The 166,734-nt window shown below is 64.6% G+C and carries 149 protein-coding genes and 3 tRNA genes; 65 read left to right on the top strand and 87 right to left on the bottom strand.

All coding sequences use genetic code 11. The features are described from left to right. On the top strand, positions 1-402 hold a 402-nt coding region (locus HY019_RS08095; RefSeq protein WP_290690114.1), incomplete at its 5' end, for a Smr/MutS family protein. 44 nt (positions 403-446) lie between these two features. On the opposite strand, the gene HY019_RS08090 is transcribed toward HY019_RS08095, so the two are convergent. From HY019_RS08090 to HY019_RS08080, 3 genes are all read right to left on the bottom strand, one after another. Further along, entirely contained in the window at positions 447-863 is a 417-nt protein-coding gene (locus HY019_RS08090) for a group II truncated hemoglobin (RefSeq protein ID WP_290690110.1), read from the bottom strand. Between the two features lie 74 nt (positions 864-937). After that, a complete protein-coding gene (locus HY019_RS08085) occupies positions 938-1,738 on the bottom strand; it encodes a MinD/ParA family protein (RefSeq protein WP_290690106.1) in 801 nt (266 codons plus the stop codon). 8 nt (positions 1,739-1,746) lie between these two features. Next, positions 1,747-2,511 (bottom strand): GGDEF domain-containing protein, encoded by a 765-nt coding sequence (locus HY019_RS08080; protein ID WP_290690103.1) that lies wholly within the window; start codon positions 2,509-2,511, stop codon positions 1,747-1,749. A gap of 273 nt (positions 2,512-2,784) precedes the next feature. On the opposite strand from HY019_RS08080, the gene HY019_RS08075 reads away from it, so the two are divergent. From HY019_RS08075 to HY019_RS08065, 3 genes are all read left to right on the top strand, one after another. Next, entirely contained in the window at positions 2,785-3,606 is an 822-nt protein-coding gene (locus HY019_RS08075) for a CheR family methyltransferase (RefSeq protein ID WP_290690120.1), read from the top strand. Positions 3,607-3,716: 110 nt separating this feature from the next. Beyond that, positions 3,717-4,349 carry a chemoreceptor glutamine deamidase CheD gene (cheD, locus tag HY019_RS08070; protein WP_290690118.1) on the top strand — a complete coding sequence of 211 codons (633 nt, stop codon included), beginning with the start codon at positions 3,717-3,719 and terminating at the stop codon, positions 4,347-4,349. A 23-nt stretch (positions 4,350-4,372) separates the two neighbouring features. After that, positions 4,373-5,488 carry a chemotaxis response regulator protein-glutamate methylesterase gene (locus tag HY019_RS08065; protein WP_290690099.1) on the top strand — a complete coding sequence of 372 codons (1,116 nt, stop codon included), beginning with the start codon at positions 4,373-4,375 and terminating at the stop codon, positions 5,486-5,488. Positions 5,489-5,508: 20 nt separating this feature from the next. Here the strand turns inward: HY019_RS08065 and HY019_RS08060 are convergent, their stop codons facing one another. Then, positions 5,509-7,836 carry a patatin-like phospholipase family protein gene (locus HY019_RS08060; protein ID WP_290690097.1) on the bottom strand — a complete coding sequence of 776 codons (2,328 nt, stop codon included), beginning with the start codon at positions 7,834-7,836 and terminating at the stop codon, positions 5,509-5,511. A 128-nt stretch (positions 7,837-7,964) separates the two neighbouring features. Between HY019_RS08060 and HY019_RS08055 the strand changes: the two genes are divergently transcribed. Next, positions 7,965-8,132, top strand: a complete 168-nt coding sequence (locus HY019_RS08055; protein WP_081961301.1) for a DUF3149 domain-containing protein — start codon at positions 7,965-7,967, stop codon at positions 8,130-8,132. Positions 8,133-8,195: 63 nt separating this feature from the next. Here HY019_RS08055 and HY019_RS08050 read toward each other — a convergent pair whose 3' ends face one another. From HY019_RS08050 to HY019_RS07995, 12 genes are all read right to left on the bottom strand, one after another. Then, entirely contained in the window at positions 8,196-9,866 is a 1,671-nt protein-coding gene (locus tag HY019_RS08050) for a GMC oxidoreductase (RefSeq protein WP_290690092.1), read from the bottom strand. A 270-nt stretch (positions 9,867-10,136) separates the two neighbouring features. Beyond that, positions 10,137-11,780, bottom strand: a complete 1,644-nt coding sequence (gene groL, locus HY019_RS08045) for a chaperonin GroEL (RefSeq protein WP_290690090.1) — start codon at positions 11,778-11,780, stop codon at positions 10,137-10,139. A gap of 61 nt (positions 11,781-11,841) precedes the next feature. Next, complete coding sequence (gene groES, locus HY019_RS08040) at positions 11,842-12,132, bottom strand: co-chaperone GroES (protein WP_035036152.1); 291 nt, start codon at positions 12,130-12,132, stop codon at positions 11,842-11,844. Between the two features lie 295 nt (positions 12,133-12,427). Further along, positions 12,428-13,801, bottom strand: a complete 1,374-nt coding sequence (locus tag HY019_RS08035) for an NAD(P)-binding domain-containing protein (RefSeq protein WP_290690087.1) — start codon at positions 13,799-13,801, stop codon at positions 12,428-12,430. Between the two features lie 36 nt (positions 13,802-13,837). Further along, entirely contained in the window at positions 13,838-14,425 is a 588-nt protein-coding gene (locus tag HY019_RS08030; protein ID WP_290690085.1) for a hypothetical protein, read from the bottom strand. Then, entirely contained in the window at positions 14,422-15,282 is an 861-nt protein-coding gene (locus HY019_RS08025) for a DMT family transporter (protein ID WP_290690084.1), read from the bottom strand. The genes HY019_RS08030 and HY019_RS08025 overlap by 4 nt, the downstream gene beginning before the upstream one ends. A gap of 1 nt (position 15,283) precedes the next feature. Continuing rightward, complete coding sequence (locus HY019_RS08020) at positions 15,284-16,027, bottom strand: hypothetical protein (protein ID WP_290690083.1); 744 nt, start codon at positions 16,025-16,027, stop codon at positions 15,284-15,286. Then, complete coding sequence (gene aroA / locus HY019_RS08015) at positions 16,020-17,378, bottom strand: 3-phosphoshikimate 1-carboxyvinyltransferase (protein ID WP_290690081.1); 1,359 nt, start codon at positions 17,376-17,378, stop codon at positions 16,020-16,022. Before aroA ends, HY019_RS08020 begins: the two co-directional genes overlap by 8 nt. Before the next feature lie 43 nt (positions 17,379-17,421). Then, complete coding sequence (locus HY019_RS08010; protein WP_290690079.1) at positions 17,422-18,207, bottom strand: hypothetical protein; 786 nt, start codon at positions 18,205-18,207, stop codon at positions 17,422-17,424. 45 nt (positions 18,208-18,252) lie between these two features. Beyond that, on the bottom strand, positions 18,253-19,470 hold the full coding sequence (locus HY019_RS08005) for an aminotransferase class III-fold pyridoxal phosphate-dependent enzyme (RefSeq protein ID WP_290690078.1): 1,218 nt from the start codon (positions 19,468-19,470) through the stop codon (positions 18,253-18,255). A gap of 18 nt (positions 19,471-19,488) precedes the next feature. Further along, positions 19,489-20,316 (bottom strand): phytanoyl-CoA dioxygenase family protein, encoded by an 828-nt coding sequence (locus HY019_RS08000; protein ID WP_290690074.1) that lies wholly within the window; start codon positions 20,314-20,316, stop codon positions 19,489-19,491. 241 nt (positions 20,317-20,557) lie between these two features. Next, entirely contained in the window at positions 20,558-21,460 is a 903-nt protein-coding gene (locus tag HY019_RS07995) for a DMT family transporter (protein WP_290690072.1), read from the bottom strand. Positions 21,461-21,480: 20 nt separating this feature from the next. Between HY019_RS07995 and trpR the strand changes: the two genes are divergently transcribed. Next, on the top strand, positions 21,481-21,759 hold the full coding sequence (gene trpR, locus HY019_RS07990) for a trp operon repressor (RefSeq protein WP_290690070.1): 279 nt from the start codon (positions 21,481-21,483) through the stop codon (positions 21,757-21,759). Between the two features lie 6 nt (positions 21,760-21,765). On the opposite strand, the gene HY019_RS07985 is transcribed toward trpR, so the two are convergent. From HY019_RS07985 to HY019_RS07945, 9 genes are all read right to left on the bottom strand, one after another. Further along, a complete protein-coding gene (locus HY019_RS07985; RefSeq protein ID WP_290690069.1) occupies positions 21,766-22,680 on the bottom strand; it encodes an alpha/beta hydrolase in 915 nt (304 codons plus the stop codon). Between the two features lie 10 nt (positions 22,681-22,690). Next, on the bottom strand, positions 22,691-23,281 hold the full coding sequence (locus tag HY019_RS07980) for a flavodoxin family protein (protein WP_290690064.1): 591 nt from the start codon (positions 23,279-23,281) through the stop codon (positions 22,691-22,693). A gap of 44 nt (positions 23,282-23,325) precedes the next feature. Next, positions 23,326-24,018 (bottom strand): iron-containing redox enzyme family protein, encoded by a 693-nt coding sequence (locus HY019_RS07975; RefSeq protein WP_290690060.1) that lies wholly within the window; start codon positions 24,016-24,018, stop codon positions 23,326-23,328. Positions 24,019-24,036: 18 nt separating this feature from the next. After that, complete coding sequence (locus HY019_RS07970; protein ID WP_290690058.1) at positions 24,037-24,549, bottom strand: hypothetical protein; 513 nt, start codon at positions 24,547-24,549, stop codon at positions 24,037-24,039. Next, positions 24,546-25,964 carry an AMP-binding protein gene (locus HY019_RS07965; RefSeq protein WP_363302532.1) on the bottom strand — a complete coding sequence of 473 codons (1,419 nt, stop codon included), beginning with the start codon at positions 25,962-25,964 and terminating at the stop codon, positions 24,546-24,548. The genes HY019_RS07970 and HY019_RS07965 overlap by 4 nt, the downstream gene beginning before the upstream one ends. A 9-nt stretch (positions 25,965-25,973) precedes the next feature. Continuing rightward, positions 25,974-26,558 (bottom strand): aminodeoxychorismate/anthranilate synthase component II, encoded by a 585-nt coding sequence (locus HY019_RS07960; RefSeq protein WP_290690054.1) that lies wholly within the window; start codon positions 26,556-26,558, stop codon positions 25,974-25,976. Next, positions 26,555-28,039: an anthranilate synthase component I family protein gene (locus HY019_RS07955; protein WP_290690052.1), complete on the bottom strand. Its 1,485-nt coding sequence runs from the start codon at positions 28,037-28,039 to the stop codon at positions 26,555-26,557. The genes HY019_RS07960 and HY019_RS07955 overlap by 4 nt, the downstream gene beginning before the upstream one ends. Positions 28,040-28,326: 287 nt before the next feature. Continuing rightward, positions 28,327-28,944, bottom strand: a complete 618-nt coding sequence (locus HY019_RS07950; protein ID WP_290690051.1) for a methyltransferase domain-containing protein — start codon at positions 28,942-28,944, stop codon at positions 28,327-28,329. A 25-nt stretch (positions 28,945-28,969) separates the two neighbouring features. Continuing rightward, the gene (locus HY019_RS07945) at positions 28,970-29,311 is read right to left on the bottom strand and encodes a zinc ribbon domain-containing protein YjdM (protein ID WP_290690048.1); all 342 of its coding nucleotides are present in this window, start codon (positions 29,309-29,311) and stop codon (positions 28,970-28,972) included. A 79-nt stretch (positions 29,312-29,390) separates the two neighbouring features. Between HY019_RS07945 and HY019_RS07940 the strand changes: the two genes are divergently transcribed. Next, the gene (locus HY019_RS07940) at positions 29,391-29,816 is read left to right on the top strand and encodes a DUF1810 domain-containing protein (RefSeq protein ID WP_290690046.1); all 426 of its coding nucleotides are present in this window, start codon (positions 29,391-29,393) and stop codon (positions 29,814-29,816) included. Between the two features lie 39 nt (positions 29,817-29,855). On the opposite strand, the gene HY019_RS07935 is transcribed toward HY019_RS07940, so the two are convergent. From HY019_RS07935 to HY019_RS07885, 11 genes are all read right to left on the bottom strand, one after another. Beyond that, positions 29,856-30,371, bottom strand: coding sequence for a hypothetical protein (locus tag HY019_RS07935; RefSeq protein WP_290690041.1), 516 nt, complete (start codon positions 30,369-30,371; stop codon positions 29,856-29,858). A gap of 69 nt (positions 30,372-30,440) precedes the next feature. Then, the gene (locus tag HY019_RS07930; RefSeq protein ID WP_290690036.1) at positions 30,441-31,943 is read right to left on the bottom strand and encodes a 3-hydroxybutyrate oligomer hydrolase family protein; all 1,503 of its coding nucleotides are present in this window, start codon (positions 31,941-31,943) and stop codon (positions 30,441-30,443) included. 44 nt (positions 31,944-31,987) lie between these two features. Beyond that, entirely contained in the window at positions 31,988-33,466 is a 1,479-nt protein-coding gene (locus HY019_RS07925) for a PHB depolymerase family esterase (RefSeq protein ID WP_290690033.1), read from the bottom strand. A 128-nt stretch (positions 33,467-33,594) separates the two neighbouring features. Next, the gene (locus HY019_RS07920) at positions 33,595-34,635 is read right to left on the bottom strand and encodes a c-type cytochrome (RefSeq protein ID WP_290690031.1); all 1,041 of its coding nucleotides are present in this window, start codon (positions 34,633-34,635) and stop codon (positions 33,595-33,597) included. A 135-nt stretch (positions 34,636-34,770) separates the two neighbouring features. Then, a complete protein-coding gene (locus tag HY019_RS07915) occupies positions 34,771-35,601 on the bottom strand; it encodes a 3-keto-5-aminohexanoate cleavage protein (RefSeq protein ID WP_290690029.1) in 831 nt (276 codons plus the stop codon). Between the two features lie 40 nt (positions 35,602-35,641). Continuing rightward, positions 35,642-36,064 carry a hotdog domain-containing protein gene (locus tag HY019_RS07910; RefSeq protein ID WP_290690027.1) on the bottom strand — a complete coding sequence of 141 codons (423 nt, stop codon included), beginning with the start codon at positions 36,062-36,064 and terminating at the stop codon, positions 35,642-35,644. 13 nt (positions 36,065-36,077) lie between these two features. Next, positions 36,078-36,845 carry an OAM dimerization domain-containing protein gene (locus HY019_RS07905; RefSeq protein WP_290690015.1) on the bottom strand — a complete coding sequence of 256 codons (768 nt, stop codon included), beginning with the start codon at positions 36,843-36,845 and terminating at the stop codon, positions 36,078-36,080. After that, positions 36,842-38,422: a lysine 5,6-aminomutase subunit alpha gene (locus HY019_RS07900; protein ID WP_290690001.1), complete on the bottom strand. Its 1,581-nt coding sequence runs from the start codon at positions 38,420-38,422 to the stop codon at positions 36,842-36,844. Before HY019_RS07900 ends, HY019_RS07905 begins: the two co-directional genes overlap by 4 nt. Next, positions 38,419-39,522: a hypothetical protein gene (locus tag HY019_RS07895; RefSeq protein WP_290689996.1), complete on the bottom strand. Its 1,104-nt coding sequence runs from the start codon at positions 39,520-39,522 to the stop codon at positions 38,419-38,421. The genes HY019_RS07900 and HY019_RS07895 overlap by 4 nt, the downstream gene beginning before the upstream one ends. Positions 39,523-39,536: 14 nt before the next feature. Continuing rightward, positions 39,537-40,631 carry a zinc-binding dehydrogenase gene (locus HY019_RS07890; RefSeq protein ID WP_290689994.1) on the bottom strand — a complete coding sequence of 365 codons (1,095 nt, stop codon included), beginning with the start codon at positions 40,629-40,631 and terminating at the stop codon, positions 39,537-39,539. A gap of 15 nt (positions 40,632-40,646) precedes the next feature. Continuing rightward, on the bottom strand, positions 40,647-41,858 hold the full coding sequence (locus tag HY019_RS07885; protein ID WP_290689993.1) for a KamA family radical SAM protein: 1,212 nt from the start codon (positions 41,856-41,858) through the stop codon (positions 40,647-40,649). A 138-nt stretch (positions 41,859-41,996) separates the two neighbouring features. Between HY019_RS07885 and HY019_RS07880 the strand changes: the two genes are divergently transcribed. Further along, positions 41,997-42,479, top strand: coding sequence for an Lrp/AsnC family transcriptional regulator (locus HY019_RS07880; protein WP_290689988.1), 483 nt, complete (start codon positions 41,997-41,999; stop codon positions 42,477-42,479). Positions 42,480-42,497: 18 nt separating this feature from the next. Further along, positions 42,498-42,911 (top strand): alternative ribosome rescue aminoacyl-tRNA hydrolase ArfB, encoded by a 414-nt coding sequence (arfB, locus tag HY019_RS07875; RefSeq protein ID WP_290689982.1) that lies wholly within the window; start codon positions 42,498-42,500, stop codon positions 42,909-42,911. Here the strand turns inward: arfB and HY019_RS07870 are convergent. Together HY019_RS07870 and HY019_RS07865 are read right to left on the bottom strand one after the other, a co-directional pair. Beyond that, positions 42,908-43,897: a pyridoxamine 5'-phosphate oxidase family protein gene (locus HY019_RS07870; protein WP_290689979.1), complete on the bottom strand. Its 990-nt coding sequence runs from the start codon at positions 43,895-43,897 to the stop codon at positions 42,908-42,910. The two genes, arfB and HY019_RS07870, sit on opposite strands and share 4 nt — an antisense overlap. Further along, positions 43,894-44,547: a glutathione S-transferase family protein gene (locus HY019_RS07865; RefSeq protein ID WP_290689973.1), complete on the bottom strand. Its 654-nt coding sequence runs from the start codon at positions 44,545-44,547 to the stop codon at positions 43,894-43,896. Before HY019_RS07865 ends, HY019_RS07870 begins: the two co-directional genes overlap by 4 nt. Positions 44,548-44,656: 109 nt before the next feature. Between HY019_RS07865 and HY019_RS07860 the strand changes: the two genes are divergently transcribed. Continuing rightward, complete coding sequence (locus HY019_RS07860) at positions 44,657-45,586, top strand: LysR family transcriptional regulator (RefSeq protein ID WP_290689969.1); 930 nt, start codon at positions 44,657-44,659, stop codon at positions 45,584-45,586. Positions 45,587-45,599: 13 nt separating this feature from the next. Here the strand turns inward: HY019_RS07860 and HY019_RS07855 are convergent, their stop codons facing one another. Next, positions 45,600-46,544, bottom strand: coding sequence for an SGNH/GDSL hydrolase family protein (locus HY019_RS07855; protein ID WP_290689967.1), 945 nt, complete (start codon positions 46,542-46,544; stop codon positions 45,600-45,602). Between the two features lie 201 nt (positions 46,545-46,745). Between HY019_RS07855 and HY019_RS07850 the strand changes: the two genes are divergently transcribed. After that, positions 46,746-47,921, top strand: coding sequence for an HPP family protein (locus tag HY019_RS07850; protein WP_290689963.1), 1,176 nt, complete (start codon positions 46,746-46,748; stop codon positions 47,919-47,921). A gap of 17 nt (positions 47,922-47,938) precedes the next feature. Further along, positions 47,939-48,391, top strand: coding sequence for an Rrf2 family transcriptional regulator (locus HY019_RS07845; RefSeq protein ID WP_290689962.1), 453 nt, complete (start codon positions 47,939-47,941; stop codon positions 48,389-48,391). Here the strand turns inward: HY019_RS07845 and HY019_RS07840 are convergent. Both HY019_RS07840 and HY019_RS07835 read right to left on the bottom strand, forming a co-directional pair. Continuing rightward, positions 48,366-50,354 carry a hypothetical protein gene (locus HY019_RS07840; RefSeq protein ID WP_290689960.1) on the bottom strand — a complete coding sequence of 663 codons (1,989 nt, stop codon included), beginning with the start codon at positions 50,352-50,354 and terminating at the stop codon, positions 48,366-48,368. The genes HY019_RS07845 and HY019_RS07840 overlap by 26 nt on opposite strands. Before the next feature lie 150 nt (positions 50,355-50,504). Then, the gene (locus HY019_RS07835) at positions 50,505-51,437 is read right to left on the bottom strand and encodes an SDR family NAD(P)-dependent oxidoreductase (RefSeq protein ID WP_290689957.1); all 933 of its coding nucleotides are present in this window, start codon (positions 51,435-51,437) and stop codon (positions 50,505-50,507) included. A 205-nt stretch (positions 51,438-51,642) separates the two neighbouring features. Here HY019_RS07835 and HY019_RS07830 point away from each other — a divergent pair, with 205 nt between their 5' ends. The 3 genes from HY019_RS07830 to HY019_RS07820 all read left to right on the top strand — a co-directional run bounded on the left by HY019_RS07830 (position 51,643) and on the right by HY019_RS07820 (position 54,659). Continuing rightward, positions 51,643-52,524 carry a metal-dependent hydrolase gene (locus HY019_RS07830; protein ID WP_290689955.1) on the top strand — a complete coding sequence of 294 codons (882 nt, stop codon included), beginning with the start codon at positions 51,643-51,645 and terminating at the stop codon, positions 52,522-52,524. A gap of 135 nt (positions 52,525-52,659) precedes the next feature. Continuing rightward, positions 52,660-54,045, top strand: a complete 1,386-nt coding sequence (locus HY019_RS07825) for an L-serine ammonia-lyase (RefSeq protein WP_290689953.1) — start codon at positions 52,660-52,662, stop codon at positions 54,043-54,045. A gap of 143 nt (positions 54,046-54,188) precedes the next feature. Then, on the top strand, positions 54,189-54,659 hold the full coding sequence (locus HY019_RS07820) for a MarR family transcriptional regulator (RefSeq protein WP_290689951.1): 471 nt from the start codon (positions 54,189-54,191) through the stop codon (positions 54,657-54,659). Positions 54,660-54,683: 24 nt separating this feature from the next. Here the strand turns inward: HY019_RS07820 and HY019_RS07815 are convergent, their stop codons facing one another. Then, complete coding sequence (locus tag HY019_RS07815) at positions 54,684-57,260, bottom strand: acyl-CoA dehydrogenase family protein (protein WP_290689949.1); 2,577 nt, start codon at positions 57,258-57,260, stop codon at positions 54,684-54,686. A gap of 215 nt (positions 57,261-57,475) precedes the next feature. Between HY019_RS07815 and HY019_RS07810 the strand changes: the two genes are divergently transcribed. Both HY019_RS07810 and HY019_RS07805 read left to right on the top strand, forming a co-directional pair. Next, a complete protein-coding gene (locus HY019_RS07810) occupies positions 57,476-58,285 on the top strand; it encodes a PEP-CTERM sorting domain-containing protein (protein WP_290689947.1) in 810 nt (269 codons plus the stop codon). A 15-nt stretch (positions 58,286-58,300) separates the two neighbouring features. Further along, the gene (locus HY019_RS07805; RefSeq protein ID WP_290689943.1) at positions 58,301-59,146 is read left to right on the top strand and encodes a PEP-CTERM sorting domain-containing protein; all 846 of its coding nucleotides are present in this window, start codon (positions 58,301-58,303) and stop codon (positions 59,144-59,146) included. A 28-nt stretch (positions 59,147-59,174) separates the two neighbouring features. Here HY019_RS07805 and HY019_RS07800 read toward each other — a convergent pair whose 3' ends face one another. The 6 genes from HY019_RS07800 to HY019_RS07775 all read right to left on the bottom strand — a co-directional run bounded on the left by HY019_RS07800 (position 59,175) and on the right by HY019_RS07775 (position 65,491). Next, on the bottom strand, positions 59,175-59,771 hold the full coding sequence (locus HY019_RS07800) for a sugar transferase (RefSeq protein WP_290689941.1): 597 nt from the start codon (positions 59,769-59,771) through the stop codon (positions 59,175-59,177). A 24-nt stretch (positions 59,772-59,795) separates the two neighbouring features. Then, positions 59,796-60,986 (bottom strand): DegT/DnrJ/EryC1/StrS family aminotransferase, encoded by a 1,191-nt coding sequence (locus HY019_RS07795; protein ID WP_290689939.1) that lies wholly within the window; start codon positions 60,984-60,986, stop codon positions 59,796-59,798. Continuing rightward, entirely contained in the window at positions 60,983-62,116 is a 1,134-nt protein-coding gene (locus tag HY019_RS07790) for a glycosyltransferase family 2 protein (protein WP_290689936.1), read from the bottom strand. Before HY019_RS07790 ends, HY019_RS07795 begins: the two co-directional genes overlap by 4 nt. A 9-nt stretch (positions 62,117-62,125) precedes the next feature. After that, positions 62,126-63,256, bottom strand: coding sequence for a glycosyltransferase (locus HY019_RS07785; protein WP_290689935.1), 1,131 nt, complete (start codon positions 63,254-63,256; stop codon positions 62,126-62,128). Beyond that, positions 63,253-63,918, bottom strand: coding sequence for an acyltransferase (locus HY019_RS07780; protein ID WP_290689933.1), 666 nt, complete (start codon positions 63,916-63,918; stop codon positions 63,253-63,255). The genes HY019_RS07785 and HY019_RS07780 overlap by 4 nt, the downstream gene beginning before the upstream one ends. 139 nt (positions 63,919-64,057) lie before the next feature. Next, positions 64,058-65,491: a teichoic acid transporter gene (locus tag HY019_RS07775; protein WP_290689931.1), complete on the bottom strand. Its 1,434-nt coding sequence runs from the start codon at positions 65,489-65,491 to the stop codon at positions 64,058-64,060. A gap of 95 nt (positions 65,492-65,586) precedes the next feature. Here HY019_RS07775 and lysS point away from each other — a divergent pair, with 95 nt between their 5' ends. The 3 genes from lysS (at position 65,587) to HY019_RS07760 (ending at position 70,893) form a co-directional block, all read left to right on the top strand. After that, the gene (gene lysS, locus HY019_RS07770) at positions 65,587-67,113 is read left to right on the top strand and encodes a lysine--tRNA ligase (RefSeq protein ID WP_290689930.1); all 1,527 of its coding nucleotides are present in this window, start codon (positions 65,587-65,589) and stop codon (positions 67,111-67,113) included. 183 nt (positions 67,114-67,296) lie between these two features. Then, positions 67,297-69,438, top strand: coding sequence for an FUSC family protein (locus HY019_RS07765; RefSeq protein ID WP_290689929.1), 2,142 nt, complete (start codon positions 67,297-67,299; stop codon positions 69,436-69,438). Positions 69,439-69,654: 216 nt separating this feature from the next. Further along, the gene (locus HY019_RS07760; protein ID WP_290689924.1) at positions 69,655-70,893 is read left to right on the top strand and encodes an autotransporter outer membrane beta-barrel domain-containing protein; all 1,239 of its coding nucleotides are present in this window, start codon (positions 69,655-69,657) and stop codon (positions 70,891-70,893) included. Positions 70,894-70,904: 11 nt separating this feature from the next. Here the strand turns inward: HY019_RS07760 and HY019_RS07755 are convergent, their stop codons facing one another. The 3 genes from HY019_RS07755 to HY019_RS07745 all read right to left on the bottom strand — a co-directional run bounded on the left by HY019_RS07755 (position 70,905) and on the right by HY019_RS07745 (position 74,021). After that, positions 70,905-72,521, bottom strand: coding sequence for a caspase family protein (locus HY019_RS07755; protein WP_290689921.1), 1,617 nt, complete (start codon positions 72,519-72,521; stop codon positions 70,905-70,907). Positions 72,522-72,539: 18 nt separating this feature from the next. Then, positions 72,540-73,148 (bottom strand): OmpA family protein, encoded by a 609-nt coding sequence (locus HY019_RS07750; RefSeq protein ID WP_290689919.1) that lies wholly within the window; start codon positions 73,146-73,148, stop codon positions 72,540-72,542. A 210-nt stretch (positions 73,149-73,358) separates the two neighbouring features. Continuing rightward, positions 73,359-74,021 carry a PEP-CTERM sorting domain-containing protein gene (locus tag HY019_RS07745; protein WP_290689916.1) on the bottom strand — a complete coding sequence of 221 codons (663 nt, stop codon included), beginning with the start codon at positions 74,019-74,021 and terminating at the stop codon, positions 73,359-73,361. 182 nt (positions 74,022-74,203) lie between these two features. Here HY019_RS07745 and HY019_RS07740 point away from each other — a divergent pair, with 182 nt between their 5' ends. From HY019_RS07740 to HY019_RS07700, 9 genes are all read left to right on the top strand, one after another. Beyond that, positions 74,204-76,450, top strand: coding sequence for a molybdopterin-dependent oxidoreductase (locus HY019_RS07740; RefSeq protein ID WP_290689915.1), 2,247 nt, complete (start codon positions 74,204-74,206; stop codon positions 76,448-76,450). 14 nt (positions 76,451-76,464) lie between these two features. Beyond that, complete coding sequence (locus HY019_RS07735) at positions 76,465-77,055, top strand: hypothetical protein (RefSeq protein ID WP_290689911.1); 591 nt, start codon at positions 76,465-76,467, stop codon at positions 77,053-77,055. 64 nt (positions 77,056-77,119) lie between these two features. Then, on the top strand, positions 77,120-77,812 hold the full coding sequence (locus tag HY019_RS07730) for a TlpA disulfide reductase family protein (protein ID WP_290689904.1): 693 nt from the start codon (positions 77,120-77,122) through the stop codon (positions 77,810-77,812). Between the two features lie 158 nt (positions 77,813-77,970). After that, on the top strand, positions 77,971-78,432 hold the full coding sequence (gene aroQ, locus HY019_RS07725; protein WP_290689901.1) for a type II 3-dehydroquinate dehydratase: 462 nt from the start codon (positions 77,971-77,973) through the stop codon (positions 78,430-78,432). 83 nt (positions 78,433-78,515) lie between these two features. Then, positions 78,516-78,980 carry an acetyl-CoA carboxylase biotin carboxyl carrier protein gene (gene accB, locus HY019_RS07720; RefSeq protein WP_290689897.1) on the top strand — a complete coding sequence of 155 codons (465 nt, stop codon included), beginning with the start codon at positions 78,516-78,518 and terminating at the stop codon, positions 78,978-78,980. Between the two features lie 12 nt (positions 78,981-78,992). Beyond that, positions 78,993-80,342 carry an acetyl-CoA carboxylase biotin carboxylase subunit gene (accC, locus tag HY019_RS07715; RefSeq protein ID WP_290689895.1) on the top strand — a complete coding sequence of 450 codons (1,350 nt, stop codon included), beginning with the start codon at positions 78,993-78,995 and terminating at the stop codon, positions 80,340-80,342. A gap of 25 nt (positions 80,343-80,367) precedes the next feature. Next, a complete protein-coding gene (gene prmA, locus HY019_RS07710; RefSeq protein ID WP_290690116.1) occupies positions 80,368-81,300 on the top strand; it encodes a 50S ribosomal protein L11 methyltransferase in 933 nt (310 codons plus the stop codon). 107 nt (positions 81,301-81,407) lie between these two features. Then, a complete protein-coding gene (locus HY019_RS07705) occupies positions 81,408-83,090 on the top strand; it encodes a DUF3426 domain-containing protein (protein WP_290689893.1) in 1,683 nt (560 codons plus the stop codon). 24 nt (positions 83,091-83,114) lie between these two features. Continuing rightward, complete coding sequence (locus HY019_RS07700; RefSeq protein ID WP_290689891.1) at positions 83,115-84,020, top strand: carbohydrate kinase family protein; 906 nt, start codon at positions 83,115-83,117, stop codon at positions 84,018-84,020. Between the two features lie 56 nt (positions 84,021-84,076). On the opposite strand, the gene HY019_RS07695 is transcribed toward HY019_RS07700, so the two are convergent. Further along, positions 84,077-84,754, bottom strand: a complete 678-nt coding sequence (locus HY019_RS07695) for a PEP-CTERM sorting domain-containing protein (protein WP_290689890.1) — start codon at positions 84,752-84,754, stop codon at positions 84,077-84,079. Positions 84,755-84,994: 240 nt separating this feature from the next. On the opposite strand from HY019_RS07695, the gene HY019_RS07690 reads away from it, so the two are divergent. Further along, positions 84,995-86,002: an endonuclease/exonuclease/phosphatase family protein gene (locus HY019_RS07690; RefSeq protein WP_290689888.1), complete on the top strand. Its 1,008-nt coding sequence runs from the start codon at positions 84,995-84,997 to the stop codon at positions 86,000-86,002. Between the two features lie 14 nt (positions 86,003-86,016). Here HY019_RS07690 and gpmA read toward each other — a convergent pair whose 3' ends face one another. Then, positions 86,017-86,760, bottom strand: a complete 744-nt coding sequence (gpmA, locus tag HY019_RS07685) for a 2,3-diphosphoglycerate-dependent phosphoglycerate mutase (protein WP_035036223.1) — start codon at positions 86,758-86,760, stop codon at positions 86,017-86,019. 153 nt (positions 86,761-86,913) lie between these two features. On the opposite strand from gpmA, the gene HY019_RS07680 reads away from it, so the two are divergent. The 4 genes from HY019_RS07680 (at position 86,914) to HY019_RS07665 (ending at position 89,383) form a co-directional block, all read left to right on the top strand. After that, the gene (locus HY019_RS07680) at positions 86,914-87,327 is read left to right on the top strand and encodes a rhodanese-like domain-containing protein (RefSeq protein ID WP_290689886.1); all 414 of its coding nucleotides are present in this window, start codon (positions 86,914-86,916) and stop codon (positions 87,325-87,327) included. A gap of 137 nt (positions 87,328-87,464) precedes the next feature. Further along, positions 87,465-87,725 carry a glutaredoxin 3 gene (gene grxC, locus HY019_RS07675; protein ID WP_290689885.1) on the top strand — a complete coding sequence of 87 codons (261 nt, stop codon included), beginning with the start codon at positions 87,465-87,467 and terminating at the stop codon, positions 87,723-87,725. 172 nt (positions 87,726-87,897) lie between these two features. Next, positions 87,898-88,356, top strand: coding sequence for a protein-export chaperone SecB (gene secB / locus HY019_RS07670; RefSeq protein WP_290689883.1), 459 nt, complete (start codon positions 87,898-87,900; stop codon positions 88,354-88,356). A 1-nt stretch (position 88,357) separates the two neighbouring features. Further along, a complete protein-coding gene (locus tag HY019_RS07665) occupies positions 88,358-89,383 on the top strand; it encodes an NAD(P)H-dependent glycerol-3-phosphate dehydrogenase (protein WP_290689881.1) in 1,026 nt (341 codons plus the stop codon). A 140-nt stretch (positions 89,384-89,523) separates the two neighbouring features. Here HY019_RS07665 and trmL read toward each other — a convergent pair whose 3' ends face one another. The 5 genes from trmL to HY019_RS07640 all read right to left on the bottom strand — a co-directional run bounded on the left by trmL (position 89,524) and on the right by HY019_RS07640 (position 98,051). Then, on the bottom strand, positions 89,524-89,994 hold the full coding sequence (gene trmL, locus HY019_RS07660; RefSeq protein WP_290689879.1) for a tRNA (uridine(34)/cytosine(34)/5-carboxymethylaminomethyluridine(34)-2'-O)-methyltransferase TrmL: 471 nt from the start codon (positions 89,992-89,994) through the stop codon (positions 89,524-89,526). Positions 89,995-90,018: 24 nt separating this feature from the next. Then, positions 90,019-91,638 (bottom strand): HDOD domain-containing protein, encoded by a 1,620-nt coding sequence (locus HY019_RS07655; RefSeq protein WP_290689877.1) that lies wholly within the window; start codon positions 91,636-91,638, stop codon positions 90,019-90,021. Between the two features lie 91 nt (positions 91,639-91,729). Next, on the bottom strand, positions 91,730-93,661 hold the full coding sequence (locus tag HY019_RS07650; RefSeq protein WP_290689875.1) for a tetratricopeptide repeat protein: 1,932 nt from the start codon (positions 93,659-93,661) through the stop codon (positions 91,730-91,732). Between the two features lie 185 nt (positions 93,662-93,846). Then, a complete protein-coding gene (locus HY019_RS07645; RefSeq protein WP_290689874.1) occupies positions 93,847-96,699 on the bottom strand; it encodes a hypothetical protein in 2,853 nt (950 codons plus the stop codon). Between the two features lie 218 nt (positions 96,700-96,917). After that, the gene (locus HY019_RS07640) at positions 96,918-98,051 is read right to left on the bottom strand and encodes a nitronate monooxygenase family protein (RefSeq protein ID WP_290689873.1); all 1,134 of its coding nucleotides are present in this window, start codon (positions 98,049-98,051) and stop codon (positions 96,918-96,920) included. A gap of 395 nt (positions 98,052-98,446) precedes the next feature. Between HY019_RS07640 and HY019_RS07635 the strand changes: the two genes are divergently transcribed. Then, entirely contained in the window at positions 98,447-98,713 is a 267-nt protein-coding gene (locus HY019_RS07635) for a transcriptional regulator (protein WP_290689871.1), read from the top strand. Further along, the gene (locus HY019_RS07630; protein WP_290689869.1) at positions 98,713-99,978 is read left to right on the top strand and encodes a type II toxin-antitoxin system HipA family toxin; all 1,266 of its coding nucleotides are present in this window, start codon (positions 98,713-98,715) and stop codon (positions 99,976-99,978) included. Before HY019_RS07635 ends, HY019_RS07630 begins: the two co-directional genes overlap by 1 nt. Before the next feature lie 65 nt (positions 99,979-100,043). On the opposite strand, the gene HY019_RS07625 is transcribed toward HY019_RS07630, so the two are convergent. Then, positions 100,044-100,119: transfer RNA gene (locus HY019_RS07625), tRNA-Arg, on the bottom strand. A 142-nt stretch (positions 100,120-100,261) separates the two neighbouring features. Here HY019_RS07625 and HY019_RS07620 point away from each other — a divergent pair. Then, on the top strand, positions 100,262-100,798 hold the full coding sequence (locus HY019_RS07620) for a c-type cytochrome (RefSeq protein WP_290689867.1): 537 nt from the start codon (positions 100,262-100,264) through the stop codon (positions 100,796-100,798). Positions 100,799-100,860: 62 nt separating this feature from the next. On the opposite strand, the gene HY019_RS07615 is transcribed toward HY019_RS07620, so the two are convergent. From HY019_RS07615 to HY019_RS07575, 9 genes are all read right to left on the bottom strand, one after another. Further along, positions 100,861-101,412 (bottom strand): DUF2946 family protein, encoded by a 552-nt coding sequence (locus HY019_RS07615; RefSeq protein ID WP_290689865.1) that lies wholly within the window; start codon positions 101,410-101,412, stop codon positions 100,861-100,863. A gap of 18 nt (positions 101,413-101,430) precedes the next feature. Then, on the bottom strand, positions 101,431-102,447 hold the full coding sequence (locus HY019_RS07610) for an alpha/beta fold hydrolase (RefSeq protein WP_290689864.1): 1,017 nt from the start codon (positions 102,445-102,447) through the stop codon (positions 101,431-101,433). A 7-nt stretch (positions 102,448-102,454) separates the two neighbouring features. Next, a complete protein-coding gene (locus HY019_RS07605) occupies positions 102,455-102,913 on the bottom strand; it encodes a nuclear transport factor 2 family protein (protein WP_035036252.1) in 459 nt (152 codons plus the stop codon). A gap of 30 nt (positions 102,914-102,943) precedes the next feature. Continuing rightward, positions 102,944-103,828 carry a formyltetrahydrofolate deformylase gene (gene purU / locus HY019_RS07600; protein ID WP_290689861.1) on the bottom strand — a complete coding sequence of 295 codons (885 nt, stop codon included), beginning with the start codon at positions 103,826-103,828 and terminating at the stop codon, positions 102,944-102,946. A gap of 107 nt (positions 103,829-103,935) precedes the next feature. Further along, positions 103,936-104,151, bottom strand: coding sequence for a zinc-finger domain-containing protein (locus HY019_RS07595; protein ID WP_290689854.1), 216 nt, complete (start codon positions 104,149-104,151; stop codon positions 103,936-103,938). A gap of 16 nt (positions 104,152-104,167) precedes the next feature. Continuing rightward, positions 104,168-105,091: a branched-chain amino acid transaminase gene (locus HY019_RS07590; RefSeq protein ID WP_290689849.1), complete on the bottom strand. Its 924-nt coding sequence runs from the start codon at positions 105,089-105,091 to the stop codon at positions 104,168-104,170. A 106-nt stretch (positions 105,092-105,197) separates the two neighbouring features. Further along, positions 105,198-106,403, bottom strand: coding sequence for an acetate/propionate family kinase (locus HY019_RS07585; RefSeq protein ID WP_290689847.1), 1,206 nt, complete (start codon positions 106,401-106,403; stop codon positions 105,198-105,200). 8 nt (positions 106,404-106,411) lie between these two features. Then, entirely contained in the window at positions 106,412-107,812 is a 1,401-nt protein-coding gene (locus HY019_RS07580) for a bifunctional enoyl-CoA hydratase/phosphate acetyltransferase (RefSeq protein WP_290689846.1), read from the bottom strand. Positions 107,813-107,970: 158 nt separating this feature from the next. Then, positions 107,971-109,155 carry a GGDEF domain-containing protein gene (locus HY019_RS07575; protein WP_290689844.1) on the bottom strand — a complete coding sequence of 395 codons (1,185 nt, stop codon included), beginning with the start codon at positions 109,153-109,155 and terminating at the stop codon, positions 107,971-107,973. Positions 109,156-109,343: 188 nt separating this feature from the next. Between HY019_RS07575 and HY019_RS07570 the strand changes: the two genes are divergently transcribed. From HY019_RS07570 to HY019_RS07555, 4 genes are all read left to right on the top strand, one after another. After that, entirely contained in the window at positions 109,344-110,933 is a 1,590-nt protein-coding gene (locus tag HY019_RS07570; RefSeq protein WP_290689842.1) for a DUF1800 family protein, read from the top strand. Between the two features lie 20 nt (positions 110,934-110,953). Then, on the top strand, positions 110,954-112,165 hold the full coding sequence (locus tag HY019_RS07565) for a DUF1501 domain-containing protein (protein WP_290689840.1): 1,212 nt from the start codon (positions 110,954-110,956) through the stop codon (positions 112,163-112,165). A gap of 198 nt (positions 112,166-112,363) precedes the next feature. Beyond that, a complete protein-coding gene (locus tag HY019_RS07560) occupies positions 112,364-113,125 on the top strand; it encodes a PEP-CTERM sorting domain-containing protein (RefSeq protein WP_290689836.1) in 762 nt (253 codons plus the stop codon). Between the two features lie 123 nt (positions 113,126-113,248). Continuing rightward, positions 113,249-114,304, top strand: coding sequence for an AraC family transcriptional regulator (locus HY019_RS07555; protein ID WP_290689829.1), 1,056 nt, complete (start codon positions 113,249-113,251; stop codon positions 114,302-114,304). A 12-nt stretch (positions 114,305-114,316) separates the two neighbouring features. On the opposite strand, the gene HY019_RS07550 is transcribed toward HY019_RS07555, so the two are convergent. Next, the gene (locus tag HY019_RS07550) at positions 114,317-116,353 is read right to left on the bottom strand and encodes a hypothetical protein (RefSeq protein ID WP_290689824.1); all 2,037 of its coding nucleotides are present in this window, start codon (positions 116,351-116,353) and stop codon (positions 114,317-114,319) included. A gap of 120 nt (positions 116,354-116,473) precedes the next feature. Next, complete coding sequence (locus HY019_RS07545) at positions 116,474-116,896, bottom strand: globin family protein (protein WP_290689820.1); 423 nt, start codon at positions 116,894-116,896, stop codon at positions 116,474-116,476. 129 nt (positions 116,897-117,025) lie between these two features. Here HY019_RS07545 and HY019_RS07540 point away from each other — a divergent pair, with 129 nt between their 5' ends. Next, a complete protein-coding gene (locus HY019_RS07540) occupies positions 117,026-118,210 on the top strand; it encodes an acyl-CoA dehydrogenase family protein (protein WP_290689819.1) in 1,185 nt (394 codons plus the stop codon). 15 nt (positions 118,211-118,225) lie between these two features. Then, complete coding sequence (locus tag HY019_RS07535) at positions 118,226-119,392, top strand: acyl-CoA dehydrogenase family protein (protein ID WP_290689818.1); 1,167 nt, start codon at positions 118,226-118,228, stop codon at positions 119,390-119,392. Between the two features lie 48 nt (positions 119,393-119,440). On the opposite strand, the gene HY019_RS07530 is transcribed toward HY019_RS07535, so the two are convergent. Continuing rightward, positions 119,441-122,281 (bottom strand): LuxR C-terminal-related transcriptional regulator, encoded by a 2,841-nt coding sequence (locus HY019_RS07530; protein WP_290689816.1) that lies wholly within the window; start codon positions 122,279-122,281, stop codon positions 119,441-119,443. Between the two features lie 272 nt (positions 122,282-122,553). Between HY019_RS07530 and HY019_RS07525 the strand changes: the two genes are divergently transcribed. Genes HY019_RS07525 through HY019_RS07500 form a run of 6 tightly spaced genes read left to right on the top strand, consistent with a single transcriptional unit; the run spans position 122,554 to position 131,608 of the window. After that, entirely contained in the window at positions 122,554-124,374 is a 1,821-nt protein-coding gene (locus HY019_RS07525) for a DUF1302 domain-containing protein (protein ID WP_290689815.1), read from the top strand. A 32-nt stretch (positions 124,375-124,406) separates the two neighbouring features. Beyond that, the gene (locus HY019_RS07520; RefSeq protein WP_290689814.1) at positions 124,407-125,768 is read left to right on the top strand and encodes a DUF1329 domain-containing protein; all 1,362 of its coding nucleotides are present in this window, start codon (positions 124,407-124,409) and stop codon (positions 125,766-125,768) included. A gap of 3 nt (positions 125,769-125,771) precedes the next feature. Further along, positions 125,772-126,932: a YCF48-related protein gene (locus HY019_RS07515; RefSeq protein ID WP_290689813.1), complete on the top strand. Its 1,161-nt coding sequence runs from the start codon at positions 125,772-125,774 to the stop codon at positions 126,930-126,932. A 28-nt stretch (positions 126,933-126,960) separates the two neighbouring features. Continuing rightward, positions 126,961-129,441 (top strand): MMPL family transporter, encoded by a 2,481-nt coding sequence (locus HY019_RS07510; RefSeq protein WP_290689811.1) that lies wholly within the window; start codon positions 126,961-126,963, stop codon positions 129,439-129,441. 36 nt (positions 129,442-129,477) lie between these two features. After that, positions 129,478-130,584 carry an NAD(P)-dependent alcohol dehydrogenase gene (locus tag HY019_RS07505; protein WP_290689809.1) on the top strand — a complete coding sequence of 369 codons (1,107 nt, stop codon included), beginning with the start codon at positions 129,478-129,480 and terminating at the stop codon, positions 130,582-130,584. Beyond that, a complete protein-coding gene (locus tag HY019_RS07500) occupies positions 130,571-131,608 on the top strand; it encodes a phosphotransferase family protein (protein WP_290689808.1) in 1,038 nt (345 codons plus the stop codon). The genes HY019_RS07505 and HY019_RS07500 overlap by 14 nt, the downstream gene beginning before the upstream one ends. Positions 131,609-131,610: 2 nt before the next feature. On the opposite strand, the gene HY019_RS07495 is transcribed toward HY019_RS07500, so the two are convergent. Continuing rightward, positions 131,611-132,822 (bottom strand): CoA transferase, encoded by a 1,212-nt coding sequence (locus HY019_RS07495; protein WP_290689806.1) that lies wholly within the window; start codon positions 132,820-132,822, stop codon positions 131,611-131,613. 189 nt (positions 132,823-133,011) lie between these two features. Between HY019_RS07495 and HY019_RS07490 the strand changes: the two genes are divergently transcribed. Genes HY019_RS07490 through HY019_RS07480 form a run of 3 tightly spaced genes read left to right on the top strand, consistent with a single transcriptional unit; the run spans position 133,012 to position 136,538 of the window. Next, positions 133,012-134,568, top strand: coding sequence for an acetyl-CoA acetyltransferase (locus tag HY019_RS07490; protein ID WP_290689804.1), 1,557 nt, complete (start codon positions 133,012-133,014; stop codon positions 134,566-134,568). Between the two features lie 30 nt (positions 134,569-134,598). After that, the gene (locus HY019_RS07485) at positions 134,599-135,765 is read left to right on the top strand and encodes an acyl-CoA dehydrogenase family protein (RefSeq protein WP_290689802.1); all 1,167 of its coding nucleotides are present in this window, start codon (positions 134,599-134,601) and stop codon (positions 135,763-135,765) included. Next, on the top strand, positions 135,762-136,538 hold the full coding sequence (locus HY019_RS07480; RefSeq protein ID WP_290689800.1) for an SDR family oxidoreductase: 777 nt from the start codon (positions 135,762-135,764) through the stop codon (positions 136,536-136,538). Before HY019_RS07485 ends, HY019_RS07480 begins: the two co-directional genes overlap by 4 nt. Positions 136,539-137,252: 714 nt before the next feature. Here the strand turns inward: HY019_RS07480 and HY019_RS07475 are convergent. From HY019_RS07475 to HY019_RS07445, 7 genes are all read right to left on the bottom strand, one after another. Beyond that, positions 137,253-138,053, bottom strand: coding sequence for an enoyl-CoA hydratase-related protein (locus tag HY019_RS07475; RefSeq protein ID WP_290689798.1), 801 nt, complete (start codon positions 138,051-138,053; stop codon positions 137,253-137,255). A 23-nt stretch (positions 138,054-138,076) separates the two neighbouring features. After that, complete coding sequence (locus HY019_RS07470) at positions 138,077-139,255, bottom strand: acetyl-CoA C-acetyltransferase (RefSeq protein WP_290689796.1); 1,179 nt, start codon at positions 139,253-139,255, stop codon at positions 138,077-138,079. A 44-nt stretch (positions 139,256-139,299) separates the two neighbouring features. Beyond that, positions 139,300-140,082 (bottom strand): SDR family NAD(P)-dependent oxidoreductase, encoded by a 783-nt coding sequence (locus tag HY019_RS07465; RefSeq protein ID WP_290689794.1) that lies wholly within the window; start codon positions 140,080-140,082, stop codon positions 139,300-139,302. 43 nt (positions 140,083-140,125) lie between these two features. Next, a complete protein-coding gene (gene fadB / locus HY019_RS07460; RefSeq protein WP_290689792.1) occupies positions 140,126-142,276 on the bottom strand; it encodes a fatty acid oxidation complex subunit alpha FadB in 2,151 nt (716 codons plus the stop codon). A gap of 117 nt (positions 142,277-142,393) precedes the next feature. After that, entirely contained in the window at positions 142,394-143,365 is a 972-nt protein-coding gene (locus tag HY019_RS07455) for a nitronate monooxygenase family protein (RefSeq protein ID WP_290689789.1), read from the bottom strand. Next, positions 143,362-144,801, bottom strand: a complete 1,440-nt coding sequence (locus tag HY019_RS07450; protein ID WP_290689785.1) for an enoyl-CoA hydratase-related protein — start codon at positions 144,799-144,801, stop codon at positions 143,362-143,364. Before HY019_RS07450 ends, HY019_RS07455 begins: the two co-directional genes overlap by 4 nt. Further along, a complete protein-coding gene (locus tag HY019_RS07445; protein ID WP_290689784.1) occupies positions 144,801-146,006 on the bottom strand; it encodes an acetyl-CoA C-acetyltransferase in 1,206 nt (401 codons plus the stop codon). Before HY019_RS07445 ends, HY019_RS07450 begins: the two co-directional genes overlap by 1 nt. 179 nt (positions 146,007-146,185) lie before the next feature. Here HY019_RS07445 and HY019_RS07440 point away from each other — a divergent pair, with 179 nt between their 5' ends. Beyond that, positions 146,186-148,930 (top strand): LuxR C-terminal-related transcriptional regulator, encoded by a 2,745-nt coding sequence (locus HY019_RS07440; protein ID WP_290689783.1) that lies wholly within the window; start codon positions 146,186-146,188, stop codon positions 148,928-148,930. Between the two features lie 48 nt (positions 148,931-148,978). Here HY019_RS07440 and HY019_RS07435 read toward each other — a convergent pair whose 3' ends face one another. The 3 genes from HY019_RS07435 to HY019_RS07425 form a co-directional block, all read right to left on the bottom strand. After that, positions 148,979-150,127 (bottom strand): acyl-CoA dehydrogenase family protein, encoded by a 1,149-nt coding sequence (locus tag HY019_RS07435; RefSeq protein ID WP_290689782.1) that lies wholly within the window; start codon positions 150,125-150,127, stop codon positions 148,979-148,981. A 24-nt stretch (positions 150,128-150,151) separates the two neighbouring features. Continuing rightward, complete coding sequence (locus HY019_RS07430) at positions 150,152-151,708, bottom strand: long-chain fatty acid--CoA ligase (RefSeq protein WP_290689781.1); 1,557 nt, start codon at positions 151,706-151,708, stop codon at positions 150,152-150,154. 61 nt (positions 151,709-151,769) lie between these two features. Beyond that, positions 151,770-152,936, bottom strand: a complete 1,167-nt coding sequence (locus HY019_RS07425) for a CaiB/BaiF CoA-transferase family protein (RefSeq protein ID WP_290689778.1) — start codon at positions 152,934-152,936, stop codon at positions 151,770-151,772. Positions 152,937-153,254: 318 nt separating this feature from the next. Here HY019_RS07425 and HY019_RS07420 point away from each other — a divergent pair, with 318 nt between their 5' ends. From HY019_RS07420 to HY019_RS07365, 12 genes are all read left to right on the top strand, one after another. Then, positions 153,255-155,348, top strand: a complete 2,094-nt coding sequence (locus HY019_RS07420; protein WP_290689777.1) for a hypothetical protein — start codon at positions 153,255-153,257, stop codon at positions 155,346-155,348. Positions 155,349-155,415: 67 nt separating this feature from the next. After that, the gene (locus HY019_RS07415) at positions 155,416-156,135 is read left to right on the top strand and encodes a hypothetical protein (RefSeq protein WP_290689770.1); all 720 of its coding nucleotides are present in this window, start codon (positions 155,416-155,418) and stop codon (positions 156,133-156,135) included. After that, complete coding sequence (locus HY019_RS07410; protein ID WP_290689768.1) at positions 156,132-157,550, top strand: aldehyde dehydrogenase family protein; 1,419 nt, start codon at positions 156,132-156,134, stop codon at positions 157,548-157,550. The genes HY019_RS07415 and HY019_RS07410 overlap by 4 nt, the downstream gene beginning before the upstream one ends. Continuing rightward, a complete protein-coding gene (locus tag HY019_RS07405) occupies positions 157,547-157,993 on the top strand; it encodes a GFA family protein (protein WP_290689763.1) in 447 nt (148 codons plus the stop codon). Before HY019_RS07410 ends, HY019_RS07405 begins: the two co-directional genes overlap by 4 nt. A gap of 19 nt (positions 157,994-158,012) precedes the next feature. Further along, positions 158,013-158,708 carry a cytochrome c biogenesis heme-transporting ATPase CcmA gene (gene ccmA, locus HY019_RS07400; protein ID WP_290689761.1) on the top strand — a complete coding sequence of 232 codons (696 nt, stop codon included), beginning with the start codon at positions 158,013-158,015 and terminating at the stop codon, positions 158,706-158,708. Further along, entirely contained in the window at positions 158,705-159,370 is a 666-nt protein-coding gene (gene ccmB / locus HY019_RS07395; RefSeq protein ID WP_290689758.1) for a heme exporter protein CcmB, read from the top strand. Before ccmA ends, ccmB begins: the two co-directional genes overlap by 4 nt. Positions 159,371-159,387: 17 nt before the next feature. Beyond that, a complete protein-coding gene (gene ccmC, locus HY019_RS07390) occupies positions 159,388-160,194 on the top strand; it encodes a heme ABC transporter permease CcmC (protein ID WP_290689757.1) in 807 nt (268 codons plus the stop codon). An 8-nt stretch (positions 160,195-160,202) separates the two neighbouring features. Next, complete coding sequence (gene ccmD / locus HY019_RS07385) at positions 160,203-160,412, top strand: heme exporter protein CcmD (RefSeq protein WP_290689753.1); 210 nt, start codon at positions 160,203-160,205, stop codon at positions 160,410-160,412. Beyond that, positions 160,409-160,879 (top strand): cytochrome c maturation protein CcmE, encoded by a 471-nt coding sequence (gene ccmE, locus HY019_RS07380; protein ID WP_290689747.1) that lies wholly within the window; start codon positions 160,409-160,411, stop codon positions 160,877-160,879. Before ccmD ends, ccmE begins: the two co-directional genes overlap by 4 nt. Beyond that, entirely contained in the window at positions 160,876-162,888 is a 2,013-nt protein-coding gene (locus tag HY019_RS07375; RefSeq protein ID WP_290689742.1) for a heme lyase CcmF/NrfE family subunit, read from the top strand. Before ccmE ends, HY019_RS07375 begins: the two co-directional genes overlap by 4 nt. Continuing rightward, on the top strand, positions 162,885-163,418 hold the full coding sequence (locus HY019_RS07370; protein WP_290689738.1) for a DsbE family thiol:disulfide interchange protein: 534 nt from the start codon (positions 162,885-162,887) through the stop codon (positions 163,416-163,418). Before HY019_RS07375 ends, HY019_RS07370 begins: the two co-directional genes overlap by 4 nt. Continuing rightward, on the top strand, positions 163,411-163,830 hold the full coding sequence (locus tag HY019_RS07365; RefSeq protein WP_290689734.1) for a cytochrome c-type biogenesis protein: 420 nt from the start codon (positions 163,411-163,413) through the stop codon (positions 163,828-163,830). The genes HY019_RS07370 and HY019_RS07365 overlap by 8 nt, the downstream gene beginning before the upstream one ends. Positions 163,831-163,846: 16 nt before the next feature. On the opposite strand, the gene HY019_RS07360 is transcribed toward HY019_RS07365, so the two are convergent. From HY019_RS07360 to rpsD, 5 genes are all read right to left on the bottom strand, one after another. Beyond that, positions 163,847-163,923 (bottom strand) — tRNA-Met (locus HY019_RS07360). A 91-nt stretch (positions 163,924-164,014) separates the two neighbouring features. Further along, positions 164,015-164,091: transfer RNA gene (locus HY019_RS07355), tRNA-Met, on the bottom strand. Positions 164,092-164,261: 170 nt separating this feature from the next. Beyond that, entirely contained in the window at positions 164,262-164,651 is a 390-nt protein-coding gene (rplQ, locus tag HY019_RS07350; RefSeq protein ID WP_035036289.1) for a 50S ribosomal protein L17, read from the bottom strand. Positions 164,652-164,859: 208 nt separating this feature from the next. Beyond that, complete coding sequence (rpoA, locus tag HY019_RS07345) at positions 164,860-165,846, bottom strand: DNA-directed RNA polymerase subunit alpha (protein WP_035036291.1); 987 nt, start codon at positions 165,844-165,846, stop codon at positions 164,860-164,862. A 143-nt stretch (positions 165,847-165,989) separates the two neighbouring features. Further along, entirely contained in the window at positions 165,990-166,613 is a 624-nt protein-coding gene (rpsD, locus tag HY019_RS07340) for a 30S ribosomal protein S4 (protein ID WP_290644390.1), read from the bottom strand. Between the last annotated feature and the right edge of the window lie 121 nt (positions 166,614-166,734).

Below are 166,734 nucleotides of genomic sequence, written 5' to 3'. Positions count from 1 at the left end.
TCCGACGAGTTCGACGTGGAAAGCCTGCTGGAAACCGACGAGAGCCTGTCATGGCGCCGGCCCGAGCTGGGCCTGGACGTGGTGCGCAAGCTGCGCCGCGGGGTATGGGCCCTGCAGGCCGAACTCGACCTGCACGGCATGCGCACCGACGAAGCCCGCGAGCAGACCTCCGCCTTCCTGCGTGAGGCCCAGCTCAAGGGCTTGCGCTGCGTGCGCATCGTGCATGGCAAGGGCCTGGGTTCGCCCGGCCGTCAACCGGTCTTGAAAGACAAGGTCAAGCGCTGGCTGGTGCAAAGCGACCGCGTGCTGGCCTTTGTGCAGGCCCGTGCCGACGAAGGTGGCGTGGGTGCCCTGGTGGTGCTGCTGCAGACCGGCAAGACGGGCTCCTCGGCCATCGGCTGAGGCCTGTGTGTCAGCGCAAGGCGCTGATCCAGCTCACACCCAGCTCACACGCCCTTGTTGCGCATCCAGTCTGCCGTCTGAAAGAAGGCCTGATGCAGGCGTGCAGCCAGCATGGGCTCGACCTCCAGCTCGTTCATCGCCTGCATCATGCAAGCCAGCCACTGGTCGCGCTCTTTGATGCCGATTGAAAACGGCAGATGGCGCGCACGCAGGCGCGGGTGACCAAAGCGCTCGATGTACAGGCTGGGGCCACCCAGCCAGCCGCTGAGGAACCAGTAGAGCTTGTCGCGGGCGTCTGCCAGCGAGGGGCCATGCGCATGGCGCAGGTCCGCATACGCAGGCTCCAGGTCCATCAGGTCGTAAAAACGGTCCACAAGCGCGCGCACGTGCGCATCACCGCCCAGCAGCTCGTAGGCTGTCGGTGCATTGTCAACTTCTTGATCTTCGGAAGGCGTCGTCATGCCGGCACTGTAATGCAGGGCTTGAGGTCAGGCAGCGCGTGGGCGCAAAGGCCCGGCCTGGTGCTCAGGAGGGCTCAGCTGCGGGCCAGCAAGCGCGTGGCCACCTGCACCACGCCTTGCGACGCAGCACAGCCAGGGTGCAACTCCAGCACCAACTGGCGCTTTTGCACGGCTTCGCGCACGCTGGTGTCCAGCGGGATGTCGCCCAGGTAGCTGAGCTTGGGCGCCACGCCGTTGGGGCCTTGCACAAAGCGCTCGACCACCTGTTGAAGCTGGTTGCAGATGCTGCGGCCATCACCGGCGCGCCCCACCTGGTTGACCACCAGGTGCAGGTTTTCACGCGATTGCTGGGTGGACAGCACCTTGATGGTGGCGTAGGCGTCCGTCATGGAGGTGGGCTCAGGCGTGGCCACCACGATGACTTCGTGCGCCATGGACACGGCGTACAGCACCACGTCAGAGATACCAGCACCGGTGTCAATCAGGATGACATCAAAGCGCGGCTTGACGGCCTCGAAGATGGTGACCAGCTGATCACGGATCTCAGGCGTCAGGCGGGAATATTCGACCAGGCCGGAGCCAGCCAGCAGCACCGAGAAGCCGCCGGGTGCCGGCAGGATGGCCTCTTCCAGTTGCGCCTTGCCCGTGAACACGTCATGCAGCGTGATCTTCGGATAGAGGTTGAGCACCACATCCAGGTTGGCCAGCCCCAGGTCGGCGTCCAGCACCAGCACTTTCAGGCCCTGGCGCGCCAGGGCCGCGGCCAGGTTGGCGCTGAAGAAAGTCTTGCCCACCCCGCCCTTGCCGCTGGTGATCGCCACCGTTCGGGCCAGGCGGACGGTGGTTGCAGGGGTGGAGGTTTCAGGTGCAGTCATGGACGCCATCATTCCGAGGTTTTCGGCACGGAATGGTCCGCACCTGAGTCCGAAATTGGGTCAAATTGCCCGAAGCCTGAAAACAGCATGCCTTTTTCTTCGGCGCTGACGACCGTCAGCGGTGGCATGTCCAGGCAGGTGCGGTTGCGCCCCTCGGCCTTGGCCCTGTAGAGCTGTTGGTCCGCACGCTCGCACCAGAAGGCCGGCGAGGAGCGAACCCACTGCGGCGCAAACGCCCCGCCGATGCTGACCGTCACGGCCAGCTGCTGGCCACCCACGATGGCCACCGGGCGCGCCGCCACCTTCTGGCGGATGCGCTCGGAGACGGCCTGACCAAAGGTTGGCGGGCAGTTGGGCAAGATGATGGCGAACTCTTCGCCACCAATGCGCGCCACCAGGTCCATGGGCCGCACGCAGTCCTGCAGACAGGCGGCCACCGACTTGATGACCTCGTCGCCTGCGGCATGGCCCCAGGTGTCGTTGACACGTTTGAAATGATCGATGTCGGCCACCAGCAGCAAGGCTGGTTCGCCATTGCGGGCAACGCGGTCGACTTCCCTGGCAATCGCGCCCTCGAACTGGCGGCGGTTGGCCAGGCCGGTGAGGGCGTCGCGGCTGGAGACATCACACAGGCCATCGATCACGGATTGCAGCCAGGCATCGGACCCAGGCTCCAGCCCCAGAGGCGCCACCCAGCCAGCCTGAGCCAACAGGTTCAGGGCCTTGTTCAGACGCAACTCGCCCGCGTAGGCGCAGCTGTCATCCAGAGGCATGGAGGCGGTGTCGATCGAAGCGATGGCGAAGCTCCAATGGCGCAAAAAAAGTGACGCGCAACGCGGCGCGAATAAATCTCTGCGCTCTAGTCTAGCAGTGCTGTAACAACCCGAGTGTGGAGAAAACGGCAAAACACGGCCGAACTTGTCGCTTAAGGCCAGTGGCAAGCAGGCACGCTCAAGCTCCTGAGAACTGTGTCGATATGCCTGATGGAGCTGGATCGGCCCCATGACGAACTTTTGCGATCTGACATGAGCACTGCGACCGACACCATGAACCTGGTCACGGACCGAGAGTTCGACTTCCACCCGAGAGACTTCTCCCGGGTTCGCTCACTCATTTATGAGCGCGCCGGCATCAGCCTGCACGAAGGCAAGCAGGCGATGGTGTACAGCCGTCTGTCCCGACGCCTGCGTGAAACGGGCTACACCACCTTCGAGACCTACCTGAAGTGGCTGGAAAGCGGCACCTCCTCCCAGCAGGAGTGGCAGGAGTTCGTCAACTGCCTGACCACCAACCTGACCTCCTTCTTCCGTGAGGAACACCACTTCCACACGCTGACCGAATGGCTACGCCACCGCGGCTCGCAACCCACGCGCATCTGGTGTGCCGCAGCCTCCACGGGTGAAGAGCCCTACTCGCTGGCCATGACCGTGGCCGATGCCTGGGGCCTCAATGCCCCGGTCAAGATCCTGTCCAGCGACATCGACACCAATGTGCTGGCCACCGCCTCGCGTGGCGTGTACGACGCCAATTCGCGCGGCCTGAACCAGCAGCACCTGCGCAATTACTTCCTGCGCGGCAAGGGTGCCAACTCGGGCAGCATCCGCGTCAAGCCCGAGTTGGCCCGCATGGTCGAGTTCCGCCCCTTCAACCTGATGCAGACGAGCTGGCAGCTGGGCGATCCGTTTGACATCGTGTTCTGCCGCAACGTGATGATCTATTTCGACGCGCCCACGCAGCGCAAGGTGCTGGAGCGCATCCACGGCGTCATGAAGCCCAAGGGCCTGCTGTTTGTCGGCCACTCCGAGAACTTCACAGAATCGCGTGACCTCTTCACCCTCAAGGGCAAGACGGTCTATGACAAGGTTTGACGCCGGCAGGTGACAAGGACCATTTGATGATCAGCAGCCAACCTCTCGGCACCGCACGCACTGGCACAGCACCGCCCCCTGTCGCGTCTGGCCTCAGCGGCGTCGCCGCCATGGGCCAGCGCACCGATCGCCTGATCAAGCTCAAGGCCCGCATCGCCAAGCCCGGCGAGGCGTCCTTCTTCTTTTATGACGCGCACTTCAAGTCCGAGGCCGTCAAGATCCTGCCCGGCGAATACTTCGTTTACGACGAAGACCTGCTGATCATGACCACCCTGGGCTCGTGCATCGCCACCTGCCTGTGGGACCGCCAGGCCAAGGTAGGCGGCATGAACCACTTCATGCTGCCGGACAACGGCGGCAGCGGGGCGGACTCCGGCCGCTACGGCTCTTACGCCATGGAACTGCTGATCAACGAGATGCTGAAAATGGGCGCCTCGCGCATGACCATGGAAGCCAAGGTCTTTGGCGGCGGCGCGGTGATCAGCGGCATGAACAGCATCAACGTGGGCGAGCGCAACACCGCCTTCGTGATGGAGTACCTCAAGACAGAACGCATCCCGGTGGTGTCCAAGGACGTGCTGGACATCTACCCGCGCAAGGTGTGCTTCCTGCCTCACAGTGGCAAAGCCATGGTCAAGCGCCTGGCCCCGACCAATCCGGACGCCATCGTCCAGCAAGAGCGTCTGGCCGCCCAGAAGGTGGTGCCAGTATCTTCTGGTGGCGGCTCGATCGACTTGTTCTGATAATTCAGCGGAGTGACTTCTTCATGACCAAGACCCGAGTGATCGTTGTGGACGACTCCGCGCTCGTTCGCAGCATGCTGAGCGAGATCATCAACCGCCAGCAGGACATGGAGTGCATCGGTGCGGCGGCCGACCCCCTGGTCGCGCGCGAGATGATCCGCAACCTCAACCCCGACGTGATCACGCTGGACGTGGAGATGCCCCGCATGGACGGCATCGACTTCCTGTCCAAGCTGATGCGCCTGCGCCCCATGCCCGTGGTGATGGTGTCGACGCTGACCGAGCGCGGTGCCGATGTGACGCTCAAGGCGCTGGAGCTGGGTGCCATCGACTTCGTGGCCAAGCCCAAGATCGGTGTGGCCGATGGCCTCAAGCTGCTGGCCGATGACATCACGGACAAGATCCGCATCGCCTCCAAGGCCCGCATCCATCGGCTGGCCACGCCCGCCGCGCCTGCACCCGCGTCTGCTGGTGGGGCCGCAGCCAGCGCGACAGCGCCCCGCCCCGCGCCGGTCGTCTCGCCCAGCTTGGGCCGCCTGTCCACCGAGAAAATCATCTTCATCGGCGCCTCGACGGGTGGCACGGAAGCCACCAAGGAGGTGCTGATCACGCTGCCGGCGGACTCGCCTGCGGTCGTCATCACCCAGCACATGCCACCGGGCTTCACACGCAACTATGCCAACCGGCTGGATGGCCTGTGCAAGATCAGCGTCAAGGAAGCCAGCGATGGCGAGCGCATCCTGCCGGGCCACGCCTATATCGCGCCGGGTGGCATGCACCTGAGCGTGGAGCGCTCGGGCGCCAACTACATTGCCCGCGTGCAGGACGGAGATCCGGTCAACCGCCACAAGCCCAGCGTGGAGGTGCTGTTCAAATCGGCTGCCCGCATCGTGGGGCCCAATGCGATTGGCGTGATGCTGACCGGCATGGGCGCCGACGGTGCCAAGGCCATGCGCGAGATGCGTGATGCCGGCGCCTATTGCGTGGCCCAGGACGAAGCCAGTTGCGTGGTGTTCGGCATGCCGCGCGAAGCCATTGCGGCCGGTGCCGTCAACGAGATCCTGCCACTCAACAAGATCACGGCGCATGTGCTGGACCACCTGCGCGCCACGGTGGGCCAGGCGCTCAGCCGGGTCTGATCACCGGACAGACCGAAGGATCACGGCCGCCCGACAAAGAGCATCAAGGTCGGCCCGATCACCGGGCTGTGGACCACGGCCAGGTACACCGGGCCGAAGGCCGTGTCGGCGCCCAGGTACAGGCTCATGCCCGTGCGCTTCTTGCCCCGGCCGACGTCCTCCGGCTTGTCCCAGGCATCGCCCACCTCAAAGCTGCTGCCCAGGAACAGGCCACGCGTGAGCGCCATGTCCGTCAGGCGGACCATGTAGCCCAGGCGCAGCAAGGCAATCTGCTGGCCGCTGACCTGGAAGGGCCCATAGCCCGACAGCATCTGGAAGCCGCCCAGGCCATAGCGCGGGATGTCCGGGCTGATGCCATCTGACAGGCCCAGCCGGCCGCCCAGATTGAGCGTGTGCACGCCCCAGCTGTGCACCGTCTGGCCTTGCAGCTCCAGGTGACGTACGCGCCCTTCGGGGCCCGGTGAATCACCACGGCGCAGGCTGCGGCCCTGCATCCAGTTGCCCTCCACACGCCAGCCGTGCGTGGGGAAGAAGGCGTTGTTCAGCTGGTCGAACACGGACTTGATGCGCCAGCCTCGCTCGCGCCAGCGGGCCACACCAGACGCTGCCGCGCCGCCACGCGACAAGGCATAGTCGGCCGAGGTGAGCGTCGGGCCATCGCGCCAGGCCTCGTCGACCAGACCCAGGCGCACCTCACCCAGCTCACGCCAGTTGGCCCCCACATCCAGGTTGTAGCTGGTGACGCTGCGTTCCACCTGGGCGGCCTGCTCGCCGTCCGGGTCAATGTAGTAGGCCAGGTTGCGACGCTGCGTTAACAGCGAACCGGCCATGAAGCCGCTGAGCCCGTCGGGCAGGCGCCAGCTGGTCGGGCGGTACAGCTCGGTGCCCAGCGCAGGCGCGGTGCCCAGGCGCAGGAAGTTGCGCCACTCGGTACCCGAGTTGTCCAGCCAGTGCCGGTTGTGCACCAGCTTGAGGTTGAACAGGCTGCGCCCGCGGTTGTCGGCGCTGAAGTCCAGGCCCATCTGCAGGTAGTCGGGCCCCCAGATCTTTTCCTTCAAGTCAAAGACCAGGCCTTCCCGACCATCGGGCGTGCGCACCAGGCGGTAATCGCTGCGCTGGTAGTCACCCGAAGCGGCCAGCACGGTGATGTCGCGCTCGGCCTTGGCCACGTCGAACACCTGCCCTGGCTGGGTCTGCAGGATGTCGGGACGGGCCTCGGGGTGGGTCAGTTGCGTGCCCTCGAAACGCACGAAGGTCAGCGGCACAGCCGGGGTCATGCGCTTGACGCGCTGCGCCTTCCAGCGCGCGTACTCGGCCTCGCTGAGCTTGAGGTCCTGCATGCGCAGCACCATGGCTTCGGTCTGCAACTCGCCCAGCAGCATGAACTCTGGCGCGCGGTTGAAGTCCGCCGCCGTCAGGCCCTCCAGCGTGGGGTCGATCAGCACGTCCTGCGGCGTCAGCGTGGCCAGGCTCAGGCGCACGTTCTGCTCGGTCAGGATGTTGATCATCTGGGCCGTCACTCCGGTAAACGAGGACAAGGTGTCGCGCTTGGCCAGGGGCGTGCCGATGTTGACCACGATGAGGCGTTGCGCCCCCAGTTGGCGGGCCACATCGACCGGCGTGTTGTTGACCAGGCCACCGTCGCCCAGGATGCGGCCATTGACCTCGACCGGCGCGAACACCCCGGGCACCGACATGCTGGAGCGCAGGGCCGTGGCCAGGTCACCGTCCTTGAGGATCACGGCCTGGCCGGACTCCATGTCCGTGGCCACGGCCCGAAAGGGGGTGGGCAGGTCATCGAAAGTCTTGATGTGGCGCGCCGACAAGGTCAGGCGCCGCAGGTGCGATTCCAGCCCCCGGCTGGAGATGGAGCCGATCGGGGCCTTGAGCCCATCGGGGCCCACCCCGATCTCGATCAGGGGCGAGACCTCGAAGTCCTGCTCCTTGCGACGCTGGGACAACTCGCGGCGGTCCACCCGGCTGGCGAACACATTGTCCCAATCGAGCTTGCGCACCTCGGCCTCGACCTCCAGCGCCGACAGGCCACTGGCATACAGCCCCCCCACGATGGCGCCCATGGAGGTGCCGGCGATCACGTCCACCGGGATGCGTTCGCGCTCCAGCACCTTGAGCACGCCCACATGGGCCAGGCCGCGGGCACCACCACCTGACAGCACCAGGCCGATGCGGGGCCGATTGAGCACGGGCTCGACGCCTTTGGACGCAGCAGCCGCGCCGGATGCAGGCGTTTCCTGTCCATGTGCGGGCGGCACCAGCAAAGCCAGCCAGCACAGGCTCACCCAAAACGAACGGCTGGCGTGGCGAGACAGGATGCGAATGGCTTGCATCCACACATTGTGCCGTGTCAAACACGGCGGAGCGCTGCGGTGTTTCAAGTCTCAGGCTTGATGTGGATCAGAGCGCGTTGGGCGCAACAGGCGTCAGATGGATCCCGTGATTTGAACGGAGAACAACCATGCACGCCTGGATCGACTTTTTCACCACTGACTATGGCCTGATGAGTCTGGCCGTGATTGCCTTCATGTTCGTGATGCTGGGCTACATCTACCACTACGTGGCCAAGCACGTGAAGGAAGACACCGAGCGCCATGATCGCCTGGTGCGCGAAGCCCACGGCGGCTGATCATTGAAAAAGCCCGGGCCCCGTTTGCAGGGCTCAGGCTTGGTTCTTCTGTGCGCGGGGCAATTACGCCATCTGCGCAATGATCCGCTCGATGTTGCGCTCGGCGAACGCCGTCGTCGACAAGGCGGGGTTGGCCACCAGCGAGTCCGGGAACATGGACGAGTCCATCACGTACATGCCCGGGTAGCCCTTGACCTCGCCGATGTCGCTCGTGGCCAGTCCAAGCGGACAGCCACCCAGCGGGTGGTAGGTGGCGTTGTCGCCTTCCGTCTTGCCGCCAAACCAGCTCTTGTTGTAGGTGGCACCGTTGACCTTGTTGATGCGGTCGTACACCGCGTGCGCGCTGGTGACCGGCTCGGTCTTGGCGGTGCTGGACCATTGCAACACCGACTGCCTGGCGTTGGCGTCGTATGTGAAGCGCCCCAACTCCGGCGTCTGCGTCATGGTGATGTGCGCGGTGCTGTAAAGATCGATGCCCAGCGGGATCGAGATGTTCATCGAGTACACCTGCTGGTTGCGGTGATCCAGCGCATCGATGCCGGTGCAAGGCAACACCGAGGTCTTGGCACCTGTTGGCGTGAACACATTGCGGACCATGAAGATCTCGCCGTTGGAGCTCCAGCGCGTGCCCACATGCTCATTGAGGTTGGGCAAGGTGCCCGTTGCGCGGCACTTGACCAGCAACTGCGTGGTGCCCATGCTGCCGGCGCCCAGGAACAGGCGATCACAGCTGATGGTGCGCGTGGCCAGCACCGTGCCCGTGACGTCGATCTGCTTGGTCGACACGTAGTAGCGGCCATCGTCGCCACGTGTGATCGATGTGGCCTCGGTCAAAGGCTGGATGCGGACCAGACCGGTACCCACGGCCTCGGCCAGGTAGTTCTTGTCCAGGCTGCTCTTGCCGTAGTTGTTACCGAAACCCCCCTCGCCGCCCAGCGCCGACTTGGGCACGGTGCCCGCCTCTTCCTGCTCCATATAGGCCATGTCATAGCCCGAATCGAGCGAGCGCCAGGGGATGCCGGCCTTGGCCGCCTGTGTACAGGCCACGCGCGCATAGCGGTGGTAGGCGCTGGACTGGAAGTAGGCCGGGCGGATCTTGTTGCCCTTGAGCCCGACCAGCGCGCGCGGATAGTAGGTGTTGTACAGCTCGTTGATGTCGATGCTGGCCGGCAGGATGCGTTGCAGCGTCTCGCGATAAGGCGTGATCAACATGGCCAGGTTCACCAGCGAGCCCCCGCCCACGCCACGGCCCAGGTACACGTCCATATTGGGTGACGAGACCACGTCCAGGATGCCGGCGGACACGGGTGTCTTCAACAAGCCGCTGATGGGAATGAAGCCGGCGACGGTCGAGAACACCGCCGTCACATGGTCCTTGAACCACATGGAGCGGTCGTCGGGTGAGAAGGGTTTGCAGAAGATCTTGCCGTCCTTGCCCGGTGTGTTCCACAAGCGACCCATCTCCAGCATGGTGACGCGTTGCCCTTGTTGCGCCAGGCGCAAGGCCGTCACCGCGCCGCCATAGCCCGTGCCGATGACGAGGTTGGGCACGTATTCATCGCTCTGCGCGGCATACGCGTCTTCGGCCATCATCATGCCCAGGGCAGCCGCGCCGGGCGCCGCCATGGTCAACGCACGCATGGGCAGGCCCACGCTGCTCAGGCCCAGCGAGCCACCCACAGCCAATACGCTTTGCCCCCATTGACGGCGGCTCATCTTCTTTTCGCTTGTCATGATCCGGTTCAAGAACGAGTTAATGATGAACCGATGGTAGGGACCTGCAAGCGACGCACGATGTACCTTGCCGGCCAAGTATTTGCTCTGCCTGACAAACAAGGGCTAACGAGATAACGCGATTGAGTGGGGTCCACCAGCGTTAACCCGGTGTTTGCCTTGATCTGGACAAAGATTGGCAGGGCAAAAAAAAGGGCCTGCTTTCGCAGACCCTTCTTGCTTGGTGAGGCACCAGGCTGAGCGCGGCTCGCACCGCGCTCGCGACAGGCATTACATGCCCATGCCGCCCATGCCACCCATGCCGCCCATGTCGGGCATGCCGGCAGGCGCGTCATCCTTCGGTGCTTCCGAGATCATGCACTCGGTGGTCAGCATCAGCGAAGCCACGGAAGCGGCGTTCTGCAGGGCTGTGCGGGTCACCTTCGTGGGATCCAGGATGCCCATTTCGATCATGTCGCCGTAGGTGTCGTTGGCAGCGTTGAAGCCGTAGGTGCCCGAACCGTTCAGCACGGCGTTGACGACCACGGAGGGTTCGCCACCGGCGTTGGACACGATTTCGCGCAGGGGGGCTTCGATGGCCTTCAGAACCAGCTTGATGCCGGCGTCCTGATCGGCGTTGTCACCCTTGATGGCGCCAGCAGCTTGCTTGGCGCGCAACAGGGCCACGCCACCACCGGCAACCACGCCTTCTTCCACAGCAGCGCGGGTAGCGTGCAGGGCGTCTTCAACGCGGGCCTTCTTTTCCTTCATTTCGACTTCGGTGGCAGCGCCAACCTTGATCACGGCCACGCCGCCAGCCAGCTTGGCCACGCGTTCCTGCATCTTTTCACGATCGTAGTCGCTGGTGGCTTCTTCGATCTGGATGCGGATCTGCTTGACGCGGGCTTCGATGTCGCCAGCTTGACCAGCGCCGTCGATGATGGTGGTGTTTTCCTTGCCCACTTCAACGCGCTTGGCTTGGCCCAGGTCAGCCAGGGTGACCTTGTCCAGTGCCATGCCGACTTCTTCAGCGATGACCTTGCCGCCCGTCAGGATGGCGATGTCTTCCAACATGGCCTTGCGGCGGTCGCCGAAGCCAGGGGCCTTCACAGCCACAACCTTGAGGATGCCGCGGATGGTGTTCACGACCAAAGTAGCCAGGGCTTCGCCTTCGACTTCTTCAGCAATGATCAGCAGGGGGCGGCCAGCCTTGGCCACTTGCTCCAGCGTGGGCAGCAGGTCGCGGATGTTGGAGATCTTCTTGTCGTACAGCAGCACGAAAGGGTTGTCCAACAGGGCGGCTTGCTTCTCAGGGTTGTTGATGAAGTAAGGCGACAGGTAGCCGCGGTCGAACTGCATGCCTTCGACGACGTCCAGCTCGTTGTTCAGGCTCTTGCCGTCTTCAACGGTGATCACGCCTTCCTTGCCGACCTTGTCCATGGCGTTGGCGATGATCTCGCCGACGTCAGCGTCAGAGTTGGCAGAGATGGTGCCGACCTGAGCGATTTCCTTGGTGGTGGTGGTGGGCTTGGATTGCTTCTTCAGCTCGGCGATCAGGGCCGTCACAGCCTTGTCGATGCCGCGCTTCAGATCCATCGGGTTCATGCCGGCGGCCACGTACTTCATGCCTTCGCGCACGATGGCTTGAGCCAGCACGGTGGCGGTGGTGGTGCCGTCGCCAGCGTTGTCAGAGGTCTTGGAAGCGACTTCCTTGACCATCTGGGCGCCCATGTTCTGCAGCTTGTCCTTCAGTTCGATTTCCTTGGCCACGGACACACCGTCCTTGGTCACGGTGGGGGCGCCGAACGAGCGCTCCAGCACCACGTTGCGACCCTTGGGGCCCAGGGTGACCTTGACGGCGTTGGCCAGGATGTTCACGCCTTCAACCATGCGGTGACGGGCGTCTGCGCCAAAGATGACGTCTTTTGCTGCCATGTGGAATCTCCGAAATCAGTGAATGTGGGGGTGTCTTGTCTTGCTTGCGTCAGCGGGCCAATTACTTGGCGACGACGGCAAACAGGTCTTCTTCGCGCATGACGAGCAACTCTTCGCCGTCGACCTTGACGGACTGGCCAGAGTACTTGCCGAACAGAACGCGGTCGCCCACAGCGACGTTCAGGGCGATGAAATCACCCTTGTCATTGCGCTTGCCAGGACCGACGGCGAGCACTTCGCCCTGGTCAGGCTTCTCGGCAGCAGCGTCGGGGAGGACGATGCCCGAAGCGGTCTTGGTTTCTTGCTCAAGGCGCTTGACGATCACGCGATCGTGCAGAGGACGCAGTTTCATGACTTCTCCTGTCTGTAAAGACATCGGTTTGACAAAGGCTTGCTAGTAAGCGATTACTCACTTTGAAGCTGATACGGGGGAGTTTCGCATGCCCATTGTTAGCACTCATGGGCATCGAGTGCTAATGATTATAGGGATGGTCGGAGAAGTTTCAAGAGGGGGCTTGCCAAAGCCCTCCGCGGAGCGCTTGTTGGAGTTCGTCTAAGTTGGATTGCTGTACAGAAGCAGTCTGTTGACAATGAAGACGTCTGGACGCGAGTGCCGCCCCCCATCCGCCTTCGATCAACTTCGACCGTCAGTTCAAATACATGTCAGCGACCACGGGGCAGTCATCCGATCGATTGATCAGGGCCTTGCGCTTGGACGAGGTACCCAGGCCCAACTCCCATGCCAGGGTCTCCATGTAGTCGACCTGCAGCACGCGGGCGGCCCGCACCTTGTACATCGCGGCCATGGCGTTGTGGGTCTGAACCGCATCCACCATCTGCCCCTCCCCGGGCAACACACTGCGCCGAGTGAAACATGAGGCTGCCCAGCGAGCCTGAAGCTCTACCGCGGGGAATATGGCCCCCACGATACCGCACATACCCAAAAAGCACAGGCCGGGCACCGTGGGATGGAAGACGTGCTTGTAGAGCGCCAAGGTGCCGCCGTTGGTTGGCTGGCACGCCTGCGGCAAAAAGGGAAAGTGGTGCCTGAAGCCGGTGGCGGTGATCACCACATCGCACTCGAAACGCCTGCCGTCGACATCGATGAACGCTCGCCCCTCGAAGCCCAGCCCCTTGGAGAGCACTTGCAATTCACCGGCAGAAGCCAATTTCGGCAAATCGTCGTTGACCGTCATTCTGGAACGCGAGAAATCAAGGGGGGCCCGCCCAAGCAAACTTCGATAGCGGTCCAGGTCAACGCCTCTGCGCTCGTACTCGCGCCTGATCATCCCTTCGAAGATGCCTTGCCCGATCTTGAAAGGTTCTCGTATCGCCAGATTGGTCAGGAAGTGGTCATACGGCACGCCATCGATGTGTTTGGGAATGACCCAGGTTGACGATGGCGCTGAAATCGCCACGTTGGCGCCGGCCTTGCAAAGCTCCACGGCAATATCGGCACCACTGTTGCCGACGCCCGCCACCAGGACCCGCTTGCCGGCAAACGCATCTGGGGTGCGATAGAACGCGCTGTGCAGCAACTCGACGCCGTTGCGCTGGGCCTCCTGGTACATCGACGGTATGGCGGGCTCCTTGTACTGGCCGCTGCACACCGCCACGCTGTCAAACACCTCAGGCCCGGACGCTTCGCTGCAAGACAGGCGCCACTGGCCATCAGGCCCCGGCTCGATCGCCTGTACGGTGGCGCCGAATCGACCGCAATCCTTCAAGGCGTGACGCGCCTGATAGGCCGCCAGATAGTCTTCGACTTCGCCCCGATCCGGAAAGTCGCCGGGGCCATCTGGAAATGGCGCGCCTGCAAACCCCATGACCTTGCGGGAGGTATTGGTCCGCAAGGATGCGTAGGCGGGCCTGGCCGCATCAGCGGCGCTGGCATCAAAGCGCCAGATGCCCCCGACCGCATCACCTCGCTCGAAGATGACGGGCTCCCCGCCGAACTCACGCACATACCTGGCCATAGACAGGCCCGACGCACCCGCGCCAATGATCGCCACACGCGCCATACACCCTCCGTTTTTGATGATGATCTGGATGGGCTGTCAGGCCCTACCAGCGTTCGTTGCCCGAACAACCTCGGCCTTGAACTCAGCCATGAGTGCCTCGCTCTTGATACCCGGCGCCAGCTCCAACGAACTGGACACATCCAGGCCGTAAGGCTGATACCGGTTGATCACACTCTCAACATTGCCGACACTCAAGCCACCGGCGATCACAACCCGTCCCGGCAAGGTCCGGACCCAGTCTGGGATCTCGGCATAGACGCCGGACCCGACGCTGGCGTCATAGAAGAAATAGGCTGCGTGCTGATTCGCTTGCGGACGTGTGGCAGATGCATAGGCCAGGTTGGCAAGAGGTGCCCACTCGTAGAGCTGGATGACATCAAACGCGGATGCCGAGTCGTCGACTTCGTCGACTTCATACGCCACCGCAAAGCTCAGAATGCCCTTGCGACGGGCATGCTCAGCCAGCGCCCTCGCGCGCTCCGGTGAACAGCAGCGCTTGCTGCGAGGTGTCACCACCACCCCGATGGCGTCATAGCCGAGGTCGCACGCCCAATCGATCTGCTGCTCCGTGGTCAAGCCACACACCTTGATGAACATCGTCGAGGTCTCCTCAATCAAGCTCAAGCCCTGCGTGCCAACCACACACCGGCGGACACCACCAGCATGCCGACGATCATGGGCCGGTCCAGGGTCTGGCCGAACACCAGGAAGGAGGCCAGCGCGGCAAACACCGGCACGAGGTAATAGATGCTGGCCACCTTGGTGACCTGGTCTCTTTTGATCATGACAAAGAGCAGCGACAGGGCGCCCACCGACACGCCAAGCGCCATATAGAGCAAGGACCCCACAAGCTCTGGCGCCCAATGGACAAAGTGCGTGCCCCACAGCAGGCTGAGCACGAATGTCAACAAGCCCGCCGTGGCACTTTGAATGGCACCTCCAGCGAACACGTCCATGTCCGCACAGAACTTCTTTTGATAGAGGTTGCCCACGCTGACACCCAGGAGCCCCAGAAAAGCCATCAGGACTGCAGCCAGACCAAGCCCGTCGAAATGGATACGTGCCCACAAAACCAAGGCCACGCCCACCAGGCCAAGCGTCAGGCCAGCCCAGTTCATGATCGACAGCCGTTCGCCAAGCAGCTTTCGAGCGGCAAGACCGACCACGATGGGCTGCAGCGAAATCACCAGGGCCGACAAGGCTGGCGAGATCCCGTAGTAGATGGCCATGAATGAGCCAATCGAGAAAACGCCGGATGTCAGCGCGCCTGCCGTCATCACATGGGCCAGCGCTCGCCCTCTTGGAAAAAACGCGCCACGCGTGAGCGCGATCAGGGCAATCACCCCCGCCGCCAGTGCAAACCGCAATGACAGAAAGGACAGCGGATCCGAGTAAGGCAACGCATATTTCGCACCCACAAAGCCACTGCCGTAGATGAAGGCAAAGAGCAAGGGCAAAAAGCCAATGAGCGATGTATTCATGTCAGACCCCGTGTTGCCGCTGCCAGCGAGATTGGAAGTGGATGTTGTGCATCAGGAAGGCGCACTCGACGATGTCCAGCACCGGGAGCCCGGTGGCAAGCCGGATATCCGCCGCCACCGCGCACAAGCCAGTCACCTCAATGAGGATCAGCCCCAGGTCCGGCTCGTCAAGCAGCATCTGCCTGGCCACGGAGACACCCAGGTCGCGCAGCGCATCTACCGCGCCCAGGTGCGCCGGGTCCACGGCAAGCTTGTTGAACACGGCGCTGCGGTTGATGCCGACAACATGAAAGTCAGCCGATGACAGGCCTGCCGCGCGGTAGTGTTCAGGGGTCAGGTAGGGCACCCCCGCCGTGATGACCCCGATCTTCGTCCTGGGGCTCAACATTCTTTGCCACATGGGCAGCATCAGCAGCGACGAGGTCAGCACAGGAATGCGCACGGCCTCGGTCACTGCACGCTGGAACACCACCGACAAGCCTGTGGTCGAGATCAGAAAGCGCACACCCCGCTTCTCGGCACGCACCGCTGCCTGGGCGAAGGCCTGGGCCATGGCCTCGGTCGGGTGAGCCACCACCGTCTCGTAGCGTGCGCCCGGCACACGCTCCACATGAACGTCGAAGGGGAAGGTCTGAGGGTGGATGAGGTTACCGGGCAGTTGCTCCAGCTCGTTCTCCCATGCCAGCACCCCCATGATCGGGCAGGCATCGTCCAGGGCCGACGTGGCCTCAAGTGGCTCAGACACCGAGTGCATCCACGAACTCGTCAGCCACTTCTTCGAACTGCACGCCTAGTGGCAGCACTTGCTGGAAGAAGTCGGGAAAGGAGTTGTGAACACCTTCATAGCCCTCCAGCAAATTGGCCTGACGACAACGAAGACTGGCCACGAACAGCGACAGGAAAATGCGATGGTCGCCCCAACTCGACAGGACAACCCCGCCCTCATAGGAGGCGCGCCCGCGGATCGTGAACCCGTCCAGCAAGGCATCGTCCGTCAACACGGGCTCGACATCCACGCCCAGCTTCCTGAGCTCTTCGATCATCGCCCTGATGCGCGGCGACTTGTGATAGCTCGTCACACTGGCGCCGCGCACCGTGAATTCACCCTCCACAAAGGCACCGATCGCACCCAGTGTGGGCAGGATGTTGGGCCCATCCTTGACATCAAATTCAAAGCGCCCCTTGAGCCTTCCGGTCTGATTGCGAATGGTGCAGACGGCTTGGACATCATCGAAATGCACGTCCAGCCCCAAGGCCTGTACCACATCGAAGATGGCGCGCTCGCCTTGCAGGCTGTGTGACCGAACACCCTGCAACCGGATTTCACAAGGGAACAAGGCGGCCATGGCAACGATATAGGACGCAGAAGTGCAGTCCCCGCCAATGACCACGTCGATGGCTTGGTACCTGGCGGGCTGGATCTCATATCGATGTTGCGGCTCGAGCGTGCCAAGGTCCACGCCCGCCTGCCTCATGGCCAGCAAGGTTTGCCTGATGTAGGAAGCTGACGCAATGTCGCCGGTCACGTTGAGCACAACGGGCTCCTCGGCCAATGGCAACCCCAACAGCAGGGCGGTCGTGAACTGGGAGCAGGTGTCGCCTGGCACACTGCAACTGCCCCCTCTCAGCGAGGAGCTGAGCATCCCGACCGGAGCCATGCCCGGCTTGCCCAGGTAATCAATGTCTGCCCCCAGGTTGGCCAGGGCATTGAACAACGGGTACATGGGCCGCTTCTGCAAAATGGAGTCGCCCGTGATGACCTGCTCCCCCGGGGCAAGCGCGGACACCACGCTCATGACGCGAAACGCGTATCCCGAACCATGGCAATCGATCACGGACGCCAGTGGCCGGGGTTTGCCCGCGACGCCTGTCACCTCCAGCCAGCCCTCGTGCTCGGTGATCGTTGCCCCCATCGAGCGCAACGCCGCTTTCGTCGCGTCTGTTTCGCTGCAGCGCAGATCGCCATGGATCAGGGATCTGCCCTGCGCCAGAGAGGCCGTCACAATGGCCCGCTGTGTTTCCGGCTTTGACGCTGGTATGCGAATTGATGCATTGGCAAGCGACCTGCTTGGATTCAGCTTCAAAAGTGTGCCCATACTCAAGCTCCGTATTGATGGTGTGTGTCGATCGACGTGCCGCTCACCAGGATGGGCAACTGAAGCGCCGGGCTTCATCAAGCGACAGAGGCCTGCGCTTTCTCCCCACCACCGCCGTGTACATCACGGGTTGCCCCGCGGAGTTCAGCCTGTGCCTGTATGCCTTCTGCTCGCAAACCTCAAGCAGGTCGGCCTGCATCAGGTGCCGCACCAGCGCGTTCGAGCCGTTCAGAAAGGCCTGCTCCGGTCGTGTGGCAAGTGCGCCAGACAGCACATTGAAGGCCACCAGCCCACCGACGGGTATCGCGTCGTAGACCGTCGTCCACGCGTCAACGGGAATGACGTTCAGCGAAGACACGCAGATCAGGGCCGTCGGCGCAAAGGCACGCAGCACCTCGACAGCGGTCTCGGACGGGTGAGCCATGTCCTCCACCAAATACTGCGCGTAGACGTGAGGACGATCCCTCAGCGTGGCCAGGCGGCCTTGATGCGTCACGTCGATGGCGAGCAACTGGCCCACACCAAGTTGGGTCAACCGCTCACCAGCAAGCCCGACGCCGGCACCAAAATCGAGTACCCGCTCCTGGCCGAGATCAAGCTGGCTTGATGTCATGCAATCCACCAGCGCATCGGGAACGACTTGGTGAGAAATGCCTTTGAACAGGTCGACAAAGATGGCTTCGTAGAGCCCCTGAATCTTGTAGATCTCGTCATAGTCGTGAAGCCACATCACGCGTTCTTGAGCGCCTCTGATGAACCTCACATACTCGTTCTTCTGCATTACCGTGGGGGAAGCGTCCCCCACTTCCACGACGAAGTCGCCACTCATGGTTCAAGCTCCATAGCAACAAGGATGACCAAGGTCGAAAAGACCTCACAAGACGTGCAGCTTCGCGTCGTCCTTGATGCACGCATACAAGGTCTCGAGCGCCTGCTCCAACTTGCGGGGATCGATGGTGATGGGTGGCATCAACCGGAAGCGGTCATTCCCCCATCCGCCCAGCGCAATGAGCACACCGCGTTCAAAACAGTCCCGCGCGATTCGCCCCGCATCGCCACCGACATAGCGCATGGACGCCGCAGGGCCGAGCACATGGGCATCGTCAGCGAGCCCCTCCGACGCCAGGCGCGCCGCGAAGGATTTCAGCAATTGCTCGATCGACTTGATCTGTGCCTGAATGTCGCTGGCATCGATGTATTGCGCCACGCTGTAGGCAGCAAAACAACCCAGCGCCGAGGGTTGGTAGGTGTGGGAGAAATAACCGCCACGGGCGTCAAAAGCCCGCTCCAGGGCTTGGTCATACACCATGGCAGCAAAGGGGAACAGGCCGTTGGTCATCGACTTGCCGAACAGCATGATGTCCGCCTCGATGCCATTGGCGATGGCATACGACAGGTGCCCGCACCGGTAGTAGCCGCACTGGACCTCGTCTGCGATCACGACGACACCATGTGCCCTGGCCTGAGCGCACAAGGACCTGATCCAATCCAGATCCAGCGGCAACATGCCGGAGGCGCCCTGGACGGGCTCGAACAACAGGCAGGACGTGTGCTCCCAATCGGTGAACGAGGCCCCCTTCTCGATCAGCTGATAGCCCCCCTGGACGGCACTGCCAATCATGGTGTGCTGGATCACGTGGTTCTTGGCGATGTCAGACGCGGCCAGCGCATCCACCGCCAGGCCATGGAATCCGCCCTTCACCGCGAGCACCTGACCTGGCCTGTATCGCTGCGCCATGGACACGGCAGCCGAGACAGCCGCCGTCCCCCCGACCTGGTACAGCACACGACTGTGAGGCCGGCCCAGTGCACTGCATAGCCAGGAAGCGAAGTACTCCGCCTCTGGTGGCGTGAAGAAAGATACAAGATGGGCGTGATACTGATCGAACGGGCGGATGTCGGGATTGCAGTGCCCGAAGTTGACCGCCGCATACGAACTCATGAGGTCGACCAGCTCCCTCGTCTCACCGCTCGCTGTCTGGATGACCACGGTCTCGTTGCGCGCGGACACCAGCCTCGCGCCGCGATCGTAATGGACAGTCGATTCCAGCCGGCTCAGTTGCTGGAGCTTTTCCGTGCTCAGTGTTTCCATGACTGTTTCTCCCTGCGTTCAAGATGTGGTGGCTGAATCGCTCATGTTGGTGACGACCTCGCGCCACAGTGCCTTCCTTCGTTCATCAATCGCCTTCTGGTACGCGATGGCGTCGGAGGAAAAGTTCTGGTCCGGCAGGACTTCACTTTCGAAATGACCATACCTGTCCGTTCCGCTGACCAGCAAAGCGCTGTCCCATTTCGCGCCGACCTGACGCATGGAGGGCTTGATGTAGACGAAGCAGATGGCAATGCGACGGTCGTCAGACTCGTTGACGCCAGAGGCATGAAACGTCGCACCGTGGTGCAGCGACATCTGGCCCGGGCGCAATGCCACATCCACGGCGTCGTCAACGGGCACGTCCTCTACCAGTTGCTGCCCCCTTGCCAGAATGCTGTTCTCGTTGAATGTGGCGACGTGCTGACGCACCCCGCCCTGATGAGAACCCGCCAGGAATTGCATGCAGCCGTTTTCCTTGGTCACTGGTGAAATGGCCAGCCATGCGGTCACGAGGTCGTCCGAGCTCAACCCGAAATACAGGAGATCCTGGTGCCATTCGACATGCCGCTGGGCGCCTGGCTCCTTGATGATGAATTCGCAGTCCCACAAGAGCAGGTCCTCGCCCAGCACGGCCCTGACCGGATCCAGCAACGCCTTGCGCGTGGCCAATTCATGAACCCAATCCAGCAGGAGGTAGGGCTTCACGACGTAATGCATGTTGCCGTGCTGGCTCTCCACGCCTTCCAGCTTCTTTCGTATGCCCGCCGCCTCTGACTCGGAAAGCACATCGATGGGAAAGACGAATCCATCTCTCTCGTAGCGAGCAGCGATATCTGATTTGGTCATATTGATCTCCACTGAATGACTTGAATGCGAAGAAACCCACGCCTCCGATGAAGCGCTACTGGCGGCTGCCAAAACGGCCCCCGCAAATTCACGATGTGAAACCCAAAAACAAATACAACAAGGCATCGCCGCTCACGATTGATTCTGGTGAGCGTGGCGCGCAGCCACAATTGCCAATACAAAACTGCACTTGTAAAATCACGCCCTCACAAAGGGCATGACAAACCAAAAATGGCTTTGTCTATTGACCGCTACCGGCCTGAGTTGCCTGAACAGCTCGCTCTGACCACCATCGATCCAGTGGCTTGAATTGCGCCAGGGCGACGCCGGCCAAAATGGCTGCACCGGACAAGGCAAGACGCATCGACAACTGCTCACTGATCAGGACGTGACTGATCAGCACCGCAAACAAGGGAACCAACAAGGTATAGGGTGCCAATTTGCTGACCTGACAACGATTGATCAGCCGGTACCAGAGATAGAAGCCGACGACACCACCAACGAACGACGCAAACAGAATGGACAGCCATGTCCGCACCGACAGCGCCTCCACATGGATGTTTGACCAAGGCTCGAAGGTGAAGGCCCAGACAGCCGCAAAGGGCAGCGCGAACAAGGCGGTCAAGGCATTGAATTGCAAGGCGTCAAAAGGCCCGTACTTCCTCGCGTAGACATTACCCAAGGCGAAGAGGCATGCTGCCAGGGCCACTGCTGAGGCCCCGAACAATGAGCCACCACTCAAGCCCCCCATCAAACCCACCACACCACAAAACGACAAGAGCGAACCTGCCACGGCAGATGGCGTGACGGCCTCCCCCAATATGGCCGCGGCAAACACGATGCTGGCCAAGGGACCTATCTGGTAGATCACCGCCGATGTTTGCGCCTGCACCTGGCTGATGCCCACATACAGAAAACCAAAATGCAAAACGGAGGACAGCATGCCGACCAGCAGAACGCCTTTGTAAGTCCCCTTTTTCAATTTGAAACCGGCGATCGGCAACAAGCACATCGCAATGATGGCAAACCGAATTGTCAACAATGTGAAGGGTGGTATATCGTGGGTAGCAATCTTCACTGCCACCACCTGCCCACCCCATAGAAGCATCACCAGGATGCAAGTCAAGACGTCAGCCACACTCATGGTTATCCAAAGGAATCAACTTGAACGAAAAAGAATCTTTTGAGCAACTTGTCGGCTTACTCTGCAACATCACCGACAAGGAAGAAATGCGCTGGTTTCTGGAGCGCCTGTTGACCAATGCAGAGGTTGACGACCTGACCTCGCGCTTGAGGATCTACGCTGCCTTGGCCACCAGCAAATACACACAAAGAGAAGTCGCCAAGCTGCTGGGCGTCAGCATCTCGAAGGTGACCCGAGGCGCCAGCAACATGCATTCGGATTACACGAAGGAGTTCTTTCGAAAGCGCTTCCCCGAGTGATCTGGATCAGGCTGCGTTGAGAAACCTCGTCACCTCCCGGATGCAGATATCCGGCCGTTCCATATAGGGCAGATGGCCACAATCCCTGACTTCAACCACTTGGGAATGAGGCGCGGCCTTCACCAGAGCGGACACGCTGGCGCCATGCAACAACTTGTCGTCACGCCCCCAGATCAACAAGACCCTTCCATGGAAACCTGACAGCGCGGCGCTCAAGCCGCCCAGTCCGGCGCGCCTCAAGCCGTGCAGGAGCATCTCCCTGTCCTCGATGTATTTCTCGTTTCTGCGTGCCAGATAGCGCTTCAAGGCCATGGGCATGGATGGCGGTTTGTTGAACAGCACTTCATACAGCGCGTCCATCTCCGCAACGCTGGAATAGGAAAAGGGATGCCTGCCCGACGTCAGAAAGGACGCCACCACTGGTGTGTGCTCATCGGCCGTCAAGCCTGCGGGGTTCATCAGGACCAGGGTCTCGACCCTCGATCCGCACTGAGCGGCCAGGTGGCCCGCTACGTACCCACCTATCGATGCGCCAATCAAGGTGAAGGACTGAACACCCAGCCGATCAAGCACGCGTGCGACATGGTTGGCCAGCCGTTCAGGCGTGCAATCGAGGTCCATGCGGCCACTGGTCCCCCCGCCCCCCGGCAAGTCCAGCGCAATCACCCGATGGTGCGCTGCGAGCCGCAGAAAGGGCAGCCCCCATTGGTACTTGTTCCCACCAAGCCCAGGTAGCAAGACAAGCGTGGGGCCCTGCCCCCCGATGAGGTAGCTCCATCTCATCCCGTCCACGGTCACCGTCGACTCCTGAAGCTTGCAGGCTTGTCGCAACCTGAACCTCATCAACGACAGCACTGCCGCCGGATACCCGGCCACGCACGCCACGCCCAATACCAAACCGATTGCAATTGCTGTCCACATGATTTGTCCTTCAGGCATACATGGGCGTGGCATCCACTTTGGCGTACTCCAGCTTGTGGTGCAGCTCCTCCATCCGGTCCAGCATGTCGGTAAGGGACTCCATCGCCTCCTGGTCGTGCGTGGCCTTGCCCAGCATGCCGAAGAACGTCGGCGGGAATCCGGAGCCGATCAACAGCATCTTGTTGAGCAGCACGTTCAACACAATCTGCGTGTAGACGCTCGTGTGCCCATACCGGCGCCCCACCACGACGACCCCCGCGACCTTGTCCCTCAATGGACGCTTCAAGGGGCGGAAGAACCCATACCCCACTCGTTCGAGAAACGCCTGGAAGCGGCTGTTGGTGCCATAGGCGTGCATGACGGGCATGTAGATGATGCCGTCGGCGCGCAACATGCTGCCAGCGATGTCACTGACCGAATCAGTCAACTGACAAACCCTGTTCTGGCACTTGTTGTCCGCATCACAGTACTGGATGTCATGCTCGGACAGGTAGACAAATTCGCATGCGGCCCTGCCCTGCATGTGTGTCTCGATGAGCCGGCAAACCTGGGCACTCAAACCGTTTCGCCGGTTCGAACCCACAATGATGCAAAGTCGCATGGAAGTCCCCTGCGAGCCCGGAACGCATGCTCCGGGCTCATTGATCAAGCCGCCAGCTTCAAATCGCCCTGCTGACGCTCAGCGTGCTCCAGGGCTACGCGCTCCAGGATCTGTCCGGTCAGGTAGAGCGTCGTGCGTGCCACGTTGACGATGTCTGCCTTCTCTTGCTCCGTCGGTTCGGCCGCACGCATGGCTTCCAGGACTTCAGCGGAGTGCCCTGCGTCGATCTCCGAATGGGCGACGAAGAAAGTCATGTTGGCATCAACAAGTTGAAGGTCCGAACGGAACTTCTTGAGCAGCGCATCGATGTGGTCGTAGCAGCTTTCGGCCCAATAGCTGTAGCCCAATCTGGCCACCGCGCCCTTTTCCATGGCGACCTGCGTCAGGTAGGCAATCAGCGCGGCCGTAGGCGGCAGCGGCCCATCCTGCAGGGATGCGTTGTCCAACAAGTCGATGCTCTTGAGGTCATGCAGCACCATCGCCTCGTGGCCCAATTCCTCCGCCGCGTGCTTGTACACAAATTTCAAAAGGCGACGACGCTCGGGGCTGGTGCGCAGCGCGGCAGCTGCCTGGTTCACCGAGTTGTAGCGTGTGTAGTGGTAGATCTGCTCCATCATCAGGCGATACAGCTCGCCAGGAACGGGCTCGCTCATCACCTGGGTCCAGAAGCGGCCAGCCTTGATAACGGCCCACTCACGGTTGATCGTTTCGTCCAGTTGCTTGATTAGTTCATTCATTTCGTATCCCTCTTTCGTTCATGTCAAATCCAGCTTGATCAAGGAGAACACCTTGCCCTTGATCGTGGGACACGCCAGCTCATCCGCGAGCAGCGTGGCCCCGACTCTTTCGTACACAGGCACCAGCTTGGGCGAGCACAAAGCGATGTAGCCCTTGGCCGCAGACCGCGCAGCCACACTTGAAAAGCTCTTGATCAAACCGGCGAGAAAAATCGACGATCCCCGCACCTGCTCTGCCACCACCAGGCGGTTCACGTCAAAGTAGCGGCGCATGCTCTGCCATGACGCGGGCAGCAGCGACAGCGACTCACCCAAGGTCAGGCCATGCCCCAGCGGTGTCAGCCGCACACCACCAACCAATGCCCCATCCGCATAGAAGCCCATCTGGAAAGAGCAGGCGTCCCGCAGGTCTTCCAGCCTCTCGTACTGAGGCTCGTCAGACGGGTTGACACCGATGTACTGGTCCCGCCACGCCTTGTATTGCCGCCAGTGACTGCTACCCACCGTTATCTGTCGGACCTCGATGTTCATGCTGTATTGAGGCGCTTGAGCAGATCACCGGTCACACCCGCTCCCTCGTCCTCTTGCGCTTCGCGGGTATCGATCAAACGAGCCGCCTTCCACTTGATCCACCCTCCCAGATTCACGTGCTCGGAGAGGTCTTCGACGCCCATCACCGTGCCGCTGCACCCCAGACGACTGGAGATGTTGGCACCGATGCTGTCGACCAGACTTCTCAATTCGGATTCGGGCCGGCCTGGAAGTTCAAGCTTGGCGATGATGGCGTCCTCGCCATTCTTGTGGGTGATGATGATCTGGTAGCCATAGCACTGCGTGACACCGGACATGATGGCCGCCTCGATCTGTGCGGCGGTGTAATCAACGCCATTGAGGGTGACGCTGTCCTTGACTCGCCCCACCACCTCCAACCGATACCGACGGTACAGATCGGCATGTCCGGTATCGGTCATGCGGACGACGTCACCAGTGCGGTAACGAATCAAAGGCTTGACGCCCGCAACCAGGTTGGTCACCACCAGTTCACCAATCTGGTCGTTGTCCAGCACCTCACCCGTCTTGGGATCCACGATCTCGAAGACATAGTTGGTCAGATGCGGCCTCAGCGTGTTGTCCGCCGTGGTCGAGGCAATGACGAAGGCCTCCTGCGATCCGTACAGGCTGTTGTAGATCTCGGCACCCCAGATGCTCTTGAGATTGGCGGCCAATTCAGGCGTGCACAACTCACCGGACAGCATGAATGCCTTCACGGAAAAGTCGCGCTTGGGATCCAGGCCGCGGCGACGTGCCTCCTTGGCCAGGGTCATGACCTGCCCAGGCGAGGTCGCGACCATGTCGATCTGCAGATCCTTCAACAAGGACAGGCACTTGTCAAAGCCGATCACCGGCGAGCCCGGCCAGGCCTTCACACTGCAAATGCCCAGATCCTTGGCGATCTCTTCCAGGGTGTCGCTGAATGAGTGGACCTCGGAGGGGCCCAGAATGCCGAGAATGGGCGCATGCTGGGCCGGAAAGTTCGCGGCAACCACGTCTTCATACGCAAAGCGCAACTGCAAATTGCTGGCGAAGCTTTCCTTCACATCCCTGGGACATGGCGTCGCGGGCCCGGTTGTGCCGGTCGTTTCGTAATAGAAGGCCGCGTCGCGGTATGTGCCGGACAACATGTTGCCCATCTGGATGCGCAGATCATCCTTCGTCGTGAAAGGAAGCCGCGACATCGTGTTCAAGCCGATCGTGCCGATATCCACGCCGGCCAGTTGCCTGGCGTAGAACGGCGACCGCGCCTGCACGTGTGCCAGCACCTGGCGCAGCTGATGCGCCTTCCAATCATTGAGTTGCGCCAGCGTCAGGCCACCTCTTCGGTAGCTGTTGGCGATTTCGCCAAATGCCGACTTGAACAAATCAATCTCTCTGCTTTTTTCGTACATGCTCACCTCTCAGGTATTTTTTCTAATGAAATTGACCAACATATCCATGCCTCGCTCGGTCCCCACGCTTTCCGGGTGGAACTGAATGCCTTCAATGGGCAAGCTACGATGGCGTATGCCCATGACATATTCGTCGACCTCCGAACGTGCCGTCACTTCAAGACAACTCGGAAAGTCGTCCTCGCTCAAAATGATCGAGTGATAGCGCATGACCTTCAAAGGTTCGGGAGCGAACCCATCAAATACGCCCTTTTGATCATGCACAATCGGAGATGTTTTGCCATGCATGAGTCTTTGCGCATATTGAGGTTTGGCACCAAAATACATGCCTATCGCCTGGTGGCCAAGGCACACACCCAAGGTTGGAACCCGCCCCGCGTTATGTTGCAGCAACTCCAGGTAGCCTGATTCTCCGGGGTGCCCCGGCCCTGGGCCCAGCACCAAAATCTGGCATCGATCTGGTCGAATCAATTCAAATCTGTTTTCGGCATCCTTGCGAACAACATTGACCCGGCAGCCCATGGCTTTGAAGTAGCCTGCCAATATGTGAACAAAGCTGTCATAGGCATCAATCAGTGTCACGGAGACCGTCATACCAATTCCTCCCCGGTCACCGCGCGGTAAACCGCACCCATCTTATGCAAGGTCTCCAGATACTCCCTGTCGGGCTCGGAATCTGCCACAATGCCGGCGGACGCCCTCAGGGAGTAAATGCCATTTCGGTGGACGGCCGTCCGGATGCAGAGCGCCGTATTGATCTTGTTGACCCCGACACCCAATACACCCACGGCACCTGCATATAGTCCTCGGTCGCTGTCCTCATTTTCCTGAATGATTTCCATCGCCCTGATTTTTGGGGTTCCGGTCATCGTCCCAGCCGGAAATGACGCTGCGATGACATCATATTTATCCTTTTTCACATCGAGTTTTCCGCGCGTCGTGGAAACCATATGCCAGACATGTGAATACTCTTCGATTCCCATCAAATCTGAAACTTTGACGGACTCGGCTTGGCTGACGCGATGCAGATCGTTGCGACAGAGATCGACCAGCATCATGTGCTCCGCAACCTCTTTTTCATCCGACCTCAAATGCCGGGCTGCGGCGTCATGGTTCAGGCCGTCCTTCTTGCCCAGCGTGCCAGCAATGGGGCGCATCAGAATATCGCCCTCGTCGATCCTGACGAACAGTTCGGGACTCGCGCCAACCACCGTGCGCCCATCCACCTCGAACAGATACATATAGGGCGACGGGTTCGATATCCGCATGCGCTCGTACACGACCTCGGGTTCAGCGGGCGAAACCACCTCTATCTTCTGCCCGATCTGAACCTGGTATATGTCACCAATCCGGATGTGCTCCAGGGCGATGCGCGCCTTTGAAAGGTATGAATCCTTGCTGGTTTCACGGTTCACCGCTATCTTGACCGGCACCTGCGGCATCTCGGTGGCTTGCGACTGTGCGTCCTGAACCATACCCATGACCACCCGAGCCAACTCGGCGGCATCGGGGACGCGAGCCTTGCCGGGCGCGTAGGTCAGGATGCTGAAGCCCTGCTCCATCAGCGTGATGATGGTTTCATACAATTTAAGTTGAATTCGTGGGGCAGACTCGGCCTTGGGCGCATCCCCTATGCGTTCAACATAATGAATCGTGTCATAGGAAAAATAGCCAAACATCAGCGGACACATCCCGGACCGGGATGCAGGATAGGTCATCGCCTGTTCGATGTTTCGCAATACATCCCAGATGGCCCCATCGCCTTCAAGCGGAATTTTCATGATTCCGTCATGAATCTGATATGAACCCTTCAAACCCGCCATTAATCCGTTCAGACAAGCCTCGTCCGCCTGAAGTTCAACGTGACCTGCATAAGCACTGATGGTCAGGAATGGCGCCACGCCCACCATGGAAGTTCTGGCGTCGACAGCATTTCGCCCCAGAGATTCGAGAAGGAACACCTCATCCCGATCAAATTGCTTGCGCAACCTGGCGTAAACAGGGTACGCAAAAGGACGAAGGTCGATACCGTCAATCGACACCTCCGTGTAATCGTGGATGTTCAGCGTAAGCATTCCCGTGGACTTTCTTTTGTTTGTACTGCTGTACCGGTACGATAGTACAACAAAGCGCTATAACCCCCGGGAGGAGGTGTAAGAGTTTGCAAGGAACCTGGGAAAGAACGACCGCGCTGTGGCGGTTGAAACCCAGCTGCCCAGGAATGAGCCACGGACAATTCAACGGGATCGAGGCCTATCGATCAGGGGCCCAATGAGTGGCCCAGGGTGTTACGCGCCGACACCAAGAACGTGCCTGCGAACCTCACGCATCCGGCTGCGCGAACGGCGGCGCAGCCCGCGGATCAGCGCCGCACCAGCTGCACCGCCAGCTCATGCCCCTGCGGCAGATGGGGGTGGCGTACCTGGTCATAAGGCGGCTTGGGCCAGATCCAGCTTGACTCTGGCAACAGGACCCGCATGGCGTTGATGTCGCAGTGGTAGGGGGGCCCTTCGATGAGGCCTTCCTGGGTTGCGGCCGGGCGCACCATCTGCATGAACAAGGCAAACAAGCTGCCGCCTGGCCTGACCCAGCTCCCCAATTGCTGCGCGTAACGCAACCAGTTGTCGGGGTGGATGGCGCACAGGCAGGTCTGCTCATAGATGGCATCAAAAGGCTGCACTGGCGTGTAGCTCAGAACGTCGGCCTGCACGATGCTGGCCTTCACGCCGGCGCGCTCGCAAGTGGCTCGGGCCCCTTCGACCGCGGCCGGGGTGTAGTCCAGGCCGGTCACCTCGAACCCGCGCCGGGCCAGCTCGGCCACCTCCCAGCCGTTGCCACAACCCGGCACGGCAATCCGACAGGGCTGCAACAGCCCTTTGTCCAGCCATGCCAGCAACTGGGCACTTGGGCCGCCTCGGTCCCAGCCCGTCTGCTTGCTTTCGAATCGAGCCTGCCAGAAATCGGAGGTGGGTCCGGCCATGGTGCGGTCCTTGTTGCTTTGTCGATCAGGCCTTCTTGACGAACTCGGTCTTGAGCTGCATGGGGCCAAAACCGTCGATCTTGCAGTCAATGTCGTGGTCACCGTCGATCAGGCGGATGTTCTTGACCTTGGTGCCCACCTTGACGACCGAGGACGAGCCCTTGATCTTGAGGTCCTTGATCAGGGTGACCGAATCGCCATCTTGCAGCACGTTGCCATGGGCGTCCTTCCAGACGCGGGCCTCGGCCGCGGCTTCAACCGGCGCGTGGGCGCTCCACTCGTGCGCGCAGTCCGGGCAGATGAACATGTCGCCGTCCTGGTAGGTGTACTCGGATTGGCATTTAGGGCAGGACGGCAGGGTGCTCATCGGGGGTTCCTCTTCTATAGTCGGCAAGGAGTCTACCGCGTGGCTTTCGCCAGCCCGGCCAACATGCGAAGATCCAGCCATGCTGGACACCAAGCTCTTCCTGCAAGCACAGGCCACCTGCATCGACGCGGTGTACGCGGAGCTGGGTGCGGGCAAAAAGATGAGCCACTGGATGTGGTTCGTCTTTCCGCAGCTTGCGGCGTTGGGCAGGAGCCAGATGGCGGTGCGCTATGGCCTGGCGGACCTGGCCGACGCGCAGGCCTATCTGGCCCACCCTCTCTTGCGCGAGCGGCTCATGCGCTGCACGCAACTGGTCACCAGCCACCCGGGCAAGTCGGCCCACGAGATCATGGGCTCGCCCGATGAGCTCAAGTTGCGCTCATGCATGACGCTGTTTGCCTTGGCCGACCCACATGAGCCCTTGTTCAAGGCCACGCTGGATCAGCTGTATGCAGGCCAGCCTTGTGGATTGACATTGCAGGCCTTGAATGCCACCTGGCTTTGATGGCCCTGTATCAGTGGGCACCGGCAGGCATGCACCGCCTCAGGCCAATCGGGGCGTGACAGACAAGGCCTTGGTCAGGTCTTTCAGAAATCGGTCTCGCTCTGCATCGGTCAGTTGGTCGGTCAAGCGGCTGACGTCTCGGACAATGTCCTCCTTGGAGGGCGCCTTGGCATCCTTCAATTTCTGGATGTCAGCGACCATGGCTTCGAATTCGCCCAACTTCTTCTGGTCAAGCTGCTTGCCCTCGGGCGTGTTCGCGTAAGTGGCCACCATGGGCGTCAACACATCCAGGATGCGCCCCAATTGCCTGCCATAGCTGTAGTTGATGCCGATGTCCCGCTCCAGGCGAGGGTTGGCGGAGTTGACCGTGTTGATGTTGAACAAGCCGATCTGGCCGACCGCCTCTCCCCAGGCACTGATCCATTGCGACACGTCGCCCGAAAGCGGCAGCTTGTTGTGGTGCAAAAGGCTTTCCAGCCAGTCGACCCAGGCCTGACCCAGCTCGGTGCCCCATTGCGGGTACATGTTCATGCTGACGATGGCTTCCCTGTTCATGCTTCTCACCTCTGTTTGTGATCAAAACGATGTCCGGGCGGCTTGCATTTCCTGGGCCACCCGTGCGCATCATGGCCCCACCAGGTACTCGGCGCAATGGCCAGGTTGCTGGGGCGTGGATGCAATGGCGCCCCCCCTGGCAATGCATTGATCGGGTGGAAGGGCCCAGCCAGACTCGACGTGCGACACCAGCAGGTCAAACGCCCGCTGCGTGTGCGGCAACAGGTATTCGAGTTGCGGGTAGAAGGCCTTGTAGCTCTCGATGTGGTTGCCGTTCTGTACCTCGTACAGTCGGTAGCTGCCCTGGCGATGGCCGGCCGCGCGCCCCGAACCATCTGGCAGCCTGGCGCGCACGGCCCGCGCATAGGCCCTTGCATGGTGATCAATGGGCAAGAGCGCATCCATGGTGCCCACCACGGTCACGAGGGGCCGCTGGATGCCGCCCGTCGTGGCGATCCGGCCCACTTGCTGCCCCATATCGGACACGGCCTGGCGCCGGTAGTAGTCGTAGTTGGCCAGGCCCGCACCATAGCTGTCATAAGCCGGGTCCAGCCGCTTTTGCCATTGGCACAAGGTCAGCTCCCAGTAGGAGGCATCGTGCCGCTGCCAGAACGAAAGACCACCGGCCGCCGTGCTGGCGATGTCGGGGGGGTAGCCCGCGCTGCGGATGTTTCTGGCTGCGGTGCTGTTGGCATCCTGGCCATTGCTCACGTAATCGGGCATGTTGAGCACCGCGCGTGGCAGGTCGACCAGCAGGTTGGGTGCTTTCTGGTCCACATAAGTGCCTTCCACATCGACGCCGCCGTCAAACAGCTGCGGGGCTTCTTCGATGGCCCGGCGCACCTGGTAGCCCCCATTGGATGTGCCGACCGCATAGGTGTAGTGCGGGCCTTGCCCGAATGCCCCCTTGATGCCCAGTCGGGCCAGCCGGGCAGCCTCGATCATGAACTCGGTCCAGCGCGTGAAGGCCTGCCCGGGGTCGTCATCGTAGAAGTGCACGAAGATGCCGGATGTGGGGTTCAGCCTGCAAGCCAAGGGGTCACTCGCCTGGCTGATCTTGAAGTTCAAGGTACCTTTGTTCTGCGAAGCGTAGGCATAGCCCTTCTGGACCACGTAGTCACTCCAGGCAAAGTCGCCGTTGTACTCGCTGCGCTGCGCTGAAGCCCCGGCCACCACCAGGCGGCCGTTCCAGTTGAAAGGCAGGCGCAACACGAAGCGCGCCTGGCCTAATGGGTCGGTCGCGATGCGTGCGCTGATCTGCAGGCCCGGGACGACCGTGTTGATCGGAGTTTTGACGGGCGGCGTGGACACCATGTCCACCAGCACGGCCCGGTCGGCCCTGGGGGTGAAAGCCGAAGGTGGCAAGCCAGGCAGGGCATTGTCTGCCGGGGTGGTCTGCGGGTTGGTGGTGGTGAGGTCCGGGCTTTCCACGCAGACCGCATCGGCCAGTTGGTCAGCCAGCACACGCATCACCTGGGCGCAACTGGCACGCGGTGGCGAGGCCTGCGCCGCCGGCAGTGCGCACAGGCTGGCAACAAGAACAAGCGCAACACGGTGAACATGGCTTGGCATGGCGGTCCTCCAGATTTGGGTTTGATGGTTGACGGTTCAGCGCATCAAGGTGCGCAGCCTGCCGGTGGACTGACGTACCACCGCCCTGGATCGCCTTCGTACAGCGTGACGCTGGACCAGAAGCTCCAGGCAAAACCGATGTCTTGCCCATCACCGCTGGCGAGTGCGCGCAAGCCGAACCACCCGCCTGATCTGGCGCGCTTGGCACCGATGTGGGCTGCGGGCGAGCTGCTGGCCTTCGCGCAACTGCTGCTGGGCCCTACCACCACGGCGCGGCTGGCAGAGGCGGTGTGGCCTGCACCGTCGGTGGCGCGGTAGGTACACGTGTACTGGCCTGCATGGCTGGTGTCCACACTGCCGCAATCGGCATTGACACTCAGGCTCGCGCCTTGGGCATCTGTCGCGGTGGCCCCGGGGTCGGTGAAGGGCTGCCCGATCTGCAGGCGCAGCGGGTTGGGCCCCATCAGGGTGATGCGAGGCTGGTTGGGCAGGGCACGCGGATGCCGCGAGAAGAAGTCCCAAACGATGTCCGGGTAGCTGGGGCCACGTTGCAAGGACCACTTGCCGTTGTGCCCGCTGGCACCACCGATCCAGTAATGGCCATGGTCGGTGTCATCCGGGTTGGGCGTGGCGATCGGGCCATCGTAGAAGATGGTTTCAACGATCGAGCGGCTGCCGCTTTGCCCGTCCACCGTGTAGCGGGTGTGCTTGCAGGCATCGTCATCACCAAACACGGGTGTGCAGGCGGTCTGGGCGGCCTGTGCGGTGGTGGGTGTGTCGTGCGCGGCGTCGCCAAAGGCCTTCAGCTGGGCATCCCGGATGTTGCGCCCCGCCGGTTGCACCACAGTGCAGTCCTTGTTGTTCTGGAGCACCATCATCGGGATGGCATAGGCGTCATTGAGCTCCGTCCGCATGTCGCTGACCACGCGCGCCACGGTGTGGAAGGTGGCCGAGCCCGGACAGCCAGAGAACGACACGGAGGCCGAGTCCTCGCCATAGGGCAAGCCGGAGGCACTGGCCGATGCAGCCCAGTATTCGTTGTGGGTGACGGCCACCACCACGCTCATGGCCCCGCCCGAGGACAGCCCGGTCACATAGCGGCGAGCCGGGTCCACGCTGAAGCGCCCCTCCACCTCCTTGGCAATCTGATGCAGGTCTTCGGGCTCACCCGCCCCCTGATGGCGGTGCCCATCCAGCCAGAAGCCCCAGCAGTTGGTGTTGCGCAAGCCGTCATAGCTGGTGATGAAGGGTGCCACCAGGATGAAGCCGAAGCGGTCTGCGGCCGCGGTGAGGCCCCAGTCCTGGAGCACGTCGTCGTTGGTTTGCTGGCAGCCGTGCAGGGCCATGACCATGGGCGCAGGCGTGGTCAGGCCCGATGGCACGTAGACCTTGTACTGCCGATCTCGCGAGCCCTGGTAGCTCTGTGCGTGGAAGGTGAAGGATTGGGTGCTGCCTGCCCAGGCCGCGAGGCTCAGCAGAAACAAGCACACCCCGTACAACCCGCGCTGGAAGATGGTTTGCATGATGGGTCAAGGCCGCAACAGATGGGTTCCGTCAGCATCGGGGACTGACGGAGTGCGCCATCGTACGAACAGCAAGCCTGACTGAACAGCCCTCCTCGTGCTTCAAACTAGGGAGGTGGGTCCCACGCTTACTTGGCCGGCTTCTTCATCAAGCTGTCCTTGAGCTTCTTCATGTTTTCTTGCAGCGGCGGATAAGGGCCGAAGCGGTGCTGGTCGGCCGAGGCGCCATCCACGTAGGGCGGAAAGGCGGCATCCACGGGTTTGTTCCAGCGCGCCGGGAAGTCACGCTCGGTGTGGGCCTTGAGGGGGCGATCATGGCTGAGCACGAAGGCGGCCACGTCATAGGCTTCGTCGTCCGTCAGCTTGGGTTGTTCGTAACCCGTGCCCAAGGGCATGTTGGCCTTGATGAAGGCCGCGGCAGTCAGCAGGCGGTTCATGCCGGCACCATGGTTGAACGAGTCCTTGCCCCACAGCGGCGGGAAGGTGTAGCCGGTGGCGCTGCCCACCGCACCCGCGCGGATGCCTTGCCCTTGCTGACCGTGACAGGCTGCGCAGTTGTCCTGGAACAGCTTGCTGCCGGCCACGGTATCGGCACGGCGGTTGGGTGCGGTGAAGGCCGGCAGGCCCTGCCCTTCCACCTTGCTGCCCACCGGTATCCCCTTGGACAGGAAGTGCATGTAGGTCACAAAGGCCTTCATCTCGACGCTGTCAAGCGGCAAAGGCTTGCCGGCCATGCTGCGCTCCATGCAGCCGTTGACGCGCTCTTCCAGCGTGCTGATCTGGTCTTCACGGCCGCGGTATTGCGGGAAGGTTGCATGCGCCCCCACCCAGGGAATGGCGAATTTCTTGGTGCCCGAGGCCTCGTGACAGGAGGCGCAGGTCAGGTTGTTGCCAGCAAAGCGCATCTTCGGGTTCTTGACCTCGGGGCCGATGAAGGCGAAGGTGCGGTCGGTCAGATCCTTGCCGTATCGGACCAGGCGGCCATAGTCATCGTCAGGCAGGCGGGAGACGTCGTAGGCCTCGACGGGGCCGACACTGAGCTTGGCAGGCGAGGCAGCGGGCGCGGGCGTGGCCGGGGTCGAAGCAGCAGAGGGCGTCGAGCTGGCCACCTGGGCCTGGGTTTGAGCGTGCAAGGTGCCCGCGGCCGCAAGCAGGATCAGTGAAAGCATCTGAGATTTCATTTGGTCTCCTCTGGGATGCGCCATTCAAGCGCGCACCCAGCATACCCGCCAGGGTATGAAGACGCAAGGCGGCCAACCCAGGAACCATGCAATCCGCACGGTTTTGACGGGTACGCGCTGGCGTCAGGCCACTGTGTTGACCGCCGTCATGCCGAGGATGCCTCTGGCTTCGTCAGGCGTGGCCACCGCCCTGCCCAGTTCGGCCGCGATGCGGGCCACGCGCGCCACCAGCTGGGCATTGCTGAGCGCCAGTTCGCCCTTGCGGTAGTAGATGTTGTCTTCAAAGCCGACGCGCACATGCCCGCCCAGCATGATGCCCATGGTGGCCATGGGCAACTGCGCCGGCCCGATGCCCGCCACCGTCCAGGTGCCCCCTGCCGGCAGCTCGGACAGCAGGTACATCAAGGCCTGCGGCGTGGCCGCCATGCCACCGGGCACACCCAGCACGAAGTCAAAGTGCGCGGGACTTGGCAGTTGGCCCTTGGCCAGCCAGCGTTTGGCCGTGGCCAGCATGCCGCTGTCGAAGATTTCCAGCTCGGGCTTGACGCCTTGTGCACGCATCTCTGCGGCAAACAGCGCGATGTCCTCAGGCAGGTTGAGGAAAACGTCTTGCCCGAAGTTCACCGAACCCATGGACAGCGTGGCCATCTCTGGCTTCAAGAACACGGGCGCCAGGCGCTCCCGCGGGGTCATGCCGACGGCGCCCCCGGTCGAGATCTGCACGATCACATCGCAGCGTCTTTTCACCTCGGTCATGATCTGCTGGTAGACGGCCTTGTCCTGCGTGGGCGTGCCATCGGGATGGCGGGCGTGCACATGCACGATGCTGGCGCCGGCCTTGGCGCATTCGGCGGCGGCCATGCCGATCTCTTCGGGGGTGATGGGCAGCGCGGGTTGCTGTGCGCGCGTGACCTCGGCCCCGGTGAGCGCGGCGGTGATGATGAGCTTGTCCATGGTGAGGCTCCCGCTTTGTCGCGATGGGTCGTGATGGGTCCTAGTTGGCCTGGCCCGGCGTGCGTTGGCAGGCTGCTGGCACCACACAGGTCCCCGAGGCGCGGCAGACCACCACGGGCTCGGGCAGCACATCGCAGGCCGAAGGCTGACCGGGCACGTGGGCTGCGCTGATCACCTTGCGCGCCTCGAACACCATCTTGCGCGAGGTCTTGCCCATCGCAACGATGCGGCCCTCGGCTTCGATGTAGTCCCCCGCCCTGACGGGCGCGAGGAACTCGACGCTTTCGTAAGCCACGAACAGGCCTTCGTCCCCATCGCTGCGGATCAGCAACTCGGTGGCCACGTCGCCAAACAGCTGCAGCATCCGCGCGCCGTCGACCAGGTGGCCCGCGTAGTGGGCATCGTGCGCCCCCATGCGCAGGCGGATCAGGCTGGTGAAGGTGGTGTCTTTGGTGTGGTCCATGGTGGCCTCCTGATCAGTGCGCATGGCGCCTGGCCCACTCTTCGATGACGAAGGAGGCCACGTTCTCGGCGTAACACCCCGGGCCGAAGCCGGCGTCGTAGCCCAGCTCCTTGGCCAGCTCATGGCTGATGCGCGGGCCGCCCACCACGAGGATGAGCCGCTCGCGCAGGCCTTCGGCTTCGAGCATGTCGGACAGGCGCGTGAGGTTGTCGAGGTGGATGTTCTTTTGCGTGACCACCTGCGACACCAGGATGGCATCGGCGCGTTCTTCGATGGCGCGGGCCACCAGCGCTTCGGAGTCCACCTGCGCGCCCATGTTGATGGCGCGGATCTCGTGGTAGCTCTCCAGGCCCTTGTGGCCGTTGAAGCCCTTCATGTTCATGATGGCATCGATGCCCACGGTGTGCGCGTCGGTTTCGATGCAGGCGCCCACCACCACCATCTTGCGCCTCATCAGCTTGGCGATCTTCGCGTTGATGGCCTCCTTGTCCAGCACCTCGAACTCGGGCCTGGCCACTTTGATGCGGCTCATGTCCACGCGGTGGCGGCATTGGCCGTAGAGCACGAAGAAGGCAAAGTCAGGACCCATGGCCTCGCTGTGCACCACCGAGGGCTCATCCAGGCCCATCTGCAAGGCCAGTTGGCGCGCGGCCTCCTTGGCGTTGTCGCTCAAAGGCACAGGCAGCGTGAACGACAGCTGCATGCGGCCATCGTCCAGGGTGTCGCCGTAGGGCTTGACCCATTGCGGCGCGGGGGAAGCATGATTCAGGGCATCGCTCATGATGTGTGCTCCTGCTTCGCCTGTGCGGATTCCGGCAGCATCTGCGCCGGGAAGGGGTTGTGGTAGTTGCCCGCCTTGGGGATCACGCCATCCAGGCCCTTGCCGCCGGTGAGCGTGCGCGAGATGTCGGCGAAGGTGCCTTTGGCGATGGCGGCGGGCAGGCCGCTTTGCTCGATCTGGCCGAGCAGGGACACGGTTTCAGCCAGCACCTGCTGGGCGCGGCGCTCGATCTGGCCGCCAGGGGTGAACTGGATTTCATCGTGCAGATCACGCAGGTTGCCAAACACGTAGCGCGCGTTCTGGATGGCCAGGAAGCGGTCCTGCATCAGCGGCGTGTGGATGGCCTCGGTCATCATGCCCAGCAGGTGGATGTTCTGCTGCGTGAGCACGCTCACCACATTGAACAGCGCATCCTGGATGTGGCCTTTGAAGATGTTGCCGGTCATGTGCTTGGTGGGCGGCATGTACTTCAGGCAGGCCTCGGGGAAGACCTGGCGCACCAGCTGGGCATGGGCCAGCTCCCACAGGAAGCCGTTTTCCAGCTCGGGGTTGATCTCGAAGGCATGGCCCAGGCCCATCTGATCGGGCTGGAGGCCTGAGAGGTAGGCGAATTGCTCATTGATCAACTGCGAGGCCAGCACGGTGTGGGCGGCTTCACAGGCATCGGCGGTGGTGAGGTAGTTGTCTTCGCCCGTGTTGATGATGATGCCGGCGTGGGCGTTGACCATGCGCGAGAAGAACTGGTCGACAAAGGTGCGCTGCATGTTGATGTCGCGGAAGATGATCCCGTACATCGAGTCGTTGAGCATCATGTCCAGCCGCTCCATGGCGCCCATGGCGGCGATCTCGGGCATGCACAGGCCCGAGCAGTAGTTGGTCAGGCGGATGTAGCGACCTATTTTTTGCCCGACTTCATCCAGCGCTGCGCGCATGAGCCTGAAGTTCTCTTGCGTGGCATAGGTGCCGCCAAAGCCCTCGGTGGTGGCGCCATAAGGCACATAGTCCAGCAGGCTCTGGCCGGTAGAGCGGATCACGGCGATGACGTCAGCGCCCTGCTCGGCCGCGGCGCGGGCCTGCACGATGTCCTCGTGGATGTTGCCGGTGGCCACGATGAGGTAGAGCCAGGGCGTGCGGGCCTCGCCGCACTGTGCAATGGCGGCATCACGCGTGGCGCGGTTGGCAGCGATGCGCTTGCAGGTGCGTGCGGCCAGTTCATCGGCGGCGCGGCGTGCGGTGGCCTCGCTGGCCTTGCCCTGCGGGCCTTGCAGACTGAGCTGGCCGTTGGCCACGGCCTGGGCCACTTGCTGGATGCCCAGGCCGTGTTCGGCCATGGCGGCGGCCACGGGCAAGGCCGCGCCCTGTTGCAGCAGGCCTTGCGCTTGCAGGTGGCTCACCAGGCGGTTGGGCAAGGGCACCTGGTTCTCATCGACACCATCCACGCCCATGAGACGCAGGGTGGCGCGCTCCACCGAGGTGGTGGTGAAGCGCTGCATGTCGTCGTAGACCTGATGGGCGATGCGGCGTGCCATGTCGCGCGCACGGTCGATCTGGGCCTGGTCCAGCGTGAGGTGACTCATGATCCCTCCTGAAACAACAGCACATCGGTGACGAGGTGCTCGTGCAAGGTCGTGCGGGCTTCATGCACGAAGGCCCGCGCGTCAAAACTGCCGCCATAGGGCGAGAACGGATTGAGGGTGACGCCCAGCAGGCGGATGCCCCGCATGGCCAGCAGCCGGCCTCCGCGGCGCTCGAACGCGGCCACATCGGCCGCATCGATGAAGAGCTTGGTGCCATCGGCCACGACCAAGGTCAGGCCGGGGTGGTGGTCCAGCAGGGTCGACACGGCACGCCACAGCATCTGGCCCACAGCGCCGGAGACGGCGAGCATGGCGATGCCGCCCTCGCCCTTGATCTGGGCCCGCAAGGCGAGCAAAACCGGGCCTGCATTGAGGCTGGCAATGGGCTCGTTGAACAGGCTGCGCCCTTGCCCGTCCCACACGCCCACGCCGCCTTGCACAAAGGTGGCTTGAACCCGCTGCACCATATCAGCAGGAGCCGGCGCGATGCCCAGGATGGCCAGGCGGTCGCGCGTCTTGCGCAGCACGTCGCCCATGCCGCCACCCAGGGCTGCGCCGGTGGCCAGGATCACGCCGTCCGCGATGGCGGGGGAGGCATGCTGGCTGCGGCCCAGTGCGCCATCAAGCAGCACCAGCTCGGCTCCGCATTGCTTGAGCAGCGTGATCACGGTGTGCTGGTCCTGGCTGCGCGAAGGGCCGGCCACTTCCATGGCACCGGCCTCCAGCGCCTTGACGATCAGGATCTCGCCCATGGGGCTGTCGATACCGGTAGAGCCGATCAATCTGGTGCGCACCTTGGCGCGCACCAACGTATCTCGCGCGGTGGCAACCAGGCAAGCTGGCGTGACACTGACTGGCGGCTTGGGGATGGCAAACACCTCATCGCGCTCTTCGCCATCGCGGCCAATGGAGGTGAGCCCCACGGCAAGGTTGTACTGCTGCGCCTGCTGCAGCAGGTGGTTGAGGCACACGGTCTTGCCGGTGTTCTTGCTCATGCCCATCACGGCCACGGTCTGCAGGCTGCGCGCACGCAGGCCTTGCCACAAAGGGCAGGCGCCCCGTGCAGGTGTGCGGTGCAATGTGCTGGCGTGGGTGAGCATGGGGGCCTCGCCGCTCACACGTACAGGGTGTCGAACAAGTGCCGCAGCGCGGCTGACTCACGCAGCAGCGACAGGGCGTACTCGGCATTGCCTCTGGCATAGCCATTGCCCATCAGCATGTCCACATCCTTGCCCACGCCTTCGGCCCCCAGCGAGGCGGCCGTGAAGCTGGTGGCCATGGAGAAGAAGTAGATGCGGCCCCGGTCCTTCGTGGCCAGGATGCTGCCCATCTCGGTGTGGGGCAGGTTCACGCAGTTGATCACCACATCGGCCAGGCGGCCCTGTGTGACCTCGGCCACCGCCTGCATCATGGCCACCGCATTGGTCGCATCCACCTGCAAGGCATGGTCGGCCCAACCCAGTTCGCGCAGGCGCTGGCAGTCCTTCTCGAAGGGCGACACGCCGATCACGCAACCCGTGGGGCCCGCGCGCTTCTTCGCTTCATACACACACAAGGTGCCGGATTTGCCGCCGCCGCCCACCACGACCACGGTGTCACCAGGCTGCACCAGGCGCGCGGTCTGCGCCGGGGCACCCGCCACGTCCAGGATGGCCAAGGCCACCTTCTCGGGGATGTCATCGGGCAGCCGGGCGTACAAGCCGCTTTCAAACAGGACGGCCTGGCCGGTGATGTCGACCTGGTCCTTGTCCTGGTGGATGCGGTGGATCTGGTCGATGCGCAGCGGCGTCAAGGACAAGGACACCATGGTCGCCACCTTGTCGCCCACGGCCAGATCGGTCTTGCCGGCCAAGGCCGGGCCAAGAGCCGCCACGCGCCCGATGAGCATGCCGCCCGAGCCGGTCACCGGGTTGTGCAGCTTGCCACGCTGGGCCACGATGTCCAGGATGGTGGCGGCGATGTGGTCCACATCGCCTTTGGCCGCCTGCTTGATCTGCGTGAAGCTGGCCGCGTCCACATTGAGCGCATCCACGTCAATGAGGATCTCGTTGTCGTAGATCGACATGGTGTTGTCGATGCGCCAGGCGGGCTGGGGCAGCACGCCCTGGGGCTGGATGACGCGGTGGGTGCCATAGGGGCAACCGTGCTGGCCTGGATGCCCCGGCGCATGGGGCACGGCCAGGTCGGCATGGCGCAGATGAGCAGACATGGCGTGGCCCTCCCCTCAGTTGCTTTGCGATGGCAGGCTGAAGTTCTGGCCCAGGCCTGGCATCTCCACGGTCTTGCCGGCGTAGTTGCGGCATTTGATGGTGGTGCCGCTGCCATCAGGCAAGGCTTCTTCACGCACATAGCTGGGGATGATGGGCAGCTTGCCCAGCCCACCCAGGCCATCGACGATGAAGGTGGGCACGGCCGGCCCGCTGATCCAGCCACGCAGGCCTTCGTACAGCTCCAGCATGCGGCGGTGCGGCACGACGAAGTGGTGCGCGCCTTCGACCATGTCGGTCGAGTACACGTAGTAGGGGCGCACGCCCATCTCGACGGCCTGCATGAACAGCTCGCGCATGACCTCCACGCTGTCGTTCACGCCCTTGAGGCACACGCTCTGCAGGCCCATCATGATCCCGGCCTTCTGGATCATCTTGACGCGCTGGCGCAGCAGGGGCGTGATCTCCTTGTGGTGGTTGATGTGGATGTTGAGCATCTGCACGCGGTGCTTCTCCAGCACGGCGCACAGCTCGGGCGTGATGCGCGTGGGCAGTTGCACCACCATGCGCGAGCCGATGCGCAGGAAGCGCACATGCGGCGCACGCGTGCGGATGGCGCCCAGGATCTCGTCGAGCCGCTCGTCGGTGAAGGTCAGCGGGTCGCCGCCGGACAGCAGCACATCCTCGATGTGCTTGTTGCTGGCGATGTAGTCGATGGAGGCCTCGATCTCGTCCTTGTGGACCGAGCCCGTGGGCTGCGACACCATGCGCTTGCGCGTGCAGAAGCGGCACAGCGTCGCGCAGGTGTTGCTGACCAGAAAGAGCACGCGGCGCGGGTAGCGGTGCACCACGCTGGTCCCAGGGATGGTGTCGCGCTCTTCGCCCAGCTCGTCGAGCATGGTGGCGAAACCGGGACGGGTCTGTTCGTGGAAGGACGGCAGGTACTGCAGGCGGATGGGGCAGTTCGGGTCGTCACGGTCCATCAGTTGGGCCATGTACGGGGTGACGGCGATGGCGAACTTGGCGTAGACCGTGTCGTCGACGTCCTCCACCTTGTGGAGCACGCCCATCAGCTCGCGGTGGTGGGTGTAGCGGCGCGCAAACTGCTTTTGCCAGGGTTCGCTTTCGGGGTCGTAGGCTTGCAACTCGTCCCAGCTCAGCAGCTTTTTCGGGGTGGTTGAACAAGGCTTGGACACCAGGGTCACAGGGGCTTCGATGGTGATGGGCATGGCGGCTCTCCTGCATCGGGAGGGCGGGCCAACCGCCGTCCACACCTTCAGTATCGGCAGCCACCACGCCGATGAAAACGCGCAAAGTGACTGATTTATTCACTTCCAATCAGTCAGATTGATCGCGATAATGGCGATATGCCGAAAGCATCATCCCAGCCTGCCGCGCAGCCCGTCCTCAAGCCCAATCTGGACGCCATGGACCACCAGCTCATCGAGCTGCTCAAGGTCAATGCGCGCCTGCCCCTGGTCAACATCGCCAAGGCACTGGGTTGTGCGCGCAGCACGGCACAGCTGCGGCTCAAGGCCCTGGAGGATGCGGGCGTGATCACCGGCTACACGGTGAGCGTGAGCAGCACGCGCGGGCCCCATGTGATCCGCGCCATGGTGCTGATCTCGATCGAATCACGGCATGAATCGACGGTGATGCGGGAGCTGGCCAAGCGCCACGAGATCACCAAGCTGTACTCGGTCAGCGGGCGTTATGACCTGTGCGCCATGCTGCTGACCGACTCCACGCAAGAGCTGGACACCGTGATCGACCGCATCCGCAATGTGCAGGGCGTGATCGACACCTTCTCCACCATCATGCTGTCCACCAAGCTGGACCGGCCTGAGTGAGGCCAGGCGAGGCACGACATGGCTGAGGCACTCATCCCCCTGCGTGAAGACGAGATGGACTTCAGCGCCATCCGGGCCCAGGGCGCGGGCGGGCAGAACGTCAACAAGGTGTCCAACGCGGTGCACCTGCGTTTCGACATCCCCGCCTCGTCACTGCCCGATGTCATCAAGGAGCGCCTGCTGGCCTTGAGCGACCAGCGCATCACCGCCGAGGGCGTGGTGGTGATCAAGGCGCAGGGCAGCCGCAGCCTGGAGCAGAACAAGGCCGAGGCCATCGCGCGCCTGCAGGTGTTGGTGGACAGCGTGGCGGTGCTGCCCAAAGCGCGCAAGGCCACGCGGCCCACGCGCAGTTCACAACGCAAGCGCCTGGAAGGCAAGTCCGCCAAGGGCGATGTGAAGCGTTTGCGCGGGCGGGTGTCGGGGCACGATTAGGCTGGTTCGCCCGGCAGCACGGCCAGTTGCGGCAAGGCGCCTTCGATGAGCCAGCCTTGTGTCACACGCACCTTGAGCAGGCGTTGCGCCCCCTCGAAGCGGGCGAGCTCGGGGCTGTCCAGCAGCACCTCGGCGTGGCCTGCCAGGTGCAAGGTGGCACCGCTTTGAAAGTCCACGAACAGCAGCCCGAGCCGGGGTTGCAGCAGGATGTTGCCCAGCGTGTTGAACATGAAGTTGCCCACGTAGTCCGGGATGGTGAGGGTGGTGTGCGCACCGTGCTCGCCGCCAGGTACCTGATCCAGCCTGGCAAAGCCCACCGGCCCGCCGCGATGAGACACGTCCACACCGCCACTGCGTGCGGGCGATGGCTGGCCCGCGTCGGGTGAGGCCGAGGCGATGAACAAGGTGTCCGCCTGCGCCACCATGGCGCGTGCACGCTCGGACAGCACCGCGCCCTCCGCGCTCACATGGCAGGCAGGGCCGCCGCCCTCACCCGCCTGCCACACCACCCGGCGCGGGTGGATGTACTTGGGGCAGTTGCCAAAACTCTGCCGCACCGCGACCAGCATGCCTTGCGCATCGGCCGCATCAAGCCGGCCGTTCATGCGGTTGCGCCGCCTGGTGTGCGGCTCGATGCCCAACAGGCCAATGGGCGCACCAGGCTGCCACAAGGCGGCCAGCGGGTCAGCCGGCCGGCTCACCTGGCGGATCTGCAGATGCTGCGCATCGGGTGTGTGCATGAAGCCGGGCTCACCCGCCAGGATGGTGGCCCAGGGCTGGCCTAGCGCGTCCAGCCCGGCGGCGATCACAAAGGGCAGTTGCGCAAAGAAGGCCCGGTGCTGGTCGGGCATGTGGTCGCGGATGAAGTTGCGGCCCACCTGCGCCATGCGCTCGCGCACCCCGGTGATGTCCTGCAAGCGCAACTCGCCCGCGTGAAAGGGCGCGGTGGCATCCTGGGCCCGCGGGGAATCTTGGGGCTCGCTCATACCGCCACCGGCGACTTGATCATGCCCACAAAGCCCGGCAAGGCTTCGATGTCGGCCAGCCAGCGTTGCACATGCGGGTAGGGCGTGAGCACGATGCCGCCTTCCGGTGCATGGGCCGTGTAGGTGTAAAGCGCCACGTCGGCGATGGTGGGGGCCGCTGTCGAAGCCAGGAAGCGCTGCGAGGCCAGTTGCGCCTCCATCACCTTGAACAGGTCCTCGGCCAGGGTGTAGGCGCGCGCCTCGATAGGGCGCTTGAACAGCACGCCCGCCCGCACATGCGCCGCACCAAAGGCCAACAGACCGGCTGCGGCGGTCAACCAGCGCTGCACCTCGGCCTCGCCCACCGGGTCACGGGGCAGCCATTGGCCGCTGGTGTCATAGCGGCGCGCCAGGTAGACCAGGATGGCGTTGCTGTCGGCCAGGGTGACGTCGCCATCCTGGATCACGGGGACCTGACCGAAGCGGTTCATGGCAAGGAAGACCGGGGTCTTGTGCTCGCCGCGCCGCAGGTCGACCAGGATGATCTCGGTGGGCAGGTTCAGGAGCGAGAGGAACAACTGCACCCGGTGCGAATGGCCAGACAGCGCAAAGTGGTGGAGCTTGATGGGCTGGGCGGGGGCGGCGGAGTTGGGTGTGGTCTGGGCGTTCATGGGGTCCTGGAGGTTTGAAGTCAACGTGTCGCTACCTTATTCACACTTGAATCTGGTGTGAATAGCCATTTCAGGCAAATGCTTGTTGCACCCATTGCAATAATCCAGCATGGACCGTTTTGAATCGATGCGCATCTTCGTGGCCGTGGCCGAGTCGCAAGGCTTTGCTGCCGCTGCCCGCCAGTTGCGGCTCTCGGGCCCGATGGTGACGCGGGCCGTGGCCGCGCTGGAGGCGCACCTTGGCGCCAGGCTGCTGCACCGGACGACGCGCCAGGTCCGCGTGACCGAGACGGGCCAACGCTACCTGCTCGATTGCAAGCGCATCCTGGCCGAGATGGACGAAGCCGATGCGCTGGCCGGCGGCGCGCATGTCGTGCCCAAGGGCCACCTGATCGTGACCGCACCGGTGCTGTTTGGCCGCATCCACATCGCCCCGCTGCTGATGTCGTTTCTGCAGGCGCACCCCCAGGTCACGGCCCGCGCCTTCTTCGTGGACCGCGTGGTCAACCTGATGGAAGAAGGCGTGGACGTGGCCTTGCGCATCGCGCACCTGCCCGATTCCTCACTGACGGCGGTGCGGGTGGGCGCCGTGCGCCGCGTGATCGTGGCCTCGCCCGATTACCTGGCGCGCCGCGGCGAGCCCATGAGCCCGGCCGATCTGGCCGAGCACGAGGCCTTGGGTTCGTCGACCACCGGAGGGCCGGCCAGCCCCTGGCTATTGGCGGCGCAACCCGGCCAGGGTGACAAGCTGGTGCAAGGCCCGCAGCCCCGCATCCAGTTGACGCTCAATGGTGTCGAGGTCGGGATCATGGCGGCCAAGGCCGGCCATGGCCTGGCACGCGTGCTGTCCTACCAGGTCAGGGACGAGGTGGCGGCCGGGCACTTGCGCATCGTGCTGCAAGCCTATGAGCCCACCCCGATCCCCGTGTACCTCGTGTACTCGGAGGGGCGCAGCGCGGCAGCCAAGGTGCTGGCCTTTGTGGACTTTGCCGCGCAGCAGTTGCGGGCGCACCCGGCCCTGAACCCGCAAGCCGGTTGACGCCGCTGCTTGATCAACCCCTGCGGCGCGCGAAAGCCAGCAGCCCCAGGCCCAGCATGAAGGTCCACACCGTGGCGGGCTCGGGCACGGCAGCGGCGAAGGCCTCGCCCAGCAGCGCATGCGCCGCCGCCGTCGGGTGCACGCCGTCCCAGAACAGGTAGCTGTCCGGGTTGCTGCAAACGGTCTTGGCCGTGCTGTTGAAGCAGGCGTCGGTCGTGTTGAAGCCCTGACCTTGCATGATCTGCGCCTGCGCGGCCATGAACGCAACCGTGTCAAACGACTGGATCTGCACGCCCGCCAGGCTGCCGGACAAATTGGCCAGCCCTGCGTTGATCAACTGGTTGTACTCCACGGTGCGCAGCGCTGCGGCATCCTTGTAGCCCGGGGTGCCCGCCTCGGCGGCTGTGGACGCTGGCGTGAGCCCCAGATTGGGCATCAGCGGCACGAAGAACTGGCGCGCGCCCAGCTGGTACAGGCTGCTGATGTCATTGAGCAGGTTGGTGGACGCCGTGGTCGAGGTGCTGCTCGACAGCATGTTGGCCCCCGCAAAGAAGTCATTGGGCCCGGCCCATACCACGTACAGGGCGTTGGCATCGGCACTGGCACCGCCCAGGGCGTCCGCGAACATGCCGACCTGCCCTTGCACCCCTGTGCCATTGAGCTTGGCACCGCCGTAGTTGCCCAAGCCCGTCTGTGCGCCACCATAAGCGTAGTCGGTCAGGTTCAGGCTCAACTTGGCCGCCATGGTCTCGACCGCCACCGGGCCGTTGGAAAAGCGCCCATCCACATAAGGCGCGCCAGGTTGCCCGGTGCCGGTGATGGCTTCGGTCAAGGCAAACAGGTTGCCGTTGTCGGACAGGCTGTCACCGAACACGACCAGTTGGGAATAAGCGGCCAGGGCCTGACCGGACAGCGCGGTCGTCAACAGGATGCCCGTCAGGGTGGTGCGGAACTTCACGGCAAGGCCTTTCTGTTTCGTGAGGGAAATCACGGGGATTTTTCACGTCCCCATGCCGGCCGTAAACCGGGTGAATGCCTATGTCCTGGGCGCACGGTCTGTGACACCAAGGGAAATCCGCGGACAGACAAGGACAGGGCCACCCTGATAAGCTGCGTCTCAAATACATCTTCTGCCATTCGATCCCCGCGCTTCGTTCCCATGCAGCCCTCCTCCTCCGAGCAGACCCCCACCTTGCACTGGTTGCGCCAGTCCCACTCCTGGCGCACCTGGTTGCGCGCCTTTCTGCCCGCCCCCATTGCCGTTGACGCCCGTGAGCGCGTGCGGGTGATCGTGGGCGCGCTGATCGGCGTGTTGCTCACGGCCGGCATCAGCCACCTGCTCAATGGCAGCATGGTCGTGGGTGCATGGCTGGTGGCGCCGTTGGGGGCCAGCGCGGTGCTGGTTTTTGCAGCGCCGGCCAGCCCGCTGGCGCAGCCCTGGTCCGTGGTGGGCGGCAACGTGATCTCCGCCTTGATTGGTGCGGCCTGTGCCACCCTGGTGGGTGACGTGGTGCTGGCCGGCGCCCTGGCCGTGGCCCTGGCCATCACGGCCATGTTCCTGCTGCGTTGCCTGCACCCGCCCGGTGGCGCCATGGCCTTGTCGGCGGTGCTGGTGCACGCCAGCCACGGGCACTTTGCCATCGAAGCGGCGCTGCTCAACTCGCTGCTGCTGGTGAGCATCGGGGTGTTCTACAACGCCTGGACGGGCCGCCCCTACCCGCACATGCAGGTGCCCCCGCGCGACGCTGCGCACGCCGGCCAGGCCCGCTTCATATCCCAGGATCTGGACAAGGTGCTGGCGCGCTACAACCAGGTGCTGGACGTCAGCCGCGATGACCTGGAAGCGCTGCTGCAGGACGCCGAGGTCGAGGCCATGCGCCGCCGTGCCAGCGAAGTGCGCTGCAAGGACGTGATGACGCGCGATGTGGTGACGGTGGAGTTCGGCTCCTCGCTGGCCGAGGCCTGGCAACTCATGCGCGAGTGCGGCATCAAGGCCCTGCCCGTGGTGGACCGCTCCCGGCGCATCGTGGGCATCATCACCATGGCCGACTTCCTGCGTGGGGCGGGCCTGAACGAACACCAGGGCATCGGCCAGCGCCTGCGCGCCTTCCTGCGGCCCGATGGCCTGCTGGAATCCGACAAACCCGAAGTGGTGGGCCAGATCATGACGCGCCAGGTGCGGGTCACCAGCGAAGACCGCCATGCGGTGGAGTTGCTGCCCCTGTTCACCGAGGCCGGCCACCACCACATCCCCGTGATCGATGGCGACAAGCGCATCGTGGGCATCATCACCCAGTCCGACTTCGTGCGGGCACTGCACCGCATCGAGGGCTGACATACCATGCTGGCACCATGCAATTGACGCACTTCACGGACCTGGGCCTGCGCGTGCTCATGTACCTCACGCACACGGCCTCGCCCGCACCGGTCACCATCAGCGAGATCGCCGATCGTTATGCGGTGTCACGCCACCATCTGGTGAAGGTCGTGCATTTCATGGGGCAACAAGGCTGGCTCATCACCACGCGCGGCAAGGGCGGTGGGCTGGCGCTGGCGCAAACGCCCGAGCAATACCGGCTGGGCCAGATCATCCGCACGCTGGAACACAGCAAGGACCTGATCGACTGCGCCGACCCGCCTTGTGGCCTGCGCACCAACTGCCAGCTCAAGGGCATCCTGGACACCGCATTGGACGCCTTCTTTGCGGCACTGGACCGCTACACGCTGGCCGATGCCGTGGCCTCACCCACCAGCGAGGCCATCGTCATGCTGCACCTGCTCAGGAGTCCGCCACGATCTTGCTGATGTAGCGGCGGCCCTGCTCGTCCTGCGCGATCAGCCACAGGGTGAACTGGATGGCATCGGCCGGGACCAGGCCCGCGAACGAGGTCAGGGTGAGCTGTCTGGACGACATCGGGATCAGCGTGACCACCTGTTTGACCGGCGCCGACGCGGTCGAGGTGATCACGGCGCGCACCTCCACCATCCGCAACTGCGGGTTGGCGGCGGCCCAGGTGTTCCAGCTGAAACTCAGGCCATTGGTCATGTCGGTGCTGGTCAGTGGCACCGTGGTGACGTTGTCCATCATGGGGTAGGCACTGGCCGCCAGATTGGTGGGCAGCTCTGCCGTCAGGCGCGTGGTGTAGACCTTGTCGGCCACGAACTGGCCCAGCAGCGGGTCGGCCGGGAAAGGGATCAAGGCCGTGGAGGTCAGCTTGTAAAGGGCACCCGGCACCACATCCGAGGTGCTCAAGGGGCCGACCTGGGTCACCGCCAGCACCTGGTCCGTGATCAGGTCACCGGTCTCCGTGGGCACGAGCAACAAAGGCCCGGAGCCCGAGGGCGGCACGTATATGGTTCTGGCGGAGCTGTTGGGGTTGGGCAGCCCCAGGCGCGGCGCGTTGCCAACCAGGGTCGACACCGTGCTGAGGTCCGTCTGCAAGCCCAGTCCGGTGCCCCCGCTGACCACGCCATGCGAGGTCCACTGCTGCCAGGTGGCGGGATAGAGGTAGACCGCGTTGGCCGAGTCGTTGCCGACGAAAGTCCAACCCGCCGTGGAAGACCAGCTCGCCACGTTCTCGAACACCTGCATGATCTGGCCGGTGCTGCTGCTGCGCAGCAAGGACGCAATGCGGACCTTGGCGCAGCCACCCGAGGGCACGGGGTCGTCCAGGCAACCCACGACCTGGAAGGCGCTGAGCTGGTAGCCCGCCGTGCCATAGGCCACGAACTGGTCGATCAAACCGCCCCAGTCCAGCCCGTTGAAGTAGTTGTACGAGGCGGACACGATGGGTGCCCGGGTCAGGTTGTTCGGGTTGAAGCTGCCGGCTGTCACACCCGGCACCGCCAGCAAGTCGTTGATGCGCGACTGCAGGGTGGACAGGTCCGCCACGTGGGCAATGGTGGTCGAGTTGGTGGTGGTGATCCGCGAGGACGTGATCGCGTTCGACGCCACCGCGGGTGTCGCCAGAGACAAGCCGGTTTTGGCCGTCGTCAGGTTGACAACCACTTCCGAGCTGCCCGCCAGGATCAGGCTGTTGGACAGCCTCAGCACCTCATTGCCGATGACGTCCTTGCCCAACTGAACCTGCACCCCGTCGATGAGCGCGTCCATGCCGGTCTTGTCGGCATGGAAGTTGGGATCCGAGAAGATGTTGAGCGTGGCCTTGTTCAAGGCCGTGGGCTTGACACCCGCCAGATTGGGCGTGATGACGGTCAGCAGGAAACCATTGGCGGCCGTCACGGCAGCGCTGTTGCCCAGGCGCGTCCAGGTGGTCGAATCGATGCTGGAGGGCGTGGTGAAACGAGGCCGGGGGTCGCCACCCAGCAGCATGGCCACCACGGCATTGGTCAGCGGCGTGATGTGGGCCATCGTGGTCTGCCCCGCCGTGCCCGACAGCACCACGGTGTGCAGCACAACCGGGTTGCCGGCCATGTCCACACCCGCGGCCTGCACCAGCAGCGGGAACTTGACAGAGGGTGAACTCAAGGGGAGCTGGTACTCGCCGCTCACCAGGCTGGCCAAGGTCGAGCCTTGTGAAGCGCCATTGGCGTCAATGACAGAGACGGTCGCGCCGATCAAAGGGGCGCCCTGGGCCGCCACGCCGCTCAAGGTCACCACACTGGTGGATGCGCCCGCACCGGAGCCACCCGACGACGAAGATGCCCCACCACCGCCGCCACCACAGCCGGCCACCAGCAAGGACAGGGCGATGCCACACAGCCAGGCCATGAGCGGCGCGCGCTTGCGTATCAATGGTGTCTGCATGGCACAACCTCAGGAAGAAATGGACGCACCCTAGGCAAGGGTTCGCGTCATTCTTCTCCCAGGATGCCAGCCTGGAAACCCGGATTAAAAGGCGCTTGGGCACCCAAATGTCCCCCTTGTGTGCCCTCCTTCACGCCTTGAAACGCTTTTTCAGCGGCCAGCCGTCACCTGGGTCATGACCTTGGCCATCTCCTGCTGGGATTGGGCCAGCCCGCTGCCGGGCACCGTCTCATTGGCCTGCGCATTGATGCGGGCAAATTGCGCGGCCAGTTGCTCGGGCGCATCCGGCCCGGCGCCGATCAGCAGGCCATCGGTCAGCGTCACGTGCGAGGCGGCAAACACCCCTGCCCCGGCACACAGGATGGCGCGCGTGGGCGCCTGCTCGCTGGCCAAAAAGAGCACGCCAGGCGTGACGCTCTCGGGCGTCAGCAGCTTGAGCACCTCGGGCGGCATGATGTCCTCGGTCATGCGGGTGGCCGCCGTGGGCGCCAGGCAGTTGACGCGCACGTTGTACTTCTCTCCCTCCAGCGCCAGGGTCTGCATCAGGCCGACCAGGGCCATCTTGGCCGCGCCGTAATTGGCCTGGCCAAAGTTGCCAAACAGGCCCGAGGACGAGGTCGTGAAGATGATGCGGCCATAACCCTGCGCCTTCATGGCCTCCCAGACCGCCTTGGTGCCGTAGACGGCGCCCATCAGGTGCACGTCCACCAGCAGGCGGAAGTCATCGAGCGTCATCTTCGAAAAGCTCTTGTCACGCAGGATGCCGGCGTTGTTCACCAGGATGTCTACCCGGCCCCAGGCCGCCATGGCCTGGTCCACCATGGCCTGCACGGCCACGGGGTCGGTCACCGAGCCGGTATTGGCCAAGGCCTCGCCGCCGGCCGCACGGATCTCGGCCACCACGCGGTCAGCGGCCGACTCACCTGCGGCGGCGTTCACCGACCCATCGCGCGCCGCGCCCAGGTCATTGACCAGCACCTTGGCACCACGTGCCGCCAGTTGCAGCGCGTGGCTGCGGCCCAGGCCGCCACCGGCGCCCGTCACGATGGCCACACGGCCGTCAAAGCGAATGTCTGCACTCATGTCTTCAGTTCACCAGTTGAACAACACAGCCCACATCATGCGCGATGCGCAACTTGGGTAGAAACCCCAAAGCGCGTTCCGTGAGGAATGCGCGAACGCTTCCCCGTCTGTCGCCATGGATGCCCTCGTGTCGCCTTGACGTATACGTCAACCGACCAACTTCTTCGTAAACTGGTATCAAACAGTTACCGAGACAACACCCACCATGAGCGACTACAAAGACAACGCCCCAGGCGAGATCGTTCCCCGCGAAAAGCTGGACTTCCATCTCGACGAGAAGACCCCGCGCTGGTGGTTCGGCGGCAAGGCCTTCCAGACGCGCCTGTTTGACGGCATGCAAGCAGCCTTCCCCGATGGCGAGCGCTACTTCATCACCAGCGTGCGCGCCTTCCGCACCCAGATCACCGACCCCAAGATGGCCGAGGACGTGAAGAACTTCATTCGCCAGGAAGGCCAGCACGGCATTGCCCACACCCACTACAACGACCTGCTGCGCAAGCAAGGTGTGGACGTGGACAAGATCCTGGTGGACGCCAAGGCCCTGTTCGACAAGTACAACCGCGTCTACTCGGCCGAGTACAACCTGGCCCTGACCGCCGCCTTCGAGCACTTCACGGCCATGATGGCGCAGATGCTGTTCGAGACCAAGGACGTGATGGCCCCCGCCGACGAGAACGTGCGCGCCATGTGGGCCTGGCACGCGATCGAAGAAATGGAGCACAAGGCCGTGGCCTTCGACGTGATGCAGCAAGTGGCCAAGGTGGGCTACTTCAAGCGCTGCGCCGCCATGACCCATGCGCTGTACAAGGTTGTGGTCGACAGCATGCGCCTCACCAACCTGCTGCTCAAGGGCGACGGCTTCTCGTTTGGCCAGCGCATGGTGATGTGCGTCAAGGGGGCGTGGTGGCTGTATGGCCCCGGCGGCCTGTTCGCCCGCAACACGCTCAAGTTGATGCAGTACTACAAGCCCGGCTTCCACCCCTGGCAGCACAAGGTCATCCACAGCTACCCCGTGTGGATCAAGACCTACGAGACCACCGGCGACCCGATGCGCGCGGGCCAGGCGCTGTTCAACGCGGCTTACTGATTTCGCCGCCAGCGTGCAATCTGCAACGCGGCGGCCACACCAAGCGCACGCACTAGGGCGAACCCCGTCTTGCTGCGCCGAGGCAATCGGCGCCAAGATGACCCCATCCTGACCTGATCAGGACGGGAGCCCTTCATGGCTGTCTCGGTATTCGATCTGTTCAAGGTGGGCATCGGCCCATCGAGTTCCCACACGGTGGGCCCCATGCGGGCCGCCAGGCTGTTCCTGCTGCGCCTGCAGGCAGGCGGCCTGCTCGATGCCACCCACCGCGTGGTGGTCGATCTGTATGGCTCGCTGGGTGCCACCGGCAAAGGCCACGGCAGCGACAAGGCCGTGATGCTCGGCCTGATGGGCCATGAGCCCGACACCGTGCCTGTTGACGACATCGCGCAGCTCATGGCGCAGGTGCACGCAGACCATGTCATCAAGCTGGCCGGCACGCACGAGCGGGCTTTCGACCCTGCACGCGACATCTGCTTTCAGCACAACGAGACCCTGCCCTTTCACCCCAATGGCATGCGCTTCACGGCGCTGGGCGATGCCGCCCATGTCCTGCTGCAAGGCACGTATTACTCGGTTGGCGGCGGCTTCGTGCTGAGCCAGGAAGCGGTGGACGACACCGTCAGGCAGGCCAGCATTGCGCCCGACGCCACCGTGCTGCCGCTGCCCTTTCACAGCGGGGCGGACATCCTGTCCCTGACCGCGCAACACCACATCAGCGTGGCCGAACTCATGCGCCGCAACGAGCGCCATTGGCGCAGCGATGCCGACATCGACGCCGGCCTCATGCGCATCTGGCAAGCCATGCAGGCCTGTGTGCAAAGGGGTTGCGTGCACACGGGCGTGCTGCCGGGCGGCTTCCAGGTCACGCGGCGCGCACCCGGCCTGTACCAGCGCCTGGCCGCGGTGACCACCCAGACCGACCCGCTGCACGTGATGGACTGGGTCAACCTGTATGCCCTGGCCGTCAATGAAGAGAACGCCGCCGGTGGCCGCGTGGTCACCGCGCCCACCAATGGCGCAGCCGGCATCGTGCCCGCCGTGCTGCACTACTACCGCCACTTCGTGCCGGGCGCGACCGATCAAGGCGTGATGGACTTCCTGCTCACGGCCGCCGCCATTGGCCTGCTCTACAAAGAGAACGCCTCGATCTCCGGCGCCGAGGTGGGCTGCCAAGGCGAGGTCGGCGTGGCCTGTTCCATGGCCGCGGCCGGCCTGTGTGCCGTCTTGGGTGGCACCCCTGCCCAGATCGAGAACGCCGCCGAGATCGGCATGGAGCATCACCTGGGCCTGACCTGCGACCCGGTGGGCGGCCTGGTCCAGATCCCCTGCATCGAGCGCAATGCCATTGCGGCCGTCAAGGCCATCAACGCGGCCAGGCTGGCCTTGCATGGCGACGGCTCGCACCGTGTCAGCCTGGACAAGGTGATCCAGACCATGCGCGAAACCGGCGCGGACATGAAGGACAAATACAAGGAGACCGCGCGTGGCGGCCTGGCCGTCAACATCGTGGCCTGTTAAATGAAGCCGGGGGGCACGAACGGGAAATGCGCCCTGAGATCGTCAGGATGTCATGCGCTCGCCCTGTGTGACCTTGGTCCTGCACACGAAGCGGGCCAGCCTCCCTACAATGGCGCCAGCACAGCGATCCAGCAAGAACAACAATGAGCGACTCGGAACTCTTCGTAGCCCACGTGCCAGGCATCCAATACGGTGTGCTGGACTCCCTGATGGGTTATGCCATTCGGCGTGCCCAGATCAGGATGTACGAGACCTTCATCGTCGCGCTGGAGCCCTGGGGCATCACGCCGCCGCGTTTCTCGGCCATGGTGATCGTGTCGCTCAACCCCGGTCTCAAGCTCACCCAGCTGGCCAAGATCATGGGCATCGCGCGTTCAGGTGCGGTGATCCTGGTGGATGCGCTGGAAGAGCTGGGCTATATGCAGCGCCTGCCCGCCCCCGAAGACCGCCGTGCCTTCAGCCTGGAGCTGACCGACAAGGGCAAGGCCGACCTGATCAAGATCACGCAAGCGGTTCAGGATCAGGACCAGCAGGTCACCCAACCATTGAGCACCACCGAACAGACCGAACTGCACCGGCTGCTGCTCAAGCTGTGCGACATCCCCACAGCCTGACGCTGCCGGACTGCTGACACAACCTCAAACCCGCTCCAGCAGCCACTGGCTGCGCCACGCGGCCCCGCCCAGCAGGCACTGCAACTGCCGTGCATCCTTCATGCGCTGCGCCTGCATGCTGGCACTGCTGTAGCCCTGCGCCCCCATGATCTGCACACCGTCCACCGTCAAGGCCACGGCCAGTCGGCCCACATGCAGCGCGCTGTAATGCGCATCCTGGCCACTGCTGCCACCTGAGAGCGCGGCCCACAACAGGCCCTGCATGCTGCTCAGGCGCTCTTGCATGCCCGACAGGATGCGGCGCACCTCGCCCCACCCCAGCAAGCTGCCACCACCCTGCTGCCGGGACGCCGCATGGGCAATGGCATCGCGCAAGCTCGCGCGTGACAGGCCGCACTGCATGGCCATCACCGCAGGGGCCAGCTCGGCAGACAAACGCCTGAACAGGCTCGCCCCCTGGCCGCCCAGCAAGGTGCACGGCACACCACCGAACTCGACATCGTTGATGCCGCAGTGGGGCAGCCCCAATGTGCGGATCGGCTCGCCACGGATGACGGCGGGGTGGTTCAGATCGACCACCGCCAGCTGCATGCCCTGATCACGCCCCTGCACCGGCAACACGGCCCAGCGCGCATGCGTGCCCAGCAGCAGCATGTCGACCTGACCACGCAGATAACCTTGTGCATCCACCGCGGGCCAGAGTTGATCGTGGATGTCATGGCAAGCGGGCCAGGCCAGCCACTCGCCCGCCAGATCCTGCATCAGCGATTGCTCATCCAGTGAAGGCTGCGCCGCACTCAGCGCCAGGTGCGCTGCGGCACTGCCATACACCGCGGCGGCCGCGCTCGGGTCCACGCCAGACAAGGCTTCCAGCACGCGGCACAAGGCGTCAACCGGTTGCCCCTGTGCACCCCATTCACGCTCACCACACAGATTGGCCCAGCCCAGGCCATGCATGTGATCCAGCGCCGCCACACCTTTCAGTGCCGGCAACTGCGCATCGGCAAAACCTTGCGCCACATCCAGCCACGCATCCCCCTTGGCTTGCGGCCAGCGCATGGCGGGGTCGGCCACCCCCCAGACTTCAGACTCGCGCACGAACACGCGCACGCTCGGGTCCTGGCGCACACGGCACTTGAACAGGTTCACGCGGTTGAGCTGGTCCGTGCCTTCATACAGTTGCAGCACCTTGGCGTCGCGCAGGCGTTTCTCAATGCCCAACTCATGGCGCAGGCCATCGGCCCCGGTCAGGTCCAGCGCAAGGTTGGCATTGGCCATCGCCAGATCGCTGCCCGCGAACTTGGCCATCGAGGCCAGGCCCGAGATCAGGTTCTGCCACTCGCGTGGCTGGGCATCCAGAAAACGCTGCTGGAACCACTGCGTCGCATCGGGCGACTGCAGCACGCGCCGCGCCGCAAAGCGCCACACACTCGCCGGTGCCAGCTTATCGGCCCAGTACAGCGGCCTGAAGAACATCATGCGGAACAAGCCACCCATGCCATTGGCCAGAGCCGACTCCAGATAAGCCTGTCGCGCCAGCGAGGCGTTCTTGCTCATCTCGGCCAACGTGGTCTGCGCCCATTGCTGCTCGATCAGGCGGCCCGCCGGCAAGACCTTGCGCGCAGCGTAATCACGTGCGGCTTCGCACACCCCCCGCGCCGTGCCGGCCGCAAAGGCGCCCACGCCCGCACGCGTGCACGACAAGACATAGTCCAGCAAGGTCTGCGCGATATCACGGTAAGCGCGCTTGAGGCCCTTGGCCCGCTGGCGGTCGATGGCCACGCATTCGGCTGGCACCCGACATTGTTCAAACACCAGCTCAGAAGCCACGCAGGCCTTCTGCCCGACCTTGTCGATCAACTCGCCGCAACGCACACCGGGTGAATCAGCACGCACGGCGAGCACCACCATCGTGTCGGCAGGCTGGCTCAGGTCCTCGTAGGCCACCACCATGTGCCAGCTCGACACATGGCCGTTGGAGATATAGGTCTTGCGGCCCGACAGCACGTAGCTGCCATCGGGCTGTGCCACGGCCTGCGTGAGCAGGCTGGCATGCGGCAAGAGCTGCGTCTCGGCGGTGTCGGTACCGGCCAGGGCTTCATTGAGCGCCAGGCTCAGCAGGCACGGCTCACCGCGCCGCTCGCCCGCACAGACGTCCCCGAACACGCGCGCGGCCAGCCGCAGGTTCCAGCTGGCCGTCAAGGTGGCCACACCCATGTAGTGCACGCCGATCATGGCCGACACACCCACGCAGGCCGAGGCCACCTCCTCCAGGAAGGCATACAGCGACAGGAAGTTCCAGCCCTTGCCGCCAAACAAGGTTGGCAGCCACAAGGTGAACAAGCCCCACTCACCGGCCTGACGGATCAGGTCACGCGGGATGTAGCTGGGGTCATCCAGGCTCTGCCGATCGATCTGCAGCGCCATGGGCCGCACGACTTCAGCGTTGAAGCGCCGCGCCAGCTCCAGCGCATCGACCACATCCTGGCGGACCGACGAGGGCAGATCGCTGACCGCGGCCAATGCGGCCGACCAGTCGGCCACCGACTCGCGCAGGCGCTCGGCATCGACCGTGAGGCCGCGTTCCTTGATGGATGGCAAGAATGCGCCGTCCGGGTGGGTCATTGTTCAGGCAGGTTCGCGTTTACAACAAAGGACATCGTCAGGGCAAACCTGTCTGCCATCTGATGCTCGCCAGCCCCTATTATCGAAGGCATGGAAAGTGCGCATCGCGTATTTTTTGAAAATGAATGCCGATCGGCACAGAACTTGTGACGAGATCGAGCCCAAATACAAATTCACCAGGGAGCATGGCCATGCCAAATCACACCACGAAGCGCTGGAAATGGGCTGCGGGCGCAGCATGGGCCATGATGGCATCGGTGGCGATGGCCGACACGGCCGCGCCCCTTCAGGTGCTGACCCCGAACGGCAGCTGGAGCTGGGACGGGGTGCTCGGCATGCAAGACCGTGGCACCAGCACTTTGTCGCTGTCCTCTGAGCTGTGGGCCATCCATGGCACGCTGTATGGCGGCGCAAGCTACCCCACCGGGACGCCCAGCTGGAGCACGTCGGCCAGCACCCCTGTCATCACGCAGAACACCTACAGCATCGTCAGTGGGCCAGACAACGCGGTGTACGAGATTGGCTCGACCGGAGGCTTGACCCTCACGGCCACCTATTCAAGTGGTTCGCTCACCATCACCGATCTGTCCATCAACTTCGGCACCAAAGTCATCTCCGCTACCCTGATCGGCGGCAATGGCCTGGGCCAGCTTCAAAACGTGCCGATCTGGACCGTCGATCACATCAGCAGCACCGTGCTGGGCTGCCCTGAAAACGGTGGCATGTGCGATGCAGGAGGGTTGAGTTGGCAAAATCAGCCCCAGCACAGGCTTGACACCATCTCGACCGGCTTGCACCTGACTGCAGAGGGCAATCAGGCGTTCCAGCAGGCCATGGGTTGGCAAGAAGGCGTCTCGCCGTCTTTCGACTTTGGCACGCTCTCCACATCCACGATGTTCCTCTCCGGCCCGGCCCTTCACGCTGTGCCTGAACCTGGCACTTGGGCCCTGATGGGCCTGGGCCTGGTCGGCCTGTGCGCGGCTGCACGCCGTCATACTTGATCAGCGGCATCAACCATGGGCAGTAACTTTCCAAATGGCGCCGCTTTGATGCTGGGCGCCGTGCTGGCAGCGGCGTCACCTTTGGCCACGGCCGAGATCGATCTGGTCAGCGGGCCCTTCACGGTCACCGCCATCGACCAGCCCATGCCCAACCGTGACGCGCATTTCTTTGGCGGGACCAACCTGTTCACGTTCAGCCCCGACTTTCTCGATTTCATGGACGCCCTGGCCGTCAGCGCCAGTTCCTACGGAAGCGGCACGACCACCGCCTTGAAAGACACCGAGGGCTTCTTCATGGAGGTGAGCAACACCACCCAAAGCACCTCGGTGGCCATGGACCTGAGCAATGGCAAGGTCTACGGCCTTGGGACCAATGGGGGCATGACGCTGAATGCACCGGAGCGAGCCGCTGCATCCGGTGGTGGCAGCCTGACCATCACGAACCTGTCGGTGGATTTCGGGACCAAGGTGATTTCGGGCACCATCATCGGTGGCAACGGCGTTGGCACGATCGAACACCTGGCGCTCTGGACGGCGGACTCGCTCACCACCCAAGTCACCGGGTGCCCCTCATGGAGCTTGTGTGACAGCCCATTGAGCACGGACTACGCGCTGTCTGCCACCCTGTCCGGGCTCCACCTCAGTTCGCAAGCGTCCAGCACATTCGCCAGCGCACTCGGCTTGCGGGCCCTGGGGAAAGCCGTCCTGGCCAACGCTTATGACCAAGGCTGGTTCAAGGTGAGCGCTGTGATCGAGACGCCCAAGTGGTATGGGATCTCTGTCGTGCCTGAGCCTGGCACCTGGGCGCTGATGGGCCTGGGCCTGGTCGGCCTGTTTGGCGCTACACGCCGCCGCGCCTGAAGGTCTCTGGACGCTGCGGCCTCGGATCTCAACCGCGCACGATCACCCTGATCGTGCGCCAGATCAGCCGCACATCCATCCACACCGAGGCCTGGTCCACATAACTGGCTGCCAGCGCCAGCTTGTGGGGCAGCACCTCGTGGATGTAGGCCTGCTCGGGGTCGGTGGCTTGCGCCAGCACGCTGCTTTCATCGCGGTACTCGATGGACGCGATGTCCGTGATGCCCGGCCTGACCGACAGCACTTTCTCACGCATGGCCGCGGGGTAGTGCGCCACATAACGCGGCACCTCGGGGCGTGGCCCCACCAGGCTCATCGAGCCCACCCACACATCAATCAACTGCGGCAACTCATCGAGCTTGGTGCGGCGCAGGAAGCCACCCACGCGCGTGATGCGGCGGTCAGCCCCCACCGTGATCTGCAGGCCCTGGCCACCCTGATCGTGGCGCATGGTGCGGAACTTGTGGATGCGAAACGGCTGGCCATAACGCCCCACCCGCTCCTGCCTGAAAAACACCGGCCCGGCTGAGTCGAGCTTGACGGCCAACGCAATGAGCAGCAGCACCGGCGCCAGCGCCAGCAGGCCCAGTGAAGACAGCACGAGGTCGAACAGCCGCTTGCTCATGTCAAACCAGGCATGCAGCGCGGCTCACTTGCCAAAGGCCTTGCGCACGGCCTTGATGACACGCTCGACATCGTCGTCCGTCATCTTGGTGTACAGCGGCAAGGTCACCATGCGCTCGTAAGCCTTCTGGCTGTGCGGGAACTGCTCGGGCTTGAGGTCGTAGCGCTCCTTCCAGTAGGGGTGCAGGTGCAGCGGGATGTAGTGCACGCTCACGCCGATGCCATCGGCAAACAGGCTGTCGATCAGCTGGTCGCGGTTGATGGTGGCCTCGTCCGTCAGGCGCACCACATACAGGTGCCAGGAGTGCAGGTCACCGGCATGCTGCGGGCGCGGCGGCAGGATCAGGGGCAGGTCGGCCAGGGCCTCGTCAAAGCGGGTGGCAATCTGCTCGCGGCGCACCTGGAAACCCGTGACGCGTTGCAGCTGGTGCAGGCCCAGCGCGGCGGCGATGTCGGTCAGGTTGTACTTGAAGCCGGGGGCCACGATCTCGTAATACCAGCTGGGCACCTTGGCCGTGAAGCGGTCAAAGGCATCGCGGTTGATGCCATGCAGGCGCATGACCTTGGCGCGTGCGGCCAGTTGGGGATCACGCGTGACCAGCATGCCACCTTCACCCGTGGTCATGGTCTTGTTGGCGTAGAAGCTGAAGACCACGGCATCGCTTTGCAAGGTGCCGATCAGCTGTTTCTTGTAAGTCGTGGGCAGCGCATGCGCCGCGTCTTCCACGATCTTCAAGTTGTGCTTCTTCGCGATCGCGAAGATGGCGTCCATGTCCACCGACAGGCCCGCGTAGTGCACGGGCATGATGGCCTTGGTACGCGGCGTGATCATGGCTTCGATGGCGGCCGGGTCGATGTTGAGCGTGGCGGGATCGATGTCCACCAGCTTGACGTCGGCGCCCAGGTAGCGCACCACTTCGGCGGTGGCCGTGAAGGTGTGCGTGGTGGTGATGACCTCGTCGCCAGGGCCGATGCCCAGGGCTTCCAGCGCCAGGTGCAGGCCGGCGGTCGCCGAGTTCACGGCAATGGACTGCAGGCTCTCGTCACCCACGTCACCGCCGAGATAGGCCGTGAAAGCCTGCTCGAACTTGCGCGCCTTGGGGCCGGTGGTGACCCAGCCCGAACGCAGGGTGTCGACCACTTCCGCGATCTCTTCCTCGCCGATTTCAGGCAGCGCGAAAGGCAGGAAGGGCAGCTTGTCGTTGGAGGAACTCATGCGGGTCTCTTTCGATATCCAGGGCGTGTGAGGCGGCCAAAGGCAGGGTCGGGGCGGCGGCGTACGATGGCATCCCACCAGCCACGCAGTGAGCCCAGGCCATAGCCAAAATGGTAGGCCGCGATCACGTCTGGCAGGTGGCGCAGCAGCTCGCGGCCTTGCTGGCGCGCGATGCTGAAACTGATGGCGTAGACGGCCACGCCATAGGTCGCAGCCAGGGCCAGCAAACCACCCGCGCTGAGCAAGGTCACCCAGATCGCCACGGTGCGAAACGCGCTCAGCGGCATGGGCCCCACAGTCAGGCTGCCCACCAGGGTCAACAAGGCCAACAGCATCAGCGCGCCCACAAACAGGCCGGGGATCAGGTGGCGCAGGGCCGCGGCCTGGCCGTGCTTCTTCATGACGAAGGGCTTCCAGTAACCGTATTGGCGGTACTGGCGGAACACGTCCATCTTGCTGGCTCGCGGGAAGTAGGTGGAGCGGATGCGGGCCGATTGCCAGATGCGCCCGCCGCCCTTGTGGATGCGCAGATTGTGTTCGTCGTCCTGGTTGCGCACCAGGGTCTCGTCGAATCCACCGAAGCGCTCGAAGGTCTGGCGCGGCCAGGAGCCAAGGTAGACCGTATCAACCTCGCCCTCGTAGGCCAGGTCACGCGACAAGGCGCCACCGGCCACCAGCCGCGATTGAAAGGCCGCGGCGATGGCGCGTTGCACCGTGCCTTGCGGGCCTTCAAGGCCTTGCGCCTTCCAGGGGCCACCCACGTTGTCGGCACCCGTGCGTTGCCAGGTGGCCAGGCACTGGGCGATGTAGTCGTCGGCGTAGACGGTGTGCACGTCCAGGCGCACGATGAACTCGCCTTGGGCCTGCTCGATGCAGCGGTTCAGGCCGCAGGACACGATGCGCCCGGGGTTGTCGATCGTCACAAAGCGCGCGTCCTGTGCGCAGAACGCGGCCAGGCGCTCACGCGTGCCGTCGTCGCTCAGACCGTCGGCGATCAACACCTCCAGCACCCAGCCCTCGGGCACGGTTTGCGCGGCCACGCTGCGGCAGAAGGGCTCGATGAAATCGCGCTCGTTGCGGCAAGGCACGATGACCGAGATCGTCCGGGGGCTGGCAGACACGCTGTTCATGAGGCCGGGTCAGCGCGCAGAAGCACGTGGGCGCTGCATGCGCGGCACCGTGGGGTGCAGCAGCTTCTGGTAGAGGCGCCACATGGCGTCCATCTGCCCGCGGCGCGAGGCATCGCGCTCGATGCGCTCGCGGTTGTGCAGGCCCATCTGCGCTGCCTGCGCCGGGTGGTCGTAAGCCGTGACCAGGGCTTGCGTGACGGCGTCCACATCGCGCACAGGCACGATCCAGCCGCCACGCTCGTCGATCCATTGGCGGTTGGCCGGCAGGTCGGTGGCGATGATGGGCAGGCCGCAGGCCATGGATTCGAGCACCGACACCGAAGTCGCATCGCTGGTGGGCACCGACACGCTCACACGGCTGCGCTGGATGGCATTGACCATCTCGACATCGCCCACGCGGCCATGGAAGCGCACTTGCTGCAGCAGACGCAGCTCCTGCACACGGGCTTCGAGCGTGGCCTGCATGGCGCCGCCGCCCAGCAGATGCAGGCGGGCATGCGAATGCGGGCGCAGCATCAGAAAGCGCGAAAAGGCCTCCAGGATCAGGTCGATGTTGTAGTTGGGCTCCCAGCTGCGCAGGCTGATGACATCGAAGTCCTCGCCCGGGTCACCCGGCACGAACTTGTCTGTGTCAGCGCCCCACAGGATCTGATGGCAAGGCGCAGACGGGTGATAGCGCGCGATCTCGTCGAGCATGTCCATCGAGTCCGCCGTGATCAGGTCGGCGTGCCGCAAGGACCAGCCCACCACGGCCCGCATCACGCGGCTCTCACGCGGCGTGACCAGGATGTCGCTGCCCCAGGCAGTGAGCACCGTGGGCAGCTTGAGGCCACACATCGCCGCCCACAGGCCGTAAGACGTCACGTAATGGCCATGCACCAGCGTGGGCTTGAAGCGTTTGGCCACCTCGCGGGCCACGCGGCGCACCTGGGGCAAGGCCTTGAACCAGCTGAGCTTGTCATTGCCCGGCGCAATGGCGATCACCTCGCGCGCACCGGGCACCTCGGCCGGCTGGCGCGTGATGACGATGGCCTCGGCACCACGCTCGACGGCAGCGGCCACCCAGCGGCGCGTGTGCACGCTGTCCGCATCGGCAAAGAACAGGATGCGCGCAGGCGCGTCATCGGCACGGCGGCTCATGCGGGCTCCTGATCAGAGGCGGCATCCGGTGCCGATGCATGCCCGTTGAGGGCGCGGCGCAGGTTGTCCTTGCCTGCCCACTGCGCATACAGCGCGTGCAACTCGGGATGGCGTTGCAGCAGGGCACGATCGATCTCGCGCGAGTCCCCCATCACCACGGCCGGCTTGCCTTGGGCTTGAGGCCCGACGATGGCGAAGTCCGGCACCACGCCCGACACGAAGCTGTAGCCCTGCACGATCACGCCCTTGCCGATCTGGGAACCCGGCGCGATCACACTGTGCGGCCCGATGAAGCTGTAGGCCCCGATGCGGGTGGACTTGCGCACATAACCCGCCGGATTGGGGTCATTCACATAACGGCGCCCCATCACCCGCACCGACTTGTGGCTGGAGTGACTGAGGATGGACGCGTAATTGGTGACCTGCACCCCTTCTTCGATCAACAGCCCATTGGAGCCGTCGATGCGGTTGAAGTGGCCGATGAAGACGTGGTCGCCCAGCTTCAGGCCCTCTTGCCCTTCAAAGCAGGTGTGCGTGCTCACGCGCGTATGGGCGCACCAGGACCCATCGGCATTGGCCCAGCCGTACACGATGCGGGGGCCGGTGAAGGCCGCCAGCACGCGCACCAGGGGTTGCTTGAGTCTCTGGATCAGGGCCGACATGTCAGGAAGGGAAAACCGTACGCGCCTGCAGGCGCAACTTGGGGCGAAACCCCGTATTGTCCCTGATCCGATCCGCTTACCTGAAACCTCGCTCAGGTAAACCGATCACGGGCCCCGCGAACCAGTGGTGACGTGCGCGTCAAGTGCCCTCGTCGACCCTGGTCAAGCCCGATTGCCACAGCGCCCGCACCGGCAGCCCCGCGTGCTTGAGAAACACCCCGTACGCCGCGACGATGGCCAGGATGTAGCCCGCGCTCGACGCCACGCCCGCGCCCAGCGGCCCCCACAGCGGCACCAGGAACCAGCCCAGGCAGAAGCTGATGCTCAGCGACATGCCCGCGATGGCACCCGACAACTGCGGGCGCCCCAGGTGGTTGGTATAAAACGCTGACAAGCTGGACGCCGCCGCATACGCTGCCACACCCGGCAACAAGGCCGCCAGTGGCAGCAGCGAGGCCTCATACGCCGGCCCCATCACCCAGGGCAGCCCCCACCAGGCCAGGCCCAGCAACACCGGCGCGGCCAGCAAGGTGGACAGCACATTGATGCGCACCGCCTGCACCGTCATGGCCGCCGCGATCTTCGTGTCCGGGTGCCCGATGCGTGAATAGACCGACACCGTCACCGAAGACGACAGCAACCACAGCAACTCGGCCGCCGTCACGGCCACGGAATACACGCCCGCCGTGCTCAGACCATGAAAGCGCTCAACCAGGAAGAGCGAGGCACGGTAATTCAGCAGCCCGATCACGTTGGTGACGCCGATGGTGGCAATGAAAGGCCACTGCGCCAGCCAGCTCGGTTGCGGCAGGTGAAACGCCGTCAGGCGCGACGCGCTCATGCGTTCAGCCAAGGCCTCGTCGCGGTGACGCGCATTGCGCAGGGCATAAAAAGCCGTGACCACGGCGACCACCGACTTGCCGCTCACCCAGGCAATCAGCACCAGCAAGACCGTGGACTTGTTGCCCAGGCCACCTTGCCCGCCCTCCGTGATCCACCAGGCACCCGCCAGCCCTGCCAGCACGGACGCCGGCGCCGACACCTGGGCCACATTGATCGGCCACATGCGCCCCTCACCCAGCCACAAGCCCGTGGCCGTGGGCACCAGCAAGAGAAACGGAGCGGCCAGCGCCAGCAGCCACAGATAGGTATAGGGCATGCTCTCGGCCCACCAGGACACGACCACCAGCCCTCCAGCCGCCAACAGCCCCAGGGCCACCGCCGCACGCAATACGCCACGCAACATGGGCAGCGCCTTGGCGTGCTGGCCATCGGTCTGCTGCGAAATCTGACGTGCCAGCCACAGGCCCAGGCCGGAAAACAGCGTCAACAAGCCCGACTCGACCGCCACGAACAGCGCAAACGCGCCCTGCACCTTGGGCCCGTGGCGCGCCACCGTCACCGTGATGGCCAGCCCCAGGCCCACCATCATCAATTTGGCGACCAGGTTGCCCAGGGCGGCCTTGGGCAGCGCCTGCAAGGCCTGACGCAAGGCCGCCAGCCGCCCGGCAGGGGCAGCGGCGCCAGATGAAGCCCCCTGAACAGCTGGTGGGCGGTGATCTTGAACAGACATGTTCGCCATTGTCGCCCAGGGTTTCATACAATCTAGGGTTTGGCCCGATCAGGCCCCATGATCAGGCCCCACCTTTCGCCTCCCGCTTTCCCGCCATGACCACGCACCAACACCCCACGCAAGAGCCCGTTCCCGCAGAGCTGATGGTCGACACCAACAAACTGGTGGCCGAACGCCGCGAGAAACTGGCTGCCATTCGTGCCCAGGGCGTGGCCTTCCCCAACGACTTCAAGCCCGCTGACCGTGCGGCTGCCCTGCACGCCGCCCACGACGGCACCGAGCCAGAGCCGCTGGAGGCACAAGCCGTCCAGGCCAGCGTCGGTGGCCGCCTGATGCTCAAGCGCGTGATGGGCAAGGCCTGTTTCGGCACCCTGCAGGACGCCACCGGCCGCATCCAGGTCTATGTGACCCTGGACGCCGTGGGCGCCGAGGCCCTGCAGGCCTTCAAGCACTGGGACCTGGGCGACATCCTGGGTGCCGAGGGCACGCTGTTCAAGACCAAGACCGGTGAGCTGTCCATCAAGGTCACCCGCATCCGCCTGCTGACCAAGGCCCTGCGCCCCCTGCCCGACAAGTTCCACGGCATGACCGACCAGGAACAGAAGTACCGCCAGCGCTATGTGGATCTGATCGTCGACGAAGAGTCGCGTGGCCGCTTCATCGCCCGCTCCAAGGCCGTGGCCTCGATCCGCAGCTTCATGGTGGACAACGGCTTCCTGGAAGTCGAAACGCCGATGATGCACCCCATCCCCGGCGGCGCCAATGCCAAGCCCTTCACCACGCACCACAACGCGCTGGACCAGGAGATGTTCTTGCGCATCGCGCCCGAGCTGTATCTGAAGCGCCTGGTCGTGGGCGGCTTCGAGCGCGTGTTCGAGATCAACCGCAACTTCCGCAACGAAGGCGTGTCCGTTCGGCACAACCCCGAGTTCACGATGATGGAGTTCTACGCGGCTTGGTGGAACCACCGCGACCTGATGGACTTCACCGAATCCATCCTGCGCCACGCGGCACAAGCCGCCGTCGGCACCGCCAAACTCACCTACGGTGGCAAGGAAGTCGACCTCGAATCGCCCTTCACCCGCCTGACCGTGCGCGAATCCCTCATCCAGATCGCTGGCCTGAGCCCTGAAGAAGCCGACAGCAGCGAAGCCCTGCACGCCAAGCTCAAGTCCCTGGGTGAAGAGCCGCCTGCGCGCTGGAGCCTGGCCGAGCTGCAGTTCGGCATGTTCGAAGCCGCCGTGGAAGAAAAGCTGTGGCAGCCCACCTTCATCATCGACTACCCCGTCGAGGTCTCGCCGCTGGCCCGCGCCTCTGACACCAACCCGGCCATCACCGAGCGCTTCGAGCTGTTCATCACCGGCCGCGAATACGGCAACGGCTTCAGCGAGTTGAACGACCCGGAAGAGCAAGCCGCCCGCTTTGCCGCGCAAGCCAGCGCCAAGGATGCCGGCGACGAAGAAGCCATGTACTTCGACGCCGACTACATCCGCGCCCTGGAATACGGCCTGCCGCCCACAGGCGGCTGCGGCATCGGCATCGACCGCCTGATGATGCTGCTGACCGACGCGCCCAACATCCGTGACGTGATCTTGTTCCCTGCCTTGCGCCGCGAAGCCTGAACACCCAGGCGCAATCCAGAGCCCCTGCTCTGGCCAGACAAGCCCGGCTTCCAGTAAGCTGGGCTTTTTTATTTGCGGGCCTTTAACGCCCCGGTCAGCGTGCCCCCACTGCCCAGACCTCCCAGCCTTGCAAGCCTTCCCGGAGCGGCCCATCCAGCGCATCCTGCCCATTGGCCCGCCCCCGTGCTCAATGGCCTCAGCGTCGGAGTGGGCCTGGCCTGCCTGACCGCCATCGTGGGTGCCCTGGCCGGCATGCCTGCAGCCATCACGGCGGCCTCGGGCGCCTCCACTGCCAGCGTGGCCGACACCGTGTGCGCCCCCCAGGCCAAATGGCAACAGATGCTGCCGGCCGTGCTGAGCACCCTGCTCGTGGCGGCACTGGTTGCGCTGAGCCACCCCTCGCTGCTCTGGCTGACCGTGGTCGTGCTGCTGACCACCTTCACCTCCATCTTCTGGATGGCCTGGGGCAAACGCGGCGGCCCACAGACCTTCGTCATGATCCTGACGCTGGTCTTCCAGATGGCCGCCTTCAGCCAACAACCCATGAGCCTGGCGCAAGCCGGGCAGCACCTGCTGTGGGTGGGCCTGGGTGCAGCCGGCATGGCGGCCTGGTCGGCCTTGAGCATCCGCGTGCTGGCCCGCCGCTACCGCACGCTGGCATTGGCAGACAGCCTCCAGGCCTTGGCGAAGATGATGCGCTCGCAGGCGCAATGGACCCAATCACATCAACCAGGCCAGGCCAAGGGCCAGCGCGAGGCCTTGCTGACACTGATCGCGCAACAGGCCGGCATCGCCGACGTCTTCCAAAGCGCGCGCGACCTGCTCTACAGCCAGGCTGAAGCCCCTGGCTGCACCCCGCTGACGCGCCGCCAGATCGAAGGCCTGATCCACATCGTCAACCTGCGGGACGTGGTGCAGGCCTGCCAGCTGGACCTGGACCGCCTGCCCGATCAAGCCGAGACCGCGCAGGTCGTGGCCAGGGTCGCCGCACAACTGATGACGCTGGCCGACCAGCTCGACAACATGGCACTTTGCTGGCGCACGAACCGGCGCTGGCCCCCAAAGGCATCGCCATCGCCGGACATGGCATGGCCTGACTCGCCCGACGCTCCCCCCGTCTTGGTCTCCCTAGGGCGCCGCTGCCGCCACATGCAGGCCCTGGTGGCGCTCATCGCGCAAAGCCACGACGAAGCCCACCAGCCTGTGCACCAAGCCGCGCAGGACACGATCTTGCGCACCCTGGTGTCACCCACGCAGTGGACCTGGGGCCCCCTGAAGGCACAACTGCGCCTGCAGTCCCCCGTGCTGCGTTATGCCATGCGGGCCACCCTGGCCATGGCCTGTGCCGATGCCCTGGCCCATGTGCTGCCCTGGACCAGCCACCCGCACTGGCTGCTGATGACGGTGGCCGTGGTCATGCGCGGCAACCTGGAGCAGACCCTGGCGCGCCGCGATGCGCGTGTGCAAGGCACCTTGGTCGGGTGCCTGATCGCATCGGCCTTGCTCAGCAGCGCAGGCCACACCGCCTGGCTCTTCCTGGCCCTGGCCATTGCCTTGAGCCTGGCGCATGGCTTTGTGCTCATCAACTACCGCGTGACGGCTGCCGCCGGTGCGGTGCTGGCCCTGGTGCAAGGCCACCTGTTCAACCCCACCGATCACCCGGCCCTGCTGGACGCGGCCGAGCGCCTGGGCGACACCCTGATCGGCGCGGCCCTGGCCTGGGCCTTCAGCTATGTGCTGCCTTCATGGGAGCGGCAGCAACTGCCCCGCCTGGCACAGCGCCTGATGCAGGCCCAGGCGCACTACACCCACCACGCCTTGCGCTGGCATCTGGCCCACCCGCGTTCATCACGGCGCAGCCTGGCCAGGCGCGAGGTCTATGACGTGCTGTGGCTGCTCAGCCAGTCGCTGCAGCGCATGGCCAAGGAGCCACGCCGCACCCAGGGCTGGGCCACGGCACTCGAATCGCTGCTGGTCCACAGCAACCGCCTGATCAGCCAGTTGTCGGCCATCAAGGGCCTGCTGACGGTGCGGCACCAGGAGCTGGATGAGGCCATCGTGGCCCCTGCCTTGCAAAAGGCCGAAGCCCAGATTCGCGCCTCGCTGCAGGGTGAGGCCGCACCAGCGGTGAACGCTGCAAGCCCGGTTCAGCCCGCCCCCACGGCCATGCCAGATGACATCAGCCCTGTGCCCGAGGCCGACTCCCCCAGGCTCACCGGGGACCTGAACCACTGGCTGATGCTGCGCCTGGCCCAGACGGTGGAAGAAGCGCGCCTGCTCAACCTGGCCGCTGCCCAGTTGAATCCGGATCGCGAAACGCTGTGACAAGGTGACACCATAAAGCGGGTGTGCGTCCCCCCGCACAGGGGACGTCGCAGGGCGCGCAGTGTGAAAAAATCGCGGCCACAAACACATCGTCACCTGCGCGCTTGCGCGTGACGTCACAAACATCAGGGAGGCACCTTGCGGTGCCAATTTGGGCCAGCCTCACCATGGGCAGGCCTATGTGGCTTCACGCGTGCGCATCACCTTTTACCTCGCATGCTGAAGTCCAGAAGCTCTCTGGTGGCCGTCAGTGCCGCCCTCACCGCCCCTTTTGCCGCGCCTGTGGTCACCCACGCGGCCTGCTCGGCTTACGTCACCTCGACTCCAGATCTGCCAGGCGACCCCTCACAACAAGGCAGCGTCACCACGACGCTGCGGGCTGCAACGATCAAGGGCACCCCCTCCGCACGCCGAAGCCAGGCCGCAGCCGTCCCTCCGGGGTGGCCAGAGAGCGAACCCGATGCCGTCATCACGGAAGGGCCGCCCGATACCGTCATCATCGTGCCCTCGTCCGTCAGCGGCAGCGAGCCTGCCTGCGTGTCGGATGCCCTCGGCGCGCCCATCGCTGCGCAAAGCATGCGGCATGCGCGTGACCGGCTCATTCAAACCCAAAACAGCCTCGCGCAACTGCGCACCCTGCATCAGCAAGCCAGTGGTCTGCAGTTCCACCTGACGGGCAGCGACCAATCTCGTCGCGAAGGTGGCAACGCCGATGCCGGCACGCTGGCCCTGCGCGTCAGCCGTGTCGATCTGAACGCGGGCGCCGACTACCGCATCAACGACCAATGGGTCACCGGTGGCAGCATCGGCCTGGGCAACCCGCGCATGCGCTGGGATGGCAACCCCAGCCGCGTCGACGGCCACAGCGGCAACCTGACCGCCTACGGCATGTGGAGCCCCTCGTCTGCCAGCTTCGTCTCGGCGGCTTTCAGCATGGAGAGCACCCACTACACGCTGCACACCGAGGACGATGCCGAGCACGCCACCACGGGGGTCAACATGGGCCTGAGCGTGTCGGCCGGCTACGATTTCCAGCAAGGCAGCTGGACCTTCTCGCCTTATGTCCGCGCCGATGAAGTCGCCGCACGCATCGGCAGCTTCGGCAGCGAAAATGGCCGCACGCGCGGGCGCACCGGCTCGGTCAGCGCCGGCTCGCAGGTGCAGACCTCGGTGCCCACCAGCTGGGGCCTGATCGCACCGCATGCCCGCCTGGAGTTCACACAGATCACGGGTTGGCGCATTCAAGGTGACTCGGCTGCCACGTACGCCGCAGGCATCAGCGTGCTGCCCACACCCAACCCGCTGGTGCTGGACCGCCAGTTCGGCCTGTTCGGCATCGGGGCCTCGGCCGTGTTGCAACGCGGCCTGACCCTGTTCACCGACTACGACACCGGCTTTGCCCAGAAGGCCGTCAGCACCTGGCGCCTGACCTTCGGGCTGCGCAGCGAGTTGTGATCAAGCCGTGATCACATCGGCGCGAGCACGAAGTCACCGGCTTCGTGCCCGGCAAAGCCGATGGGCGCGTACTGCGGTTGCTGGGCAATGCTCAAGCGCCGCGCCAGGTGCGCAAAGCGCGCCTGCACACCCTGGAACAGCTCCTGCGCCGACACCGGTGCATTGACCTGGTCCAGCATGTCCAGCAGGCTGCGCGCAAACAGGGAGTGGTCCACACTGCCACCGTCTACCACCGGCTCCAGCCCGCCCGAGGTCATGGCCACGCGCACACGCTGGCGGGCCAGGTGGCTCAAGGGCCCTTGCCGTTGCGCCGCGCTCAAGGCCTGGTCCACCTGCGGGATCAGCGAGCGCGTCAAGGTGCCGGAGTAACAAGAGTCGGCGATCACCATCACATGGCGCGCCTGCATCGCAGCCAACTGGTCCGTCACGTCGATCACGGACACCCATTGCGCGATGTCCTTGTCGTCGCCATCCACCGGGATCCAGTAGCCACGCGCGGTGACCTGGTCCATCTGACCATGCCCGGCGTAATACACGACCACCTGGTCTTCAGGGCCTGCCTGCATGCGCAGGCGGTTGAGCGCGGCCAGCAGTTGCTGGCGCGTGGCGTTTTGCAGCAGCGTCACGTCAAAGCCAAAGCGCTTGCGCAAGGCCTCTGACACCGACTGCGCATCGGCCACGGGCGTGTCCAGGCGCGGCCAGTGCTGGTAGGCCTGGTTGGCCACCACCAGCGCCAGCCTGCGCCCCTTGAGCAAAGCCGCGGCAGGTGTGGGTGCTTCAGACGCCTTGGCCGCTGGCTGGGCAGACCGTTGCACCAGGGCCAGTTGGGCCTGCGCGACCACGCCATCGCGGTCCTGCGCCTGCACGAGCACCTCAGCCTGGCCCTCGCCCACCGTGACGGGGATGCTCAGGAAGCCCTGTTCATCGGGTGTTTGCACCTGGCCGTTGACCTTGACGGACGCCAGCCCGGCTGGCGCCAGCACCCGCGCGATCACGGTGGCGGGGCCCGCTTCGGCCTCCACCACCACGCGGCCATCGGCCGGGCGCGGCAAGGGCGTCGCCGCCGTGGGCGTGACAAAGGCGACACGAGGCTGTTCACGGTTGCTGTAGGCCAGACCAGCCACGGCACCGCCGCCAGCAGCGGTCAGCAACTCCGCCACCCGCGCTGAGTTGCGCGGTACGCCCAAGCCCTTGTCCAGCATGGCTGCCAGCCCAAACTGCGCGCGCGCCAGGCCTTGTGCCGCCGCCTTTTCATACCAGGCCTTGGCCAGGCCGTACTGGCCTTGCCGCTCATACAACTCGCCCACCGTGGCCTGCGCTTCGGGCACGCCATCGGCGGCCAGCGGCAACCAGACCTTGGTCGCGGCGCTGCTGGTGTCCTGCGCTTCGATGTACTCGCCGCCACCGGCCGCGCAATCCTTGGGCGCCACACGGGCCGCACGACGCGGCGTCACGCTGGTGGCAAACGCCCCCAGGCGCCGCACCTGCCCCGGGAACAGGCAATGCACCAGGCCATCGGCGGCCTGCGCATCTTCTTGCTGGGTGCGATCCAGCGAGTCAGCCCAGGTGAGGGGCGCCGCCAACAGGCAAGCCAGCCCCACTGCGGCGCTCACCAGCCGCATGCGCATCACACAGACCATGAGGGATCAGCCCGCGCGGAACTGCACGCGGCGATTGCGCGCGCTGAAAGGATCGGCCTTGTCCAGCGGCTTTTGCGCGCCCTTGCCTTCCACCATCAAGAGCTTGACCGGCAGCTTGCGCTCCTGCACGAGGTAATCGCGCACGGCAGCCGCGCGACGCAGCGAGAGCTTGTCGTTGTAGGTGGGGCGGCCCTTGGCATCGGTGTGGCCTTCGATCACGACCTTGACCGTGCCTTCGGTCAGCTTGATGCCATCGGCGATGGCGTTGAGCTGCTGGCGCGACTGCGGTGTCAACTCGGACGAGTCAAACCCGAACTGCACCGGCACCGACAAGGCACTGGCTTCACGCGCCGTGCTGACTGGCTTTTGCTCCAGCGCGGCAAAGGGCGAGCCCATGCCGCCAGCGGCGTTCAAACCACGTTGCTTGACGTTTTCGCTCGCGCCGCGCGACAGGATGTCGGCCACGTCCTGGGCGCTGGGGGTCTGGCCTTCCGTGTAGACCATGACGTTCTGAGCGAAGGCGCCTTGTGCAGCGCAGCTCAAGGCGGCAGCGGCAAACAGATGGGCGCAGGCGGTCGCAGCGCGACGCACCGCATGAAAGCGATGAGTGCTCATAAGAAACTCCCTTTTGATTTGGAATGCGGATACAGCGTGAAGCACCGATTCTCAAGCAAGCCCAGGTTGCATCCATGCGAGCGCCCCCACCACGATGGGTGGAGAATGTAAGCAATCGCATCGGCGGCGGGCCATGAAAAAGGCCACGGTCTGCGCGATGGCATCCGTGGCCTGCGTGAGGGCTGGCTCAGCCCCCATGGCTTGCACAACTCAAGCCTGAAACGCGCGACGACGGCGCAGCGACAAGCCCAGCACACCCACCAGCCCCAGGCTCATGGACACCACACTCGCTGGCTCAGGCACCGCGGTGATGGAGGTCACGTTGAAGGTCAGCGTGGAGCTGTCCAGGCCATCGCCCTTGAACACGGCGCCGTAGTGGGCAAAATAAGGGGCATCGAAATCGGCCAGGTTGATGCTGGAGGGCAGATTGCGGTCCAGCACATCCGACACGCCAGGGCGCGTCGCCAGCGTGAGCACGGCATACGCACCGCTGTAGGCCAACCCATCGAGCTTGACCCCGCTGCCGCTGAAGTCGATCTGCTCCTCATGGTTGCCGCCCAGGTTGTCACGGATGGTGGCGCCCATCGTCGACGTGGTCAGCTGCTTGCCCGCCAGGTTCACGTCGAACGACCCGATGCCGGTCAGGTTGTAGCTCACGAGCTGGAGGTTCAGCCCTGGGCCGATCGGGCCCGACTCAAAGTCGGGCTGGGTTGCCGTGTCATAGGTGATGACACCTGAGACTTCGGCGCCCAGCGCGACACCGAAATCGCCAGCCTTGTCGACCACACCGGTGAACTGGAAAGAGACGGGGGCGGCGTGGGCCACACCGAAAGCGAGCATGGCTGCCGCGCAAGCAAGATGCTTGATCTGCATGATTCCTCCTGAATGGATTTGATGGATGTATTGACCGCCAGCATGCGGCCGCTTTCAGCATACCAAGCTTGCCGAACGAGCCGCCATGCGTTCTATCCCTTGGCGCCCGCATTGACCTGGCTCAAGCCTTTCAGCACGCCTGCGCCATATCCGCTAGCATCACGGCCACCCTTCACTTCCTCATGGCCGCCATGTCGAACGCCCACACTGCCCACGCGCCCGCCCACGATGACACCCCGGTGGAGACGCGCCACGGCGTGTGCAACCTGTGTGAGGCCATCTGCGGGCTGACCTTTCAGGTCCAGGGCCGCAAGATCATCTCGATCAAGGGCAACGACGCCGACCCGCTTTCGCGCGGCCACATCTGCCCCAAGGCCGTCGCCTTGAAGGACCTGCACGAAGACCCGGACCGCCTGCGCCAGCCCGTCAAACGCGTCACAGAAAACGGCCAGACACGCTGGCAGGCCATCACCTGGGACGAGGCCTTTGACCTGGTGGTGGAAGGCCTGGCCCGCGTGCGCGAGCAACACGGCAGCAACGCCGTGGCCGTCTACCAGGGCAACCCCAGCGTGCACAACTGGGGCAACATCACCCACGGCCCGATGTTCTTCGGCCAGCTCAAGACACGCAGCCGCTTCTCGGCCACCTCGGTGGACCAGTTGCCCCACCACCTGGTCTCGCACTGGCTGTACGGGCACCAGCTGGCCATCCCGATTCCGGACATCGACCACACCCGCTTCATGCTGATCCTGGGTGGCAACCCGCTGGCCTCCAACGGCAGCCTGATGACCGTGCCCGATGTGCGCGCCCGCTTCAAGGCCTTGCGCGAGCGTGGTGGCAAGCTGGTCGTGATCGACCCCCGGCGCACCGAAACCGCCGCCGTGGCCGACGAGCACCATTTCATCGATCCTGGCACCGATGCGGCCTGGTTGCTGTCGGTCATCCACACGCTGTTTGATGAAGAGCTCGTTCGCCCGCAGCACCTCGAGCCCTTGCTGGACAACATCAAGGCCGTGCGCGATGCGGTAGCACCGTTCAGCCCCGAGGCCATGGCCGCACACACCGGCATCGACGCGGCCAGCACGCGCCGCCTGACACGCGAGATGGCCCAGGCCAATGGCGCCGTCGTGTATGGGCGCATGGGCTTGTCCACCCAGGCGCATGGTGTGATGTGCCAATGGGCCATCCAGGTGATCAACCTGCTGACAGGCAATGTGGACCGCGAAGGCGGCGCCTTGCTCACCAGCCCCGCCATCAACCTGATCCAGACCAAGCTGATGAGCGCGGGCCACTTTGATGCCTGGCGCAGCCGCGTGCGTGGCGCGCCCGAGTTCGGCGGCGAGCTGCCCGTGTCCGTGATGGCCGAAGAGATGCTCACGCCGGGCAAGGGCCAGATGCGCGCCCTGGTCACCTCCTGCGGCAACCCCGTGCTGTCCACGCCCAACGGCCGCCAGCTGGACGAGGCCCTGCGTGGCCTGGACTTCATGGTCTCCATTGACTTCTACCTCAACGAGACCACGCGCCACGCCCATGTGATCCTGCCGCCCACCTGCGGCGTCGAGCACGACCACTACGACCTGGTCTTCCTGCACCTGGCCGTGCGCAACATCGCGCGCTACAGCGAGGCCATCGTGCCCCCGGCCGAGGGCGCCCTGCACGACTGGCAGATCTACATGGAGCTGGCGCGCCGTTATGCCCGCCGCGTCTGGTCGCTGGAGCGCGCCAATGTGCCGCAGCGGCTGGCCGGCATGGCCACGCGCGGCATCATGGGCCAGCTGACACCCCGGCGCCTGCTGGCCATTGGCTTGAACCGTGCCAGCAAAGGCAGCAAAAAGGGGCTGACCATGAAGCAGCTGCTGGCCCACCCGCAGGGCGTGGACCTGGGGCCGCTGCAACCCTCGCTGGTCGAAGGCCTGCAAAAGCGCGGCCGCCGCATCGACCTGCTGCCGCTGGCCATCCGCCAGGAGCTGCCCAATCTGATCAAGGTCTTCCCGGCTGTCGCGACCAGTACGGCCGAGGCCATGGCGCCCACCGCTCGCCCCACCCTCAAGCTGATTGGCCGCCGCGACGTGCGCAGCAACAACTCCTGGATGCACAACAGCGCCCGCCTGGTGTCCGGCAAACCACGCTGCACCTTGTGGATCCACCCGCGTGACGCGGCCTCGCGCCAGTTGCAGGACGGCCAGACTGTGACCGTGGCCTCACGCGTGGGCCAGGTGCGCGTGCCCGTGCACGTGACCGAGGACATCCGCCCCGGCGTCGTCAGCCTGCCGCACGGCTGGGGACACGACCGCACCGGCACCGACATGAAGGTGGCCCAGGCCCACGCCGGCGCCAGCATCAACGACCTGACCGACGACCGCCTGACCGAACGCATCAGCGCCAACGCGGCTTTCAGCGCCGTGCCGGTCTGGATCGAAGCAGCCTGAACGACAATGTTGGGATGAGTCAAGCCAGCGCCGAGATTGCCGCCACTGCCGCCCGCATCGTCGTGGAAGAGGGCATGGAGTACGGCCCCGCCAAACGCCGTGCCGCCAAACAGCTGGGCCTGACTGGCCGCGGCGACCTGCCCGACAACGCCGAGGTGGAAGAGTCCGTCTTCGAGTACCTGGCCCTGTTCTGCGCCGACACCCAGCCGGCCGAGTTGCGTGCCTTGCGCGAGCTGGCCGCTGTCTGGATGGCGCGCCTGGCCGAATTCCGCCCCCACCTTGCTGGCGCCGTCTGGCGGGGCACGGCCACGCGCCTGAACGACATCCACCTGCAGCTGTATTGCGACGACAGCAAGTCCGCCGAGATCGCCATGCTCAACCAGGGCCTGGAATACGATGTGGGCAGCGTGCCCGGCCCGCGTGGCCACACTGTGGACCGCCTGAGCATGACCATCCCCTGCCCTGCGCTCAATGAGCCCATCGGCCTGCACCTGACCATCCTGGACGCCGATGACCTGCGCGGTGCGCTCAAGCCCGATGCACGCGGCCGCACCGAACGGGGCGATCTGGCCGCGCTCACGAAGCTGCTGGCGTCCACCGACTGAGCCCTGGATCGGCGCGGGCCCAAACCCGCCCTGAAGCCCCTTCAACCCATCACGCCAGCCTGTCATGACCCAAAAGCACACCACCCCGATGGCCAGCCGCGCCCGGGCCCAGACCGGGTCAACTCAAAGCGGCCAGGCCAACCGACGCATCCTGGTCCTGGCGGGCCTGGCCGCGGCAGCCGGCGGCGCCCTCGTCGCGCTGAAGCACCAGACCAGCCCACGCAGCCCGGGCAACCCAAACGGCGCCAACGAAACCGGCAAGCCCCCCGCGCCAGCGGCCCAAGCCGGCACGGAGGCCGCCTCGTCAGCCAGCGCCCCGCTGATCGTCGGCGACCAACTGAGCCCCGCCTTCTGGCAACAGCAGTTCGACACGCCCAAAGGCAGCCCGCTCACGCTGGCCATTGCTCAGGGCAAGCCCACCCTGCTCAACTTCTGGGCGACCTGGTGCCCACCCTGCGTCAAGGAGTTGCCCGAGCTGGACCGCTTCCACCGTGCATTTGGCCCCAAAGGCTGGAGGGTGATCGGCCTGGCCATCGACGGGCCGACCCCGGTCAAGGAATTTCTGGCCAAAGTCGGGGTAGGATTCGACATCGGGCTGGCCGGATTTGGCGGCACCGAACTCGCCCAGGCACTGGGCAACACGGCGGGCGGCCTGCCCTTTTCCGTGCTGATCGACGCCCAAGGGCGCGTCAGGCATCGCAAGATGGGCGCCACGCACTACGATGAGCTGGCCGCCTGGGCCAGCAAGATGGCCTGAACTTGCGCCAAAGCAGCCAAACCGGACAGATTTCAATGAAATGATGGATTTGCGCGCATTTGCGTCTAAAATCCGCCTACTTTCATTTTCTTGGCCTAGCTTGCAGGCGCCACACAGAGGCAAAACAGCCTCGGCACCCGCAGTCAAGCCAGAGACGCATGCAGATTCTTGTCCTCCATGGCCCCAATCTGAACCTGCTCGGCACCCGCGAGCCCCAGGTTTACGGCGCCACGACCCTGGAGCAGATCAACACTGGTCTGGTCAAGCACGCCGCTGCGCGTGGTGCCAGCTTGTCGGCCTTTCAGAGCAACCACGAAGGGGCCCTGATCGACCGCGTGCACGCCGCACGCACCGACGGCACCCAGTTCATCATCATCAACCCCGGGGCTTACACGCACACCAGCGTGGCCCTGCGTGATGCCTTCGCTGGCGTGGCCTTGCCCTTCATCGAAGTGCATCTGTCCAACGTGCATCGGCGCGAGCCCTTCCGCCACCACTCCTATTTCTCCGACCTCGCCGAAGGCGTGATCGTGGGGCTGGGGGCATCGGGCTACCGGCTGGCACTGGAAGCCGCGCTGGAAAAATTGAGCGCGCCAACATCTGGCACATCTGGCGGCTGACCTGGCCACATCCCGGCCGGCGTTCACCCGCACCACCCTTGAGCGTCACCCGCTCTCACCGCATTCCTGGAGAACCCACCATCATGGACCTGCGCAAACTCAAAACCCTGATCGACCTCGTGTCCGAGTCCAACGTTTCCGAACTCGAAATCACCGAAGCCGATGGCAAAGTCCGCATCGTCAAGGCCGGCGCCACGCCCGTGGTCATGGCCGCCCCCATGATGCAGCAGGCCATGCCTGTGGCCCAGGCGGCCCCGGTGGCCGCTTCTGCGGGTGCGCCTGCCGCCGTGGAAGCCGCCCCGGCCGAGGAAACCGGCCATGTGGTGAAGTCACCCATGGTGGGCACCTTCTACCGCTCGTCCAGCCCTGGCGCCAAGGCCTTTGCCGAAGTCGGCGACCAGGTCAAGGCCGGCCAGCCCGTGTGCATCATCGAAGCCATGAAGATCATGAACGAGATCGAGGCTGACCAGGATGGCACCATCACCAAGATCCTGGTCGAAAATGGCCAGCCAGTTGAATACGGCCAGCCTTTGTTCATCGTTGAATAAAGGGGTCTTGCCATGTTCAAGAAGATCCTGATCGCCAACCGTGGCGAGATCGCGCTGCGTATCCAACGAGCGTGCCGCGAAATGGGCATCCAGTCCGTGGTCGTCTACTCCGAGGCCGACCGCGACGCCAAGTACGTCAAGCTGGCCGACGAGGCCGTGTGCATCGGCCCGGCCCCTTCGGCGCAGAGCTACCTGCACATGCCGGCCATCATCTCGGCCGCCGAAGTGACCGATGCCGAAGCCATCCACCCCGGCTACGGCTTCCTGTCCGAGAACGCCGACTTTGCCGAGCGTGTGGAGCAAAGCGGCTTCACCTTCATCGGCCCGACGCCCGAGTCCATCCGCATCATGGGTGACAAGGTCTCGGCCAAGCAGGCCATGATCAAGTCCGGCGTGCCCTGCGTGCCCGGCTCTGAAGGCGCCCTGCCCGACGACCCCAAGGAAATCATCCGCATTGCCCGCACCGTGGGCTACCCGGTCATCATCAAGGCCGCAGGCGGCGGCGGTGGCCGTGGCATGCGCGTGGTGCACACCGAAGCGGCACTGATCCATGCCGTGCAGACCACGAAGGCCGAAGCGGGTGCCGCGTTCGGCAACCCCGAGGTCTACATGGAGAAGTTCCTGGAGCACCCTCGTCACATCGAAATCCAGATCCTGGCCGACACGCACAAGAACGCCGTGTGGCTGGGCGAGCGTGACTGCTCCATGCAGCGCCGCCACCAGAAGATCATCGAAGAGGCACCGGCACCGGGCATCAACCGCCGCATCATCGAAAAGGTGGGCGAACGCTGTGCCGCAGCCTGCAAGAAGATCGGCTACCGCGGCGCGGGCACCTTCGAGTTCCTGTTTGAAGACGGCGAGTTCTACTTCATCGAGATGAACACCCGTGTGCAGGTGGAGCACCCTGTCACCGAGATGACCAGCGGCATCGACATCGTGCAGATGCAGATCCGTGTGGCCGCCGGCGAGAAGCTGCCCTTCACGCAGCGCCAGATCGAGTTGCGCGGCCACGCCATCGAGTGCCGCATCAACGCCGAAGACCCGGTGAAGTTCATCCCCTCGCCCGGCCGCATCACGACCTGGCACGCACCCGGCGGCCCCGGCGTGCGCGTGGACTCGCATGCCTACACGAACTACTACGTGCCCCCCAACTACGACTCCATGATCGGCAAGATCATCGTGCACGGCGACACCCGCGAGCAGGCCCTGGCCCGCATGCGCACCGCCCTGTCGGAGACCGTGGTCGAAGGCATCCACACCAACATCCCGCTGCACCGCGAGTTGATGGTGGACGCCAAGTTCGTCGAAGGCGGCACCGACATCCATTACCTTGAAAACTGGATGGCTGCGCGCAAGCGTTGAGCCCGACCAGGCCACAGACATGCCCTTGTTTGAACTCACCCTGCTGGCCAAAGAGGCCGAAGTCGAAACCCTGAGCGACGCGCTCATGGAGATCGAGGCCTTGTCCGTGTCGGTTGAAGACGCTGATGCCGACACCGAACACGAAGAAGCCCTGTGGGGTGAGCCCGGCATGCCCGTGCCGCGCGAAGCCTGGCAACGCTCGACCATCAAGAGCCTGTTCCCCAACGAAGCCGAAGCCCTGGAGGCCGTGACCCTGATCCTCGCGCAGGACTGGGCCAGCGACATCCATGTGCAGGGCATCCAGCCCGTTGACGAGCAGGACTGGGTGCGCCTGACGCAGTCGCAGTTCCAGCCTGTGCCCATCACCGACAGCTTCTACATCGTGCCGACCTGGCATGAGGTACCCGCTGCCGCCAAGACCGTGATGCGCCTGGACCCGGGCCTGGCCTTTGGCACCGGCACCCACCCCACCACCCGCATGTGCCTGAAGTGGATCGCGCAAAACAGCGCGGCCTACCAGGGTCAGCGTGTGCTGGACTACGGCTGTGGCTCGGGCATCCTGGCCATTGGCGCCGCGCTGCATGGCTCCGGTGTGGTGGATGCGGTCGACATCGACCCCGCTGCCGTCGAGTCCACCAACGCCAATGCCGAGGTCAACCTGGCGCACCTCAAGGCCGCTGACGGCACGCTGCCCATCAACGCGGGCCTGCCTGATCTGGTGGGCGAGGCCAAAGCGGCTTACCCGGTCGTGCTGGCCAACATCCTGGCCACACCCTTGAAGATGCTGGCCCCGCTGCTGGCCGGCCATGTCGCGCCGGGCGGCCATCTGGTGCTCGCCGGCATCCTGGCCCGACAGGAGCAGGAACTCAAGGACGCCTACGCGGAAGTCGGCCTGCAACTGCAAGTGGCCAATTCCGAAGAAGGCTGGATCCTGATGACGGCGCAAAAGCCGGCCTGAATCAGGCTTCCAACGCGCCCTTGACCGGCTGGCGCCTCTATGCTGGCGCCCCCGCAGTTGCACGAGGCCAACAAAGAACAGCCCCATCGGTGACATAAACTGGCGCCATGAGCCTGGCCACGCGTTGTTCCCACTGCGGCACGATCTTCAAAGTCGTCCAAGACCAATTGAAGGTCTCGGAAGGCTGGGTGCGCTGTGGCCGCTGCAACGAGGTGTTCAACGCCCTGCCCGCGCTGTTCGACCTCGACAAGGACCCGCCGCCGCCCCGGCCCGCTCAGGCCAGCACGCCGCCCGTGAGCGAGCCGCCGCTGCCAGCCCCTGAGCCCGCGCCCATCACCGCCCCTATCACCGCCCCCAGCGATGAACGGGGTGATGAGCTGGGCTCGCAATCGCTGCTGTCAGAAGAAGAGCTGAACCTGGGCATCGAGTCCCAGCCGCCTGATGGTTGGGAGCGCACCCAGCCGGCGAACTTTGCAACGTCCCGCCTGCCCGCCGCTGAACCGGCCAGGCACACCTTGCAGGAAGACGACCTGGCGCTGGACCCGACACCCATCGAAGGCACCACCGATTTCGAGCTGGACACGTCCATCGCCGTGGACGACAACACGCCACTGGAAGTCGTGCTGGCCGCCACCTCGCGTGGCCGCGTGCCGCCTGCGCCAGCGCCCTTCCCGACCCATGAGCCCGCCCCCGAGCCCGAGCCCGCCTACATGCCGCAGGCGCCCATGGACCAGGCGCCGCAGCCCTGGCTGGACGAGCCCCCCGAGGACGTGCCCAGCACCGACGAGGCCGATGCGCTGGACTCGCGTTACCTCATGCCCTCGGAGCGCGAGCGCCGTGCCCCTCACCGTCGTGGACGCGGCCCCGAGTTCGCCGATGCCCAGTTCCCCAGCGACGCCATGATCGACGCCGAGGAAGACTGGGCCTCCGACTTCGGCCCCTCTTCGCTCGAAGACGACACACCGGCTCCCCCGCCCCCCGCACCCGGCCCGCTGCCCAAGCCTGGCGCCGTGTCGACATCGGCCCTGCGTGCACCGCTGGCGTCACCTGCCACCTCCCGGCCACCCCAGCGCGAATCCGAAGACGATTTGTCGACACAGCCCTCGCGCTTTGCCGACGAACAAGAAAACGAGCTGGCCCTGCCACCGCCCAGCGCGCGCCCCGGCAAGTCGGGCACACGCGGCCGCGCCCCGGGCGACCAGACGCCGGAGTTCCTCAAGCGCGCACAGCGCAAGGCCTTCTGGCGCCACCCGGCCGTGCGTGGCGTGCTGTCCTTCGTCGCCCTGAGCCTGCTGCTGACCCTGGGCCTGCAACTGGTCCACCAGTTCCGCGACCTGGTGGCCGCCTACCACCCCGCCAGCCGCCCGCTGCTCACGCAATGGTGCGAGGCGGTCGGCTGCAAGCTGGCGCCACCGCTGCGCCTGGAGGCCCTGCTGGTCGACAACCTGGAGCTCGTGCGCACCACCTCCGAAGGCCCCGACAGCTACCGCCTGACCGTGGTCGTGCGCAACCAGGCCGGCATCGACCTGGCCTGGCCCCACGTGGACCTGACCCTGACCGACGACAGCGGCGCCGTGATCGCGCGCCGCGTCTTCTCACCGCATGATGCGCAATGGCTGGACACCGCCGATGCCAAAGCCGACCTCAAGGCTGACGCAGCCCACCCGGCCAGCCCTGCCGCCAGCATCCCCACGGCCGCCCCCAGCCAGCGCAGCACCACGCTGCAATGGCGCCTGAAAGCGGCCGACATCCACCCGGCCGGCTACACCGCCGAGCTGTTCTACCCCTGACCTGATTCACCCCCGAGGATCACCATGTCCGTTCTGATCTGCGGCTCCCTGGCCTTTGACACCATCACCACCTTCCCCGGCCGATTTGCCCAGCAGATCCTGCCCGAGCAGGTCCACATCCTCAACGTGTCCTTCCTGGTGCCCACGCTGCGCAAGGAGTTCGGTGGCTGCGCCGGCAACATCGCCTACAGCCTCAAGCAACTGGGTGGCCACCCCCGCATCATGGCCATGCTGGGCAAGGACGGCGCCATCTACCGCAACCACCTCGACGGACTGGGCATGATGCTCACCGATGTGCGCATGGTGGAAGACGACTACACCGCGCAAGCCATCATCATCACCGACCAGGACAACAACCAGATCACAGCCTTCCACCCCGGTGCCATGGGGCAGGCCCACATGCAGAAGATCGAAGCCAACCCGGCGATCAAGCTGGCCATCATCGCGCCGGACGGCCGCGACGCCATGATCCAGCACGCGCGCCAGGCCCATGCCGTGGGCATCCCCGTCGTATTCGACCCGGGCCAGGGCCTGCCCATGTTCGATGGCGAGGAGCTCAAGACCTTCATCTCCCAAGCCACCTGGGTGACCGTCAACGACTACGAAGGCAAGATGCTGGCCGACCGCACCGGCAGCAGCCTGGCTGAGCTGTCCAAGTCGCACCTCAAGGGCCTGATCGAGACCCTGGGCGCCGATGGCTGCAATGTCTACATCCAGGGCGAGAAGACCCACGTGCCCGGCGTCAAGGCCTCGGCCGTGGTCGACCCCACCGGTTGTGGCGACGCCTTCCGCGGCGGCCTGCTTTACGGCCTGGCCAATGGCTGGGACCTGGTCAAGTCGGTGGCCCTGGCCAACCGCATCGGCGCCATCAAGATCGCCGCCGCCGGCCCGCAGAACTACACGCTGGACCGCGCCGCACTGGGCGTCTGAAAACTGGCAGGACAGAGGCGACCGCATGGCCGCCCCTTTTCCTGCACTTAGCGTCTTTACACAGGCCCCATTGGTTTGACACGGGGGCGGGTGATTGCCGCCAAGCCGAACAAACCCAGCCCCCACATCAACATAGACGAGGGCTCGGGTACGGACGTCACAGCCACTGAGGTAATGTTCACGCCGATGTTTGCCAGTCGCGACACCGCGCTGGCAGGCCCCGCATACCATCCCATGCCGCCGGACAAGTTGCTCACGTTCCCCGTCGAAAAAATGCCATTGAGCGTTGAGAAGGAAGGTACTTCCTCTAGTCCCGCCACATTAATTATCGGGTCCAGCTCTTTGGGACCATAGATGGTCGGCGAGATCTCTGTCGTTTTCATCTGAATACGACCCCACATCGGCGCCACACTCGGGGATGAATAGAACAACTCATCCGCGTGGTACAGCAGATTGCCACCGGCGGTACTGAACGTGACGCCCACGGCCTTGTTCGCACCCAGGTCCACGGCAATATCAAGGGTGAACTTGTCGCCGGTTTGCATACCCTCAAGCGAGGCCACGGGCTGCGTTGCTAGTTCCTGGCTGGCGACGCCGTGAAAATACGTTGTGATGAAAGGCATGATCTGTCCGATCGTGCCCTCGAAATGCCAATTCGCATCCTGGGCGGCCTGAGCACCAGAAGCCGCTGCCGTTACCAGAACCGCAGCCAAATAGGTCTTCACTGTTTTCATATGTCGCGCTCCTCCATGAGCCAAAGTTAGTTGTGATTTGGGAATGTAGGGGCGTTGCCAAACACCAGCGAGTGGTAGAACCCCTCCCCTCAGGTATGGGGCCATCCGGACGGCCAGATTAAGAGGCTCTTCACACCCGGTCACAACCTGGTCAGAGACATAGTCCGACGGCCGCTTACAGTCCACTGCGTCACACCGCATGATCTGCGCAAATACCATTTCAAGCTCACGGAGACGCCCTTGTCATTCTCGCCCATGATGCGCCGGCTGCTGCTGGCCTGCGTTACCGCTGGCGCGCTCAACGCGTATCCCTTTGTCACCCATGCCGCGTCGAGCAGCCCGCTGACCCTGGCCACCTGGAACATGGAATGGCTGATGACCCCGCGTGCCCATGAGGACATGGCGCCGCACTGCACAAGCCAGCAGCCGGCCAGCAACGAGCGCACCTTCCCCTGCACGCCGGGCAAGCCCCAGCCGCCTTCGCGCACGCAAGCCGATTTCGACGCCCTGGCCCACACGGCCACGCAACTGCGCGACGAACAACAAGCCGACGTGGTCGCCCTGCAAGAGGTCGATGGCCCGGACGCCGCCCGCATGGTCTTCACCAAAGGCTGGAAGCTCGATTGCTTCGTGAACCGCGCCCATCCGCAGAAGGTGGGCTTCGCCATCCGCGAGGGCCTGCCCTACCGCTGCAACGGCGACCTGAACGCGCTCGACATCGACGGGGCCACACGCGCCGGTGCCGACATCACGCTCTACCCCGGCACCGCCCAAGAGGTGCGCCTGCTGGCCGTGCACCTCAAGAGCGGCTGCTTCGATGGCCGCCTGGACCGCCACTTCGGCCCCTGCGAGCGCCTGCGCCAGCAAGTCCCCGTCGTCGAGGCCTGGGTCGACCAGCGTGTGCGCGAAGGCAAGGCCTTTGCCGTGCTCGGCGACTTCAACCGCCGCCTGGAAAAGGACGCGCGCTACCCCGCCGGCCCCGATGAAGCCGCCCCCCTCAACCTGATGCAGGCCTGGAGCGACAACGAGCCACCGGGCGCCATCCTCACGCGCGCCACCGAAGGCCAGGCCTATGTGCCCTGCGATGCCAGCGACCGCCACAAGGCCTATATCGACGACATCCTCATCGACCCCAAACTGGCCGCCAGAAACAAGAACAGGCGCTTTGCGCGCCTGCCTTTCAACCCGCAAGACCGCGGCCGGGAACTCTCCGACCACTGCCCTGTGGTGTGGGGCTTGAGCCCCTGATGATCAAAGCCTGATCAGGCCTTGCCTTGCGTGGCCACGGCCGCTGCAGCCTTGGCAGCGGCTTCGGCGTCGCCCAGGTAGTAGTGCTTGATCGGCTTGAGGTTCTCGTCCAGCTCGTACACCAGGGGGATGCCGTTGGGGATGTTCAAGCCCACGATGTCGGCGTCACCGATGTTGTCCAGGTACTTGACCAGGGCGCGGATCGAGTTGCCGTGCGCAGCGATCACCACGCGCTTGCCCGACTTGATGGTCGGTGCGATCTCTTCGTTCCAGTAAGGCAGCACGCGGGCCACGGTGTCCTTGAGGCACTCGGTCAGCGGGATCTGGTCGGCGGGCAGGCCGGCGTAGCGCTTGTCCTGGCGTTGGCCCATGGGGTCGTTGGGGGCCAGGGCGGGCGGCGGGGTGTCATAGCTGCGGCGCCACACCAGCACCTGCTCGTCACCGTGCTTCTGGGCGGTTTCGGCCTTGTTCAGACCTTGCAGGCCACCGTAGTGGCGCTCATTGAGGCGCCAGCTCTTGACCACGGGCAACCAGATGCGGTCCATCTCGTCCAGGCAGTAGTTCAGCGTGTGGATGGCACGCTTGAGCACCGAGGTGTAGGCAATGTCGAACTCATAGCCTTCGGCCTTGAGCAACTGGCCGGCCGACATGGCCTGCGACACGCCAGTGGGTGTCAGGTCAACGTCGACCCAGCCGGTGAAGCGGTTTTCCAGGTTCCAGGTCGATTCGCCGTGGCGAATCAGCACGAGCTTGTACATGACGGTCGGTCCCAATGAGCTAAGAAAGTGGTGCCGGCATGCGTGGCCAGCGGAATCGGCGATTTTATAATCCCTGCCTGCCCGAGCGGCCATTGGTTCGCGGGCCCGCATGGCGTCACCTCAAGACGCACTGTACACAAAGAGAGTTTTTGCATGACTTCCTCGAGCTACATCGTTGACAACTGGTACTGGATGGTCGCGGCTGGTGCATCCGGCGCCCTGCTGCTGTGGCAACAAATCAAGGAAGGCGGCAACGGTGGCCTGAGCCCGGCCCTGGCCGTGCAATTGATCAACAAGGAAAAGGCCCAGGTCATCGACGTGTGCGAGCCGACCGAGTTCGCCACCGCCCACGTGGCTGGTGCCAAGAACATCCCGCTGGGCGAAATCGGCAACGGCAAGGGCCTGCCCGGCAACAAGAAGCTGCCCCTGGTGGTGGTGTGCGCCTCTGGCGTGCGCTCGGCCAAGGCCGTGACCCAGCTCAAGGCCATGGGCTACGAGAACGTCCAGTCCCTGGGTGGCGGCCTCAAGGCCTGGCGCGAAGCCAACCTGCCCATCGAGAAGGCCTGAAAGCGCGGGCCAGCCTGACACCCCGGCCGGGGTGTGACATGTCACCGTTAGTCCCCATGGATCAGGCGGACATCCCGAAGCGGTGACAATGGCGACATCTTCACTCATACCCCCAGCGGTTTCCAGCTGCCCCGATCATGCAAGCCGTCAAGATGTACACCACCCAGGTCTGCCCTTACTGCCTGCGCGCCAAGGCCTTGCTCAAGCAGCGCGGGGTCGAGGCCATTGAAGAGATCCGCATCGACCTGGACCCGACGCAGCGCGACCACATGATGGCCGTCACCGGCCGCCGGACCGTGCCGCAGATCTTCATCGGTGACACACACGTGGGTGGTTGTGACGACCTGATGGACCTGGACAAGCGCGGCGGCCTGCTGCCTTTGCTGGGCGTGGCCTGACGAAGCCAAGACACCGCAAACGCGGGGCCTTGTCCCGGCGCAAACCCTGAGCCCTGTGTGACAGGGCCGTCATCGGGCTGGTTCATAATCCAGCCCGAATGTCTTTCTGGCTTGGACTTTTTGCGCCAACCGCAGCGCCCCGGCCTACAACACCCTCTTTTAAGGATCTGTCATGACTGACCAAGCCGCACAACCTTCGTTCTCGATCCAGCGCATCTACCTGAAGGACTTGTCGCTGGAGCTGCCCAACGCGCCCGCCATCCTGCTGGAGCAAGGTCAACCCCAAGTGGACGTGCAACTGAACCTGCACGCCGAACCCGTGACCGACGGCCTGTATGAAGTGGCCGTGACCGCCACCGTGACCGCCAAGGTCAACGACAAGGTGCTGTTCCTGGTGGAAGCCAAGCAAGCCGGCCTGTTCGAGATCAAGAACGTGCCGCAAGAGCAGATGCAGCCCATCATCGCCATCGCCTGCCCGCAGATCGTCTACCCCTACCTGCGCGCCACCGTGGCCGACGTGCTCAACCGCACCGGCTTCCCGCCCGTGCACCTGACCGAAGTGAACTTCCAGGCCATGTACGAATCGCAGCTGCAACAAGCCGCTGCTGCCGGTCAAGTTCCTCAAGCCTGAATTGGCCAACGACGAAGCCACGACTGGGCTCGCCGCGCGCAACCTCACGGTGCTGGGCGCGGGGGCCTGGGGCACGGCCCTGGCGATCAGTGCCGCGCGCCACAACCCGCAGGTGATGCTGTGGGCACGGGACGCCGCGCAGGTCGACGGCATGCGTTCGGCCCGCTGCAACGCGCGCTACCTCCCCGAGGCGAGCTTTCCTGATGCGCTGCAACTGAGCCACGACCTCGATGAGGCCGTGGCGCACGCGCGCGCCAATGGCGGGCTGATCATCATTGGCACGCCCATGGCCGCGTTGGGCAACATGCTGCAAAGCCTGCCCGATGACGTGGCCACCCTGTGGCTGTGCAAGGGCTTTGAAAAAGGCACGGGCCGGCTGGGGCATGAAATCGCACAGGCCCTGCGCCCACATGCACGCAGTGGCGTCCTGTCGGGGCCGAGCTTCGCCAATGAGGTGGCGCTGGGCCAGCCCACCGCCCTGGTGGCCGCCAGCACCGATCTGGCACTGGCCGAACAGGCCGTGGCGGCGTTTCACAGTGACAGCTTGCGCGTCTACACCTCGACCGACCCGATCGGCGTCGAGGTGGGTGGCGCCGTCAAGAACGTGCTGGCCATTGCCACCGGCATTGCCGATGGCATGAACCTGGGCCTCAACGCCCGCGCCGCGCTGATCACCCGCGGCCTGGCCGAAATGACCCGCCTGGGCGTGGCCCTGGGCGCCCGCGCCGACACCTTCATGGGCCTGTCAGGCCTGGGTGACCTGGTGTTGACGGCCACGGGCAACCTCTCGCGCAACCGCACGGTGGGCCTGCAACTGGCCTGCGGCAAAACGCTGGAGCAGATCCTGCATGACCTGGGCCACGTGGCCGAGGGCGTCTACAGTGCGGCCACGGTGTGGCAACGTGCACAGACGCTGGGTGTGGCCATGCCCATCACCGAGGCGGTGGTGGCCGTGCTGGATGGGCAACTGACACCGGCCGAAGCTGTTGGCGCGCTGATGCGCCGTGAAGCCAAAGCCGAGGGCTGAGCGCGCGCTTCGGTGGCCCCGCCAGGGGCGCTGGGTGCTCAACTCCGCTCATGTCCCCCGGGTCGGGCTGCGCCCGACCCTCCTCCTTTACTTCGCTGCGTTGATCACCCAGCCCCCCCGGCTCGAGTGGCAGCCCGGCCTCAAGCTCCGCCTTGATAGCCGTTCTGTCGCCAGGCCTCGAACACCGCCACCGCCACCGCATTGCTCAGATTGAGGCTACGTTGATCAGGCCGCATCGGCAGGCGCACGCGCTGCGTGGTGTCGAAGGTCTCGCGCAAGGCCGGGTCCAGGCCACGGGTCTCGCATCCAAACACGAACCAGTCACCCGGCTGCCATTGCACTTCGCTGAAGGGCCGGCTGCCCCGTGTGGTGAAGGCAAACATGCGCGCCCTGTCAGGCTGCATGGCCTCGATGAAGGCATCCCAGCTGGCGTGGCGCCGCACGGCCGCGTACTCGTGGTAATCCAGCCCGGCGCGGCGCAGCAGCTTGTCGTCCATGGAGAAACCCAGCGGCTCGATCAGGTGCAGCTCGCAGCCCGTGTTGGCCGCCAGGCGGATCACATTGCCCGTGTTGGGCGGAATCTCGGGTTCAACAAGGACGATGCGAAACATGGGGGCGCATTATCCACCCGTGTTTCAACCGCCCGTGGTCTGCTTGAAGGCCATCACGGCCTGGTTGCGCAGCGTGCGCAGCAGCGACAGCTCTTTTTCGTTGAGCTGCAAGGTGTTGGCCTTGCCCTTGTCGGCGTAGATCATGCCCAGCACCATGTCCGGCTGGCCCTTGCGTTTCATGACCAGGGGCAGCATCAGGAAGGTCGGGGCCTGCACATGGTCGCGGAACCAGGTGGGCAGGCGGCTCACGATGCTGGCAGCCGACGCATCGGCGATCAGCATGTCGGCGTTCTTGAGGCACACCACGGTGAACAGATCGGGCGTGCCGCCAGCGGGCACGCTCAAGGGGATCTTGAATGCCGCCTTGACGGTGTCCACGCCCTCGCCGATGCCCATCCGCCCAAGCAGGTGGCCACTCTTGGCATCGCGCAGGCAGAAGATGACGCGGCGACAGTCCATGGCGCGCAGCATGGTCTCCAGGATCATGTGCAGCACGTCGTTGAGCTTGAAAGACTCCAGCAGCGTGTTGGTGATGTCCTGGATGCCGTTGGTGAGCACGTTGGCCGTGTCCTGCTCGGGCAGGGGCATGTCGGCGGTCAGGGCGCCGTTTTCCGTGGTCAGGCCCAGGTCGCGGGCGCTGGGGCCGTCGGTCTGGCCGGCGTTGGGCGCATCGACGTAGTAACGGTCCAGCAGCTTGTCGGCCGGCGACTGCGCGGGCACGGACATGTTCAAGGCCTGCGTGAGCTCGGTCAGGCGCTTGCGGGCGCGGCTGGCGGCGTCCTGCAAGCTGAGCGGTTTCAGGTCCAGCGCCCGGGTGTAGGTTTTCGTCAGGCCGGTGAGGATCTCGCCAATCTCACCTGGCTCGGCTTGCAGCATGCTGTCGGCGGTTTCGTTGGCCAGGCTGGCCAGCCACCAGACGCGCTCCGGACGCGCGGCCAGCGACATGCTGGGCACATTGCGGTCGGGTGGCGCCATGCAGGCGCGCAAGCCTTCGGGCAGGCCCCACATCTGGCCCACCCGGTCGGCCAGCTTGTCCAGCGGCACGCCCAGCACCTTCTGGGCGGCCTGCCGCTCCGTCATCGGGGGTTCGTCATCCTTGCCTTCGCACAGGGCGCGGATCTGCTCGGCATCGTCGGGCAGATAAAAGGACACCAGCAGCCGTCCGAGATTGCGAAACAGCGCGCCCAGGTATGCGTCTTCAGCCTCCTTGGCATTGCCGCTGAGCTCGCTGGCCAGGGTGCCGGCCATCACGGTGCGCAGGAACTCGACCTTGAGTTGCTGCGCATGGGCTTTGTCCTCCATGTGATCCAGCAGCATCAATGACAGCGCCATGTTGCGCACGCCGCCCACGCCGATCAGGGCCACCGCCCGGGAAACGGTGCTGATGGGATCGGAGCCGGCACGGCGGAAATGCGCCGTGTTGACCACGCGCAGCAGCTTTTGCGTCAGGGCGACGTCTTGCAGCACCTCGTCGCACAAGGTCTGCATGCTGTCGGTTTCATTGTCGGACAGGGCCTGCACCCGCGACACGGAGGCCGACAACGCCGGAAAGTCGCTTTTGAAGCGCATGCGGCGCAGCAGATACTCGAGCGTCAGCTCGGCATCGTCGATTTCGGAACCCTGTGGTGTCGCTGAGTTGGGCATGGTGCTCTTATCCTCTTACGCCATTGGGCACCAGTTCCCGCCTTTTGAAAACGGGATTCGCGCCAATTTATGAGCGCAAATCCGGACAAGCTCAGTTTGATTTCGGGGCAGAGGCCAGCCAGCCCGGCAGCGCCGCGGTGATGTCCTGCAAAGGTGCCTGCCACTGGCCCCAGCTGGTTTGCCTGAACAGGCGCGCGCTCGGGTACCAGGGGCAATCGGCGCGGTCGACCAGCCAGCGCCAGTCCGGCACGCGCGACAGCAGGATCCAGCAGGGCTTGCCCAGGGCGCCAGCCAGGTGGGCAATCGAGGTGTCCACCGAGATCACCAGGTCCATCTGGTCCACCAGGGCGGCGGTGCCGTCAAAACCCTGGAGCACGTCGTGCAGGCGGATGATGTCCGGGCGGGCCTTCAGCGTGGGCAGGTCGGCCTCGCGGATGTCTTTTTGCAGGCAGTAGTACTGCACGCCGCTGGTGGGCAAGGCCGACATCAGGGTGGCCAGGGGCATGGAGCGGTTGACATCATTGCGGTGCGCGGCGTTGCCCGACCAGACCAGGCCAATACGTGGCTGGGTACGTGGCTGGGTGCGCGGGCCCAGCCGCTCGGCGAGCGCGCTCACCTGCTGCGGGTCGGCGCGCAGGTAAGCCTGGGGGGCCGGCAGATGCGTGGGCGTGCTCTTGAACGCCAGCGGCAGGCTCATCAAGGGGCAATGGACATCAAAGGCGGGCAGCGGCTCGCCGCGCGCGATCACCTGGGCACCACCGGCCAGGCTACGCACCAGGCCCTTCAAAGGCGGCTGCACCTCCAGCACCACCTTGGCGCCCAGCTCGGCGACCAGGGGCACGTAACGGCAGAAGTTGACCGTGTCGCCCAGGCCCTGCTCGGCGTGCAGCAAGATGGTGCGGCCGCGCAAATCGGTGTCGCCCAGCCACAAGGGCTGGGTGAAGCCGCGCGGCTCGGACGAAAAGCCCGGCTTTTTCCAGCGCACCTCGAACAGGGGCAGGCCCGTGGCCCAGTCGCCCGACAGCAGGCTGGTCCAGCCCACCGCCCATTGCGCCTCCACGTCATCGGGCTGCACTTGCCGGGCCATGCTGAAGGCCTGCTTGGCCTCGTCAAGCCGGGCCAGGTCCAGCAGGGCATTACCCCGGTTCATGTGCGCACCACCCAGCTTGGGGTCCACCTCCAGGGCGCGCTCGGCCATGGCCAGGGCTTCGGTGTGGCGGGCGGACTCGCGCAAGGCACCGCTGAGGTTGGACAGGATGATGGCGTTGCGCGGTGCCAGCTTGAGCGCCTGCTCGTAGCAGGTGATGGCCTCGGGCAGGCGCTTGAGCTTGAGCAAGGTGCTGGCGCGGTTGCCCAGCAGATCGGGTTGTTCGGCCTTCAAGGCAAGGGCCCGGTCATAGGCGGCCAAGGCCTGCGGGAAGCGCTGCATCGAGAGCAAGGCATCGCCCAGGCCGGCAAAGGCCCCTGCGCGCGTGGGCTCGATCGCAATGGCCTTTTCATAGCAGGCCACGGCGTCATCCAGGCGCTTGAGCATCAGACAGGCATGGCCACGGTTGATCAGCGCGGCCACGTGCGTGGGTTGCATCGCGAGCACCTGCGCGAAGCTGGCTTCGGTGGCGGCCCATTGCTGCAAGGTCTGCTGCACCACGCCGCGCCCGAAAAACGCCTCGACCGAGGGCTCCAGCGCCACGGCTTTGTCGAAATTGGCCAGGGCCTTCTCGGGCAGGCCCGACTCCATGCAGGCGATGCCCATGTTCGTGTAGGCCATGCCGGCCTGCGGGTCTGAGGCAATGGCTTGCTCGAACAAGGCGATGGCCTGCGGCAGCTCGCGCTTTTGCATGGCCATGACGCCCAGCATGTGCAGGGCATCGAAGTCCTGCGGGTCGAGGGCCAGCGCAGCCTGGAAGTGCCCGTGCGCCTGGTCCATCTGGCCTTGCTCATAGGCGGCAAAGGCCTGATCGAGCAAAGCGTCGATTTGATCGCGGTTGGCGGCCGACGCGGGTGCTGGTTGTTCGCTGTGCATGCTCAATTCATCCCTGGGCGCCAAAGCGTGTGGGCGTCACTCTTTGGCGCAAAAGGAAGACATCCTAATCGCCACACAGATCAAGAAAGCGCCGGTCTTTCCCTGGGAAACACTTGCCAACAAAAAAACCCGACCCGCGTGCCGGCAAAGCACGCAGACCGGGTTGGCAAACGGACTCGGTCAGATCAGATGGTGGCGGCGATGCGCTTGCCCGAGCCGGCAGGCGTGCAGGTATAGGTCACTTCCTGCCCCACCGTGGTGGCCAAGGCGCGCAAGGCGGCATCGGTGCGGCGCGTGCCATCGCCGGACAGGAAGCTGCCCGATGCCAGGTCATACACATAACCACGGCGTGTGCCGCCCTCCACCAGCTGGGCCACCAGATCGCACTCAGTGACATTGCCACCCAGCTCCTTGGACACATAAGGCGTCTTGGCACGCTGGATCAGCAGGTCGATGCGGGGGTTGACCGCCGCGGCATTGGACGATGTCAGCGTGACCTGCTGGCCAACGATGGGCGCCATGTCACTGTCCATGACGTGCATGAAGTCAGACACGTCACGGCGGGTGGCGTCGGGGTTGATCAGCGGGAAGCCCGAGTTCAAGGTCGGCTGGAACACGCGCACGGTGAAGAAGTGGGCCAGGGTGTCGGCGCTGCCGTCATGCACGAAGCCAAAACCCCGGACCTGGTCGCCCAGGAAGCCGGTGGCATCGGCGGTGGAGAACGGGATGGCGGGGGAGCCAAAGCGCCCGACCTTCTGGTACATGTTGCGCAACTGAGGCACCTTCACGATCTGCGAGATGCCCTCGAAGCTCTGGAAGCCACCTGTGCCGTACATGCCGTTGGCGGGGTCCACGGTGTGGCAGCCATTGCAGTTGTTGTTGGGCGTGACGGACTTGCCGTTGATGACGAACTTGAAGCCATCGGAGGGGCGGCTGCCGAAGTAGAAGTCGTGCCCGCGTTGCTGCGCGGCCGTCAGCGAGTTGTCCAGGTTGCGGATCGGGTTGGGCGGCAACTGCACATTGAGCATGAAGTCAGAGAAGGTCTGCATCTCTGCTTCGCTCATCGGGTTGGCGTTGCCCAAGAGGCCCGCGAAGGCCACGGCAAAGTTCTTGAACGACAGGTTGCTGTCCATCGCCGAGACGCCGAACACGCCGTTGGAGCGGTCGCCCCGCCAGTGCATGGCGCCGGAGTTGCGCATGCCCTTGAGCGTCTGCGTGACCATCGGGCCCTTCATGGGATGGAAGTCGGTCGGTTTGTCGCTGCCATTGATCTTGTTCTTCACCCCAAAGATCAGCTTGGCAATGGAGAACTGCAGCGAGTCGGTGAACTTGCCTGGGATGGGGCTGGTGGTGACCACCTCATCCGGGTTGCCCAGGTCCCAGGCCAGGTCGTCCATCTCGCCAAAGATGTGGCAACTGGCGCACGAGGCCTCGCCATTGGCCGATGAGCGGCGCGCGTCATACAGCATGGGCCGGCCGGCCACGATGGCAGCGGGCTCGGGGTTGGGCAGCGCGGTCTGCGCCACCTCGGCGCGGGTGACCAGGTTCACCACCTTCACGGCGTTGTCGAAGCGGGTCATCACGTACAGGCGGCCACGGCCCTCATCCAGCACGATGCCGCTGGGGCCACCACCACTGACCGTGATGTAGCGGGCACTGGCCGCGCGTGGGTTGAAGCTGTCGTTCTCCAGCTCGGCCGTGTTGAACACGCCGATGCGGCTGGAGCCGAACGCGGTCACGTACAAGGTCTGGCCATCCTTGGTCACCGCCATCTCCAGCGGCGTGGCCAGGCTGTGCTCCTTGGCGCTGGGGTCAAAGCCCGGGTCGTTGACCAGCTTGCTGTAGTCGATGTGCTTGTTGAGGTGGTGCGGTGTCACGGCGCCGTTGGCGATCACCGTCACACGCGACAAGGCGATCTTGCCCTGCACGGTCGAGCCCCCGAACTGGCCGGGGCCCTCGAACCGGGTCATGTTGTTGGCCTCGGTGTTGCTCACGTACAGCTTGCCGCTCACGGGGTTGACGGCCATGTTGAACAAGGTCGTGCCCACGTGCCGGTAGGCCGTCTTCTCGCTCAGGCTGTTGGCATCGACGGCGAACACGTCCTTGTCAGGCAGGCTGAAGGACACGGCGGCATCCCAGTTGCGCCCGATCTCGTCTTCCCAATGGCCTGACTGGCGGTTGAACTTCACCATCATGCCGGTCTTGGGTGCAGGGTTGCCTGCCGCGTTGGTCTGCGGGCCCAGGCGTCCACCCGGCATGGTGACGCCCTTGACGGTGCACTTGGTGTTGAGCTCGAAGCTGTCGCACACCAGTTGCTCGTTGAGCGAGGAGGTCTCGTTGCCAGACTTGAAGGCGGCCACGTACACGGTGTTGCGGTCCGGGCTCACGGCCAGGGCGCGCGGCGTATCCGCAAAGAAGCTGAGGATGCTTTGCGGCACGCCACCCAGTGCATTGCCCAGGCTGCCCGGGTTGAAGACCCACACGTCAGCCCGGCCGACGCCGGGCGTGGTGAGCTTGGGGTCTCCCGCGCCGGGCACATTGGCCAGGGATGGGTCCAGACGCTGCTGGCCGCGGTGGGCGGTGGTGATGAAGGCTTTGGCGGGCGAACCGGCGAACACGATGTCGCGCGGCTCGTCGCCCACCAGCAGGGTGCGCACCACGCGGGGTGCGCCATCCAGGCTGACCACGCTGACGCTGTCGGACAGGTGGTTGACCACCCAGACCTCGTTGTCATTGCGCAAGGCCACGGCCACCGGCTCCATGCCAACGGGCACGCGGGCAAACAACTGCAGGCCGGTGCTGGTGATGTTGAAGATCTCCAGCGTGTTGTTGGGCGTGTTGACGGCAAACAGCTTGCTGCCATCCGAGGACATCGCCAGAGGCCGGACCTGCCCGCTCTCGAATGCGATGAAGGCAGGCGATGCCGCATGGGCCGCCTGAGGGGCCACCATCATCAGTGGCACGGATGCGGCCAGTGAACCTGCCAATGCCTGCAGCATCGACAAGGCGCCCAGGCCTTTGCGGAAACGGGTTGTCATGGCGTGTTCTCCTCGCGCTCGTGTGTCGTCAAAACGAAATGGACGCCTTGACTCTAGGAACCGACACGAAGCGGAGGAAGAAGGGAAGCGATCATTTCTTCCCGCCTGGCGCACCAAACCCCCTCAGATGAGGTGCGAATTCATGAACTTAATTCGTTAAATGAGATGAGGATAACCCTGGTCGTAACCAGTTTGGTTAGGGCTTTGGGCGGGCAGACTCAGACCTCGTCCACCAGGCCCTGCATGTGCTCCACGGCCGCGACAAACTCCTCCATGAACGAGCGCACCACGGCACGGGCTGATTGCACGCCGTCAACCAGGCCGATGCCTTGCCCGACGAAATAGGTGACCAGCTCACGTGCCTGCGCGTTGCCGGCCTCGGCTGACTTGTCGACTGCTTTCAGTGCCGGGCGACTGAGCATGGGCTGGAAAGGCATGGGCAGCGAACCCGGGCTGCCTGTCGCGTCCCACGCTTCGGTCCAGGCCGAGCGCAGTTGGCGCGCGGGCTTGCCGGTCCGGCAGGTCGAGCGCACGGTGTCGCGCGAGCCGGCGGCCACCAGCTTGTCGCGGATGGTCTGCGTCACTTCCGATTCGGTGGTGGGCAACCAGACCGAGCCAGTCCAGGCACCGGCCGCCCCCATCGCCATGCAGGCGGCCATCTGCCCACCCGTCATGATGCCGCCAGCGGCGAGCACCGGCACCGGCTTGATCTGGTTCACCGCGCGCACGACCTCGGGCACCAGCACCAGCGTCGACACCTCGCCGCAATGGCCGCCGGCCTCGGCACCTTGCGCCACGATGATGTCCACGCCCGCCTGCACCTGGCGCACGGCGTGTTCCTTGGCCCCCACCAGCGCAGCCACCGGGATGCCATGCTGCCGAGCGCGCTTGATCATCGATGGCGGCGGCACCCCCAGCGCGTTGGCGATCAACCGGATGGGGTGGCGAAAGGCCACGTCCATTTGCGCCTCGGCCAGTTCGGCGGTGAACAGGGTCGGGCGCTCCATCGCCAGTTCGGTCCCGCCCTTGACGCCATGACGCTCCAGCAACTGCCGCACGAATTCAAGGTGTTGGGGCGGGATGCGCCTGGCCATGGCTTGCATGCTCTTGTCGATCTCGTCCTTGATCACGAGGTTCTCGGGCACCAGTACATCCAGCCCATAGGGCTTGCCGTCGATGTGATCGTCGATCCAGCGCAGCTCGGTCTCCAGCTCGTCGGGCGTGTAGCCCACCGCACCGAACACACCAAAACCGCCGGCTTTGCTGACGGCCACCACCACGTCACGGCAGTGCGTGAAAGCAAACAGGGGGAACTGGATGCCGAGGGTCTTGCACAGGCTGCTGTTGATCACATCCGACTCCATCTTCGGTTGAGTGCCCAGGTCGACATGCGCATGCCAGGCGCAAGGACGTGTTGTGGAGCCGATGCTAGGGAGGTGCTGCCGGGCGTTCAATCGTCTGTTTCGACGAACGGGGCGCAACTGACGGAGGGCCTGGTCGCCCACACAACAAAAAAACCCGACCCGCTTTTGGCAGTGTCGAGTTCATGATGGTGGCGCGCCCGGCTGGGATCGAACCAGCAACCCCCTGCCTTCGGAGCCAAAACCCCAACAGATTATTACCGATCGGTAATCAGGGATACTTCAGTTCCATCCGTCTATCTTTGAGTTACCGATCGGGAATTACATCGTTGTAATCAACGTGATCCAACGATAGAATTACCCATCGGTAATTCAAGAGGTATCTCATGGACTCCACCGCGAATGAATTCCCGCTCGGTAACTCCGCGCACACCATCCGCACCACAAAGGAGTTAGGTCACATTGTCCGGCTGCAGCGTCAGGACATGAAACTGCGTCAGCTTGACGTCGCAGGCTTGGCCAACACAGGCAACCGACTGATCGTCGACATTGAAAATGGCAAGCCGACAGTCCAACTCCAGAAGGTCCTTGACTTGCTGGACATCCTCGGCCTGGAAGTGATCGTCCAGCCCAAGACATCCAGGACGCTGTGATGCAAAGAACAACCGCCCTGGATGTCTTCTACGGAGAAGAGTTGATCGGTACCGTCTTTGACACCGAGCCACTCTCGTTCGAATACGCGCCAATCTGGCTGAAGAGGCTCAAGCCCTTCCCTCTCTCCAGCATCCCCTTGACGTCCGGTCAACTGACCGAGCCACACGTACAGGCCTTCTTCGAAAATCTGCTGCCGGAGGGTGAGTTACGCGCCTACCTGTCTGTTCAGCGCAAGGCATCTACCCTCTTCTCACTGTTGCAGGAGGTGGCCGGCGACACAGCAGGTGCCTTTGTCATGCTTCCCCAAGGACAGAAGCCTGAAGCGCCTCAATACGACCCCACGACCTGGGAGTCGATTGCCAACACGCTCAAGACCAAATCTGCTGCAGCCATACAGATCAAAGGGGAAGATGCCCGCATCTCCCTGGCAGGCGCACAAGACAAGGCGACCATCGCGATCTTCGATGGGCACACGCCCATGCTCCCCAAGGGCCACGCACCGTCCACCCATATTCTCAAACCAGACATCCGCAGGCTGGCCAAAGTCAGGGACAGTGCCGCCAACGAAGCCATCATCATGCGCACAGCCAGGCACTGTGGACTGAAGACAGCGGAAGTCTTCTACGAACCGCTGAGCAAGTCATGTGTGGTGGAGCGCTTTGATCGGATCAGACGCCAGGACGGTGGGCTGAGTCGCGTCATCCAGTACGACCTCTGCCAGCTGGCAGGTACGGTCTCCGAAAAGAAATACGAAAAGGAAGGCGGCCCCGGCATTGAGGACTGCGTCAAGTTGATCCGCCAGCACAGCACACGCGCCGCCTTGGATCTGCAGGCCCTGGTTCAATGGCTCTTCTTCAACATCTGTGTGGGCAACAACGACAGCCACGCCAAGAACCTGTCGATGTACACCGTGCCTGGCGAGGGCGTTCGTCTCACCCCGTTTTACGACTTGATGTGCACACGCATCTACCCAGGGCTGTCCAAAGAATTCGCCTTCAACATCGGGGGGCAGGTGCTTCCCGGTCAGATGGGACGTGCGGCGTTACAAGGCCTGGCGAAACAACTGGGCATGAAGCCTCGATACCTTCAAGCCGTCGCTCAGAAACTCGCCACCAAAATCCCCATGGCCATTGATCAGGCCATTGAGGAACTCACGCCAACGCTCTCGGCAGGAAGCCGCACCTTCGCAACGCACTTGGGACACGAGGTCAAGTCGATCACCAAAAAAGCGGCGGCTCGATTTCAAGAGAACACTGAGGCCTAGTCCCCGACTAGCAAGAAAAAAGCACCTGACCTTACGGGCAAGTGCTTGATTTCACTGACATTCATTGGCGCGCCCGGCTGGGATCGAACCAGCAACCCCTGCCTTCGGAGGGCAGTACTCTATCCATTGAGCTACGGGCGCAGCAATTTCAGATTCTAGCAGTCAGCCAAGCAGGCGATTTCCGGGATCGGCTGTACACGACCTATAATCGCCCTTTCGCCGGGCCGGGTACCTGTTATCCGCCCCACGGTCTCACCCACAACCAGCGCCTCCTGAACACCCCATGAGCCAAGCGCCCCAATCCCAAGAGTCCGGCCACCACCAAGGCCCGATCAGCACCCCTCAGCAACTGATTGCTGCCGTGCTGGCTGCTTTCATCATCCCGGTGGTCATCATCGTGCTGCTGGTGAACTACGTGTCGTCTGGCAACAGTTCGGCCGCCGGCAGCGAGGCCCTGAGTGCCCAGGCTGTGTCGCAACGCATCATGCCCGTGGGCACGGTCGAGATCAAAGTGGCCTCGGCCAACACCGGCCCCCGCTCTGGTGAAGAGGTCTACAAGGCCCAGTGTACGAACTGCCACGCCGCGGGCATGCTCAACGCCCCCAAGTTTGGTGACGCTGGCGCCTGGGGCCCTCGCATCGCCAAGGGTGAAGCGCTGCTGCTGGAGCACGCTTTGAAGGGCTTCAACGCCATGCCCGCTCAAGGTGGCGGCGACTTCTCTGATCTGGAAGTGCACCGTGGCCTGGCTTACATGGCCAATGCCGGTGGCGCCAAGTTCACCGAGCCAGCCGCACCGGCTGCTGCAGCATCGGCCCCCTGATACGGCTGATCGCCTCACAAAAAACCGGCTCGCAGGAGCCGGTTTTTTTATGCCTGATCCATTCAGGCGTGGGGCTTGGGCTGCGGGTTCAGGTCGTAGTGGAACCGCCCCGGCATCTCGGCAAAGGGCATTTCCTGGGGCGCCCAGACGCCCGCTTCCACGGCGTCGGCCGCAGCGTCCATGTCCATGGAGCGCACCACGCCGAAGCCCCGGTCCGTGTCCAGGAAGAGGCGGCCATGTTCGTCCAGCCAACAAGCCCGGATCTGCTGCACGGCCTGCCCCGTGTGGGTCTCGACCACATAAGTGGCCTGCGCGCCCTCACCCGCCTTGCGCACGACGTACACGAGCGGTGAGGCTTCCAGTTGCAGGTAGACCCGCTGCGGGCCGTTCTGGAAAAACCACGCGCCACGCTCGTCATGGTCGTAGTTGCGGTTGATGAATTCCTTGAGCTTGTCGTGGTTGACGCGGCTGCCCTTGACCTGTGGGAAGGGGCCTGCCGCCTGGATGCTGTCATCGCGCATGTACCAGTCACCACGCGCATCCAGCGCCAGCCAGCCATAGCAGTCGGGCACATTGGGCCACTTCTTCAAAGCGGCTTTGACGATGTCGTCCATGATGGGTCCTCAGTCTGCTCAGAGTTGTTGTGTCAGCCACTGGCCCACGGCCTGAGGCAGATCGGCCACATGGCCAGGGAAGCGCCCGGCCGGAAAGCCCACGTGCCCACCCTCGTGCGGTTGCCACAGTGTCACGGCCGGGCCCACCTCGCCTTTTGTGGGCAGGCAGGAAGCAGGCACAAAGGGGTCGTTGCGGGCGTTGAGCACCAGGGCGGGCACATCGCGCATGTGTCGCAGGCCTGGCTTGGCCGAGCACTTTGCCCAGTAGTCCTCGGTGCTGGCAAAGCCGTGCAGGGGCGCGGTGAACACATTGTCGTACTCATACAGATCCCGTGATGCACGCAGGGCGGCTTCATTGAACAGGCCGGGAAACTGCTTGAGCTTGGCCAGGGCCTTGGGCTTCATGGAGTTGAGGAACATGCGCGTGTAGACCTGCCGGTTGAAACCCCGGCCAATGGCATGCCCCGCCGCGGCCAGGTCGATGGGCGAGGAGATGGCCACCACCGCGCGCGCAATCTGGCTGGCATCGGCCCCGGCCTCTTGCGCCCAGCGCAGCAAGGCATTGCCGCCCAGCGACACACCCACGGCCAGCAAGGGGCCCTTGTGGCTCAGCGCGAGGCGGCGCAGGATCCAGTTGATCTCGGCATGGTCGCCCGAATGGTAGGCGCGCGGGCCGCGGTTCAATTCACCCGAGCAGCCCCGGAAGTGCGGCACGGCATAGTCCCAGCCCTGGGCGTGAGCCCAGTGCGCAAAAGCACGGGCGTAATGGCTTTGCGACGAGCCCTCCAGCCCATGGAACAGGACCAGCAAGGGGCGCGGTTCGAGCTGGGCATCAGCCGCCTGCGCGAGGGCAGCAGGCAGAAAGTCCACGTCGATGAAGTCGCCATCGGGGGTGTCCCAGCGCTCGCGCCGGTAGGCCACGGGCACGTTGCCGTGATCGACATGCGCATGGCTGTACAGCGCAGGCCAGATGGTCTGGACATTGCCGGCCAGGGGTCCATGCCCGGCCAGCCAGCGTGGGGCACGGTACTGCATGTGGGTGTCAGTGCAAGGTGGTTCGGGGTTCAGTGATGTCCGGCAGGTCCTGCGGCAGGCCCGCGCTGGCGTGGTGTGCCACCATGCGCCAGCCCATGGCCGTGCGCAAGAACACATTGGTGGCGATCACATAAGCCGTTTCCAGCCCACGCTCGGTCATGGCCTGCACCTTCTCGGTCACGTGGTGCACGGCACACACGGCGGACTCCATGCGGCGCACGTGGTGCACCTGCACATGGACCGGGCCGTTCACGAACACCGCTTCAAACGCGGCGCGCACGGCCACCGTGCCCACCACACGCGGGCCGCCCGGGTGCACGCAGGCGATCTCTTCGTCGTCGGCCCAGACGGACATCATCTTGTCCAGGTCACCTTGTTGCATGGCCTCGTAGAAGGAGGCTTCGGTCTCGTCGGCCGTGCTCATCAGGGCTGCCTGGGAGACTTTGCGGGCGCGCGGATCGCTCATGGTCGGGTCCTGGCGAAATGAAAGGGCTGGCTACTTGAAGACGACGGTCTTGTGACCGTTCATCAACACGCGGTGTTCGGTGTGCCATTTCACGGCACGGGCCAGGACCACGCATTCGACGTCGCGGCCCACGGCGGTGAAATCTTCAGGGCTCAAGGTGTGGTCCACACGCTCGACATCCTGCTCGATGATGGGGCCTTCGTCCAGATCGGCCGTCACATAGTGGGCCGTGGCGCCGATCAGCTTCACGCCGCGGTCATGCGCCTGGTAGTAGGGCTTGGCGCCCTTGAAGCTGGGCAGGAAGCTGTGGTGGATGTTGATGGCCCGGCCTTTGAGGAAGGCGCAGAACTCGGGGCTGAGGATCTGCATGTAGCGGGCCAGCACAACCAGGTCGATGCCTTCGCGCTCGACCAGGGCTTCCACCTGCTGCTCCTGGGCACGCTTGACCTCCGCACCCGACCCGGTGGGCAGCGGCAGGTGGTGAAAGGGGATGCCGTAGCTGGCGGCCAGCTCGGCGTAATCCGGGTGGTTGGACACGATGGCCGGGACATCAATGGGCAACCAGCCCGAGCGCCAACGGAACAGCAGGTCGTTGAAGCAGTGGCCATGCTTGCTGACCATGATCAGCACGCGGGGCTTGCGGGCCAGCGCGTGGATCTGGGCCGTCATGGCGAACTGCTGGCGCACGTGACCAAACAGCTTGTCCAGGGTCTTGATGTCGGCCAGGTGTTCGGGTGCCGAAAAGTGAACACGCATGAAGAACAGCCCGGTGCTGTCCTCGCTTTGCACGTCACCGAACTGCTGCGAGTCGATGATGTTGCAGCCCGCCTTGTAGAGCAGGCCTGACACGGCGTGAACGATGCCTTTGGTGTCCACGCAGGACAGGGTCAGGACGAATTCTTGCGGGCTTTTCATGATGGCCCCGATTGTAGGGGCCCATCATGAAAAACGTGCCTTGAAACGCACAAGCCCGGCACGGAGCCGGGCTTGCACAAGGAGAACGCGAAGATCGCTTGCGCGGGTCAGTGACCGTGGCCGATGTGCTCGCCTTCCTTGACCTTGTAGACGGTGCCGCAGTAAGGGCACATGCCTTCGCCGGAGTGGGCCACGTCGATGAAGACGCGGGGGTGGGTGCTCCACAGCGCCATCTTCGGGTTCGGGCAGAAGACCACGCCGGGGCCCTGCACGTCAGCGGCGGTCACTTCCACCACGGCCTTCGGTTTTTGCGTGTTGCTCATGGCGATGCCCTCTCGATCAGACCTTGGTCAGCCACTCGGCGTACTTGGGGTTGCGGCCATTGACGATGTCAAAGAACGCAGCCTGGATCTTCTCGGTGATGGGGCCACGCGAGCCGATGCCGATCTGGACACGGTCCAGCTCACGGATCGGGGTCACTTCAGCAGCGGTACCGGTGAAGAAGGCTTCATCGCAGATGTAGACCTCGTCACGGGTGATGCGCTTTTCCTTGATCTCCAGGCCCATGTCCTTGGCGATCGCGAAAATCGTGTTGCGGGTGATGCCGTTCAGGGCGCCAGCCGACAGGTCGGGCGTGTAGATCACGCCGTTCTTGATGATGAAGAGGTTCTCACCGGCGCCTTCGGACACGAAACCGGCGCTGTCCAGCAGCATGGCTTCGTCGTAGCCGTCATCCGTGGCTTCCATATTGGCCAGGATGGAGTTGGTGTAGTTGCTCACCGCCTTGGCTTGCGTCATCGTGATGTTGACATGGTGGCGGGTGTAGCTGGAGGTCTTGACGCGGATGCCGCGCTTCATGCCCTCTTCGCCCAGGTAGGCGCCCCAGGTCCAGGCGGCCACCATGACGTGCACCTTGGCACCCTTGGGGCTCACGCCCAGTTTTTCAGAGCCCAGCCACACCAGGGGGCGGATGTAACCGCTTTCCAGGTTGTTGGCCTTGACCACATCCAGTTGGGCCTGGCTGATCTGCTCTTGCGTGAAGGGCATGGGCATGCGCAGGATCTTGGCGCTGTTGAACAGGCGCTCGGTGTGCTCGCGCAGGCGGAAGATCGCCGGGCCATTGACCGTGTTGTAGGCGCGCACGCCTTCGAAAGCGCCGCAACCGTAGTGCAGCGTGTGGGTCAGCACGTGGATCTTGGCGTCACGCCATTCCACCATCTGGCCGTCCATCCAGATCTTGCCGTCGCGATCGTCCATCGACATGGGAAATCCTCTCAAAGGGGTGCGCCGCCCCGGGGAAACAACGGAAACGGGCGCTCATCGAACCTTAGATTGTAGCGCGGTGGCAGACCAGCTTCCCGGACAGCCCCTAGGCCGGTTGGGCGACCAGGCGTGCGGTGTGCCGCGCAATCATCAACTCTTCGTTGGTCGGGATGACCCAGGCGGCCACCCGGCTGTCCGTTTTGCTGATGCGCAAGGCCTGCCCGTCGGCCACCTGCTGCAAATTGGCGGCCTCGTCCAGGTCGATGCCCAGCCAGGCCGCATCGCGCACAACCCGCTCGCGGATCGGCGCGGCGTGCTCGCCTATGCCGGCGGTGAACACGATGGCATCCAGCCCACCCAGGGCTGCGCTCAGCGAGCCCAGTTCACGCCCGATGCGGTACACGTACAGGTCCACCGCCTCGCGTGCTTTGGCACTGTCGCTGTCCAGCAAAGTGCGCATGTCGGACGACAGCCCGGACACGCCCAGCAAGCCGGATTCGCTGTAGAGCAGGTGCTCGATCTGGCGGGCATTCAGGCCGCGCTGGTCCATCAGCCACAGCAGGACACCGGCGTCGATGCTGCCGCAGCGGGTGCCCATGGGCAGGCCGTCCAGCGCGGTGAAACCCATGGAACTGGCGACGCTGCGCCCCGCTTTCAAGGCGCACATGCTGGCACCGTTGCCCAGGTGCATGACCACCGTGCGGCCTTTGGCGGCGTGTGCATCGACGTGCGGCAGACGCGAGGCGATGTACTCGTAGGACAAGCCGTGGAAGCCATAACGGCGCACCCCGGCGTCGTGCAGCTCGAAGGGCAAGGCAAAGCGCGTGGCCACCTCGGGGTTGCCGGCGTGAAAGGCGGTGTCAAAGCAAGCCACCTGCGGCAGGTGGGGCGCCAGCTTGTGCAGCGCGGCCACGGGCGACAGGTTGTGCGGCTGGTGCAGCGGCGCCAGCGGGATCAGGGTGTGCAATTCGGCCAGCACGGCCTCGCTCAACAACACCGGCTCATGGCAATGCACGCCACCATGCACGATGCGGTGCCCCACCGCCACCAAGTGGTGGCCTTGCAGGTGCGGCGGCAAGGCCTGCAGCAGGTAGGCCAGCGCGGCTTCGTGGCCCATGTGCGCATCAGGCGCCCAGCGCTGCTCCAGCAACACGTGGCCGTCGTGTGCCTTGGCGATGGCATGCGCGCCATGGCCCAGGCTACCCAGGCCTTCGACCTGCCCGTGCAGCAGCGGCTTGAAGGCCTTGGAGGTGAAGACAGAAAACTTCAGGCTGGACGAGCCCGCGTTGACAACGGCAATCGCATCGGTCATGGGCGGCCTCAGGTAGCGGGAGCGGCCTTGGCACGCGCATGGGCCAGGAGCTTGAGCACAGCGGTGGAGGCCAGGCGCGTGCGCACCGAATCAGCCCGGCTGGTCAGCACAATGGGCACCCGCGTGCCCAGCACGATGCCGGCGCTGTCGGCCCCGGCCAGGTATTGCAACTGCTTGGCCACCATGTTGCCCGCTTCGATATTGGGTACGACCAGGATGTCGGCCAGGCCCGCCACGGCCGACTGGATGTGCTTGGTGCGCGCGGCCTCCAGGCTCACGGCGTTGTCGAAAGCCAGCGGGCCATCGACGATGCCGCCGGTGATCTGGCCGCGATCGGCCATCTTGCACAGCATGGCCGCATCGATCGTGGCCTGCATCTCGGGGTTGACGGTCTCCACCGCGGCGAGGATGGCCACGCGCGGCTCCGGCACGCCCAGCACGTGCGCCAGGTCGATGGCGTTCTGCACGATGTCGAGCTTGCATTCGATCGTCGGCGCGATGTTCACGGCCGCATCGGTCACCAGCAGCATGCGCGGGTAGGTGGGCACGTCCATCACGAAGACATGGCTGATGCGCCGGCCGGTGCGCAAGCCCGTGGCCGAGGGCACCACGGCGGCCATCAACTCGTCGGTGTGCAGGCTGCCTTTCATGAGGGCCTGCACCTCGCCCGAACGGGCCAGGGCCACGGCGCGCTCGGCGGCGGCATGGCTGTGCTCGGTGTCTTCCAGGCGGTAAGCCGAGATGTCCCAGCCGCCGGCCTTGGCCACGGCCTGGATCTTGGCGCGTGGGCCCACCAGCACGGGCTCGATCAGGCCATGTCGTGCGGCCTCCAGCGCGCCAGCCAGCGAATCGGCATCACAAGGGTGCACCACCGCACAAGGCACGGGCGGCATGTCTTCACACGCGCTGAACAGGCGGCCAAAGACATCGTTGCGGCGCAGGATCACGGCGGGTTGGTCGCGTTGGTCCACCGTCTGGTTGCGCGAGGGCGCGGCCACCGTGACCCGGCCATTGAGCAGGACCGTCTCGCCGCGCATCACCACGCAGTCCATGACCAGGCGATCAGGCGGCTGCTTGGCCACCACCGTGACCTTGGCCAGCAACTGGTCGCCCATGCTCACCTGGCCTGCGTATTCCAGATGATGGGCCACGATGGTGGTGCCCGGGCCCGGCAGGCGGCGCTTGAGCACGCCATGGATCAAGGCCTCTGCGCTCACGCCCTCGCACACGGGCTCGCGCTGGCCGGCGGGCAGGCCGTCGGCCGCCAGGATGGACGCATCACCCGACACCAGGGCCAGCAGGGCCACGTCGTCGCGCGTCACGCTGTGCGCCACCTCCACGCTGGCGCCCACCTCGATTTGCTCATAGGTCAGATTGCTGTACGAGGTCACGGCGGTCAAATCGTTCATGTTGTGGGGTCCCCATGTTCTGCACGCATGGTGACAAGCATAGGTCAGGATGGCCCGTGCGCAAGGTTGACATCTTGCCAGTGCGCTCGGGTATGGCCAACCGGGGCCAGCGAACGGGCCCGAGGGCTTCCCGGACGGCTTGTCAAAGCCCCGTCAGCTCAGAAGGTCCGCGTCGATTTGATCAAGGCCGTGGCGACCTCGGACAAGGCCGGCTCCAAGGCCAGCTCGCTGCGGTTGCGGCCCAGCACCTTGGCACGGTGCAGCGCAGCTTCCGCCCGTTCAAGCGCCTTGTCCATGGACTCCAGCGGCGTCATCTCGGCCACACCGGCCGAGAAATGCACACGCAAGTCAGGGGCCTGAGGGGGGCCATCGGCTTTCGTCAAGCCATCGCGCAAACGGTCCATGGCCACCAGGGCCTGATCGGCTGTGGTCGCCGTCAACAGAACCAGGAACTCCTCGCCACCCCAGCGCGCCACCAGATCGGTGTCCCGCAGGACCTTGCGCACCTCTTGCGCAAACAGGCGCAAGGCGTCGTCGCCCACCGCATGGCCATACAGGTCGTTGATGCGCCTGAAGGCATCCAGGTTGATCAAGGCCAGCACGCTGCCATCGCCACTGCGTGATTGCAGTTTCAAGTGGTGCAGGATCATCTCGCGCATGGCCCGGCGGTTGAGCAGCCCCGTCATCTCGTCCTTGTCCACCAATGCCTGGATGCGGTCCAGTGCGGTTTCGAGATCGGCCTTTTGCTGCGCCAGGTTCAGGCGCATGCTCGTGAGTTGCACACCCAGCAGCGACACCGGCGTGAGGATGGTCAGCAGCACCGTGAAATGCACCCATTCCACGGCGGGCTCATAGGTCTGGGGCCACCACCAGGCCAGCGCCACCATGGTCAGGCCCATCACCAGCAAGGCCTGGCCCGTCACCTGCAACTGCTCGCGCAGCTTGAGGCTGAAGATGGCGAACAGCGCGATCATCACCTGCAGCGACAACATGGCACCGCGCACCGGGCTCATCACCGCGTAGAACAGGGCGCCGGACAGCTGCGCCGCTGCGATCTGGAGCATGGTCAGCGAGGGATCACCGAAGCGCAGGCTCCAGCCGCTGCGCAAGGCCACATAGGTGCCGGCGCAAACCAGCAAGCCGAGCAACTCGTACACACGCACGCCGGCGAGGGACAGCGGCCATCGGCGCAAGCCAAATTCGCACAGCAGGCCCCCCACCACATAGACGAAGGCAGCCATCAAGGAACGCGAGACGCGCCCCCTTTGTTTGGGATCCGTGCTCAAGACCGCGTTGAGCAGGCGCGCCAGACCGGACGGGGAAGGCGTGTTGTTTTCAGGCATGACACATCGGTGTCGGCAGCCCTCAGCCAGGCTTGAGCGAAACGCCTGCCACCCTGCTCGTGTGGGCCTCAAAAGCGTGAACGCCGCCACGAACAAGGCACCCGCCCGAGCGCGCTGGCGCGGGCAACTTTACACAGCCCCTTTTCACCATGGTCAACAGGCCAGCTGGCAGGCGCGTTCAACCAACCATGAGCACCTCACCGCCGCACCCCACCTTGCCAGACCTGATTCGCCGCCGAACACTCCTGTCGCTGGCGGCCGGTGCCGCGACAGGCTCCTGCGGCATGCTGACAGCCTGCGCGAGCCAGCCCCCTCAGGCCAGCGACAAGCCGGCCCTGGCCCGGGCCAGGGCCCATACACCAGCGGGCGACCCCAGGCTCCATGTGCTGGTCAACCGCCTCAGCTGGGGTGCCAGCGACAGCGAGCTGAACCTGGCCCTGCAACTGGGCCCCGCCCGCTACATCGCCCAGCAAACCGCCTCGGCACCCCCTGCCGCCCTGCCGCCCGCTGTGCAAGGCCAGATTGACAGCCTGACCATCACGCAAAAGCCGCTCATGGCACTGCTGGCCGACCTCGACAGCCTCAAGCAGGCCGACGACAAACAGCCCTACCAGAAGGAGCTCACCCGCCTGGCCCGAGAGGCCGCCAGCCGACACCTCTTGCGCGCCCTGTACTCGCCCCAGCAACTGCGCGAGCACATGAGCTGGTTCTGGTTCAACCACTTCAATGTGCACCAGCACAAGCACAACATCCGTGCCATGCTGGGCGACTACGAAGAGCGCGCGCTGCGTCCTCACGCACTGGGCCGCTTCAGAGACCTGCTGGGCGCGGCCACCCGCCACCCCGCCATGCTTCGTTATCTGGACAACGACCAGAATGCCGCCAACCGCCTCAACGAGAACCACGCCCGCGAACTGCTGGAGCTGCACACCCTGGGCGTCGATGCCGGCTACACGCAGCGCGATGTGCAGGAACTGGCCCGCGTGCTGACCGGCCACGGCGTGCAGCACAGCGACAAGACGCCGCACCTGCGCCGCGAGCTGGCCGGGTTCTACGTGCGTGAGGGCGCCTACGAGTTCAACCCCGCACGGCATGATTTCGGCGACAAGACCGTGCTGGGCCGGCGCATCCAGGGGCGCGGCGCCACCGAACTGGACGAGGTGCTCGACACGCTGGCCACCCAACCGGCCACCGCCCGCTTCGTCTGCGGCAAGATGGCCCGCTACCTGCTGTCCGACACCCCGCCCGAGCCGCTGGTGCAGCGCATGAGCGAGGCCTTCCTGTCCAGCCAGGGCCACATCGGCGACACCCTGAACGTGCTGCTCGGTGCGCCCGAGTTCACGCAGGCCGAGCCCGGCAAGTTCAAAGACCCGATGCACTACGTGATCTCGGCCCTGCGCGCCGCCTACGACGACAAGGTCATCCGCAACACGACGCCCATCTTCAACTGGCTCAACCGGCTGGGCGAAGGCCTCTACAACCGCCAGACGCCTGACGGCTACCCGCTCACCGCTGATGCCTGGTCCAGCTCGGGCCAGATGGCGGTGCGTTTCGAGATCGCGCGGGCCATTGGCACGCACAGTGCCGGCTTGTTCAAATCCGAAGAAGGCAGCCAAGCCACCGAGCAAGCCGCCTTCCCCCAGCTGGCGCGTGCCAGCTACTACCAGTTCACCCGCGCCATGCTCGGCCCGGACACGCGCCAGGCCCTGGACAACACCAGCTCGCCGCAAGACTGGAACACCTTGTACCTGTCCGCACCCGAGTTCATGTACCGCTGACCCGACCCGCGAGGCCCGCCATGCAACGCCGCACCTTCCTGAGCCACACCTGCGCTGCCAGCGCAGGTGTGGCCACCTTGACCTTCAGCAGCCGCCTGCTGGCGGCCTCACCCGACAGCCCCCGCTTCCTGTTGGTCTTCCTGCGGGGCGGTTACGACGCGCTCAGCCTGCTCGTGCCCACCAGTGGTAGCTTCTATCAGGAAGTGCGCCCCCACATCGCCATTCCCCTGGCTGCGGGCGACCAGGCTGGCGCGGTGCCCCTCACCGAGCAATGGGCCCTGCACCCCGCCGTTGAAGCGCCGCTGCGCCCGCTGCTGCAGGCCAGGCAGCTGAGCTTCATCCCCTTTGCCGGCACGGACGACACCTCTCGCAGCCATTTCGAAACCCAGGACAGCATCGAGCTGGGGCAGCCACTGGGCCCGCAGCGCAACTTCCAGTCCGGCTTCCTCAACAGGCTGGCGTCCGTGCTGCCAGGCAGCCCGGCCATGTCGTTCACGGACCAGCTGCCTGCGGTGTTCCGTGGGCCTGTCGACATCGCCAACACCTCGCTCAAGGGCCAGCTCAAGAACGGCCTGAACAAGCCCCTGCAATCGGCCCTGGCCAGCATGTACCAGCACCATCCGCTGGGCGCCAAAGTGCAGGAAGGCTTCGAGGTGCGCCAGGAGGTCAGCAGCACCATGGCCGGCAACATGGCTGGCGAGATGGAGGCCGCCAGCCGCAACGCCGTGTCCACCAATGGCTTTGAACAAGAAGCCCGCCGCATGGCCAGGCTCATGCGCGAGCGCTATGCCCTGGGCTTTGTGGACGTGGGCGGCTGGGACACCCATGTCGGCCAGGGCCAGTTGACGGGCTACCTCGCCACCCGCCTGGGCCAGTTGGCCAGCGGCCTGGCCGGCTTTGCCGACGAAATAGGCCCCACCATGTGGAAGCAGACCACCGTCGTGGTGATCAGTGAGTTTGGGCGCACCATGCGCGAAAACGGCAACCGTGGCACGGACCACGGCCACGGCAGTGTCTACTGGGCACTGGGCGGGGGCCTGCGCGGCCAGAAGGTGCTGGGCGAGCAAACCAGCATCGAAGCCCGCACCCTCTTTCAAAACCGTGACCTGCCCGTGCTCAACGACTACCGTGCCACCCTGGCCGGCCTGTTTCAGCGTCAGTACGGCCTGTCGCCCTCGGCCATCGACAAGGTGTTCCCCGCCTGCCAGCCGCGCGACATCGGCCTGATCTGAGCCGACCGCATCGGCAGCCCCCCCCTGACCGGGGGAGTCTTTGCACACTGCCAACCGGCTTGGCCCGCCACGTTTTGGCTTCGCCGGCCATTCCTGCCTCCCGCATCAAACAACCCGTTCTTACTATCGACTCCACAGATGCACGCCATCTGTCGGTGTTGATGTTGTTCCTGATGTAACCCTTTCTAGAGGCAGACAATGACCCATTCCATCCAGAAGACCCTGATCGCAACCGCCCTGCTGGCCGCACTGGGCGCCCAGGCCGCCACCGTGACCGTCGCATCGGGCGGCTCCTACCAGGGCCTGCAGCTCACCGGGGCCGACACCATCTCCTTCAGCGCCGACCTGCTGGGCGCGCTGGACACCGGCAAGGTGGTCCTGAGCCCCGTCAATGGCACCACGGGCGTGATCCAGAAGGACGTCGACGGCTTCTACACCCAGGCCGACATCACCGCCCAGCTGAAATCCTTCGACATCAACGACAGCACCAACCGCATCCTGAACGCCTACAGCGTGGGTGGCTCGAACCAGGCCCAGCCTGCACTCAAGAGCGTCTCCAGCGGCGGCTTCGTCACCATCGGTGACCTGTGGATCGACCGCACCGCCAAGGTCGTGCACGGCACCCTGAGCGGCGGCAACGGCGTGGGCACCATCAATGACCTGGTCATCTGGAACATCGCCAGCATCCAGGGTGACAGCGCCATCACCACCGCCGGCAACTTCACCACCACCTTCTCCGGCCTGACGGTGACCACCACGGCCTTTGACGCCATCGCCAAGTCGCTGGGCCTGCTGACCCTGGGCAAGAGCGCCCTGTCCGGCGTGACCGACTTCGGCACCATCACCTCGCACCTGACCGTGACGGCCACCACCCCGGCCGTGCCCGAACCCGGCACTTACGCGCTGATGGGCATGGGCCTGGTCGGCATGGCCGTCGTGGCCCGCCGCCGTCGCGGCTGATCAAACGTGAACCAGGTCGCAAGCGGCCTGGTGTTTTTTTGACCGCTTGATGTGGTTCATGGCGCGAGCAAGCCTTCTTGAGGCAAGCTCGCGTTGTTGCTTCCAGATCCAGGTATCGAGCGAATGATCCCCTTGCGCGCGCTGATGTTTCCGATCCAGTACCAGGAGGTCGGGGAGGCTTTCATGCGGGCCAAAGGGCTGAGCTCGCCCACGGCAGCCGAGTGGCTGGCCACCTTGGGCATCGACCCGACCCGCGGCAGCGACGCCCCCGATGTCCCGCCGGGCTTCGTGCACGGCGAGCACTTTGCCGCGCTGCTGCGCATCCTGTCGCAACACTGCAGCGACGACCGCGCCCACAGCGAGCAGATCCTGGAGTGCTTCCCCGTCTCGGCGCACGGGCCGCTGGGCTTGCTGGCCATCGTGGCCACCAACATGCGTGAGTGCATCGACTACGCCATCCAGTTCGGGCCGCTGGTCATGCCGGCCTTCGGCTTGCGGATGGAGATCATCGACCACCAGGTCCACCTGATCTTCGAGCGCCGCACCGACTTTGGCGCGTTCAACAACCTGATCACCGAGATCACCCTGGGCTGCTACGGCCAGTTCAAGAACTACGCCGACACCCCACGCCCGGATGGCGACTATTACTTCCGCCATCAACCCGATGGGGTGCCGATGTACATCCCCGGCACGCCCCCGCGCTGCATCCATTACGGTTGCCGCGAAGACAAGCTCGTCTTCCCCGAAGAGTTCCTGGACCGCCCGCTGATCATGACCAGCCGGGGCTCGCGCAACGCACTGGAATCCGTGCTCAAGGAGCAGGTGGCGGTGCTGGCACCCCAGCAGCCCTTTACCCACAAGGTGCGCCAGCTCATCCAGCGCGATGTGCATGCCGGCCTGCCCAGCGAGCTGGCCTCGGTGGCCCAGCGCCTTGAATTGTCCTCACGCACGCTCAGCCGCCGGCTGCAGGAAGAGCACAACACCTTTGCCCAGCTGAACGCGCAGATCCGCATCGAGCACGCCAAGGCCCAGCTCCTGCACACCAACAAGCCTGTGTCCCAGATTGCCGTGGAGGCCGGCTTCAACGAGGTGGGCAGCTTCAGCCGGGCATTCAAGCGCGTCTACGACAAGACGCCATCGGAGATGCGCGCCTCGCCGCAGACGATCCAGGCATCGTGAGCCGGCCTGGGCTCACAAGGTCTTGAGGTACTCGATGAGGGCCCAGCGCTCCTCATCCGTCAGGGACTGGGTGAAGGTGTGGCCCCCATTGCCCTGGCTGTACAGATAGCTGTTGAAGATCATGCGCGACTGGATCTGCTGGTCCGTCACCGGGGGCGGCGACTGATAGGCCAGTGAGTTGTTGACCGCCACCACGTTGGCGATGGACGCGAAGACCTGGTCCACCGTGCTCATGCCGTTGCTGCACGGCAGGTAAGGCGCAGCGCTGGCCTGCTGGTTGTTGCAGGGCAGCTCGGTGTAACGCCACCCCAGCTTCTTGAAGTCATAGGCGGCCAGGCTGGCGTCGTAGCCCTTGTTCTTGCCCCCGATGCCGGGCGCGGTGTACCAGCGCTGCCAGATCTTGGGCCGATCAGATGGCTTGAGCACATCCCAGATGGTGGGCACGCTGCCGTTGTGGAAATAGGGGGCGCTCTGCCAGGCGCCATACAAGGGCGGGGCCACATAGCCAAAGGGCTTGAGCCATTCATTGGGGCCAGTGGGCGAATACTTGGGGACCGGCCCCTTGCCCAGGTCATAGGCCCTGCGCGGGATGCGCCTGAGCTGGCTGGTCAGCAGCTTGTCATTCCAGCCCTGCCACTGTGGATTGAGTTCGTTGTAGGCAAACCAGGAGGTCTGCCAGGCGCGGCGTTTGCGCTCGTCCTGCATCAGGCCCACACGCTTGTCATCGGTCTGGATGGTCTCGATGGGCGTGATGACGCCGGCCACACCCTTGAGGCGAGGGTCGGGCAGGTAGGCCGGGTCAGCGGCATGGCGCGGTGAGTACACCCCATGGCAACTGGCACAAGAGCCGTTGCCGGCTTGCTTGGGGATGTCGGCATTGGCGCCTGCGGCCCACAGGTCGCGCTCATGGAAGATGACCGCCCCCTGCTCTGCCAGCGCCGTGTCGATGGCGCCACCTTCATGGTTGTAGGCGGGTGGTGACAGCGACATCAGCCACACATTGATGTCCTCGAACTCGTAGTAGATGTCGCGCCGTGTGGCGGCATTGCGCATGAGGTTGGCCACCGCGAAAGCCATCTCCGATCGCACGTTGTCAGAGGTCAGTGCACCGTCCCAGAACTGCCGTGTCTTCCAGGCCCGGTGCCACCAGTTGGGCGCCTTGGACATGCCCGCCGCATGCGAAGGGAACCACTCCATCAGGCTGGGTGAGAAGAGCAGCGAATCCATGTCCCACAGCGCCGGCAGCGCATCCAGGATGCCGATGGCGTCACTGGTGCCCCGCCCGACGCTCCATGGCAAGGGGGCCAGTTGCAAGATCACCGTGGGCCCGTTGGCCCGGAAGGTGTCGGACTGCCCGACGCCCGCGTCGCCGGCATCGTTGGCGCGCCCAAAGGCAAAGGGCCGCTCATCGGGCGAGCCCAGCCGGGAGTCGTGGCAGCCCGAGCAGGTGGACCCCAGCAGGCCATTCCAGCGGCCCTGGTCATCCTTGACCTGCAGCAGGCCCAAAGGCAGCTGGCCCGATCCGCCGTTGCTTGTGTTGGGATCTTCGCCAGGCAGCGCATAGGGGTTGCGCCAAGGCGCAGGACCAGAGCCATAGCGCTTCATGACCTGCTCGTCGAAATCGGCCGGGCGGCTGCTCAAGCCCCAGACCTTCCACAGCTTGTTGTAGCCCGCGATCGTGCCAAAGGGCTGGAAGTACTGCTTGCCCGTCATGAGCTTGAAACCCCTCACCGAGGCGGCCCTGAACTCGCCACAGGTCTTGGGCTTGGGGGGCAACTTGTTGAGGTAAGGCTCAGGCGGGTTGTGCAGGTCCACAAACCAGGCATTGAACTGGATGGCCGCACCGGGCCTGTTCACGCCGGGCACGACCAGCGTGCGGGCGTCCAGGGGCAAGGGCGTCGAGTCGGGCTGGTTGGCACAGGCCGCCGCCCAGGGCGCACGATGGGCCGGCTGATCCAGCAAGGGCAACTGGTTGGCGTGTGCGGTGCTTGCTGCACTGAGCACGCACGAGGTGGCTGTCGCCACGGCGCTGAAGCGAAAGGTGTTCATGATCGGTTCTCCAGGGGGTGAGGGCCAGCTGCACCGGCTTGTGGCCGCGTGCAGCCCCGCACACTAGAGGTCCGAATCTCCCAACCCTCTCGTCCTTTCAGACGATTTTGCCGATCAGACTCAGGCCGCCGCGCGCGCTTGTTCCGCAGCCTGGGTCATGACACTGGCCATGGTCTGGTAGACCGTGGTCCAGGCGTCCCGCACCTCGGTGGTGAACGCTTCGCCCAAGCCTTGGGCCAAGGTGTCGAGCAAGGCCGCACCCACAACCTCGTAGTCCTGCGGCTTCACGCCATAGCCTTGATGGCGCGCGCCCAGCGCCTGCAACACCGGCAACAGGGCAGGCACATCGTTCAACCCTCGCACAGCGGCGCCAATCATCTGCATGAGCTTGGCACCTTGCTGTGCCATGTCACCCTTGAACAGGCTCTTCAGCGCAGGGTCGGCTTCAAACAGCTTGCCATAGAAGAGCGCGGCGGCCTGCGGTGCGATAGGCTCGACCGAGCGCCAACTGCCCTGCACCAGTTCAATCACTTTGGGATCCATCTCAAACTCCTTTTGTTCAGCGTGTTCGCCAGTCTACGAATCCCATGGGTTTTGGGTTCGTCTGTTTCGACGATTCAGTCGACATTCACAAACTGCAAAACTGTCCGCACCGTATTGGAGTGGACTCACATGGTCTTGACTGAATCTGAAAACGCATTTCGGGATGAAGTGCGGGCCTTTCTCGACACCGCACTGACGCAAGATCTGCGCCTGGCCGGCCGCCGTGCATCGGGCATCTTCACCGACTACCCCGACGGCATCCGCTGGCACCAGATCCTCGCCGCCCAAGGCTGGAGCGTGCCGCGCTGGCCCACCGAGCATGGGGGCACAGGCTGGACGCCCATGCAGCACTACCTCTTTGCCTGTGAGCTGGCCGCCGCCGATGCGCCCCCTCTGGCGCCCATGGGCACCGGCATGGTGGGCCCGGTGATCATCGCCTTTGGCACGCCAGAACAACAGGCGCGCTGGTTGCCCGGCATACGCAGCGGGGACGACTATTGGGCGCAGGGCTACTCCGAGCCGCAATCGGGCTCGGACCTGGCCTCGCTTCAATGCCGGGCCGTGCGCGATGGTGCTCACTACATCATCAATGGCACCAAGATCTGGACAACGCATGCCCAGTACGCCAACAAGATGTTCTGCCTGGTGCGCACGGCCACAGGCGGCAAGCCGCAGCAGGGCATCAGCTTCCTGTGCTTTGACCTGGGCACACCGGGCATCACCATCCGTCCCATCATCAGCATCTCGGGGGACCATGAACTCAACCAGGTCTTCTTCGATGACCTCAGGGTGCCGGCTTCAGGCCTGATCGGCGAAGAGAACCAGGGCTGGGCGATTGCGAAATACCTGCTTCAACATGAACGGGGCAGCGCCTGGGCACCCCAACTGCGCGCACGCATGCGGCGCCTGGACAAGGCCGCGCAGGACGCCTTTGCGCACCAACCGCCCCATAGCCTGGAGCGGCAGCTGATCAAGCTCAAGCTCGCCGAGGCGCATTGCCAGATCGATGCCGTGGAGGCCCTGGAGATCCGCGCCCTCAGGGCCGATGCCATGGGCACACCACCGGGGATCAGGCCGTCGGTGACCAAGCTGCTGGGCACCGAGCTGCGACAGCACCTGACCGAGATCGGCATCCTGATTGCCGCACACCGCGGGCAGGTTCGCACCCCCATGCACCTGTGCGCGCAGCAAGGGCTGGACGAAGAGGCCTCGTTCGCGATGTCGGCCTACCTGAACGACCGGGCCGCCTCCATCTATGCCGGCACCAATGAGATCCAGCGCAACCTCGTCGCCGCGCACCTGCTGGCGCAATAAGGAAAGGACAGCACCATGGACAGTTGCTTTCAATTGAATGAAACCCAGACCATGCTGCGCGACAGCCTGGCCCGCCTCCTGTCGGACCGCTACAAGACGGAGCAACGCGCCCATCTGCTGGCCACGGCCGGCAACTGGCCGCCGCTGTGGCACGAACTCACCAATGAGCTGGGCATTCTCGGGCTGCCGTTCAGCGAAGAACTCGGTGGCCTGGGCGGCGACATGTTCGACAACCTGGTGGTGATGGAGACCCTGGGCGCGTCGCTGGCAGCCGAGCCTTACCTGTCGACCATCGTGATTGCCGGCGGGGTGTTCAAGCGCCTGGCCACCCCCGAGGCCCGGCAGATGCTGACGCGCATGCTCCATGGTGATGCGGTCGTGGCCTTCGCTGCCACCGAACCCAGCAGCCGCCACGACTGGCACGATGTGCGCACCACCCTGACACCCGTTGAGGGCGGCCACAAGCACATCCTCCAGGGCCGCAAGACCGTGGTGCGTTGCGCCCCATGGGCCACGCACCTGCTGGTCACGGCGCGCAGCCTGGGAGCGCCCTGGGAGCGCGATGGCATCTCGCTGGTCTGCATCCCGGCGCACACGGCGGGCGTGCACTGCAACGATGTGCGCACACTCGATGGGGGCGTGGCCAGCGAATTGACCTTCGACCACGTGGCCATCTCACCCAGCCAGATCATGGGGCCCGTTGGCGGGGCCTTGCCACTGATCGAGCAGGTGATGGACGAGGCCACCCTGGCCCTTTGCGCCGAAGCCATCGGGGTCTTGCAGCGCCTGCTGCATGACACGGTGGACTACGCACGCCAACGCAAGCAGTTTGGTGCGCCCATCAGCAGCTTCCAGGCCCTGCAGCACCGCCTGGCTGACATGTACTTGTCGCTGGAACAAGCTGCAGCGTTGACCGCCTCGGTGGTGGACGCCCTGCACGCGACACCTGCCGCACGCGCCTTGGCCGTGTCGTCTGCCAAGATCGCCACGGCCAAGGCCTGCAAGCTCGTGGGCCAAGGCGCCGTTCAGATCCACGGAGGCATGGGCATGACGGAAGAGCTGGCCATCGGGCATTTCTTCCGAAGGGCCACGGAGATCGAGAGCCTGTTTGGCAACGTCGACTGGCACCTGCAGCGGGTGGCCGCCTTGCGCGACGATCTGGTCGATGCCATGGCCGCCTGAGCCCACACACGCGCCGCGCACCCGCCTGGCTCAGGCCATTCAGGCCATTCAGGCGATCACGGCCAGCCGGCGTGCTGCGGCGATGGCCTGCATGCGGTTGTGTGCGCCCAGCTTGGCGTTGATGTTGCGCAAGTGCGTCCTCACCGTGCTGTCAGACACCTTGAGCCGGCTCGCCATGTCGCTGTTGGAGCACCCTTGCGCCAGCAGGTGCAGCACGCGGATCTCCTGAGGGGTCATGCCGGCCAGTTCGGCCTCGCGAGCAGCCGGCAAGGGCTCGGCATGGGCCTGATGGGCCGCGCCCATGTCCTGCAGCGCGCTCACCAGGGTCTGCAGATAGTCATCCCAGATCGGGTCCCTGGAGGCGCCCACGTACTCGGCGGCATGATCGGCGCCATGATCGGGAGCTGGGTCGGCCACATGCGGTCGCTGCAGGCGTTGAACCACCGGCAGCAGTACCGGCCCTTCATCCAGCACCATGCGCACGAAGCCATCACGGCAGGCTTGCCTCAAGGCCCGCTCGGCGGTCTGGATGCTGCCCGCGATGTCCGCGCACTGCTGCTGCCCCAGGGCCAGCAGCAAATGGAGCTTGAGCGCCCGGCGCCCTCGGCCGACTTGCTCGGCTGCCGCCAGCTCCGACTCGATCAGGGCCACGGCACGCCGCGCGTCACCATGGTGCAGCTCCCACCGGATGCGCGCCAGCTGCAGGTACTCGATGTCGTGCGCCACCAGCCTTTGCCGGTTGACGCGCTCCCACAGGCCGGGCAGGTCTGCGGCGTCCAGCGCATCCCGGGCCGGCCTGGCCTGCCCTTGAAGGAGCAAGACGCGCGCGCGCTCCAGGTGGGCGGCCGCCACGGCACGCGGCAGCTGCCGCTGGTGGCCGAGGTATTCCAGGTCACTCAGCGCCTCCTGGCACAGGTCCAGATCACCCCGGCTGTAGGCAATGCGCGCGCGCAGCGCATGCCCCAGGATCATGTGGTCGGGCAGGCCCGTCTCCTTGGCCAAGGGGCTGTAGACATGAAGCCGCTGCTGCGCGTCATCCAGGCGGTTGGCGTCATACAAGGCCGCGGCATAGAGCACGCCGGCCCAGGCGTTGCCCTCGATCTGGTTGGCCGGCGTGACCACCGGCATGGCGCTGCCACTCTCGCCCACGGCCATGCGCAAGCGGGCCGTTGCCTGCTGAAGGCGCCCATCGTGCAGGTCCAGCATCCCTTCCACGGATTCGGTGAAGGTCCGCGTGAACGGGTTGCTGCGCGGGGTGCGCCGTGCCTCATCCAGCAGTTGGCGCGTCATGCCCGCATCGCCCACCACCGAGGCCACATGGGCCATGGCATTGGCCAGGCCAATGTCCGAGAACGAGCAGCCACTGGGCAGTTGGGTCAGGGCATCCCGCCCCAAAGTCAGGGCTTCCTCGTAACGGTCCAGGAGGGCCATCAGCAAAGGCCGCAAGGTGCGCAACTTGGCCTGCACCAACGTGTCGGTGCTGGACTCGCACCCCGACCGTTGCAGCGCGCTCAAGGCCTCGGCGGGCCCCTTGGTGAAGAAGGTGGCCCAGATGGCGATGCTCTCCAGCAGCGGATAGGGCACCAGCTGGGATGAGGGAATCAGCGTGAACCAACGGGTCAGCATGCGCATGCGCCCTTGCTCCACGAAGCGCTGCGCATGCTGGGACAACAGGGTCAGCGCCTGGGGCACATCGCCACCCTCCAGGGCGTGGTCGATCGCGGGTACCGGGCGGCCCTGCGACTCGAACCAGGCTGAAGCAGCCAGATGCAGGCGCGTGTATTCATGCGGCTGATCCCGACGAAGCTGATCCCGCAGAAAGTCGACAAAGAGGCCGTGATAGCGCCAGCTGCGCCCCACACCGTCCTGCCCATCCTGCGCCACCGGGCGAACAAAGAACTCGGCCTCCTCCAGCCAGTCCAGCATGCGCTCCATGTCGGCCAGGCCTTGCGCTTCGCAACGAGGCGTCAGCGCGTGGCACAAAGGTACCGTCATCTGATGGAGGATGCTGGTGCGCAACAGAAACTGCCGCACATCGGCGGGCAATTCGGCCAGCACCGCCTTGGCCAGGTAATGGGCCACGGCCTTGTTGGAGCCGGAGAAGGACGCGATGAAGGCGCTGTCGGCCCCCTTGCGATCCAGGGCCACGGACGCCAGCCACATGGCCGCGATCCAGCCCTCTGTCTTGCGCCACAACTCAGCCATTGCAGCGGCGGGCAAGGGGCCATGCCGGCGGCGTGCAAAGAAGCTGCTGGCCTCGTCCTGCGTGAACCGCAGGTCCTGAACATCGATTTCCAGCAACTGACCATGGACGCGCAAACGCGCCAGCCCCCACTCCGGCATGGATCGGGAAGCGGCCATCACCCTTGAACCATCGGGCAGGTGGATGATCAGCTCCTTGAGCACGTCCAGCACCTGCGCATCGTGGATGGCTTCCACGTCATCCAGAAACAGCGTGAACGGACGGGGGCTGGATGCGAGCTGGTTGAGCAAGGCGCCCGCTCCTGACTGTCCAGACGGCCCCAACTGCCCCGATGCGCCCGCAGGCAGAACACCCGCCAAAGCCCAGGCCAGGGCCTGGAGAAACCGGGGCAAGTCGTTGTCGGCGCGGTCCAGCGTCAACCAACCGGTGGCCACGCCCAACTGCGACAGCCGGCCCCGAATCTGGCGCAGCGCCGTGGTCTTGCCATACCCGACAGGGGCACGGACCAGCACCACACGCGCTTGCTGGGCCTGGAGCGCCCGCTCGCAGATCGCCTGCCGAAGCACCTCGGATGGGCTGGCGACCGGTGGCGTGGTCTTGTTGACCATCACCCCTTGAAGTTGAACATCGCCCCAGGGCCCCGCACCGGCTGTGGGGACCGAGGATGCGGCAAGGGAATCGCCCATGTTGATGCCTTGTGAGTGATGAGACCCCAGGCGGCAGCGTGCTGCCTGAGGCCACCGCAGCCGGGGATATTGCGTTATTTCACGACAAGGCATCAGAGGGGTTTCACGCAGTTGCAGGCCAGCCAAATCGTCTGAAGTGACGATGTTGCCAAATGCAACGACTGCCTAAATTGCCTACACCTGCAGGAGTCTGATCCCATTGAGCGCATCACCTTCCGCAGGCAGGCAAACCGGTCCTGCGTACCGGTGAGATCAAGCATGAGGAGACATGCATGCGCGTTGTGAAGTCCGTGGGTCTGTCGACCCTCGTCTACCTGGCATGGAGCGCCCCGCTGCCTGCCCTGGCTGGCACCACTGACCTGGGTGATGGCCTGGAAGCCACCTGGTCACTCAATGCCTCGCTCACCGGCGGCTGGCGAACCAAGTCCCCCGACTCCGATCTGATCGGCCAGAACGATGGCGGCACCGGCTCGGCCTACACCGGCTCGGCCGACAAGAACTGGGGCAAGTGGAAGAACTTCAGCACCCTGGCACGTCTGGTCGGTGACGTGGACATCCACAAGGGTCAGTTCGGTGCCATGGTGCGTGCCAAGGCATGGGACAACTACCGCCTGAGCCACAAGTCCGTTCCCTTTGGCGCGGCCACCAATGACTTCGTGCCCGACACCAAACTCAGGGACGACGACTTCGACACCAACCTGTCCAAGTTCAGCGGGGTTGAGCTGCTGGACGCCTATGTCTATGGCGGCGTGGACCTCTCTGAAGACGCCCAGCTCAAAGTGCGTCTGGGACAGCACGTTGTCAACTTTGGTGAGAGCCTGTTTGTGCCCGGCGTCAACCAGTACCAGGTGCTGGACATCAATGCCTTGCGGCAATCGGGCACCCTGCTCAAAGAGGCCATCTTGCCGGTCCCGCAGATTTCGGCCAACCTGGGCCTGGGCGGTGGCTTGTCGCTGGAGGGCTTCTACCAGCTGCAATGGAAGCGCACCAGCATCGACGGCTGCGGCACCTTCTGGTCGCCGGCCACGGCTCTGAACTGCACCAAAGGCTCGATCCTGGTGAACCAGGATGTGGCCGGCTCAGACTCCTATCTCGGCTGGAACGGTGTACCCGGCCTGGGTGGCGCGAACTTCCGCTTCCCGCTGTCGGCCGACCGCGAAGGCTCGGACAAGAACCAGTTTGGCCTGGCCGCCAAGAAGATGGTCGAGGCCATCGACACCGAGTTCGGCCTGTACCACGTGCAGTACAACACCCACGTGCCCAACCTGTCCGGCGTGCGGGACAACAGCAGCGTGGCAGGCTCGGCCTACACCAACTCGCCCTCGCTGGGCTCGGTCTTCTGGGACTACTCGGCCGACAAGATCAAGGTGACGGGCCTGAGCGCATCGACCGTGGTCAACGGCTGGTCGGTCGCCGGCGAGATGAGCTACACGAAGGACTTCCCCGTGCAGATCAACTCGGTGGACGGCTTCTACGCGATGGTTCAAGGCCTTGGCCCCATGGCCTCGCGCTGGGGCTTCGCGGCGGCCCCGCTGGCTTCCGGCACCTACAACGTGGGCTATGACCGCAAGAACAAGACGCAGTTCCAGTTCTCGACCTTGAAGCTGGTCTCCAATGTGCTGGGGGCATCGTCGGGCACCGTGATGGGTGAAGTGGCCTTCCAGCACTGGATGGGCATCGGAGATCCCTACAGCGGTGTGCGCTACGGCCGTGGCTTCGAATACGGCGCGGGCCCTCACGCGTCCTTTGGCGGCGCCTGCCCCGCAGCGGCAACCAACACCCGCAACTGCACGCAAGACGGCTACTTCACCTCCACCGCCTGGGGCGTGCGCGGCCTGGTCGAGCTGGAGTACCCCAATCTGATCGAAGGCTTTGTGGTCAAGCCCCGGCTCTTCCTGGCCAAGGACGTGCAGGGCTGGTCGGCCGACAGTGTCTTCAGCCAGGGGCGCCATGTCATCAGCCCGGGCGTCAAGCTGGACTACCAGAAGCGCTATGCGGTGGACCTGAGCTACACGACCTTCAACGCCAACGCGCGCTTTGACAGCTTCCATGACCGCGACTTCCTCTCTCTGGTGTTGAGCGCCAGCTTCTAAGAAGACCGATACCCGCTATGGAGACCCACTTCATGACTGACCTCATGCCTTCTCTCTCGCATACCCGCACCCTGGTGCTGACACTGGCCGGCATGCTGGCCATCGCCCTGACCGCATCTGGCAAGACCAGCGCCGAGCAACTCGAACGCCTGGGCAAGGACCTCACCCCCGTTGGCGCAGAGCGTGCTGGCAACAAGGACGGCTCCATCCCCGCCTGGAGCGGCGGCATCGTCAAGGCCCCCGCAGGCTTTGACCCCGGCAAGGGCTGGGCTGACCCCTTTGCCGCCGACAAGCCTCTGTTCACCATCACCGGCGCCAATGCAGACCAGTACAAGGACAAGCTGGCCCCGGGCCAGTTGGCCCTGCTCAAGCGCTACCCGACGTACAAGATGAACGTCTACCCGACGCGTCGCTCGGCGGGCTACCCCGATGCGGTCTACAACGCCATCAAGGCCGAGGCCGGCAAGATCGACACGGGCAATGATGGCGACTCGGTCCTGAACCTGTCCTCCAGCACGGTGCCCTTCCCGCTGCCCAACACCGGCGTCGAGGTGATGTGGAACCACGTGTTCCGCTACCGGGGCGACACCCTGATCCGCGATCAGACCGAGTTCCCCGTGCAGACCAATGGCGCTTTCACACCCGTCAAGCGCCATGAGGAAACCATCTTCGGCACCGGCATCAAGAACGCCAATGCCCTGTTCTACTTCCGCACCACCTACAAGGCCCCGTCCAACATCGCGGGCGAAGCCCTGCTGGCGCATGACTTCATCGACCAGGTCAAGCAACCCCGTGCAGCCTGGGTCTACAACCCCGGCACACGGCGCGTGCTGCGCGCCCCCGAGGTCGCTTACGACACGCCGCGCAATGGCGTGGACGGGCTCTCCACGGTGGACGACTACGATGCCTTCAACGGCTCGCCCGATCGCTTCGAGTGGAAGCTCGTGGGCAAGAAGGAGATGATCATCTCCTACAACAACAACCGCCTCACCGACAAGACCCTCAAGTACAGCGACATCATCAAGCCGGGCACCATGAACCAGGACCTGGTTCGTTATGAACTGCACCGCGTGTGGGTCGTGGAAGGCTCGCTCAAGCCGGGCAAGAACCACGTCTACCGCAAGCGGGCCTACTTCATTGACGAGGATTCCTGGCAGATCGCCCATGCCGACCTGTACGACGGCCGCGGCGACCTCTGGCGCGTGCTGGAGGTGTTCGGCCTGCAGTACTACAACGCGCCAACCTACTTCATCGGTGGCTCGGCCCAGTACGACCTGCAATCGCGCCGTTATGTTTCCAGTGGCCTGACCAACGAGGAAAAGCCACTTCAGTTCAACGTCGCGCTCAAGCCCGCCGACTTCACGCCGGATGCCTTGCGCCGGATGGGGAACTGAGTCGTGAACAAGCTGTCTGCCCGTCTGTCATGGGGCGCGCTGCTGGTGGTGAGTGTCGCCGTGTCGGCCAGCGTGTCGCCACCCGATCCGCTGCCCCCGCATGTTGACCTGCTGCAGGCCCGCTCGCCCATCACCCACCACGGCCAGCGCAAATTGCTGGTCGATGTGGCCAACACCGGCAAGCGCCTGGTGGCGGTGGGTGAGGCCGGCCTGGTGATGCTGTCGCAAGACGGGGGCGTCGCCTGGTCGCAGTCCCCCACCCCGACGTCGGTCATGCTCACCGCGGTTCATTTTCCCAGCGCGCAATCGGGCTGGGCGGCCGGCCACGATGGCGTCATCCTGGCCACGCACGACGGCGGCGTAACCTGGGCGCGCCAGTTCGATGGCCGCCAGGGCGATCAGCAAATGCTGGAAGCCGCACGCGCCCAACTGGCCAGGCTGCCGGCCTCCCGCGCTGGCACGCCTGAGGCGCCTTCGAACCTGCGCATGGCGCTGGAAGACGCGGTGGCGGGCTCGCAAGCTGCCGTGGAAGCGGGGCCATCCCGGCCTTTGCTGGCCGTGCGCTTTGCCAATGACAAGACCGGCTTTGCGGCCGGCTCCTTTGGCCAGCTCTTCACCACCGACGACGGCGGCAAGCACTGGAGCTACATCGGCGACCGGCTGGACAACGCCGAAGGGCTGCACCTGAATGCCCTGACCCTGAGTGCAGACGGCCATGTCTACATCGCCGCCGAGGCCGGCACCGTCTTCGTGTCAACAGACATGGGGCGCAGCTGGACGCGCAGCAACACGGGCTACAAGGGGCATCTGTATGGGGTGCTCGCCCTGCCGGGCGACGCCCTGCTCGCCTACGGCTTCAACGGCCACCTGTTTCGCTCCACCGACGGCGGGCAGGCCTGGAAGCCGCTGCTGAGCCCGACCATGAAATCCATCGTGTCGGCCACCATGCTCAACGGTGCCGCCTTGCTGGTGGACGAAGAGGGCCAACTGCTGACCAGCCCTGACCAGGGCGAGAACTGGGCCTTGATGGGGCAGCGGCTGCCCGTGCGCCGTGTGGGCGCCATGACCCTGGTGCTCTCGACCTGGTCCAAGCCCCACGGCGCCCTGGCCTTTGACGTGCTCACCGTGGGCCTGGGCGGTGCCAACCGGCATGCCCTGCCCTGACTCGCCCAACGGATCACAACCCGACACCATGACCTCTGCAACACCCACACCTGGCTCTTCACCCCCGCCATCCCGACTGGTGAACAAGGCCGAGCGCGCGCTGTTCAGCCGCCGCCCCTGGTGGCTGGCCTTCTTCGCCATCGTGTCATGCCTGATGCTGTGGCAGGCCTCGCTGCTCAAGGCCGATGCCAGCTTCCAGAAGATGGTGCCCGGCAACCACCCCTTCGTGCTCAACAGCCTGCGCTTCATCAACGAGCTGCGCCCTTTGGGCAATACCGTGCGCATTGCCGTTGAAACCACGGACGGCGACATCTACAGCCGGGAGTACCTGGAAGTCCTGCGCAAGATCACGGACGAGGTCTTCTACATCCCCGGCATCGACCGCGGCAACCTGAAGTCCTTGTGGACGCCCAACACCCTGTGGTTCGAGGCCACCGAGGATGGCTTGCGATCGGGCAAGGTCATCCCCGCCGACTTCAGCAGCATCTCGGTCAAGCAGGATGCCGCCATCGTGCGCGACAACGTGGCCAAAGCCGGGCTCGTTGGCACGCTGGTGGCCAACGACCACCGCTCCAGCGTCATCCTGGCACCCTTGCTGGAGAACGACCCCGACACCGGTGCCCACCTGGACTATGGCCAGTTCTCCGAACGGCTGGAAGCGCAACTGCGCCAACGCTACGAGAGCAAGACCATCCGCATCCACATCGTGGGCTTTGCCAAGCTGGTGGGTGACCTGATCCACGGCGCGGCATCGATCGGCTTGTTCTTCCTGTTGACGGTGGGCCTCACCGCCATACTCTTGTGGGCCTACTCGCGTTGCTGGCGTGTGACCCTGGTCACCATCGGCTGCTGCCTGCTGGCCGTGCTCTGGCACCTGGGCCTCATGCACCTGCTGGGTTTTGGCCTGGACCCCTACTCCATCCTGGTCCCCTTCCTGACCTTTGCCATCGGCGTGTCGCATGCCGTGCAGAACATCAACACCTTTGCCAGTGCAAGCGCACAAGGCGCCAGCAAGCTGAGTGCGGCCAAGGCCACCTTCGCCTTGCTGTTCGTGCCGGGTACGGTGGCCCTGCTGTGCGATGTGGTGGGCTTCTCCACCATGTGGATGATCGACATCGGCGTCATCCGCGAGCTGGCCATCAGCGCCAGCGTGGGTGTGGGCGTGATCATCTTCACCAAGATGTTCCTGCTGCCCATTGCCATGTCGTACGCGGGCATGTCGGCCCGTGGCCTGAAGGCCGCAAAGCGGCGCCAGGCCGGCCCGCATCGGCTGGGCCATGCCCTGGCCTCACTGGCCACGGGCTGGCGCGCCTGGGGCGTGCTGGGTGTGGCGGGCCTGGTGGCAGCCACGGGCTACGCCATGAGCCGCCAACTGGAGATCGGTGACCTGGACCCCGGCGCCCCCGAGCTGCGCCCTAGCTCGGTCTACAACAAGGACATTGACTTCTTCGCCAGGCACTACGCCACCAGCACCGATGTGTTCGTGGTGATGGTCAAGACACCCGCGGGCGAATGCGGCGCCTACCCCACGGCCTCTACCGTGACGCAGCTGCAATGGGCGCTGGAAGAAACACCGGGCGTCCAGAGCACGGTGTCGCTGTTCGACTGGATGAAGCAGGTCATCGCCGGCACCTATGGCGGCAACCTGAAGTGGGCGGCGGTCACGCGCAACCGCTACATCTCCAACTCGGCCCACAAGGCCATCCCGCAGTCCTTCTACAACGACGATTGCTCGATGTTGCCGGTGGTGGCCTACCTGGCCGACCACAAGGCCGCCACGCTCAACCGCGTCGTCAAGACGGTCGAGGGCTTCGTCAGCAGCCACAGCGGCACCCATGTGGAGATCCTGATGGCCGCCGGCAACGCCGGCATCGAGTCAGCCACCAACGCGGTTGTGGAAAAGGCCTGGCGCCCCATGCTGTGGCTGGTCTACGCCATCGTGGCCGTGCTGTTGATGCTGGAATTCAGGTCGCTGCGTGTCACCCTGTGCCTGCTGATCCCGCTGGTCATCACCTCCATCCTGTGTGAGGCCGTGATGGCGGCGATGGGGCTGGGTGTCAAGGTCGCCACATTGCCGGTCATCGCCTTGGGCGTGGGCATCGGTGTGGACTATGGCATCTACCTCTACAACCGGCTGGAGCAGTACCTGCACCAGGGCCTGTCGCTGCCCGAGGCCTATCTGGAGACCATGAAGACCACCGGGCTGGCCGTGGCCTTCACCGGCATCTCGCTGGCCGCTGGCGTGGCCACCTGGGTCATGTCCGACATCAAGTTCCAGGCCGACATGGGCCTGCTGCTGACCTTCATGTTCTTGTGGAACATGATCGGCGCGGTGCTGCTCATCCCCGCCCTGGCCAAGGTCATGGGCCTGGGGCATGCCGTGGGCAAAGCCAACACCAGTGCGCCCTCCGCCTCGAAGCCGAGTTCAAGCACCCACCGCAAGTCATCCAGCCAGGTCACCAAGGCCGGCCCCGCTGACGACGAAGACCTCGCCTTGCAAACCAAGTGATGGCCACACACCATCCATCCGCCTGAAAGGCCCATCATGGACATTCAAGCCGCCGTCGTGCGCGAGCCCGGCCGGTTCACCATCGAGCACCTTGAGCTTGATGCGCCCCAGGGTGACGAGGTGCTGGTGCGCGTCATCGCCACCGGCCTGTGCCACACCGATATCGTGGCGCTAGACCAGCACCTGCCCTACCCGCTGCCCGGCATCCTGGGCCACGAGGGGGTGGGCGTGGTCCAGCGGGTTGGCCCACGCGTCGAGCACCTGATCCCTGGTGACCACGTGATCCTGAGCTTCGCGTCTTGCGGGCATTGCGCCAGCTGCCAGAGCGGCCAACCCGCGTACTGCCAGTACGCGCGCCAGCTGAACCTGGCCACGCGCCGCGCCGATGGCTCGTGCACGCACCATGCGGGCAGCCAGGCCGTGTCTGCGGGCTTCTTCGGCCAATCGTCGCTGGCCAGCCATGCGCTGGTGCATGAGCGCAATGCGGTGCGGGTGCCCAAGCACCTGCCGCTGGTTGACCTGGCCCCGCTGGCTTGCGGCGTGCAGACCGGTGCGGGCGGCGTGCTCAATGTGCTCAAGCCCCAGGCGGGATCGAGCCTGGTGGTTCATGGCCTGGGCGCAGTCGGCCTGTCGGCCATCATGGCGGCCAAGACAGTCGGCTGCACCCGCATCCTGGCGGTGGACCTGCATGCCTCCCGGCTGGACCTGGCCGCCGAGCTGGGTGCCACCGCCCTGATCCAGGCTGGTGACACGCCAAGTGATGCCCAGGTTCACGCACAGGTGCCCGGCGGCGTGGACTTCGCCATCGACGCCACCGGCGTGCCCGCGGTGATGGGCGCCGCCATCGCCTCCACGCACCGCACAGGTACCACCTTGATGCTGGGCATGGCCCCACCGGGCGCGAGCCTGAAGCTCAATGCTGCGCTGCTGCTGGGTGGGCGCACCATCCGCTCGTCCATTGAAGGCGACAGCGTGCCGGCGGTGTTCATCCCGCGCTTGATCGAGCTGCACCGCGCCGGCCTGCTGCCCTTTGACCGCCTGTGCCGGCACTACCCGCTGGATGCCATCAACGACGCCATCGCCGATTGCAAGAGCGGGCGCACCGTCAAGCCCATCATCGTGATGCCTGATGCCCATGCATGAGAAGGCGCCCCCTGTGCTGAACACCGCGCAAACGCAGGCGCTGCAAACCTGGCTGGGCCAGCATGTCGCAGGGGCACAAGGCCCCATGCACCTTACGCGCATCCATGGTGGGCAGTCCAACCCCACTTTTTTTGTGGACTTCCCCGAATGCGCGCTGGTGCTGCGCAAGCAGCCGCCCGGGCCCTTGCTGCCTTCCGCGCACGCGGTGGACCGCGAATACCGCATCCAGCGTGCGCTGGCCAACAGCGGCCTGCCCGTGCCGAAGATGCGGGCCTTTTGCGCAGACGCGCAGGTCATCGGCACGCCGTTCTACGTGATGGACAAGCTGGCGGGCCGCGTGATGTCCAGCCACGCGCTGCCCGAAATCGAACCCGCCCAACGCCAGGCCTACTGGATGGCCATGGCCGAAACCCTGGCCACCCTGCACAGCCTGGACTGGGCCGCACTGGGCCTGAGCGACTACGGCAAACCCGGCAACTTCTTCGCCCGGCAGATCGCGCGATGGAGCCGGCAATGGGCCGCCTCGCGCACGCGGGAAGACACCCACATCGAGCGCCTCATTGCCTGGCTGCCCGCGCACATCCCCAAGGGCGATGACACCCGCATCGCGCACGGCGACTTCCGTCTGGGCAACCTGATGTTCCACCCCAGTGAGCCGCGTGTGATCGCCGTGCTGGACTGGGAGCTGTCGACCCTGGGGCACCCGCTCGCGGATGCGGCTTACTCCGCCATGGCCTGGCACACGCCGCCCGCATCCTTCGATGGCCTGCTGGGCCTGGACTTGCAGGCCCAGGGCTTGCCCACACAGGCCGAGTACCTGGCGCACTACCACCGTTGCAGTGGGCGCCCAGATCGGGTGGCGCCCTTCCACCTGGCGTTCTCGCTGTTCCGCTTCGCGGTGATCCTGGAAGGGGTGCGTGCGCGTGCGCTGGCCGGCAATGCCGCCGCAGAAGATGCCGGCCGCGTTGGCGATCAAAGCGCCGCCTTTGCGCAAGCGGCCATCCAGGTGCTGGACGGCGTTTGAGTTCAGCGGCTGCCCGCCACCTTGGGCGTTGACGGCACCGACAAGCACACCCCCAGCTCGCCGGCCACCTCCTCGCTGTGTTGACCCAGCCCAGGCGCATGCCGCGCGGGCGACGCCTCCCAGGCCGAGAAGCGCACCGGCGCGCCCACCTCGATGTAGGCGCCCTCCGTCGGGTGCTCGCGCTGCTGCAAGAGCCCGCTGGCCTTGATCTGCGGGTCATCGAGCAGGTCTTCGATCTCGTTGACACGCATGGCCGGCACATTGATTGTTTCCAGCAAGGCCAGCCACTCGTCGGTGCGCTTCGTCGGCGTGATCTCCGACATCAGCATGTACATCTGGTCCATGTTGCTGCGGCGGACAACAGGGTCCTTGAAGCGCGGCTCGCTCAGCACATCCCCTCGGCCTACCGCCTCGAAGAAGCGCACCCAGCGGTCGTCGAGATACGGTGCAATCGAGATCCAGCCGTCACGGGTGCGCATCGGCTGGCGAGCCGGGTCCAACTGGCGGGGATAGCGGGCTGACCCCGTCGGCGGCACGAAGGTATGGTCGAACAGGTGCTCCAGCAGGTTGAAGCTGGCCACCGATTCGAACATGGGCACCTCGACGAACTGCCCCTGCCCTGTGCGCAAGCGGTGCACCAGGGCCGCCGTGATCGCGTAGGCCGCGTGCAGGCCCGACACCTTGTCGGCCAAGGTCATGGGCAGATAGCGAGGGCGCGGTTGCCCATCGACATAGGGCAGCAAGGTCGCCACACCCGCTGCGGCCTGGATGACGTCGTCATAGGCTTGCAAGCCCGCGTAGGGGCCGCTTTGGTCAAAGCCCGTGCAGTGCAGGTAGATGATGTCCGGCTTGATGGCGCGAACGGCCTCGTAGCCAAAACCCAGCCTGTCCATGGCTTCTGCGCGGACGTTGTGCACGAAGACGTCGCTGCTTTGCACCAGCCTGCGCAAGGCTTCGCGGCCCGCTTCGCTGCGCAAGTCCCAGTCCACCGAGCGCTTGCCTCTGTTCAGGCGCATGTGCAGTGGGCTCATGCCCGGCGTCTTGGGGGGGTGCCCCAGGATGCGGATGGTGTCCCCCCCGGTGGGCTCGACCTTGATCACATCCGCCCCCAGGTCCGCCAGCACCTGCGTGGCATAGGGGCCAAAGATCACCGTGCTGAGATCCGTGATGCGGATGCCTTCGAGCATGGCGGGCTGCTTCGGTTTGCTGTCCATGTTCCATTCCGTTGGGGGTTGATCTGCCGCGAATTCTTCAAGCCCACCTGAGCACGGTCAATCGTCGCATTTGACGAAGAAGCCTGCCTATTGATCACCCCGCCCGCATGGCTTGAATTCGTCGCAACGGACGATCGCCGCCAGCGCCCTCCACCATGACACTGCATGTCGCTATAGAGGAGAGGCCATATGAGCACACGTCCGCACACCGCATCCCTGAACGTGGCGCGCACCCCCGTCATCATTGGTGTGGGTGAGATCACCTGGCGCCCCCAGGACCTCGCCGCCGGGCTGGAGCCGCTGTCCTTGATGGCGGCCGCGCTGCACGCCGCACAGACTGATGCATTGGAGAACGCACAGCCGCATGTGGGGGCGGCGCTCCTGCAGGCGGTCGATTCACTGGATGTGGTGTGCGAGCACTCCTGGCCGTACGAAGACGCGCCGGCCTTGCTCTCGGCGCGCATGCACATGGCACCTCGGCACCGTGCTTACGCCCAGGCTGGTGGTGAGTCGCCCGTTCGGCTGCTGCACGAAGCGGCCAGGCGCATTGCCGAGGGCGAGAGCGCCATTGCCGCCATCGTCGGCGCGGAGTCCAGCCACACCGTGGCCAGCGCGGCCAAAACCGGTACGCCCTTGAACTGGACCCCACGCGACCAGCACGCCAGCTTGCTCAGGGGCGCCGACATCTGCCACCCGATTGCCGTGGCCCACGGCATGGTGTCACCCGTACAGGTCTATGCCTTCTTCGAGAACGCCTTGACCGCCGCCACCTCACAGACGCCTCAGCAGGCCCAGATGGAATCCGGCACCATGTGGTCACACCTATCTGAAGTGGCCGAAGGCAACCCTTACGCCTGGCAGCGCCGGCGCCTTGCGGCCCAGGACATCATCACGCCCCATGAGCGCAACCGGCTGATCACCTGGCCCTATACCTTGTCCATGGTTGCCAACCCCCTGGTGAACATGGGCGCGGCCATCATCCTGACCAATCTGCAGCTGGCCCATGAGCTGGGCATCCCTGATGACAAGCTGGTGTACGTCCTGGGCGGCGCCCAGGCGCAGGAGTCGCGTGACTACCTGGCCAGAGCCAACTACTGGCATGTCCCGGCGCAGGAAGCTGTGCTGGAAGCGGCCAAGGACATCGCTGGTGGGGGGAGCCAACCCTTTCAGCACATGGAGCTCTACAGCTGCTTTCCCGTGGTGCCCAAACTGGCCAGGCGGGTGCTGGGCTTGCCGGCCGATGCCAGCCTGTCCGTCACCGGTGGCCTGAGCTACTTCGGCGGCCCGCTCAACAATTACATGAGCCATGGCACCGCGGCCATGGTGCGAGCCCTGCGCGCCAAGCCTGGCGACAAAGGGCTGCTTTATGGGCAAGGCGAGTACCTGACCAAGCACCATGCGGTGGTGCTGTCCACCGCGCCATCACCCCATGGCCAGCTGCAATCCGATGGTGGCGCCCAAACCCAGGCCGACGTGCTGCGCGGACCCGCTCCCCTGCTTGTTGCGCACCATGAGGGCCCAGCCCAACTCGAAACCCACACCGTCATCTTTGATCGCCAGGGCAAGCCGGAGTTTGGCACCGTCATCGCCCGCACGCCTGAAGGTGCGCGGCTGATGGCCCGCGTCCCGGCCGATGACCTGGTGACCATGGCCCGCCTCACCTCGCTGAGCAACAGCCCGGTGGGCTTGCAAGGCACGGTCGACGCCGGGCCCGAACAACGCCTGCACTGGCGTGTGGCCGCCTGATCCCTCTTTCTCACTCCACCATCAAGCGACATGGATTTCTGTCTCTCACCCCCACAGCGTGAACTGCAGGCACGAACCCGGCAGTTCATTGCAGAGCAGGTCATCCCCCTGGAAAGCGACCCACGGCGCACACCCCACGGGCCCACCGATGAACTCAGGCGGGCCTTGCAAGACCGCGCCCGCCAGGCCGGCCTGTTGACACCGCATGCAGCCACCAGCCTGGGTGGACTGGGCCTGAGCCACATCGACAAGGCCATCGTCTTTGAAGAAGCGGGCTACTCGCCACTGGGGCCCCTGGCCCTCAACATCGCCGCGCCTGACGAGGGCAACATCCACCTGATGGAACTGGTCGCAACGCCTGCTCAGAAAGACCGCTGGCTGGCCCCGCTGGTGGCGGGTGACATCCGCTCTTGCTTCTGCATGACCGAGCCGGCACCCGGCGCAGGCTCGGACCCCAGCATGCTGCAAACCCAGGCCAGGCTGGAAGGCGACCACTATGTGATCCGGGGCACCAAGATCCACATCACCGGCGCCGTTGGTGCCGGGGTGGGCATCGTCATGGCCCGCATGGAAGACGGCTCGGCCACGATGTTCCTCGCCGACATGGACCAGCCCGGCATCCGCATCGAGCGGCAGCTGGACGCCTTGGACTCGTGCTTCGCCGGTGGCCACGCCATTGTGCATTTCGAGGGCCTCAAGGTCCCTGCAGCAAACTGCCTGGGCACCATCGGTCAGGGCTTTCGTTATGCCCAGGTGCGCCTGGCGCCAGCCCGCCTGACCCATTGCATGCGCTGGCTGGGGGCGGCACGGCGCGCCCATGACACGGCCGTGGCCTATGCGCGCGAGCGCGAAGCATTTGGTCAGGTACTGGTGCGCCACGAGGGTGTCGGCTTCATGCTGGCCGACAACGAGATGGACATGCACGCCGCCCGGCTGACCATCTGGCACGCGGCCTGGGTACTGGATCAGGGTGAAGATGGCGGCCACGAATCCAGCATGGCCAAGGTGCTGTGCTCGGAAGCACAGTGGCGCGTGGTGGACCGCAGCGTGCAGGTGCTGGGTGGCCGGGGTGTCACCGACCTGAGCATCGTGGCGACCATCTTCCGCGACATGCGGGCCTTCCGCATCTACGACGGCCCCAACGAAACGCACCGCTGGCGCATGGGCCGCCGCATCGCCAAGGGAGGCACCACATGAGCACACCCGGCCCCAGCTTCTCCTTGAACGGACGCACGGCCCTGATCACCGGCGCCTCCAGCGGCCTGGGCCTGCACAGTGCCTGGACGATGGCCCGCGCGGGCGCCCGCGTCATGCTGGCGGCACGCAGGCTGGCACGTCTGCAAGGCCTGGTGGCCGAGATGCAGCAGCAGGGCCTGCAGGCTCATGCCGTCGAGATGGACGTCAGCTCGGCCTCATCGGTGGCGGCGGCCTTTGAAGAGGTCGCGCAGCGTTGGGTGGCACCAGACGTCGTTGTCAACAACGCCGGCCTGGCAACGTCGGCCCCTGCCCTGTCGCAGACCGAGTCCCAATGGGATGAGGTCATGGACACCAATCTGAAAGGCGCCTGGCTGGTCGCCACCGAGGCCGCGCGCCATCTGCAGCAGGCAGGGCGTGGCGGCTGCATCGTCAATGTGGCTTCCATCCTGGGCTTGCGCGTGGGAGGTGCCGTGGCGCCCTACTGCGCCTCCAAGGCGGGCCTCATTCACCTGACCAAGGCGCTGGCGCTGGAATGGGCCCGGTACGGCATACGCGTCAATGCCCTGGCACCGGGATACATCGAAACCGACTTGAACAGCGGTTTTCTGCAAAGCGAGGCGGGGCAGCGGCTGCAGGGCCGGATTCCGCAGAGGCGGTTTGGCCAGCCCGGTGACCTGGATGGGCCGCTCTTGCTGCTGGCTTCGGATGCGGGGGCCTATATGACGGGGGCGGTGTTGGCGGTGGATGGGGGGCACCTGGTCAGCACGCTTTGACGTTTCTGCTTGTGTCGGTTTTGCTTGGCGTCTTGCTGAGGTTGAGGCGCTTTCTCAGTGCAGCGCGAGGCGCGGACCGAGTCGGTATTTGGCCAGGCTTCATGTTGGTGGTCCCGCTTTGCAAGCGGGACTGCCTTGCGGTGCTCGCAAAGAAGTGGCGCCGGGGAACTCGCTGCGCAGACGCTGTCTGCTTCGCTCGAACAACCCCGGCGAGTCAGTTCACGATGCGCGCTACGCGCGCCCACTTCTTTGCTCCGCTCCTCAGCACCACCAAGGCGCCCAGCCAAATACCGCCTCAGTCCTTCTTGCGCCCCGCTTGATGCAGGCGACGTTGGTTTCGCGTGCGACGGCTTGACGCTTAAGCTGCGTCAAAGCAAGGGCCCTTGCCTATCTCGGCCCAACAACCTTCGCGTACCAAGAGCAGGTCGGAAAAGGGTTGAGGTGGCATCTGGCCGGGCGCCTTGGGGACGCCGCGCAGCGCAGGGCAGTCCTGCCTTTGGCAGGACCGTCAACATGAAGCCCGGCCAGATGCCACCTCAACCCCCGACCTGCGGAAGCACCGCCAAAGCGCCCACTCTCAGCACGGCAAACCAAAAGCAGAAGAGCGGCAAACCGAAAATGCAAAAAAGACCGGTGCGTCCGACAACACACCGGTCAAGCCGTCACGAGGAGCGACATGCAATGAAAATCTGAACTTCAATGAGTATCTGAATATCAACCAGCCTTGAACACAGGCTCACGCCGCGCCAGGAACGCGCTCACCCCTTCCACAAACGACGCCCGGTCAATCAACTCCCGCTGGCGCTGCGCCTCATAGTTCAACTGCTCACTCAAGCCGTTGACCAGCGCTGCCGCCACCGCCGCCCGCGTCTCCACCACTGCATGGGGCGGCAGTGCCGCCAGGCGCTTGCACAGCCCCCTGGCCTGGGTATCAAGGTAGGCGTCGTCACACACCTCCCAGATCAAGCCCCATTGCTGCGCCTGCTCGGCCGACAGGCGGTCGCCCAACAAGGTCAGCGCCGTCGCCCGCACCCGCCCCAGCTGCTGCGTGAGAAACCAGCTGCTGCCCAGATCCGGCACGATGCCCAGCTTGGGCATGAAGGGCAGATAGAAGTAGGCCGAGCGCGCCGCGATGACCACATCGGCCGCCAAGGCCAGGCCCACGCCGGCACCGGCCGCCACCCCGTTGAGCGCTGACACCACCGGCACCGACATGGACTGCAAACGCAAAATCAAGGGGTTGGACAACACCATCATGGTGTCGGCCGTGCGTTGCCCCAGGCTGCGGGTGTCGCCCTCTGCCGCTTGCATGCCATTGAGGTCGGCACCGACACAAAACGACTTGCCCTCCCCGATCAGCAGGACAGCCCTGACACTGCGCTCGCGCTCGATGCGCTCCAGCAGTTCCAGCAGGCCCTGCTGCATCTCCTCGGACAAGGGGTTCATCCTGGCCGCATTGGCCAGGTAGATGACGCCCACATCGCCATCTTGTTCATAACGTACCGCACTGGTCATCTCTGGCTCCCTGCTTGATGCCGTCACAGCCGTTCAACGATGGTGACATTGGCCAGGCCACCACCCTCGCACATGGTCTGCAAGCCGTAGCGCCAGCCGCGCTGCTCCAGCACGTGCAGCAAGGTCGTCATCAAGCGGGTACCTGAAGCCCCCAAGGGGTGGCCCAGGGCAATGGCCCCGCCATTGACATTGAGGCGATCAGGGTTGGCGCCCAGCGCCTTCTGCCAGGCCAGCGGCACCGATGCAAAGGCCTCGTTCACCTCGTAGGCATCGATGTCATCCAGGCTGAGGCCGCAACGCTTGAGCGCAAGCTGCGTGGCCGGGATCGGTGCCTCCAGCATGATGACCGGGTCGTGCCCGATGACCGTCATCTGGTGGACACGCGCCAGGGGCTTGACGCCCAGGGCCTTGAGCCCCCGCTCGTTGACCACCATCACGCCACTGGCGCCGTCGCAGATCTGGCTGGCCGAGGCCGCCGTCAGGCGCCCCCCCTCCTGGATCAGCTTGACCGAGGCGATGCCCTCCAGCGAGGCCTCGAAGCGGATGCCTTCGTCCACCGTGGTCAGCTCATCGGGGCAGTGGCCTTCGGCCATGCGCACCGCCACGGGCAGCACTTCTTCTTCGAAGCGGCCCAGCCTGGTTGCTTCGATCGCGCGGCGGTGGCTGAGGTAGGCATAGGCATCCAGCTCGTCCTTGCTCAGCTCGTACTTGCGGGCGATCTGCTCGGCACCCGCGAACTGGCTGAACTCCACGCCGTCATAGCGCTTGTGCATGCCGGGGCTGACATAAAAGCCCATGTTGTTCTTGGCCGGCAGCGTCATGGGCGTGCCCATGGGCACGCGCGACATGCTCTCCACCCCCGCGGCAATCACCACATCCATCGTGCCTGACATGACGGCCTGGGCCGCAAAGTGCAGTGCCTGCTGCGAGGACCCACATTGCCGATCGACCGAGGTGCCGGGCACAGACTCAGGCAAGCAGGACGACAGGACGGCATTGCGCGCCACATTGCAGGCCTGCTCGCCAATCTGACCGACACAGCCCATGATGACGTCGTCGATGAGGGCCGGATCGGCGCCCGTGCGGGCCACCAGGGCATCCAGCACCTGCGCGGCCAGATCCGCAGGATGCCAGCCGGACAGGCGGCCAGCGCGACGACCACCCGGTGTACGGGCAGCAGCAACAATATAGGCTTCAGACATGATGTTTGATGTGTGCGTTAAGTTGGGGGATAGCAGCCAGCGGCTCAGCGCGGTGGCATGCGGATGGCGCCATCCAGCCTGATGCAGGCACCGTTGAAGTAGCCATTGGTGATCAGCTGTTCAGCCAGCGAGGCGAACTCATCGGGCTCGCCCAGGCGTTTGGGGAAGGGCACCGATTCGGCCAGTGCGGCCTTGACGTTCTCTGGTGCGCCTTGCAGCAAAGGGGTGTTGAAAATGCCGGGCAGGATGGTGTTGACGCGCACGCCTTCACCCATCAGGTCGCGGGCGATGGGCAAGGTCATGCCCACGATGGCGGCCTTGGAAGCCGAGTAGGCCGCCTGCCCCATCTGCCCGTCTTCTGCCGCCACCGAGGCCGTGTTGACGATCACGCCCCGCTCCCCATCGGCCAAAGGCGGCAAGCTCAGCATACCGGCTGCCGACTGGGCAATGCAGCGAAACGTGCCAACCAGGTTGATCTGGACGATGCGGTCGAAGTTGAGCGAAGGGAAGTGGCGGATCTCGCCTGTGGCCTTGTCCCGGCTGGCCGTCTTGATGGCATTGCCGGTGCCCGCGCAATTGACCAGCACCCGCTCCTGGCCGTGTACCGCACGGGCACGTGCCAGGGCTTGGCTCACATCCTCGTCGCTGGTGACATCCACCGGGCAAAAGATGCCGCCGAGTTCACGCGCCAGGGGCTCACCCAGGTCGGCATTGAGATCGAAGATGGCGACTTTCACGCCGCAAGCAGCCAGGCGTCGGGCCGTGGCCGCGCCCAGCCCGGATGCGCCACCGGTCACGATGGCAGAAACGGAAGCATCAAGTTTCATGGAGGTCCTCAAATGGGGTGGATGAGCGTCGTCGTCGAGGGGGTCAGCGGCCGTGGTAACGGGCACCGTCCCGCGCCATCTCGCGCATGCGGGGCGTGGCCTGGTAGGCCGGGCCGAGGTGGGCATAACGGTCGCACCGCGCCACCACCTCGGTGAGGCCCAGCCAGTCCGCGTACTTCAAAGGCCCACCCAGGTAGGCCGGGAAGCCCAAACCCAACAACATGGCCGTGTCCAGCTCGGCCGGGGTCTCGACCACGCCTTCCTCCAGCGCATGAGCGGCCTCCACGATCAGGGGCAGCATCATCCGGTCTTCCACTTCGGAAGCGTCGAAGCGGCGCCGACCCGATGGCTGGACCGCTGCCAGCAGAGCATGGGCCTCGGGCGCGTGCTGCTTCTGCAGTCGCCCACCCTCGCCCGCCACATACTGGTAGAAGCCACTGCCGCTCTTTTGGCCGTAGCGCTTGTGGTCGACCAGCAAGCGCACGGCATTGGCCGCCACCGGCTTCATGCGCTCGGGGTAGCCTGCTGCGATGACCTCAGCCACATGCACGCTGGTGTCCATGCCGACCACGTCCTGCAGGTAGGCAGGCCCCATGGGCCAACCAAAGGCTTCCATCACCTTGTCGACCTCTTCAAAGTCCGCACCATCGGCAATGAGTTGCAGGAAGCCGGCGACATACGGCGTGATGAGGCGGTTGACCAGGAAGCCCGGGCAGTCCTGCACCACGATCGGCGTCTTGCCCATGGCCACGGCCTGCGCCACCGCGGTGGCGACGGCCTCGTTGCTGGAGCGGCTGCCCTTGACGATTTCCACCAGGGGCATGGCGGGCACCGGGTTGAAGAAGTGCATGCCCACCAGGTTCTCGGGCCGCTGCAGGGCGCTGGCGATGTCATCGATGCGCAAGCTCGATGTGTTGGAGGCGATGACCGTGTCCGGGCGGACCACGCCCTCCAGCGTCTTGATCACCTGTTGCTTGATCTCCAGGCGCTCGATGATCGCCTCGATCACCATGTCGACCTGGCCCAGCCCCTCATCGTTCAGGCGTGGCTGGATGGCAGCCTGCACCTGATCGGCGACGGCCTGCGTCAGGCGGCCCGTCTTGACCTGCTTGGCCAGCAGCTTGCTGGCTTCGGTCAGCCCCAGATCAAGCTGAGCGGGCGAGATGTCCTTCAAGACCACGGGCGTACCGCGCAGCGCGTTCACATACGCGATGCCGCCGCCCATGATGCCGGCCCCGAGTACGCCAAGCTGCTTGACGGGCCTGGCCTGGCCGGTGAACTGGCGGCCGCGCTTCTTGACGATCTGGTCATTGAGGAAGAGCTGCACCAGCGAGCTGGCGGCCTGCGTCTTGGCCACACGCCCGAAAGCCTGCGCCTCCAGGGCCAGGGCCTGCGAACGGTCCACCCGGGAAGCCTGGGCCATCATCTCCACGGCGATCGATGCCGCAGGTTGATGGGCTGCAGCCAAGCCCTGCGCCTTGAGGTGAGCCGCATCGAAGATGCCCTTGAGCTCATCGTCCTGCAAAGCCACGGGCGCCTGCTTGCGCCGTTGAACAGCGCGCCAATCGCGTTGCCCGGACATCGCCTCCTCCAGGACCGCCAGGGCCCGTGCGCGCAACTCGGTGGGCTCGCACAATTCATCCACGACGCCCGCAGCCAAGGCGGCCGGACCCTTGGCGGGCTTGCCGCTCACCACCCAGTCCGTGGCCACGGCAGGCCCCGCGATGCGGCACATGCGCACGGTGCCACCAAAGCCCGGGAACAAGCCCAGCTTCACCTCCGGCAGCCCCACCTGGGCAGCCGTTGACATCACGCGGTAGCTGGCAGACAGGGCCAGCTCCAGCCCACCGCCCAGCGCGAAGCCATTGATGGCCACCACACTCGGAAAGGGCAGGTCGTCAAAGGCCACGAAGATGTCGTTCTTCTTGAGCACGTCTGCCGCGATCTCCTCGGCCGTCTGCTTGAAGATGCGATCAAATCCCTTGATATCGGCGCCCACGATGAAGACGTCCTTGGCACTGGTGATCAGCACCCCTTTGATGCCCGAGACCGCCGACAGGATCTCGGTGACCTGCCGGAACTCCGTGACCGTCTGCGTGTCCAGCTTGTTGATGGCGTCTTGCTTGGCGTTGAAGCACAGCTCGACAATGCCACCATCGAATCGCGTCAGTTGAATGTTCTGGCCGTCAAACACGGGTAGGCTCCTCTTGGGGTGTGATGGGCCATCCCGATGACGGCCTGTTGATGCTGCCCACTGTAGGCAGCGGGGCGGCGGGGGTACATCGTCGAAAGTGACGAATCTGGTCTGGCCTCAAGCCATCCAGTTGCGCGCGATGTCCAGGCGCTCCTGGCACTCGGCCACCATGCGCTGGATCAGGGCCGCACAAGTGGGCACGTCGTCAATGAGGCCGATGCATTGGCCGGCGCTCACCACGCCCCCATCGACCTCCCCCGTGATCAGGGCCTCGCGCCCGCGCACGCCCATGACCAGCGGCTTGACGTCATCGAAGCTGCAACCGCCCGGGCGGCGCTCGATCTGCACCACCTCGTCGGCAATCGCGTTGCGAAAGACACGGGCCGTGTTCTTCAAGGTCCGGAAGATCAGAGCCGTATCGCGTTCGCTGCCCTGCACCAGCGCCTGCTTGATGTTGTCGTGGATGGGCGCTTCCTGGGTCACGCAAAAGCGCGTCCCCATGTTGACGCCCTCGGCACCCAGCACCAGCGCGGCCGCCATGCCCCGGCCATTGGCGATGCCGCCCGAGGCGATCACCGGGATCTTCAGCTTCATGGCTGCAGCGGGGATCAGGATCAGGCCGCCCACATCGTCTTCACCGGGGTGGCCCGCGCATTCGAGCCCATCGATGGAGACCATGTCCACGCCATTGCGCTCGGCAGACAAGGCATGCCGGACCGTGGTGCACTTGTGGATGATGGTCACGCCATGGCGCTTGAACTCGTCGACAAACTCCTTGGGGCTGTTGCCGGCGGTCTCCACCACCTTGACACCACCTTCGATGATGGCGCGCACATACTCGGCATAAGGTGGCGGCTTGACCGAAGGCAGGATCGTGAGGTTGACGCCAAAGGGCTTGCCCGTCATGGACCGGCAGCGCTCGATCTCGGCCCTCAAGGCATCGGGGGTCGGCTGGGTCAGCGCGGTCAGGATGCCCAGCCCCCCAGCATTCGACACCGCCGACGCCAACTCGGCCAGGCCCACCCATTGCATGCCACCCTGGATGATGGGATAGGCGATGCCCAGTTGTTCAGTCACTCTGGTCTTCATACGGTTTCTTTCCTTGAATGGGCGTAAAGCGCATCGGCCTCCACGGCCCGAGCCCGCAGCCAGCGGGATGGCACAAACCTGCTGCCCAGGCGGACACCCAGGCGCTCGCATTGCTCGATGAAGTGGCCCAGGCCCAGCGTGTCGATGTAGGACAGCGGCCCGCCGGTCCAGGCCGGGAAGTCCAGGTCCAGGACCGCCGCCACGTCCAGTTGAGCGGGCTCGTCGACCACGCCCTCTTCCAGGCACCGCGCAGCTTCCAGGGCCGCAGCCGTCAACCAGGCCGCACGCAGGTCGTCGATCGACAAATTGCCATCTCCCGGTCGGTGCGCTGGCGCCCCATCTCGCTCGGGCAGGCGGGCCAGGCCAACCTGCCTGGCCGCGTTGCGGCTCATGGCCGGGGGTACGCCTTCGGCCAGTTGGGCTCGCCATTCATCATCCAGCGCCTTGCTCAATCGGCTGGCCAGCAGGGCATCCAGATCGGTGCGGTGGCCCTCTCGCCGCGCCTGCAGCACCCGGGGCGCATTGACCATCAAGGTCCTCAGGCGGTTACGCGCCACATGCCCTGTCAGCAAGGCGCTGAAGTGCCGTGCTTCGCAGGTCAAGGCCCGGTCCATGGGCAACTGCGTGCCCTCATAGACACACGAGAGGATGGCCAGCGGCGCGGGCTCGTTGTCATGGGTTTCCATCCTCACCCTGGCCAGCCCCAGCCCAAAGCTCTTGAGGGCATGCGATGCCATGGCACCCGCCCCGCCAGGCACGGTGTAGCCCTTGACATCCCATGGTTGAGCCGCATGTTGGTTGGCCAGCACCCAGTGCCGGGCCGCCCTGACGATCTCGTCCAGCGGCTTCAAGGCATGCACCAGCCCCAGTGACAAGGCCTCTTGCGGCGCCACGCAACGCCCGCTCAACAACAAGGGCAGGGCCTGCGGGATGCCGATCAAGCGCGGCAAGCGTTGGGTGCCCCCGCCGCCAGGCAGCAGTCCCGCCCGGACTTCGGGCAAACCGATCAGGGCCTCGCTGTTGTCTGCCAGCACGCGGTAGTGGCAAGCCAGGCTCAACTCCAAGCCGCCACCCAAGGCATCACCATTGATGGCCGCAGCCACCGGCCGCCCGCATTGCTCCAAGGCGCGCAAGGCCCGCGCAAAAGGCATCAGGATGGCTTGAACATCCAAGGCCGACATGCCCGACTCATGCACCTGCAACAGGTCCGCGTGGTCAGCCCCTGATGAAAAGCAGCCAGGCTTGTCGGAGGTGATGATGACACCCCTGATGTCCGTCCGCGCTCGAATGAAGTCGACTGCGGCGCAGAAGTCGGCCATGAAGCCGGCTGTGAAGACGTTGGCGTCGCGCTCGGCCACGTCCAGTACCAGCAAGGCCACGCCCTCCGCGTCGACCGACAGCCGCACGTTGTCCCATGTCTGTATCTCCATGCCCATCACACTCGCTCCATCACCAAGGCAGTGGCCTGCCCTGCCGCCGCACACAACGTGATCAAAGCTGTGTTCAGATCACGCCGCTCCAGTTCATCCAGCGCGGTCCCCAGCAAGATGGCACCGGTGGCACCCAGTGGGTGCCCCAGCGCAATCGCGCCACCATTGACGTTGACCTTGTCCGCCTCCACACCCATCTCGCGCATGTAGCAAAGCGGCACCACGGCAAAGGCTTCGTTGACCTCGAAGAGGTCGATGTCGGCCACGCGCATGCCGCAACGCTGCAAGGCCTTGCGGCTCACGGGCATGGGGCCACCCAGGCTCAGCAAAGGCTCGGAGGCCCCGCTGAGCACCGCACGCACACGGGCCCTGGGCCGCAGCCCCGCCTTGTGCCCGAACGCGGCGCTGCCCATCAGCACGGCGCAGGCCCCATCGACGATGGCGCTCGAATTGCCGCTGGTGTGCAGGTGCGCAATGGCGGCCAACTCCGGGTAACGCCGCAAGAGGATGTCGTCATAGCCGGCCGCGCCCAGCGCCTCGAAGGCGGGCTTGAGGCGAGCCAGGTCTGCCAGCGTGGTCCGGGGCCGCACGGCCTCATCGTGCTGCAGCAGCGGCTGCCCCAGAAGGTCCAGCAAGGGCAACAGCGATTGACTGAAGTGACCATGGGCTTGCGCATGGGCCGCGCGGCGCTGGCTTTCCACCGCATAGGCATCCAGCTCGGCCCGCTCCAGCCCGGCGCGCGTGGCCATCAGGTCGGCCGCCACCCCGTTGGGGATATAGGGGTGGCGGCGCCCCACCGCAGGGTCGGTGTAGCTCGCACCACCGTCACAGCCAATCGGCACGCGCGACATGGACTCCACCCCGCCACCAATGACCGCCTCAGCCTGGCCCGAGCCGATCAGGGCACAGCCCATCTTCACGGTGTCCAGCGCCGATGTGCAAAAGCGGTTGAGTTGATAGCCCGCGATGTCCTCGCTGTACCCGGCCTCCAGCAAGGCCGTGCGTGTGATGTCGGCACCTTGCTCGCCAACGGGCATCACCACGCCCAGCCCGACCTCGTCGATCAGGTCCGTATCCCATGCCTGTCGTGCCTGCAAGCCACTCAGCACGCATGCGGCCAGCCGCACGGGCGTGACTTCATGCAGCGCCCCATCGGGCCGGCCTTTGCCGCGCGGGGTGCGCACATGGTCGTAAACATAAACGTCGTTCATGAGCCTCCAGGCTGTCGATCTGCTTCGAGTCAGTCTAGAAAGCACGCGGTGCTCACGCATCGTCGGAAGCGACGGAAATCGCACGTGCCACCACTCAGGTATTGCACGTAGAGACGGGGCGATGGGCGAGGCAGACAATGCCCTTCACACCCAGAAGAAATCAACTTGCAGGAAGCACCATGGGCACCCTCTTCCCGCTGCAATGTCCTGTCGCGGCCCCCTCTCAAGCACCGGCCGAGGCCGTCAACCCAGCGCACCCGCCCAACAAGGCAGATGCGTTAAACGCAAGCTATACGCAGGTGCTGAGGGCCACCGCATGCGATCGCATCCGGCAGGCCATCAGTGCGAAGTTGATCCTGGTGCGCGCACCCGCCGGCTATGGCAAGACCACAGCCATGCAGCAAGCCCGCATCTGCCTGGAAGAAGAAGGCGTGGCCACGGCCTGGCTGACGCTGGATCGCTCGGACAACGACGTGTCCCGCTTCCTCAAAGGCTTGAGTGATGCCGTGGCACGCCTGACCACGGAGACCGACGACGATCGCGCTCAAGCCGATGTGCTCAACGTCCTGGCCGATCACAGCTCGCCTTTTGCCTTGTTCCTGGACGATTTCGAGTGCATCCAGGAGCAGGCTGTGCTGGGACTGGTGCGCGAGATGCTCGACAGGCTGCCGCGCCGAGGCCAGATCGTCATTGGCTCACGCAGCCTGCCCGATCTGGGCCTGGGCCGCCTGCGGGCACGTGGCCAGCTGACCGAGATCGACGCGGAGCATCTGCGCTTCACGCTGGAAGAAACGCGCCTGTTCTTCCAGTTGCGCAAGTTGACCAACCTGCCTGCAGCGGCCATCACCCAGCTGCATGAGAAGACCGAAGGCTGGGTGGCCGCGCTGTGGCTGGCGTCCATGGCCCTGGAACGCCGCGGGCAGAGCGCCGACTTCATCGAGCGCTTCTCTGGCTCGAACCGGGCCATTGCCGACTACCTGGCCGAAGACGTGCTGTCGCGGCAAAGCGAGGACGTGCGCAGCTTCCTCTTGCGCACCAGCGTGCTCAGGCAGCTGCATGCACCGCTGTGCCAGGCGCTCAACCCGCGGCTGGACTGCGCCCGCATCCTGGAGCAGCTCGATACGGCCAACCTTTTCCTCAACCCCATCCATGACGGCCCCAGCACCTTGCCCTCATGGCGCTATCACAGCCTGTTTGCCGACTTCCTGCGCAACCAGCTGATGCGTGAACAACCGGAAGAATGCTCCCGTCTGCACCTGGCGGCTTCCGCCTGGTATGAATCCAACGGCCATCCCGTCCAGGCGATCGACCACGCCATCGAGGGTGGCGACTTCCCACATGCCCTGACCCTGCTGACACCCTGGGCAGACCAGTTCCTGGCCAACGGCCAGTTGCGGCTGCTGTCACGTTGGTTTGCCTTGATTCCCAAAGAATCCCTGCGCGCCAACCCGCGCCTCATGGCCGTGTCCGTGTGGACGATCTGCTTCACACAAGGGCCCTGGCAGGCCATGCCGCAACTGGAGCAGGCCTTGCTGGTGGGCGGCCAGGACGCCGATGTGCGCGCCAACATCAGGGCCCTGCACCCGCTCTTGCTGGCCATGATGGACCGCTACGAGGAGGCCTACCGCATCGGGCGCGAATCCCTGGCCGAGCTGCCCAGCGGCAAGCCCTTTGCCGACAGCGTGCTGACCAATGCCATGGCCAATGTGGCCTCCGTGATGGGGCATCACCATGAAGCCCATCGCCTGCTGGACAGCGCCCGCTCCACACAAGGCACCAGCACCTTTGTGCGCATCTACACCGAATCCATGGAAGGCCTGCTGGACCTGCAGGAAGGTCGCCTGCGCCAGGCCACGGCACGCTTTCGCCTGGCCGCCACGGGCGAGCACAAGACCGGCTACAACCACACCAATGGCCATGCCTGGGCCGGCGTCTTCTATGCCGCCGTGGTGTACGAGACCAACCAGCTCGATGAGGCCGAGCACCTGCTCAACATCTACCTGCCATTGGCGCGCGATGTGGGCCTGCCCGATCACATGATCCTCAGCCACGTGCTGCGCTCGCGCATCGCCTTCCACCGGGGCGACATCGACGCGGCCTTTCATGTGCTGACCGAGCTGGAGTACCTGGGCCACCACCGTCAGCTGCCGCGGGTGGTGGCCAGCGCCAAGCTGGAGCGCGCCCGCATGCTCTTGCTGCAAGGGCATGCACAGGTCTCGCGTGACGAGCTGGACCGGGCCAATGACCAGGCCCTGTGGTCACGCGTGTCTCGCCAACGGCTGCCCGCCCAGGAGCTGGAGGACCTGCAACTGGGCCACCTGCGCTGGGAGATCACCTTCGGTGACCCCGCCCGGGCGCTGCTCAGTGCGCACGAGGACATCCAGGATGCGCTGGAGCGCACCCGCCATGGGCGGGTCCTCAAGCTGCGCGTGCTCAAGGCCCTGGCCTTGCAACGCAGCGGCAACCTGCCCGCGGCCATGGACACCTTGCTGGACGTGCTGCACCAAACCTGTCAGGAAGGCTTCATGCAGCTGATCCTGGATGAAGGCCAGGCGGCGGCGGCCCTGTTGCACCGCTGTTATGCCCACCTGCAAGGTGAGCCCACGGGCCGCCGCCAGCTCACGGACGACCCCATCTTCCACGAACACCTGCAAAGGCTGATCAAGGCTGCAGGCCCTGCACCAGCCATGGAGGGCGAGTCCGCCATCAAGCCAGGTGAGGCGCTGTCAGAGCCCTTGACGCGCAAAGAGATCCGCGTGCTGCAGTTGCTGGCCGAGGGCTACTCCAACAGCGCCATGGCTGAAAAGCTCTTTGTGTCTGACAGCACCGTGCGCACCCACCTGCGCAACATCAACATGAAGCTGGGGGCCCACAGCCGCACACAGGCCGTGGCCATCGCACGCAAACTCGCGGTGATCCGCTGACGACCTGCAAGACGCAGCGGGCTGGCCCTCCCGAACCAGCCCCTGTCATCACAGTGATCGGGCGATCACCTCTTTCATGATCTCGTTGGTGCCGCCATAAATGCGCTGCACACGCGCATCGGTGTACATGCGGCCGATCATGTACTCGTTCATGTAGCCGTAGCCGCCAAACAGCTGCAGGCACTCGTCGATCACCCGGCCCTGCGCTTCCGTGGTCCAGAGCTTGGCCATCGAGGCGGTGGCCGTGTCCAGCGTGCCGTCCACCAGCCGCGTGATGCACTGGTCCACAAAGGCCCGGCCCACGGTGATCTGCGTGGCCACTTCGGCGAGCTTGAACCGGGTGTTCTGGAAGTCGCCAATGGGCTGGCCGAAGGCCTTGCGATCACGCACATAGTCCAAGGTGGCCTCATACGCGCCTTCCATGGCGGCCAAGGCATTGACCGCGATGATCAGGCGTTCGTAAGGCAGGTCACCCATGAGCTGGTAGAAGCCTTTGCCCTCGACCTCGCCCAGCAGATTGCAAGCCGGCACCTTGACCTCGTCAAAGAACAGCTCGGAGGTGTCCTGCGCTTTCAGGCCGATCTTGTCCAGCACACGGCCCACGCTGTAGCCGGGGCAGCCTTGCGTCTCCACGATCAGGATGGAGGTGCCTTTGGCACCCTGCGTCGTGTCGGTCTTGGCCACCACCAGCACCAGGCCGGCCAGGAAGCCATTGGTGATGAAGGTCTTGGTGCCCGACAACACATAGTGATCGCCCTCGCGTTGCGCGCGGGTGCGGATGCCCTGCAGGTCAGACCCCGTGCCGGGCTCCGTCATCGCGATGGCGCCCACCAGCTCGCCACTGGCCATGCGCGGCAGGAAGCGGCGCTTTTGCTGCTCGGTGCCGTGGTTGAGGATGTAATGCGCCACGATGGCGTGCACCGAGGTGCTGATGCCCGTCAGGGCACGGCGGTTGAGCTCTTCGTACACCGTGGCCTCGTGGCGAAAGTCGCCGCTGCAGCCGCCGTACTCTTCGGGGATGTCGATGCACAGCAGGCCATTGGCGCCCGCTTTGCGCCAGAGCTCGTGCCCGACATGGCCACGCTGGCGGGCCGCCTCGTCGTCCGGCATCACTTCCGCCTCGATGAAGCGGATCACATTGTCTCGAAACAGGTCCAGATCGGAGTCGCTCCATGAGCGACGGGTGTTCAATGCCATGGCTATTCTCTTGAAGGTCAGAAACTAGTTCACACCGCGTTGGCGGCCGGCCCAGAAGGGCTCACGCAACACGAACTTTTGCAACTTGCCCGCAGGCGACAGGGGCAGCTCCGCCCTGAACTCGACGCTGCGTGGGCACTTGAAGCCTGCGATCAGGCTCTTGCAATGCGTGATGACCTGGGCTTCGTCCAGCGTGGCGCCATCGCGCAACACGATCACGGCGTGCACCCGCTCGCCCCAGGTGTCATCGGGCACACCGATCACGGCTGACATGGACACCTCCGGCAGCTTGGCAATGGCGTTCTCCACCTCGGCGGTGTAGACGTTCTCGCCGCCCGTGATGATCATGTCCTTGAGACGGTCCACCACATACAGATAGCCCTGCTCGTCCATGTAGCCGCCATCACCCGTGTGCATCCAGCCGTCGCGCAAGGCGGCCGCCGTTTGCGCGGGCTTGTTCCAGTAGCCCATCATCACCATGGGGCCCCGGGCCACGATTTCGCCAACCTGGTTGGGCCCCAGCTCCTGCCCCATCGGGTCCACGATGCGGACCTCTGCGATGGGCACCGGCCGGCCCGCCGAGCGCAAGCGCCGCTCCTGATCAGGCCCGGGTTGGTGATCGGCCGGCAGCAGCACGGAAATGGTGGGCGCCAGCTCGGTCATCCCGTAGGCCTGGCAGAACTCGGTGTGCGGCAGCGCCTTCATGGCCTGGTCCAGCAAGACCCCGTCAATGGGTGCGGCGCCGTACAACAACATGCCCAGGCTGCTGAGGTCGAAGTCCTTGAAGCGCGGGTGCTCGATCAGGCGCTTGATCATGGTGGGCACCAGGAAGGTCTCGGTCACCTTGTGCGTCTGGATGGCCTGCAGGATCAAGGCTTCATCGAACACCGGCACGATGACCTGCGTGGCCAGGCGCTGGATCAACTGCAGCGACAGGCCGCAGCCGGCCACATGGAAGAAGGGCGCCACCACCAGCCCGACCTTGGCCCCGGGGCGTGGCACAGCCGCCACCGCGCTCAAGGCATTGAGGTACAGGTTGGCGTGGCTGAGCATCACCCCCTTGGGCATGCCCGTCGTGCCACCTGTGTACATGACAGCGGCCAGGTCATCACCACCGCGCCAGGCGTCGTCCACCGGCTGGGCTTGCGCCATCAGCTGCTCATAGCTGAGCATGCCCGCAGGCACCTCGCCGTCATCACAGTAGACCAGGGTGCGCAGGCACGCGGACTTCTCCCGCAGCATGGCGGCCTGCTGGGCGAAGGTCTTGTCCACCAGCAGGATGCGCGTGTCGCAGTCATCGAGCGAATACGCCACCTCCTGAGGGCTCCAGCGCACGTTGACGGGGTTGATGGCCCCGCCGCCCCACCAGACGCCATACAGGTATTCCACATAGCGACGGGAGTTGAGCGCCATCATGCCGACCCGGTCACCGGGCTGCATGCCCAGTTGCTGCAGCACGGCGGCCAGCCTCATGACCCGGTCCTTGAACTGCGCAAAGCTCAGGCTTTGATCGCCGAATGCCACCGCCACCGCGTTGGGGCATTCGCGTTGGGCTTTATGGAGTGATTGAGTGAGCTGCATGCTGGTCTCCTTGTTTGGCCACGACGCAGCCATCAATCTGGCTGCACATTTGCTGTTTTCCTCAGTCTGCCTTGACCGGCACTTTCGGGTCAGCCGCGCTAACCCTGCCGATCGCCCCGCTGTCAAGCCAGCAGCGCGCGTCCTGCTTGCTGACGCCCCAGTGGTGCGCCAGGCTGTCCAGCGGCAAGGCCGATGGTTTGTGGGGCACGGACGACGGTGTCCTGCTGAAGCGGGGTGCGGGGGCGGGCTGCACGATGCCATCCACGGTCACGAAGGCGGTTCGCGCCAGGTTGTGGGGGTGCAGGGGCGCCTCTTCGCAGTCCAGTACCGGCGCAAAACAGGCCTCGCTGCCTTCCAGCAGCCGGCACCATTCGTCACGCGTGCGGGTCAGGAAGACATCGGCCATGCGCAGCTTGAGCATGGGCCAACGCGCCGTGTCCATCTGCTCGACAAAAGCCTTGTCCTGTATGCCGCACAAGTCCAGCAACTGGAGGTACAGGCCAGGCTCGACCGCCCCAATGGCCACGTACTTGCCATCGGCACAGGCGTAGGTGTCATAGAACGGCGCACCGCCATCCAGCAGGTTCTCGCCACGCTGGTTGCTCCAGCGACCTTCGGCGTTGAGCCCATACAGACGGGATGCCAGCAGCGCGGCCGACTCGGTGGATGCCACGTCCACCACCTGCCCGAAGCCCGAGCGCTCCACCTCATACAAGGCGGCCAGCACCCCCAGCGTCAGCACCATGCCACCACCGCCTTCGCCCACCAGGTTCAGCGGCGGCACGGGCGCATCACGATCCCGACCAATGGCATGCAACGCACCACTGAGCGCGATGTGGTTGATGTCGCAACCCGGTGCATGCGCCAGCGGGCCATGCTGCCCCCACCCTGTGGCCCTGGCATAGACCAGGCGGGGGTTGCGCGCCAGACAGGTCTCCGTATCCAGGCCCCAGGCCTCCATGACGCCGGGGCGATAGCCCTCGATCAACACGTCCGCTGACTGGACCAATTGCAGCAGGGCCTGCACGCCCAGGGGGTGCGCCAGGTCCACAGGCAGGAACTGTCGCCCCCGTCCCAGGACATCGGCACCGCCGTCCGCCACCGGGGCATCCGAGGGCACCACGCGCAACACCGTTGCACCCATGTCGGCCAGCAGCATCACACCAAAAGGCGCGGCGCCACTGCCCGACATCTCGATCACCTTCAGTCCTTCAAGCGGACCTGCCATGGGTCACCTCCTGTGGCTTGGACGCCAACGTCCAGGTCTGTCATGGTGGCCGCGACAGGCAAGGGGGGCCATCGTCAGAAGCGACGAAGTTCAGCGCCCTGCTGTGCCGGCCACACAACGCCCAAGGCCGATCGAGCCCCCCCGAGCGCGCCCCCTCAGCCCAAAAATCGTCAGAACTGACGAGAGCCCTGCACAGGGGGCCAGGCCTATCGTTGCCCCGTCCCGACATGACCTCGACCACTTGCCTGTCCGTCGCGCTCGGCCAGGACACACCCACCGCTGAGAACGGCCAGATTGGCCCATCCAGGAGACCCTCATATGAATGTCCGCTTAAGGCGAGCCAGCCTCGTCGCCACCCTGCCCTTGCTCACCACCCTGTCGATCACGGCATGGGCCACCACCTATACCCAACCACCTTCTGGCGGCTCCGGTGGCGGCACCCCTGGCAGCCAGCTGCCCCTGCTCGATCAGACCGACACCCGCGCGCCCCTCGTGGCCGCCTGCATGGGCCAACCCGACGCCACCCCTCTGCCCGTCGACCCGCGAACACTGGTCAAGGAAGGCATCAACCGCCCCGGCGCGGCCATCCAGTTCAACGCCTGGTATGTGGACCTGCACAACCCGCCTTATCCCTACCTCTCCAAGCTGCCGCCCAGGCCCAAGACCTGCGGCGAGTTCCGAGCGGCGGCCACGCGCGGCTTCCAGTTCGTGACGGGCAAGCAGTACTTCCAGCCCTTCAGCTCGGCTGCGGGCTTCAACAACCTCTGGAAGGTATGGGGGCTGAGCGCCCGGCCTGCGGATTTCGATGAGCAGATCATCAAGCGCTACGGTGCGGCCAAGGCCGACTACCGCAACCCCTACCCCCTGCCCGGCGAAGACCCCAACACCACCAATGGCGGCAGTGGTCAACTGCCACTGGGCTTCATGCAGGACAAGTGGTCCAACGGACGCTGGAACGGGCTGATCGGCTCCACCTGCTCGGCCTGCCACGACTCGCGTCTGGGCAAACCAGAAGAGCGTCCGTTTGCGTTCGGGCGCCCCAATGACGCCAACGACGCGGGCGTGACCCAGTCCGACATCTTCCGGGCCAATGGCATCACCGCCATCCTGCAACTGGCCCCCCTGCCCTGGAGCGTGGGCCGCGGCTCGACGGACGCCCTGGGCATCGTCGACTTCCTGCCCGCCCTGTTCGACATGGACAGCATGCTGTTCGCACCCAGCCTGCTGGAGCTGTTCCCCACCCACGCGGCCGGGATGAACAAGGCACCCGCCTGGTGGCACCGCGCCTGGAAGACCCGCCAGTTCTGGGATGGCGCCTTGACGTCCGACAACGTGCGCTCCGAGATGGCCTTTGCCGTTGCCAACCTGCAGCGCAGCGCCGCCTCACGTCGCAACATCTACTACGAGTTCGAAGACATCAACATCTGGCTGCTGACGCTGTCGCCACCCACCTATAAAAACGAGGATGGCGCCATCGACACCACGCTGGCCGAACAGGGCGCCGTGATCTTCCACGAGCGTGATCTGTGGGCCAACGGCGCCAACGCCAACATCCCCAAGCAGCCCGGCAACGGCTCCTGCGCCAGCTGCCACGGGGTGTACTCGCCACGCCATGCCGCGGATCCGGCCTTCCTGCCTGATCCACGCCTGAAGGGGGTGGCGGGGGTGATCACACCGATCGAGACCATCCGGACCGACAACAAGCGCATGGGCGTGATGGCCGACGAGACCAAGCGTCGCGCATGGGAAACCTCCTGGCTGGCCTACAACGAGCTCAACCCGAACTGGAAGAGCTGGAACGACAACATCCTGATCAGCGAACTGCGTCGCATCCCGCGCCGTGCCTACGATCTGGGCAAAGGCCCCGTTCCCGCGAACTCGCCGACCGGCCCCAACATCTGGATCAAGCCCTTCGGCTACGTGGCCCCACCGCTGTACGGCACCTGGCAAAGCGCGCCCTACTTCCACAACGGCAGCGTGCCCACCATCTGGGACATCCTCAAGCCTTCCGACCGGCCCAAGATCTGGCAGCGCTGGTACACGGAGCCTGGCCTGGGTGGCAAGAACCGTGGGTATGACCCCAGCCTGGCTTCGTATGACTTCAAGAAGCTGGGTTGGCGCTACACCGCACTGACTTGCAACAACAACAAGAACCTGCTCGCGCCGTATCTGCCTTGCTCGAACGATGGCATGACCACGACGGACATGTTCTTCGCGTCGATGGCCAACGTCGCTGCGGCCTACAACACGCTGGCCTACCAGTCGCCACCGCCGGTGACCGACAAGCAGATCCAGTCACGCATGGTCTACAACACCTATCTGTATGGGCAGGATGCAGGCGGCCATGACTTCACGCAGTCGCTGACCGACGACGAACGTTGGGCACTGCTGGAGTACCTCAAGACGCTGTGATGGCACAAGGGGCGCCACCCGCAAGCGTGGTGCCCCTTTTTAATCCACCTCATGACAAGGCCCCAACGTGAGTACCTCACCTTCATTGACTGAATCCACCGCCCACCCGTCACGCAAGCTGATCATCGGTGTCACCGCCTTCATTGCGATCACCAGTGCAGCCGGCGCAGCCGCGCTCAATCAGCTCAAGGTCAACACACCGGCCAAGCAGGCGACCACCGCGCCCACCAGTGCACCGGCCGCCAGTGCCGCAGACGAGCAGCAACCAGATCCCAGCGTGATGGTTGCCAAGCTCGAAGCGCGTCTCAAGAAAACACCAAACGACGTTGACGGCTGGCGCATGCTGGCGCGTACCTACATGGTCATGGACCGGCCCCAGGAGTCCGTCGATGCCAACAAGCATGTTGTCGCCCTGGCACCCGAAGACGCCGATGCCCTGGTGGACCTGGCCAGGGCCATCGGCTACGCCAACGGGCGCCAGCTCAACCAAGAGTCCGAGGACCTGATCAACAAGGCCTTGAAGAAGAACCCCGGCCATGTGCTCGGCCATGCCCTGCTCGGCAAGACCGAGATGGACCGCGGGCAACCCGCCAAGGCCAAGGCGCACTGGCAACAAGCACTGGCCAACCTGGATGCCCAGCACCCCTTCGCGCAGCAACTGCGTCAGGCCATTTCGGCCGCCGAGCAGCGCGAAGCCAATGTGAACACCGCCCAGCAAGGATCGGCCGGCACGCCTGCCAACCCTGCACCCGCAGCGACCTCCACCCACAACGCCAAACGCCCATGAACACCCAGCTCACCATGACCATCGGCGGCCAGGCCACCAGCAGCGCGGCCAGCATCCCCGTCATCGATCCGGCCACCGGCGAAGTCTTTGCGCAGGCACCGGATGCCTCACAAGCCCAACTGGACGAGGCCGTCGCCGCTGCGCGTCATGCCTTTGCGCCCTGGTCGGCCACCCCCTTGAACGAACGCAGGGCCATCCTGGGCAACGTCGCCGGCGTGCTCATGACCCATCTGGACACCCTGGCCACCCTGCTCACGCAAGAGCAAGGCAAGCCACTGGCCCGCGCCAAGGAAGAGATCATGATCTCAGCCCATTGGTGCGCCGAAGTGGCCAAGCTCACGCCCGAGACCATCACGCTGGAAGACACGCCTGACACCCTGGTGCAAGTGCGCCGCGTGCCGCTGGGCGTCGTGGGCGCCATCGTGCCCTGGAACTTTCCCGTGGCACTGGCCTTCTTCAAGATCGCGCCAGCCTTGCTGACGGGCAACACCGTGGTGCTCAAGCCCTCGCCCAACACACCGCTGACAGCCTTGAAGCTCGGTGAGCTGCTGCGCGACGTGCTGCCGCCCGGTGTGCTCAACGTCATCAGCGGTGGCGATGCCCTGGGCCCCTGGCTGTCGTCGCACCCTGGTATCGACAAGATCAGCTTCACCGGCTCCACGGCCACCGGGCGCAAGGTGATGGCATCAGCGTCGGCCACGCTCAAGCGTCTGACCTTGGAGCTCGGTGGCAACGACGCCGCCATCGTCATGCCCGATGTCGATGTGGACGCCATCGCGCCGGTGCTGTTCTGGGGTGCCTTTGCCAACAGCGCGCAGTTCTGCCTGGCCATCAAGCGCCTGTACATCCACGAAGACATCTATGACAAGCTGGCCGATGCCCTGGCCAAGCTGGCCAGGCAGGTTCGTGTCGGCCCGGGCGCCAACCCCGAGTCCGAACTGGGCCCCGTGCAGAACCAGGCCTTGTTCGAGCGGCTCAAAGGCCTGGTGGCCGATTGCCAGTCACACGGCTGGCGCCTGCTGGCTGGCGGCCAACCCATCAGCACCAACGGCTACTTCTTCCCGGCCACGCTGGTCGACAACCCGCCCGACAGCTCGCGCATCGTGCAGGAAGAGCCTTTCGGGCCCATCCTGCCGCTGCTGCGCTTCCGTGCCATCGACGAGGTGATCCAGCGCGCCAACCACTCCCCTTACGGCCTGGGTGGATCAGTCTGGTGTCGCGACCAGTCTCTGGCGCTGTCCATCGCCCAACGCCTGCAGACGGGCACGGTCTGGGTCAACGAGATCCACACCTTGTCGCCCCACAAGCCCATGGCCGGCCACAAGCAATCGGGCCTGGGCGTGGAGCAAGGCATCGAGGGCATGTTGGCCTACACGCAGCCGCAGACCATCTCCTTGAAGCGGTCATCCACATGAACCGCGAACAGGCCAGCTCGGGCGATGCTGACATCGCCTTCACCGGCGCATGCTTGTGTGGCCAGGTGCGCTACAGCGCCCGCACGCAGCGCGTCTCCACCCTGGTGTGCCATTGCCGCGCCTGCCAGCGCCAGTCCGGCTCGGCCTTCTCGGTCATCCTCGCCGTGCCCCGTGCCGACCTGAGCTGGCAAGGCGAGCTGCACACGCACACGCACCAGGCCGACAGTGGGCGCACGGTGCTGCGTCGCTTCTGCCCGGACTGCGGCTCGCCCGTGCTCACCGAGTCACCGCAGCGGCCGGCCATGGCCTTCATCAAAGCGGGCACGCTCGATGAACCAGCCCGCTTCCAGCCCGCACTGCATCTGTGGTGCGAGCACAAGCAACCCTGGGTGACCGTGCCGGAGGGCATCCCCTGCCTGGCCACCCAACCTGCCTCGGCATGAACACAGGAAAGGCACAGCGATGACGCTCCAGACACAGCAGCTCAGCTGTGCCCGTGCAGGCACCGTCTTGTTCGACATGCTGGACCTGATGGTCAGGCCCGGTGAGGCCCTGAAAGTCAGTGGCCCCAATGGCGCCGGCAAAAGCTCCTTGCTGCGCATCCTGTGCGGGCTGACCGAACCCACAAGTGGCCACGTCAGGTGGCAAGGCCGCGCCATCCATCGCCAGCCCGATCTGCTGCACCGGGCCGTTTTCTACTTCGGCCACCACAGCGCGCTGAAAGACGATCTCACCGCCATCGAGAACCTGCGCATGGCCACCTTGCTGTCTGGCCGCCCCTGCAGCAGCGAACAGGCCAGACAGGCCCTGACCGCTTTGGGCCTGGGTGAGTTCAAACACACCATGGTCGGCCATCTCTCGCAAGGCCAGCGGCGGCGGGTGAGCCTGGCCCGTCTGGCCCTGACACCACAACCCAGGCTGCTCATCCTGGATGAACCCTTCAACGCGCTGGACCAACCAGCCCTTGCCCAACTCACGTCCCTGTTGCGACAGCACCTGTTTGAAGGCGCGGTGCTGGTCTACACCACGCACCAGGACATGCCGCTGGATGGTCTGCTTCACCATGAGGTCTGCCTGGCACGCACCTGCCCAGCCACCGTCACCAATGCGCTGGCGAGCCCCGCCTGGGTCGTTCGCCCCATGGGGATCGCCGCATGATCACCATCCTGATCGCACTCGTGAAGCGCGACCTCAAGCTCGCTGCCAGACGGCCCGTCGAGGTTCTCACCACCTTGTTCTTCTTCGCCATGGTGGGCGCGCTGTTCCCCCTGGCCGTCGGCGCCGACAAAGAGCTGCTGCGCCGCATGGCCCCGGCCATCTTGTGGGTCGGCGCACTGCTGTCGGCCATGCTGTCCATGAACCGCCTGTTTGTCGCCGACTTCATGGACGGCACACTGGAGCAACTGCTGCTGTCGCCCTGCCCGCCCAGCCTGCTGATCGCCGCCAAGGTGCTCTCGCATTGGCTGGTGGCGGGTTTGCCGCTGGTGCTGCTCGCACCCATCATCTCGATCCAGTTCGGGCTGGCACCTGAGGCCCTGCCGCGCATCACGCTGAGCCTGGTCCTGGGGACCTGGGCCTTCAGCCTGCTCGGTGCCATCGGCGCGGCGCTCACGCTGGGCTTGCGCGGTGGTGGCCTGCTGATCGCGGCGCTGGTGCTGCCGCTGTACCTGCCTGCCCTGATCTTTGGCGCCGCAGCCACCAACGCAGCCAACGCCTTCGACGCCACCCCCCATCTTCAGTTGCTGGCCAGCCTGGTGGCCGCCTGCCTGACCCTGTCCCCCTGGGCCACCTCGGCCGCATTGAAGCTCAGCCTGGATTGACAAGGAGCCACGCCGCCATGGACCTGACCGCCCCCCAAACCAAGCCGGCAAGCCTGCATCGCGACCGCACCGATCACCCGGCCCATGCCCGTGGCTGGCGGGCTTACGCTGCGCCAAGTCGCGCTTATGCGCTGGCAGGCAAGCTCGCCCGCCTCTTTCAGTTGAGCGCGCTGTTGTTTGGCGTGCTGGGCTTGTATGTCGGCTTGGTGCTGGCCCCGACCGATCACCAGCAAGGCGAGGCCTACCGCATCATCTTCATCCATGTGCCCGCCGCCTGGCTGTCCATGGTGATCTATGTCGTGATGGCGGGCTGGGCCATCATCGGATGGGTCTTGAACACACGCCTGTCGTCCATGATGGCCCGCGCACTCGCCCCCACCGGGGCGCTCTACACCGCCCTGGCCTTGTGGACCGGGGCCCTGTGGGGCCGGCCCACCTGGGGCGCCTGGTGGGTCTGGGATGCGCGGCTGACATCCGAGTTGATCCTGCTCTTCCTCTACATCGGTTTCATGGCGCTGCAAGCCGCCACAGACGACCCAAGACGCGGCGACAAGGCCGGTGCCATGCTGGCCCTGGTCGGGGTGATCAACGTGCCCATCATCTATTTCTCGGTGACATGGTGGAACACCCTGCACCAAGGCGCCTCGATCAGCTTCAAGGCCGCGCCCACCATGGCCACACCCATGCTCCTGGGCTTGCTCCTTTGCACCCTGGGTTTGTGGAGCCACGCAGCGGCCACCGCCCTCACCAGGCTGCGACGCATCGTGCTGGAGCGCGAGGCCGGCGCCCAATGGCTGCAGCAACTGCCGGAGGTCCGCACATGAACCTACCCATGAGCCTTCACTTGAACTGGTCCACGAACTGGCCGACCTGGCAAGCCTTCTTCGACATGGGCGGTTATGCCTTGTACGTGTGGGGCTCGGTGCTGGTCTCGTGGGTGGCTTTGACCTGGGAGGCATGGGCCCTGCGCCAGGGTCGACGCCTTGCCTTGCAACGCGCTCGCGACGCTGCGTCGCGCCATCCCGGGAGGGCCGCCCTGTGAGCCCGCGCCGGCAACGCCTGCTGCTGGTTGCCCTCAGCTTGAGTGGCCTGGCCCTGAGTGCCTGGTTGGTGCTGTCAGCGTTCCAGAAGAACCTGGTGTTCTTCCTCACACCCAGCCAGATACAGGCGGGTGAGGCGCCAAAGGGCCGCTCATTTCGCCTGGGTGGCCTGGTGGAGCCCAGCAGCCTGGCGCGCATGGAAAACGGTCTGGTCGCCACCTTCGTGGTGACGGACCAGCTGCACCGCGTGACGGTCCACTACAAGGGCTTGCTGCCTGACCTGTTCAAAGAAGGCAAGGGCGTCGTGGCACAAGGCCACATGGGCCCAAGCGGCCTCTTTCTGGCTGACGAGGTCCTGGCCAAACACGACGAGAACTACATGCCCCCCCAGGTCGGCAAGGCGCTTGCTCGGCAAGGCCAGCATGGCACCGCCCCCATTGACCCACACGCAAAGGACTTTCTGCCATGACCCCTGCCAACCTGGGCCACCATGCCTTGCTCCTGGCCTGGAGCGTGTCGCTGGCATTGGGCCTCCTGCCCCTGTGGGCGGCACAGCGCAGCGTACCAAGCGGCATGAAGCTCGCCAGGCCCCTGGCGCTGGTTCAGTCCCTGTTGATCTTCACGTCTTTCGCGTGCCTGCTGTGGAGCCTGGGTGTCAATGACTTCAGCGTCGCCTATGTGGCCGCGCACTCGAACTCGACCTTGCCCCTGTACTACCGCCTGGCGGCAGCCTGGGGCGGCCATGAGGGCTCGCTGCTCTTGTGGGTGTTCATCCTCCAGTTGTGGACCAGCCTCCTGGTATGGCGCAGCCCGCACTGGCCCGCTGACACCCTGGCGCGCGTGCTGGCCGTCCTGGGCCTGATCAGCTTCGGCTTCGTGAGCTTCATCCTGTTCACCTCCGATCCCTTTCAACTGCTGGCCGAGCCGGTATCAGATGGCGCCGATCTCAACCCCCTGCTGCAAGACGCGGGCATGATCTTCCACCCGCCCATGCTGTACATGGGCTATGTCGGCTTCGCCATCACCTTCGCCCTGGCCATCGCGGCCCTCCTGGGGCCAGAACCAGACAGAAGCTGGGCAGCCTGGGCGCGTCCCTGGGCGCTGGCTGCGTGGGCCTTTCTGACGGGGGGCATCCTCCTGGGCAGCTTCTGGGCGTACTACGAACTGGGCTGGGGCGGATGGTGGTTCTGGGATGCCGTCGAGAACGCATCGTTCATGCCCTGGCTGGTTGGCACGGCCCTCATCCACTCACTCACGGCCACGGCACAACGCGAAGTCTTCAAAAGCTGGTCCGTGCTGCTGTCCATCGTGGCGTTCTCGCTGTCCTTGCTGGGCACCTTCCTGGTCCGCTCCGGCGTGGTCACCTCAGTGCATGCCTTTGCCTCGGACCCGGCGCGAGGCCAGTTCATCCTCGCGCTGCTGGTCATCGTCGTGGGGGGCTCCCTGAGCCTTTACGCCTGGCGAGCCCCCGCATGGCGCGAGCGCCAGGGCTTCTCATGGTTCTCCCGGGAAGCCGCCTTGCTGATCAACAACCTCTTCCTGCTGGTCGCAGCGGGCTCCGTCTTGCTGGGCACCCTCTACCCATTGGCCGTGGAGGCGCTCGACATGGGGCGCATCTCTGTCGGCCCGCCCTACTTCGAAGCCGTCTTCGTGCCTTTGATGCTGCCTTTGCTGGTGTTGTTGGGGCTGGGGCCCATGTTGGTGTGGAAGCAGGCCGACAAGCCATCCGTCAAGCGCCGCGGAGCGCAAGCGGCCGCGATCAGCTTCTTGCTGACACTGGGCGCCGCGCTGGCCACGCAGTCCAGTCCCTTGATGACCCTGGGCCTGTTGACCGGCATATGGATGCTGGTGTGCACCGCGCAGTTGGTCGCTCGGCAGGTCCTGGGCACCACCGCACCGCCCTCGTCGCCCAAACGCTGGACCATGCGCGCTACGCCCAGGGCCTTCTGGGGCATGGTCCTCGCCCATACAGGCATGGCCTTGTTCGTGATGAGCGTCACCTTGCTCAAAGGGCTGGAGCATTCACAAGACCAGGTCCTGAAAGTCGGCAACAACGTCCAGCTGGGCGCCTACCAATTCCAGCTCACGCAAGTTGAACCCGTGGCCGGACCCAACTACCGCGCGGCGCAAGCCCGCGTCGAAGTCAGCCGCCATGGCCAGGTCGAAGCCCTGCTGTTTCCACAGCGGCGCCTCTACACCGTGCGCAACATGCCCATGACCGAAGCGGCCATCGACCGCAGTCTGCTCAGGGACCTGTATGTCTCGCTCGGCGAACCAGGCCCCGATGGGCAGTGGGCGATGAGGCTGCAGGTCAAGCCCTTCATGAGCTGGATCTGGCTTTCCTGCCTGGCCATGGCCTGCGGTGGCGCACTGGCCGCCACCGACCGACGAGCAGCAAAGCCAGCCTCCAGCCGAGCACAAGCCAGCCTGCAAGACGCTCAGGGGGCATCCATCACCTCTTCCACGGCCGCCGCATGATGATGAACCGCCATGTTCTCCCTCTGGCCTGCTTTGTCACGCTGGCGGGGCTGCTGGGCACGCAACTGGGCAAGGCGCCCCCGCCACTGCCGTCGGCCCTGCTCAATCACCCAGCCCCTTCATTCACCGCGCCACAGCTTGATCGCACCAAGGCTGTGTTCACCCCCCAGACCATGCAAGGGCAAGTCTGGCTGCTCAATGTCTGGGCGTCCTGGTGTGCCTCCTGCCGCGAAGAGCACCCACTCTTGCTGGACATCCAACAGCGGCACGGCATCGCCATCGTCGGCCTCAGCTATGAGGATGAAGCGCAACAAGGCGCTTCATGGCTGGATGCTCAAGGCAACCCCTATACCTCGACACCTCAAGATCCGGACGGCCGGATCGGCATGGAACTGGGCGTCTATGGCGTCCCTGAGACCTTCGTCGTCGACAAGCAAGGCCGCATCCGCATGCGGCACGCCGGTCCCCTGACACCAGAGGCCTGGCAGCAAACCATCCTGCCGCTGATCAAGGAGCTGGCGCATGGCTGACCTGTTGAAGCTCAAGCACACACTGGCCGCACTGAGTTTGCTGGCGCTGAGCCTGACGTCTCACGCCGCCGACACGGCATCCCGCCTGGACGAGCAGGTGCAACACCTGGCCACCGAACTGCGTTGCCTGGTGTGTCAGAACCAGTCCATTGCCGACTCTCAAGCACCACTGGCCGTGCAACTCAAGGCTGAGATCCGCCAGCAGCTGTCACGTGGCGCATCCGTTGAAACGGTGCGGCAGTTCATGGTGCAGCGCTATGGGGACTATGTGCTCTACAAGCCCCCCGTCAACCGCACCACATGGGCGCTGTGGGCTGGCCCGCTCTTGTTCATGATCGCGGGCGGCGTGGCTGCCATGCGGTACATGAGGGCGCGCGATGTGGGCGACGAACAAAAAAAGGCCCTCGTATAGAGGGCCTTTTGATAGATGGTTGCGGGGGCCGGATTTGAACCAACGACCTTTGGGTTATGAGCCCAACGAGCTACCAGACTGCTCCACCCCGCGACAGAAATCTGCGCGATGCACCAGCCCTGGATCAAAAAAAGCCAATGCAGTTGATTGGCTTTGATCGACTTGGCTGATGCCTTAGAAAACTTGGTTGCGGGGGCAGGATTTGAACCTACGACCTTTGGGTTATGAGCCCAACGAGCTACCAGACTGCTCCACCCCGCGACAGAGACAGCTATTATGGCACGATTTTGACGCTTTGGCTACAGCTCATCCAAAACAATTCCAAATGGGGCCCAAAATAAAAAACCCGCAGCGCTTGCGCGTTGCGGGCTCTTGTCAGCGTTGATGCTGCCATCAATCCATCGGCGTGCTGTGCACACCGAGGATCCGATTTACTCAGCAGCGCCTTCGGCAGCAGCTTCTTCGGTACGCTCAACCAGCTCCATGTAGGCCATCGGAGCGTTGTCGCCCACGCGGAAGCCCATCTTCAGGATGCGGGTGTAGCCGCCAGGACGCTTGGCGAAGCGGGGGCCCAGCACGTTGAACAGCTTGACCACGTTGTCGCGGTTACGCAGACGGTCGAAAGCCAGACGCTTGTTGGCCAGCGTGGGTTCCTTGGCCAGGGTGATCAGCGGCTCGACAACGCGACGCAGTTCCTTGGCCTTGGGCACGGTGGTCTTGATGGCTTCGTGCTCGATGAGCGAGTTGGCCATGTTGCGCAGCATCGCCAGACGGTGCGACGAAGTGCGGTTCAGTTTACGGAGTCCATTTCCGTGACGCATGGTGCTAGTCCTTTCCTTATAAAACCGACGGCCGTTTCAAGGTACCGCCGGGTGCACCGGATGCCCTATCGGGTCATCCACCTTCAAAATACAAAACTCTGCCAAAGTCCCCAACCTTGTCCAGCGGCCACCACAGATCCGGCTCCGCCGGTCTGTAGGTGGCGCCCCCTTTGAGGGGGCCGCCGAAGGCGGTAGGGGGTGGGCTAAATCAACGCTTGTCCAGGCCTTGAGGAGGCCAGGCTTCCAGGCGCGAACCCAGTGCCAGACCACGGGAAGCCAGGACTTCCTTGATCTCGTTGAGCGACTTGCGACCCAGGTTGGGGGTCTTGAGCAGCTCGGTCTCGGTACGCTGGATCAGGTCGCCGATGTAGTAAATGTTTTCGGCCTTCAGGCAGTTGGCCGAACGCACGGTCAGTTCCAGCTCGTCCACAGGACGCAGCAAGATCGGATCGAAGTTCTGAGCCGACTTGGCAGGCGCGTCGAACGCGGCGATCTCGGAGCCTTCCAGCTGCGCGAACACAGCCAGTTGTTCCACCAGGATCTTGGCCGAAGCACGGATCGCTTCCTCAGGCGAAATCGCGCCGTTGGTTTCGATTTCCATGACCAGCTTGTCCAGGTCGGTACGCTGTTCCACACGGGCGCTTTCGACCGTGTAGCTCACGCGGCGAACCGGCGAGAACGAAGCGTCCAGCACGATGCGGCCGATGGCCTTGCTCGACTCTTCGCCATAACGACGGATGTTGCCGGGTACATAACCGCGACCCTTTTCCACCTTGATCTGCATGTCCAGCTTGCCGCCTTGCGACAGATGGGCAATGACATGGCCAGGGTTCACGATTTCAACGTCGTGAGGTGTCTGGATGTCGGCAGCGGTCACGGGGCCTTCGCCGTCCTTGCGCAGAACCAGGGTGACTTCGTCACGGTTGTGCAGACGGAACACGACGCCCTTGAGGTTCAGCATGATGTGAACCACGTCCTCTTGCACGCCATCAATGGCCGAGTACTCGTGGAGCACACCAGCGATGGTGACTTCCGTGGGCGCGAAACCGACCATCGACGACAGCAGCACGCGACGCAGCGCGTTGCCGAGGGTGTGACCATAGCCGCGCTCGAACGGTTCGAGCGTGACCTTGGCGCGGTGACCGCCGAGCGGTTCCACCTGGATGGCTTTGGGTTTCAGCAAATTGGTTTGCATGAGGTCTTCCTGTCAATACCCTCGGCTCGTTACACCGATAAGGCTGCTGGACCAACCGGAGCACATGCTCCGGCCCTGAGATACAAATGCACAAGGCCACGCGACACGACTCAACAAGCCGTGAAGCGCAGCCACTGTGTGCATTAACGAGAATACAGTTCGACGATCAGCGATTCGTTGATGTCGGAGCCGAACTCATCGCGGTCCGGGGTCTTCTTGAAGACGCCTTCCAGCTTGGCGCCATCAACAGTAACCCAACCGGGCAGACCGATGGAATCGGCCAGCTTGAATGCTTCTTGCACGCGAACTTGCTTCTTGGCCTTTTCGCGCACAGCCACCACGTCACCGGTCTTGACCAGGAAGGACGGGATGTTCACGACTTGACCGTTCACGACCACACCCTTGTGGCCCACCAGCTGGCGAGCTTCGGCGCGGGTCGAGGCAAAGCCCATGCGGTACACGACGTTGTCCAGGCGCGATTCCAGCAGGAACAGCAGGTTCGAACCGGTGTTGCCCTTGCGACGCTCGGCTTCAGCGAAGTAGCGGCGGAATTGCTTTTCCAGCACGCCATACATGCGCTTGACCTTCTGCTTTTCACGCAGTTGCAGACCGAAGTCAGAGGTGCGCGAGCCGGAGGTACGGCCGTGTTGACCGGGCTTGGTGTCGAACTTGGCCTTGTCGCTGATAGGGCGGCGGGCGCTCTTGAGGAACAGGTCGGTGCCTTCGCGGCGGGCCAGTTTGGCCTTGGGTCCGAGGTAACGTGCCACTTGAGCTTCCTTTTATGTCATCTTCCGCACAATTTGTACGGGAGCTACCCGCGTCAGCGGGTAGCGGTGGGCTTGGTTGAAAATTAGATACGGCGGCGCTTGTGCGGGCGGCAGCCGTTGT

It is taken from the genome of Aquabacterium sp. (genome assembly GCF_016195855.1).
GTDB lineage: Bacteria > Pseudomonadota > Gammaproteobacteria > Burkholderiales > Burkholderiaceae_C > Aquabacterium.
This window is presented reverse-complemented; position numbering and strand designations above follow the sequence as displayed.

Excerpts from the sequence above, each read along its gene's own strand:
- HY019_RS08090 (WP_290690110.1), bottom strand. The coding sequence starts at position 863 with ATGACGACGCCTTCCGAAGATCAAGAAGTTGACAATGCACCGACAGCC.
- HY019_RS08085 (WP_290690106.1), bottom strand. The coding sequence starts at position 1,738 with ATGACTGCACCTGAAACCTCCACCCCTGCAACCACCGTCCGCCTGGCC.
- HY019_RS08080 (WP_290690103.1), bottom strand. The coding sequence starts at position 2,511 with ATGCCTCTGGATGACAGCTGCGCCTACGCGGGCGAGTTGCGTCTGAAC.
- HY019_RS08075 (WP_290690120.1), top strand. The coding sequence starts at position 2,785 with ATGAACCTGGTCACGGACCGAGAGTTCGACTTCCACCCGAGAGACTTC.
- cheD (WP_290690118.1), top strand. The coding sequence starts at position 3,717 with ATGGGCCAGCGCACCGATCGCCTGATCAAGCTCAAGGCCCGCATCGCC.
- HY019_RS08065 (WP_290690099.1), top strand. The coding sequence starts at position 4,373 with ATGACCAAGACCCGAGTGATCGTTGTGGACGACTCCGCGCTCGTTCGC.
- HY019_RS08060 (WP_290690097.1), bottom strand. The coding sequence starts at position 7,836 with ATGCAAGCCATTCGCATCCTGTCTCGCCACGCCAGCCGTTCGTTTTGG.
- HY019_RS08055 (WP_081961301.1), top strand. The coding sequence starts at position 7,965 with ATGCACGCCTGGATCGACTTTTTCACCACTGACTATGGCCTGATGAGT.
- HY019_RS08050 (WP_290690092.1), bottom strand. The coding sequence starts at position 9,866 with ATGACAAGCGAAAAGAAGATGAGCCGCCGTCAATGGGGGCAAAGCGTA.
- groL (WP_290690090.1), bottom strand. The coding sequence starts at position 11,780 with ATGGCAGCAAAAGACGTCATCTTTGGCGCAGACGCCCGTCACCGCATG.
- groES (WP_035036152.1), bottom strand. The coding sequence starts at position 12,132 with ATGAAACTGCGTCCTCTGCACGATCGCGTGATCGTCAAGCGCCTTGAG.
- HY019_RS08035 (WP_290690087.1), bottom strand. The coding sequence starts at position 13,801 with ATGGCGCGTGTGGCGATCATTGGCGCGGGTGCGTCGGGCCTGTCTATG.
- HY019_RS08025 (WP_290690084.1), bottom strand. The coding sequence starts at position 15,282 with ATGAATACATCGCTCATTGGCTTTTTGCCCTTGCTCTTTGCCTTCATC.
- aroA (WP_290690081.1), bottom strand. The coding sequence starts at position 17,378 with ATGGGCACACTTTTGAAGCTGAATCCAAGCAGGTCGCTTGCCAATGCA.
- HY019_RS08010 (WP_290690079.1), bottom strand. The coding sequence starts at position 18,207 with ATGAGTGGCGACTTCGTCGTGGAAGTGGGGGACGCTTCCCCCACGGTA.
- HY019_RS08005 (WP_290690078.1), bottom strand. The coding sequence starts at position 19,470 with ATGGAAACACTGAGCACGGAAAAGCTCCAGCAACTGAGCCGGCTGGAA.
- HY019_RS08000 (WP_290690074.1), bottom strand. The coding sequence starts at position 20,316 with ATGACCAAATCAGATATCGCTGCTCGCTACGAGAGAGATGGATTCGTC.
- HY019_RS07995 (WP_290690072.1), bottom strand. The coding sequence starts at position 21,460 with ATGAGTGTGGCTGACGTCTTGACTTGCATCCTGGTGATGCTTCTATGG.
- HY019_RS07985 (WP_290690069.1), bottom strand. The coding sequence starts at position 22,680 with ATGTGGACAGCAATTGCAATCGGTTTGGTATTGGGCGTGGCGTGCGTG.
- HY019_RS07980 (WP_290690064.1), bottom strand. The coding sequence starts at position 23,281 with ATGCGACTTTGCATCATTGTGGGTTCGAACCGGCGAAACGGTTTGAGT.
- HY019_RS07975 (WP_290690060.1), bottom strand. The coding sequence starts at position 24,018 with ATGAATGAACTAATCAAGCAACTGGACGAAACGATCAACCGTGAGTGG.
- HY019_RS07970 (WP_290690058.1), bottom strand. The coding sequence starts at position 24,549 with ATGAACATCGAGGTCCGACAGATAACGGTGGGTAGCAGTCACTGGCGG.
- HY019_RS07965 (WP_363302532.1), bottom strand. The coding sequence starts at position 25,964 with ATGTACGAAAAAAGCAGAGAGATTGATTTGTTCAAGTCGGCATTTGGC.
- HY019_RS07960 (WP_290690054.1), bottom strand. The coding sequence starts at position 26,558 with ATGACGGTCTCCGTGACACTGATTGATGCCTATGACAGCTTTGTTCAC.
- HY019_RS07955 (WP_290690052.1), bottom strand. The coding sequence starts at position 28,039 with ATGCTTACGCTGAACATCCACGATTACACGGAGGTGTCGATTGACGGT.
- HY019_RS07950 (WP_290690051.1), bottom strand. The coding sequence starts at position 28,944 with ATGGCCGGACCCACCTCCGATTTCTGGCAGGCTCGATTCGAAAGCAAG.
- HY019_RS07945 (WP_290690048.1), bottom strand. The coding sequence starts at position 29,311 with ATGAGCACCCTGCCGTCCTGCCCTAAATGCCAATCCGAGTACACCTAC.
- HY019_RS07940 (WP_290690046.1), top strand. The coding sequence starts at position 29,391 with ATGCTGGACACCAAGCTCTTCCTGCAAGCACAGGCCACCTGCATCGAC.
- HY019_RS07935 (WP_290690041.1), bottom strand. The coding sequence starts at position 30,371 with ATGAACAGGGAAGCCATCGTCAGCATGAACATGTACCCGCAATGGGGC.
- HY019_RS07930 (WP_290690036.1), bottom strand. The coding sequence starts at position 31,943 with ATGCCAAGCCATGTTCACCGTGTTGCGCTTGTTCTTGTTGCCAGCCTG.
- HY019_RS07925 (WP_290690033.1), bottom strand. The coding sequence starts at position 33,466 with ATGCAAACCATCTTCCAGCGCGGGTTGTACGGGGTGTGCTTGTTTCTG.
- HY019_RS07920 (WP_290690031.1), bottom strand. The coding sequence starts at position 34,635 with ATGCTTTCACTGATCCTGCTTGCGGCCGCGGGCACCTTGCACGCTCAA.
- HY019_RS07915 (WP_290690029.1), bottom strand. The coding sequence starts at position 35,601 with ATGGACAAGCTCATCATCACCGCCGCGCTCACCGGGGCCGAGGTCACG.
- HY019_RS07910 (WP_290690027.1), bottom strand. The coding sequence starts at position 36,064 with ATGGACCACACCAAAGACACCACCTTCACCAGCCTGATCCGCCTGCGC.
- HY019_RS07905 (WP_290690015.1), bottom strand. The coding sequence starts at position 36,845 with ATGAGCGATGCCCTGAATCATGCTTCCCCCGCGCCGCAATGGGTCAAG.
- HY019_RS07900 (WP_290690001.1), bottom strand. The coding sequence starts at position 38,422 with ATGAGTCACCTCACGCTGGACCAGGCCCAGATCGACCGTGCGCGCGAC.
- HY019_RS07895 (WP_290689996.1), bottom strand. The coding sequence starts at position 39,522 with ATGCTCACCCACGCCAGCACATTGCACCGCACACCTGCACGGGGCGCC.
- HY019_RS07890 (WP_290689994.1), bottom strand. The coding sequence starts at position 40,631 with ATGTCTGCTCATCTGCGCCATGCCGACCTGGCCGTGCCCCATGCGCCG.
- HY019_RS07885 (WP_290689993.1), bottom strand. The coding sequence starts at position 41,858 with ATGCCCATCACCATCGAAGCCCCTGTGACCCTGGTGTCCAAGCCTTGT.
- HY019_RS07880 (WP_290689988.1), top strand. The coding sequence starts at position 41,997 with ATGCCGAAAGCATCATCCCAGCCTGCCGCGCAGCCCGTCCTCAAGCCC.
- arfB (WP_290689982.1), top strand. The coding sequence starts at position 42,498 with ATGGCTGAGGCACTCATCCCCCTGCGTGAAGACGAGATGGACTTCAGC.
- HY019_RS07870 (WP_290689979.1), bottom strand. The coding sequence starts at position 43,897 with ATGAGCGAGCCCCAAGATTCCCCGCGGGCCCAGGATGCCACCGCGCCC.
- HY019_RS07865 (WP_290689973.1), bottom strand. The coding sequence starts at position 44,547 with ATGAACGCCCAGACCACACCCAACTCCGCCGCCCCCGCCCAGCCCATC.
- HY019_RS07860 (WP_290689969.1), top strand. The coding sequence starts at position 44,657 with ATGGACCGTTTTGAATCGATGCGCATCTTCGTGGCCGTGGCCGAGTCG.
- HY019_RS07850 (WP_290689963.1), top strand. The coding sequence starts at position 46,746 with ATGCAGCCCTCCTCCTCCGAGCAGACCCCCACCTTGCACTGGTTGCGC.
- HY019_RS07845 (WP_290689962.1), top strand. The coding sequence starts at position 47,939 with ATGCAATTGACGCACTTCACGGACCTGGGCCTGCGCGTGCTCATGTAC.
- HY019_RS07840 (WP_290689960.1), bottom strand. The coding sequence starts at position 50,354 with ATGCAGACACCATTGATACGCAAGCGCGCGCCGCTCATGGCCTGGCTG.
- HY019_RS07835 (WP_290689957.1), bottom strand. The coding sequence starts at position 51,437 with ATGAGTGCAGACATTCGCTTTGACGGCCGTGTGGCCATCGTGACGGGC.
- HY019_RS07830 (WP_290689955.1), top strand. The coding sequence starts at position 51,643 with ATGAGCGACTACAAAGACAACGCCCCAGGCGAGATCGTTCCCCGCGAA.
- HY019_RS07825 (WP_290689953.1), top strand. The coding sequence starts at position 52,660 with ATGGCTGTCTCGGTATTCGATCTGTTCAAGGTGGGCATCGGCCCATCG.
- HY019_RS07820 (WP_290689951.1), top strand. The coding sequence starts at position 54,189 with ATGAGCGACTCGGAACTCTTCGTAGCCCACGTGCCAGGCATCCAATAC.
- HY019_RS07810 (WP_290689947.1), top strand. The coding sequence starts at position 57,476 with ATGCCAAATCACACCACGAAGCGCTGGAAATGGGCTGCGGGCGCAGCA.
- HY019_RS07805 (WP_290689943.1), top strand. The coding sequence starts at position 58,301 with ATGGGCAGTAACTTTCCAAATGGCGCCGCTTTGATGCTGGGCGCCGTG.
- HY019_RS07800 (WP_290689941.1), bottom strand. The coding sequence starts at position 59,771 with ATGAGCAAGCGGCTGTTCGACCTCGTGCTGTCTTCACTGGGCCTGCTG.
- HY019_RS07795 (WP_290689939.1), bottom strand. The coding sequence starts at position 60,986 with ATGAGTTCCTCCAACGACAAGCTGCCCTTCCTGCCTTTCGCGCTGCCT.
- HY019_RS07790 (WP_290689936.1), bottom strand. The coding sequence starts at position 62,116 with ATGAACAGCGTGTCTGCCAGCCCCCGGACGATCTCGGTCATCGTGCCT.
- HY019_RS07785 (WP_290689935.1), bottom strand. The coding sequence starts at position 63,256 with ATGAGCCGCCGTGCCGATGACGCGCCTGCGCGCATCCTGTTCTTTGCC.
- HY019_RS07780 (WP_290689933.1), bottom strand. The coding sequence starts at position 63,918 with ATGTCGGCCCTGATCCAGAGACTCAAGCAACCCCTGGTGCGCGTGCTG.
- HY019_RS07775 (WP_290689931.1), bottom strand. The coding sequence starts at position 65,491 with ATGTCTGTTCAAGATCACCGCCCACCAGCTGTTCAGGGGGCTTCATCT.
- lysS (WP_290689930.1), top strand. The coding sequence starts at position 65,587 with ATGACCACGCACCAACACCCCACGCAAGAGCCCGTTCCCGCAGAGCTG.
- HY019_RS07760 (WP_290689924.1), top strand. The coding sequence starts at position 69,655 with ATGCTGAAGTCCAGAAGCTCTCTGGTGGCCGTCAGTGCCGCCCTCACC.
- HY019_RS07755 (WP_290689921.1), bottom strand. The coding sequence starts at position 72,521 with ATGCGCATGCGGCTGGTGAGCGCCGCAGTGGGGCTGGCTTGCCTGTTG.
- HY019_RS07750 (WP_290689919.1), bottom strand. The coding sequence starts at position 73,148 with ATGAGCACTCATCGCTTTCATGCGGTGCGTCGCGCTGCGACCGCCTGC.
- HY019_RS07745 (WP_290689916.1), bottom strand. The coding sequence starts at position 74,021 with ATGCAGATCAAGCATCTTGCTTGCGCGGCAGCCATGCTCGCTTTCGGT.
- HY019_RS07740 (WP_290689915.1), top strand. The coding sequence starts at position 74,204 with ATGGCCGCCATGTCGAACGCCCACACTGCCCACGCGCCCGCCCACGAT.
- HY019_RS07735 (WP_290689911.1), top strand. The coding sequence starts at position 76,465 with ATGAGTCAAGCCAGCGCCGAGATTGCCGCCACTGCCGCCCGCATCGTC.
- HY019_RS07730 (WP_290689904.1), top strand. The coding sequence starts at position 77,120 with ATGACCCAAAAGCACACCACCCCGATGGCCAGCCGCGCCCGGGCCCAG.
- aroQ (WP_290689901.1), top strand. The coding sequence starts at position 77,971 with ATGCAGATTCTTGTCCTCCATGGCCCCAATCTGAACCTGCTCGGCACC.
- accB (WP_290689897.1), top strand. The coding sequence starts at position 78,516 with ATGGACCTGCGCAAACTCAAAACCCTGATCGACCTCGTGTCCGAGTCC.
- accC (WP_290689895.1), top strand. The coding sequence starts at position 78,993 with ATGTTCAAGAAGATCCTGATCGCCAACCGTGGCGAGATCGCGCTGCGT.
- HY019_RS07705 (WP_290689893.1), top strand. The coding sequence starts at position 81,408 with ATGAGCCTGGCCACGCGTTGTTCCCACTGCGGCACGATCTTCAAAGTC.
- HY019_RS07700 (WP_290689891.1), top strand. The coding sequence starts at position 83,115 with ATGTCCGTTCTGATCTGCGGCTCCCTGGCCTTTGACACCATCACCACC.
- HY019_RS07695 (WP_290689890.1), bottom strand. The coding sequence starts at position 84,754 with ATGAAAACAGTGAAGACCTATTTGGCTGCGGTTCTGGTAACGGCAGCG.
- gpmA (WP_035036223.1), bottom strand. The coding sequence starts at position 86,760 with ATGTACAAGCTCGTGCTGATTCGCCACGGCGAATCGACCTGGAACCTG.
- HY019_RS07680 (WP_290689886.1), top strand. The coding sequence starts at position 86,914 with ATGACTTCCTCGAGCTACATCGTTGACAACTGGTACTGGATGGTCGCG.
- grxC (WP_290689885.1), top strand. The coding sequence starts at position 87,465 with ATGCAAGCCGTCAAGATGTACACCACCCAGGTCTGCCCTTACTGCCTG.
- secB (WP_290689883.1), top strand. The coding sequence starts at position 87,898 with ATGACTGACCAAGCCGCACAACCTTCGTTCTCGATCCAGCGCATCTAC.
- trmL (WP_290689879.1), bottom strand. The coding sequence starts at position 89,994 with ATGTTTCGCATCGTCCTTGTTGAACCCGAGATTCCGCCCAACACGGGC.
- HY019_RS07655 (WP_290689877.1), bottom strand. The coding sequence starts at position 91,638 with ATGCCCAACTCAGCGACACCACAGGGTTCCGAAATCGACGATGCCGAG.
- HY019_RS07650 (WP_290689875.1), bottom strand. The coding sequence starts at position 93,661 with ATGCACAGCGAACAACCAGCACCCGCGTCGGCCGCCAACCGCGATCAA.
- HY019_RS07645 (WP_290689874.1), bottom strand. The coding sequence starts at position 96,699 with ATGACAACCCGTTTCCGCAAAGGCCTGGGCGCCTTGTCGATGCTGCAG.
- HY019_RS07635 (WP_290689871.1), top strand. The coding sequence starts at position 98,447 with ATGGACTCCACCGCGAATGAATTCCCGCTCGGTAACTCCGCGCACACC.
- HY019_RS07630 (WP_290689869.1), top strand. The coding sequence starts at position 98,713 with ATGCAAAGAACAACCGCCCTGGATGTCTTCTACGGAGAAGAGTTGATC.
- HY019_RS07620 (WP_290689867.1), top strand. The coding sequence starts at position 100,262 with ATGAGCCAAGCGCCCCAATCCCAAGAGTCCGGCCACCACCAAGGCCCG.
- HY019_RS07615 (WP_290689865.1), bottom strand. The coding sequence starts at position 101,412 with ATGGACGACATCGTCAAAGCCGCTTTGAAGAAGTGGCCCAATGTGCCC.
- HY019_RS07610 (WP_290689864.1), bottom strand. The coding sequence starts at position 102,447 with ATGCAGTACCGTGCCCCACGCTGGCTGGCCGGGCATGGACCCCTGGCC.
- HY019_RS07605 (WP_035036252.1), bottom strand. The coding sequence starts at position 102,913 with ATGAGCGATCCGCGCGCCCGCAAAGTCTCCCAGGCAGCCCTGATGAGC.
- purU (WP_290689861.1), bottom strand. The coding sequence starts at position 103,828 with ATGAAAAGCCCGCAAGAATTCGTCCTGACCCTGTCCTGCGTGGACACC.
- HY019_RS07595 (WP_290689854.1), bottom strand. The coding sequence starts at position 104,151 with ATGAGCAACACGCAAAAACCGAAGGCCGTGGTGGAAGTGACCGCCGCT.
- HY019_RS07590 (WP_290689849.1), bottom strand. The coding sequence starts at position 105,091 with ATGTCGATGGACGATCGCGACGGCAAGATCTGGATGGACGGCCAGATG.
- HY019_RS07585 (WP_290689847.1), bottom strand. The coding sequence starts at position 106,403 with ATGACCGATGCGATTGCCGTTGTCAACGCGGGCTCGTCCAGCCTGAAG.
- HY019_RS07580 (WP_290689846.1), bottom strand. The coding sequence starts at position 107,812 with ATGAACGATTTGACCGCCGTGACCTCGTACAGCAATCTGACCTATGAG.
- HY019_RS07575 (WP_290689844.1), bottom strand. The coding sequence starts at position 109,155 with ATGCCTGAAAACAACACGCCTTCCCCGTCCGGTCTGGCGCGCCTGCTC.
- HY019_RS07570 (WP_290689842.1), top strand. The coding sequence starts at position 109,344 with ATGAGCACCTCACCGCCGCACCCCACCTTGCCAGACCTGATTCGCCGC.
- HY019_RS07565 (WP_290689840.1), top strand. The coding sequence starts at position 110,954 with ATGCAACGCCGCACCTTCCTGAGCCACACCTGCGCTGCCAGCGCAGGT.
- HY019_RS07560 (WP_290689836.1), top strand. The coding sequence starts at position 112,364 with ATGACCCATTCCATCCAGAAGACCCTGATCGCAACCGCCCTGCTGGCC.
- HY019_RS07555 (WP_290689829.1), top strand. The coding sequence starts at position 113,249 with ATGATCCCCTTGCGCGCGCTGATGTTTCCGATCCAGTACCAGGAGGTC.
- HY019_RS07550 (WP_290689824.1), bottom strand. The coding sequence starts at position 116,353 with ATGAACACCTTTCGCTTCAGCGCCGTGGCGACAGCCACCTCGTGCGTG.
- HY019_RS07545 (WP_290689820.1), bottom strand. The coding sequence starts at position 116,896 with ATGGATCCCAAAGTGATTGAACTGGTGCAGGGCAGTTGGCGCTCGGTC.
- HY019_RS07540 (WP_290689819.1), top strand. The coding sequence starts at position 117,026 with ATGGTCTTGACTGAATCTGAAAACGCATTTCGGGATGAAGTGCGGGCC.
- HY019_RS07535 (WP_290689818.1), top strand. The coding sequence starts at position 118,226 with ATGGACAGTTGCTTTCAATTGAATGAAACCCAGACCATGCTGCGCGAC.
- HY019_RS07530 (WP_290689816.1), bottom strand. The coding sequence starts at position 122,281 with ATGGGCGATTCCCTTGCCGCATCCTCGGTCCCCACAGCCGGTGCGGGG.
- HY019_RS07525 (WP_290689815.1), top strand. The coding sequence starts at position 122,554 with ATGCGCGTTGTGAAGTCCGTGGGTCTGTCGACCCTCGTCTACCTGGCA.
- HY019_RS07520 (WP_290689814.1), top strand. The coding sequence starts at position 124,407 with ATGACTGACCTCATGCCTTCTCTCTCGCATACCCGCACCCTGGTGCTG.
- HY019_RS07510 (WP_290689811.1), top strand. The coding sequence starts at position 126,961 with ATGACCTCTGCAACACCCACACCTGGCTCTTCACCCCCGCCATCCCGA.
- HY019_RS07505 (WP_290689809.1), top strand. The coding sequence starts at position 129,478 with ATGGACATTCAAGCCGCCGTCGTGCGCGAGCCCGGCCGGTTCACCATC.
- HY019_RS07500 (WP_290689808.1), top strand. The coding sequence starts at position 130,571 with ATGCCCATGCATGAGAAGGCGCCCCCTGTGCTGAACACCGCGCAAACG.
- HY019_RS07495 (WP_290689806.1), bottom strand. The coding sequence starts at position 132,822 with ATGGACAGCAAACCGAAGCAGCCCGCCATGCTCGAAGGCATCCGCATC.
- HY019_RS07490 (WP_290689804.1), top strand. The coding sequence starts at position 133,012 with ATGAGCACACGTCCGCACACCGCATCCCTGAACGTGGCGCGCACCCCC.
- HY019_RS07485 (WP_290689802.1), top strand. The coding sequence starts at position 134,599 with ATGGATTTCTGTCTCTCACCCCCACAGCGTGAACTGCAGGCACGAACC.
- HY019_RS07480 (WP_290689800.1), top strand. The coding sequence starts at position 135,762 with ATGAGCACACCCGGCCCCAGCTTCTCCTTGAACGGACGCACGGCCCTG.
- HY019_RS07475 (WP_290689798.1), bottom strand. The coding sequence starts at position 138,053 with ATGACCAGTGCGGTACGTTATGAACAAGATGGCGATGTGGGCGTCATC.
- HY019_RS07470 (WP_290689796.1), bottom strand. The coding sequence starts at position 139,255 with ATGTCTGAAGCCTATATTGTTGCTGCTGCCCGTACACCGGGTGGTCGT.
- HY019_RS07465 (WP_290689794.1), bottom strand. The coding sequence starts at position 140,082 with ATGAAACTTGATGCTTCCGTTTCTGCCATCGTGACCGGTGGCGCATCC.
- HY019_RS07455 (WP_290689789.1), bottom strand. The coding sequence starts at position 143,365 with ATGAAGACCAGAGTGACTGAACAACTGGGCATCGCCTATCCCATCATC.
- HY019_RS07450 (WP_290689785.1), bottom strand. The coding sequence starts at position 144,801 with ATGGGCATGGAGATACAGACATGGGACAACGTGCGGCTGTCGGTCGAC.
- HY019_RS07445 (WP_290689784.1), bottom strand. The coding sequence starts at position 146,006 with ATGAACGACGTTTATGTTTACGACCATGTGCGCACCCCGCGCGGCAAA.
- HY019_RS07440 (WP_290689783.1), top strand. The coding sequence starts at position 146,186 with ATGGGCACCCTCTTCCCGCTGCAATGTCCTGTCGCGGCCCCCTCTCAA.
- HY019_RS07435 (WP_290689782.1), bottom strand. The coding sequence starts at position 150,127 with ATGGCATTGAACACCCGTCGCTCATGGAGCGACTCCGATCTGGACCTG.
- HY019_RS07430 (WP_290689781.1), bottom strand. The coding sequence starts at position 151,708 with ATGCAGCTCACTCAATCACTCCATAAAGCCCAACGCGAATGCCCCAAC.
- HY019_RS07425 (WP_290689778.1), bottom strand. The coding sequence starts at position 152,936 with ATGGCAGGTCCGCTTGAAGGACTGAAGGTGATCGAGATGTCGGGCAGT.
- HY019_RS07420 (WP_290689777.1), top strand. The coding sequence starts at position 153,255 with ATGAATGTCCGCTTAAGGCGAGCCAGCCTCGTCGCCACCCTGCCCTTG.
- HY019_RS07410 (WP_290689768.1), top strand. The coding sequence starts at position 156,132 with ATGAACACCCAGCTCACCATGACCATCGGCGGCCAGGCCACCAGCAGC.
- HY019_RS07405 (WP_290689763.1), top strand. The coding sequence starts at position 157,547 with ATGAACCGCGAACAGGCCAGCTCGGGCGATGCTGACATCGCCTTCACC.
- ccmA (WP_290689761.1), top strand. The coding sequence starts at position 158,013 with ATGACGCTCCAGACACAGCAGCTCAGCTGTGCCCGTGCAGGCACCGTC.
- ccmB (WP_290689758.1), top strand. The coding sequence starts at position 158,705 with ATGATCACCATCCTGATCGCACTCGTGAAGCGCGACCTCAAGCTCGCT.
- ccmC (WP_290689757.1), top strand. The coding sequence starts at position 159,388 with ATGGACCTGACCGCCCCCCAAACCAAGCCGGCAAGCCTGCATCGCGAC.
- ccmD (WP_290689753.1), top strand. The coding sequence starts at position 160,203 with ATGAGCCTTCACTTGAACTGGTCCACGAACTGGCCGACCTGGCAAGCC.
- HY019_RS07375 (WP_290689742.1), top strand. The coding sequence starts at position 160,876 with ATGACCCCTGCCAACCTGGGCCACCATGCCTTGCTCCTGGCCTGGAGC.
- HY019_RS07370 (WP_290689738.1), top strand. The coding sequence starts at position 162,885 with ATGATGATGAACCGCCATGTTCTCCCTCTGGCCTGCTTTGTCACGCTG.
- HY019_RS07365 (WP_290689734.1), top strand. The coding sequence starts at position 163,411 with ATGGCTGACCTGTTGAAGCTCAAGCACACACTGGCCGCACTGAGTTTG.
- rplQ (WP_035036289.1), bottom strand. The coding sequence starts at position 164,651 with ATGCGTCACGGAAATGGACTCCGTAAACTGAACCGCACTTCGTCGCAC.
- rpoA (WP_035036291.1), bottom strand. The coding sequence starts at position 165,846 with ATGCAAACCAATTTGCTGAAACCCAAAGCCATCCAGGTGGAACCGCTC.